Below are 230,038 nucleotides of genomic sequence, written 5' to 3' on the forward strand. Positions count from 1 at the left end.
TGAACTATGATGATGCCACCGGTTACCTGATCGGCGCGGAGAACAAGGGCCTGTCGGCCATGTTCGTGATGATGAACGAGGCCCGCCTCGGCGTCGGCCTGCAGGGCCTGTCGATCGCCGAAACCGCCTATCAGAACGCCGTGGCCTATGCCAACGAGCGCATCCAGGGCCGTTCGCTCTCCGGCGCCAAGGCACCGGACAAAAAGGCTGATCCCATCATCGTTCACCCGGATATCCGCCGCTCGCTGATGACCATCAAGTCCTTCAACGAGGCAGGCCGCGCCTTCCTTCTCTGGACCGCGCTGAAGTCCGACATCTCTCACCGCTCGCCGGATGAAAAGGAACGCCAGAACGCCGATGACTTGCTCGGCCTCGCGACCCCGATCCTCAAAGGCGTCCTGACCGACAAGGGTTTCGACCACGCCGTCATGGCCCAGCAGGTTTTCGGCGGTCACGGTTACATCGAGGAACACGGCATGAGCCAGTATGTTCGCGATGCCCGCATCACCATGATCTATGAAGGCGCGAACGGCATCCAGGCGCTCGACCTGGTTGGCCGCAAACTGGCCTTGAACGGCGGCCGCGCGGTGATGGCCATGTTCAAGGAAATCGGCGATTTCTGCGAGGAAAATCGCGCCGACGAAGCGATGGCTCCCTTCACCAAGGCTTTGAAGAAAGGCCTCAACGACCTGCAGGCCGCAACCATGTGGTTCATGCAGAACGCCATGGCCAAACCCGACAATGCCGGCGCCGGCTCCACCGACTACATGCACCTCTTCGGCCTTGTGACCTTGGGCTATATGTGGGCCAGGATGGCAAAAACCGCTCAGGAAAAGCTTGGTAGTGGTGACCCGCGCGAGGAGTATCTGAAGAACAAGCTCGTCACCGCGCGTTTCTATATGGAAAAGATCATGCCGGAAACTGCGTTGCGCAAGGTGCGCATCGAGGCGGGCAGCGACAGTGTGATGGAACTGGCTGCGGAAGCATTCTGAACCATTTTTAAGGACAAGGCGCTCCGAAGTGCCGCCCTGAAAGGGAAAACGGGAGAGACAACACCATGACCGAAGTCTTCATTTACGATCACGTGCGCACGCCACGCGGTCGCGGCAAGAAGGATGGATCCCTGCATGAGGTTCCGTCCGTCCGCCTCGCCGCCAAGACGCTGGAAGCCATCCGCGACCGCAACGGGCTCAACACCGAAACCGTCGACGACATCATCATGGGCTGCGTCGACCCGGTGATGGATAGTGGCGCCGTCATCCCCAAGGCCGCCGCCTTCGAAGCCGGTTATTCGACCAAGGCCCCCGGCATGCAGATCTCCCGCTTCTGCGCGTCAGGCCTCGACGCTATCAATTTCGGCGCCGGCAAGATCGCGGCCGGTTCGGATGACATCGTCATCGCCGGCGGTGTCGAGAGCATGTCACGCGTCGGCATGGGCATGTCCGGCGGCGCCTGGTACATGGATCCTTCGGTCAACTTCCCGGCTTATTTCATGCCCCAGGGCGTCTCGGCCGATCTGATCGCTACCAAATACGGTTTTTCCCGCGATGACGTCGATGCCTATGCCGTCGAAAGCCAGAGACGCGCCGGAAAAGCTTGGGATGCCGGCTACTTCAACAACTCCGTCATTCCCGTAAAAGACCAGAACGGCCTGATCATCCTCGACCGCGATGAGCACATGCGTCCGGGAACCGACATGCAGGCGCTCGCTTCCCTCAACGCCTCCTTCCAGATGCCGGGCGAAATGGGCGGCTTCGAAGCCGTCGGCATTCAGGCCCATCCGGAAATCGAGAAGATCAACTATGTCCACCATGCCGGCAACTCGTCGGGCATAGTCGATGGCGCTGCTGCCGTCCTGATCGGCTCGAAAGCGGGTGGCGAGAGCATGGGCATCAAGCCGCGTGCCCGTATCCGCGCTTTCGCCAATATCGGCTCCGACCCGGCTTTGATGCTGACCGGCCCGGTTGACGTCACCGAAAAGCTTCTCGCCCGCACCGGCATGAAGATTTCCGATATCGATCTGTTCGAACTCAACGAAGCCTTCGCCGCCGTGGTCCTGCGCTACATGCAGGCTTTCGATATCAGCCACGACATCATGAACGTCAACGGCGGCGCCATCGCCATGGGCCACCCCCTCGGCGCCACCGGCGCGATGATCCTCGGCACCGTTCTCGACGAACTGGAACGCCGCGACCTGAACACCGCACTGGTCACGCTCTGCATCGGCGCCGGCATGGGCACGGCGACGGTGATCGAGCGGGTTTGAGAGGGTCTTAACCCTCCCCCTTGTGGGGAGGGTGGCCGGCAGGCGGGAGGGGTCTCACGACAATGAAGATCCCCTCCCCAACCCCTCCCCACAAGGGGGAGGGGCCCAACCGCCAGAATTTCAGGGAAGAGGAAATCCCACCATGAGCACAACCAAGAATTTCACCGTCGAAACCGACGCGGACGGCATCGCCCTCATCACCTGGGACATGCCCGGCAAGTCGATGAACGTCTTCACCGTCGAAGTCATGGACGAACTCGAGGCGATCCTCAAAGCCACCACCGAAGACACCGCCATCAAGGGCGCCGTCTTCACCAGCGGAAAGTCCACCTTCTCCGGCGGTGCCGATCTCACTATGATCCGCGGCATGTTCTCCATGTTGCAGGATGAACGCGCCAAGGATCCCGCGGCCGCAGCCCAAAAACTGTTCGAGGTTGCCGGCCGCATGACCTGGCTGTTCCGTGCCATAGAGACCTGCGGCAAGCCCTGGGTCTCGGCCATCAACGGCACCTGCATGGGCGGCGCATTCGAGCTGTCGCTCGCCTGCCACGGCCGCGTCGTGTCGAATGCGAAGTCCGTCAAGCTGGCGCTGCCCGAGGTCAAGGTCGGCATTTTCCCCGGCGCCGGCGGCACCCAACGCGTGTCCCGCCTCACCGATGCCCAGTCCGCCCTGCAGATGATGACCACGGGTCAGTCGCTTGCGCCTGCGCGCGCCAAGGCCATGGGCCTCGTCCATCAGGTCGTCGAACCCGATCAGCTCGTCACCGCCGCAAAACAGATGATCAAGGATGGCCTGAAACCCGTCGCCCCCTGGGATGAAAAGGGCTTCAAGGCCCCCGGCGGCGGCGTCTGGACACCCCAGGCCGCCCAGCTCTGGCCCGCAGCCCCGGCAATCCTGCGCCGCGAAACCGCCGGCAATTATCCCGGCGCGCTCGCCATCCTGAAATGCGTCTATGAAGGCCTGCAGCTTCCCTTCGATACGGCCCTGAAGGTCGAGCAGCGCTATTTCACGCAAGTTCTGCAGACCACCGAAGCCTTCTCGATGATCCGTTCGCTGTTCATCTCCATGCAGGAACTCGGCAAGGGCGCCCGCCGCCCGGCCGGTGTGGAAAAGAGCGAGTTCAGAAAGGTCGGCGTCGTCGGCGCCGGCTTCATGGGCGCCTCGATCGCCTATGTCACCGCCGCCGCCGGCATCCCTGTCGTCCTCATCGATCGCGATCAGGCCGCAGCCGACAAGGGCAAGTCCGTCTCGGAAAAACTGGTGGCAGACAGCATTGCCAAGGGCCGCATGACGAAGGAGGAGGGCGAAAAGCTCCTCTCGCTCGTCACCCCCACGCCCGATTACGCAACCCTCTCGGATGCCGACCTCGTCATCGAAGCCGTCTTCGAAGATCGTGCGGTGAAGAAGGCCGTCATCGAACAGATCGAGGCCGTCATCCCGGAAACCACCGTCTTTGCTTCCAACACCTCCACCCTGCCGATCACCGGTCTCGCCGAAAATTCAAAACGCCCGGACCAGTTCATCGGCGTGCATTTCTTCTCGCCGGTCGAAAAGATGATGCTCACGGAAGTCATCCTCGGCAAAGACACCGGCGACAAGGCGCTGGCGGTCGCGCTGGATTTCGTCGCGAAAATCAAGAAGACCCCGATCGTCGTCAACGATACCCGCGGCTTCTTCGTCAACCGCTGCGTCTTCCGTTATATCAACGAGGCCTATGACATGCTCACTGAGGGCGTGCCGGCCGCAATGATCGAGAATGCTGCCAAGATGGCCGGCATGCCGGTCGGCCCGCTCTCGCTCAACGACGAAGTCGCCGTCGATCTCTCCCAGAAGATCATGAAGGCCTCTATCGCCGATCTCGGCCCTAACTCGGTCAAGCCCGAGCACATGGACCTGATCGACAAGATGGTCGACGTGCTGGATCGCCGCGGCCGCAAGAACGGCCAGGGTTTTTACGACTACCCGGCCAAACCGGCCAAAAAGTCCCTCTGGCCCGGCCTCAAGGACCTCTATCACCAGAAACCGGCATCAGAAATCGACGTTGAAACCCTCAAGCAGCGTTTCCTCGTCACGATCGCGCTGGAGGCCGCCCGCACGGTGGAAGAAGGCATCGTCACCGACCCCCGCGAAGCCGATGTCGGCTCGATCCTCGGCTTCGGCTTCGCGCCTTACACGGGCGGCACGCTGAGCTATATAGACGGCATGGGCGTAAAAACCTTCGTCGCGCTGGCCGAAAAACTGGCGTCACAATACGGCGATCATTTCGCCCCGACCCCGCTCCTGAAGGACATGGCCGCCAAGAGCGAAACCTTCTACGAGCGCTTCAACCCCTATGCCGAAGTCGGCAAAGCGGCTTGAGGCCACGGGCCTCTTCCCTCATTCCTTTGCCTGTCACAGGAATCCAGCCAGCCCAAGTCATTGGGCTGGAAAGACCCTTCAATTCAGGTGAAGTGTCGAAGCGAGGTCGTGCCTTAAGACCGCCATTGCTGCCGCTCAGCCCTTCTTCACCCGAAACCGGTCGAGCCTCAGCCTCTCCCGCTCGTCGCTCAGGCTTTTGGCGGCGAGCCAGACCGCAGTCACCACGCTGGCCGTCGAGGCGGCGCAGAGGAGCAGCATCAGAAAGATCTGAGATTGCGCCGCAATTAGCGGATTGGCCCCGGCCAATATCTGCCCGCTCATGATGCCGGGCAGCGTGATCAGCCCGGCGCCCGCCATCTGGTTCAGCACCGGCAGCGTGCCGGCATAGATCGCCCGCTGCATCAACGGCGCGATCGCCTCTCGGCGCGTGCGCCCGAGCGAAAGCTGCGCCTCGATGGCTGCCCGCTGGGAAGACACGCCTTCGAAAATGTTGTTGAGCGCGATGCTGCTGGCGCTCATCGCCGAGCCTAAAATGATGCCGAAGATCGGAATGACGATCCTTGGTGCAGTCCAGTCTTCCGATCCCGCCACCGTCATCAGCGCAAAGGCCGCGACCAGCATCGTGCCGCCGGAGACCGCAATGCCGGAAAGCCCGTAATGCCAGAAGCCGATCAGCTTCTTGCGCTGCCGTGACCCCACTTCGAAAGTCGCTGCCACTAGCATCGCGAAAAGAACCAGAAGGCTCAGCCAATGGTCGGCGCTGGTAAAGATGAAACCCAGCACGAAACCGACCAGCAGAAGCTGCGCCACCATTCGCAGCGCCGCGATCAGGATGGACCGGTGAATGCCGAGGCTGAAAGCCACTGACAACACCGCGTTGACCAGAACCAGCAACGCCGCAAATGCCAGCTCGAAAGGGCCGAAGACGAGACCGTTCATTGCGGCCTCGCAAGCGTCATCACATGGTCGGCCAGCCGCTCCACCTGTTCCGGGTCATGCGAGGTCAAAACCACGGCGCATCCATCGGCCATCAGCTCTTTCACGATCTCTTCCACCGCCTTCACAGAAGCCGGGTCCAGCGCCGAAGTCGGCTCGTCCAGCAAAAGCACTTTCGGCCGATCCTCGATCGCCCGTAAAAATGCCATCCGCTGCCGCTCCCCGGTCGAAAGCCGCTCGGGTGCTGCCTCCAGCAGCGAAGCATCGAGAAAAAGCCGCTTCATCCCGTCGGTCTGCGCGCTTGCATCGGCAAAATGCTCGCCAACCGTTGCCGCCCACCAGCCGGGTTCGGAAGAAACATACCGCACCACCCGCCGCCATGCTGGCCCTGTCATCGAAGACGCCGCCAGCCCATCGACAAAACACTCCCCCTCATGCGGCACCAGATCGGCAATCATCCGCAATGTCAGGCTCTTTCCCGCCCCCGAAGGCCCGCTTACCGCGAGACACCGCCCCGCAGAGACTTCAAGCTCGATCGGTCCAACCAATTGGAATTTCAGCCCCCTGGCCGTCAGTCTTATCGCGGGGTTTTGCATGGGTGTCGTAATGGCATTAGGGGCGTTGGGGCGCAATATGGTGTGGGGACGGTTTGATGCGGTGGAAAGGGAAGCGTGGCCGATCGACGTCTTCATTGATGATCGCATGTCTGACGAATTATCAGGTCGAGCCGGACAAGTCGGATTTAGCTTTCCGAGATTGCTTGTGTCTGGATCCTCGGGTCAAGCCCGAGGATGACGGAGGAGAGGGATGCGCAAGGGCGCTTAAAGTAAACATCGAGTTTGGCTTGATTGCTTAATTTACTGTTTTATGCGGCTCCCACAAGTAAAGCATGCGCTCAGCAGATATTTGGAGAAACGTTGGCTTTCGGCTAAGCGCTACCCTAACGGCCGTCATCCTCGGGCTTGACCCGAGGATCCAGACGCAAGCCTAAAGTCGATGCCAATCCGGTAAAACGTGCCAGCCGGAGAGAGCCTTCTTCACCCAAGCTCATAATACAAATCCCGCCAGTGCGGGTTCATCGTCTCGATCAGCTCGATCTTCCATTTTCGGTACCAGCGCTTGAGTGATTTCTCCCGCTGTATCGCCGTCGTGATGCTCAGATGCTCCTCATACCAGACAAGCTGTCTGCAGCCGTATTTCGAGGCAAAACCGGGTGTCATGTCTTCGCGATGCTCCCAGATGCGCCTCTCAAGATCAGACGTCACGCCAATATAGAGCGTTCCGTTTTTGTGGTTGGTGATGATGTAGACATATCCCGCCATGCGAGCAGGATGTTGGGATGCACGCGCGTCGTCAATCCTAGCATTGTAGGGGCGTGTGCCTGGATCCTCGGGTCAAGCCCGAGGATGACGACAGATAGGTGAGAGCCAGAGTGCTACAAGCAAAGCAACGTCATTGTGCAAGCATGGAAATGTCGTCCGTCAGACCTTTATACTCGACGCACCAAGTTGCTGCCGCGTTCTCTGGCGAAACCTAAAAAGTGAGGCAGTACCGACCTTATTTCTGCCGACCAAGCACGACATCGCGTTAGGTGCTGTCCTACATCCCCTCAGATCCGTCATCCTCGGGCCTGACCCGAGGATCCAGACACAAGCACTCCAAGCGTCCTTGAGCATGGGGACGAAATCATGCCATGACCGAACAAAATCAACATCTTACGAAAATTTTATCCCCACCCTCCTAACCTATGACTACACTCTCCCCGTTCCGTCACGGATACACCGGCAGGCGTGCCGGCGAGGCGGGACCGGCGCTGGGGGTGAAGGGACGACGTGAACCGTCACCACCGGGGTCTGCGGAAAATGGTCTCCCTCCGGCGACACGGGGGAAGCGGCAAGGTTTTCGGACCGGCCTGCCGCTTCTGATGCCCGAATGGCGCGTCGGATGTGCCTGTGCGGCACACATGGTGGCCTGAAGAGTGGTTTCGCCGGGCGTTCAAGTCCGTCCGTGAAAACGGAGTGCCCGGCGGCGGCGACATGGAGGGTTGGCGATAAGTCCTCGGGTTTAACCCGAGGATCCGCCCGTTTTCCATCAAGCCAGACGAAAACCATTCGGCAAGGCAACGGCAGAGGGACCGGAGTCGCGGATAAAAACTGCCGAACGGGGCGCTGAGAGGTGTCACTTACAAACTAAATCATGAGGCAGCTTTCAGCGCCCCGTCCGAACTTGGAAATGCTCAAGATCGCCAAGGGCGTATTGCATCCATATCCCGATGCGCATCTGTCACCCAGTCAACGACCTTAATCCCTGCGACAAATCCGCATTTCGAGCATTCGCCCGTGGAGGACGCAAAAAATATTCGCATTTGCCGCTTTCGGCGGCGGTTTTCTTTCCTCACAACGCGCCTATTTTCTGCGATCACCACGGCAACTCATTCGTTGGAGAATACCGAAATGAACCTCGTCAAAACCACTCTCAAGGCTGTTGCCGCCGCCCTGCTCGTGCAGGCTGCTTTTGCCGCTCCGGTCTTTGCCGGCGAAAATCTCGACAAGATCAAAAAGGCCGGCGTCATCCGCATCGGCACGGAAGGCACCTACGCCCCCTTCACCTTCCACGACGCATCGAACAAGCTCGTAGGCTTCGATGTCGAGATCGGCGAAGCGGTTGCCAAGAAGCTCGGCGTGAAGGCACAGTTCATCGAAGGCAAGTGGGATGGCCTGATTGCCGGTATCGATGCGGATCGTTATGACGCCGTCATCAACCAGGTCGGTATCACCGATGCCCGCAAGCAGAAATACGCCTTCTCGGAGCCCTATATCGCCTCCAAGGCCGTGCTGATCGTCCGTGACGACAACACCGATATCAAGGGTTTTGCCGACCTCAAGGGCAAGAAGGCCGCCCAGTCGCTCACCAGCAATTACGGCAAGATGGCCGAGGCCGCAGGCGCCGAACTCGTCGGCACCGATGGTTTCGATCAGTCGATCCAGCTGGTTCTTACCCGCCGCGCCGATGCGACGCTGAACGACAGTCTTTCCTTCTTCGATTTCAAGAAGCAGAAGGCCGACGCACCGGTCAAGATCGTCGCCGAACAGGCTGAAGCCAGCTATTCCGGCGTCCTGCTGCGCAAGGGTGACGACGAACTGGTGGCCGAGGTCAACAAGGCGCTGGCCGATATCAAGGCCGACGGCACCTACAAGACGATCTCCGAGAAATATTTCGGTCAGGACGTCTCCAAGTAAGGGATATGCAAGAGATATTCGTCCGATCCTCCTGCACTTGAACCGTGCTACGATTTGGCGAAAGCTGAACCCGAACGTCCGGCCTTGGCCGGGCGTTTTCGTGTTAATGATCATAGAGCGTTAGAGAGTAAGGACTTCGCCCGTGCCGCATTGGCTTCAACTGATGATGGATTCATTTCCGACCCTGCTCTGGGCCGGTGTGAAATTCACCGTGCCGCTGACCTTGCTCTCCTTCGCCTTCGGCCTGACGCTCGGTCTCATCACCGCCGTCACAAGGCTGTTCGGCCCGAAGCCGCTGGTGCTGATCGCAAGGTTCTACGTCTGGGTCATTCGCGGCACGCCGCTGCTCGTCCAGCTTTTCGTCATCTTTTACGGCCTGCCCAGCGTCGGCATCCTACTCGATGCCTTCCCGGCGGCGCTGATCGGCTTCACGCTCAATATCGGCGCCTATTCGTCCGAAATCATTCGCGCGGTCATCGCCTCCGTGCCGAAAGGCCAGTGGGAAGCGGCCTATTCGATCGGCATGAACTGGCGTCAGGCCATGGCCCGCACCATCCTGCCGCAGGCCGCCCGTGTTGCCGTGCCGCCGCTCTCCAACACCTTCATCTCGCTGGTCAAGGATACATCGCTCGCCGCCGCCATCACCGTGCCGGAACTGTTTCAGGCCGCCCAGCGCATCGTCGCCACCACTTACGAGCCGCTGATCCTCTATATCCAGGCAGCGATCATCTATCTGGCGCTCAGCTCCGTGCTTTCGGCGCTGCAGGTACGGCTGGAAAAACGCTTTTCAAGATATGGCGGCATGCTGGAGGCCAACCGATGATCGAGCTCTCCCATATCCGCAAGAATTTCGGCGACCTTCAGGTCATCGACGATATCAGCCTCAAGGTAAATGAAGGCAGCGTCACTGCCCTTGTCGGCCCGTCGGGCGGCGGCAAGAGCACGCTTCTGCGCTGCATCAACCTGCTCGAAATCCCAACTTCCGGCACGATCCGCCTAGGTGATGCGGTAATCGAGTTCGCTCCCGGCAAAAAGGTCGGCTGGGATGCAGTTCAAAAAATCCGCCGCCAGACCGGCATGGTTTTTCAGAATTTCCAGCTTTTCCCCCACCGCACGGCGCTCGAAAATGTCATGGAAGGCTTGGTCACGGTGTTGAAATGGCCGCGTGAGAAGGCGGAAGCCCGTGCGCGTGAACTGCTCACCAAGGTCGGCATGGCGCATAAGGTCGACTCATGGCCCTCGACCCTTTCCGGCGGCCAGCAGCAGCGTGTAGCAATCGCCCGTGCACTCGCCATGTCGCCGCGTGTGCTGCTCTGCGACGAACCCACTTCGGCGCTCGATCCGGAACTGGCAACCGAAGTCGTCGAGGTCCTGAGCAAGCTTGCAGCCGAAGGCACGACCATGGTCATCGCCACCCACGACCTGCGCCTCGCCTCCCGCGTTGCCGATCATGCGGTCTTCCTCGAAGCCGGCAAGGTCGTCGAACAAGGGGCGGCCGATCGCGTTTTCGGCGCACCGGAACACGAGCGCACCCGCCGCTTCGTTTCCTCCATCAGCGCTGCCGTGCAGTCGGGCTATGGGGAGGGCATCTGATCGGGTAATCGGGGCCGAAACGGACGCATACGGAACTGATATTCATCAATTCGGCCTTGACGCCGGGGTTCAGGGAACTAGACCGCGGACACTTTATTTCGTTCGGGAGTGAATTCTTGAAATCCTTGGCAACCTTCTCCGCCTTCGTCGGCAAGACCTTCGCAATCTGGGTCATCGTCTTCGCCGTCCTCGGCTTCTTCTTTCCGGAAACCTTCAAGCAGATCGCGCCGTGGATCGTCACGCTTCTGTCGATCATCATGTTCGGCATGGGCCTGACGCTGTCGGTCGATGATTTCCGCGAAGTGGTAAAGCGCCCCTTCGACGTCACTATCGGCGTGCTCGGCCAGTTCATCATCATGCCGCTTCTGGCCGTGATCCTGACCATGGTCATCCCCATGCCGCCGGAGGTCGCCGCCGGTGTCATCCTCGTCGGTTGCTGCCCGGGCGGTACTTCGTCCAACGTCATGACCTACCTGTCGAAGGGCGATGTGGCGCTTTCGGTTGCCTGCACCTCGGTCACCACGCTGGCCGCACCGATCGTCACGCCTTTCCTCGTCTGGATGTTTGCCAGCCAGTACCTGCCGGTTGATGGCTGGGCGATGTTCATGTCGATCGTAAAGGTCGTTCTCGTGCCGCTGGCATTGGGTGCCCTGCTGCAGAAGCTCGTCCCTTCGGTCGTGAAGGCCGCCGTTCCGGCCCTGCCGCTCGTCAGCGTCATCGGCATCGTGCTGATCGTCTCGGCGGTCGTTGCGGCGTCCAAGGGCGCAATTGCCCAATCCGGCCTGCTCATCTTCGCCGTCGTCGTCCTGCACAATGGCCTTGGCTACCTGCTCGGCTTCTTCGCCGCCAAGGCGTCGGGCCTGTCGCTTGCCAAGCGCAAGGCGATCGCGATCGAAGTCGGCATGCAGAATTCCGGCCTCGGTGCCGCTCTGGCAACCGCCTATTTCTCCCCGCTCGCCGCAGTCCCGAGCGCCATCTTTTCCGTCTGGCACAACATTTCCGGCGCGCTCCTCTCCAACTGGTTCTCGGGCCGTCTGGACGAGGAAGACAAGGAAAAGCTCAGCCAGACTACCTGAGGTCTGAAGAAATCACGCAAACGAAAAGGGCGGCTCTCGGGCCGCCCTTTGCAATTCATAAGTCTACTTTGGTTTACCGCACGACCATCTGCTGCTGGCCGGTGGAAGCGGCGGGTTTCGGGTCGCGGGTCTTGGCCGGTGCCGGCTCCGCGGTGCCGAGATACTTGTCGCGTTCCCGCCAGACGGCCGGGATTGCAAGAAGTCCAACCGCAACGACCGCAATCGCCGTTTTTGTCAGTTCGTCCAGCTCCGGCGAACGGCCGTCGAAATAATAGACGAAGTAAACGATGGCGACGTGCCAGACATAGACATAAAGCGAATGGCGGCCGAGCAGGCGCAGGAAACGCAGAGTGAACACCCAGGTCAGTGCCGAGGCAATCGCGCGAACCCATGCCGCCTTGTGCTTCGGGCCGGCAACGATCAGCCAGGTGACGAGCAGACCCATCGCCGCGAAGTTCAACAGATAGACCGGACCGAAATCTGCACGGATTTCCATCGAGGCGAACTTGCCGATCATGTGCGGCGGCATCAGCTCATTGGCGGTAATCAGGCGCAGCGGCAGGAAGAACAGCACCAGCACCAGCGCCACCTTGGGGATGAAGGTGTTGTCGGGCGACAGCACATTACCCCAGTTGATCTTGCCCGAAGACGTCAGCGCGCCGAGCACCAGACCCGAGAAGAACACGATCTGCCAGCCGAACAGGTTGAACGAAACGCGCAGCCCCTGATCATCGGCACCCATGACCAGCTCGTTGAGCGGGATGGTGAGCAACTGGTGCAGGCCAAGCTGGCCGGCCATCCACAGCATGATCGATGCGGCCACCACATAGTGCCATTTGTCTTCCAGCACGAGCTTGATCAGCATTGGCGCAAACAGCATGTAGATGATGTATTGCGGCAGAATGTCCATGAAGGTCGGCTGGTACAGGAAGGTCGCGATCGCGGCGAGACGCAGCGGATCGTCGAAGGTCGTGTAGCCCAACCAGTTGAACCAGATCGAATAGGCGCCCGGCAGCACCATCTGCGCCACCATGACCGCGATCACGATGCCCATCGCATAACGATAAAGCTCGAACGCGCGGCTATAGATCGCCGAACGACCAGCCGCATATCCGGCCTTCATCATCTTGCGGGCGTAAACCATGCCGATCATCAGGCCGGAAAGGAATACGAAACCCTGAGCGTCCTCCACGAAGGCGAGCTGGTTGTGATTGATTTTTACAAGCAGGTATCCACCAGCAAAGATAAGGTGGTTGAGTACCATGAACACGAGGAAGTACCCTCGCATTCCGTCAATGATTTCAAAGCGCTTCATCGGTCGCGGTCTCCGTCTCTGCCGGTTCCGATGGTGCCAGCCCCTCGGTCCGTAAGGCCTCTGCGGGCCAGGAAGTCACGCGCCTAAACGTCGCGAGAAGCCGGAGAGTTCCGGCAAGAATCGGTATTAGCCGACGTTCAGACATTTCAACCGTAAACAGTCCGTGATGACTGTCACATGAACGGCATTTGTCAGTGGATGTGGAAAACTATTCGGCGGCGACCCGGCGCAAACCGGCGCTTTGCGTCAGATAAGCGCGGATTGCCGCAGGCTTTACTGGCTTGTGCTGCACGGCAATGCCATGCCGCTCGGCCTCTGCCCGAACCTCCGGTGTCCGGTCGGCCGTGATCAGCATCGCCGGTATTGCGGTCTGATAATGGGACCTCAGCGCAAGGATTGCCTCGATCCCGTAACCGTCGTCGAGATGGTAGTCGGCGATGATGACATCCGGCGGCGGTTCGCGGCCCTTGATGATCGTATCGATCTCGGCAAGCGAGCGGGCCTGGCCGACCGTGCAGCCCCAGCCGGTGATCAGAAGGCTCATGCCTTCGAGGATCTGCGGTTCGTTGTCGACGCAGAGCACCCGCAATCCATTCAACACATTGGCGGGTTTTGCACGCTCGCGTCGAACCCTGGCCGAAGCAGCGTTCGGCGCAGCGAGGTCTCGCGGGATCTCGACGCGGAAGCTCGTGCCGCGGCCGGGCTGCGAGGCAAGCTGTACCGGATGGCTCAGCATCCGCGACAGCCGGTCGACGATGGAAAGCCCCAGCCCCAATCCGCTTGCAGTCCGCGCGCCATCCTCCAGCCGGGCGAATTCCTTGAACACGGTGCGGAATTTTGATGACGGAATGCCGATGCCTGAATCCAGCACCTCGATAATCACCTTGTCGCCACGCCGACGCGCGCCGACGATTACCTTGCCCGAGACCGTGTACTTGATCGCGTTGGAAACGAGGTTCTGCACCAGTCGCCGCAGCAGGTTGGCGTCGGACACCACTTTCAGCGAGGTCGGCATGACGACGAATTTGAGATCCTTCTCCCGCGCCATCGGCGAAAAGTCCGTGTCGATCCGCTTGAACAGATCGTCCAGCTCTATCGAGCTGAAACGGGGCTTCATCGTGCCGGTGTCGAGCCGCGAAATGTCCAGTACGGCGCCAAGGATTGTTTCGACCGATTCCAGCGAACTGTCGATGTTGCGGGCGATCGCCGCATTCTTGTCCGCGCCGGCAAGCCGTTCGACGAGCGTCGATGAATAAAGCCGGGCGGCATTGAGCGGCTGCAGGATGTCATGGCCTGCAGCGGCAAAAAAGCGGGTCTTGCTAACATTCGCCTCGTCGGCCGAGGCCCGAGCCTCGCCGAGCGCGCGGTTGACGCGGGTAAGCTCCGCAGTTCGCTCCCCGACCCGCTGCTCCAGCGTCTCGTTCGCCTGTTTCAGCGCCTGATCCGCGGCAACGCGCGCGGTAATGTCGGTAAAGGTTGCAACGAAACCCGCATCCGGCATGGGGTTGCTGCGGACTTCGATGATCCGCCCACCGCCTTGCACCATGAGCGAGAAGGTCGTTCCGAGATCCTTGAACTGGCTGGTAATAGCTTCTGTTTCACTCTCGCCCACATCGCCGCGTTCGGCGAGCAGCGCCACGATATCGGAAAGCTGAAAACCCACCTGGCCCGCCTGTTCGGGAAGATCCAGCAACTGACGGAACCGACGGTTCCAAACCGTCAGCCGGTCGGAACTGTCGAACACGGCAATCCCCTGATCCATGTGGGAAAGTGCCGTCTGCATCATGTCCTGATTATATTGCAGCGCCTCGCTCGCCTGGTCGAGCAGCCAGGCGGTGTCGGAATTGGTGTCCTCCACCTTCTGCAGCAGCAGCGAAAGCACCAGCCGCGCCGAAGACGAGCCGATTGCGCTGCCGAGCAACTGTTCGGAAAAATGGATCATCGCCATGTCGGCCTGCTGGTCGTCCCGGAACCGGCGCCCGGCAGTTTTTTCGTAATTGGAGAAGGAGCGCAGCATCCGCTCCTCGCCGAGATAACGGGCGATCACCGTCTTCAGGTCACCGACGCTGATGCGGGTCTTCCAGCCGCGCGTGGCAAATTGTGACCGTGGCTGGCGCTTGACGAAAATCCCCGCCTGCAACCGCTCCACCGGGCGTGGATTTCGCGACAGCGAACCGAGCACGAATGCAATCGTGTTGAGCGCGAGGCTGAATATCGTCGTCGTGACGAAAGGATCGATCTCCCGCCCGGAAAAGATCGCAGCGCCGGGAAAGATGAAATTCAGCACGGCCGCCGCGATATGGGAGTTGTCCGGTCCGCCAAGGCTCGGCAGGAACAGGAGATAGGCCCAGGACAGGAAGCCGAAGGAAAGGCCTAAAATGGCGCCGCGCGCATTGGCCCGCCGCCAGATCAGCCCGCCGAGAAGGGCAGGGGCGATCTGCGCAATGGCGGCAAACGCGAGCAGGCCGATCGACGCCAGCCCCGACTGGCTGTCGGCCATCCGGTAATAACCGTAGCCGAGCAGCATCACGGCAAAGATCGCCGCACGGCGGATATTGAGAAGCGTGCGGGTGAGGTCCTGGCTTGCGCCGGCATGCGAGGCGAGCTTGCGACGCAGGAAAAGCGGCAGCACGATATCGTTGGATATCATGATCGACAGCGCCACCGATTCCACGATCACCATTGCCGTTGCTGCCGAAAAACCGCCGATGAAGGTCATCAGCGTGACGAAGGGAAGCCCGGCTTCGAGCGGCAGCGTCAGAACATACAGGTCGGCATCGCCCATGCCGCCGAACGTGATCAGCCCGGCTGCCGCCACCGGGATCACGAAGATATTGATGGCGATGAGATAGACCGGCAGCAGGAAAGCGGCGGCACGGCGTTCCCGCGGTGTTCGGTTCTCCACCACCGTGACATGGAACTGCCGCGGCAGTATGACGATTGCGAACGCCGACAAAAGAATGACCAGCACCCATCGGCTGACCGGCGTTTCATAGGATGCAGCGGATGCAACCAGCAGGCTTTCTGATGCCCTGGCCGCAAGATCCGACCATCCGTCGAACATGAAGAACACGACGGCGATCCCGACTGTCGCGAAGGCGACCAGCTTCACGAGGGACTCCATGGCGACAGCCAGGATCAGCCCGTCCTGATGTTCTGTCGCATCCGTATGGCGAGTGCCGAAGACGACGGCGAAACAGGCCATCAGCAGGGTAACGATCAGCGCGAGATCGATGAAATGCAGGTTGCCGCTGCCGATGCCGAAATCGGATGGATTGACCATCACCGCGACGGAGCTGGACACTGCTTTCAGCTGCAGCGCGATATAGGGCACAGTGCCGACCAGCGCGAGCACGGCGACGATCGCTGCTACCGTGGCGTTCTTGCCGTAACGGGCGGCAATGAAATCGGCGATCGAGGTGAGTTTTTCCGCCTTGGCCAGTTCGACGATGCGGCGAATGATCGGCATGCCGAGCGTGAACGCCAGGATCGGCCCGATATAGATCGCGGCGAATTCCAGCCCGCGCTGGGAGGCAAGGCCGACACCGCCGAAATAGGTCCAGGAGGTGCAGTAAACGGCAAGGCTCAAGGCATAGACCAGCGGTCGCCCGCCTTTGGGAACACCCGAAAGCCGGCTCTTTCTGTCGCCGTAACTCGCCACCGCAAAAAGCAGCAGAATATAGGCGAATGCCGAGACAAGAATGACCCAGCCTTGAAGCATGTTTCCTCCCCCGCAGGCACGTGCGGACAGGAGATGAGATTAAGCGAAAGACGAAGCGTTGGAAATCGGCGAAGCCTCGTCAAAAAGTTCAATGCGGTCGAAGCTTCTCTGAGGATCTGTCAGGTTTAAACCCTTGGCTTTTTGCATCTTTTCAGTATCTGATGAAACGCTATGTTAAGCACGACGGCAACCGAGAGAGGGGTCAAGTCATGTCTGTAGTCAGCGAGTTTCGTTCATTTATTGCAAAGGGCAATGTTATCGATCTGGCGGTCGGTATCATCATTGGCGGCGCCTTTACCGGCATCGTTACATCGCTTGTCAATGATATCGTCATGCCGGTCGTCGGCGCGATCACCGGCGGCGGTTTCGATTTCTCCAATTACTTCATCGCGCTGTCGAGCGCCGTCACGGCTCCGTCGCTGGAAGAGGCGCGCAAGCAGGGCGCTGTCTTCGCTTATGGCAGCTTCATCACTGTTATGATCAATTTCGTCATTCTCGCCTTCATCATCTTCCTGATGGTCAAGGGTGTGAACAAGCTGCGCGCCATGGAAGAAAAGAAGCCGGTCGATGAAAAGCCTGCACCGCCGCCGGCCGATATCCAGCTTCTTTCGGAAATCCGCGATATCTTGAAGACGAAGTAACGAGACGCCTTGAGCCTGCAACTCATCAGAACAATGAATTGCAGGCTCAAGGAAACTCATGGGATTTCCGGACTTTTCTGCGCTATGAAAGGCACACGAAAAACAGGAAATCCGCATGTCTCTGCTTGGCTCCCTCAGTTCCCGCGCTCTTGCTGCTCCTGAAAGCGGCATTGTCGAGATCATTACCCATGCCCGCATCGGCGGCCGTGACGATCTGATCCCGCTTTGGGCGGGTGAGGGCGATCTGCCAAGCCCGGATTTCATCAACCGCGCAGCATCCGACGCGCTTCTGGGTGGCGAGACCTTCTATACCTGGCAGCGCGGCATTCCCGAGCTGCGACAGGCGCTTGCCGATTATTACACTCGCCATTTCGCGGTTTCGCTGCCGCCCGAGCATTTTTACGTCACCGGTTCCGGCATGCATGCCATCATGATGGCCGTGCAGGCGATCTGCGGACCGGGCGACGAGATGATCTATCTGTCGCCCACCTGGCCGAACATCGTTTCCGCAATCGAGCTTTCCGGCGCTGTCGCTACCGGCCTGCCGCTTGAGTTCACCGGTGGTAAATGGTCGCTCGACCTGAATAGGCTCGAAGCAATGATCACGCCGAAGACCAAGGGCCTGTTCGTCAACACGCCGTCCAACCCGACCGGCTGGACCGCGACGAAGGAAGACTTGGCCAGCATCCTCGGGCTTGCGCGTAAACACGGCCTGTGGATCATCGCCGACGAAATCTATTCCCGCTATTATTACGGCGGCGCGGTGAGGGCTCCGTCCTTCCTCGATATCGCGGAGCCGAACGACCGCATCATCTATGCGAACTCGTTCTCGAAGAACTGGTCGATGACCGGCTGGCGCGTCGGTTGGCTGGTCGCCCCGCCGGAATTGGGGCAGGTCATCGAGAACCTCATCCAGTATTCGAATTCCGGTGTCGCCCAGTTCATGCAGCGTGGCGCCGTCGTGGCGCTGAATGAAGGGGATGCTTTCGTTGAGGAAAATATCGAGCGCGCCCGCGTTTCTCGCGACATTCTCTGCGACAGGCTGATCGCCACCAACCGTGTCCAGACGCTGAAGCCCGAAGGGGCGATTTATGCGTTCCTGAAAGTGGATGGCATCACTGACAGCCGCGCGGCGGCACTCGATATCGTCGACAAGATCGGCGTGGCACTCGCACCGGGATCGGCCTTCGGCAAGGGCGGCGAGAATTTTCTCCGCGCCTGCTTCCTGCGCAATCCCAAGCATGTCGAAGAGGCCGCCGACCGGCTCGCGGGTTATATCAAGGCGCTCTGAGACAGTTGCCGGGGCTATTCGATAAAATTCGAAATATCCCCGAAAACCTCCCTTATCCACGTCATCGGATATAGTTGGGTCACCCCTTCATAAGTAACCGGTGATCAAGCGCCGCAATGCTTTCCTGCAAAAAACAAAAGGCAGGGAAGTTGTTCATGGCAGTGCTGGTAACAGGCGGTGCGGGGTATATAGGCAGCCATATGGCCTGGGCGTTGCTGGATGCCGGGGAAGACGTTGTCGTGCTTGACCGGCTTTCGACCGGCTTCCGCTGGGCGGTTCCGGATGCGGCGCGCTTTTATCTCGGCGATGTCGGCGATCAGGCCCTGCTAGCCCAGGTCTTCGCGGAAAACCAGATCGAGGCGATCATGCATTTCGCCGGCTCGATCGTCGTGCCGCAGTCCGTCGCCCATCCGCTCGATTATTATGAAAACAATACCAGCAAGACCCGGCTTCTCGCCGCTGCCGCGATCGAGGCCGGCATCAGGCATTTCGTCTTTTCCTCCACCGCTGCCGTCTATGGCGACCAGAAGGACGACACGCCGGTTCTGGAAAGCGCGATGACGTTGCCGAAAAACCCCTATGGCCAGTCCAAGCTGATGTCGGAACTGATGCTGCGCGATGCCGCTGCGGCTTATGATTTCCGCTTCGTCGCCCTGCGCTATTTCAACGTCGCCGGTGCGGATCCGCTCGGTCGCACCGGTCTTTCCACCGTCGGTGCAACGCATCTGATCAAGCTCGCCTGTGAAGCAGCCCTCGGCGAACGGCCGGGCGTCGATATCTACGGCACCGATTACCCCACACCGGATGGCACCGGCGTGCGTGACTATATTCACGTCACCGATCTCGTCGAAGCGCATCTGAAGGCGCTGAGCTATCTGCGCCGTGGCGGCGAGCCGCTGATTGCCAATTGCGGTTATGGCCGCGGTTACTCGGTGCTGGAAGTGCTGAACGCGGTGAAGCGTGTCAGCGGCCACTCGTTCGAGGTTCATTACGGCCCGCGTCGTCCGGGAGATGCGGCAAGCGTCGTTGCCAATTCGACACTTGCCCGCAGGCTTCTCGAATGGCAGCCGCGCCATGACGATCTCGACCTGATCGTCGAGACCGCGATCGCCTGGGAAGGGCAATTGGCCGGTCGCCGGGTGGAAGATCTCCGCTCGCTCCACCAGCGTCTGGCCGCCGTGCGCTTCTGATGCGCGATCAACGACAGGTGTGTCATGCCGAAATGATTATGGATAAGCGATTGCTTGAGGAGTAAGGGAAGCGCAAACAATCTGATCCGACGGATATCATGCGCCTCTCTTTGACAGCCGGTCTCGTTCTTCTTTTCTGCGGTATAACCGCTTTGCCGGCCTATGCCTCGGATATCCCCAAGGCTGCCGCACAATCGCCGTCAGCCGTCTTGCCAAAGGTAAAGCTGGTCGAGCCGCGCCTGCATCTTGCCAAGGGTGAGGCCGGCGCCAAGTCGCGTGTCGCTCTGACCTTCGACGCATGCATGGGTGCCGTCGATGAGCGCATCCTGTCGACGCTGATCAGCGAGCGTATCCCGTCCACGATCTTCGTCACCGCCCGCTGGCTCAGAAAGAATCCGCAGACAGTTGCGGTCTTTCTCGCCAATCCGGACCTGTTCGAGATCGAGAACCACGGCGAGAACCACATTCCGGCGATCGATGTCGCCGTGCCCGTCTATGGCATCCCGTCCGCCGGATCACCACAAGCCGTATCGCGGGAAGTCGGCAAGGGGGCGGAAGCGGTGATTGCTGCGGGCTTTTCGGCGCCCCGCTGGTTCCGGGGGGCGACGGCGAAATACGATGCGAGCTCGATCGATGAGATCCGCAAGATGGGCTATCGCGTCGCCGGTTATTCGCTGAACGGCGATGACGGTTCGCTGCTTGGCGCAGGCGCCGCCGAGAAGCGCATTGCGGCAGCCAAGGACGGGGATGTCATCATCTCCCACATCAACCAGCCGACCCATGCGGCAGGGCAGGGTGTCGCCAATGCTATTTTGAAGCTCAAGGCCCGCGGCGTTGAATTCGTCCGGCTCGCCGATGTCGAAACTATCGGCGACAACGATACGACCGGGCAGCGCCCCGGCCTGTTTTGAGCGGTTCGCATCTGCTGCGCCATCGCACCCGATTCTAAAACATGAGTTAAATCCTCAAGTCACTTGATCTGCAGCAAGTGGCCCCATGTCTCCAGCCTCTAGATTGCCGTCATATTGACGATCGGTAATCAGCGGAGAAGTTTGGGCATGGCATCGAGTGAGGACTTGGCACGCTATTTTGCGGCCGGAACCGGGCTCGATCCGCTCAGTGAGGCATTCAGCCGGCGGGGGGCGGTGATGCCGTTTCGCGGCAAGCGGCGTCTGCCGCCGGAAGAGATGCAGGATGTCTGGCTTGAGCTCCAGTCTCAGCCGGCTAAACCGGGCAAGCGGCTCGCCTATATCCACGTCCCTTTCTGCGCCAACCACTGCCTGTTCTGCGGCTTTTACCGCAATGCCTACGTGCCGCAGATAGGGGCGGATTATACCGAACTGGTGATCGAGGAAATCAGGCGTGAGGCGCAAACCACTGCCCTGCGCCACAACCCGATCCACGCCGTCTATCTCGGCGGCGGCACCCCGACGGCGTTGAGCGCGGAGGAACTGTCGCGGATCATCACGACTGTCCGCACCGAGCTGCCGCTCGCGCCCGATTGCGAGATCACCGTTGAGGGCCGGATCATCCATTTCACCCCGGACAAGATCGATGCCTGCCTGGAGGCGGGGGCGAACCGGTTCTCGATCGGCGTCCAGACCTTCGATACGGATGTGAGGAAGCGGCAGGGACGTCGCTCCAGCCGCGAAGAGGCCGTCCGCTTCCTCGAATATCTGCGCGACCGGGATCGCGCCGCCGTGGTGATCGACCTCATCTACGGGCTGCCGGGGCAGACGCTCGATGTGTGGCAGCGGGATCTGGAAACGGCGGTCGATATCGGTCCCGATGGTCTCGATCTCTACGGGTTGAACCTCATTCCCACCACGCCGCTCTTCAAGGCGATCGAAGCCGGGAAATTTCCGGCGACGCCGAGCCTGAACCAGATCGGCGCGTTCTACCGAACCGGAGCCGATTTCTTCCGGCGCAGGAACTGGCGTCAGATCAGCAACAACCACTGGGCCCGCACCACGCGCGAGAGAAATCTCTACAATCTGCTGATCAAGGAAGGAGCGGATTGCATCGCCTTCGGTTCCGGCGCTGGCGGCTCCATCGGTCCGGTCGGTTACGGCCTCAATGGCGATCTGGCGGTTTATGGCGAAGACGTGCGGGCCGGCCGCAAATCGCTCGGCATGATGATGATTTCCGACGAGCTTTCCGCCCTTCGCACGCTGGTAACGGCAGGTTTTGAGGTCGGGCATCTCGATCTCGGCCAGCTGGACCGAACCTCCGGGCGCGCCATGACGCCGATGCTGGAACCGCTTCTCGCCCAGTGGCAGGGAGCGGGCCTTCTGTCGTTCGCGGGCGGCATCGTCGAACTCACCACTGCGGGCCGCTTCTGGTACTCGAACCTGATCGCTGCCCTCCACGACATTCTGACCCTTGAACTGGGCCCTTCACGCGATGCGGCCTGAACGAACTCATTGAAACGGAGCAGGGACATGTCCGATCTCGACCAAGCCGAAGCCATCACGAAGATCAAACAGGCCATCGCCGAAAAGCCGGACGGCGTGCTGGAAGCGCTCGCCGTGCAGCATGGCGTCACGTTTCAGACGGTGCTCGAATGTTTGCCGGAAGGTGTTACCCGCATCGACGGGCGCCATTTCATCGATGTGCTGACGGATATCGCCAACTGGGGCGACGTCATGTTCATCTGCCATTCCAAGGACGCCATCATCGAGTTTTCCGGCCCCTTGCCGAAGGGCGAGATGGGCCACGGCATGTATAATCTGCACGGCGGCCCCGGCGGTCTTTCCGGCCATCTGCGCCCGGAAAATTGCGCCGCGATCTTCTTCGTCCGCCGCCTGTTCATGGGGCTTGAAACCAGGTCGATCCAGTTCTTTAATGCCGAAGGCGAGACCATCTTCAAGATCTATGTTGGCCGTGACAGGGAACGCAAGCTGAAGGCCGTGCAGGTCGAGCGTTTCGAACGTCTTGCCATCCAGTTCGCCAGGCCTGCAGGCAATGCCTGACACGCGGCTGCTTCTGATTTTCGGTGCCAGCCGCGGCGTCGGCCTCGAACTGGCGCGGCTCGAGCGTGCCGCCGGTCGTCCGGTTATAGCGATGTTGAGGCCGCAATCGGATGTCGGGCATCTGCAGGAAATCGGCGTCGAGATCCTGCGCGGCGATGCCCTGTCTCGGCCGGATATAGAGCAGGCGCTGTCGCAGCTGTCCGGTTCGTTCGATGTCGTCTCGACATTGAGCGGGCGAGGCGAGGATGGCCGGCTTGTCGATGACGAAGGCAATATCAACGTCATCGAAGCGACGGCTGCGAGTGGCAGGGCACGGCGCTTTGTCTTCATCACCTCCATGGGCTGCGGAGACATGGCGCCCTATCGATCGGAACGGGCGATTGCCGCCTTCGGCGCGGTCGTCGACGCCAAGACGCTTGCCGAAGACAGTTTGAAAGAGAGCGGTCTCGACTGGACGATCCTGCGTCCGGGCGGCCTCGTCTCCGAACCCGCCACGGGAAATGGGCTGCTGACCCGCAACCCTCGGGTCCACGGTTTCATCCACCGCGCCGATGTCGCGCTGCTTGCCTCCCGGGTGCTGCGTGACCCCGCGACATCCCGCCATGCGTTTGCCGCTGTCGATCGGGACCGGATGAGTTGCGACACGCCGGTGGAACCCTTCTCGCTCGCGTGAGACAGTCCGTTCCAGCATTGCGCACCCGGTGATAAAAACACCGGGTGAGCTTTTGTTTTCCGGGCTTTTTGGTTATGGACATCCATGGCCGAAAATGACGACGTAAATGATGATGCCCTTGCAAGGGGCGAAAGCCGCGGCGATCGGGCCCGTAAGGCGCAGGCGGCGCGAGAGGCCGAGCGCAAGGCAAAGGCCGCTGCAAAACTTCGCGAAAATCTGATGCGTCGCAAGGGACAGGCCCGCGCTCGCCGCGCCGGCGAAGCGGACGATACACAGGGACTTCCGGCATCCACGCCGTCTGCCGCAAAATCGGACGAATCATCCTGACTATAGCGGTCACGGGACGTCACCAGATTTAGAAACATTGAAGCGCCAGGGGTTTTCGTCTAAGGACGCGACCTTCCGAGCGTGAGAGGGAAAGTTTTTCAACCATGGATCGCATTCGCATTACCGGCGGCAACAAGCTGAACGGCATCATTCCGATTTCCGGCGCCAAGAACGCCGCCCTGCCGCTGATGATCGCCTCGCTTCTGACCAGCGACACCCTGACGCTTGAAAACGTGCCGCATCTGGCAGACGTCGAGCAGCTTCTGCGCATTCTCGGCAACCACGGCGTCGATATTTCCGTCAACGGTCGCCGCGAAGGCCAGACCGACAGCTACGCCCGCACCATACAGTTCACCTGCCGCACGATTGTCGACACCACCGCTCCTTATGAACTGGTCTCGAAGATGCGTGCCTCCTTCTGGGTCATCGGCCCGCTTCTGGCGCGTGAAGGCAAGGCCCGCGTCTCGCTGCCCGGTGGTTGCGCCATCGGCACGCGTCCGGTCGACCTCTTCCTCGAAAGCCTTGCAGCGCTTGGCGCCGAGATCGAGATCGACGGCGGTTATGTCAACGTATCGGCCCCCAAGGGCGGTCTCGTCGGCGCGCAATACACTTTCCCCAAGGTCTCCGTCGGTGCGACCCATGTGCTGCTGATGGCAGCGACGCTCGCCAAGGGCACGACCGTCATCGACAATGCTGCGCGCGAGCCGGAAATCGTCGATCTGGCGGATTGCCTGATCGCCATGGGCGCCAAGATCACCGGCGCCGGCACGAAGACCATCACCATCGAAGGCGTCTCCTCCCTGCATGGCGCGCGTCACCGCGTGCTGCCGGATCGTATCGAGACCGGCACCTATGCCATGGCCGTGGCCATGACCGGCGGCGACGTGACGCTGACGGGCACGCGCGCCTCGCTGCTCGATAACGCACTCGACACGCTGAAGCTCGCCGGTGCCGAAATCACCGAGACCGAAAGCGGCCTGCGCGTCGTGCGCAACGGCAACGGCATCCAGCCGGTCGATATCGTCACCGAACCCTTCCCGGGCTTCCCGACCGACCTGCAGGCGCAGTTCATGGCGCTGATGACCCGTTCCTCGGGTGTCTCGCATGTGACTGAAACCATCTTCGAAAACCGCTTCATGCACGTGCAGGAACTGGCCCGCCTAGGTGCCAAGATCTCACTCTCGGGTCAGATGGCGCGCATCGAAGGCGTTTCCAAGCTGAAGGGTGCCCCGGTCATGGCGACCGACCTGCGCGCCTCCGTGTCGCTCGTCATCGCCGGCCTTGCCGCCGAAGGCGACACCATGGTCAGCCGCGTCTATCACCTCGATCGCGGTTTTGAGCGTCTGGAAGAGAAGCTCACCCGCTGCGGCGCAATCGTCGAACGCGTCAGCGACTGATCGTCGCCCAGATCACGAAGTCTTTGAAAGGACGGCAAGGAAACCCTTGCCGTCCTTTTTCGTATCCCTATGTTGAAGCGGCGTCCCAAGTTCCTTCCGCCTCATCTTCATGATCCGGCTTGGTCTTTCTGTTTCAACGCAATTCCGCATGCAGAACCTGCGCCCACTTTTGCTGGAATTGCTCTCATCGGAGATTTCCCAATGGCTGACGTTTCTTCTCCCGTCTGGTTTATTACCGGCTGCTCGACCGGCTTTGGCCGCGAACTCGCCAAGCTGACGCTCGATCGCGGCTGGCCGACCGTCGTCACCGCCCGCGACAAGAGCAGGCTTGCCGATCTCGTTGCCGGTTATGACAATGCACTGGCCGTCGATCTCGACGTCACGGATCAGGCCCAGATCGAGGCCGCGGTAAAGGCTGCGGAAGAAAAGTTCGGCCGCATCGATGTGTTGGTGAACAACGCAGGCTACGGCTATCAGGCCTCGCTCGAGGAAGGTGAAGAAGCCGAAATCAGGGACATGTTCGACGCCAATGTCTTCGGACTATTCGCCATGACGCGTGCCGTCCTGCCCGGCATGCGCACCCGTCGCAAGGGACATGTCCTCAACCTGACCTCCCAGGCCGGTTTCATCGGCTTTGCCGGATCGGGCTATTACGCCGCCACCAAACATGCGGTCGAGGGCTTTTCCGATGCGCTTGCCGCCGAAGGCGCTCCGATCGGCATCAAGGTGACCTGCGTGGCGCCGGGGCCTTTCCGTACCGATTGGGCAGGCCGTTCGTTGAAGCAGACACCGGTGAAGATCGCCGACTATCAGGAGACGGCCGGTAGCCGCATGACCACGACCGCAGGCTATAGCGGCAAGCAGCCGGGCGATCCGGTTCGTGCCGGCGAGGCGATGATCAAGGCGACCGAAACGCAAAACCCACCGCGCCATCTGGTGCTCGGTGAACTTGCCTATAACGGCATCACCGGCAAACTTGCGGAGCGCCTTGCCGAAATCGAGAGCTGGAAAGATGTCAGCCTCTCGGCAGATTTCCCGAAATAAGCTTTTGACATCCATTGAACGAAGCCGGGGCGTGATATTCGCTCCGGCTTTTTGTTGTGTTCTTCAAGCCGATCGCTGCTGCGCCTGACGTCGAAGGATTTCGGTTGTCGTGTCGCGATCTGCGGGTCGACCAAACAGATACCCCTGTGCAAAACCGCAACCGAGACGCTGCAGGCGAAGTGCCTGATCGGTTGTCTCGACACCTTCCGCCACCATGCGAACACCCAGTCCGCTCGCCATGCCGAGCAGCGCTTTGATGATCACTTCGCCGGGGCCGCCCGACATGCGATCGACGAAGCTCTTGTCGATCTTGACGATATCGACCGGGAAATTCAGGAGATGGGTAAGCGAGGCATACCCGGTGCCGAAATCGTCAAGCGCCACCAGCAATCCATCGGCCCGCATGCCTTCGATCGTCTGGCCGACCTTGCTGTCGCGTTCGTCCATATAGACCGTCTCGGTGACTTCAACGACGACCTGTTCAGGCGGTACCTTTTCCTGTGAGAAGATCTGGCTGATCCGCGCCCGCAGGTCTCCCTGATCGAAATCCGCCATCGACACATTCACGCTGACATAGGAAAGCGGAAGAACTTGATCGCGCCATGAGCGCATGTCGCCGGCAACCTGCTTCAGCATGAGGTTCGTCAACTGATGGCCAAGCGAGGCATCCTGCAAGGCTTCCGCAAACATTCCGGCCGAGAGAACCTGTCCGTCCGCCGTACGCACGCGGCAAAGCGCTTCCAGCCCGACGATCTCCTTGGTGTCTAGCCGGACGATCGGTTGGTAATGCGGCTCGATACGCCCTTCGATAAGCGCGTTGGTAACGGTTTGAAGGACACGAAAACGTTCCGTCACCGCGCCGGCAAGCTCGTCACTGTAAAGAACGAAACTGCCGCGCGCAGTCTGTTTCGCATGGTGAAGCGCGAGATTGGCATGTTGCAGATAGGACGGAACGCCGGACGGATGCAACGGGTCGCAGATGGCGCCGCCGCAACTTGCCGAGAGGCGAAGTGTGTGGCTGTTTTCCTGCAGGCTGCGCTCTGCCATCGCGTCCAGGATGCTTGTGCAGACTGCGGCCAGATCCGACGGATCATTGTCGATCAGCACCGCAAATTCGTCGGCATCGACTCTGAAGCTTTTCTCAGGCCCGATGATCCGCGTGATCGCATGCGCCGCCTCGAGGATCAGCCGGTCGCCCGTCGTGTGGCCGAAGGCATCGTTGATCTGCCCCAGATGATCGATATCGATCAAGAGGATACCGAACGGATCGGGATTGTTCTTCGCCCTCTCCTCGACCGTTCTGATGAAATTGGCGCGATTGCCCAGCCCTGTGAGGATATCGAAATAGGCAAGTCGCTGGTTCTCAGCCTTCATCTCTTCGCGTTCAAGCACTAGCGAACAGAGGTCGACGCATTCGGCAACGATCATACGCTCGTCTTCGGTCGGTCCCCGGTTTTCCTTGTAGTAGAAACCGAAGGCACCGAGCACACGACCGTCGCTTTGCAGGATCGGGCTCGACCAGCAGGCCTTGACCTCGTGCTCTCTTGCCAGAATGTCTGCGAGCGCCCGATACGGCAGCCAGTAAGGATCGGTGAAGATATTCTCGACCGCGATCGGCTGACCGAGAAAGGCGGCAGTACCGCAGGACCCGACACCCGGCCCGATCGCGATACCGTCCAGTGCTGCCGAATACTCTTTCGAAATTGTGGGGCCGGCCAAAGGATGCAGATGGCCGCTGCGATCGACGGTGACCAGCGAGCAGAGCACGCCTTCGGCCATCTGTTCGGCATGGCTGCAGATATGATTGCCGGCCTCCCTTACCGAGCAACCGCGAGCAAGCATATCCAGTATTTCCTGCTGAAGTCGTCCCCTCCCGACTGCCATCCGTCAAAATTTCCCGGTTCTAAATGACTTGGATATTGAATGTTCCGATGATGTCCGTTGAAAGGTAAGTATAAGGTTATTCTGGTGGGCGTAATTATTATAAAACATCGATATTGTTGAGAAATATGGTTGCGAAGGTGACGCAGGTCAATGTTTCGCACCTCCGCGCGCCCTAGCGTCCGGGCAGCTCTTGGGGAATCCTATCTGCAGATGACATATTTTGCCTTCCTCTCCGCTGTTCTTGCGCTTCTGCTGGCGCCGGGGCCGACGAATACGTTGATGGGCATTGCCGGCGCGCGCGGCGGCCTTGGCGCCTCGGCGAGGCTTCTGCCCGCGGAACTTGCCGGTTACCTGACGGCGATCCTGCCGCTGACATGGTTGGGCGCGGAACTTCTCGCCCGTTTTCCTTCCGCTTCCGTCGCATTGAAAGTGGTTGCGGCTGTCTGGGTCATGTTCCTGGCAGTCAGGCTCTGGCGCATGCCGGGCGATGCGCAAAACGGCAGCGGCGTGACCGCTGGCCGTGTCTATCTCACCACCGTGCTCAACCCCAAGGCCCTGATTTTCGGCCTCGTGCTTTTACCGTCCCCCGCTGACAGTCAGTTCCTGCCGCGCCTTTTCGCCTTCTGCATCATGGTCATGGTCGTTGCCATGCTGTGGGGTGGCTTCGGCCGGCTGACCCAGGCGGGTGATGGCGGCAACAGACGGCTGCTGCTGGTCCAGCGTGCCGCCTCCATCTGGCTGGCTGTCGTATCCGTGACGCTGATTACCGGTGTCCTTCGCGCCTAGCCGAAGCGGCTGGGCGAGAACGATGCCAGATCGATGGCGGTCGGCTGATCCTGCAACAGATCCGCCACAAGTCGTGCCGTGCCTGCCGATTGGGTCAGGCCGAGATGGCCGTGGCCGAAGGCGTAAACGACATTTGCCGTTGCCTTTGCCCGGCCGATGGCGGGCAGGCTGTCCGGCATGGACGGCCGAAAGCCCATCCACTGTACGCCGCCTTCGGTTTTCAGGCCCGGCAGAAAGCTCTTCGCCTTTTTCAGCATCGCTTCCGAGCGCGCGTAGTTCGGCGGCAATGACAGCCCGCCGAGCTCCACCGCGCCACCGACACGGATGCCGCTGGTCAGGCGGGTGACGACAAAGCCATGGCCGCCGAATGTGACCTGCGTGCGCAGATCGAGCGCATTGGAGGGGAGGGTGGTGTTGTAGCCGCGCTCGGTCTCAAGCGGGATGTTTTCGCCAAGTGTGCGCGCAATCCGATGCGAGAATGCGCCGGCCGCAAGCACGACCTTGCCGGCCAAGCGTGCAACATCGCCGGCAAGCACGATCTCGACGCCATCCGAAACCGGGCGCAAAGCCTTGACCTCGGCAATCTCGACGACGCCACCGCGGGCGCGAAAATTCTCGGCAAGCGCCAGCGTGTAGAGTTTCGGGTCCGCGATCGAATACCAGCCGGGCGTGAACGTGCCGCGGATGAAGCGGGGCGCGATCCCCGGCTGGATACCGGCCATCTCGGCGGCATCCATGTGCTGGAACTCGATACCGTGCTCTTCACGCGCTTCCCAGCCCGGCAGCGAGGTGCGGAATTCGGCATCGCTTTCATAGACCTGCAGATTGCCTTCCTTGCGCAGCATGGAAAGCGTGTCGGTGGCCGAAAGGAAAGGCTCGAGCTCGGCCCTGGAAAGATCCATCAGCGCCGTCTGGGCGCTGGTCGAATGCGCCACGCGCGAGGCAGAACAGGCGCGCCAGAAGCGGAACATCCACGGCGCGATGTTGAGTGCATAGGCGGGCGGAATGGAAAGTGGCCCAAGCGGATCGAGCAGCCATTTCGGCGCTTTTTTCAGGATGCCGGGGGAGGCAAGCGGGAGGATATCGGTAAAGGCGAAGGCGCCTGCATTGCCTGCCGAAGCACCCGCCGCCGGACCTTCACGATCGATGACCGTAACGTTGAAACCACGCATCTGCGCAGCGATGGCGACGGAAAGGCCGACGACCCCCGCCCCGATGACGACTATATCCGACCGTGCCATTTCCCTGATCGTCCCAATTCCACGCGGCCGTTTGCGGCTTCGCGCATATTCCCCTTGTTCTGATGTGACAAAGCCCTCCGTGTAAGGAGGGCTTTGTTTGTTCGAATATCAGGCCTTGCAGGTCTGAACTGCGCCGGGCAGCTTGCTCCAGTCGGCATACCAGCTGTCGAAGAGTTTCAGCTGCGCCTCGACATAACCGCGCTGGCTGTCGGAGAGCACGTCGGTCTCGATGAAGTTCAGGGCAAACTCCTTGTTCCCCTTCAACACCATCATGTGCTTGAAATAGAGCACCAGATCCGGGCCTTCGTCGAAGGAGGAGAGCACGCCGAGCGCCTCTTCCAGCTCCTTGGCGCGGACGCGCGCATCCGCATCGCCCTTGGCGGCTGCCTGGGCCAGATTGCACAGATGCAGCACTTCCTTCGGCAGAACATTGCCGATGCCGGTAATGGCGCCAGTTGCGCCGCAATTGACATAACCGTGGTAGACGGCGGTATCGACGCCGATCATCAGCGTCACGTCGTCGTCACGGCTGGTGATGTTCTCGGCCGCATAACGCATGTCTTCCGGACCGCCGAATTCCTTGAAGCCGACAAGGTTCGGATGCTCGGCGCGTAGCGCGAAGAACAGGTCGGCGCGGGTGGCGAAACCGTAATAGGGGCTGTTGTAGATGACCGCCGGAAGATCCGGAGCCGCCGACAGGATCGCCTTGAAATGCGCCTTCTGGGCGGAAATCACCGAACCGCGAGACAGCACGCGCGGGATGACCATCAACCCTTGAGCGCCAACCTTCTGGGCGTGCGCGGCAAGGGCAACGGCCGAAGCGGAGTTGATCGCGCCGGTGCCGACGATGACCGGAATGCCGGCCTTCACCAGGCGCTCGACGCCTTCCATGCGCTGCGCGTCCGTCAGAAGCGGCCAGTCACCCATCGAGCCGCAATAGACGACGGCCGACATGCCGGCGTCGATCAGTTCTTTACCCTTGGCAACCAGCGCGTCGAAATCCGGTGTGCGGTCGCTTTTGCAGGGGGTCATCAGTGCCGGTACGACGCCGGAGAAAATCTTCGATTTCATCTTGCAAATCCTCGATATCAAAACGGCCGGCGGAGACGATCCCTAGCCCTTGGATAGAGAGAATACTCCTTCCGTTTTCTTTGTCGACAAAAAAAATACAAGATGTCAAAGATCAATATCGAGGCGGTCGTTGCGGGTCAGAAGCCTGCCGATCTGCTCAACGATCTGCTCGCCATGCGCCTTGCCGAGACGGTCTGCCTCGACAACGTTACGCGCCTCGACGGCAGCGATGATTTCCTCATGCTCATCGACATAACGCGCCGGCAGGCGATCCTCGTAGGATTGGTAATAGAGCCGCAGCATGCGGCGCCCTTCGCCGAGCAGCCTGTCGAAGAAGCTGGCGTAATAGGCATTGCGACCGCTAGCTGCGATCGCCGAATGAAAATCGGCATTGGTGGCGATCATCGCCAGCGCATCCTGCGCCGCCACCGCCGCGCTGAACTCCGCCTGCTGCTCGCGAATGAGAAGAAGATCGTCCGCCCTGTGATGCTGCGCCGCCAGCCGGGTGGTGACGCGGTACATCAGGACGAGCGCATCGAAATAGGCGGGCATACCGAGAAAATCGATATTCGACACCATGGTCGAGCGGTTCGGCAGCGTCTCGATCAGTCCTTCGCCGGCAAGTCGCACCAGCGCCTCGCGGATCGGCGTGCGCGACATGCCGAAACGCGCCGCAAGCTGCACCTCGTCGATGGCGCTGCCGGGCGAAAGCTTCAGGTCGAGAATTTCGTCGCGCAACAGATCATAGACCAGTTTGACCCCGGAGCCGCGCTTGCGTTCCGTAATCTGGCTCGAATCGTCATGGGTCATTTGCGCCTCGCGTGTCGACATGATGTCTTTTCGTCTTAGCGTATTAGACGCGAGGCGTTAAGCCAGAGGCGTATAGGTCTTTTCGGTTCGTTCGTTCAGGAAGGTGGTGGCAAGGCGACCGAAGGTGTGAGCGGGGCCGGGACATGGGGTCAACAAACAGGAAGACGGCAATTCGCGCCGAAATCAGGTGGCGGGTAGGCCTATTCTGTGGCCCGTCTCGAAATCGAGAGACATCTAATTTCGGATAAATGTCATTATCTCTTCATTTTTCTCAGATTGAGGTTGATCCTGGAAAATTCATCGGTGTATATCGCGCCGTTCCAACGTTTTGGGTCCGCAGCGACACAGAACACTTTTAAGGACAGGTGGCCGAGTGGTTTAAGGCGCACGCCTGGAACGCGTGTGTGCGTGAAAGCGTACCGTGGGTTCGAATCCCGCCTTATCTGCCATTTTTCTGGGTGAAAATGGCTTATTGTCGCTTTGATAAGATGAGGCTCGTGTGATCCGTTATGAAAGTACGTCTTAGGGTGCTAGCTCTATCCTTGCGGAAATCTGCTGGGGTCTCGCATGGCGCAATGGGTTGTGTCCTGCCTAATAGGGAGTGCCGTCTTCAGATGATAAGGCACTTTCGCTTGTCGCGATTTTCCGACACGGGCAAGCGTTTTTCGGATCCGTAAATTTGCGGGTCATCGTTTGCTGTTAAGAAAAACATTGATGTTGCAAAAGTCTGGCTACAGATATCGCTTTTTGGGAAAAATGGTGCCCGGAGGCGGATTTGAACCACCGACACGCGGATTTTCAATCCGCTGCTCTACCAACTGAGCTATCCGGGCATCCGAGGCTTATGTGAAGCCTGTCGGCCGTTTAAGGCCGTCCGGAGGATGTAACCCCCGGGAGCGAGCGGGGTTATAACATCTTGTTCGGCCATGTCCAGCACCCCGAACGACTTTTTTGACAGGTTTGCGAAAATTCCGAATTTCCCTGCAAAATCAGTTGGAAACCGGTGGTGTGCCGAAGCCGGAATCGGCGGCTGCTGTGGATAATTGCCAAATTTTGCCGGGAGGGCATGATCTGCAGGGAGCGTATTGCCGGAAAGTGGTTGCCGGTTTTGGGAGATGGCACGGAAACGAGACGTCAAAGCGTCATGAGCGCGTCTTGACGATGGCGATGCGTTTGATCGTCAGCAGCGTGCTTCTGCCGGTCTTGGAAAGGCGGGTCACGCGATAGCGGCAGGTGCTCAAGCCAGTCGGCGATCGGAGGCGAAAACGCTCAGGAAGAACAGGCGACCCTGTCGCGGGGCAGGGGCGCGGGTGGCAGAGGCAGATGTCCGAGGGCAGGCAATGCAGTCGACGTTCCTGGCATTAACTACGGGCGATTATTCCCGTCCGTCCAGATCGTCATCCGCCTTGCGTTCGTCGTCGGCTACCGGAATGGTGTAGGAGCCTTTCAGCCAGCGCGACAGGTCGAGCGTGCGGCAGCGTTCGGAGCAGAAGGGATAGTCTTCGCGCGAGGAGGGCTTGCCGCATTCCGGGCAGGGGCGGCCTTTCCTGAGCGGCTCCACCTTGCCGCCCGTCTTGATCGGTTCGGATGTCATGGGAGCAACTCCTTTTTCGTCAAATCCCGGCGTGTCAAATTTCCGGTTTGTCAAATCCCCGGCTCGTGAAATCAGTGTGCGGCGGAGACAGAACTGCGTTCAGCGCCCGCAAAGCTCGAAATCAGGCTTCAGGCCAGCCCTGCGCCACATCGAACCCTTCGCCGGCAAGCAGCGTCGTCACGTCATAGAGCGGCAGCCCGACGACATTGGTGTAGGAGCCGGAAAGCTTCTGCACGAAGGCGCCCGCAATGCCCTGGATGGCATAGGCGCCTGCCTTGCCGCGCCATTGGCCCGACGCGATGTAATTGTCGATCTCGCGGGTTGAAAGCCGCTTGAAGCGCACTTTCGTTTCGACCACCTTCTGGCGGAACTGTCCGCCGGGCGTGACGAGGCAGATGCCGGTATAGACCCAGTGGCCACGGCCCGACAGAAGATGCAGCGCGGAAAACGCTTCTTCCGCATATTCGGTCTTTTCGAGGATACGGCGGCCGACGGCAACGACGGTATCGGCGGACAGGATATAGCTGTGCCGCCAGGTCGGGTCGTCCTTGATGGCGCGATAGGCGGCTTCAGCCTTTTCGCTCGACAGCCGACGAGCGAGCGAGCGGGGATGCTCGGCACGCTTCGGCGTCTCGTCGATATCCATCGGCATCAGCCGGGCAGGCTCGATGCCGATCTGGTTGAGAAGATCCAGACGGCGTGGCGAACCCGATGCCAGTATCAGCTTTTGCTCAAGCGCCATTTCAGGCCCTATCCCGCCGAAAAAAAACTACTTGAAGCGATAGGTGATACGGCCCTTGGTCAGGTCGTAAGGGGTCATTTCGACCAGAACCTTGTCGCCGGCGAGAACGCGGATACGGTTCTTGCGCATGCGGCCAGCCGTGTGGGCGATGATTTCATGTTCGTTTTCGAGCTTCACCCGGAAAGTCGCATTCGGCAACAGTTCCGTGACAACGCCCGGAAATTCAAGGACTTCTTCTTTAGCCATTTTATCGGTTTTCTTTCTGTCTAAGGTCGGGCAGGCAGGAATCTTCGTCCACCGCCTCGAAATTTGCGCGGAAACTACACAATCGCGTCCGGTTTGTGAACCACGCCTAATAGCTATTCTTTTACATGCACAATTTCGCCGTTCAGCCGCTTGCCGGCGGTGCGCGCCTGATGGGTTTCATTCGTTTGTCGATCAGCTTCCAAAGATGGTCCCGCACCTGGCGATAGGCATCCAATCGCTGCTCGCGCGTCCCCGTCACCACCGTCGGATCCATGGTCGGCCAGTAGACCACATCCACGGCATGCGAACGGGTCAGTTCCAGCGCCGTGTGATGCGCTTCCGGGGCAAGCGTGACGATCAAATCGAAGAAGTCGTCTTCGATCTCTTCTAGCGTCCGCGGCTTGTGCGGGCGCTTGTGGTTGAGCGAAAGCCCCACTTCTTCCAGCACGACATCGACAAAGGGATCAGGCTCACCGGAACGGACGCCGGCCGACTGTATATATATATCGGGTTGCAGCAGGCTTTTCGCAATGGCTTCGGCCATCGGCGAGCGGATCGAATTCTGCCCGCACATGAACAGGATCGCCGTCGGAATGCCGATTTCCTGTTTCCGGTTCGGTGCGTCGGCGGTCATCTCAGCCACGCCAGTAGAGAACGCAGACGAGCGTGAACAGCCGCCGTGCGGTATCGAAATCGACGCCGATCTTGCCGTCCAGCCGGTCCATCAGTGTTTGCGAACCTTCGTTGTGAATGCCGCGGCGGCCCATGTCGATCGCTTCGATCCGGGATGGCGTGGCGGTCTTGATCGCCTCGTAATAGCTCTCGCAGACCATGAAATAGTCCTTGATGATCCGCCGGAACGGCGTCAGCGACAGGATGTGGGTGGCGACATCCTGATCCGCGTCGGTCGTGATCGTCAGCACCAGCCGAGCATTGACCAGCGAAAGCCGCAGCTTGTAGGGCCCGCCCGCATGACCGAGCGGGGTGAACGAGTTTTCCTCGACCAGATCGAAGATCGCGACCGCGCGCTCATGCTCCACGTCGGGGGTGGAACGCCCGATCGAGTCGTCCAGAACGACATCGCAAAGACGAAACTCCCCCTGGCCCATCCGTCATTCTCCAGGGTTGAGGCGAATGGAAACGGAACGGGCATGCCCGTCCAGCCCTTCGGACGTCGCCAGCGTGATCGCCGCCGGCGCCAGCTGGCGAAGCTGTTCTGCGCCAAGACGCAGGATCGACGAGCGCTTGACGAAATCGAGCACGCCGAGACCCGAGGAGAAGCGCGCCGAACGCGCTGTCGGCAGGACATGGTTCGATCCGCCGACATAATCGCCGATCACTTCCGGCGTATGGCGGCCGATGAAGATCGCGCCTGCATTGACGATACCGGGCATCAGCGCATCCGGATCGGCAACCGCGAGCTCCAGATGTTCGGCGGCAATGCGGTTGGCGAGCGGCAGCGCGCTTTCGAAATTCTCGACGAGGATCACTGCGCCGAAATCGCGCCAGCTGGCGGTGGCTATGTCCATGCGCGACAGTGTCTTCAGCTGCCGTTCGACGGCGGCTTCCACCGCTTTGCCGAAATCGGCGTCGTCGGTCATCAGGATCGACTGGGCGCCGGCATCGTGCTCGGCCTGGGCGAGAAGATCTGCGGCGATCCAGTCCGGATCGTTATCCTTATCCGCGATCACCAGAACTTCCGAAGGGCCGGCGATCATGTCGATGCCAACCGTGCCGAAAACCTGGCGCTTGGCGGCGGCCACATAGGCATTGCCGGGGCCGACGATTTTTGCGACCGGCGCGATCGTATCGGTGCCATAGGCAAGGGCGGCCACTGCCTGAGCGCCGCCGACGCGGTAGATTTCGGTAACGCCGGCGATCCGGGCTGCAGCCAGAACCGCGGGATTGATCTTGCCGCCGCCGGCGGGCACGACCATCACGAGGCGCGGGACGCCGGCAACTTTGGCCGGCACGGCATTCATCAGCACCGAGCTCGGATAGCTTGCCGTACCGCCCGGCACGTAGAGACCGACCGCCTCGATCGCCGTCCAGCGGGACCCGAGACCGACGCCGATCGCATCCTCGTAGATATCGTCCTTCGGCATCTGGCGGGCGTGGTGTTTTTCGATACGCTCGGCTGCGAGCTTAAGCGCATCGATGACGGCGGCATCCGTTTGAGCGATCGCAGCATCAACTTCAGCCTCCGAGATGCGGATACCGTCCTTCGCCAGATCAACGCCGTCGAAACGGGCGGAATAATCGATAAGTGCCGCATCACCACGGGCGCGTACGTCGTCGATAATGGCCTTGACCACGGCATTGACGTCTTCCGAGACCTCGCGTTTGGTCGACAGAAACGCCTTGAACTGCGCTTCGAAATCGTCGGATGTCTGTTCAAGCCAGAGTGCCACGCGGGTCGTCCTTCTTATGTCCTGCCATCATCGGGCCGGACACACCCACATTGGTCAGGGATGGCGCGGCCTTGTTGGGGTTTCCCACGCGCCGCCGATATCCGCAAGTGCGACTTCGATGCATTCGACATCCAATTCGATCGCGGCATTGCCGGAAAGCACCAGTTCGACCGTGCCGTCGGGACCTTCGCCTTTCTGGGTAAAGCGGATTGCCAGAAGCGACATCACGTCCTCCTTGCGGGCGCGGTTGATGCCGTTGGAGCGTACGGCCTCGACACGCTTGAGGACGAGAGCAGCGCGATGGCGCTCGAAACCCTTGCGCTTGCCTTCGGCGGCAGCCCAGTCGAACCGGTTCGCGGCAAGCGAAAACGCCTTCTCCGATGCGGACCAGTGCAAATCGCCCACTTTGAAAACCGCATCCTGCATATGGGCGGATATCACATCCAGATCATCCGTATCGAGAGCCAGAAGTTTCAGCTCGGTCATGCGCTTTTTCCATGATTGCATCGCCCGGACTTACAATATTCCGGGCGGCCGTTGTTCCATAATGAGGAGATAGGATGAACGCTTGCGGTAAACAACCGCGCTTGTCCATGTCTCGCGCGAGAATGATACAAGACGACGACATTTCGCTTGGCGGAAGAGAGCGATGTTCTACGGAACTGCTCGGAGAGCCTGGATACCACCCTCCTTGTGTCGACTTGACATTTGTCGGCGCGAATAATCTGAGTATATGCAACTATAAGTAAAATGACGATACCCTTTGGGAGGAGGGGAAAATGTCAATGCTATATGTCGTTACGCTCTACAGTGATGCAGGCGCAGATGTGAACTCTTCTCAGCAGGCGCTGCCGATTTATCGCTTTGCAATCGAAAGTGCCGATCGCGGCGACGCAATTGCGCGTAGCTGCATGTCTGCTCTGCGCCGGCAACATACTGACCTTGAGTTTTCTCACGACATCCGCGCGATAGTTCTTGTGACGCCGCAGACCGAGATTTTCGAGGTTGTTTCGGAGGTGCTGGAGATCGATGAATGCTAAAAGTCTGCCGGACAAAAAACATTCGGCGAGACAGAAATCTAAAGTGCGAGGATCGCGACAGGCTCTAATCGTGGAGACTATACGTCAGTCAATCATCTCTCTGTTGATCGAGACCTAGCCTTGAGCGGCTTTGTGTGTCAGGCCAAATCCGCAACCTGTTCACGCCTGGATGGCCGCAATGCCCTGTTGGTCTTGACGATCGTGTGGATGAGCGCATCGTCATCGCGAATGCCTAGCTGATAGAACCGGATCGTCATGGCTGCCAGCCGTTCGGCTGCAGGATCATGACGCGACATGCAGGCGATATAGCGCGCCGTCTCGAAAATGGTCTGAAGCCGTTCGAGTTCTTCGGGCTCGATCGGCTCGTATGCTGCCGGCATTTTGGAACTTCCCATCCCTTGCTTCGCCCCAACGATTGTTTTTTAGATAGGACTAATAAGCGTGCTTTTCTCCCCGATAGGAAAGCGAGAAACAAATATGGTGTTAGCAGAAAGTAAACATCGGCTCTGCGCCCAACCTTGTTCGAAGGGCGGATGATCTCTTATAGCTGTGTGGCAGGTGTGTGCATCCCGTGGTTGGGTAGCAGGATAGATGAAGCCGGATTTCTTCGAACGTGAAGCGACGATCGTTGCTGCGGAATTGATCGGTGTGGAACTCGATGTCGCGGGATCTGGCGGTATTATTGTGGAGACGGAGGCGTATCTGCCCGATGACCCCGCCTCGCACAGTTTTCGCGGCCGAAGCGACCGTAATGGAAGCATGTTCGGTCCGGCCGGCCATGCCTATGTATATCGATCCTACGGTATTCATTGGTGCCTGAATTTCGTCTGCAGGCCCGGTAGTGCAGTTCTCATTCGCGCAGTCCAGCCGCTTTATGGTCTTGCGGCAATGCAGGTGCGCCGTCGCCTGGACGATCCTCTGCTGCTGTGTTCAGGCCCGGGTCGGCTCTGTCAGGCGTTTGGGATAACCATGGATCATGACGGAAAATCCCTGTTCGCAGATCCATTCGATCTGAGGGTACCGAGCGAGCCGGCACGCGTTGTGACCGGCCCGCGGATCGGGATTTCGAGGGCGGTCGACAATCCATGGCGCTTCGGACTTGAGGGCTCGGCTTATCTCAGCAAGCGCTTTCCCGGCTGATGGGTTTAGCGACGGCCGAGCAGACTGAGCAATCCGCCGGTCGCAAGTCCGAGCAGTACGCTGCCTGCTGCCAGAAGCAGGGCATAGGACATGATGTTGTCCGACAACCAGTTTGCGGTGATCAGCCTTGCATTGCTGAAGCTAAGATCCTGCGTTGGCATGAAGCGGAACCAGCTGACTGGAACGCTTCCCATCACGTCTGTCTCGCCGCTGTAGATTGCGATGCGCCCGCTCATCTTTTCCCACGCCTCGCGGCTGGAAATTTCCCGCATGCCCTCGTCTAGCTGGGCGCTGTCCGGCGCAAGCACCGCCGTCCAGGTCCCTTGACCCGTCGGGTCGCTTTCCTGCGCAACCAGAAGATGGGCGGATTTCGGTGGTTTGTAGAGCTGGTCTGTAGGCGGCGCAAAACGCAAGGCGGAAAGCGACAAATCGTAATTGTCCTTGGCCCACTGGCTCAACTCTTCGAACTGGCGGCTGAAGAAGTTGCCATCGGCGCGCTGCTGCCAGTCCTGCAGGCTGATACTGGAGGGCGTAACCGTCTGCGGAGCGATATCGGGGCTCCAGCTGTTGCGGCTGTCCTGGTCGATTTTCAGCTGGGACAGGACGTTGAGCGGCATCTCGGATATACCGCCGACAAAGATCGCGTTGCGCTCGGCCATCCGTGCTGCCGAGATCGTCACGTTGAGCGGTATAACCCGATGTGATGCGTTGGATATCTTGCCGGCGAAGGTTGCTGCGGCCGAAAGCGTATGTTCATCGATCCGGCCGAGGAACAGGGACACCGGGTCCTGTCCGAGGAAATACGGAAAGCCGATACCTGCAGTCGCGGCGACGTTGGGAACCTGGGCGATCCGGGCAAAATCCGGCATGTGGAATTGCGAAGTACCAAATATCGCAAACCGCGGTTTTTCCTCGCTGCTCGCGCCTGGCGCGCAGGATCCATCAGAAGCAGTCCGCAGTGCGGCTTCGACAGTGATCGTATTGACGCCGGGCCGGAAGTGTCGAAGCGTCAGCTTGATCGGAAGATGCCGCAGGATCGCACCGCCCGCAGATGTGATCGGAACGGTGGAGGCGATGTTTCCGTTGACGAAGATGTCTAGATGGCTGCCCGGCAGAACGTCAGGCGTATACGCCGCATCCAGCAGGATACGAGCCTCACCATAGGCATTTGCGTAGAAATCGGCGGGAACGCCGATCGTGAAGCTGGTTCTGAAGAGGCGGCCGGTAAATTCCTGGCTGTTGACCCCAAGGGCGGAGAAGTCGAGTACCTTGTCGGAGAACAGCAGCGGCGTATCCATGCCGCGCCAGCTTTCAGTCGAAAGCGTTTCGCGCCGTTGCGTCGAGCGGTTGTCGAGCGACGCGACGAAACTTTCGACAAGTCCGTCGATGGAAGACCAGGTTGGACCGGACAATACGAGCGAGGAAACGCCCTTGCTGCGCGGATAATCGACGAAGCTTGCCGCCGCCGAGTTGCTGTTAGAAGCGGAAAGTCCTGGAAGAACGGTCCTGAGTTCATCGGTCGTGCCGATGAAGACGGCAACTTCGCCGGGCTGGATGTCACCATCCGCCTGCCTGCTGAAGGTGAACGACTGGTTGGGCATGCCGGCGATGAGTGCAAGCGCCTGGCTCAGCCGCATCAGTGTGTCGGTGGCGCCGAGCTGATCGAGGGCCGGAGCAATGATGCGGAAGCGGGTATTGCCCTTGCCGTCCACGCCGATCGCCCTCAGGTCGTCCAGAGTGCCTAGGCGCCGGTCGTTGGTGCCGTCGAAGGACAGGTAAGTCTTGGATGGATCGATATCGGTCCATAATTCATAGGTGGATTCGATCGTGCAGTCGGTGCGATGGCGCTGGCTGGTACCGAAGCGGACCATGTTGCCACCCGCCTTCAGCAATCCGGCCGGGATCTCGAAGGCCCGTTCGGCGGGCTGCTCGGCCGAGGCAATCGTCTCTGCGGCAACGACCACGTCATTGATCGTGATCGTCAGTTTCGATGTTTCGGGCGCGACAAAGATCGAGTTCTGATAGGCAAGATGCAGTTTTGCTGCGCGTCCTGCCTGATCGGCCGTGAGGTAGACGGACCACGATCGCTGTTCGATTTCTCCGTTCAGCCGCATGTCCGTAAACGGAAGAATATAACGGCGTGCCTGATCGGCCGAACCGGCTGCGGTCACCGTCTGTGCAGGCGCCGCAGATTGTGCGGGTGACGGCGGCTGGGCGCTCCACTGTGCGGGTGCCGTCTGTTGTGCGGGCGGAGTGGCAGGCCTTGCGATCGGCGGCGTAATGGCAGGCGATGGAGCCTGGTTTGTTGGTGCCGGCTGGCCAGGAGCAATCGGCACGGGATTGACGGGCACAGGCGTCGGTGCGGGCGGCGGCGTCTCCTGAATGCCGCGGTCGCGACGCTCCGAACCCATGTCAAAAGGCGTTGCGCCCTGTTGGGCGCAAACCGGAGTGGCGGCGCAGGCAACGAGGGCAAGGACAATGAGCTTGTTCATGTCGATCTCCTAGCCTTTCTCTGCGCTGCGGGACTTTCCGAGGTCACGCATCAGGTAACCTAGGCCGCGGCTCGTCTGGTAGACGGAAAGCCACAGGAACCACAACGTGCCGCGCAACAAGCCCGGATTGTTTCGCCGCGCGGTCTGGAACTGGGTCCATTGGGCGGAGTTGGCGAACATCAGGTCCGCGATCAGGCGGTGATCGAGGGCCTTTTGCGGCACGTAGCGGCAGCCCACGGAGGTGACGTCGCCGGTGCGGTCGAAATTGCGGATTTCGACCGGCAATTCGCTGACCGGCAGATCGCTGAAAGGCTGGAAGCGGATATGGCCGATCGTATCCTTGGCAATGCCCGTCGCGCCTTCCGTATAGACTTCGAGCTGGGCCCCGTGCACCGAGACATTGTTGATCGTCGCCGTGTACCACTTTCCGTCGATGCCGAATTCGCACCGCCGGCTGATCTTGACGCGACGTGACGCCTGGCGTTCGCCGCGTTCGGAAACGACGCCGAGCGCGCAGCCGGCAATGATGATGTTGAGCATGTTCCAACCGGCGACGACGAGTGTCACGTCTGCCTTGAACGGCTCATTATAGAGCTTGTAGACGCTCATCGCGAAGGCGACGATCAATATGAAGAAGATCACGAAGAATGGCCGGCTGACTTCCGAAAGGCGGCTGACCGAAACGGATTCATCCTTCGCCGTCACCTTGAAGGTCGGCTTGCGTGGATTGAGCATGACCGAAACGACGGCCGGCAGCAGATGCACCGTCTGCACATATTCGTAGAGCTCGGAAATCCATGGCCAGCGGAACGATCCGTAGAGATAGTTTTGCATCATCATGTTCACCGCCATATAGGTCAGCGAGTAGACGAGGAATTCACCGCCGGACGAGGTGAAGATTTGCAGATCGAAGAAGATGTAGAACAGCGGCGCGAACAGGAAGATCGTCCGCGGGAAGGGGAACAGCCAGAACAGCGTCGACGACATGTAGCAGAAACGCTGAGCCAGCGAGAGGCCGCGTTTTAAGGGTGGAAAACGGAAGCGCAGGATCTGCATCATGCCCTGCGCCCAGCGCGAGCGCTGGCCGATGAAGCTGGCGAAGGTTGCGGGCTGCAGGCCGGCGATCAGCGGTCGGTCGACATAGATGCTGTTCCAACCGAGACCGTGCAGGTCGAGCGCAGTTTCGCAGTCCTCGGTAATGCTGACGCCGGAAAAGCCGTTGGAAACCTGCAATGCCTTGCGGTTCAGCACCGCTGCCGAGCCGCAGAAGAACGACGCGTTCCATTTGTCGAGACCGCGCTGGATGATGCCGTAGAACATCTCGTTCTCGCTCGGCATCTTCTCGAACGTCTGCAGGTTGCGTTCGACCGGGTCCGGGTTGAGGAAGAAGTGCGGGGTCTGGACGAGGAAAAGTTTGGGGTCGCTCTCGAAATAGTGCACGGTTTCCAGCAGGAAGTCGCGCGTCGGCGCATGGTCGGCATCGAAGACCGCGATCAGGTCACCCGTCGAATGGGCAAGCCCGTTGTTGAGATTGCCGGCTTTGGCATGCTCGTTGCGCTCGCGGGTGAGGTAGTTCACCCCCATTTCTACGCAGAGCTGTTTCAGCTTTTCGTGGCGGGCTTCGGCCGCACGGGCATCGGCAACATTGCTCGCCTTGCGCTTCTGCACCGTGCCGCCATCGTCAAGTAGCCATACGGTCAGTTTTTCCGGCGGATAATCCATGTTGCGGGCGGCGGCCAGCGTATTTGCCAGAAGCTGTTCGTCCTCATTGTAGCTTGGTACGAAGACATCGACGGTCGGCAGGTTTTCGTCGCTGCTCGATCGGCTGCTCGGCCGCGCCGGCGGCAGCGGCATGGCAACGACGAACAGGCTTAGCGACAGCATCAGCACGCTGTACATCTCGGCCAGATAGACGAGCATGCCGGGAATGAAGTTTTCCAGCTGGTTGACCGGCGGCAGCGTGCTTGTCGTGCGCCAGTAGACATAGCGCAGCACCATGCCGGTACCGAAAGCCAGCGCCACCAGCCGCCATTTTCCTCCGGCGTCGAGAAGCTTGATGATCGCCATGACGGTGACGATCAGGATGCTGGCGATCAGCTGCGTGCGCGTATTGATCGGCAACGTCACCAGAAGGATGATCATGACCGTGGCAACGGCCCAGATGACGCCTGAATATAGTGTCCTCATGGCGGACTACCTCGATGAGAGCCGAATACGGACAACAGGATCAGCGGCAGACAACGTCTGCTCCGTCGGTTGCCATGGTGCAGGATGGAGACGGGACGGCCACCCTTTGGGTTGCCGGTACCGTCGCGCCGTTTGGCGTCGTCGTTGCGGCATAACCATCGGAGGATCGTCCCGTGGCAGAAGAATAGCCGTTGCCGAAAGGCGAAGGTACGCGGGGACCACGCGGCTCAAGCTGCGGCGGTGCGCCCGGCGCCGTCACAGGCTGAGCGGCCGGCTGGACACGACGTACCTGAACTCGCGGCGCATAGGACGTCGTCTGCCGCGGCGGCAGCGTCTGGACCATCGGCTCGGCAGAGGCCGGACGCGGATAGATCGGTGCGCCGGTGGTGCCGACCGCGGAATTGAACTCGCGATTTGCACCGTAAGGGTTCCAGCCGAGCGCATCGACCGATGCGTTGATCGTAAAGTTGTACATGACCGAAAGGAGCTTTGCTTCGGTGGCATTCGCCTCGCAGGTTCGCAGGCGGATCTGGATCACGCCGTAGTTGGCGAATGGCGTGCCCTGGTCGCGGGTGCGGATCTGTTGCCAGGCATAAAGGCACAGATCGGAGCCTCTGCCGCGCCCGAAAGCATATCCGAATGGACCATAGGCGTTCTGCACATAGAACTGTGATTTAGCCATCGCCACACGCGGCAGGGACTGGCGCATTTCAGATGAGATGCGTCCTTCGGTGATCGACGACATGCCCAGACTATTGTCGGCCTGGCTGTAGGCGCTCTCTGTACCAAAGAGCTGGACCTTCAGCATGTTCTGTCCGGGTGTGGATGCGTTGGTCGCCAGATGGATGTCCTGGCTGATGGCATTGTTGAAACGTCGTTCGATAATGTTGACGACCGCGGGTCCCCCTGGCGGTGGCATGACCATGGCCTGTTCCGGCGGAACGCTCTTTATGAAGGCTTCGGATTGGATCGGCTTTCCTGCGCATCCGGTGAGGCTGAGCGCTGCAAATCCTATGGAGGCCGTGATAGCAGCACGGCGACCGCTCCATCCCGGCTGCAAAGTCATAAAGTGTCCGTCCGTCATCAAAATCCAGTCCTGGGGCAGACACGCATTACTCATTGCCCGCTTTCTGCGAGGGTCACCGGGCAGCCATTTGTGGAATGCCTGCCGGTTCGAGTCACTTTTGTGTATTCATGATTTCTTATTTACTTACGAAATCTAAATTGTTCGTTAACTATATGCCCTCATTCTTTAACCAATTGCTGTCAGATGTGGGCTTGTGTGCACGAGCCGAAATGATTTGGATGGACAGGGACCGGGGTGCAAATGCGGTTTTCGCTGATCTCTTTAGCTGCTTTCGGCATGGCCGCAGCGGCATTGATCGCTTACAAACAGGCGTCTGACGTCGATTTCAACGAGATCACCGGTTCGTTGACTGCTGCTGATTCGTTTTATGCAGGCACAGACGTGAACCGCACGAACCGATTGCAGTCGCAATCTCCGACCGTGGCGCCAGCCGATCAGCGCGCCGGACGCCCGCCACTGGTAATTGCACAATCACAGCAGACTGCCCCGGCTTCGGAGCCGAGTGCGCAGATTTCGCAGCAGTTCCCGAATCAGTCTCAGACGCAGCCGCCAGCACAAGCGCAGTCGAGGCCGGGCACTCAGCCGTCAGCCTCGGCTCCGCAGGTCGATGAAAGCGCGCTCCGCTATTTTGCCGCCCGAGGCGATACAGCCCGTCTACAGGCCGAAATCTCCCGTCTTCGAGCTCTCTATCCCAACTGGACACCTCCGGCCGATCCGCTGGCCGCACGACCGACGACAGATCCGCAGTTGGACAACATGTGGCAGCTCTACGCACAGGCGCGCTATGCCGATGTGCGCAAGGCAATCTCCGATCGCCAGGCCGCCGAGCCGAGCTGGCAGCCGCCTGCCGATCTTCTAGACAGGTTGAAGCTTGCCGAGGCTCGCACCCGGCTGACGGCGGCATCCGATGCCAAGACCTATGACGAGGTCATTCGCATCGCTGCGGAAAACCCGACGCTTCTGACCTGCAGCGAAGTCGATGTCTTGTGGCGTCTTGCCGAAGCCTTTGCCGATACCGACCGCAAGCCGCGGGCGCGTGATGCCTATCTGTACGTGCTCAGCAACTGCGACAATCCTTCGGAGCGGATGGCCACGGTCCAGAAGGCGAGCGAATTGCTGGCGCCGGACATGATCGAGGAACTGCTGTCGAAGGAACGGACCGGCGCGGACGGGCAGCCCGAATTCGAAAGCCTGCGTGATGATCTGGCCCGCCGTTTGGTGGGCGACGGCAATACCGATCCCAAGCTCGTCGTCGCCGACAAATATCTGACGCGGCTGGAACGTCTGGCCGAAAAGGATGAACTGGCGTCCGATGCGCTTCTGCTCGGCTGGTATCATTATCGCCGCGACAATCTCGGCGGCGCCGAGCGTTGGTTCCGCAAGGCCTTCACCAAGGAAGAGACCGCCTCTGCAGCTGAAGGCCTGGCTCTCACCCTGACACGCCAGAATTCTCCGCTCGAAGCCGAAAACGTGCTCTACAAATGGCGTGACACGTCGCCCGGCTCCAAGGCCGCCTATATGGCCGCCGTCGCCAACCTTCTCGCCATCGATCCTCCGCCGATCTTGCAGGAGGAAGTGCTGTCGCGCATGGCGCCTGTCGTCATCGAAGCGAAGGATGCAGCCGCGGCCCAGCAGTTCGGATGGTATGCGCGTTACATGCGCCAGCCGGCGACGGCTGCTCAATGGTTTGCCGCAGCGCTCACATGGAAGCCGGATGACGAGCCTTCCGCCTATGGTCTGGTCCTGAGCCGTAACGATCTCGGCGACAGGGCCGGTGTCGCGGCGATCCAGCGCACCTGGGCCGGCAGGTCCGACCGCATCGCCAATCTCGGTGAGGACGATCGCCGTCGTATGCAGGGGCAGGATTATCTCTCGCAGCTTACGCCGCCGCAGCAACAGCAGACGCAACCCTATCCTGCGCAGCAGATGCAGCAATATCCGGTGCAGCAGCAACTACAGCCGCAGCCGCGCCAGCAGGCTTACTACCCGCAACCCTCAAACCAGCAGCCTTATGCCGCTCAGCCTGAACCGGCCACTCAGGCTTACCGGCCTGTGCCCGTCGAAAGGCCCGCACCGCGTGTGTCACGCGCTACACCTGCCCGCAGTGCTCCAGTCAACAGGGGGTGCGCCTCTACCGTCGACCCTCGCCAACTTTCGCCGGATCAGGCTCTCGCCCGCGGCTGGTGCCTGATGGATCTCAACCGGCCGCTCGAAGCAGCGCAGGCATTCGATGTCGCGACCATGGCTTCCTCTCAGGCCGCCCGTTCCGATGCCGCCTACGGCAAGAGCCTCGCTTATCTGCGTGTCGGCCTGACTGACAAGGCGGCTGCCGCCGCAACGATCGCACCGCAGAACAATACCCGCGCCGTCGAACTGCAGGCATCCATCCTTGCCGACAGGGCCGTCAATTCGTTCAAGTCGGCCCGCTACCGGGAGACGCTGATCGCGCTCGATCAGCGGGCGCAGATCGTGCCCGAACAGACCGATCTGATGAGCCTGCGCGGATACGCCCTGCTCAACATAGGCAGGCAGGCGGAAGCGCTGCGTATCTTCCAGGCCTTGGCCGATCTCGGCAACAAGGATGGCCTGAGAGCGATTGCCGATCTTACAACCAAGAACAATTGAGCCGATGAAACCTCTGCTTGCAGTCTTTGCCGGACGGTGTTCCGATACCGTGGTTTCAATGGCCGTTTTGTAGCAAAACGGCCGATATCTACTGTCCATTAACCTTCGGGCAAGGAATTAACCATACAAATTGGACTATACGGCAAATGGGACGACTGCGGTCTGCTCACCAAGGCATGAAGCCGCCAAGGCCGTACCGGTTTGAATCCGGTATCCGCTCAAGAAAAGTCAGGAAAACTGCGGTGACCGCGTTCGCACGGCACGGGATCATGTCCTGTGTGCCAAGGCATTCATTGTCCATCTCCAGTCCCTGACCCGCATGGCTTCTCTCACGCCGAATTCTCGGTTTGTGTGGTTTTTGGGGACGACTTTTGGTGCAGGACACGCCAAGCGAACAGGTTCGACGTCGCCAGGCAGGCAGCCTTGGCGAGAGACTGGCATTCGCCGGTCTCGACGGCGATCTGTGCGATCTGCTCCGCCGGTGTCGCCCACAGCTCGAAGGCCATCTGAAGAACGGTCTGCGCGATCTCTTTCAACGCTTGCAGTCCTCTCCCGAAGCCTCCAGCCATTTCGAAACCGAACAGCAGGTCGACCGTCTCAACGATCTTCAGGCGTCCCACTGGGCGGTGCTGACCGACGCTCGCTTCGATGCGCTTTATGCAGATCGCGTCAAGGTTCTGTCGGATACTGAAAGCCGCATGGGTCTCGACCCGCGCTGGCATATCGCCGGCCATTCGGTGATGCTCGAACATCTGGTACTCGGCGCTGTCGAGGATTTTGCGCCGCGCTCCTTCCTTCCCGGTGCCCGCCGGCGCGAACAGGAACTGCGCGATCTCATCGCCGCCATCCTGCGCCTGGTCATGGTCGATGTCGAAATCGCCGTTTCGCTCCGTTTCAATGAACAGAGACAGAAGCACCAGCGCGCTCTTGCCGACCAGCGCTCCGCCGATCAGGCCGAAGCGGTCGACACCTTTGCCGCCGTCATTGGCGCGCTCGCCGAGCGTGATCTGACAGCCGCCCTGCCGAATGACGTGCCGGAAGCCTATCGTGAACTGGCCGAACTTCTGTCAAGCGCGATCGGCGGCATGCGCAACTCGGTCGGCGTGATCGACAATGCCGGAATGCAGGCGATCGGTCTGACGGATGCCATGGCACGCAACGCCTCGACATTCGCGGCCGCTTCGGAAGAGCAGGCGCGCCGGGCACAATCAGTGCATAACGACCTTTATCAGCTTTCCGCACTCGTCAAGGAAAGCGTTGCCGGAACGTCGGCTGCCGAAAGCGCTGCCGTTGCGACACGCCGTTCCGTCGAAGAAAGCGGTGAGATCGTTGGCCGCGCAATCAGCGCCATGACCGATATCGAGAATTCGGCCGAAAAGATCGGTGAGATCATCGGTGTCATCGACGAGATCGCCTTCCAGACCAATCTTCTCGCGCTCAATGCTGGCATCGAAGCGGCGCGCGCCGGCGATAGCGGCCGCGGTTTTGCCGTCGTCGCGCAGGAGGTGAGGGCGCTTGCCCAGCGTTCCGCCGATGCGGCCCGCGAAATCAAGACACTGGTCACCGGTACCAAATCGCAGGTCGGGGCCGGTGTCGACATGGTTCACCGCACCCAGGCGGCGATAGGCGGCATCGTCCAGCAGGTCGGCGAGATCAACGATGCGATCACCGGCGTCGCCCGCCGCACGGTCGAACAGGCCGACGGGCTGAACCGCGTCACCTCGGAGATCGGGTCGCTCAGCCACGAGATCGGTGCAAATGCGAGCTTCGCACGCAATACCGGTGAAAGCGCCGATGAGCTGCACACCGTCATTCTCGAACTGGGCCGCACGGTGCGCGAATTCCGCATTGCCCGCCAGCAGGGTTTCGAGCGCGACGTCCAGAATACCCACGATGGCAGGCGCCCGGCAGTTCAGCCGGTTGGCGCATTGTCCGACCGACATCACGCATTGGCTGAGGCCGAGGCGCAACCCTTTTACAAACGGCAAGGAATACGCTGATGGCAGCAAAGAAGGCCGCATCCGGAAAACTGGCTCTCTCGGCAGTTCTCGACCTCAATGAAGCATCGGTGCTGCACGGCAAGCTCATGTCCATGCGCGGCAAGGATATCGTGATCGATGCCTCTGCGGTGGAGCGTGTCGGCGTGCAATGCGCCCAGGTTCTGGTTGCCGGTGCCACAGCATGGCAGGCCGACAAGAAGTCATTCCTCGTCGAGAAGGCATCAGATGCCTTTGAAAAGACGATGGCGCTGATTGGAATCAGCGAAACCCAGTTAATTGCTAAGGAGATCTAGCAATGAAGAAAAAAGTACTGACCGTGGATGATTCACGGACGATCCGGAACATGCTTCTGGTGACCCTCAACAATGCCGGTTTCGAAACGATCCAGGCAGAAGACGGCGTCGAGGGCCTTGAGGTTCTCGAAGGCTGCGAGCCGGATGTCATCGTTACCGACATCAACATGCCGCGCCTCGATGGCTTCGGTTTCATCGAAGGCGTGCGCCGCAACGAGAAATACCGCGCCATCCCGATCCTGGTTCTGACCACGGAAAGCGATGCCGAAAAGAAGAACCGTGCGCGCCAGGCCGGCGCGACCGGCTGGATCGTCAAGCCCTTCGATCCGGCAAAACTCATTGATGCGATCGAGCGTGTAACCGCCTGAACCGGGAATTCTTCCGATGGATATGAACGAAATCAAAGAGATCTTTTTTCAGGAATGCGAAGAGCAGCTCGCTGAACTGGAATCCGGTCTTCTCAAGCTGAACGATGGGGATCGCGATCCCGAGACGGTCAACGCCGTTTTCCGCGCCGTTCATTCCATCAAGGGTGGTGCCGGTGCATTCGGTCTGGAAGAGCTCGTGGCCTTTGCCCACGTCTTCGAGACCACGCTGGACTGCGTGCGCTCCAACAAGCTGGAGCCGAACCAGGATGTCCTGAAGGTCATGCTCAAGTCGGCCGACGTGCTCGCCGACCTCGTGACCTGCTCGCGTGATGGCGGCAGCGTCGAGGAAAGCCGTACGCGTGGACTGGTGAAGGAACTGGAGGCTCTGGCCAACGGCGAAGCTCTGCCGGCCGCCGAGGCACCGAAGGCTGCAAAGCCCGTTGCTGCTGCTCCTGCAAAGCCGACTGACGACAGCGGTTTCCAGCCGATCCCCTTCACCTTCGACGGTTTCGGCGAAGAAGAGAACGTGGTCGAACAGTTCACCTACGAAGTTACCTTCAAGCCGACGCGTGAACTCTATTCCAAGGGCAACGAAGCGGCACTTCTGCTGCGCGATCTTTCCCGCTTCGGCGAGATGGGCATTGCCTGCGACATGGATCAGCTTCCCGCACTGGAAAACATGGATCCGGAAGCATCCTATTTCGGCTGGAAGATCTCCATCACCACGCCGAAATCCGAGGAAGAAGTCCGCGCGGTCTTCGAATTCGCCGAGTGGGATTGCGAGCTGGAGGTCAAGCCGGCCGAAGCATCCGAAGGCGAAGAGCTGCCGATGATCCCGGTACCTTTCGATCTCTCTGCACTGGACGACGAGCCGGCCGAGCCGACCCCGCAGACCGAGACCGCTGCGACGGAAGAGGCTTCCGCGAACGTCGTCAAGGCCGTCAACGCTGCCGTCGAAAAGAAGGAAAGCGCTGCCGCCGCAGCCGCCGCGGCTGCTGCTGCCACCCAGAACAACGCCGCAGCCGCTGCATCTTCGGCCGGCCAGACGATCCGCGTCGATCTCGATCGCGTCGACCGCCTGATCAACCTCGTTGGCGAGCTCGTTATCAACCAGGCGATGCTCTCGCAGAGTGTTATCGAGAACGACAATAACGGCGTGTCCTCGATCAACATGGGTCTGGAAGAGCTGCAGCAGCTCACCCGCGAAATCCAGGACTCGGTCATGGCGATTCGCGCGCAGCCGGTCAAACCGGTCTTCCAGCGCATGTCGCGTATCGTCCGCGAAGTGGCCGACATGGTCGGCAAGCAGATCCGCCTCGTCACCGAAGGCGAAAACACAGAAGTCGACAAGACGGTCATCGACAAGATCGCCGAGCCGCTCACCCACATGATCCGCAATGCCGTCGACCACGGCATCGAAAGCCCGGAAAAGCGAGAAGCCGCCGGCAAGGATCCGGAAGGCACGATCAAGCTTTCCGCAAAGCATCGTTCGGGCCGCATCCTCATCGAACTGCAGGACGATGGCGGCGGTATCAACCGCGAGCGTGTCAAGCAGAAGGCGATCGACAACGACCTCATCAGCCCCGATGCGAACCTTTCGGATGAAGAAATCGACAACCTGATCTTCGCGCCGGGCTTCTCCACCGCCGACAAGATCTCCGACATCTCCGGCCGCGGCGTCGGCATGGACGTCGTCAAGCGTTCGATCCAGGCACTTGGTGGTCGTATCTCGATCTCCTCGCGCCCGGGCCTCGGTTCGACCTTCACCATGAGCCTGCCGCTGACGCTCGCCGTCCTTGACGGCATGGTCGTTACCGTCGCCGGCCAGACCCTGGTCGTGCCGCTGACGGCGATCGTCGAAACGCTCCAGCCGGAAGCCTCCGCCATTCACTCCTTTGGCGCGAACCAGCGGCTCATCTCGATCCGCAACTCGTTCTGCCCGCTGGTCGATGTCGGTCGCATCCTCAACTTCCGCACCAACCAGGCCAATCCGGTCGATGGCGTCGCGCTTCTGGTCGAATCCGAAGGCGGTGGCCAGCGCGCCCTGATGGTCGATGCGATCCAGGGCCAGCGCCAGGTCGTCATCAAGTCGCTCGAGGCTAACTACACCCACGTTCCGGGTATCGCTGCCGCAACCATCCTCGGCGACGGACGCGTCGCGCTCATCCTCGACGTCGATGCGGTCGTCGGTGCTTCTCGCGGTCAGTCGCTGAAGCCTGAAATGTCGCTCGCAGCAGCAGGATAACCTGGGTCATGAGCGTATCTTATGCCGTAAAGTCTCTGTCGCAGGGTGCCCGGGAGCTTATTGCCTTCCGTATCGGCGATCAGGAATTTTGCGTGAACATCATGTCCGTCCGCGAAATCCGCGGATGGACCCAGGCCACGCCGATGCCGCATGCGCCCGCCTATGTCAGGGGCGTGATCAACCTGCGCGGTGCGGTTTTGCCGATCATCGACATGTCGGCCCGGCTCGGCATGAAGGAAACGGAACCGACCCAGCGCCACGTGATCATCGTCGCTCAGGTGAAGAGCAAGGTCGTCGGCCTGCTGGTCGAGGCCGTTTCCGATATCCTTACGATTACCGACGATAATATACAGCCGGTTCCGGAAGTATCCTCGGACCTGGAGAAGCAATACGCAAGGGGCATCCTGGCCATCGACAAGCGAATGATCTGCTTGATCGAGCTGGAAGCCCTCTTCCCCGAGAAAGCTCACGACAAGGAAAGTGAAGCTGCATGATGCCGTTGGGCGCGCTTGATAGCCGGCAGTCGCCGGATGAGGTATTGGCGAGTGGAGAATATCCGCTGAAGCGCCGTGATCTCTCCGAAATCGCTGCAATGATCTATGCCGATGCCGGAATCTATCTCAACGATTCCAAGGCTTCTCTTGTCTATTCGCGTCTCTCCAAGCATATCCGCAATCTGGGCTTGAGAGGTTTTCGCGAATATTGCGAGCTCGTCTCATCGCCGGAAGGCGCAGCTGTTCGTCGCGAGATGCTGTCGCATCTGACCACGAATTTCACTCGCTTCTTCCGCGAGAACCATCATTTCGAACATCTGCGTGACGAAGTCCTGCCGGGCCTTATCAACCGTGCCAAGAGCGGCGGACGTGTGCGCATCTGGTCGGCTGCCTGCTCGGATGGGCAAGAACCCTATTCGATCGCGCTTACCGTACTCGCGATGTTCCCGAACGCCGCCGATTACGATTTCCGTATTCTGGCGACCGATATCGATCCCAAGATCCTCGAAACCGCGCGAGCCGGTGCCTATGACGAGAACGCTCTTGAGAGCATTTCGCCGGCCATGCGCAAGCAATGGTTCCGCGACGTCGATATCAACGGCCGCCGCAAGTGCCAGATTGACGATCGCGTCAAGAAGCTGATCACCTTCAACGAACTGAACCTGATGGCTCAGTGGCCATTCAAGGGCGGTTTTGACGTTATCTTCTGCCGCAACGTGGTCATCTATTTCGATGAACCGACGCAGATGAAGATTTGGTCCCGTTTCGCATCGCTGCTTCCAGATGCCGGTCACCTCTATATCGGCCATTCCGAGCGCGTGTCGGGTGATGCGAAGCATCTCTTCGACAATATCGGGATCACCACCTATCGCTATATCGGAAAGCATGCAGGGAGGAAGGCATGAGCGCGCCCGCACGCGTCCTCGTCGTGGACGACAGTCCCACTATGCGGGGCCTGATCACCGCTGTGCTGAATTCCGATCCGGACGTTAGCGTTATCGGTCAGGCCGGCGATGCCATGGAGGCGCGTGCCGCAATCAAGCAGCTGAATCCGGACGTCGTCACGCTCGATATCGAAATGCCGAACATGAACGGCCTCGAGTTCCTCGAAAAGATCATGCGCCTGCGGCCGATGCCGGTCATCATGGTCTCGACGATGACGCATCACGGCGCCAACGCGACGCTGGCAGCACTTGAGATCGGCGCCTTCGATTGCGTCGGCAAGCCTGCTCCGGGCGAACGCCGTCCGTTCATGGATCTTGCCGAAAAGGTCAAGGCGGCTGCCCGCTCGGGCCGCAGGTTTACGGCAACATCAGCGCCGGCTCCGGTCGCACCGCCAATGTCGGTTCATGAATACCGTGTGGGACGCAAAGTTGTCGCGATCGGATCTTCTACCGGTGGTGTGGAAGCGCTGATTACGGTGCTGCAAAAGTTCCCGCAGAACTGCCCGCCGACAGTAATCACTCAACATATGCCTCCGACGTTTACGAAAAGTTTTGCAGAACGTCTTAATCGTATCTGCGCTCCTGTAGTGGAAGAAGCGACCGATGGCGCGCGCCTGGAGATCGGCAAGATCTATCTCGCGCCCGGTGGTGAACGACACATGCAGGTGGCAAATCCGTCAGCGCCATGCTGCCGGCTGATCGAAAAGGAACCCGTCAACGGCCATAGGCCGTCGGTCGATGTACTCTTCGATTCAGTTGCGGAATTGGCCGGCCGCAACGCGGTTGGCGTCATTCTGACCGGCATGGGGCGCGACGGGGCTTCCGGACTTCTGAAGATGCGCGGCGCCGGCGCACGCACTATCGGACAGAACGAGAAGACCTGTGTGGTCTATGGGATGCCGAGGGTTGCCTATGAACTGGGTGCCGTCGAGCAGCAGTTGCCCCTGGGCTCCATTGGAGAAGAAGTTTTGAAATTAACTGCCGCCCGAAAAGAAGGTACCGAATAAATGTCTCTCGCTGAAAAAATCAAAGTTCTGATTGTCGACGATCAGGTTACCAGCCGCCTGCTGCTCAGCGATGCTCTGACACAGCTCGGCTTCAAGCAGATCACCTCCGCCGGCGATGGCGTTCAGGGCATGAAGATCATGTCCGAACAGCCGCATCACCTGGTCATTTCCGACTTCAACATGCCGAACATGGACGGCATTGGTTTCCTGCAGGCCGTTCGCTCGAACCCGGCAACCAAAAAGGCAGCCTTCATCATCCTGACGGCTCAGGGCGATCGCGCTCTGGTTCAGAAGGCAGCCCAGCTCGGCGCCAACAACGTTCTCGCCAAGCCGTTCACCATCGAAAAGATGAAGGCCGCTATCGAGGCGGTGTTCGGAGCCCTAAAATGAATGATGCTATCGCGTCCAGGCGCGTCCATATCATCCAGGGAGAGTACAAGGTCATTGACGACCCTGACGTCGTCCTGTCGACGATACTTGGATCGTGCGTGGCCGCGTGTCTTCGTGATCCAGTCGCCGGTGTCGGCGGCATGAACCACTTCCTGTTGCCTGGCTCGGGCGGGGCCATGGCATCGGGAGGTGATGCGACGCGCTATGGCGTGCATCTGATGGAGTTGTTGATCAACGGTCTCCTGAAGAAGGGCGCCCGGCGCGACCGGCTGGAGGCAAAGGTCTTCGGCGGCGCAAAAACGATCGCAAGCTTCTCGAATGTCGGCGAACAGAACGCAGCCTTTGCCATGCAGTTCCTGAGGGACGAAGGCATTCAGGTTGTCGGCTCGTCGACCGGCGGAGAGCACGGAAGAAAGCTTGAATATTGGCCCGTCCACGGACGTGCCAGACAATACCCGCTGACGGGCGCGGAAACGCAAAGAACAGTTGCGCTTGAACAGCGCCCTGTCCGCACGCCACCCAAGCCAGTCGACAACGCTATCGAATTCTTCTGATCGTCACCTCAATTCATATTCTGGAATGGCCATGAACGACATTGTTACGCCGCAGATCTCTGCCCTCGAGGAGGCTTTGCCGGATGTTCTGATGCGGCTGGTTTCCGAATTGCACGATGTTGCATATCTGATCGAGCGGGTGGAGCCGCAAATTCTCGAAGTGGGCGGAGAGAATGTATTGCAGTCGCCCGACACGATGAAGATCTTGCAGGGCATCGATCTTGCCGTGCAGAAAACGCGCGGTCTGGCTGAATTCATCGATACCATCACGGGATCCATTCCCAATGAGTGGAAGGTGGATGTTTCCACGGCGCTCAGCCTCGTCAAGCTGGCAGACATGCAGAGATCTCTGGCGAACGGCATGCGGCATGGTCACTCGCAGCCGCTGACCAAGGCAGCAGGCGACTTCGACTTCTTCTGATCTTGTAGGCTGACGCGCTGCTCGCAAACTTTCGCGTCTGCACCCCCACATTCCAAATTGCCGAAACGCTCGCACAAGCTTCGCCTCATAGGGTGCGCCTGGGCAGTAGCTCTATAACCGTGTTCGGCGATGTGGGAACAGAATGAATCTGTTAGCTCAATTTTCACAAATTTCTAGAAATCTGGCATCTCTCGGTCAGACAAAACTTATTGCTTTGGCCGCTGCAGGTGCGATTTCAATCGCGATCGTCATTGCCGCCGCGATGTTTGTTAATAAGCCTGCCTACGAGACACTCTACGTGAACCTTGAGTCCAGCGATCTCAATCAGGTCAGCATGGCACTTGCAGAAGCCAACCTGGCTTTTGAAGTCGGTTCCGACGGCAAAAGCATCCAGGTTCCGGTCGGCAGCACCAGCAAGGCGCGTCTGCTGTTGGCGGAACGCGGGCTGCCAAACAGTTCCAACGCAGGTTATGAACTCTTCGACAATGTCGGCTCGCTCGGCCTGACGTCCTTCATGCAGGAAGTTACGCGCGTCCGCGCGCTTGAAGGCGAAATTTCCCGATCGATTCAGCAGATCAGCGGCGTCTCCGCCGCCCGCGTCCACATCGTCATGCCCGATGTCGGAAACTTCCGGCGCGCACAACAGAAGCCGACGGCCTCGGTGATGATCCGTGCGGGATCGTCGACCGGCCGCAAGGCCGCATCTTCAATTCGTCACCTTGTCGCTTCGGCCGTTCCCGGGCTCGACGTCGAGGACGTAACGATTCTCGATTCCACCGGCCAGTTGCTTGCTTCGGGCGACGACGGTGGCAACAATCAGATCAACCGCTCGCTTGGCATCGTCCAGTCTGTACAGTCCGAAATCGAGACCAATATCGACAAGGCTCTCGCGCCGTTCCTCGGCATGGACAATTTCCGCTCCAGCGTCACGGCCGCCCTGAACACGGATAGCCAGCAGACCCAGGAGACCGTTTACGATCCGAATTCACGTGTAGAGCGTTCGGTCCGCGCGACGCGTGAAAACGCGCAGTCGCAGCAGTCGGCTGACGACAACGCATCGACAGTCGAGCAGAATGTTCCCCAGGCGGCACCTGACCAGGGTGGCAATAACGGGCCGAAGTCTTCCGACAAGTCCGACAAGCGTGAAGAGCAGACCAACTACGAAATCAACCAGAAGACCATTGCCACGACGCGCAACAGCTATCTGATTGAAAAAGTGTCGGTTGCCGTTGTGGTCAACAGGGGCCGTATCGCTCAGATGGTCGGAGAACCTGCCGATCAGGCCAAGATTGACGCCTACCTCGCCGAGATGCAGAAGATCGTGACCTCTGCCGCCGGCATCAGTCCGGATCGTGGCGACGTGATTACCCTCACGGCCATGGACTTCCTCGAAAGCCAGTTGCTTGAAGAAACCGCTACCGGCCCGAGCGTCACGGAAGTTCTTACTCGCAACCTCGGCGGCATCATCAACTCGCTGGCTTTCCTCGGTGTCGCGTTCCTGGTTATCTGGCTTGGCCTGCGCCCTCTGGTTCACACGGTTTCCGGTACGAGCGCATCGGGAGAAACGATCGGCGAAGGTGCCGGCCTGGAACTGCCCGATTTCTCTCCGGCCGGCGGCAGCCCCGCTCTTATGGACGGTTTCGGCGCAGACTTCGGTTTCGATGGCAGCAACGACCTCATGGGCGACGACGAAGGCGATGGCTTCAACCGCCGCGTCAAGGAAGGCCCGGAAAAACGTCTTGCCCGCATGGTCGAGATTTCCGAAGAGCGTGCAGCGAAAATCCTCCGCAAGTGGGCCTTCGAAAAAGCAGCCTAAGGGTAGATCACGGAAACATGATGCAAAGGGTCGGATGCAAATCCGGCCTTTTTTGCGGAAATTGGAACCAATTCGTCTGCGTCACTTTAACTTAAGATGTGACACTCCGGCAGCATCTGGGGAAATTCGCCCAGCACATGATGGCAATTGTGTGGGCTTCTCTTAAACTGACCGTGATTCGTCGGCGGTTTCATAACCCCTCAGCAAGGGGTGCAGCGGGTGTCGGTAACAGGAACTCGGATAGGCTTCTTCAGGCGAGGTCTTAATCGACGCAGCAGGAGCAGATAACGAATGGAGTTATCGGGCATGGATGTATCGGCGCAAGGACGCCCTATTCCGGAGAATGATCGCACTCCAGTAATGTCTCGTAATGAGTTGGTGCGCCGCCTTTCCGCCTTGGCCGGTTCGGAAAATCTGCAGGTGATCATGCGATTGCTCGCCGATCACGTCGGGGCGTCCCATTTTCTGCTTGCTCGTTACGATCTCATCCAGGAACAGGGTCTCGATTTCATCGTGACCTCGAACTGGCCCTTCGATCTCGTTCGTCGTCTCGGCTCTGAATTGGCCAGTGCCTACACGCGGTCGACGGAGCTTGAAAAATGTTTCGCCGTTCTGACACCGAGCTTTGCGCTTTTGCCGGACGAAATTGTCCTGCCTGAAAAATTGAGCCGCCAGTATTGCGCCCTGACCTTTTCGGTCGGCCGCACACGTTTTTCCTTGATGCTTCTGTTTGTCGAGGGCGTCATTCTTTCGCAGGAACATCTACGCGAAATTGGGCTTCTTGCCGCCTATGGCGCAAGCTTTGTCGAAAGCGTGGAATCCCGCACCGAACGTGATTTCGAGCTGACCGAACGAGAACTGGAATGCCTTTTCTGGATCGCCGAAGGCAAGACCAGCGACGAGATTGCGGTCATACTCGGAATTTCGAGAAATACCATCAACAACTACATCACTAGCGTGATGCGCAAGACTGCTACCAAGACCCGCTCCGAGGCGATCGCCTACGCGGTTCGCAACAATCTGGTATAGAGGGCGGCAACGGAATGGGCTATTCGCGAGGCGGCACCGCTGACGGACCGGGGAGCGTTCAACATCTCCGCTTGCAGCGTGGATCAAGCAGATCGGATATCTTTCCGAAACTCGTCGCCATGCAGAAAAGCCTCAAGGCTCGTAATTTTGCTGTTTTCCGGATCTCGGGAGCCGGGCTTCCGAATAAGCGAAAGCTGGTATGCGAACTGGAGAACTGGGGACCGAACGCGGTTGAAAACAGCAACCGGCTTCTCGGAGAGTTTGAAGAGACATTGCTCGATCATGTCGAGATGTCGCTTCTCCCTCTGGTATGGAGTGGAAATGGTTCCGGCAGCACCATAGATGCCGGCGAGTTCACACCGCTTATCCGGCGACTTGAGAGCGCTGTGCTGCCATTTTCGGGCGTTGTTTTCCCCGTGCGCTTGGGTGCTCTCGGGAACGGTTACGTTGCGTTCTTCGCCGAGCATCTCACGCTTGATGCGGGATCCGTGATAGATCAGCATGTGGAAAGCTGCCAGATCATGATGGATTTGCTGGCATTGGACGAGCGGCGCAACGTACCGGCGGAATCGCTCAGTGAGCGGGAAATTGCCTGCCTGCAATTGGCGGGCGATGGTCGCATCAGCGAAGAGATTGCCGAAAAGCTCGGCCTTTCGGTCCACACCGTAAATGCCTATCTCGGTTCGGCGACGATCAAGCTCGATTCCGTCAACCGTATCCAGGCGATCGCAAAGGCGATCAGGCTCGGCTACATCACCTGATTCTTCTGCCGCTATCGCCGGCCGCGTTTTGCTCTTGCCGCATAGACACGATGGATAAGTTCGGCAACGGCCTTGTAGAAGGGCGGCGGGATAACGCCATCGACGGTGACCTGCGCGAACATCGAACGCGCCAGGGGTGGATCCTCGAAGATTGGGATATTGTTCTGCTGCGCCACTTCGCGGATCTTCAACGCGACCAGATCCTGACCTTTCGCGACCACGATCGGAGCTTCGTTTTCTCCCTGGGCATAACGGAGTGCCACCGCATAGTGAGTAGGATTGGTGATCACGAGCGTGGCGCGAGGAACATTGGTCATCATCCGCCGCCGTGCGCGATCGCGGCCGATGGAGCGGATGCGGGCCTTGATCAGCGGATCGCCCTGTGACTGCTTGAATTCGTCCTTCACTTCCTGCTTGGTCATTCGCATGTTCGAATACCAGTGATGGCGCGTCCACATGTAGTCGGCGATGGCAAGAATGCCGGTCGCAAACAGGATTACGATCATGATTTTCTTCATGATCGCCATCATCTCGACGAGCATCACCTGGGGATCGGAGAAGAGGGCATCGAGCGAGCGGAAATAATCGCTGCGCAGAACCAGAACCATCACGACGGAGACGACGATGATCTTGAACATCGACTTGCCGAATTCGACCAGTCCCGCCATGCTGAAAAGGCGCTGCCATCCCTTTACCGGCGATATCCGGTTGAACTGGGGCGTGATACGCTTCAGTACGAATTCAGGCATGTGCTGGGCAAAATTGGACCCCAGTCCGAATATGATGAACAGAACCGCCACCGGAAGCAGCATCGCGCTCGCATCCCACATCAGGCGGACAAACAGCGAAACGAGATCGTTGGCGGTCTGCATTCGCCATTGATCCGGCTGTTCAAGCAAATCGCGCAATGTTTCCGCTAGCCTGGCTGCACCCGTCGGAAGGAAGAAGACCAGGTAGATATAGAAGGCGAGAGAGGACGCGAAGATAGGGACTTCGCGTGACGAGGGAGTATTACCCTCGGCCATCGCGTCCCGGATTTTTTTCTCTGTCGGGTCTTCTGTTTTACTGTCCTTGTCCTGATCGTCGGACACGAGCGCCTTCCTGACGGCCCTGGAGCAGACCCCGAAACCTGCAGTCGTTCCCCGCAAAGGGATGCTGCAGAAACCTATAACGATGCATCGATAGGAAACCCTAGGTTTCCGCACCGATACGCAAGCGGTCATCAGACATTATTCATGGGATCGAAAAGGGGCAATCGTTAAGCCCCGGCGGTATCGCGGTTATCAACAGCGGCCGATATGGTGCCGCGCGCCGAACCGGGCGCGCGGGATTGGTGTCACGGCCTCGTTCAGGCCGCCGCTCCCTCTGCCTGGGCTTCGGGATCCTTGAGGATGATCTGGCCCGAATTGGCGAGACGCAACGCTTCCTGTGCGATGGCGCGGCGTGCAATCGCGATTTCGCGCGGATTGGTGCCGGGCATCTCGACCTGCAGATCGGATTCGATCATGCGGCGAGAACGCGGGCTGATCGACGACAGGACACTTTCGCGCAGCTGCGCGGAAGAGGTTCTGAGCGCCATCGTCAGCACTTCGCCGGAAATGTCGTTCAAGAGCAGCACGCGGCTGCGCTGCGGCATGAGGAGAATATCCTCGAAGAGGAAGATCTTCGGACGAACCTTTGCGACGGCATCCTGGCTGATCTCCTCGAGAGAATTGAGCAGCGTATCGACGTCGGGCTTGGTCAGTTCGTTCATCAGTTCCGCGACCTTCATCGGGCCGACGGAGTTCTTCTCGCGTTCGATCTCGGTAATCAGGTCGACGACCTTGTTCTCGATGATCTGCGCCGCCTTCGGGTTGACGTTCTTCAGGTTCACCGTGCGGTTCATGATGTCCGCGCGCTGGCCGTCGGGCAGTTTCAGCAGCACCTTTGCACCGAAACCGGACGGCAGCATCGAAAGGATGTAGGCCACGGTCTGAGGATGTTCGCGCATAAGGAAAGTTGCGATGAAATCGGGATCGGCTTCCTGCAACCGGTCCCAGATGGACTCTTCGTAAGACTGGAAAGCCATACGTCGACCGAGAAGGCTGTCGACTTCTTCCGGGGTAAGGCCAGCCTCGAGAATGCTCTCGATGACCTTGGCGTTGTCCATAAGGCCTGCACCTTCGGTGAACAGGTCCTCAAATTCGTTGACGAGCTGTGCAAGTTCATTCGGCGGAATGGTGCGCAATGTTTGCGCCGCGGCGATGATCGCCTGCAGTTCTGCCTGGGTGAAAAATTTGAGCAGCTTTCCGGCGACATTCTTTCCCATGGCGAGCAGCACTGCTGCTGCCTTTTCCGCCTGGGAAAGAGGTTTGTCTGTCAATGCCCCGCCGAAGTCTTCAAAGTCCATCATGGTCTTTTTCCTCTTTGCTTCCGACTTCCTGGATCAGGAAGTTTTGGAGCTCATGACTTCAATGAGCTTCACACCGAAGCGGGTGTCGTCGTCTTCGAGAACCGTGATCTCACCACGGGCAATGCGACGCCCGTTGACGGTGATATCGACCGGTTCGCCGATCTTCTTGTCGAGCGCCACGACGGCACCTTCCTGAAGGTTCATCAGATTCGACACCGAAATGCGACTGGTTCCGAGCACAACATGAACATCGATGGGGATATCCATGATGAGATCGAGGTTGCTGTTAAGCCCCGAGCCAGCAGTCGGCTTGCTTTCGGGCATGGAGTAGTCGAAATCGCTGCTCCCGCCGAAATCGCTGCTTGCCCCGAAGTCGTTGTCACCGCCAAAATCGCTGGTGGTGGCAACATCGCCGAATGAAGGCAATTCGGAGTTCGTTTCGCCGCCGGCCGGAAAGTCGAAGCCGAAACTGTCGTCAGCTGCCGGCGCCGTACCGTCGGCATCGTGTTTCATCACGCCACGGAGTTCGTTGACCGCATTGTCGAAATCGAAGTCCGAATCCGATGGGTTCAGTTCATTTTCTTCCGTCGAAGCTGTCTTCTTTGTCGCCATGAAATTAGCATTCCCGTTCCAAATCTATCGACTATCGGTGTTTTTCCACCAAGCCCCGGAGGTCCGCTGCCCTAGCCAAGCAGATGTTTCAAAATGTCGTTTTCGTTGCTCACATTGTCCTTGACGCGGACGGTGTAGTTCTCGCCGCTTCTGCCGAACTCGCAGTTATACATCTCGCGGCCATTGGCACTGACATCGACGATGATCTCTTCCTTGTCCCGGAAGGCAATCACGTCGCCTGCCACAAGCTTGGAAATCGTCTCGAGTGTCAGGGACTCAAGGGAAATCTTGGCTTCCAGCGTTACCCGTGACCGGCGAACTTGCTCGGACATGCTTTCCGACCAGGCATCCTGCTCACGGGAGAAGTCACCCTTCGATTTCGGCAGTGTAATGGTCGTCTTGAGCAGATATTTCTGCGGGATGACGAGGAAGAATTCGGAAGCGATCTTGCCTAGCTTCAGCTCGACCCGGATGGACATGGCGAAGGGATCGGCCTCTTCGTCTTCCAGCATCGGCCTTGCATCGGCATTGTGAGGCCTCTCGATCGTCGTTTCGAAGCCGCCCGGTGCGTTCACACCGGAACGCAATACCTGAGCTATCTTGTCGAAGACCATCGTCGAAAGATCCAGCTCGATCTGTGATAGAGCCCGGCGCGGCGGTTGGAAAATCGAATCCGGCGTTGCGCCGAGCATGTTTTCCATCAGCGTGATGACGAAGGCATTGTCGCAGGCGATGACGAATTTCGGGCACCAGTTGCGCAAGGTTGCATCGGCCAGCACGACATTATCGCCCAGCCTGCCAACCAGCTCGCTCATCAGGCCGGATCTGTATCCAGCGAAGATAACTTCGACCGAAAGCCCGAGTTCGCTCTGCAGCACGTCCGGAAGGAAGCTCTGGTAGAGAGTACCGAAATCCTGGGCCAGACGCTCCAGCGTTTTCTGGTCGCCGAGCGAACCCGTCAGGCGGGCCAGGAGTGCCCGCTCCATGGCTGGCTGTGCTTGCGAAGCTTGGTTGTTGCTGGTCATTGTCGTTAAGCCGCCTTCGTGTCGCCGCCGGGCTTCATCATTTCCTGCTCGACCGAGTCGATCGACGGACGGTCGGAGGAGGAGATCGTCTTGCGGCCGTACTCAAGCGCCACCTGCGGTACCGAGCCGTTCATGTAGGCAAGCAGGGTCTGCTTGACGATAATGTAAAGCCGGTGCTGCTTGGTGCGCACGATCTTGATCTGCGAGACGATCGGGTTGCACAGGCAGTAGGAAAGGAAGATGCCGAGCATCGTGCCGACGAGAGCCGCGCCGATCAGGCCGCCGAGTACCTCGGGAGATTCGTTGATATGGCTCATCGCCTTGATGACGCCGAGAACCGCCGCGATGATGCCGAGCGCTGGGAAGGCGTCGCCCATCAGCTGGATCGAATGATACGGCTTCAGGCGATCATGAAGGATCGTCTCGATCTCTTCGTCCATCAACGCTTCGATCTCGTGGGAGCGTGCGTTGCCGATGATGATCAGTCGGACATAGTCGCAGATGAAGGAGGTAAGTTCGGTATCCTTCAGAACCGATGGCGCTGACTGGAATATCGGCGATTCTGCGGGATTGTCGATATGCGCTTCGATCTCGTTACGTGATTTGGTGCGCAGGTCGCGCATCAACGAATAAAGCACGCCGAGCACTTCGAGATAGGCCCGCTCCTTGGGAACGGCATTCTTGAAGATCTCGCCGATCGCCTTGCCGGAATCCTTAAGCACCTTCATCGGGTTCGCCATGATGAAGCTGCCGACGCCCGCACCACCGATAACGACCAGTTCGAACGGCTGCATGAGGAGCGCGACATGCCCGCCCATAGCCATGTAGCCGCCAATGATACAGCCGACCGTGATGACAAATCCGATAATAAGATTCATTGTAAGCTCGTATCCAACGCTTGTCCTAGACTAAACCGATAAGGCAGCTGCCTTGCGTGAGACTGTTGTAGTTCGCGGGGCGATGCGACCGAATGGCCTCGAACGCCGCTGAGGAGATCCGGCGCAGCTATTCGCCATAGACCTTGCCTGCCGAGGTCACGATTTCCCATTTGCCATTGCGTTGCCGCAAGCCTGCCAGACGCGAGCTATCCGGAAGCTTCGAGCCGATCTGGACGAGAAAAATGCCGTTGCCGTTTTCGATCAGTGCGCGGCCGTTGGCGACATGCAGCAGCTTGAATTCAGTGCCGCCGGGAAACGCCTGATCTTCGAAGCCGCCTGCATCCGATCCGTTACCGGATGGCGTCGACGGTATTGCAGCGGTGGTCAGCCGGTCGGTTTCCATCTCGCGCAGAAGTGCGCGCTCGACTTCGTCCTGCTGCGGATCGCGCATTGCGCCGATGCCGGCCTCACCGGCTGGACGCGCGTGGCGAACGTCGCGAAGCCCTTCCCAGCCGGCTACGTTGACCCCGAATTTCTCCTGGTTGAAGAAGACATACCAGGGGAAGGCGGCGCACAACATCGAAAATCCGACCAGCGAGGCGACAAGCCAGCGGTCGATCGGCTTGTCTAAAGTCGTTGCCGGCCCTGAAGCTTGATGCCTGCCGGATCTGGTTTTACCAAAGAGCCTGGTTTTCATGCTCATCTCTTTCCTGCCGGCATTGGGCGATTGGTATTGCTGAGAGATGCCTTCAGGGCATTGGCGAGTTCGGTATAGGCGTCGATGACCGCCGCATCGCCAGGTGATTGCTTCAGCACGTCATAGATGATCGGCACCTGCTTGACGGCCATGTCGAGATCGGGATCCGCGCCGGGCCTGTAGCCGCCGATAAGGCGAAGATCCTTTGTCTCCTCGTAAACGCTGATCAGCCCCTTCAATCTGGAGACCAGTCGTTCCTGATCCCCGGTCCATGCCTTGCGGGCGAGACGCGAGATCGAGGAAAGCGGATTGACCGGCGGATACCGTCCTTCGTCGGCAAGTGCACGGTCAAGCACGATATGTCCGTCAAGGATACCGCGGGTCGAGTCGGCGATCGGGTCGTTGTGATTGTCGCCGTCGACGAGGATCGAGATGATTGCCGTGATCGTGCCCGTGCCTTCGATGCCGGGGCCGGCACGTTCCAGAAGGCGCGGCAGCTCGGTAAAGACTGAAGCCGGATAGCCTCGCGCGACCGGCGGCTCGCCTGCCGCGATCGCGACCTCGCGGATCGCATGCGCAAATCGCGTCACGCTGTCGGCGATGAACAGCACGTTCAGTCCCTGATCACGAAAATGTTCCGCGATCGTCATGCCCACCAGCGGGGCCATCTTGCGTAGCATCGGGCTTTCGTCGCTGGTGGTGACAACGATCACCGCTTTGGCAACGTTGTCGCCCAGAGTGTCTTCGATGAACTCGCGCACTTCGCGGCCACGTTCGCCGACCAGCGTTATGACCACCCGGTCGAAGGCATCTGCCTTTGCCAGCATCGATAGAAGCGTTGATTTGCCGACGCCTGAACCGGCGAAAATGCCCAGACGCTGCCCGTAACAGATAGGGGCAAAGATATCGATCGCCTTCACGCCGGTGCGGAACGAGGTATCGACCCGCCTGCGGGTCATGGATGGCGGCGGCAGGGTGTTGATTGAACGCTGCACCGAGCCTTCCCGCAATGGGCCTTTGCCGTCGATCGGTCTGCAGAGTGAATTGATCGTTCGACCGCACCAGCTCTCGCTGGGAGCCAGCCGGAATTCGCCGGTACGCAGCACGAGATCGCCGACACCGATCGGCTCGCCCGGCTCGATAGGGCAGACATAGATGAGATCGGGCTCGACACGCACGACCTCGCCCATATGCGCGCCAGTAGCACTCTGATGCGAAACGAATTCGCCAAGGCGAACATGTCTGGAAAGGCCACTGACGGTGTAATATCCGGCCGCGATCATCCTCACCCGACCGCCCCAGGACAGGACGCTCGAAGGATTTGCATAATGCGCCGCCATGTCCGACAGACGTTCCAGTCGTGGCATCACGACTGGTGAGGTGACCGGTTCGCTAACCGGCTGAAAATCGGATTGGGTCGTCGTCATCCGCGTGCGTCCTACTGGCTACCGCCCAGCGTTCTCATGGCGGATGAGAAGTTGTCTTCACTGGTGCTCATCAGCGAGGAAATGCTTTCGAACGCGCGGTTCACCTGGATCAGCTGGGTCATCTCGCCGATGGCATTGACGTTGGACTGTTCGAGGAAGCCCTGCATGACGCCGACGCCCATGGTATCGACGACCGCCTGCGGCGTGTCGGTGGGGATGATGCCGCTGTTGTCAGCGCGGTAGAAACCCTTGTCGATATCGACCGAGAATACGCCGATCTGTCCGACCGCGCGGTCGCCCTGCATGATGCGTCCGTCCTGGCCGACCTTTGGTGTCGGGGCTCTCGGATCGAGCTGGATCGGAGCGCCGCCGCCATCGACAACGGGGTAGCCATTCGTCGAAATGAGTTCACCCGTAAGCGACATGGAAAACCGTCCGTCACGTGTCAGAACCTGACCTTGAGGTGTCTGAATGGCGAACCACGCGTCGCCTTTGACGGCGAAATCCAGGGAATTCCCGGTCTGCTCAAGCTCGCCATTACGCATGGAGAGGTAGTCATTGCCCTGGGAGACGAATGCGATCTTGGTGTTGTTCTCGTTCTGGGTCTGGCTGAGGATCTGATCGAACTTCACCTCAGTCGAACGAAAGCCGACCGTATTCATGTTGGCAATATTGTCGGAGATCGTGGTGAGGCGACGCTCGAGAGCGATCTGCGAGGAAATGCCGACATAGATACCGGATTGCATGGATGTCTCCTGATTTACGGATACGGCGCATGCCCCCGCGCGGGAGAGCTGTGGCGATTTGAAGGAGACAGTTAAGAGCCCGGGCTTGCGCGAACCTGTTTGGTTTAGCGAGGGGGAAAATGCGTGCGGATACGGCAAATCGGCGGGCTGCGCCTACCGCAAGTCCCGCGCAAGATTGTCTCTCTAGCGTCCGGGACAACAAGATGGAGAACAACCATGACCATGCAGCCGATTCAGTTGTTCGAGCTTGCGTCTCGACAGGCGGAATGGCTGTCCGTTCGACAGCAGGTGACGACGACGAACATCGCCAACGCCAACACGCCGAAATACGTCTCCAAGGATCTGACGCCTTTCGATGCCGAACTCAAGTCGGCAAGTGGTCTCGGGTCCATGGAAATGGCGAGGACGAATGCGGCTCACATGACCGCGGACATCGCCGGGAATGGTCGGGTTGAGCTGAAGGACTCTAAGCTCAATCAGGAGATAGGCGTCCAGGAATCCGGCAATACAGTCTCATTGGCGTCGGAAATGTCGAAGATGGGCGAGATCAAGCGGCAGTTCGAGCTGAACACCCTTCTCGTTCAAAATATCAACAGAATGATGCTGACGGCATTGGGTAAATAAAAATGGACTCTTTGATCGCTTCGCTCAAGATCGCAGGCAGTGGAATGGAAGCCCAGTCCACCCGCCTGCGCGTCGTTTCTGAAAACATCGCAAACGCACGTACGACCGGCGACACCTCGGGTGCGGATCCCTATCGTCGCAAGATCATCACCTTCGGTAATGAGATGGATCGCGCCAGCGGCATCAACATGGTGGATGTCAAGAAGATCGGCGCTGATGAGGGCAAGTTTACCGAGGAATACGATCCCGACCACCCCGCTGCAAATGCGCAGGGCATGGTCAAATATCCGAACGTCAATGTGCTGATCGAGATGGCCGACCTTCGCGAAGCCAATCGCAGCTACGAGGCAAACCTGCAGAGCATCAAGCAGACGCGGGATCTGATCTCGTCGACAATCGATTTGTTGAAAGGTTAACTATGATCGATAGCATTTCAAGCATCGGTGCGCTGAAAAAGTCCACTGGTCTCGACCAGACGGAGACCACCTCCAGCAGCATGTCGAACATGCTGGGCGCCGCAGTCGGTACGGTTGCAACCGGTGTTGCGGGGCCAACATTCGGCAGTTTTCTTGCTGATGCCGCCAAGGGTGCGCTCGATAGCGTGAAGCAAGGCGAAGCGATGTCCTTTGCCGGCATTCAGGGCAAGGCAGATACGCGCGAAGTCGTCGATGCTGTCATGGAAGCCAATCGCACGCTCCAGACCGCGGTCGCCCTTCGAGACAAGGTCGTATCGGCCTATCTCGAAATTTCCAAAATGCAGATCTAGGATAAAGAGGTTTCACGTCCATGAGAGCACTCGCCATTGCTGCAACGGGTATGAATGCCCAGCAGACGAACCTCGAAGTCATCGCCAACAACATCGCCAACATCAACACGACCGCCTTCAAGCGCGGCCGGGCGGAGTTTACCGACCTTCTCTATCAGACCGAACGCGCCGCAGGCGTCGCCAACCGCGCCAACCAGTCGGTTGTGCCGGAAGGCGCCAATATCGGTCTCGGCGTGCAGACATCGGCTGTTCGCAAGCTGTTCGAACAGGGTGAAATTTCCCAGACAAGCAATACGCTTGATGCCGCAATCGTCGGCAATGGCTGGTTCCAGATCGAAGGCTCGGACGGTACGACGCTTTATACGCGTGCCGGTGCATTCAACAAGGATGCCAACGGCCGTCTGGTGACGATCGACGGCTACGGCGTCATTCCCGCGATCACCATTCCGCAGGACGCTACCGAAGTCACTATCGCTCAGGACGGCACCGTCTCGGTTCGCATCGGCGAACAGGATAACATGACACAGGTCGGTCAGCTGCAGGTGGCGCTTTTTGCCAATGATGCAGGTCTGCGTCCGCTGGGCGACAACCTTTTCGCGGTCACGGAAGCGTCCGGCGATGCAGTTGTCGGTTCGCCGCTGGATACCGGCTACGGCTATCTGAAGCAGGGTTATCTCGAAAGCTCGAACGTCGATTCCGTCAAGGAAATCACTGACCTGATTTCCGCACAGCGCGCTTACGAAATGAACTCCAAGGTCATCACGACAGCGGATGAGATGGCTCAGATCGTCAGTAAGAATCTGAAGTAACGGATTAAGAGGCGGGCAAACATGATGTTTCCTAGTGTAAATGCACTTCGGTCGGCTGTCGGCGGGGTTATCCTGTCACTGCTGTTCATCGCTGGTGCCGGATCGCAGGTCGCGGTTGCCCAGCCTCTTTATGCCGTCGTTCCCACATCGACGATCTTCCCGGGCGATATCATCTCCTCAAGCCAGGTCATGGAGGTCGAAGTGACCAATCCGAACCTGGCCGGCGGATACACGTCAAGCGTCACAGATGTCATCGGCAAGGTGGCAAAGCGGACGCTGGTGGCGGGACGGACTATCCCGGTTTCCTCGCTGCGTGAGCCCTACACGATCGAGCGCGGCAAGGCGATCCGTATCATGTTCAATGTTGGCGGCCTGACGATTTCGGCTGCCGGATCGGCTCTGCAGGATGCCATGACCGGAGACTCGATCCGAGTCCGAAACACTGAGAGTGGAGTTACCGTCACCGGCGTGGTGAGGGCTGACGGAAATGTCGAGGTTGTCCAGAAATGATCGGTAGACTGCTAACAACGATCGCCGCCAGCCTGCTGGCGCTTTTTGCTGCGGCGTCTGTCGTCGAAGCGGCATCAAATGCGCGTATCAAGGACGTGGTATCGCTCCAGGCCGGGCGTGATAACCAGCTCATCGGTTATGGTCTCGTTGTCGGCCTGCAGGGAACCGGCGATGGCTTGCGTGCCTCGCCGTTTACCGACCAGTCAATGCGCGCGATGCTTCAGAACTTGGGTATTTCGACGCAAGGCGGTCAATCGGCCGCCAAAAACGTTGCGGCCGTTATGGTCACGACGAACCTCCCGCCTTTCACCAGTCCCGGCAGCCGCATCGACGTGACCGTCAGCTCTCTCGGTGACGCCACCTCGCTGCGCGGCGGAACACTTGTCATGACCTCGCTCACGGGTGCCGATGGACAGATCTATGCCGTTGCACAGGGCGCAGTCGTCGTTTCCGGTTTCTTGGCCGAAGGCGCAGCCGCCACCGTCACTGAAGGCATTACTACGGCCGGCCGTATTCCCGGTGGCGCCATCATCGAGCGGGAATTGCCTTCGCGCTTCAAGGATTCGGGCAATCTTGTTCTTCAGCTGCGCAATCCGGACTTCTCTACGGCAATCCGCGTTGCTGACGCGATCAACTCCTTCTCCACCAGTACCTATCGCATGCCGATTGCCGAAGCGCGCGATTCCCAGGTCGTCGCCGTGCAGAAGCCACCGCAGGAAGATCTCGCTCGCCTCATGGCGAGGATCGAGAACCTTGCCGTCGAAACCGACACACCCGCCAAGGTCGTCATTAACGAACGGACGGGAACCATCGTTATCGGCGCGGATGTCCGCATCTCCCGGGTCGCGGTCAGTTATGGAACGTTGACGGTACAGGTTACCGAAATGCCTCAGGTCGTGCAGCCCCTGCCTTTCTCGCGCGGCGAGACCTACGTCCAGCCGCAGACGGACATCATGGCCGAGAAGACTGGTGGTCCGGTTGCAGTTCTCGAGGGTCCGGATCTGCGCTCGCTGGTGGCAGGATTGAACAGCATCGGCGTCAAGCCTGATGGAATTATTGCGATCCTGCAGGGGATCAAGTCTGCAGGTGCGCTGCAAGCGGAGCTAGTACTGCAATGATTGGCCCAGACACTTCATCTCCGGCTCGGTTGCGCCCATGGGAGCGCTCCTCGGTTGCACTTCCGGTTCTCGCTCTCTTGGGGCTGCTCGTTGCGCTGCCCTCGGCCGACGCCCAGGAGCAGGTTCGTGACACGACCGGGATGACGAGCGAGACCGAAGTCCAGCAATTCTGCGGCAATATTGCCGACGCGGCGCGCGATCGCCGTTATGCCTTGCAGAAACAGGACCTTGAGAAACTTCAGGCCGAGGTCGATGATCGCATAGCCGTGATGGAGGCCCGCAAGGCCGAATACGAGGACTGGATCGGCCGGCGCAACGAATTCATGAAGCAGGCCGAAAACGGCCTGGTCGATATCTTCAAGACCATGAAGCCTGACACTGCTGCTCCGCAGCTGTCCGAAATGCAGGCAGGGCTTGCCGCCGCAATCGTCATGCGGCTGCCGCCCCGCCAATCCGGTCTGATATTGAGTGAGATGGAGGCCAAGAAGGCTGCGGCCGTTGCGTCCATCATCGCCAGTGCAGCGGATCCCAACACGTCGAAAGATCCGTCATGACCAAACTCGCACCTGCACTCCTTGCTACCGTGGCGCTTCTTTCGGGATGCTCGCAAACGCCCCAGACGATTAGGGAAGTCGGCAATGCACCGTCGATGAGCCCCATCGGCAGTGGCCTGCAGTTCAGTCAGGCGCCGCAGCTGGCTTCCTATCCTAAGCGCCCGCACAACATGAACAATGGCTATTCGCTCTGGAGCGACAGCCAGGCCGCTTTGTTCAAGGACGCACGCGCGCTCAATATCGGCGACATCCTGACCGTCACGATCAAGATCAACGACAAGGCTGATTTCGACAACGAGACGAAGCTTGAAAAGAGCAACGACCGGACGACCGCGTGGAAGGCCGATGCCACAATTTTCGGATGGAACCCCAAGACCGATTCTTCCTTTGGCTTCAACGGCGAATCCAATTCCGACGGCAAGGGGTCGACAACCCGGTCGGAACAGCTGAACCTGCTCGTAGCGGCCGTGGTGACCGGCGTTCTCGAAAACGGGAACCTTCTGATCAGCGGTTCGCAGGAAGTGCGTGTCAATCATGAGATCCGCATCCTGAACGTGGCCGGTATCGTCAGGCCGCAGGACGTCGATTCGGAGAACGAGATCTCCTACGAAAAGATCGCCGAGGCGCGCATCTCCTACGGCGGCCGCGGTCGCGTAACCGAAATTCAACAGCCGCCGGTCGGCCAGCAGCTCATGGACCTGTTCTCGCCGATCTGAGGCGTCCGGGTTTTTGCCGAGGAGTGAAACCACATGGCTATCACGGCTGAGGACGACAGCGTCCCGAAGAAGAAGAACGCACTTATCCCGATGATCGGCGCCGTGGTGCTGTTGTCCCTGGTGGGCGGCGGCGGCGGCTGGCTGACGGGAAAGCTGATTGCACCGGCGCCAAAACCGGTGGAGGAAGCGACAAGCACCCCTGCCGCCGAGGGCGAGAAGAAAGGCGAGGGCGAAAAGGCCGCGCCGGCTCTCCCCAATATGCTGGAACTGGCACCGATATTGACTAATATTGGCTATCCGGCGGAAAATCTCATCCGGCTGCAGGTGGGGTTGGTATTTGACGGCCCGCCTGACCCGGCACTGGCCGAAACTGTGAACCAGAACATCATGACCTATCTGCGGACGCTGTCGCTGCAGCAGTTGCAGGGGCCGCGTGGATTCACATATTTGAAGGGCGACCTTCAGGAGATTGCTAGCCTGCGTTCCCAAGGGCGTGTAACAAAGGTCCTGATTAGGACTTTTGTTGTCGAATGATTCGTCTCGCGATTTTCGTTGCCACATTGGCTTTAGTGCCCGGTCTTGCGCATGCTCAGCAGCTGCAGGATTTGATCAACGCTCCTGTTGACGGCTCTGCGGCTGCCTGGATCGTTCGCACCTTCGGCCTTCTGACCGTCCTGTCTGTAGCGCCCGGCATCCTGATCATGGTGACGAGCTTCCCGCGCTTCATCATCGCCTTCTCGATTTTGAGAACCGGCATGGGCCTTGCCACCACGCCGTCGAACATGATCCTCACCAGCATGGCGATGTTCATGACGTTCTACGTCATGTCTCCGACCCTTGAGCAGTCTTGGCGCGAGGGCATCCAGCCCATGTTGCAAAGTCAGGTGACGGAAGCGCAGGCGATCGAGCGTACGGCCGAACCGTTCCGAAGCTTCATGATCGCCAACACTAGGCCGAAGGATCTCGCCCTGTTTGTCGATCTCGCCACTGAACGCGGTCAGCAGACTTCAGAGAACGACAGGCCCTATTATCGGGTGCTCGTTCCGGCATTCATGTTGTCCGAAATCCGTCGCGGCTTCGAGATCGGCTTCCTTATTGTCCTGCCTTTCCTCGTCATCGATATGGTTGTCGCCACGATCACCATGGCCATGGGCATGATGATGCTTCCGCCGACATCGATCTCCCTTCCGTTCAAGATCCTGTTTTTCGTCCTTATAGACGGCTGGAACCTGCTCGTCGGCTCTCTGGTCAGATCGTTCTCCTGAACAATCGAAATTGTGCGCCTGTCTCTCGGCGCGGCAAGCCTGCCGGGTTGCGGTAGGGGCCTGCAGCTGTCTATCTGAAGGCCTCCTGACCTCCGTGGCGAGCGTGGCTCTCCTGTCGGTGCCGGCTGGCTTTGTCCTCCGCTCGGCGCCGTAGCGCACCTCGCATTCCTATCTTCCGTTCCTGGATATCCGTGAGGCCAGGCAACGAGCAGGCGCGTTGGTGGCGATACTGATCTCCTTCATGTCACATCCGCTCCCGTCGCTCGATCTCGCCTGTGTGCAATAGGCGAGGCGGCAGCACTGGGATTGCCCATCGGCCGGGTGAGGGGCTTCTTAAACGCAAATTGCCGCGCACATGGCGCGGCAAGCGGTGAATAAATCGCTCGGTTCCCCTCCGACGCACGCAGGAGGGGAACGATAGTCTTGTCAGTGATGAGCCGGGCTGCTCAGCTCGAGAGCCGCCTGCGCCTTGGTCGTATGGAAGGTCACCTTCCTGAGGCTGTCGGCCAGAATGGACGTGTTCTCCCTCGGATCGGCAGACGGGCTGTGGAAGTTGATGTAGTTGATCGAGATGCTTGCCTTGTCGGCTTCCAGCTTCAATCGGCTATATATGGTGATGCCCGGTGGGCTGATCTCCAGATCGAGCGTGATCGACGGGTAGGTCGACCAGTCGAGAGCATAGTCGCCTCCGACGCCGAAGCGGACCGTCCCCGGATGAAAATAGAGTTCGGCAGCAGAATCGACGAGATCAGCGATGCTGCTGTGATACTCGAAACGAAGAAGCGAAATGAGATCGGCAGCGTCCAGCAGCCTCAGTTCGGCCGCCAACGGGCCAATCGCCTTGGCAAGGATTTCTTCGCGTTCGATGGAGTAGGGGCATGTTTTCATAATGAGCCGTCTAGCCAGTTTTTATGGTTAACGTTGTATTCGGGCCGTCACGAGATCCCTGAAACTTCAGAGGATCGCTCGGTAGTGAAGTTAGAGTATGAGGCTTGCGCAGAAATGGAGTGTTGAATTTAAAAGGAAATTCGACATTCCAAGGCTTGGCCGACCATCGTGGCGCAACAAATCGCGCCGGCTTTCGATCGCCAGTTCTCATCAGGTTGGATACCGGGCTGTCATGATGCGTCTTGCACGCATCTCGGCAATGATGTTCGGTTCCGGACAACGCGTGTCGGGAACGGTGTGCTTCAGAGCAGCATCATGCTTGTAGGTTGTCGGGCGCAACGCTCAATGCGCGTCCGGCCAGGCCTGTGTCTGGCGTTTGTATTCAGTCGGACTTTTCCATGAAAGGCCCGCTACGTGCCGGCAGGCACGCAACATCGATATGATCGGGCTTCAAGCCGTTTTTGGCGCGCTCTACCATTGTCTCGTAAGCGGTTTCGAGATGCAGGGTGAAGCGTTCGTCGTCGAAAAGCGGGCTTTTCAGGCGATTGTCTTCCAGGCGCTGCCGCAGAGGCTTGAGCTGTTCGGGATTTTTGCCGAACTCGACGGCCAGCCGTACATAGTCGTTCTCGTCTTCCGCAATAAGTTCGGGCAGCCCGATTGCATGCAGCAGACTTTGGCTGACGCGCGAGGCGAAATTGGTGCCCTTGTAGGTCAGGACCGGCAGACCGGCCCAGAGCATCTCAGAAGTCGTCGTGTGGCCGTTAACGGGATAGGTGTCGAGGCCAAGGTCCGCGAGCGGGATGCGGTTCAGGTGGTGCTCGAACTGCATCTTGGTCATGAAGAAGATGCGCTTGGCTGGAACGCCGGCGGCGACGAGTTTCTTCTGTATGTTTATCCTGCTTTCGGCATTGTTGGTCAGGATCCAGAGGATGCCGTTCGGCGTGGACTTCACGATATCTGCCCACATATCCAGCATCTGCGGCGTAATCTTGCGGTTCGCGTTGAACGACCCATAGATGAAGGCGTCTTCGGGAAGACCCACTTCCTTGCGTGTCATAGGCTTGGCAAGCGGCCTGTTGACCGGATCGTTCGGCTGATACGTTTCCGGCAGGCGGCAGAACTTCTCGTAATAGTGCGGTTTCGAACTATCCGGCAAAACGTATTTGTCGCCCACGGCATAGTCGAGATCGACGTTGACAGTGGAGCCTGGGAAGCCCAGCCAGGCAACCTGGATCGGTGCCGCCTGCATGTTGAAGACCGTATTGCGAGTGCCGATCGTATGGCCCTTGAGATCGACGAGGATGTCGATATTGCGGGACCTGATTTCGGCCACGATCTCCTCATCGCTGAGATCGCGAACGGTGACGACATTGCCCCACTCTTCGCGGTTTGCCTCATTGGTCGCCAGCATCTTCGGATCGGTATGGCAAAAGAGGGTCACTTCGAAGCGATCCCTGTCATGCAATTCGAACACCCGGCGGATAAGCTTCATCGTGGCATGTTTGTCGAAAAGGTCGGAGGAGAGGTAACCGACACGGATCTTGTCACCCCACGTATGGGGCATTTGATGCCGGATTGCGGTCATCTCCGGGGAAAATCTCGGCGTGTTGCTACGAGCCAGCTGGTTCAGATGCTCATTGCCGGTCCAATGGAGGTTGAAGAAGGTGCCGTCCATCCTGACGAAATCCGTCTCGCCTGACGCAAGTTCAGCGTCGATGATCGGCTGGTGGCGCTCTATCGCGTCGTACTTGCTGTGTTCGCGGCTGAAGGTGAGATACATCAGCCGCACCGGCTGGCTGTTCGGAATTCGGCTGAGCAGTACACGGGCTGTCTCGATATCGGACGGATCGAACATATCCCAGGTGTTCAGCGAAATTCGGGCGCCGAGCAGCATATGCGGCAGCTCCTTACTCCTGATCAGCAAGGTTTTGAACACGCGGGCGATACGAGCCTCACCTCTCTCGACCAGAGTTGACGCGACGATGAAAGCCAGTTCTGGGTCGCGGGTCAGCTTTGGAAGAATGCGATTGGCCAGAGCCAGCGCCTTGTCCTTCTCTCCGATTTCGAAATTGAGCTTGATGGCATCGATCAGATTGTCGTCGGCATGTTGACCGCCGAGCTCGGCAGCCAACTGGAAGGACTGGGCGGCTTCCGCCTTGTGACCGAGCTGCTTAAGCGTGCGGGCGAGGAGCGTATAGGTACGGGCATCCTTTTGAACTTCGAGCAACCTGTTGATGGTGACGAGCGAGGAGGTGTAGTCGCCGCTGCGGAAATGCTGGGACGCGGCCTTATAGCTGATCTCGGTCAACATCTGCTCCGTATTTTCGTTGCCGCGCCAAGTTCGTCTGTTGGTTGCAGAGGCTTGCTTGCGGGCGACGCAAGAAATCGATCCGACTTTGCTATCCGGCGAAGCTTGCTTGAAACCGGTGTTGGTTGGCCGGAGCCGGAAAAACGCTCGCGGAAATTATGTTTAACGTACCACCCCGAGCGCTAACTGTTTGTTTACTATGTGTTCGCATTGCCGACGACTCACCCCCAAAATTAAGACTGTGGCAACTCTTGGCTGGCTAATTTGGTCCTGCGACGGGTTGGTGTCCTAAACGAATAAACGGAACCGAGTGGCATGATGTCGGACCGTCGCAGCCGATTAAGAACCGGCATGTCCTCACCGTTTGTTTTCAGTCTTTAGGGGACACTTCATGTCTAGCATCAACTTCAATGCCGGCGCTACTTCGGCTCTCGAAACCCTCCGCAACATCAACAAGGATCTGCAGAAGACGCAGAACAGCGTCTCCACGGGTGAGCGCGTTAACTCCGCTTCTGACGGCGTTTCCTACTGGTCCATCGCGACCACGATGAAGTCGGACAACAAGGCTCTCGGCGCCGCTTCCGACGCACTCGGCGTTGGCGCTGCCAAGGTCGACACAGCTTACGCTGCAACCGAAAGCGCCATTGACGTCGTCAACGAAATCAAGGCCAAGCTGGTTACCGCTTCGGAAAGCTCTGCCGACAAGGATCAGATCAACCTGGAAGTTGAAAAGCTTCAGGAACAGCTGACCGCAATCGGTAAGGCCGCCTCGTTCAACGGCGAAAACTGGCAGATTTCCGGCTCGAACACCTCGACCACCGCTAAGGTTGTCGACGGCTTCGTCCGCGAAGACAGCGGTACGGTCAAGATCACCACTGCCGACTTCAACCTGTCCAGCTACGCAATGTTCTCGACGCTCGCCAGCGACGTCGGTTCCGGCGGCATTCTGGGCGCTGTCATGACCATCGCTCTGACCTCGGGTTCGACCCAGGGCGACATCGACGGCTTCATGACCACGGTTGAAACCGCTCTGTCGAGCCTGACGGATGCCGGCGCTGCTCTCGGCGCTCTGACCACCCGTATCACCCTGCAGGACGAATTCGCTTCCAAGATCTCCGACGCAATCGACTCGGGCGTCAGCCGCCTCATCGACGCCGACATGGAAGAAGAATCAGCAAAGCTTTCGGCACTCCAGACCCAGCAGCAGCTCGCTGTTCAGTCGCTGTCGATCGCCAACTCCTCGGGCCAGAACATCCTGCGTCTGTTCCAGTAATCACTGGCATCGTTCCGAAATTGGGGCCGCACCTTCCAGGTGCGGCCTTTTTCGTTTTGGGCGCCTTGAAATCCAGCGGAAACGCTGCTGCCAATCGTAGATATTAACAGGAAGTAAATGCTTAAAAATTAACGGGAAGTAAATGAAATTAAAGCGTTTTTTTGTTTCTTTATTTGGAACTTGTTAACCTTAACGGTGTCTACTCGGCTCATCAAAACGACGGGCCGAAATTAACGGTTTCCGGCAAGCATGAAGCTGACTGTCGTTCCCGGCGAAATCCGGAATGTCCCTTCAAATCATAGTGCCAAAGGGGCAACTTTCATGACCAGCATTCTGACCAACACCTCCGCCATGTCTGCTCTCGCAACGCTGCGGAACATCAACACTGATCTCGCTTCCACACAGGATCGCGTTTCGTCCGGTTATCGCGTCGGCGCAGCTGAAGACAACGTTGCCTACTGGTCGATCTCCACGACCATGAACTCGGACAACAAGGCTCTCAACGCCGCCAAGGACGCACTCGGCGTCGGCGCTGCCAAGGTTGACACAGCTTACGCTGCAACCGAAAGCGCTATCGACATCGTCAACGAAATCAAGGCCAAGCTGGTTACCGCTTCGGAAAGCTCGACCGACAAGGAGCAGATCAACCTTGAAGTCGAAAAGCTTCAGCAGCAGCTGACGGCCGTTGCCCAGGCAGCATCCTTCTCCGGTGAAAACTGGCAGATTTCCGGCTCCAACACTTCGACGACGGCCACGGTCGTTGACGGCTTCATCCGCGAAGACAACAGCTCGGTCAAGATCACCACCGCAAGCTTCAACCTGTCCAGCTACGCAATGTTCGAGACCCTGTCCAGCGACGTCGGTTCCGGCGGCATTCTGGGCGCTGTCATGACCATCGCTCTGACCTCGGGTTCGACCCAGGGCGACATCGACGGCTTCATGAACACGGTTGAAACCGCTCTGTCGAGCCTGACGGATGCCGGCGCTGCTCTCGGCGCTCTGACCACCCGTATCGACCTGCAGGACAACTTTGCAGCCAGCCTTTCCGACGCGATCGAATCGGGCGTAAGCCGCCTCGTCGACGCCGACATGGAAGAAGAATCAGCAAAGCTTTCGGCACTCCAGACCCAGCAGCAGCTGGCCGTCCAGTCACTGTCGATCGCCAACTCTTCTTCGCAGAACATCATGACGCTGTTCCGCGGCTAAAAAAAATCCGCTCTCGGATAATAGGGTCGCACCATGGTGCGGCCCTTTTTTACGTCTTGTTTTTATTTGTTAATTTTGTATTTCCGCAATCAGAGGCTGTTAGCTTTCTGTTCATTCGTGTTAACAGTCGCAAGCAGGCGTTAACTCTCTGTTAACCCTGATCGGTTTTTCTCCTCGTCATTGAAACAGCGGGCCGGGCAGCAGCGAACACGCAACGTCCACCGGCCAGGCATGAAGCTGATCGCGTTTACCGGTCCACGCCGGAATGTCCCTCCCAACCGTGAGCCAAGGGGCAATTTGAGATGACGAGCATTTTGACAAATACTTCCGCAATGTCCGCACTGCAGACGCTTCGTGCTATCGGCAGCAGCCTTGCAGACACGCAGGATCGCGTCTCTTCCGGTTACCGCGTCAGCGAAGCCGCCGATAACGTCGCCTACTGGTCGATCTCCACGACCATGAATTCCGACAACAAGGCGATTAACGCCGCCTCCGACGCTCTTGGCGTTGGTGCCGCCAAGGTCGATACCGCTTACGCTGCGATGGAAAGCGCCATCGACGTTGTCGACGAAATCAAGGCCAAGCTGGTTACCGCAACGGAAGAGTCCACCGACAAGGACCAGATCCAGCTCGAAGTGGAAAAGCTGCAGGAACAGTTGAGCGCGATTGCGCAGGCAGCTTCGTTCTCCGGTGAAAACTGGATGGTTGCAGCCGACAACGCCTCCAACACGGTGGTCGTGGATGGCTTCATCCGCAATGAGGACGGCACGGTCAAGGTTACGACCGCTGAATTCCAGGTCGCCTCTTACGCAATGTTCGGCACCATCAATAACGGCGTCGGCGAAGACGGGATCCTCGGTAGCGTCATGAGCATCGCTCTGACCTCGGCATCCACGACCGGCGACATTCAGGCCTTCCTCGACCAGGTCGAAGCCGCACTTTCCAGCCTGACGGATTCGGGTGCCGCCCTTGGTGCTTTGATCACCCGTATCGATCTGCAGGATGAATACGCAGCGACTCTGTCGGACGCAATCGAAACCGGTGTAAGCCGACTGGTCGACGCGGACATGGAGGAAGAATCAGCCAAGCTTTCGGCGCTTCAGACGCAGCAGCAGCTTGCGATCCAGTCGCTGTCGATCGCCAACTCTTCTTCGCAGAACATTCTTTCGCTCTTCCAGGGCTAACGGTTCGGGATCACTTGATTTCGATGACAAAAAACGGGCCGCGTTTCCACGACGCGGCCCGATACGTATTAAGAAAAATCAACGACTTATGCCGAATGACGGTAGCCGGAATCAGAGACGATATGCTGGCGCAAGGTTGTTTGCGTCTTGTCCGAATCGTAGGTTTTCATTAACCTTCGTGTATTGGCCAAAGAGCCATAAACGTGACGCGCTTGCCACATGGCAAGCAGCATGAAGTCGATGCGTCGCGGCCGGATCACAAACGGCATGTCCTGATTCCGAACATAGGTGGTTAGAACATGTCGAAGATCATGACCGTCGGTTACGTGCAGAGCGCGCTACAGACCCTTCTCTTCGCGAGCGACAATCTCGAAGAAACCCAGAAGCGCACGGCATCCGGCCTGGCGGTTGAATCTGCGGCAGACAATGCTGGTTACTGGTCGGCCGCAACCAACATGACCTCTGACCAGAGCGTTCTCGGTAGTATCGGAGATGCGCTCAACCTCGGTGCCTCTAAGCTCGATACGGCCTATGAGGCAGTGACCTCCTCCATCAACATCATGGACGAGATCACCAGTCAGCTGGTGACCGCCTACGAGGAGGGTACGGATAGAGATGCACTCAACGGCCGAATTAGCTCGCTCAAGGAAAATCTGAACTCTGTCCTCCAGGCAGCGACGTTCTCCGGCGACAACTGGCTCTACAATTCGGATGAAATTCTCGGCGCATCGAAAACCATTCCGACGTCTTTCCAGCGTAGCGTTTCGGGGGCGGTATCGCTCAGCTATGTTTCCGTCGATACCGCGGATACGACGCTGATCGATTCGGCCGATGCCAATCGCGGCCTTCTGACCGGCGCGATCGACGCCAATACATTGAATTCCGACGGAACCGCGACCTCCCGCAACTACTACCTGCTTGACGTGGATTCGACCATTGCGACGACCGGCACGTCGATTGCCGTTTCCGACGCCACGACCTCGGCCGAGCTGGACGATATGATTGCCGTCGTTGGCCATTTGACCGACAGGCTCAATCAGCTGGCAAGTTCGCTGGGCACCGTCTCCGCCCGTGTCGATCAGCAGACCGGCTTCGTGAAGTCTCTCCAGGATATTCTCGACAAGGGCGTTGGCCGCCTGGTCGATGCGGATATGGAAGAAGAATCCACCAAGCTGGCGGCTTACCAAACCCAGCAGTCGCTGTCGTCACAACTCCTCTCCCTGCTCAATGGTCATCAGCAGAGCACACGCGTTCTTTTTAGCTAGCGCCGTTGGCGGGTCTTCATCTTCGCACAAGTTTGGCATCGTAGCTGGTTTCAGGTGATAATGCGTTCATTCCCGGATGCATCTCGCCGATCGCCTCGAAGCGAGCCTGCCAAACGCACGAAGGAATGGTCCACTTGTTCAGTTTTGAGGTAAGCCTTTTCATTCTCCGCATGTCGGCTAGGTAGGGATATCTCCATGAGTATGCCGCTTGCTCGTTACCTGAAGGATTTTGGCGCTCCGCAACCGCAGCCGCAGCCATCGGAGTTCGTTTCCGATTTCGATTTTCCCGAGAATAACTTCGATCTCCCGGACGTGGCGTCAGAGCCTGCCGTCGATATCGAAGAGGAAAAAAGCAAGGCGCGCGCCGAAGGCCATGAGGCCGCCGTGGTCGAAATGACGGAACGCCATGAGGAGCAGGTGGCGCAGATCACCGCAAGGCATCGCGAGGAAATCGAGGCGCTGACGGCGAAATACGACGCTGTCGTTGCCGAACGCGTTGAAGTCTTCCTCAAGGAGATGAAGGCATCAGTCTCGGATGCCGTAGACACTTCGGTGGCGCGTGTCCTGCAACCCTTTGTCCAGGAAGAGGTCGCTCGCGCTGCTGGCGCAAAATTCGCGGCCGATGTCGCTGAAGAGATCGGGCAGGGCAGGACGGTGAAACTCTCGGTGAGAGGTTCCGAAACATTTATCGAAATGATGCGCAAGCGGCTCGATCCGCTCGTGACTGAAGTCGAATACGAGGAATCGTCGGAAATCGACATGACGCTGGAAGTCGGTGACTCGATTCTCGTGACGCGTCTGAAGACTTTTGTCGAAGCGATGGAAGAGCAGATAGATGAGTGAAAGTCATCATCACGGCAAGAACGAAATTATTGTCGTCAAACGCCACAAGGGTGATCATGACGGAGCCCATGGCGGCGCCTGGAAGATCGCCTATGCGGACTTCATGACGGCAATGATGGCATTCTTCTTGGTCATGTGGCTCGTCAACGCCTCCAACGAAGAAACGAAGGCCTCGATTGCGAGCTACTTCAATCCGATCAAACTGACGGATGAGCAGCCCAGCTCTGACGGCGTCAAAGAACCGGCAAAGGACGCGCAAGGCGAACAGAACGGTCAGAAGTCGGACGTTGCAGCCGACAAGACGCAGGATGGTTCCGCCGCAGCTTCCGGCGAGGATCTGACGGCTTCTTCCGGCGAGAACACCAGCTTCTCCGAAGAGGCATTTTTCGAAAATCCTTACGCGGTGCTGGCTGAGATCGCTCAGGAAGTTGGCCAGCAGGCCAATGTCAGCGTGAAGGGCGAGGGTGGTGCTGCAAATTCCGGCCCTTCGACCGGCGCTTCCGGCGGCGAGGCCTATCGCGATCCGTTCGATCCCGACTTCTGGAGTAAGCAGGTTTCCGCTTCACAGAACGGCCAGAACGGTGCCGTTGCCGTGACGCAGGACAGCAAGCTGCCACCGGTTCCCGATGCCAAGCCAGTCGAGACAGCCGCCGCACAGGCGCATCCACGCACTGACACCCAGAGACAGTCGCCATCTGACGCGCAAGCGTCGACCGGTACCGATCAGGCCCAGCAACAGATTGCCGCGCTGCAATCACCCAAAGGCGCGGTCGACGGCAGTGGTCAGCCGAAGGAAGAGGAGCCTTATGATGGCTCTCCCGAGCCTGACAGGCCTCAGACAACGTCAAAGCCGACGGAGAAGCAAACCGAGAAGGCCGAGGAGCTGCGGGAAGAACTCGTCAAGGCTTTGACCGGCGTTCCCGGCAAACTTGCCGAGGGCATTGTCGTCACTCCGTCCGAGGGCGGTATGCTCGTTACCATTTCAGACCAGGCCGCAACACCGATGTTCGATCTCGGATCGGCCGTTCCTCGCAGGGAGACTGTCCTAGCGATGGAGAAGGTTGCCGCAGTCTTGAAGGCGAAGGCTGGCTCGATCGTCATCCGCGGCCACACTGACAGCCGGCCTTATCGAGGTGGCAACGCCGACAACTGGACGCTCTCGATGGACCGCGCCCATGCCGCCTATTTCATGCTTCTGCGTGGCGGTCTTGAAGATACCCGCGTAAAGCAGCTTTCCGGTTTCGCCGATCGCCGACCGCAGGTTACCGACAATCCCGAGGACGGAGCCAATCGCCGCATAGAAATCCTGATTGCCGATGGTTGAAGGTAAGCGCTGATGTTCGCTCGCAGATACTGGATTGTTCGCTCCACGCTTCTTGCGGCCGCGCTGGCTGCAGGAGCCGCCGAGACGCGCGCCCAGGACCAGTCGCTCGATGCCTATAAGATCTTGAGGTCCCTCCAGTTCGTCCAGGATTCGCTGGTACTCGGAGATCACTCCGCCTCCGATCTCCAGCGCTACCTGCTCGATTCTCTCGACAAGAGGCTGCGATCTGCGGACAACGGAACGCTTGCGGATACGCGCAATGCAGACGCAGTCTTCGTTTACGTGATGAGTGGCGGTAATCCCGCCACCTTGAACTTCCTGGCATCCCGCGACACTCAGGGATATCTCGACGCGCGTGTCGTCAACGTCCTGCAGAAATATCTCGACGGCCGCGGCGGGCAGGTTGCAAGCTCGATCGCCTCTCTCTCCCAGGAATATCAGGGCTCACCGATCGGTCCCTATCTCAATCTTGTCGCCGGCAACGTCAATTATCCGACTGATCCGACCGCCGCACTGATCTTTTACGATCGCACCCGCATCGATGCACCGGGCACGATCCTGGAAGAGGCGGCGCTGCGCCGCTCCATCGTCGCAAGCGCAAGTCTGAAGGATGTCGATCGGGCTTTCGGCTATTCTGTGCGGTATGCGCGGCGTTTTCTTCATTCGCCTTACGCCAGCCAGTTCGCTGACCTCTTCGTTGACCTCGCGGTAACCAGCGCGCCGGGGCTTGGACACGACCGGGTTTCAGAAGTGGCCGACCTCATGGATCCGGACCGCGCCCAGGAGCTTTACCTGCGCATATCACGACTGGCGACGCTGAAGGGTAAATATGATCTGGCGAGCTATACGGCTGAAGAGGCACGCAAATTGAACGATGTGCTTAGCGGCAAGGGACGTACGCTACTCCCCGGCCTTTACGAGCATATAGCCAAGGTTCCGTCTTCAAATGTTTCGCAGGTGGTCGACCAGCTTTCTTCGATTCCCCGCGAAGGTCTTTCGGATCGCGACCGGGCACTTCTCGATGCTGCGCAACGCGTCGGCGAGGAGATTGTCAGGCCTGTGGATATCAGCGGCAGCGGCGAAGACACCCCTACGCCCGATGGCAACACCCGGACTGCCGATGCCAAGCCTGATCTGACGACTGCAGGCTCAGTCGTGCCGAATGCCGCGACCGCGACAAATGCGGCCGTTGACGACTTCGTCACGCAAGGCCGAAACAAGCTGGGTGAGATAGATTCGCTCCTTGCGAAGGAGATTGGGGGTCGATGATGAATGTAGTGAACAATGCCTTGCCGGCGAGCGCGGATGTTTCAACCGCAGCTTCCTCTGCGTCCAACAAGGGTACGCGGACTTCCAAGGATGACGGTTTCGCCAAGACGCTCAACTCTTATGGCGACGGCCAGGGCCAGCGCGAAAAAGCCGCCGCGGCGAACGACGATGGTGCGGCAACCGCGACACAAGCCGGACAGGACCAGCCGGATACGGACGTCGCCGCCGAGCCGAAGGCGACTGCAAGCGCTCGTCCGTTCGCGATGACCGTCGAAACGATGCTTTCAAAGGCCGTTGTTCAGGCCTCGGATGCGAGCACTCTGGAGGCCGTCGTTGAAATGCCGGTCGAGGGGCAGGACGCGGAGCCGCAAGTGCCTGTCGACGTTGCCGATCTCGATACGGCGGCGGACCTTTTGGCCGACCTGCAGGCGGCAATGCCGGCCAATACGAAGGGTCCGAGCAGCCCGGTTCGCAACACCGCCGCCGATCAGGCCAAGACAGACAAGACGGACACCGATGCCGCAGACCCGGATGCTGCGGACGACGCGCTGGCATTGCTCCAGTCGCTTCCGGAAACGGCGTCTGCCCAGACCGTGCAGTCGGACATTGCTGGCGATCAGCTGCCGGTACAGACGGATTCCGCTGAAATCGACGTAGACACGGTAACAGCACAGGCCGGTAATGCCGCTCTGTCCTTGAAGGACGCAGCTGCAGAAACGGCCACGAACACCGTGGCGACGGATACAAAAACCAGCCAGCGTCCAGCTGCGACTGCCGCCGATGTTGCCCCGGCGGTTCACGATGCGCTGGAGCATGACAGCGAGCTTTCGGTCGACATGGAGACGCCCGCCGTCCAGGTCACCGAGAACCGTCGATACATCGGCATGGCACCGAGCTCCAACGCGGTATCGCTGGCAACCGCATTTGGTCAGGATCCGGATTGGTCGGCTGCCATGAACCCGAGCGCAAAGCTGTCCAACGAGGCGCTTTATGCCAGCACGGGCAAGGTGGTGAATACGCTCAAGATCGAACTCAATCCCAATGACCTCGGGCATGTGACGGCAACGATGCGCATGGTCGGCGAAGAGCTGAACATTCATCTCACCGTCGAAAGCAGCAAGGCCTATCGGCAGCTCATGCACGACAGTTCCACGATGCTCGATAACCTGAAGTCACAAGGTTACAGCGTCGACCAGATCACGGTCAGCATTGCGAGTGGAAGTAGTTCGACTTCGTCCGACAAGGGCAGCGATACATTCGCCAACAGCCGGCAGTCTTCCGATATGGGGCAGGCGCAGCAGCAACAGCAGCAGAACGGCCGCCAGGGCGGCAATACGAGTGGCGGTCTGACGGATACGTCGGACATCGGTACGCGTATCAGCTCTTCCGGAGGTAAGGATGAAGGTTCGGCTCAAGGCGCGGGTTCTGGCGGCGCTGGTGCTCGTCCCGACACCGTTTATCTCTGATAGGGGGGAAGCCGCGGTCGGCGCCAGCCTCGCTTGCGAACGGCAGATACAGCGCGCTGCTGCACAATATGGCATTCCGGAAGGCATACTCTATTCTGTTGGTCTCACCGAGACTGGGCGAAAAGGCTCGCTCAGTCCCTTTGCATTGAATGTCGAAGGCAAGGCATTCTTTCCCGGTTCGCTGCAGGAAGCCTTTACTCAGGTTGCGGCATCTCGGGGGCGGGGGGCAAAGCTGATCGACATCGGCTGCATGCAGATCAACCTCATGTATCACGGCGCGGAATTTGCCTCCTTGCAGGATATGTTCGATCCGGCTCAGAACGTTGCCTATGCCGCACGTTTTCTGCGGCAGCTGTATGATCGGCACGAGACCTGGACGATGGCTGTTGCCCGTTACCATGCCGGGCCGAACAATGACCCGGCGCAGCAGCGATACGTATGTCGCGTGATCGCAAATCTGGTCGCTTCGGGATATGGGCAGTGGACCGCAGGAGCCACGAATTTTTGCGCTGGCGGCAACTGGAGGTAGATTGCCTTTCCAATTTACATCGCGGCTTTGATCTGGCAGCAATGAGGCGTGTCAAACAGGGGCATGCCGAATCCTGTTATGAATCTGTCAAAATCCACCGAAAAAATTGTGCCTGTTTTGGTTTGTACCACTACATCTAGTGCAAATCGGAGAGGTGTGGTTAATCAATTATTAATTAGTCCCCACAAGTTCCTATAATTGTGGCTGACTCTCACGATTCGTACTCATGCCTCAGCACATGAACGCTGCTGATTCGGAGATGGGTGAATGATCGTCGTGGTTGATGAGCGAGAGCTCGTAACGGAAGGTTACACATCCCTGTTCGGCCGCGAGGGCATCCCCTCGGCAGGCTTCGATCCCGTCGAGTTCGGCGAGTGGGTCAACTCCGCAGCCGATGCCGACATCCGCGCCATCGAAGCCTTCCTTATCGGCCAGACCAAGAACGCCTGCGATCTGCCACGCGCCATCCGCGATCGCTCCACCGCACCGGTCATCGCCGTTTCCGATCAGCCGTCGCTCGATGCGACGCTGGCGCTGTTTGACGCCGGCGTCGACGACGTCGTCCGCAAGCCGGTTCATCCGCGCGAGATCCTGGCGCGCGCCGCTGCCATCCGTCGCCGCCTGACCGCCATCGCCAACTACACCGATATCGGTTCGATCCGCGTCTATTCCGACGGTCGCGATCCTGAGATTGGTGGGGAAGTCTTTCCGCTGCCGCGCCGCGAGCGCCGCATTCTCGAATATCTGGTCGCCAATCGCGGCCGGCGTGTTTCCAAGGCGCAGATCTTCTCGGCCATCTACGGCATCTTCGACGAGGACGTCGAGGAAAACGTCGTCGAGAGCCATATCAGCAAATTGCGCAAGAAGCTCCGCAAGAAGCTCGGAACCGACCCGATCGATTCAAAGCGCTTCCTCGGGTATTGCATCGATTGGAATTGATGACGGCACAGCATGGTGCTGTCCTGTTCAACGCAAAAACACCGCCCGATCGCTTTGGGCGGTGTTTCTATTTGAGATGACAGAAAAGATGGATGAAGCTCTTCGTTAGCGTGCCGAAAGCTGGGCCACGGCCAGCAGCGTGTCAGCGCTGATCGAGGAGGAGCTGCCCTGAAGAATGGAAAGGGCAGCCGAGTCCGTTGCGCCGTTCTGGCTGTCGTAAAGTGCGGTGAAGCGTTGAATGACCTTCTGCACGTAGTCCGGATCGGACAATTTATCGAGCTCGACGAATTTCTCGACGGTCGCTGCCTGCTTCTCAAGCTCCTGGCTGGAGAAATAGGTCGACAGATTGTAGGCTGTCTTGAAAAAGTTGAGCAGCGCGGAATCCCCAAGGATGTCGTAGGCACTGGTGATCGACGAGGCTTTGCGCTCGAAATAGAGAGCAAGTCGAACGCCCTCGTTGGAATCGCCCTGCTCTTCTTCCAGTGTCTGCCGATAGTAGTTACTGACAGTCTGGAAAACGTCGCCCCTCTGCTGGACCGTGCCAAGCGTATCGGATGTCAGGTTACCTTCAGTGTCGAAATTGAAGGAAGCGACGATCTTGGCGAAGCTCTTGTTGTCCAACTGGTTGACGTAGCTCTTCGGATCGTCGAGATCCGAAGCGAACATCTGCTGCAGCTCGTCCTTTGTGACGCTCTTCGGATCAATTTCCTGGCTCTCGAGCAGGAAGTTGACGAGCCTGCTGTCCGATAGAAGTTCATCGACAGTCGAAATCGATTCCATCTTCTTTTCGAAATACTCGATCTCGTCAGTGGCGGTTTCGCCCGCTTTTTCCCTCTCATCGCCCTTCAGGAAGCGTGTCTTGAGGCTGAGGTAATCCGCGGTAAAGTCCTGAGTTACGTTTTCCGACTGTGCCAGAAGTGGGGTGTCGACGTCGCCCTTCGTATCGAAATTGAACGCTTTGACGAGGGCCACATACCGCTCGTCATCCAGCTGATTGGCGTAGCTGTCCTTGTCTTCGAGATTGCTGGAAAGGATCTTGCGCAGGGCCGTCATTTTGACCTCACTTGGGTCGATGCCGAAGGCGCGTAACGCGACATCCCATATTTCGGTAACGTCGTCGTTGTTCGCATCGTCGTCATCTGCATTCGACTTGAAGAAGTCATCAATGCTTTTGACGTCGGCGATGCGGGTCTCGAAATTGGAGACAGCATTTTCCACCGCATCGGCCTGGCTGGCCTGGAACGCGGTCTTGTACTTGGCCTCGAGATTGGTCGCCTGTTCGCTGGTCTGGGCCGAACCACCGGCCGCAACCGTTCCGTCGGTCTGGAAACTGAAATAATCCAGTAGCTCAGTATTGCCGATCGTCTCGGCGAATGTCCGGCTGTACATCATACTGGCAACGCTCGATGCCATCATCGTGTCGCGCAGTCCGAAAGCAGTTTTGACATACTCCAGAAGCCGCGCGTCCGAAGTGATTTCGGAGGCGCTTCCGGCCTCGGCAACGTGTTTTTCCCAGTAGGACTGGTTTGCGTCCAGGAGCAGGTCGGAGGGATAGGTCGACTTGTTGTAAATGTAGTCGAGCCGCAGATCCGATGTCTGTTCAGCGCTCTGCGCGGTCTCGCCTGCAGCGACTGTGCCATCGGAGCTGAAATTGAAAGCCGCAGCCAGTTCGCGCCAGGCATCGTTGCTCGCCTGATTGGCAACGCTGTCGGGATCGTTCAGATCGCTTGTCAGGACCTGCGATAGATAGTTCTTGGAGGTGTATTTCGCGTCGAGCCCGAATGATTCCAGCACGTAGGTGCGCAGCCTGTCATTGCCGATAATGTCGTTGACATGATCGACGCTACCGATCTTGCTCTGGAAATAGGACACCTCGGACTTGATGTCCGTTTCTTCCTGGGTAAACGAATCCTGGTAGGCTGTAACGAGGTTCTCGGTCTGCGCCGATGTCTGTGCCTTCGCCGAATCGCCCGAGAAATTGTAGGCCTTGGCGAAATCCGCGTATCGGGTGTCGGTGAGTGAATTGGCGAAGCTGGAATCGTCGTTCGGATCGCTTTCCAGCACCTTCTTCATGAAGGCCTTGGCATAGGTCATCTCCTCGAGGCCGTAAGCCTTCATTGCATAGGAAAACAACCTGTAATCGTTGACGAATTCCTCGGCCGTGGTGACCTTGCCGATATTTTCTTCGTAATAGTCCGTGTTGCTTGCAACATCACCCTGGCTTGCAACGCGCGACAACGAGGAATTGATGTCCCTGTTGAGGACAAGATAACTCGTATATGTGGAGAATGCGCTTGATACCATGCGGATGGAAGCCTTTTGCTTGCTGCAATGGCCGATATCATGGCCCAGACTTGCGCTTCCATCGCGCACACGTCCACCGGGCATCCTTGCCCTCGGGACTTAATTCGTGGTGAACATAGCTGAAAAATGCTCTTGTGTCATCCCCGTCCGGCCATCAATTCCGGGAATGGCTTAACGCGCCGTCACTCTCACGCAAGCTTCGCTTTCTAGATTTTACCCAAACCGGCTGGCTGTCCGATGTTGCGACGGCCGTCCGAATTCAAGGACTTTGGAAGCGAAAGCGCCTCAGGCGGTTTCCGCATCTCATGACGAGACGGAGCAGAAATGGCCACCCCTCAGAGTATCCTGCCGTTGCCGAAGGTCGCGCCGAAGGGCCGTGACATCGGTTTTGCCGTCGGCATAGTCACGATCCTTTGCATTCTCTTCCTGCCGATCCCGGTCTTCATGATCGACGTGGGGCTGGCCTTCTCCATCGCCTTCGCCGTCCTCATCCTGATGGTTTCGCTCTGGATTCAGCGCCCTCTGGATTTTTCGTCCTTCCCGACGATCCTTCTGATCGCCACCATGATTCGTCTGGCGCTCAACATTGCGACAACGCGCGTCATCCTCTCCCATGGACATGAGGGACATGATGCGGCTGGCGGTGTCATCGCCGGCTTCTCAAGTCTGGTCATGTCCGGCGACTTCGTTATCGGTCTGATCGTCTTTCTGATCCTGATCGTCGTCAACTTCATCGTTATCACCAAGGGTGCCACGCGTATCGCGGAAGTCGGCGCCCGCTTCACCCTCGATGCCATTCCCGGCAAGCAGATGTCGATCGATGCGGACCTGTCCGCCGGCACGATCGACGAGAAGGAAGCCCAGCGCCGCCGTAGTGAACTCGAAGAGGAAAGCTCTTTCTACGGCGCGATGGACGGTGCCTCGAAATTCGTTCGCGGCGATGCGGTCGCAGGCCTGTTGATCACCGCGATCAACATTTTCGGCGGCATCATCATCGGCTATTTCCGTCACGGAATGGAAATCGGCGAAGCAGCCGATGTCTTCGTCAAGCTTTCTGTCGGTGACGGTATCGTAACCCAGATTCCGGCTCTCATTGTCTCGCTCGCAGCCGGCCTCATCGTCACGCGCGGCGGCACCAAGGGCTCCACCGATACGGCCGTTATCGGCCAGTTGAGCAGCTATCCCAAGGCCATGTCGGTCGCCGCGGGCCTGATGTTCGTTCTCGCGCTCATTCCGGGCCTGCCCCTCCTGCCGTTCACCGCCCTTGGTGGTCTTCTGGCCGCTGGCGCATGGCTCGTTCCCCGCCAGATCGAGGCGCAGAACAAGCTCCTGCGCGAGGAGGAGGAAAAGAAGGCCGTCCAGAAGCAGGAGGTCGAAAAGGACACGGTCAAGAACGTCCTCAAGACCACCGAGATCGAGCTGGCGCTCGGCAAGCTCGTTTCGCCGCGCCTGCTGGGAGCCCATCAGGAACTTGCCTTTCGCGTCAGTAAGATGCGCAAGAAGTTTGCCGTCCAGTACGGTTTCGTCGTACCCGAGATCAAGGTCAGCGACGATATCGCCATCCCGGACAAGTCCTACCAGATCCGCATCCATGGCACGACGGTCGCCGCAAGCACGCTGCGTGTCGGTGAAGTGCTCGTCATTACTGGCAAGCGCCACAAGCCGTCGGTTCCTGGCGACGAGGTTCGCGAACCCGCCTTCGGCATGCCGGCGGTCTCCGTTCTGGAGCATTTCGTCGAAGATCTGAAGCGCGAGGGCTTCCACCCGATCGACAATATCTCCGCACTGCTGACGCACGTGAGCGAAGTGATCCGCAACAATCTGCCGTCGCTTCTGTCGTTCAAGGATGTAAAGATCCTGATTGATCGCCTGGACCCGGAATACAAGAAGCTTGCCGACGAAATCTGCTCGTCTCACATGTCCTATTCCGGCCTGCAGGCCATCTTGAAACTGTTGCTGGCCGAGCGCGTTTCGATCCGCAACCTGCATCTCATTCTCGAAGCGGTGGCCGAACTCGCACCGCATCTGAAGAAGGCCGAGCAGATCGTCGAGCATGTGCGTGTGCGCATGGCGCAGCAGATTTGCGGCGATCTTTCCGACAACGGCGTGCTGCGTGTCGTCCGCATCGGTACCAAGTGGGACTTGATCTTCCAGCAGGCGCTCAAGCGGGACGCCAAGGGCGAAGTGATCGAATTCGATATCGATCCGCGCCATCTGGAAGAGTTCAGCAACGAGGCAAGCAAGGTTATCCGTGAATTCATGGACGAGGGACTGCCTTTTGTACTTGTGACCCTGCCCGAAACGCGCTCCTATGTCCGCATGATCACCGAACGCCTGTTCTCGACGCTTCCGGTGCTCTCCCATGTCGAGTTGGCAAAAGGCACGGAAATCAAGATACTCGGTTCGATTTCATGATCCCCGATCCCCAGGGCGCCATAATGGCGCTTTTCCTGGCATTCTGCCGAATAGGTGGATGCGTGATGGTTATGCCAGGGTTCTCGTCGGCGCGTCTGCCGATGCAGATCAGGCTTTTTCTTGCGCTGGCGTTATCGCTGGCGCTTTTGCCTTTGTTCTGGGATATCCTCTATCCTCCCGCCTCGGCCGCGCCCGAAGTCTTCATCGTGACGATCTTCTCCGAGACGATGACGGGCGTGATCTTCGGCCTCGTCGCACGTATCTATGTTCTCGGCATCCAGTTTGCGGGTGCGATAATCGGCATGGCCATTTCGTTCAATGCCACGCCTTCGGGAGACATATTCGAAGACAGTTCCGACAACTCGCTGACCAGTCTTCTGGCAACGGGCGCGCTTCTCATCCTTTTTGTTCTGGATTTCCACCATTACATGATCAAGGAGCTGGCCGAATCCTATCAGAGCATTCCGGTGGGCTCGTTGATCGGTTCGCAACGCTCGCTGGTCAGTCTGACGGACACGCTCTCCGCGTCTTTCATGATCATGCTGAGGCTGGCGAGCCCCTTCATCCTTTATGGTCTGCTGTTCAACGTGGTCGTTGGCCTCATCAACAAGCTGGCGCCGCAAATCCCTCTCTACTTCATTTCCACGCCTTTCGCGCTGGCAGGCGGTATCCTGCTGATTTATTTCGGCATAGCGGCAATTCTCGATCAGTTTGCCGATGGCTTCTTCGTCATCTTCGGCAATCTATAGGAGCGGATAATGGCGGATATGGATAGATCCAAGAAGCTCAAGCGTCTCGTCAGCGTCCAGCGGCATATGGAGAAGATGATCGAAAACGAGCTTTCGATTATCGTTCGCCAGCGCGAGGAAGTGAACACAGCAATGGAATTGACGGCGAATGTCATGACCTCGCTCGACCCGATCCATCGCGGTCTTTCGCGCCATTATCTGGGCCGTTTCTCGCGGCTGGCAACGGAAGAAAAGCAGCTTATGGCGGCCCGCCGCTCTCAGGAAGCGCGCTTGGCAAAGGAACGCAGCAAGGGAGACCGGCTTGATGAGCGCCGCAAGGAGGCCCTGGAACAGGAGCAGCGTGCTCGCGAGGACGATGCCGTCATCAACTTGCTTGAGATGATGATCACATTGAAGGACACCAGCTTCCAGCAAGGTTAAGGTGGCAACATTCCCCTCGATTTTACAGCGTCGTGCGCCATTCATCGGTTCAGGCAAGACGCTGTGACACTGAGGTCTGCGCATCGCAAGCCCGGAAATCGAAGTCGATTTCCGGTCGGCGCGCAAGCAAGAGGGAAACGACGTGGCCATATCTCCTTCCAGCGATCTTGTCCTCGACGTAGTCAAGGCAGCCGATCCGAACAGCATGTTGGCAGCGCGCGAAAAGCTGCGTTCTGTAAATGCTGAACATCAGGCATCCGTGCTGACGGCCAGCAATGCCGGTTTTGCATCTGTGCTGGGCGCCGGTGCAAGCGATGCATCCAAGGCCGGTATCGGCAATATTCAGCACGCTACCGGCAAGGAGCAGATTCCGGAAGTTTACCGGAAGTTCGAATCGAGCGTCCTGACGACCTTCCTCAAGGACATGATGCCTTCCGACAGCGAAGCCGTTTACGGTAAGGGCTCTGCCGGCGAGTTCTGGAAGAGCATGATGGCCGAACAGATGGCGGATTCGGTTTCCAAGCGAGGCGGCATCGGCATCGCGGAACAGGTCTTTGCGCAGGCGCTGAACAAGCAGCGTCTTGAAGTGCCCAACAACACGACAGACGGAAACGACAAGGCCAAGGCTGTCAGCATGATTACGGATTTCGAACGCCGTACGCTGCTGTCGCCGGGCGCCATCAAAAAAACTGATAACGACGCGGCTTGATTGAAATGCCGAGGGAGAACGATTCCATGGAAGTGCTGAACAGCGAGTACCGCATCAAGGCGGTTCTCGGTCGTCTTGACGTGATCATCGAAAACGAAAACCAGCGGATCGGCACCGATCCCGAGTTCGATTTCAAGCTCTCGAATGCGCACAAGAGCCGCTGCCTTTACGAATTGACCATGCTTTTCCGCAACAGCGAGCGAAATGACATCACGGCGGCCCATCTGGAGCAGCTGCATGCGCTCAAGGCCAAGCTGAAGTTGAACGAACGCCGCGTGGAAGCTCATATGCGTGCTGTACGCGCCGTTGCCGAACTTCTGAAGAATGCCGTTCGCAGTGCTGACGACGACGGCACCTATTCCCAGGAACAGTTCCTCGTTCGGGCCGATAGATGATCAAGATTGTCCTGATCGGCGTCTGGGTATGCATAATCTCGCTTGGCGGGGTATATGCGGCTGTGACCTTGTCGGCGAAATCCGGCGTAGAAGTTGCCAAACCCGTTATTCCCCCGGCTTATGTGGCAGGTGAAACCCTGAGCATTCCCGTGGTGACGGAAGGAGCTGTGACCGGCTACTTCCTCACCAAGGTCTCGGTGATGATCGATCAGGAGAAGGCTGCAAACACGCATATCCCGATCGCGCCCTACATCACGGATGAGCTCTACACCGTCCTGGTAGGTAACAAGATGATCGACCTGCCAAAGGTGCGTGACCTGAATGTCGAGGGTCTGAGAGCCAAGATCAAGGACGACCTCAACGCCCGAGCCGGGGATGCATTGGTGACCGCGGTGATTTTCGAACAGCTCGATTATCTCTCCAAGGCGGACCTTGCCGGGAAGTCGAACCAGAAGATGGCTTCCAAGAAAATCATTGCGCCAGAGCCTGCTCCTGCCGGCACAGCCGGCGGTGCGGCTGCGCCGGCGCAATCGCACTAGAGCGCACCGCACTTTGGTTTCTTGTTTCCAGGCATGTCTTTCCCGCAAATTCCGGGATCACTTCGAGAGACATGCTCTGGCGGGTTCGGGAATTTAGGGAGGCACAGTGCCGAAACCAGTTCTGATCGTCGGCGCCGGTCTGTCCGGTGCCGTCATCGGCCGCGAGCTGGCAGAGGCCGGTCACGTCGTCCACATCATCGATCGGCGTTCCCATATCGCAGGCAATTGCCACACGGCGCGGGACGAAGCGTCCGGCGTGATGGTCCATGTCTACGGGCCGCATATCTTCCACACCAATGACGATGAAGTGTGGCGTTACGTCAACCGGCACATGACGTTCATGCCCTATGTGAACAGGGTGAAGACGACGAGCGCAGGGCAGGTCTATTCGCTGCCCGTCAACCTGCACACGATCAACCAGTTCTTTGGCAGGACCTTCAGGCCGGATGAGGCGCGCGACTTCATTCAGTCACAGTCTGACCCGTCGATCGGTGAACCGGTGACCTTCGAGGATCAGGCACTCAAATTCGTCGGACGCGAACTCTACGAAGCGTTTTTTGAAGGATACACGCGCAAGCAGTGGGGATGCTCGCCTGCGGATCTGCCTGCCAGCATCCTCAAACGACTGCCGGTGCGGTTCAGCTACGACGACAACTACTTTTCGCATCTCTATCAGGGCATGCCGGAGCACGGTTATACCGAGATGGTCGCGCGTATCTTGTCGCACGACAACATCTCCATCGAACTGGAGCGGAATTTCGTCCGCAGCGATGCCGGCGATTTCTCACACGTGTTTTATTCCGGGCCGCTCGACGGTTACTTCGACTACGAGCTCGGCCGGCTTGGATACCGCACCCTTGATTTCGAGGAGTTTCAATACGACGGTGATTATCAGGGTTGCGCGGTGATGAATTACGCAGATGCCGATGTCCGTTACACACGGGTTACCGAGCATAAGCATTTCGCTCCCTGGGAAAGCCACGAACGGAGCGTATGTTACCGGGAGTATTCGCGGGAATGCGGTCCGGATGATGAGCCATATTATCCGATAAGGCTGAGTGGCGAGCAGGCGCTGCTGGCGCAATACGTGGCGCGTGCTCGCTTCGAGCAAGGCGTCACCTTTGTCGGCCGCCTCGGCACATACCGTTATCTCGATATGGATGTGACGATCCGTGAGGCGCTTGATGCCGCCCGATCCTGTATCCGCGCATTCGCGGACGGCTCACCACTCCCCGCGTTCAATATCGAGCCGTAGAAATGGTGCCTCTTTACCGTGTCGGGGTGGATGAGTAACAAACACATCCGCAACCAAAAGTAGTTTTTTGATCGCGGATTTTCTCCCGTCACGAGTCCGGCGATAATGAGGCGTGTCAAACGGAGTCTCGTTGGCATCAATCATTCTAGCGCGATATCCACCGAAAAAATTGTGCCTGTTTTGGTTTGTACCACTACATCTAGTGCAAATCGGAGAGGTGTGGTTAATCAATTATTAATTAGTCCCCACAAGTTCCTATAATTGTGGCTGACTCTCACGATTCGTACTCATGCCTCAGCACATGAACGCTGCTGATTCGGAGATGGGTGAATGATCGTCGTGGTTGATGAGCGAGAGCTCGTAACGGAAGGTTACACATCCCTGTTCGGCCGCGAGGGCATCCCCTCGGCAGGCTTCGATCCCGTCGAGTTCGGCGAGTGGGTCAACTCCGCAGCCGATGCCGACATCCGCGCCATCGAAGCCTTCCTTATCGGCCAGACCAAGAACGCCTGCGATCTGCCACGCGCCATCCGCGATCGCTCCACCGCACCGGTCATCGCCGTTTCCGATCAGCCGTCGCTCGATGCGACGCTGGCGCTGTTTGACGCCGGCGTCGACGACGTCGTCCGCAAGCCGGTTCATCCGCGCGAGATCCTGGCGCGCGCCGCTGCCATCCGTCGCCGCCTGACCGCCATCGCCAACTACACCGATATCGGTTCGATCCGCGTCTATTCCGACGGTCGCGATCCTGAGATTGGTGGGGAAGTCTTTCCGCTGCCGCGCCGCGAGCGCCGCATTCTCGAATATCTGGTCGCCAATCGCGGCCGGCGTGTTTCCAAGGCGCAGATCTTCTCGGCCATCTACGGCATCTTCGACGAGGACGTCGAGGAAAACGTCGTCGAGAGCCATATCAGCAAATTGCGCAAGAAGCTCCGCAAGAAGCTCGGAACCGACCCGATCGATTCAAAGCGCTTCCTCGGGTATTGCATCGACTGGAATTGAAAAATGTAAGGGGCGATCAGGATCGCCCCTTTTTTGTTTTCCGGCCGGCAATGATTGTTCGGCCTTTCCGATTGTTTCGACTGCCGGTTTTCCATCGACCCGTTGGGCATCCCGCCGTCGAAAAATGTTTTTCAAATTTTCCATCCATCCTTTTCAGACAGCTTCACGCAAGGACCGGCACCTAATGTGGAGCAACTATCACAGCGAGGATTCGAAATGAGCATTTTTGGAACCATGAAGACCGCCGTTTCGGGCATGAATGCTCAGGCTAACCGCCTGGGGACGGTCGGTGACAATATCGCGAACTCGAGCACGACAGCCTACAAGGGCGCTTCAACCTCGTTTTCGTCACTGGTTCTTCCATCCACTTCCGGCAACTACAACTCCGGCGGCGTGGAGACGAAAGTTTCCTACTCCGTTTCGGAACAGGGGGCCTTGGAATACACCACGTCCGGATCTGATCTCGCGATCCAGGGTGAAGGTTTCTTCATCGTCCAGGATACCGCTGGAAACATTTTCCTGACGCGTGCGGGTTCATTTACTCCCGATGAAAACGGCTATCTCGTGAACGACGCCGGCTACATGCTTATGGGTTACGACGCCGATGGAGGTACGCCGACCACTGTCGTCAATTCCTATGACGGGCTGGTGCCGGTCAAGGCTTCCAACTCGAGCATCACGGCTGTTGCAACGACCAACGGCTCGCTCACCGGCAACCTCAACAAGTCGGCGGATCCCGTCGCTGCCGGCAGCTGGGCAAGCGATAACGGTGCGACTACCGATGTCGACATGGACAGCATGCTGAAGACCTCGGTGACGACCTATGACGAATATGGTGCAGCTGTAACCTACGATTTCTACTTCACCAAGACGGCCGATAACTCTTGGGAAGTCGCAGTTTACAATGCTGCCGATAAGAGCACGACCGGCAGCGGCAGCTTCCCGTATTCCGGCACAGCTGTGACCGCCGATCTGGTGTTCGATTCGAAGGGTCTGGTCAGCGTTGACGGCGCGACCTCGCCGCTGTCGATCACCGTTGGTGGCATTGACTTCGACCTTTCCGGCATGAACCAGCTTTCCAGCGATTCGGTAATCTCCAAGGGTAGCGCCAACGGTAGTCCGGCCGAGTCTATGACCGGTATCGAGATCGATTCGGATGGCACGGTTTACGCCACCTACGCCAAGAGCGATCCGAAAGCCCTCTACCAGATTGCGATGGCGACGGTTCAGAGCCCGGACAATCTCAAGCTCTATTCGGGCAACGTATATAAGCCGACCGCAGACTCTGGTGTTGTCACCATCGGCTTTGCCGGCACCACCGGCTTCGGCGAGATCGTTTCCGGTGCCCTGGAAACATCCAACGTCGACCTCGCAAGCGAACTGACGGAAATGATCGAATCGCAGCGTAGCTACACGGCGAATTCCAAGGTATTCCAGACCGGCTCTGACCTGATGGATGTTCTCATCAATCTCGCCCGTTAAGGCGTAGGAGCCAGCTGAATGTCCATCGCATCCGCAATCAATACGACGAAATCGATCCTGAGCAACACCGCGACCCAGACGGCCACGGTGTCGACCAACACGTCCAATACGAACACTGAGGATTACAATCGTCGTACTGCGGTCACGACGACGAACCCCTATTCCGGTGCGACTACGGTCAAGCTGGAGCGTACCGAGGACGCGGCCCTTCTGAAGCAGACATTGTCGGCGATTGCAGACGATGCAGGTCAGCAGGCTTTGTTGAAAGGGCTCGTATCGCTCGATGCGGCGATGGGCGGAAGCGAATCTTCGGCGACGCCTTCGCAATATCTGGCGGCTCTTGTCGAGTCGCTTGATACTTATGCTACGTCACCGAGCGACGTAACATTGGCAGCGGCCGCAGTAGCGGCGGCTGGCGATCTTGCCAACTCCCTTAATCAGCAGACATCAGCTGTTCAGGGGCTTCGCGTCCAGGCGGATTCGGAGATTTCGACGACCGTTGATAAGTTGAACCAGCTCTTGAAGGATTTCGAGAAGGTCAACGACAAGGTCAAGGAAAAGATTGCGAGGGGCGAGGATGCCAACGATGCACTCGACACCCGCGAAGGCCTTGTAAAGCAGATATCCGAGATCGTCGGCGTCACGAGCACCGTCCGTGATGGCAACGACATGGTGCTTTATACCAGCGGCGGCATCACCCTGTTCGAGACGGTGCCACGCGAGGTAACCTTCGATGCCAGTGCGGTTTTGTCTGCGGACGGACCGCCAGGCAACGCCGTCTATATCGATGGTGTCTCGCTTGCTCCGGGCAAGGGCAGTAGTACCAGCGCCAGCGGCTCGCTTCAGGCGCTGCTGCAGTTGCGCGACGAAGTCTACCCGACCTATCAGGATCAGTTGGACGAGATTGCCCGCGTTACGATGTCGGTCTTTGCCGAGGTGGACGGTGCAGGTGATGAAATCGCCGGCCTCTTCACCACCAAGGACGGATCGACTATCGATTTCAATAACCCGGATATCGTCTCCGGCCTGGCGGGCCTGATCACGGTCGATAGTGACGCGCAAGCCGATCCGACTAAGCTGAGAGACGGTAATATTTCCGGCGTAAGCCAGAATACTGAGAATGCTGCCGGCTTCTCGGATCTCCTTTACAAGTATCTTGCAGGTTTCGAAGAGACCGTCGATTTCGACGGCGATGCCGGAACCACAACCCGTGCCACGCTTCTGGCTTATTCGACCGATTCCGTCGGCTGGGTTCAGGAATATCGAAGCAACGCCAGCTCGGCTGCAGAAAGCACCTCTGCCATGCAGATGCGGGCGAAGGAAGCCTATGCCAATGCCACAGGCGTCAACCTCGACGAGGAGCTTATTCTCCTGTTGGACATCGAGCAGTCCTACAAGGCAGCCACGAAGCTGCTTTCGACGATTGACGAAATGCTCAGCTCACTAATGCAGGCGGCTAGCTAGTTATGAAAACAACGTCTATCTCATCTCTCGCCATTAGTCAGTCTATGCAATCGACCGTCTCCACTGCGATGACGGAGATTACAAAGCTGCAGGATGAGGCGGTTACCGGTACCTATTCCGATGTCGGGCTGGAACTTGGAACCCGTACCTCGACAAGCCTGGATTATTCGCGTGAAAGCAGCCGCCTTCAGTCGGTCATCGATGCGAACTCCTTCGCCGAGACGAGAATGGAAGGATCGCAGCTTGCGCTGACCAACATCTCGGATGCAGGGCAGACACTGCTGGATGCCTTGACGGCGCTCAGTGGCAATTCCGATGTAAACAGCCTCAAGGTTTCCGCCGACAGCGCAATGTCGGTGCTGGAGAATTTCGTCAGCTACGCGAACACTGCAGTTAACGGCGAATACCTCTTTTCCGGCATATCGACGGATGTGCAGACTTTCGACGATGAATTCATCGCCGACGTGACTGATGACTTCAATACGGCGTTCACCAACTTCAGAACGGCAAACGGTATCGCCTCGGCCGGTGATGTGACCGCCGGCCAGATGACTCAGTTTCTGTCCGATTATGAGACATCTTTCAACTGGGCGTCCTGGACCAACGCGTCTGACACCGTAATGACGACGCGCATAAGTTCTTCGGAAACCGTAGCGACATCAACCAGCGCCAATTCCGAAGGTTTCAAGAACCTTGTCCTCGCTTCTGTGGTAGCGTCGCAGCTATCGAACGCCGGCCTCGGAAGCGGAGCCTTGTCCGTGGTTAGCCAGAAGGCAACGCAATATGCCGGCACCGCAATCTCCGGCGTGACTGCTCAGCAGTCAGCACTTGGTTTGTCGCAAGAGCGTATCGACAAAGCGAACACTTATATGAGCAACCAGATCAAGATCATCGATACGCAGCTGACGGGCTTGGTGGGTGTGGATACGGAGGAGGCCTCTGTGCGGTTGTCGACACTGCTGAACCAGGTTGAAACCTCTTACTCGATCACATCTCGAATCCTGGGCATGAGCCTCGCTGATTATCTCTAGTCATCGGCATGTATGTCCGATGCCCGCTCTACCATGAAGGGTAATTGAATGTTTCAGTTTTCATACGCGGAGATCATGGAGGATGATCTCACCGTCGCCCGCGAACGAGAACGCCAGATCCTGACAAGATCGATCGAACTTTTGGAAGTGGCCAAGCAGAGCGCCAAATACGACAAGGATTCGATCGAAGCTGTCTACTACACGAGACGGGTATGGATCAGGTTGATCGAGGATCTGCGGAGCGCCGACAATCAGCTTAGTGTGGAAGTCAGAGCCAATCTAATATCGATCGCAATATGGATACTGAAGGAGTTGGAAAACATTCGCCGACGAACGTCTACCAACTACCAGGGTATCATCGACATAACCATCATCATTCGGGATGGACTTAAATGAAAAGTACGCTACGCCTTTCGCTGAAATCCGGGGAAAAGATCTTCGTCAACGGTGCCGTCCTGCGGGTGGACCGGAAGGTTTCGATCGAATTCCTCAACGACGTGACGTTCTTGCTGGAAAACCATGTTCTTCAGCCCGAGCAGACCACGACGCCACTTCGGCAGCTTTACTTCATCGCCCAGATGATGCTGATCAACCCGGAAGGCAAAGAGCACTCCATGGCGCTCTTCCGCAAGTCGATTACCATGCTGGTGGCCTGCTTCCAGAACGAGGAAGTTCGTGCTGAATTGAAGCGGATCGACACCATGGTATCCTCGGGTCGTCCCTTTGACGCACTGAAGGCCATCCGTGCCCTTTATCCTGTCGAGGAAGCCATTCTCAACAAGAACGAGATCACGCCCGCAGCCGTTATGGAACTGCGAAAGGAAATTGCTCTATGGTGACCGTTACTTCCGCAACGTCGACAGCATCGACGACGTCCACCTCGACATCTGCCTCGGCCACCGCTTCGGCCGCGGCATCGCTGGATTACAACAGCTTTCTCAAGCTGCTGATCACCCAGATGCAGAACCAGGATCCGACCGATCCCATGGACGCGACCGAACAGGTTTCGCAGCTTGCGACATTCTCGCAGGTTGAGCAGACGATCAAGACGAACTCCAATCTGGAGAGCCTGATCAGCCAGTCCAACCTGTCGAACGCGTCGAACTATATCGGCAAGACGATCACCAGCGCAGATGGCAAGACCACAGGCGTTGTCGCCTCGGTCGAAGTGACGTCCGATGGTCTCACGGCCAAGACGACGGATGGCAAGGAAATCAGCATTGGAGAGGGCATAACGATCTCCACCGCGAAAACCACGACGACAACCGAAACTTCCGCTTAAACTAAGCGCACGAATCCCTTAGAGCTGGGACGGTCGATTTGCGACGACCGTGCGGCCGTCCAGGCGCCTATGAAGGGTAGAATGTCATGAATGAGGCCGATGCGCTCGACATTATGCGCAACGCCATCTGGACGATCCTGGTCGCTGCAGGACCGGCTGTTCTTGCAGGCATGATCGTAGGCGTGACCATCGCCCTGATCCAGGCCTTGACTCAGGTGCAGGAAATGACGCTCACCTTCGTGCCCAAGATCGTTGCCGTCATGGTCGTTATCGGCCTTTCGGCGTCTTTTATGGGCGCACAGATTGCCTTGTTTGCGGATCTGGTTTTCTCACGCGTACAGAGCGGTTTTTGAAGCCTGCGGGCTTGCACCTTATCTGTCTTCCTTTTTTCGACGGTCATCTTAACGTCTTGTCTGTGGCGCTGCATCGCGCCCGTGAGGCTCGCAATTCGGACCGGGTTTGCTGTGGCTGCATCGTGCCGGCACGTTGCGCTGAAAAGTGGATACTCAATCATATTTCTCTGTGGCTGTAGCAATGCTTCAGCTTCGCACAAGTCGGCCCCCCTACAGCTTCTGATATGACCAGCATGAAAAGCTGGTTGCAGCTCGCCATTCCAGGGAGGAGGGGGCGGCGAGAATTTGTTTCCTCGCATTGTTCGCCATACCGCGGAAGCCATTCCCGGGTTTGTTTTAGGCATTTGATCCAGCGTCAAGGCTCCACACATGACTACGACCATTTCCTCGCTCAGCGTTACCCAGATCAGGTCGCTTTCGACGGCGGCAGTTGCGGCGTGGACGACGGAGGACGTGGCGTCGCTGTCCACGGCCCAGATCAAGGCCCTATCTTCTGAACAGATTTCGGCGATGGACACGGAAGACATCGAAACGATGGATTCCCGTCAGTTGAGCGCCATCGCGACAAACGCGATCGTCGGCCTGACGATGGATCAGCTTGCCGTGCTCAGCAAGGTCGCTATCGAAAGCCTGAGCACAGGACAGGTTGCAGCGCTCACCACGGCGCAGCTGCTGGCGCTGTCCACGGATCAGGCCGAAGCACTGACGTCGTCGCAAGTCGGTTCATTGACGTCCGCACAGCTTGCGGCCTTGACGCCGGCCGATCTCGCGACCTTCTCGACGGCAGACATGGCAGCCATCAATCCGGCCGCGATCGGAGGCCTTACCACCAAAGTCATGGCGTCGTTGTCGACGGCGCAGGTCGCTGCGCTTTCCACCGGCTCGATCTCCAGACTGACGACCGACCAGATCGTGGCCTTGTCTACCGGACAGGTTGCGGCTTTGACGACTGCACAGGTCGGGGCTCTCAAGTCCCAGCAGGTCGCGGTTCTTGGAACCAACGATATCGCCGCGCTGTCGACCGAAAGCGTCGCAGCACTCAGCAACGGCGCGGCTCCCGGCCTGTCGTCGGCCCAGATTTCTGCCCTCTCATCGGCGCAGCTCGCCGCCGCCAACACGGCGCTCATTGCAAGCCTGACATCGACGCAGATCTCGGCACTGTCTACGGCTCAGGTCGCGGCCTTGACGTCAGCTCAGATTGGCGCGTTGAAAGTGCTGCAGGTTGCGGCGCTTAGCACAGCGATGGTCGGTGCTCTCACAACGATGCAGATCGCCTCCCTCAGCACCGGAAGCGTTTCCAGTCTGAGCACTGACCAGATCAATGCGCTGTCGGCGACACAGATTGCAGCATTGACGACGGCGCAGATGTCGGCGTTCAAGGCAACGCAGATCGTTGCCTTTTCGACGGGTGACATGGCAGGCCTGACGACAGCGCAGATTGCGGCCTTAGGCACGAAGTCCATTCTCGGTCTGACGACGGATCAGGTTGCGGCACTATCCACCAGCCAGGTTCAGGCACTGACTTCGACCCAGATCAGGGTCCTGTCATCGGATCAGGTCTCGGCTCTCGGTGCGGATGATATTGCAACCTTCTCTACCGATGAAATGGCGGCACTCAGCAACAAGGCTGTGGCCGGCCTCTCGACCGCAGTCATGGCATCGCTGGCGCCCGCTCAGGTCGCATCGCTAAGCACCAGCGCCGTGGCCGCTTTGTCTACGGATCAGTTTGACGCATTGAACACCGCCCAGATTGCGGCCCTGACGAACCTGCAGGTTGCCGTGCTGACATCGGCCCAGCTTGCCGTGTTGAATTCGGCAGACTTTGCGGCCTTCTCGACCGCCAATATTGCAGCTCTTACCAGCCGCAGCATTTCGGGTCTCAGCACCAGCGTCATGGCATCCTTGTCGACCGCACAGGTAGCGGCCTTGAGCGCGGCCGCGGTAGGAAAGCTTTCGTCTGATCAGATGGAAGTTCTTTCGGTAGCGCAGGCCGAAGCACTTACTTCCGCGCAGGTAAAAGTACTGACGTCTGCTCAGCTGGCGATGCTGACGCCGCAGCAGCTTGCAACATTCTCGACCGGTGACATGGCAGCGATCTCGAGCGCTGCAATTTCCGGTTTGAAGGCAGACGTTATCGCGTCGCTCTCCACCGCTCAGATCGCTGCACTGACCGCAAGCTCTGTCGGTGGACTGACGACCGAGCAGCTCGACAGCCTGTCGCTGGCACAGATTAAGGCGATGAGCACTGACCAGATTGGCGCGCTCAGGACCTCGCAGATCGCCGCGATTGGATCGGAAGGCGTGGCGGCTTTGTCCACTGCACAGATTGCAGCCTTGTCCGCCGCTGCGGTGTCTCGTCTGACTGTCGCCCAAGTCGCCGCCTTGAGTTCAAGCCAGGCCGAAGCCCTCACCACGGCACAGGTTAAGGCGCTTACTTCCGCCCAGGTTGCCGCGCTGGATCCCGAGGATCTGGCCACCTTCTCGACTGCGGAGATAGCCGCGCTCACCACGGGTACAATTCCAGGGTTGAGTACCGCGACCTTGCAGGCGTTGTCGACTGCACAGATTGCCGCCCTCACGACCGTTGCCGTCGCCAAAATGACGACCGAGCAGATGGCCGCCTTGAGCGGCATTCAGCTTGCGGCATTGACCACCGCTCAAGTGGGAGCCTTGTCCTCCTCGCAGCTCGGGGCGATCGACACGGAAAGCCTGCTTGGTTTGTCTGCCAAGTCCTTCGCGGCAATTACCTCTGCGGCTATGGCAGGTCTTTCGACCGATACGGTCGCAGCCTTGTCCACGGCCCAGATCGCCGCGCTGAGCACATCGGCAGTCGCCGCCATGTCGACAGCCCAGGTCGCAGTCCTGTCCAGCGGTCAGGCATCGGCTTTGACCACCACACAGGTCAAAGCGCTGACTTCAAAGCAGATCGGGGCATTGCCGACCGAAACGCTGGTATCGCTTTCCAGTGGTCAGATCGCATCGTTGAACACGGCTGCGTTTGCCGCTCTCTCGACCGATCAGATCGCTTCTCTGACGTCGCTTCAGCTTGCAGCTCTTTCCACGGCCCAAGTCGCGGCTCTGACTTCGCTCCAGGTCGGCGCACTTTCGTCGGAGGCTATCGCGGCCTTCTCTGCAGCCCGGCTTTCCGTGCTTAACTCAGGTGCCGTCGCCGCCTTGTCCACGGACGTGATCGCGGCCCTTTCCACGGCACAGGTCGCCGCTCTCAGCACCGCGGGTATCGCCAGCCTTACGACGGACCAGATCGCTGCTCTGTCGACGGCGCAAGTGGATGCGTTGTCGACGCTGCAGATAGGCGTTCTGAAGTCATCACAGCTCGCAGCATTGAGCACTGCAGACCTTGCGACCTTCTCGACAGCCGATATCGCGGCGATCGGTGCGAAGGCGATAGCGGGCCTGAGCAGTAGCGCGCTTGCTTCATTGACGAGCGATCAGCTCGGTGCGCTCGGTGTAACGGCGATCGCCAATCTGACGAGCGACCAGATCGAAGCGCTCAGCTCGGCCCAGATCGACGCCCTGTCGACCAAGCAGGTCGCCGCCCTGACCTCGGCACAGGTGGCGGCGTTGAGTGCGACCGCAATCGGGCATTTCAGCTCCGCGCAGATTTCGGCGCTGAGCACGGCCGGCATGAAAGGCTTGAGCGAAGATCACATCGCAGCCCTGACGGCCGCACAAATCTCGGCTCTGTCGACTCTCCAGATGTCGACGCTGAGTTCGATGCAGATCGCGGCTTTCGGCACGGATGATATTGCCTCACTTTCCACGGCGCAGGTCGCGGCACTGAGCACGGCTGGCATTACTGGTTTGTCGACAAGACAGGTCGCAGCCTTGTCGACGGCGCAGGTCGATGCCCTGACCGCCACTCAGATTGCTGTATTGAGCATCGACCAGATCGAGGTTCTTGATCCGGCCGATATCGCGACCTTCTCGACGAAAGAGATTGCCGCAATCAGCTCAGCCGCCATTTCGGGGTTGTCGACATCGGCCTTGGCTTCCTTGTCTACCGCCCAGATCGCGGCGCTCAGTGCCAGCGGCATTACCGGTTTGACTACCGGGCAAATCTCGGCTCTGCTCTCGAGCCAGGTCTCGTCACTGACGACGAAACAGATTGCGTCGCTGAGCGCCACCCAGGCGGCCGCCCTTGGCACGGATGACATCGCAGCCATGTCCACTGCCCAGGTCTCGTCTTTCAGCACGGCGGGTATTTCCGGCCTGACGACGAAACAGGTTGCAGCGCTTTCAACTGCGCAGGCGGGAGCCTTGACCAGCGTTCAGGTTGCGGCATTGAGTTCCGCCCAGGTCGCGGTTATCGGAACGGAAAACATCAAGAGTTTCTCCACGTCTGATGTTGCAGCCATTCATACGGATGCGATTTCCAGCCTGACGACGGCTGTCATCGCAACGCTTTCTACGGGCCAGATTGCATCCTTGACCACCAGCGCGATCGCGTCGCTGACGACGAAGCAGGTTGCAGCGCTCAGCACGGGGCAGATCGCCGCCCTATCGAGCAAGCAGGTCGGCGCTCTGACGTCACAACAGATAGCGGCTCTTGGTGCGGACGATCTCGAAGCACTCTCCAGCTCGGCCCTCTCGGCAATCAGCTCCGCTGCGATAGGAGGCCTGTCTACCGATACGCTGGCATCGCTGTCGAACGAAATGATTGCCGGCCTCGGCACCTCGGCGATCGCTGGTCTCACCACCAGACAGATTGCGACACTGAGTACCGACCAGATCGGCGCGCTGACGACGCGCCAGATGGGAGCTTTGAACTCTTACCAAGCGGCAGCGCTGTCGAGCGACGACCTTGCAGCTTTGACGACCGGCCAGATCGCGGCCTTGAGCACCGCAGGTATTTCGGGGCTTTCCTCGGGTCAGATAGAGGCGCTGACGACTGCCCAGACAGAAGCGCTGACCGCCACGCAAGTGGCCTCAATGACCTCCAAACAGGTCGCGGCACTTGGCGCCGATGATCTTGCATTGTTTGCGACCAGGGAAATCGCTGCCCTGAGTTCCAGCGCCGTTGCCGGATTGTCCTCCGCGACACTTGCATCTCTCTCCAATGATCTCGTTGCCGCCTTCAGCACGGCTGCAATTACCAGTCTGTCGACGAGCCAGATGGCTGCATTTTCGACAACGCAGCTTGCGGCAATGACGAGCAGTCAGGTCAGTGCACTGAATTCGAAACAGCTTGAAGCGCTGGGGACGAGCTATATCGCCTCCCTCTCGACGGAGGAGATTGCGGCTCTCAGCACGGCAGTCATTGCCGGCCTTTCGACTGCGCAGATCGCCACGCTTTCGACCGCGCAGGCCGAAGCGCTGACGAGTTCACAGATTGCGGTCCTGAATTCCAACCAGATCGCCGCGCTTGGCAGTGACGACCTGGCCCTTTTCACGACCCGGGAGATTGCTTCGCTAAGCGCGAGCGCGATTGCCGGCCTCTCGACAGACGTCCTTGCATCGCTAACGACCGACAAGATCGAGGCGCTCAGCTTCTCGAATATTGCAGCGCTTTCCACCGCCCAGGTGGCAGCTCTCGGCAGCAACCAGTTGGAGGCCCTCACAACCGCTCAGATCGGCCATCTGTCATCAAGGCAGATCGGCGCGCTCGGTGCGGCAGGCATATCGGTGCTCTCCACCGGTCAGATCGCCGCCATGGCAACGGCCGGACTGGCCGGCCTGACCTCGGCCCAGGTGAATGCGATGTCGACCAGCCAGGTCGAGGCACTGACGAGCACGCAAGTTGCGGTTCTGACCTCGGCGCAGGTCGCGGCCCTCGGCACCGACGATCTGGCAGTCTTCTCGACAAAGGAACTTGCGGTCCTAGGCTCAAGCGCCATTGCCGGCCTGTCCACCATTGTGCTTGCAGCACTCTCGACCGAGCAGATCGCGTCGCTGAGTTCTGCCGCAATCGGCCAGCTTACCACCAGCCAGGTCGCGGCGTTGAGCACCGCGCAGATCGATGCCCTGACAACGGCCCAGTTCGGTGCCCTCGGTTCCAAGCAGATCGCGGTCCTCGGTACCGATGCAATCGCAGGCCTCTCGACCGACCAGATCGCAGCGTTTGGCACGGCCGGTATTGCGGGGCTGACGGCTGCCCAGATTTCGGCGCTTACCACCAGCCAGGTCGAAGCCCTGACGTCGACGCAGATCGGCGCACTTAATTCGGCCCAGGTGGCTGCTTTCGGCACCGACGACCTTGAAGTCTTCTCGACTGCCGATATTGCTGCCCTGAGTTCCAGCGGCGTGGCGGGATTGACGACCACTGTTCTTGCCGCGCTCTCGACTGAACAGATCGCGCATCTGAGCGCTGCGGGCATTGCCGGTCTCAACAGCAGCCAGATTACCGCGCTTACGACGGTTCAGGCGGAAGCGTTGACGACGACCCAGATCGCAGCGCTCAACTCCAGGCAGATATCCGCACTCGGCCTTGACGATCTTGCAACCTTCACGACCGACGAGATTGCAGCCATCAGTTCTATGGCCATCTCGGGTCTGTCGACCAGCACCGTTGCCGCGCTGACGACGGAGCAGATTGCGGCCCTCGGAACGGCAGCTATCGCTGGTCTCACAACCGGCCAGATCGCCGCACTGAGCCTGAACCAGCTCGAGACCCTATCAACGGCTCAGATCGGCGTTCTCTCGTCGAGCCAGGTGGCCGTGCTGACAACTGTCGAAATCGCGGCTCTGACAACGGCGCAGATCGCGGCACTCAGCGCATCCGGCATCGCAGGTCTGACGAGCGGACAGGCCAGTGCATTGACACTGGACCAGATTTCTGCGCTGTCGACGACGCAGATCGCGGCGTTGACATCGACAGCCATATCGGGACTGACCGCGGAGGATCTGGAATCCTTCTCGACCGAAAAGCTTGCCGCAATCTCGTCCACAGCGATTGCCGGCCTATCGACGAGCTTCATCGCGGCTCTTTCCACGCAGGAGCTCGCAGCGCTCGGGACCGCCGGTATCTCAGGTCTGACCAGCGCCCAGGTCGATGCATTGACGGCAGAACATCTCGACTCGCTGTCGACGGCGCAGATTGCGGCCTTCAGCTCGGCAGGCCTTTCCGGCCTCACCACCGAGGACATGGCCGCCTTCTCGACTGCGGATCTCGCAGCCATTGGCACCGCCGCAATCAAGGGCCTGTCCACTGCGATCATCGCATCGTTGACGACGGAGCAGATCGGCGCACTGTCTGCCAGCCAGGTCGGTGGTCTGAACTACAATCAGATTGTCGCCCTCTCCACCGCCCAGGTCGCAGAGCTGACCACAGCGCAGATCGGCGCGCTCAACGCGCTGCAGGCCGCAGCGCTGGGTACTGACGATATCGCTGTCTTTACGACGGGCGAGATTGCCGCGCTGAACACCGGAGCGATCTCCGGTCTGACCTCCTCGGTCATCTCGTCGCTCACCACGGCGCAGGCGCAAGCCCTGACCCCGACCCAGGTCAACTCCCTGACCTCGTCTCAGCTCGCCGCCCTGTCCAATGATGGATTGGCCACGTTCTCGACCGAGGATATTGCAGCCTTCAACAGCGCCGCTCTCCCCGGCCTGTCGACGGAAAGCATCGTGGCCATGTCGAGCGCACAGCGTGACACGCTGATCGAGACCCATATGGCAGCGCTGAGCCCTGCTCAGGTCTCCGCGATCATCTCGCTTTATCTGGCAGCGTAAGGATGCTGTCGGGAAGGCTGGTATAAATGAGAACCACCGCTCATTGAGAGCGGTGGTTTGTTTCTTTCTATCGGTCTGCAGCAGTCCACAGACGGTTGTCAGCCTCTATCGGCGACTGGTCGTCCCAATCGGTAAGCCTTTCGCGATAATGTCGCCGATAGTCGCTATCGTCGCAGTATTCGACATGGGCCTGAACGAGATCTGCGCCGATCTCGTAATAGATTTCCATGTTGCGCAGGTCCGGCACCGGCGTCTCGCCGCGTTCGCACTCCCCCTGCATTTCCCAGAAGATCTCTTCCAGTCTGCGGGCGAGGCCGGGAATGTCGCGAAGCACGCTGCTTTCGCGTCGTGCCGCAAGCTGGTCCCGGATTGCCTTCAGGCTGGCCGGGTTCTTCGCATAGCCGATTGCCTTCGCCACATAATCTTCCGGATCGCCGCACAGCAGTTCCGGCACGCCCGCGGCATGGACGATACTGTGGCAGAAACGGGCGGCAAAGCTGCGGCCCGGGAAAGTCAGCACCGGCAGACCCATCGTCAGGGCATCGGCCCCGGTGGAGTGGGCGCCATAAGGGAACGTATCGAGGAACAGGTCGGCAGCAGCGATACGCGCCAGATGCTGCGCATTCGGCGCCTTCGGTGCAAATATGATCCGGTCGCTGTTGATCCCGGCCTTCTCCGCACTTTCACGCAGCCGCTGGTCCACCTTGTCGCCGCCGGTCAAAAGCCAGAGCACTCCGTCTGGAGCTTCTCGCAGGATTTGCATCCAATGACCGAACGTGGTTTCGGTGATCTTCTGCATGCCGTTGAAGCAAGCGAAGACGAACTTGTCCTTCGGCAGCCCGGCATCCGCGCGTGTCGGTTTGTCCGCGATGGCACGCTTCCGGTCGATCGGCTGGTTGCAGGCGATGCGGAAGACCTTTTCGGAATAGTAGATCTCGTTATCCGCCGGAACGATATGCTCGTCGGCGATCATATATTGATGGAATGGACTGCCCATCGAACCCGGATAACCGCAGAAATTGACGATCACCGGTGCCGGACGATAGGCGAAGATCTTTGTCCGCGCATGTTTCGTATAACCGTTGACGTCGGCGAGGATGTCGATCTCGTCGTCGCCGATCAACTTGGCAGCCTCTGCATCGCTCATCGTCGCGATATCACGCCAGCAATCAACAACCGCCTTCATCCGCGTCTGGGTTTCGTCCCGCAGCACCGGATCGCCGCAATAATAGGCGTAGATCTCGACGCTTTCCTTGTCATGCAGTTCGAGCACTTCCCGGAGCGCGAAGCCGACTGCATGGTCGCGCAGGTCGGAGGAAACGTAACCGACCCGAAGGCGCTCGCCGGTTCCGGTCTTCTGTTTCGGCGTACGGCGCTGCAGCTCCTTCGTCTCGACGCGCCCGACCAGCGACCTGTTGTAGCGATAGGCCTTGGCAAGCTGGAACATCGGATCGTCCGAATAGCAGGCAAGCGTCAGTGGCGACATGGCATCAATCATCTGCCGCTGCGTGGCATGGGTCGATGGTGTCAGCACCGGCCATTTGCATTGGCGCTGCCGAAGCGCGCTCCAGTGCTGTCCGGCCTCAGGCTTGTCGGGGCGCAGTTCGATCGCCTGCCACAGTGCAGTTTCGGCTTCCTCCAGAAGACCGGCATTTTCCATCACGCGGCCGATATGCTGCAGCGTCATCAGCCGGTGGCTGACCCGGTCGGCGGTACTTTCGGCGGTGAGCGCGGTATAAGCCTGCCACTGCTGGATGGCCTGAACGGCAAGACCACCGTCTTCAAGCGCGCGACCGAGATTGATATGGGCAGCGCCAAAAGCGGGATCGAGCTTCAGGCAGGCGCGCAAGGCGTTGATCGTACCGGCAAGGTCGTTCAATTGCCGGAGCGTGACCGAATAATTGAAATAGACGAGATGCAGGAATGGATTGCCATCGTTGAAGGCGATCCAGGCCTTGTAGATTTCCGCGGCCTCTGCCTTCTGCCCGGCAGCACTTCGGCTTTCCGCAACGGTGAAGAGATCGGTGAAGGCGAGCCGCTGGGTGCGCGCAAGTTCCAGAATTTCGGCGAGCGGGGCGTTGGGAGATAAGCTCATCTTGTCGACCTTGGCATCCATAAAGTTCTGCAATTTATGATGTAGGCAATATCGTCGCCGGCCTTGCCTGGACATGCGCCGGCATCATGCCGACCCCTAAGGTCTTATCGCCTTGCATCAACCATCGGCAAGGCTGCGCAAATATGTGTCCCCATCGGATTCACAGAAGTCTGGCCGCTGCGCTAACCTGATACCTGGGTGATGCCGCATAATCACGCAACGGTTGCATTTTAGCCTTTTACTTAAATGTCGCTTGAGGACACGCTGTTACACGATCGGACAGGTGACGCTGTCTGATCGAGTCGGTAATGAGCGAAAGCATGAATTCTTCAACTGGTCCTGTATCCCGCACATTTTGCGGTCTGCCGGTATCGGCCCTGGATTGGAATGCGGCTCTCGCCCATGCGGAAGAGCTTGCTCTGGCAAAGGGGCATCCCAGAACTATCGCTTTCCTCGACGATGCACAGCTCCTGGGCGCGCTGTTTGGGTTTGCTCGCGGCAAGATATCGAAGCGACATATGTTTCTGCCGGCCGGTGGGGCCTTTCAGCACATTCTGATGAAGTTTTTCCATCGTAGACCGGCGTTCGACGCCAGGTTTTCTCCCGACAGCTTTATTCCTGCTCTGCTTACCTATTTTGCAGAACCACGCCGTGTCGGCCTCATCGGCGATGACAAGAGCCGCACGGAGTTGCTTTGCACACATTTTGCCCGTCATACCCCGTGGCACGATTTCGTCGCCATCCCGTCTGACGCGAACCTGTCCGGCCGGTTGGATCTGGTGATCGTCGATGCGACAGACCCGCATGTATCTGAGCATATTGCGGGTGGTCTGCGTGGCGCCGATATCGGGCTCGTCGTATTGGCGGGCAGGGGGCTTCGCCGGCTCGCTAAAACGCCTCCCGTTTCCTCCGGTCTTCAATCTTCAGTTTCCAAGCCGTCTTTCGCCTGACGGTTAACCTTTTGTTTGCCACGAAAATTTAGACTGCATTAATCAATGCGGGCAATGTCGGCTCCGCTGCGCGCAGAGGTGGTGAGCAATGTATGCCGATGCAAAGGACAGGCAAGCGCCCGACGGGATGCCGTCGATCTTTCGCCGGCTCCATTCAGCTTTCCTGACATTTAGTCCGGCGCTGGCAATGACAGCGGCTTTCGGCATCACCATACCTTTTGTCGCCATGCAGCTCCAAGGCGTCCAATTTAAAGCCGAGACGCAGGTAGCAGTCACCACCCAGCGCGGCGAGGCGATCCATTCCGCCATCGAAGAGCTGGGTTCCAAGACGGTGCTGGACAATGTCATTCGCGCCCTCAACCTTGCAAGCGTAGAGGAAAACCGCCCCAGCATAGCCCGTGTTGTCTCCGAAGTTGTTTCAGGTGAGGTGACGACGGTTTCGCAGGTGGAGGAAGTCGCCCGCCAGAGATTACGCGATGCAATGTCCGTTTCTTACGACGCTGCCGGCGCCAGAATAGTGCTCGGTGCCAAGGCAGATGATCCCCAGACCGCCGCTGTTATCGCCAATCAGCTGGCAAGCGAACTCCGGCGCTCGCTTGTTGCTAATATTGGTGAAACGCCAAGCCCGCAGGTGGATGCGATGCGCAAGGCGGCCGCCAGGGCCGAATCCGCGCTCACAGGTTTTGTCGGCAAGCTGGATGAAGGCACGCGCGCAAAACTGCAGTCGTTGCAGGACGAGCATCGCAAGCTTGAGACCGATATCTCCGATACCGAACGGCATCTTGCGGAAGTGGCTGAAAAGCAGCAGATGGCGTCGTCGATGAAGCTCGCCGATGTGCTTGCCAAGCCGCTTCCCGACAGCCTAGAATTTACGGGCCTTGAATACGAACGGCAGCGTTATGTGCAGGCGGAGCTTGCCGTCCAGCAGCTCGCGGTCAATCTTGGTCCGCTTCATCCACGGCTGGTGGCGGCTCAAGGCGCTCTCGACGGTGCCAAACGGGATATCGGCAGCGCATTGCGCCAGCTTGTGGCCTCGCTCAAGGATGATCTTGCTACAACGACGAAGGCCCTTGCCGAGCTTAAGGATCGCAAGGCGGCTCTCGACGCGGACAGGCCGTTGAACGACACGGCCGCACAGCTTTCATCGCTTCATGCTTCAGCCGAAGAAGCCCGCCATAACCTCGATAAGATCGAAGCGGCATCCAATTCATCCAGGCCCGTGGCCGTTTCGCTCCCGCCTGTTCTGCGCGCTGCATCGCCCGCTTCAGCGGAGCGTCTCGGTCCCGACCTGATCAGGCTTTCAGGTCTTGGGGCGCTCCTCGGGTTTCTTGCCGGTCTCCTGTTATCGGCGCTGCGTTATCGGCGTCAGTCGCAGCTTGCGACCGAATTCGAAGATATGCCCGTTCAACTGGACTTGCCCGAGCACGATCTGCAGGTCGAGCCTGCCGCCGCGCACGCCATTGATGAAAGCGCATTGCTTTATGAACATGGCCACAATGAGCGCCTTCCCGCTGACGATCCGGTCGAGGAACGGCTTGCTGCAAACGATACCGCTTTTGGCGATCGGATGCGTTCCTTGCTCATCGAAAACCGGATGACCTTGAAAGAGACGGATCTGCCGCCGCATGTTGCAGCCCTGGTCGATGAGTCCCTGAAACGTCGCGGCGAGGAGAGCTGGCAGCGTTGGGATGACGCTGTTGACTATGATCAGGAAGAGTTGCTCACGTTGCAGCGCGAACTCGCCGAGCTTCGCGAACTGGTGGCCGAACACGCTGCCCGTCAGCTGAAGGCGACGGGCTGATCCAGTGTCACCCGGCATAAACTCCTTGCATTTGCCTGATCTGGACAGCATAGGGCGTGCATGGGCAATCGGCCCTCCGCCGATCCCCTAATTTGACGCTGAGAAGCGAGGAGTTCACCGTGGCATTTGTGATCGATGGCAAGGAAGCAGCCGCTTCCGTGATTTCCGCCGTAACCGAAGCATCCGTATCGCTGGAAGGCAAAACCGGTATCAAGCCGGGCCTCGCGGTCGTCATCGTCGGCGAAGATCCGGCAAGCCACGCCTACGTCAATTCCAAGGGCAAGATGGCCAAGCAATGCGGCTTCAACTCCATCCAGCACACCCTGCCGGAAGAGACGACGCAGGAAGAACTGCAGGCGCTGGTCGACACGCTCAACGCCGATCCGGCAGTTCACGGCATTCTCGTCCAGCTGCCGCTGCCGAAACATTTCGACAGCGATGCCATCATCCAGTCCATCCTGCCGGAAAAGGACGTCGATGGCCTGAACATCGCCAATGCCGGCAAGATTGCCACGGGCGACCTCGATACCGGCCTCATCTCCTGCACTCCGGCCGGCTCGATGCTGCTCGTCAAGCGCGTCCATGGTGAAGACCTTTCGGGTCTCAATGCCGTCGTCATCGGCCGTTCCAACCTGTTCGGCAAGCCGATGGGCCTGCTTCTTCTCGCGGCCAATGCCACCGTCACCATGGCGCATTCGCGCACCAAGGATCTCGCTTCCGTCTGCCGCAATGCCGATATTCTTGTCGCAGCCGTCGGGCGGGCCGAAATGGTCAAGCGCGACTGGGTCAAGCCGGACGCAACCGTTATCGATGTCGGCATCAACCGCGTGCCGGCTCCCGAAAAGGGCGAGGGCAAGACCAAGCTCGTCGGCGACGTCGCCTTTGCCGAAGCCTCGGAGGTTGCTGCCTCGATTACGCCCGTTCCAGGCGGCGTCGGGCCGATGACGATTGCCATGCTGATGGCCAACACGGTCATCGCCGCACACCGCGCCTGCAGCCTACCCGTGCCGAAGTTCTAAAATTTGCACATTTGTCGCGCCGTGGTTGCGCGATAGCCCCTTGATTCCTCAGCGGGAGCGTTAAATCATCACTCCGGTTGCCACGTCGTCGCATGTGGCAATCTTTCAGGTCGACTTAAACGATTTTGAGAGGGAGGAGGATTTGATGAGGACTTCTGTTTGGATCGGCACCGCTGCGGTGGCCTTGATCGCAGGCATGGCACATGCGCAGGAACTGAAGTTTCCGCCGGGCCAGGATGCCAAGTTCAACTGGAAGAGCTATGAGGATTTCAAGGCTGCGCATGCCGACCTCAAGGGCCAGAACCTGACCCTGTTCGGTCCGTGGCGCGGCGAGGACGAGGTGCTGTTCAACAGCGTGCTTGCCTATTTCAACGCTGCCACCGGCATCAACGGTAAATACTCCTCCTCCGAAAACTACGAGCAGCAGATCGTCATCGATACCCAGGCAGGGTCACCGCCCAACATCGCCATCATCCCACAGCCGGGCCTTCTGGCTGATCTATCCACCAAGGGTTTTCTCACCTCGCTTGGCCAGGAAAACGCCGACTGGGTCAAGACCAATTACGGCTCCGGCGAAGACTGGGTTCGCTACGGCACCTACAAGGGCAAGGATGGCAAGGAAGGTTACTTCGGCTTCCCCTTCAAGGCCGACCTCAAGTCCATGGTCTGGTACGTACCGGAAAATTTTGAGGAAGCCGGGTATGAAATCCCCAAGACCATGGAGGATCTGATCGCGTTGACCGACCAGATCGTCGAGGATGGCGGGGTGCCATGGTGCATCGGTCTCGGTTCCGGCGGCGCAACAGGCTGGCCGGCGACAGACTGGGTCGAGGACATGATGCTGCGCACCCAGACGCCGGAAACCTATGACAAGTGGGTATCGAACGAAGTGAAGTTCGACGATCCGGCCGTGGTCGGCGCGATCAAGGAATTCGGCAAGTTCGCCAAGAACGAGAAATATGTCGCTGGCGGCGTGGCAGCCGTTGCCTCGACCGATTTTCGCGACAGCCCCAAGGGCCTCTTCGACATCCCGCCGAAATGCTACCTGCATCACCAGGCATCCTTCGTCCCGTCCTTCTTCCCGCCGGACAAGGAACTCGGTGTCGATGCCGATTTCTTCTACATGCCGACCTATGCCTCCAAGCCTGAACTTGGCACGCCGGTCTTGGGCGCCGGCACATTCTTCGCCGTCACCAAGGATAGTCCTGCCGCCAAGGCCTTTATCGAATTCCTGAAAACGCCGATCGCCCATGAAGTGTGGATGGCGCAGGCCTCGTTCCTTACGCCATATAAGGGCGTCAATCTCGATTCCTACGCCAACGAAGTCCTCAAGAAACAGGGCGAGTTACTGACAAAGGCAACCACCTTCCGCTTCGACGCGTCCGACCAGATGCCCGGCAAGATCGGCGCCGGCGCCTTCTGGACCGGCATGATCGATTATGTCGGCGGCAAGGATGCCAAGACGGCCGCAGGTGAAATCCAGAAAGCCTGGGACGGGTTGAGGTAGAAACTTCTTCTCTCGATTATGTCGGCGGCCCCTCATCCGCCTGCCGGCACCTTCTCCCCGCATGCGGGGAGAAGGAAGCAAGGCGCAACGTCTCGATAATCTCGGCCTTTGCGCAGGGCACGTTCCCTCGCCCCGTTTACGGGGAGAGGGTTAGGGTGAGGGGCCAAGCAGACGAATGTCTGCGCTTAAGCCACAGATTGGGAGGGGCAGCATGGCATCGCAGATCGTATCGGCCTTCGGCGCGGTAATTGCCGGCGTGTTTGGCTGTGCGCTTTATTACTGGCTTTCCGACAAGCTGCTGCAGATCGTCCTGCCGGTGCGCTCGGGCGACGTGCAGCGGATTTCGGCCAACCTGAAAACCCATGCGGCGATCCGGCCCTGGCTGTTCCTCGGCCCCGCGCTGCTTCTGATGATCGTCTACCTCGTCTATCCCGTTATCGCGACCTTCATCCTCTCCTTCTATGACAGGTCCGGCGGCAATTTCGTCGGGCTGGCCAATTACTGGTGGGCAGCGACCGACGCGCAGTTCCGCCAGTCGATCTTCAACAACATCCTCTGGCTCGCCGTCGTACCCGCCGCCTGCACATTCTTCGGCCTCGTCATCGCGGTGCTCACCGACCGCATCTGGTGGGGCAATATTGCAAAAAGCCTGATCTTCATGCCGATGGCCATCTCCTTCGTCGGCGCCTCCGTCATCTGGAAATTCATCTACGAATATCGCGGCGCCGATGGCACGCAGATCGGTCTCCTCAACGCGATCGTTCAGTTCTTCGGCGGCGATCCGCAGGTCTGGATCGCCATGCCGATCTGGAATAATTTCTTCCTCATGGTGATCCTCATCTGGATCCAGACCGGGTTCGCCATGGTCATCCTCTCGGCCGCCCTTCGTGGCATTCCCGAAGAGACGATCGAGGCGGCCGTCATTGACGGTGCCAATGGCTGGCAGATCTTCTGGAAGATCATGGTGCCGCAGATCTGGGGCACGATCGCCGTCGTCTGGACCACGATCACCATTCTCGTCCTGAAAGTCTTCGACATCGTGCTGACAATGACCAACGGCCAGTGGAACACGATGGTGCTGGCCAACCTGATGTTCGACTGGATGTTCCGCGGCGGCGGTGACAGTGGCCGAAGTGCCGTCATCGCGCTCGTCATCATGGCAGCGGTCACGCCGATCATGATCTGGAATATCCGTCAGGCAAGTGAAGATCGGGGAGGACACTGAGATGACCGCAGCCATCACCCTCCGCCGCATAGGCCTTCCTCGCCTCATCGTTCACCTGTCGGTTCTCGTCATCTGCATTCTCTGGCTCATCCCGACGATTGGCATCCTCGTCACCTCGCTGCGGGAACCGGGCCAGATCGCGTCGTCCGGCTGGTGGACGGCATTCAGCGGTGCGGCCGAAACCAGTGCGGCCCGGCTAGGTGAGCCATCGACCGCAAGACAGGACGGCCCCAACTACGTGATTTCCGGTTCGGTCTTCGATGCTGCCGATGCCGGTCCCAAGGGGAGTGTCCGAGCCTTCGGCACAAAGGTCGCCGCCCCGACGGAATTTTCCGCGGGTGAGGCTGCGGATATCGGCGATGGCGAAACGCTGACCGTCAACGAGGACGGCAGCTATACGTTCACCAAGAACGCTCCCTTCACGGATAAGCGCGGCAAGCGCGTCTACCTTTCAGTCGCGCAGCCTGCCTCCTTCACGCTCGACAATTATCGCACGGTACTGACCTCTCAAGGGATCGGTCAGGCCTTCATCAATTCGCTGACTGTCGCCATACCGGCAACGATCATCCCGATCCTGATATCGGCCTTTGCGGCTTATGCCCTGTCATGGATGCATTTTCCCGGCCGCGCGATCATCATCGCCGTCGTTGTCGGCCTGATCGTCGTGCCGCTGCAGATGTCGCTGATCCCGCTTCTGAAAATGTATAACGAGATCGGCGCATTCTTCGGCATCGCCTCGCGCAGTTATGTTGGCATCTGGCTGGCGCATGCCGCTTTCGGCATGCCGCTTGCCATCTATCTCCTGCGCAATTACATCGCCGGTCTGCCAAAGGAAGTGATCGAATCCGCCCGTGTCGATGGCGCCAGCGACTTCGAGATTTTCGTCCGCATCGTGCTGCCTCTATCTTTCCCGGCGCTGGCTTCCTTCTCCATCTTCCAGTTCCTCTGGACCTGGAACGACCTTCTCGTTGCCATGGTTTTCCTCGGCACCGGCAAGGACCAGCTGGTGCTGACAGGCGCACTCAATGCGCTGCTCGGTTCCATGGGCGGAAAGTGGGAAATCCTCACCGCTTCCGCCTTCATCACCATTATCGTCCCGATTATCGTCTTTTTTGCACTGCAGCGTTATCTCGTTCGCGGCCTGCTGGCCGGCTCCGTCAAGGGCGGTTGAGGCCGCGGACGATCACCAGAACCAACAAGGATATTGAATGAGCATTTCCGCAGAAGCCGCAGCGACGCCCAGCAATGCCCCGGACCGGGATTGGTGGCGCGGTGCCGTGATCTATCAGATCTACCCGCGCTCCTTTCAGGATTCTAACGGCGACGGCATCGGTGACCTCAAGGGCATTACCGCCCGCCTTCCGCATATCGCAGCGCTTGGTGCCGACGCCGTCTGGATCTCGCCCTTCTTCCCGTCGCCGATGAAGGATTTCGGTTACGATGTCTCGAATTATATCGATGTCGATCCGATGTTCGGCACGCTGTCAGATTTCGACGGCCTGATCGCGGAAGCCCATCGCCTCGGCATCAAGGTGATGATCGATCTCGTCATGTCGCATAGTTCGGACCAGCATCCGTGGTTTATCGAAAGCCGGTCCTCGCGCTTCAATCCCAAGGCCGACTGGTATGTCTGGTCGGATGCCAAGCCGGATGGTTCGCCGCCCAATAACTGGCTATCGATTTTCGGCGGATCCGCCTGGCACTGGGATCCGACGCGCATGCAATATTACATGCACAATTTCCTTACCTCCCAGCCGGACCTGAACCTGCATAATGCCGAGGTGCAGGATGCGCTGCTCGATCTGACCCGCTTCTGGCTGAAGCGTGGTGTCGATGGTTTTCGTCTCGACACGATCAACTTCTATTTCCACGACAAGGAGCTGCGCGACAATCCGGCGCTTGACCCTTCGCGCCGTAACGCCTCCACCGCGCCTGCGGTCAATCCCTATAACTTCCAGGAGCATCTCTACGACAAGAGCCGCCCGGAAAACATTGACTTCCTCAAGCGTTTCCGTGCCGTGCTGAACGAGTTTCCCGCCATCGCCGCCGTCGGCGAGGTCGGCGATAGCCAGCGCGGGCTGGAGATCGTCGGCGAATACACGTCCGGTGGCGACAAGATGCATATGTGCTACGCCTTCGAATTCCTGGCACCCGATGTGCTGACGCCAGCACGCGTGGAGGAAACCCAGCACGCGTTTGCGGCCGCAGCGCCGGAAGGCTGGGTCTGCTGGGCCTTTTCCAACCACGATGTGGTGCGTCATGTAAGCCGCTGGGGCCAGGAGGTCCTTGATCGCGACGGCTACGCCAAGATGCTCTCCGCCATCCTTCTGTCCCAGCGCGGCTCGGTCTGCATCTATCAGGGAGAGGAACTGGGCCTGACGGAAGCCGATATCGCCTATGCCGATCTGCAGGATCCTTACGGCATCCAGTTCTGGCCGGAATTCAAGGGCCGTGATGGCTGCCGCACACCGATGGTCTGGGATGCGCAGGCGCTGCAGGCGGGCTTCTCGACGGCAGAACGTACCTGGCTGCCCATCCCGGTCGAACACCAGCTGAGGGCCGTCAGCGCCCAATACGGTGATCCGGCCTCGGTGCTTGAGCAATACCGCCGCTTCCTCGCCTTCCGAAAGGCAACTCCTGCGCTATCGAAGGGTGAGATCAGCTTCCTGACCATGGAAGAGCCGCTGCTCGCCTATGAGAGACGCTACGGCAACGAGACGATCCTGTGCATGTTCAACATGAGCCCTAATTCCTCATCGACAGCATTGCCGGACGGGAATTGGGAAGTGCTGGAAGGGCATGGGTTTGAGACGCCACTTGAAGGCAGCCAGATCGAGCTGCCGGCGTGGGGCGCGTTCTTCGCACGGCACGTGTGAGATAGGGAACAGGGAGGACGGTCATGACCGGCGTAACGCTCAAGGAAATCCGCAAGTCCTATGGTCAGGTCAAGGTGCTGCACGGCATCGACCTCACAATAGAACAGGGCGAATTCATCGTCTTCGTCGGTCCGTCCGGCTGCGGAAAATCGACCCTGCTTCGAATGATCGCCGGGCTGGAAACAGTGACTTCCGGTGAGATGTCGATTGATGGAGAGGTCGTCAACGAAGTCCCTCCCTCGCGCCGCGGCATCGCCATGGTCTTCCAGTCCTATGCGCTCTATCCGCATATGACGGTTTACGACAACATGGCTTTTGGCATGCGGATCGCCCGCGAAAGCAAAACCGAGATCGATCGCCGCGTTCGCGCGGCGGCCGATATCCTGCAGCTCACGCCCTATCTCGAACGTCTGCCCAAAGCGCTCTCCGGTGGCCAGCGCCAGCGTGTCGCGATCGGTCGCGCCATCTGCCGCAATCCTAAGGTCTTCCTGTTCGACGAGCCCCTGTCGAACCTCGATGCGGCGCTGCGTGTCGCGACCCGCATCGAGATCGCCAAGCTCAAGGACAAGCTTTCCGACACGACGATGATCTACGTCACCCACGATCAGGTCGAGGCCATGACGCTGGCGGATCGCATCGTCGTTCTGTCCGCTGGAAAGATCGAGCAGGTCGGGCCGCCGCTGGAGCTTTACGAGCGCCCGGCCAATCTTTTCGTTGCGCGTTTCATAGGCTCGCCGGCAATGAACATCCTGCCGGTGACGATCGGCGAACCCGGCGCCGAAACCTTGGTCACTCTCAAGGGTGCCCAGTCAACGAGCGTACCGATCACGGTACCCGCTGCCGACAGGGGCGCGAAGGCAAGTCTCGGCGTGCGTCCAGAAGATCTGGAGATTTGCTTAAATGACGACTACCTCTTTGAGGGCCGTGTTTTGCTGGTGGAAGCGCTGGGCGAGGTGACCCTGCTTTATCTCGAAGGCGGAGCCGGCGAAGAGCCGGTCATCGTCAAATTGCCCGGCACGTCCGATGTCTCGAAGGGCGATATCGTTCGCCTCAAGGCTGCTCCTCAAAAGCTGCATCTTTTTAATGCAGAAGGCAGGACATATCGGGTCTGATTAAGGCCCTGTGAAACGAGAAGGCCGTTTCTGCGTCCCGATTTGCGCTGGCGGAATTAGCTTGCTCGTTTTCGCGTTTCGAAGAGAGGCGTAATGCCCTCGTCGGTAAGGGTGAGTTCACCACATTTCGCGAAGCGTCCATTTGTCCTGTGCTGAAACGGGACGCGCCAACCCCTTGTTAAACTTCACCACCTAGTCTTCTCCTGTAAGTATAGGAGTATAGTCGTGGGTGCGGCGCCAATTAACAAAAATCATTATCTGAACAAGGAAGAGTCTTTCATGTATGACCGCGAACAGCGGTTCAAGATGGAAGATACGATGAATGCTGGCCGCATTGAATATACCGAAAAGGCAGTCCTCAACATGGCGCAGCGCCGCTGCGACGTCGTGCAGATTTCTCAGAGCGGCGCGGTCCTTGGCCTGCTGACGCAATATAATCTTCCTCAGCAATTCTATCTCGATATCCCCGATGCCCGCATCAACAAGGTTGGTTGTGTCCTGATGCGCGTCAACATGAACAACACGATCGAAGTCCGCTTCCTGCGCCTGCTGAGCGATAAGGAACTCAACCGCATCTTCGTCTTCTCCACGCATCCAAGGCACCGGGACCACAAGATGGATATCCGCACCTGGTAAGATAGATCGATAGACACAAAAAAGGCGGCCACCGGGCCGCCTTTTTGCTGTTTGATCCGCAGCCTGTGCCTCAGGCAAAAACGCTTGCGCCCTGATCAGCCCTGCCGACATTGCGGCGGAAGGCGGAGAACAGCTCGCGGCCCATACCGAATTCGTTTTCGGAAAGATCGGCTTCGGCCGGCGTGCGTGCATCGAATTCCGCTGCGTCCACCAGCACTTCCAGCGTTCCGGCAACTGCGTCGAGACGGATCATGTCGCCTTCGCGGATTTTCGCGATCGCGCCGCCGTCGGAAGCTTCCGGCGTCATGTGGATTGCTGCCGGCACCTTGCCGGATGCGCCCGACATGCGGCCGTCGGTGACGAGGGCGACCTTGAAGCCGCGGTCCTGCAACACGCCGAGCGGGGGCGTCAGGCGGTGAAGTTCCGGCATGCCGTTCGCCTTCGGTCCCTGGAAGCGGACGACGGCAATGAAGTCACGGTTTAGCTCGCCGCGCTTGAACGCATCCTGCAGGCCCTGCTGGTCGTGGAAGATCACGGCCGGTGCCTCGATCACATGGCGCTCCGGCTTGACGGCCGAAATCTTGATGACGCCATGGCCGATATTGCCGGAAAGCATCTTCAACCCGCCGGTCTTCTGGAACGGCTGGTCGACGGTGGTCAGAACCTTCGAGTCACCGCTGACCTCCGGCACGCTTTCACGCGTCACCTGTCCGTCTGCGCTGAGCTTGGCTTCGACCGTATAGGCTTCCAGCCCGTGACCGAAGACGGTGCGCACGTCGTCATGCACATAACCGCCGCGAAGAAGCTGCCTGATCAGGAAACCCATGCCGCCGGCAGCGTGGAAATGGTTCACGTCGGCAAGCCCGTTCGGATAGACGCGGGCGAGAAGCGGTACGGTATCCGAAAGCTCGGAAATATCCTGCCAGGTCAGGTGAATGCCTGCAGCCCGCGCCATTGCGACAAGGTGCATGGTGTGATTGGTCGATCCGCCCGTCGCATGCAAGCCGACGACGCCGTTGACGATCGAGCGTTCGTCGATCATCTCGCCGGCCGGTGTAAATTCATTGCCCATGGCGGTGATCGCCAGAGCCCGCTTGGCGGCTTCGCGGGTGAGCGCTTCGCGCAGCGGCGTGCCGGGATTGACGAAGGAGGCGCCGGGCATATGGAAGCCCATGATCTCCATCAGCATCTGGTTGGAATTGGCCGTGCCATAGAAGGTGCAGGTGCCGGGACCATGATAGGACTTGGATTCGGCTTCCAGAAGCTCGGTGCGACCGACCTTGCCTTCCGCATAGAGCTGGCGAATGCGCGACTTCTCGTCATTGGGCAGGCCCGAGGTCATCGGACCGGCCGGAATGAACACGGCCGGCAGGTGTCCAAAGGAAAGCGCGGCAATCACCAGGCCAGGCACGATCTTGTCGCAGATGCCGAGATAGACGGAAGCGTCGAACATGTTGTGGGAAAGGCCGATACCGGCCGCCATGGCGATCGTATCCCGCGAGAACAGCGACAGTTCCATGCCCGGCTGGCCCTGCGTGACGCCGTCGCACATGGCCGGAACCGCACCTGCCACCTGTGCAATGCCGCCCGCTTCACGGGCAGCTTCCCGGATGATCGGCGGAAATGTCTCATAGGGCTGATGCGCCGAGAGCATGTCGTTATAGGCCGTGATGATGCCGAGGTTCGGAACGACGTCTCCGGACAGCGCGTCCTTCTCGGCGGGGGAACAGACGGCAAATCCATGTGCCAGGTTCCCGCAGGAAAGAACCGCCCGGTGCGGCCCCTTGGCGACCGCCCGTTGCAATCGGTCGAGATAGGCCTCGCGATGCGGTTTGGATCGCTCGATGATCCTTGCCGTGATCGCCTGAATGCTGGAATGCGCCGCCATGTCAAAACCTCCTTCGGGCAATCCCGGCTTGGGAGAGGCCAAAGCCACCGGGATTGCATGTCTCGTCAATGTGTTGCCGCCTGACGAGCGCCAGGCGGACGATAGGTGCCTCAGGGCGCCCAGTAGATCTCGAGCGGCGAAACCGCTCTGGTGAGTACAGCGCGGATCGGCATGTTCTTCTCGTCCGATCCGGCTTCAGCCTTCGCCAGCACGTCCTTTTTCTCCTGGCCCTCGATATGCAGCACCAGCAGGTGCGCATCGGAGAGGCTGGAGAAAGTGAAGGTCAGCCGCTCTTCGCCTGCACCTTCCGCCGCCATGGTCATCACGCCGCGCGGCGTCGAAAGATTGAGCGCTTTGGCAAGATGATTGCCACGCGGAAAGAACGATGCTGTATGCCCGTCGCCGCCCATGCCGAGGATCGCGACATCGAACGGATTGCAGATCGAAGCCGTCTTTCCGGTGGCAATTTCCGCGGCTGCATCGATCGTTGCCGCTTCGTGATAGAGCGGGATGAAGGTCGTGGCCGCAGCCTTGTCCTTGAGCAGATGCGTTGCGACCAGAAGATGATTGGACCGTGGGCTGTCGGCCGGCACGAAACGTTCGTCGACCAGCGTCACGGTAACCTTCGTCCAGTCGAGATCCTTGCCCGAAAGCGCCTCGAAGAAGCGTTTCGGCGTCGACCCGCCGGAAACGGCGATGGACGCCGCTCCCTTTTTCGAGATCGCTGCGGAAAGCTGCCTGGCAACCTTGTCGGCTAGCGCTTCGGCGAGATCGGCTCCATTGGCAAACTCATGAAAAGTCGATGCCATGGTCTTCAGCCTTCGTGCCAAGTGCGGCCGTCACGCTCGATCAGTGCAATCGCCTGGCTCGGACCCCAGGTGCCGGCCGTGTAACCCTGCGCCACCTGTCCGGTCTCTTCCCAGCCCTTGAGGATAGGATCGACCCATTCCCAAGCCGCCTCCACTTCGTCGCGGCGCATGAACAGCGTCTGGTTGGCACGGATCGTGTCCATCAGCAGGCGCTCGTAGGCGTCCGGGCTGCGTGCGTTGAAGGCTTCGGCAAAGCTCATGTCGAGCGAAACATTGCGCAGGCGCATGCCGCCCGGGCCTGGGTCCTTGATCATCAGCGACTGCTTGACGCCTTCGTCCGGCTGCAGGCGGATGATCAGCTGGTTGGCCGAAATCCGGCCCGCTGCCGTGTCGAAAATGTTGTGCGGCACAGGCTTGAAGGAAATCACGATTTCCGAAACGCGGCTCGCAAGGCGCTTGCCCGTGCGGATGTAGAAGGGAACGCCGGCCCAGCGCCAGTTGCCGATCTCGGCCTTGATGGCGACGAAGGTTTCGGTGTTGGAAACGCCACCTTCCAGCTCTTCGAGATAACCCTTGACCGGGCCGCCCGCGGAGGCACCGGCGCGGTACTGCCCGCGCACCGTCATCACTTCGCAATTGTCGGCGGTGATGGGCTTCAGCGCCCGCAGTACCTTGAGCTTCTCGTCACGCACCGCTTCGGAATTCATCGAAGACGGGGTTTCCATCGCAACAAGGCAAAGCAGCTGCATGATATGGTTCTGCACCATGTCGCGCAGTGCGCCGGCCGTGTCATAATAACCGGCGCGACCTTCAAGGCCGACAGCTTCGGCGACAGTGATCTGCACGTGGTCGATATAGTTGGCGTTCCAAAGCGGCTCGTAAAGCGCATTGGCAAAACGCAGCGCCATCAGGTTCTGGACGGTTTCCTTGCCCAGATAGTGGTCGATACGGTAGATTTGCTCTTCCTTGAACACCTTGCCGATCGTGTCGTTCAGTTCCAGCGCCGAGGCGAGGTCACGGCCGATCGGCTTTTCGACGACGATGCGGGTCGACTTGGTGATCAGCTTGTGGTCGCGGATCTTTTCCGAAATCGCGCCGAAAATCGCCGGCGCAACGGCCAGATAGAAGGCGCGAATGCGCTCCTTGCCGGTGCCCTCGTCGAGAATCTTCTTCAGCTTGTCCCAGCCCTGATCGGACTTGGCATCGACGGAAATGTAGAAGATGCGCTCGCAGAAGGCCTTGACCTGGGCCTCGTCATATTCGCCCTTCTTCAGATGCTCCTTGAGCGCATCCTCGGCGAACTTACGGTATTCTTCATTGGAAAGCGCGCTGCGGGACGCGCCGATGATGCGCGTCGGCTCCGTGAACTGGCCTTCGATCTGCCGGTGATACAGAGCCGGAAGAAGCTTGCGCTCCGCAAGGTCGCCGGTCGCGCCGAAGACGATGCAATCGAATGGTTCCACTGGAATGATCTGGCTGCTCATCGCTCAACTTTCGTCGTATGTGGTTGGGGTGTGTCTTATGCTAATCGATTTAAAAAGGCTAGTCCGAATGTCGGCCTCAAATACGGTCTCTTAGCGCAAACCAGGTTAATGCAAGGAAAAGCAGTGGTTTACGCATCGCATGTCCTCCGGGGAATGCTGGAATTTTGAGATCGGCAAGCACGTCAAGCTCACTCTTTCGCCCGGCGACCATTTCAGCATAAAGCTTGCCACAATAATTTGACAGCATCACGCCATGGCCGGAATATCCGCCGATCGCAGTCACGCCCGGCATGACCTCGCGCACGAAGGGCCGGCGCGGCAGGGTGATCCCGACATTGCCACCCCATGCATGGGTTATTTTAACGGCCTTTAGCGCCGGATAGGTGGTGACGATCTGCTGCCGTATCGCCTCCGCCGTATCGCTCGGATCTTTCGAGGAATAGACCTCGCGGCCGCCGAACAGCAGCCGGTTATCCTTCGACTTGCGGAAATAGCGCACCACGAAGCGGCTGTCGCAGACAGCCTCCATGCCCGGAATGACATGCGGGAAAGCATCGAGCGGCTCGGTTGCCGCGATGAACGAGCCGATCGGCATCACATGCGCTGAGGTGACCGGTTCGAGATCGCCGATATATGCATTGGTGGCGATCAGCACCCGGTCGGATGTCAGCGTGCCTCTCGGCGTCTCGACCCTGATCTTGGTACCCTCGCGGCGGATCGCCGTCGCTCTGGTATTCTCGTAAATGCCGGCGCCTGCGGCCTTGGCCACTTTCGCCAGACCGATCAGGAATTTCAGTGGGTGGATATGGCCGGTGCCGATATCACGCACGCCGCAATAATAATCCTTGGTGCCGACCCGCTCTTCCGTCTCCGCCTTGTCCATGAATGTCATGTACGGATAGTCATAGCGTTCAGCGGCGATCTCCGCATTGGCGCGGTAATCGCGCTCATATCCCGGTTTGTGTGACACGTTGAGCTGGCCCGGCATGTAATCCATGTCTATGCCATGCAGTGTCGCAAAATCGTGGAGATGCCGCTTGGCGTTTTCTGCCATTTCGAACAAAAGCTTGGAGCGTTCGTAGCCCAGTTCCTTCTCGGCCTCTTCCGGCCACCAGCGCTGCCCGGTGCCGAGCTGCCCGCCATTGCGGCCGGAGCCGCCATCGCCGAAGTGCCCGCCTTCGATCAGCGCCACGGAGACGCCGGAAGCCGCCAGATTACAGGCTGCCTGCAATCCGGTATAGCCGCCGCCGATGATCGTTACATCCACCGCCTGCGAGCCGTCGAGTGTGGGATAGGTGGGGCGTTCCTCGACGCTCGCCTGATACCAGGAAAGACCCGGCGCGATCGGGCTCTGCCATGTATCCATGCTGCTCACCTTAAACGTTGAGAAGCAGGAACTCGCGCTCCCACGGGCTGATCACCTGCATGAAGGTCTCGAATTCCCCGCGTTTGACGCCTGCATAGATACCGATGAACTCCTTGCTGAACACCTCCGCCAGCGCCGGCTCCTCTTCCAGCAGCGAGACAGCTTTCAGGAGATCGCGCGGCAGGTCGATCGCGCCTTCGTTGGCGGATTCGTCCGTCGGCGGTGTCGGATCGATCTTGTTCATGATGCCGAGCAAACCGCAACCGAGCGACGCAGCGAGTGCCAGATACGGATTGGCATCCGAACTCGGCAGCCGGTTTTCGACGCGCCTTGCCACCGGATCGGAAACCGGCACGCGGAAAGCCGTCGTGCGGTTGTCGTAACCCCAGGCGGTATTGACCGGCGCCGCCATGTCCGGCGTCAGGCGGCGGTAGGAGTTCACGTAAGGCGCCATCATCACCAGCGCCTTCGGAATATAGGTCTGCATCCCGCCGATGAACTGGAAGAATTCCTTCGAAGGTTTGCCGTCCTTCTGCGAGAAGATGTTCTTGCCCGTATCGATATCGACGACGGATTGGTGGATGTGCATGGCCGACCCCGCCTGGCCCTGCATCGGCTTGGCCATGAAGGTCGCGTAGATGCCGTGTTTCATCGCCGCTTCGCGGATCGTCCGCTTGAACATGAATACCTGGTCGGCCAGTTCCACCGGATCGCCGTGACGCAGGTTGATTTCGAGCTGCGCCGGTCCTTCTTCGTGGATCAGCGTATCGATCTCCAGTCCCTGCTTTTCGGAGAAGTGGTAGATATCGTCGATCAACTCGTCAAACTCGTTGATGCCGGCAATCGAATAACCCTGTCCGCCGAGAATCGCGCGGCCGGAACGGCCCTTCGGCGGATGCAGCGGATAATCCGGGTCGTCGTTCTTGGCGACCAGATAAAATTCGATTTCCGGAGCCACGACCGGCTTCCAGCCACGCTCTGTGTAGAGTCGCACAACGTTCTTCAGCACGTTGCGCGGCGTATAGGCGACAGCGTTGCCTTCCGTGTTGACGATGTCGCAGATCACCTGCGCTGTCGGATCGGTTTCCCACGGCACGACCGAGAGCGTCGAAAGATCCGGCATCAGCTTGAGATCGCTGTCGCGCGGCTCGTAGCGGAAGCTCTCGGTCTCTTCCGGATATTCGCCGGAAATCGTGTGCCTGTAGAGCGCCGATGGCAGCGCCAGCGATGTGTTGGAGGTGAATTTCGACGACGGCATCATCTTGCCGCGCGGCACGCCGGCAAGGTCGGGCGTGATGCATTCGATATCTTCGATCCCTCGCGCGCGCAGCCATGCCGCGGCCTCCTGCCAGTCTGCCACGCCGCGAAGCGAGGTCAACGTTGGTTGGGCGACGGCGGCCTTGGCGACCGTACCGACTTCAACTGCAGCGGGATTGGCTTTTTTGGTTGGCATGACACACCGGGTGAGGTTGATCGAATGTTCCCATCATAGCCACCGATCGGCAATTGGCGAGGGGGAGGCGTTGACTTTGGGTGAACTATGTCGAACAGCGAAAGCGGCAACCAATGGAGTGATGATTGGCCCGTAAATTCGATGTGGTGATCCTCGGCGCCGGTGCCGCCGGCATGATGTGCGCGATCCGCGCCGGTGCGCGTGGGCGTTCCGTTCTGGTTCTCGACCACGCCAAGGCTCCGGGCGAGAAGATCCGCATTTCCGGTGGCGGTCGCTGCAACTTCACCAATATTCACGCCGGCCCGAAGAATTATCTCTCTTCCAACCCGCATTTCGTCAAATCAGCACTCGCCCGGTATTCGGCGCAGGATTTTATCGATCTGGTGAACCGCCACGGCATCGCCTTCCACGAAAAGACACTGGGTCAGCTCTTCTGCGATGAAAGCGCCAAGGACATCATCCGCATGTTGCTGTCAGAGATGGAAGCGGTAAGGGCCAAGCTCGAACTCCAGACCGGCGTCACCTCGGTGGAAGGGAGCGCTGACGGTTTTCGCATCGTCACCTCCACCGGCGAGACGATCGAAGCCGGCTCCGTCGTCGTTGCCACCGGCGGCAAGTCGATCCCGAAAATGGGCGCGACCGGTCTCGCTTATGACATCGCCAGGCAGTTCGATCTGAAGCTCGTCGAAACCCGCCCTGGCCTCGTGCCGCTGACGCTCGATCCGGGGCTTCTGGAAAAGCTCGCGCCGCTTTCGGGCATCGCCGCACCCGCCGAAATCCGCCATGGCAAGACCAGCTTCCACGAGGCTCTGCTTTTCACCCATCGCGGCTTGAGCGGTCCCGCGATCCTGCAGATCTCGTCTTATTGGCGTGAAGGTGACGAGATCACGCTCGTGATCGAACCGGATCGCCGGATCGCCGACGACCTGAAGGCTGCCCGCAAGGCCAACGGCAAGCAGTTGGTGCAGACGGCGCTTTCCGATATCCTGCCCAAGCGGCTTGCGCAGTTCTTCGCCGAGAAACATCCCGCGGCAACGAAGCTTGCGGACTGTTCAGACAAGGTTTTCGACGCTGTCGCCGCTTCGATCCAGGACTGGCGAATCCGTCCGGCAGGCTCCGAAGGTTATCGCACGGCCGAAGTCACGCTCGGTGGCATCGATACTTCGGAACTCGATTCCAAGACGATGCAGGCAAAGTCTGTTCCCGGCCTATACTTCATCGGCGAATGCGTCGACGTCACTGGTTGGCTCGGCGGCTACAATTTTCAATGGGCGTGGTCGTCGGGCCATGTCTGCGGAGAAGCGCTTTGATCCTGGCATTCACGCCCGCATGGCTCCGGTTGTGGTGTTATCGTTCAGCACTTCTTAATGTAACGAACTGATCCTGCCATAATCCCAGCTTATTTTGATGTTCAAGATCGAAAAAGGCTGCCACTATAGGTTTGATTATCGTCTCGGAGTTCCAATCCATGCCGAATGCTCGCCGTACCCGCGCCATTGCAATTGCCAAGGCGGATGACCGCGCAAAACTCTTTCGTTTCAGCATGCTGATGATTGCCGCTGGAACCACGGCTGCACTTTTGGCCGTACCGGTACTGTTTTAAGCGGTACGCTAATTTAATCGGTTTTTCAGTGGCTTTGGGCTGGTTTGCTTTGCGCGTCCGCCTCCAAACTCTTGATGTTTGTCAAGTTTAGCAAAAATTTCACCTATGTCGGCGAGTGTGTGTGGGAAATTTACACCCACAAAGGCTCCCCATGAAAAAGATCGTACCTTCTTCGGTCGTCACTAAAATTGTATTTCTTTGTCTCTTTCTTATCGTGGTTGCAGTCTCCGCCGTTTCCGGCCTTGCCTACAACACGTTTCGCAAGGACATCATGGAAACGGCTGTGGAGGATACGCACAAGTCCATCCGGACGATGGCGTTAATCTATGAGACGGCTGTGGCGGGTGCAAAAACAGCACTTTCTGACGGAAAGCTCACCAAGGTTACTGCCGGCGAGGGGGCACTTCAGGGCCATGATCTTGTCGATCGTACCGCCGGCTCCATCGGTGGCGTAGCGACGGTGTTCGAAAAGCAGGGCAGCGATTATGTCCGCATCTCCACCAACGTGAAAAACGAGAAGGGCGAACGTGCCGTCGGCACCAAGCTCGTCGCCGATCACCCGGCACAGAAGGCTCTGGCCAAAGGCGAGGCCTATTATGGCCCGGCCGTTCTTTTCGGCCGCGATTTCATGACCGCCTATTATCCGGTTGTGAACGCCTCCGGCGCTGTTAGCGGCGTACTCTTCATCGGCATTCCGATGGAGGTCTATTTCGCCCATATCGCCTCTGCCGGCACGGCCTTGATGGTCTCCTCGCTGCTTGCGCTTCTCTTCATTGCCGTTGCCAGCTATTTCGTCATTCGCAGGCTCGTCAGCCCGCTCGGCGTCCTGACCGGCTCCGTCCGGGCGATTGCCGATGGCGACAACAAGTCCGAGATCCCTTACACCGCACGCTCTGACGAGTTCGGCAACATTGCCCGCGCCCTGCAGGTCTTCCGCGACAACGCGCTCGAAAAACTGCGCATCGAGCATCAGAGTGCCATGGAACGCGCAGAGGCCGAAGCCGAACGCGAACGCAACGACAGTGACAAGCGCATGGTCGATGGCCAGATCGATCAGGCTGTCGCAGCACTCGGCACGGCCCTGTCGCGCCTGTCGCAGGGGGATCTCTCGGTCACTATTGACCAGCCTTTCTCCGGCAAGCTGGAACCGCTGCGCACCGATTTCAACGGTTCGATCCTCAAGCTGCGCGACACGCTGTCCCACATTCGTCAGAGCACGATGGCAATCCAGAAGAGCAGCGCCGATCTCAGCCATTCGTCCGCTGATCTGTCTCGCCGCACCGAAAGCCAGGCGGCTTCGCTGGAGGAGACCGCGGCTGCTGTCGAGGAAATCACGGCAACCGTGCGCTCTTCGGCCGATCGTGCCCGCGAGGCGAACGAGGCCGTTGGTCATACGAAGAAGAACGCCGACAATTCCGGCACCGTCGTCAAGAATGCTGTCGAGGCCATGGGGCGTATCGAAGACGCGTCGCAGAAGATCGAACTGATCATCGAGGTGATTGACGACATCGCCTTCCAGACCAACCTTCTCGCTCTGAATGCCGGTATCGAGGCGGCCCGCGCGGGTGAAGCCGGCAAGGGGTTTGCGGTTGTCGCGCAGGAAGTGCGTGAACTGGCGCAGCGCTCAGCCGATGCAGCCAAGGAAATCAAAGGCTTGGTCAATCAGGCGACCAACGAGGTCGGTTCCGGTGTCTCGCTCGTCCAGCAGGCCGGCGAAGTGCTCGCCACGATCAGCAGCGAGATCGTCGTCATCAGCCAGCATGTCGAAACCATCGCTACCGCCAGCCGCGACCAGTCGGCAGCGCTTTCCAACATCAATCAGTCCGTCAACCAGATGGATCAGATGACCCAGCAGAACGGCGCAATGGTGGCCGAAACCAGTGAGGCAAGCCAGCGCCTGGCGGCAGAGACCGAAGCCCTGTTCGACCTGCTGCAGCAGTTCCGCATCGATGCGGCCGCCACGGGCACGCAGTCTTCTTATCGCTACAGCAAGGCCGCCTGAACGGCGTCTCTTGACGATCGGCAACCAGATGTAAGAAAGGGCGGCTTGAGGCCGCCCTTTCTTTTGGCAGGGAGATGAAAAGGTATGGTGGCCGAAGGGCTCCCAAGAGGCTCCCCAATGGCTCCATCGGCCCGGCTCTTGTCCGGCCGGTGTTTGAGGCAATTCCAGCACAAGTGTGAAACTCTGACTGCTGAATTTGCGACAAATTGCGGGACGGTGCGGTCCGACCTGGCAATCTTGCACCCGCCGCTACTGAAGCCTGTTGGTCATGACGACGGGAACCATAAGGTCGCCCCAGTGGCCGTCGCCGCCGTGATGCCGCGCCGAACGGATCAGCTCGACCGAAACGCCGGCCTCGACTGCTTTCATGACGGCATGGTTCAACCGGTGCAGGTCGTTGGCAAGCGAGCGGATCGCTGCCTGCTGATCGGCGGTCATGGCGCTTGCCTGCTCCTCCGCCCGTTCTTTTACATGGGTCTTGATGGGTGCCTGGATCGTCATTTCGGGGTCTCCTTTCGTTGGGTTTGGTGGTCTTGATATCTCTTGTTGCCGTGAGCCTTTTGAGGATTGCGAAGTCCCCCTCTGGCCTGCCGGCCATCTCCCCCACAAGGGGGGAGAAAAATCGCGGCAGCCGCCCATTTCACCTGTGAGCACTGGCGGTGAGGCTGGGTTAAGCCCTCCCCCTTGTGGGGAGGGTGGGGAGGGGACTTTGCGGCTCACTCCGCCGCCGGCCGGAACTGTGCATGCTCGGTGGACTCTCCCATGGCGGTCGTCGACGACAGCCCGCCGGTGATCGCCATCGACACGGCATCGAAATAACCGGTGCCGACTTCGCGCTGGTGTTTGGTCGCCGTATATCCGTTGATCTCGGAGGCGAATTCCGCCTCCTGCAGCTCGGAATAGGCGGCCATCTGCCGGTCCTTGTAACCGCGCGAAAGTTCGAACATGCCGAAATTCAGCTGGTGGAACCCGGCGAGCGTAATGAACTGGAACTTGTAGCCCATCGCCCCCAGCTCCCGCTGGAATTTTGCGATCGTCGCGTCGTCGAGGTTCTTTTTCCAGTTGAACGACGGTGAGCAATTGTAAGCCAGCATCTTGCTCGGATGTTCGCGGTGCACGCCCTCGGCAAACTTGCGCGCCTGCTCCAGATCCGGTTTCGATGTCTCGCACCAGATCAGGTCGCAATGCGGAGCATAAGCGACGGCACGTGCAATGCAGGGCTCCAGCCCGTTCTTGACGCGATAGAAACCTTCCGCCGTCCTCCCGGCATCATAATCGACAAAGGGCTGGTCGCGCTCGTCGATATCCGAGGTTAGAAGCTTTGCCGCTTCCGCATCCGTGCGGGCAATCACCAGCGTCGGTACGCCCATGACATCGGCTGCAAGCCGCGCCGCGGTCAGGTTGCGGATATGCGCTGCGGTCGGGATCAGCACCTTGCCGCCCAGATGGCCGCATTTCTTTTCAGACGCCAGCTGGTCCTCGAAATGCACACCCGCAGCGCCGGCCTCGATAAACGCTTTCATGATCTCGAACGCATTGAGCGGCCCGCCGAAGCCTGCTTCTGCATCGGCAACGATCGGCGCAAACCACGTCTCGACCGAAAGCCCCTTGCCCTCGGAAGTCTCGATCTGGTCGGCGCGCTGCAGTGTGCGGTTGATCCGCCGCGCCAGTTCCGGCGCGGCATTGGCCGGATAGAGCGACTGGTCGGGATACATGGAAGACGCGGTATTGCTGTCGGCCGCCACCTGCCAGCCGGAGAGATATATGGCCTTCAGCCCGGCACGCACCTGCTGCATCGCCTGATTGCCAGTCATGGCGCCGAGCGCATTGACGAAGTCCTCGCTTTTCAACAGCTCCCACAGCCGGTTGGCGCCCTTTTCCGCCAGCGAATAACGGATCTCGATCGAGCCGCGCAGCCGCTCAACGTCCTCAGCCGAATAGGGGCGGGTGATCCCGTCGAACCGGCCTTCAGGCGCATTGGCAACGAGCTTGTAAAAATCTGTCATCTGTCTCTCTCCCACTGGTTTTGAACTTTGGATCAGGCCCGAAAGCTCATGTGAAAGATTTACAGAATGACGAATGTTAATTCTATAAGTACATGATATAAAAGAAGTTACGATGTCACGACTTACACAGAATCGGGATGAGTTTTGTAAATATTGTAAAAATCGACGCCGCGTAAAACTTTGACAGGAGGAGGTCTATAGTGGAGCGGAAGGTATTTGCGGGAGGCCGCGTCAGGCGGGTCCGGCTCGGGCTTGGTCTGACCCAGACGGCCATGGCAGGCGCTCTGGAAATCTCGCCCTCCTATCTCAATCTGATCGAGCGCAACCAGCGGCCGCTGACGGTGCAGTTGTTGTTGAAACTCGCCTCCACCTACAAGGTGGATCTCGATGCACTCCAGGGAGAGGGCGGCGGGCTTGTCCCCCAGTTGCGTGAAGTGTTTGCCGATCCGCTTCTGGCCGGCGAGATCCCCGGCGATCAGGAAATCGTCGAAGTGGCGGAAGCGGCCCCCAATGCCGCACTTGCCACCGTAAAACTCTACCGCGCCTATCGCGAACAGGCGGGCCGGCTTTCCGATCTCGCAGCCTTACTGGCAAGCGAAGGCCGCGAAATGGCAACCAGTAGCAGCCGCATGCCGATGGATGAAGTGCGCCAGTCGCTGGAGCGCCGGCCGAATTTCTTCGCCCGCATGGAGGATGCGGCGGAGGCCCTGGCAAAGACCTTTTCGGCCGGAGACGACCTGCCATCGGCCCTGCGCACCTGGCTGAAGAACGAGCGCGGCATAACCGTCCGCACGCTTCCCTCCCATGTCATGCCGAGCCTGCGCCGCCGATACGATCGCCACAGCATGCGGCTCTTCCTGTCGGAGCGGTTATCGCCCTTCGATCGCAACCGGGAACTGGCAACCGAGGTGGCGTTGCTGGCAATGGCGGCGGAAATCGATGCAGAACTGGATGGCCTGTCCCTGCAGACGGCAGAAGCCCGGCGTATCGCCCGTTTCGAGCTTGCCCGTTATGCGGCGCATGCGCTGCTCATGCCCTACGCGGCCGTTCTGGCGGCCGCACAGCGCGCCCGTTACGATATCGATATCCTGCGCGCCCGCTTCGATGTCTCCTTCGAACAGGCCGCAAACCGCCTGACCTCCCTCTGTCGGTCGGATGCTGCCGGTATTCCTTTCTTCCTGATGGAGATGGATCATGCCGGCAATGTCGTGCGCCGCGCCGGAGCGCAGGGGTTCCCCCAGTCGCGTTTCGGCGGCCGTTGTCCCAAGCTCGGCATCCATTCCGCCTTTGCCGAGCCCGGCCGCATCCTCGTCGATCGCGTGGAGATGCCGGAAGAGGACGCCTTTCTCACCGTGTCGAGAACGCTGGAAGGTCCACAGGCGGATTTCGGCGAGCGGATCCGACGCACGGCGATCCTCATCGGTTGCGATATCGGCTTTGCAGCCGATGTGGCCTATGCCGCGGCGCTGCCGGCCACCGGCTTTGCCGTCGAATCCGGCCCCGCCTGCCGCATCTGCGAGCGCAAGGCCTGTCTGTCGCGTGCCGAGCCGCCGATCACCCGCCCGCTCGGGCTTGACGAAATGGTGACCGGCCTCAGCGCCTTCGACTTTCAGTAGCACCTTGGGCAATTTGCACGACAAGCCTTGGGGGCAAGTCATTCCGCAGTGCACATTCCCACTTGTAGGTCGTAAAAATCCTTTCTACTCTCACGTTCAAATACAGAGGGAATTCCTGCGTGGGGCACCCGCGGAGAAAAAAGAAACAGGAGAAATCATGAGAACCCACCTGCTTGGAATGGCGGCGGCACTTGCTGTTACCGCCCTTGGCTCCTCCGCTTTTGCGCAGGAAAAGGTCGTCCACGTCTATAACTGGTCGGACTATATCGATGAGTCCATTCTCGAGGATTTCACCAAGGAAACAGGCATCAAGGTCGTTTACGACGTCTTTGACAGCAATGATCTCGTGGAAACCAAGCTGCTTGCCGGCGGCTCGGGTTATGACGTCGTTGTTCCGACCGGTCCGTTCCTTGCCCGCCAGATCACGGCCGGAGTGTTCCAGAAGCTCGACAAGTCGAAGCTGCCGAACCTCACCAACATGTGGCCGCTCGTGTCTGAGCGTCTGGCAAAATATGATCCTGGCAACGAATATGCCGTCAACTACATGTGGGGCACCACCGGCATCGGCTATAATGTCGACAAGGTGAAGGCAGCGCTCGGCGATGTGCCGATCGACAGCTGGGACGTCCTGTTCAAGCCGGAGAACGCAGAAAAGCTGAAGTCCTGCGGCATCAACATTCTCGATGCCTCCGACGAGACTTTCGCCATCGCCATGAACTATGTCGGCAAGAACCCGGACAGCAAGGAAACTGCCGATCTGGAAGCCGGCGGCGAGGTCTTCAAGAAGATCCGTCCCTTCGTGAAGACGTTCAACGCCTCGGCCTATATCGATGAACTCGCCAACGGCGACAGCTGCATCACCATCGGTTGGTCGGGCGACGTGCTGCAGGCGAAGTCGCGCGCCGAAGAAGCTGGCAACGGCGTCAAGGTCGAGTTCGTCATCCCCAAGGAAGGCACCTATATGTGGTTCGACAACCTCGCGATCCCGGCGGATGCGAAGAATGTCGAAGAGGCGCACGCCTTCATCAACTACCTGATGAAGCCGGAAGTCATCGCCAAGGCCTCCAACTATGTCCAGTATGCCAACGGCAACCTTGCCTCGCAGAAGTTCGTCGATAAGGAAGTGCTGGAAAATCCGTCGGTCTATCCGCCGGAAGATGTGGTGGCAAAGCTCTTCACCATCTCGCCTTACGGACCCAAGGAACAGCGCGTGCTGAACCGGGTCTGGACGCAGATCAAGACCGGCAGCTGATAGCTGACAATCCAAGGGCGGGCTTTTACCCGCCCTTTCATTTTCCAAGGATCGCAAGCGGGGCAAGGCATGGCGAAAACTCTCGGACCGGTAAAACGCAAATTCTCTCCCTGGACCGATCCGAATGCGGTCCCCTTCATCCGCTTCGAGAATATCACCAAACGCTTCGGCGATTTTGTTGCCGTCGACAACCTCACGCTTGATATCTACGAGAAGGAATTCTTCTCGCTGCTTGGCCCTTCCGGCTGCGGAAAAACGACGCTGATGCGCATGCTCGCCGGCTTCGAGGAGCCGACGGAAGGCCGGATTCTCCTGCAGGGTCAGGATATTCGCGGCGTGCCGCCCTATCGCCGCCCGACGAATATGATGTTCCAGTCCTACGCGCTCTTCCCGCATATGACGGTGGAGAAGAACATCGCCTTCGGCCTCGAACAGGACAATATGCCGAAGGGCGAGATCACTGCCCGCGTTCAGGAACTGCTCAAGCTCGTCAAGCTGGAACAGTTCGCCAAGCGCAAGCCGAACCAGCTTTCCGGCGGCCAGCGCCAGCGCGTCGCACTCGCCCGTTCGCTTGCCAAACGCCCGAAGGTGCTGCTGCTCGACGAACCGCTCGGCGCACTCGACAAGAAGCTGCGCGAGGAAACCCAGTTCGAGCTGATGGACCTGCAGCACACGCTCGGCATGACCTTCCTGATCGTCACCCACGACCAGGAAGAGGCGATGACCGTGTCCGACCGGATCGCCGTCATGGACAAGGGCATCATCATGCAGGTGGCGACACCGGCTGAAATCTACGAGGCGCCGAACAGCCGCTACGTCGCGGATTTCATCGGCGACATCAACATCATCGAAGGCAAGATTGCCGAGACCGCAAGCGCGCTCGGCGCACCGGGCACGGTAAGGATCGAAAGCGAAGGCCTGTCGATCGCCGTCGATCAGGAATGCCAGGCGGTGAAGGACGACCACGTCGCCTTCGCTGTTCGCCCGGAAAAGGTTCGTATTTCGCTGGATGCCCCGGCCGACACGTCCGCCAATGCTTTTTACGGCGAGGTCTGGGATATCGGCTATCTCGGTGACTTTTCGCTTTTCATCGTCCGTTCCGAAGATGGTCGTTTCTTTCGTGCCGCACAGGCCAATGTTTCGCGCCTCGTCGACCGGCCGATCACCTTTGGAGATATGGTCTGGCTCACCTGGTCGCGCGATGCCGGCCTCGTCCTGACAAGATAGGGAAGGGGAGCGAACATGGCCAATGTCGCTGAAGCCAATCCTGTCACCAATGCAGGCGGCCCATCGTGGACGCGCTGGCTGGTGGTCGTCGTGCCCTATGTCTGGCTCATACTGTTCTTCGTCGCGCCGTTCCTAATCATCTTCAAGATCTCGCTGTCGGATTATGCCCAAGCGATGCCGCCTTATAGACCTTTATTTGAAGGGGTTGGCGCAGTCGGCGATTTTATCTCGCAGCTCGACTTTGAAAATTACATCTTCTTGACGTCGGACTCGCTCTACATCCTCTCCTATCTGTCATCGCTCAGGATTGCGGCCATCTCGACGCTGCTGCTTCTCTTGATCGGTTACCCGATGGCGCTCGCCATGGCCCGCGCCCCGACCTCGATCCGCCCGACGCTGGTCATGCTGGTGGTCCTGCCCTTCTGGACCTCGTTCCTCATCCGCGTCTACGCCTGGATCGGCATCCTCAAGCCCGATGGCCTGCTGACGCTTCTCCTCCAGACAGTTGGCCTTATGGGACCGGATCAGCAGGTGCAGATCTTCCGCACCGATTACGCCGTCTTCATCGGCATCGTCTATTCCTATCTGCCCTTCATGGTCCTGCCGCTCTATTCGGCGCTGGAAAAGATGGACAATTCGCTGCTGGAAGCGGCGAGCGATCTCGGCTGCCCTCCGTGGAAAGCCTTCTGGAAGATCACCTTCCCGCTCTCCATGCCGGGCGTCATCGCCGGTGCGATGATCTGCTTCATCCCGATTACTGGCGAATTCGTCATCCCTGATCTTTTGGGCGGCGCCGATACGCTGATGATCGGCAAGACGCTCTGGACGGAATTCTTCGGCAATCGTGACTGGCCGCTCGCCTCCGCCGTCGCCGTCATCCTGCTGATCATGCTGGTCGTGCCGATCATGATCTTCCAGAACCAGCAGAAGAAGGTGGTATGATGAGATCTCCCCGTTTCGACGCCACCGTGCTCACCCTCGGGTTCGCCTTTCTCTATATCCCGATCATCATCCTGATCGTCTACTCGTTCAACGCGTCAAGGCTGGTCACGGTCTGGGGTGGGTTTTCGCTGAACTGGTACTCCGCCATGTGGTCGAACCAGGGTCTGATGGATGCGGCCTGGGTGACGGCCCGCGTCGGCGTGCTCAGCGCCACCTTGGGCACCATCCTCGGCACGATGGCCGCACTCGCGCTCACCCGGTTTGCCCGCTTCCCCGGCCGCATGGCCTTCTCGGGCATGATTTATGCCCCGCTGGTCATGCCGGAAGTCATCACCGGCCTGTCGCTGCTACTGCTCTTCGTCGCCATGGGTGTCGATCGCGGTTTCTGGACGGTCACCATCGCCCACACGACCTTCACCATGTGTTATGTGGCGATCGTCGTGCAGTCGCGGTTGTTGACCTTCGACCGCAGTTTGGAAGAGGCGGCGCTCGATCTCGGTTGTCCGCCGGTCAAAACCTTCTTCAAGATCACTCTGCCGCTGATATTCCCGGCCGTCATCGCCGGCTGGATGCTCGCCTTCACCCTGTCGCTTGATGATCTCGTCATCGCAAGCTTCAACACCGGCCCGGGCGCAACGACGCTGCCGATCAAGATCTATTCGCAGGTCCGCCTCGGTGTGACGCCGGAAATCAACGCCATCTGCACCATCCTCATTGGTCTTGTAACGATCGGCGTCATCGCCGCATCCCTCACCACCAAGCGCGCCGAGTTGAGGCGCGTCCGCGACGAGCATCTGGCGATCCGCGGCGCGGAAAGGTGATAGGGGCGGCCCGCGGTTTTATTCGCCGGGCTTGGCGGCCGGCACGTTCATCGGCCAGAGGCTCGGTGTCGGCCATGCGCCGCCGATGAAAAAGTTCAGCGGCGGGTTTGCATCCTTCGGTGTGATCGTGGCCGAGAGCGCGAGGCTGCTGTTTGCAAGCGGCACGGCCCCGGTCAGCGCAATCGTTTCGTTGCGCCCGGCAATCTCGGTGTCCTGAAGGTCGGCAATTCCGTTGCGGATAGTGGCTGTCGCCTTCATGCTGTCGAATTCGATGGAGCCCGTTGCAGCGTCGCTAAGCGAGAAATAGGGTTTCCGGATTGCTAGCTGGCGAATAGCCGACAGGTCCATGCCGGTCAGATTGCCGGAGCCTGTCTGGAAGCTGACCGTCCCGGTCGCTGCGTTCCAGGCGTCGCGCGTGATCGGGCGTGGCACATCCAGCGAAATGTCGAGCGATCCCTGTGCTGCAGGCAGCGGGCCTTTGAGCTGCAGCTGTTGTGCGATCGTCGCGAAATCGACGCCCCGGACGGCCGCGCGGAAGGCGACGCTTTGTTCCTCGCCCCGGGCGCTGGAATTCGCATTAAGGGTGGTGATCCGCCCCGTCAGGCGACCCGGTTTTAGATCGCTATCGAGAATATCGAGGCGGAACTGCTGGGTCACATTCATCAGCCCAAGCGCCACATCATAAAGCTGGAGACCGCCCAACGAGGCGATTTGTGAAGAAAGCCTCATATCGAGGTCCATATTCGTCACAAGCGACGGCAGCGCTTGCACATCCTTGCTGATCGTCGGCTCCAGAGCGATAAGCAGGCGGCGCAGGTCCATATGATCGAAGGCAAGCGTGCCCGAAAGCTTCGGCGGCGTGGAGGCGGGGATGTCGAGCTCCAGCAGACCGGTTGCATTCTCCTCGTTCAGCCCGAGCGAAAGCTCCTCGAACCGCATTTCCTGGCGGTCTGCAATCAACCGGGCCGAAACCGATGCCGATTGCAGTCCATCCACCAGGCGTGGATCGATCTCGAACCAGCGCAGCGCAGCAGGCATGTCCGACGCCCGAAGCTCGGCATTGCCGGAGAAATAACCTCGCGGCGTCAGGCTTGCGACGCCGTCGAACTTTGCAAACCCGATGTCGGCACTGGCCGTTCCCTCGAAATCTCCGCTTCTACCATCGAGAAGCAGCAGCGGCTGTGTGCTGCGAATATCGAGGCCGATCCTTTTGCCGCGGACAACGGCGTCCCCGCGGATGATGGCGGTATCGGAAAGACGAGGCCAATCCATCATGCCGTTGATGGCATCGAAGCGGACGACACTTCCATCTGTTTCGCGGATGATATCGAGAATGCCGTTGCGAAACTGTACCTCGCCAATCGGTGCATCCAGCGCCTGATCTAGCCTCTGCCGGTCGCCATTGGCAGAAACCTTCGCCATGGCATCGACCAGCTGTCCGCCATTGGCCCAATGAAGCCGCTCGTCCTTGTCGCGGCTCATGAAAAGGTGTGGTTCGTTAAGGCGGAAATCCTCAAAGACCGGCTGGCCAAGCAAGGCTTCCATCAAGTCGAACGAGGCGGACAGTTCCTTGATCGTTGCCAGTATCTGCCGTCCGCCATGTTCATCGTTATGAATGGTGATGTCGGTAAGCGTGACTTCCGGATGCGGCCAGAACCGAATTGTGGAGATGCCGCCGATTGTGGCGTTATTCCCGGTCCACCGTTCTACCGACTGTTCGATGCTTTCCCGCACCAGACTGGTGGAAATCAGGAAAGGCGTGACGATCCTGAAAATCGCGCCCACCGCAAGGATCATCGCAAGCGCAATCAGCACCGTTCGACCAACTGGCCGGCGTGCATGCCTGCGGAATGTCTGGGCGGCTCTGGTGAACATGCAAGGCGCATATAGGAAATGACGGCACGGCGCAATTCAGGCGCCTGACGGTTCACGTCTCGTGCTTCATTGTCGCATGCGACATGTTATACATCCTTGAGCCGCACCGGCATGGAGGTGTCTTGCGGCGCAAGGAGGTCGGCAAATGCCGAAAGGCCGGTCGCGTCGGCCGGAAAGGGAGGAATATGCTCGATAAGGAAAAGCCGCTCTGGACCATGTCCGAAGAAAAACGGCAGAAAACGCCACTCTATCGCTTCATCCGCTGGTGCGAGGAGCGCCATTCGGTGGCATTCGCCGATTATGACGCCTTTCATTCCTGGTCGGTCGAGGAGAGCGAAAAATTCTGGCTGGCGATCTGGGATTTCTGCGGTGTCATGGGAGATCGCGGCGAAACCGTGTTGGCAGACGGCCAGGATATGCTGGCGGCACGCTTCTTCCCCGACGCCTCGCTCAACTTTGCAGAAAACCTGCTGGCGCATGCCTGTGAGGGGACTGTTGAGGCGCTGATCTTTCGCGGCGAAGACAAGGCCCGTTACAGCTGGTCGTGGGACAGGCTGCGCTCGGAAGTCTCGAAGCTCCAGCAGGCCTTTCGCGCCATGGGTATCGGCAAAGGGGATCGCGTTGCGGCGATGATGCCGAACATGCCCGAAACCATTGCCTGCATGTTGGCCACTGCCTCGCTCGGCGCCATCTGGTCGTCCTGTTCCCCCGATTTCGGTGAGCAGGGCGTGCTCGACCGCTTCGGCCAGATCGAGCCCAGGCTTTTCATCACCTGTGACGGTTACTGGTATAACGGCAAACAGCAGGATGTTTCCGCCAAGCTGAAGGTCGTGACCGCCCGCCTTGGCGTGCCGGTCATCGTCGTGCCCTATCTTGGCAAGGCGGCAACGCTGGCCGCCGACTTGACGGACTCACGCACTTACCCCGATGTAATCGCCGCCTATCAGGAAAAGCCGCTCGAATTTGTCCAGCTGCCGTTTTCCCATCCGCTCTACATCCTGTTTTCCTCCGGCACGACCGGCATCCCGAAATGTATCGTCCACTCTGCCGGCGGCACCTTGCTGCAGCATCTGAAGGAGCATCGGCTCCATTGCGGCATAGAGCCGGGTGAGAGGCTCTTCTATTTCACCACCTGCGGCTGGATGATGTGGAACTGGTTGGCTTCGGGCCTCGCGGTTGGTGCGACGCTCTGCCTCTATGACGGCTCGCCCTTTGCTCCCGATGGCAACGTGCTCTTCGATTTTGCTCAGGATGAAAAGTTTGCGGTCTTCGGCACGGCGGCCAAATATATCGATTCACTGCGCAAGTCCGGCATCGTGCCGAAGGAAAGTCATGATCTGTCATCGCTGCGCCTGATGACCTCAACCGGTTCGCCGCTGTCTCCTGAAGGATTCTCCTTTGTTTATGAAGGCATCAAGCAGGATATGCATCTTGCATCGATCTCCGGCGGCACTGACATCGTCTCGTGTTTCGTGCTGGGCAATCCGTTGAAACCTGTCTGGAAGGGCGAAATTCAGGGGCCGGGACTGGGGCTTGCCGTCGATATATGGAACGACGATGGCGAGCCGGTACGCGGCGAGAAGGGCGAACTGGTTTGCACCAAAGCCTTCCCCTCAATGCCGGTCGGGTTCTGGAACGACCCGGACAAGTCGAGATACAGGGCCGCTTATTTCGAGCGTTTCGACAATATCTGGTGCCACGGCGATTTCGCCGAATGGACAGCGCATGGCGGGCTGATCATCCATGGTCGCTCGGATGCGACGCTCAATCCTGGCGGCGTGCGCATCGGCACGGCCGAAATCTATAATCAGGTCGAGCAGATGGAGGAAGTGTCAGAAGCCATCTGTATCGGCCAGGATTGGCACAATGATGTGCGCGTCGTGTTGTTCGTCCGGCTCGCCAATGGGTTGTCGCTCGATGAGGATCTTGCCAAGGCAATACGTACTCGTATCCGCAATGGCACGACGCCTCGCCATGTCCCCGCCAAGGTCATACAGGTATCGGATATTCCGCGAACCAAATCCGGCAAGATCGTCGAACTTGCAGTGCGCGATGTCGTTCACGGCAGGCCCGTCAAAAACAAGGAAGCACTCGCTAATCCCGACGCGTTGAAACAGTACGAAAACCTTGCAGAACTTGGCACGTGATCTTGCTGCAATGCAGCAATACATCGCGATGATCCGGATCGGGACAGGTTTAAGCTCTTGTTGAGTGACGTTCCTCAATTCTGGCGCAAAATGTCCCGTTAGGGGCTATAAAGCTGACACACGATGAGATTTTGAGGCGGGACGTCTTTTACTTCTATCGTTGTTCAACAGCACAATGACTTAAGGGCAGCCGAGGCTGCCCCTTTTTTATAGCACAATACACGCATTGCGTGAATATATGATTATGTATCGCTTTTCTGGCGTGTCGTTAACTCGCCAGAACCCGCTGCGACGGGAAGGTGATCTCCACCAGCGTTCCCTCGTTCGGCGCCGAGGTAATGGCGAAATTCGCCCGGTTCGCATCCACCATCGCTTTTGTCAGTGGCAGCCCAAGGCCCGTGCCGTCACCCCGTTTGCGGGATGCGCCCGCCACCTGCCGGAATGGCTTCATCGCCAATTCCAGCTCGGCGCGGTTCATGCCGATACCGGTATCGCGAATTCTCAGCACGACGCTGCCATTCGTCTCATAGGCGGTGGAGACGACGATCTGACCGCCCGATGGCGTAAACCGGATGGCGTTGGACAGGATGTTGAGCACGATCTGCTTGATCGAGCGCAGATCGGCCACCACCTGCGGCACGGCTTGCGACAGTGCCGTGCGTATGATCACCCGCTGGCCGTTTGCTTGCGGCTGCACAAGCGAGACCGCTTCCGACACCGTTTCGTCCAGGCCGACAGCGATGAAATCGAGATCAAGCTCTCCCGCCTCGATCTTGGAAATATCGAGCAGGTCGTTGACGATATCGAGCACATGCCGGCCCGAGCGGCCGATATCGTTCGAATATTCGATATAGCGGGGGTGGCCGACAGGCCCGAGCCGTTCCGATGCCATCATGTCGGCAAAGCCGATAATGGCATTCAGTGGCGTGCGAATCTCGTGGCTCACATGCGCAAGGAACTCGCTCTTGTGCGCATTGGCCGTTTCCGCGGCGCGTTTTGCGGTGCGCAGCTCGTCTTCGGTCCGTTTCCACTGGGTGATGTCGCGGATGACGGCGCAATAGCCGTTGGATGACGTCAATCGGCCGATCGTCATGAAAAGAGGAAGGAACCCGCCGGATGCCTCCCGGCCGATCACTTCACGACCGTCATTCAGCACGCTCGCCACGCCATGGCCGGAAATCCCGGAGAGATAGTCGAGGATTGCCCGCTGGCTTTCATGCGCAAAAAGCGTGACGAACGGCTTGCCGTTGATCTCTTCGCCATCGAAGTTGAACAGCGCGCTTGCCGCCCGGTTCATCGACCGGACTTCCCTGTCGGATCCGATGATGACGACGCCGTCGGTGGCGGTCTCCAGAATGGCCCGCAGCTCCTCCACCTCGACCTGCAGTTTCGCCAATTGGTCGGCGGTGCGGATCGGGCGCAGCGGCAACACTTCCGCCGTGGTGTTTTCTGGCGGCTCCGCTTCGGCGGCAACCGGCATCAGCGCCAGCATCAATGCCGATGTCTCATTGAAGCGGATCGACTGAAGCCTTGCCGTCACGGGAACGATCACGTCGTCGGCGCGCACCACCACCATGCCGCCGGCATGCGTGGTCTTGTCTTCCAGTTCCTGCCGCTGCAACAACGCATCAAGTCCGCCGACATCGCCAAGCGCCTCTAGCGAAGAATAGCCGGTCAGTTTCAGGAATTCGCTGTTGGCGTGGATCAGCCGATCACCGGCATGCACCAGAAGTGCCACCGGCATCTGGTCGATGATATCCTCGGAAAGGCCGGTGCGATCGCGACCGGGCAGCATGGCGGCGAGAGCCGCGGCATCCGCCGCTTCCTCGTGCTCGATCTCATTCTCGGGGCGGTCCTCGGTTGCTTCCGTCGGCTCGTTGTCGAACAACGTGACGACGATGCCATCGGAAGTCTCCGATCCGTCGGTCACCTCAAGCGTCTCATCCTCGTGAAATGCCTGGGCATCTTCCGGCACTTCTTCGTCAACCTGTTGCGTTTCGTCGTCGTCGGTCGGCAGGGACTGCTCAGCCTCGCCATTAGCCTCGGAAACGAGGTCTTCGTTCGTGCTGGTTGCGTCCTTGCTGGAAGCCGCAACATCCTCAGGCAGATCGGATGCGGGGGTGTCTGCGGTGATAACCTGATCACCGAGGGCTTCGTCGCTTTCCGTCTCCAGATCCTCGGCTGGTTTCACGAAATCATCCAGACGTCGGGCAATTTCCTGAAAGTTTGCCTGCTCGCCGGGACTCAGCCGTGAGCGTCGCTCCTCAAGCTGGATCACCTTGTCCCATTGCCGTCTGCCCGGCGTGTCGGTCAGCGTCAGGGCTGGGGGCTCGCCTTCCGGCCAGTCAACGGTCTTGGCCAGGTCTTCAGCTGTGTCCGCATCAACGGTATCCACATCCGGTTCGTTGTCCGTTTCACCCGGCATCGGCATGTCGTCATCGGCGAAAGAGCTCGCTTCGACATTTGCCTCTTCATTCGATGTGTCGCCAATCTCATCGAACGCTGCCGTTTCCGCGCTCTCGTCGCTTGCCGCAGGGACAGTATCGGCATTCTGGTTTTCGGCCGGTTGCTTGAGAACCTCTTCCAATTGCTCGGAAGCTTGCAAATCGTCCTGTTCTGCTTCGAGCGGCTTGGCTGCTAGGTCTGCCTCTGCTCCCACCAATGAAAGGCCAGCGGCGTGCGGGTCTTCGGCTGCGTCGCCCATCCGAACGATGCCGAAGCCGCGGAACCCGTCAAATTCGCGTGCTCTCGTGTAAGTCGGGAGCGCTGCCAGATCGACCGGCACCACGAGCGAGGTTCCCTCTACCGGCCACCAGATCGTCTTGCCTGACCATGTGTCCCGACGGCCAAGCAATTCGCCGATCTTGCCGTCCGGATCGAGATTGAAGAGTGCGGCGAGATCGGAAAACGCCATGCCCGAAATATCGGCTGCATGCGGCCCGACAGCCTGGGCGAATTCCTTCGACACTTCGCTGAACCGGCCGGCGGCATCGATTTTCCAGACGAAGCGCACCGTTCCGAGCGGACGTGATGCCGGCTCTGCCTGTTGCGCAAGCGGCATTGGTCCGGCGTGATCTTCGGTGATGTTTATGCCTTCATTCCGCTGACCCGGCGCCTCTGCCTCAGACGTGGTGGCTGGCACGGTTTCGTCATCATGCTCTTCGTGCGATTCGAACGGCGCGACCTCGTCGTCATCGGTTTCAATGTCGACAGCCACGTCCGCGTCGCCCGACAGGTCTGCCGGAATGCGATTTTCTCCGCTCACGATCTCTTCGGCAGAAATGTCCTGCGCAACGTTTTCGGCATCCCGCTCAGCAGCTGTGGTGCCGTCGAACGTCTTCGCATCCGGCTCGCCGCTCTCGGCGAAAACCTCGTCCCCTTCATCAGTGGGGGCCAGATCTTCAGTCTTCACATCCCCGCTCTTGATGTCTTCAATGCGGGAAACCGGCGAAGGCGTGTCCGAAGCCTCTTCCACCATGACCTTTTCTGCAGCGGTCTCGGCGAAGGCATCAGCTTCGGTTTCTGTCTCGTGTCCGCCCGTCTCCACGGAAGCCGCATCACTCTCGTCGGCCGCGCCCGTCGTGTCATCGAGCGAGATTTCTTCCTCCGCTTCGGGATTGTCCTCGATCGCGGCGACGGCGCTCAGCGCATCTTCGTAGTCAGGCAAGGCGAAGTTATCGACGGCGATGTCTTCCGCAGCATGGGCGGCATTCACCGCCGCAGCCTGCATTTTTGCGGCTCCCACGACGAACAGAAGATTAAGGGCAGGCTCTTCCGACACCTGGCCGATCGCAGCGGGCAAATATCCGCTGGCGGTCGCGATCGGGCGCTTGATCAGTCGGTGACGGTCATTGCCGACCATCGAGACAAGCATGCGCGTCGTCTGGATGGAAAGGCTGAGCGCTGCAAACTGGCCGGATGCAGCCAGAATGTTACCATCGCCATCGAGCACGGCCATATGCGTGTCGGGATCGTCAAAGCCTTCGATCAGGCGGGCAGCACATTCCTTTAGCGGCAGGTTTTGGCTGTCCACCGGCACGGAGAGAAGGATGCACGGCTTGTCCTGAACCCGGATCATTTCGCAGCGCGCCTGCACAGCCACGCGCAGAAACCCGGAAGCGATGCGAACAGTAAACGTGCGCCTGTCGCCCACCGACTGCAGCGAGCGTGCTACAGGCTCCACCTGGCGAAACATCAGTTCGCCGCGGTCAAGCCCCTGGTCGAGAAAATCATAGATTGAGCCGAAGCCAAAAAGTGCGGCACCCCGGCCATTTGCCCATGAGACCGATCTGAGATCCGCCGAGAACAGAACGACGGCCATACCCGCGGCAAATGCCTCTCGCACACGCTCGTGTACGGCGACATCGATGAATGGGTATTGCACGTCCGACATGGGCAAGCCTGTGAAATTACGTGTCGGCCTATAAGGCCATGGAATTAACCTCTTGTTAATATCCCTCCCCTTCGACAGGGTCCACATGGGAGAACAGGAACGCGTAAACAGGGTTAACGCCGGTTGGTTGTGCAGTGCCGCATATATTGCAATGCACAATGGCATCGACTATATTTACGGCACAACAGGTTCGGCGATGCCTGTTTTTTCGCCGGACCGGATCTTTTTGGAGGAAAAGATTGTGGCTTATACTGACGATATCTTCTCGTTTTCGGCATTCGATCCGGCAAAGCTCACGCAAAGCTGGCGTGAATTTGCAGAGACAAGCACGACCCATTCCCGTGATGCCTACGGTAAGATGAAAACGGCGGCGGCGGAAGCCTCCCGCACGGTTGAATCCACAATCCATTCTGCCCAGGCGGGCTCGATGGAATTCGGCCTGAAGGCGATCGACGCGTTTCGCACCAATACCGAAATGTCACTCTCCCATATGGAGCAGCTGATCGGTGCAAAATCCTTCTCCGAAGTGATGGAACTGCAGACGGCTTTTGTCCGCAAGCAGGCGGAATTTACCGTCGAGCAGGTGAAAGTCATGCAGGAGGCAGCCCAGAAGGTTGCGGGCGAGGTTTCCAGGCCCGGCAAGGAAGCTGCCGAAAAGGTCATGGAAGCATTCAGGCCGGCCTGATTGTCCGCATGCCCGAAGACTTGTCCACATGCGCGTGGCAGACTTGATCACAAGGATCGAATTTGTCAGATTGAAAGGACTTGCAATCTTCATTCGATGGCCGTATGTGACCGGTCAACATCGCTTCGGCGATCTGTGCGGTTGTAGCTCAGTTGGTTAGAGCGCAGGTTTGTGGCACCTGAGGTCGGTGGTTCGACCCCACTCAACCGTACCATTCCCCTCTCTCAGTAAGTCTTCAAGTCACTAGGACTTACGGGGAGAGGGGAAATTCCTTCCGCTATATCCCGGTTCATCTCTGCACGCGCGTAATGTGTTGGTGGCATTCCGACAAATCGTGTGAATGCGATGCTGAAGGCGCTGGCGGAGCCGTAGCCGACACGATCGGCGATCTCCTTGATGCCTTCATTGCCACGTCTGAGCAGTTTTTTCGCGATCGCCATCCGCCAGGAGAGCAGATATTCGATCGGCGCGACGCCCATCGCCTTGCGAAAGCGTTCGAAAAAGACCGATCGGGATAGAGCCGCTTCGCCCGCCAGTTTCTCCACCGTCCAGTGATGCTTCGGGTCCGCATGTATCTTGCGAAGCGCGGCCGCCAGCCGCTCGTCGGAAAGCCCGCGAAGCAGGCCGGGAGAGGCGCTGCCGCCGGATGCCGACCGAAGTGCCTCGATCAGCAGCACTTCGAGAAGCCGCGTCAGCACCATGTCGCGCGCCGGCTTTTCTTCCTTCGCTTCGTTCCGGATCAGTTGAACGATGGTGGCGAACTGCCTTTCGCCGCGCACATGCACCAGCCGCGGCAGCAGCGATACGAGAAGGCTTGCATCCGGGGATCCGAAGGCAAGTCCGCCAACAAGCATGCGCATATTGGCCGGTCCGTCCGGATCGCCGTGCCGGGTCTCCTCATCGCGCTTGGTAACGGCGAAATGCGCGGCATTTTCCGGATCGACCGGCTCGATACTCGACATGGTAAAGTCGCAGGCGGCGGGGATCAGGATGAAGTCGCCGGCCTGCAGTTCTATCGGTTCCTCCCCGGGAGCCGACAGCCGCGAAGCACCTTCGAGAAGGACGCAGAAAAGTGGCCGTGCCGTCGCCGGTGCATCGACGCGCCAGGGACCGGAGCCGCTCGCCATCTTCGAAAACGGCAGGCTTGGTTGAAGCAGGGCCACAACGTCTGCGAAAGGATCGGTCAATTCGGGACTTTCGAAAATGAATTGAGGACGATCGATTATAGTACGTCCTGCCCTCGATATCTACTTTCATGACCAGACAACATGAAAGGAACAATCATGAAGACGGTTCTCATCACCGGCTGCTCGTCCGGTTTCGGCCTCGATATCGCAAAGCTGTTTCTCGATCGCGGCTGGAACGTGGTTGCGACCATGCGTAATCCGCGTGAGGATCTGCTGCCGATATCCGAAAACCTGCGCATTCTCCCCCTCGACGTCAGAAGCGATGAAAGCGTCGCAAGGGCTATCGAAGCGGCCGGCCCGATCGACGTCCTTGTCAACAATGCCGGCATCGGCTGGCTGAACGCGCTCGAAGGCACGCCGGTCGATGTCATCCGCGATATCTTCGAGACCAACACGATCGGCACCATGCGCATGGTGCAGGCCGTGCTTCCGCAGTTCCGCGAAAGAAGGGCGGGGCTGATCGTCAATGTCACGTCGACGGTCACCATGAAGCCGCTGCCGCTTCTGTCGGTCTATACGGCGAGCAAGGCCGCGGTGAATGCGTTTACGGAATCGCTTGCACTCGAACTCGAACCATTCGGCATTGATGTGAAGATCGTGCTTCCGGGCGCGGCACCAGCCACCAGTTTCGGCAAGACCGCGATCTCCCGTATGGAAGGGCATGGTGGTTTCCCGGAAGCCTATGCCGGATATGCAAATGAGGTGTTTGGCGAGATGAGGCAGAGAACAGAGGTCACGTTGCCGATGGATGTCGCACAAGCGGTCTGGCGGGCAGTGAGCGATCCGTCATCCCCGATGCGGCTGCCGGCTGGTGCCGATGCGGTGGCGCTCGCCAATTCGCAGGCCTGACGCAACAAAAATCCGCCGGGTCGCTTTCGATCCGGCGGATATGTTCGAAGACGACGGTCACTCTTAGCCGAAGGCCGATGCCAGCCGCTGGCCCAGCGCACGTGCCGGCGATGGCTCCCTCCTGTCCCGCAGGTCAGCATTGTTGATGGCCCGAACTGACGCTTCCGCATCAAGCTTGAACTGGGCAAGCAGGGCGGTTAGCTCGGCAGCCTGCGAAGCAAGGCTGTACGTTGCGGCGGTTGTCTCTTCCACCATCGATGCGTTTTTCTGCGTACCCTGGTCCATCTGGTTGACCGCGGAGTTGATCTCCGAAAGCCCGGTAGACTGCTCGCGTGTGGACGATACGATGGCCGAGACGCTCCGGTTGATTTCCTGCACTTCCGATACGATCGTGTGCAGCGCCGTGCCGGTTTCTCCAACCAGCGCCACCCCGTCGCGTACCTGCGCGCTCGACTTGGTGATCAGGTTCTTGATCTCCTTGGCGGCATTCGCCGAACGTTGAGCCAGTTCGCGCACCTCCTGTGCGACGACGGCAAACCCCTTGCCTGCGTCGCCCGCACGCGCGGCCTCTACGCCGGCGTTCAGCGCCAGCAGGTTGGTCTGGAAGGCGATATCGTCGATCACGCCGATAATGTTGCCGATTTCGGATGACGATTTCTCGATCTCCTGCATCGCCAGAACGGCCTTGCGAACGATCTCTCCAGAGCGTTCGGCACCATCATGGGCCTTTTTCACCAGTTCGCCGGCCGTGCTTGCCTGCGCGGCGGAATCCTTGACGGCGGTAGTCACCTGTTCCAGTGCTGCGGCGGTCTCTTCCACTGATGCGGCCTGCTGTTCCGTGCGCTTTGACAGGTCTTCCGTTGCCGCACGAATTTCGCTCGCGCCGGCATCGATCATCTTGGCGTTGTCGCCAACCGACCGCAGTGCTGCCTGAAGTCTGGTGATGGACTCGTTGAAGTTCAGCCGAACCTTGTCCAGTTCACCGGCAAACGGGGTAGCCAGACGGTAGGTCACATCGCCTTCGGCAAGATGGTTCAGGCCGCGGGCGATATCATCCACCGCGAACTTCACCTCCGCTGCTTGCCTTGCACTTTGCTCCTCGCGCGCCTGTCGTTCCTGTTCTGTAAGCCGGCCATTGGCTTCCGCTTCGCGTTCCAGCCGCTCGCGCTCTATGGCGTTGTCGCGGAATACCGAAACAGCGGCTGCCATGTCGCCGATCTCGTCCTTGCGATCCCGATGCGGGATCTGATGCTCTGTATTGCCGGCGGCGAGTGCGTTCATCGACAGGGTGATGCTGGCGATCGGCCGAGCGATCCAGCGGAAGCCGAGCAGAGCGGCAATCCCGCCGACCACGCCGACGATGACCACCAGGATAACCGTTGTCACCAGCGACGAACTTGCTGTTGCCTTTGCCTCGCTGACTGCCGCTTCTCCGGTTGCCTTGTTCAGGCTGACCATTTCGGCAAATAGCTTGACGGCTTCTCCACCCATGACCGTCATCTGTTGCACATGTTTCTTGGCCGCAGCCATGTCGCCTTCACCCAGGAGGGTAACAAGACGGCCGCCTGCCGCTTCATAGGTGTCGATTGCGGCTTCCGTGGCCTGATATTTGGCACGCATAGTGTCTGTCGTCAGACTGGCGCCATAGGCTTCGAATGCTTTGTTGCGTGCGGCATATGCCGCCTTCAGCACGGCAAGCGCGCTGGCGCGTTCCTCCTGCGTCGAAGTGCTGAGCAGCAGTGCGACGTTGCGGCGGACATCGCCGAAAAGACGTTCCATTTCGCCCATCTGGGTTGCCCGCGAAACCCGTTCGCCGACGGTGTCGACCTGGGCCTGGAGAGAATTGACCGCGAGAATGGAAAAGGCGCCCTGGACAATTCCGAGCGTGACGACGAGGCCGAATAACAATGGTAAAAGTGTTTTAATCTGAATTTTTGCAAACATAACCGGGTCCTTGGATGTGCCGTGCATTCTTGTGTTGTGCGCGTGCCCGTTGAGATTTGTGACAGTTTTGCTAACAAAGGGCTTACAGCGGGCTGTGCACCGCTGCGGCTTGTTGCCTCAAATCTGACAAAGTATCATAAAAATTGATTTAACATTTTCTTGTCCATTCCTGCCGTCGATTGGCCCATGCGGCAGGCACAAAAAAATGGGCCGCTTAGTCGGCGGCCCACTCTGGTATTGCCATACCGGCGGGATATCATCCCACCGGTTCGCCTATGATCAGGCGGTGAGACCCGTCCATTTCCAGTCACGGATTTCCGGCATGTCTTCACCGTATTCCTGCACATGGGCCGTATGCAGTGCGAGCTTGCCCTTGAGCATCTCGATCACATGCGGAACCTTTTCCTTCAGCTCCGGCACCCGTTCAATGGCTTCAAGCGCCAGGTGATAGCGGTCGAGCTGGTTCAGCACCGTCATGTCGAAAGGCGTCGTGGTCGTGCCTTCCTCGACAAAGCCGCGCACATGCATGTTGCGGTGGTTGTTGCGCTTATAGGTCAGCCGGTGGATGAGATACGGATAACCGTGATAGGCGAAGATGACCGGCCGCTCGGTGGTGAACAGCTTGTCGAACTCCTCGTCCGTCAGGCCATGCGAATGCTCTTCCTTCGCTTGCAGTGTCATCAGGTCGACGACGTTGACGACGCGGATCTTCAGTTCCGGGATCGCCTCGCGCAGGATCATTACGGCGGCGAGAGTTTCCATTGTCGGCACGTCGCCGGCGCAGGCCATCACCACATCCGGCGCAATCGCATCATCCTCGTTGCTGGCCCAGTCCCAGACGCCGATGCCTGCCTCGCAATGCCTTGTCGCATCCTCGATCGAAAGCCATTGCGGCTCCGGCTGCTTGCCGGCGACGATGACGTTGATGCGGTCCCAGGTATTCAGGCAATGGTCAGCCACCCACAGAAGCGTATTGGCATCCGGCGGCAGGTAGATGCGCACCACGTCCGCCTTCTTGTTGGCAACGTGATCGAGGAAGCCCGGATCCTGATGCGAGAAGCCGTTATGGTCCTGCCGCCATACATGTGAGGTGAGCAGGTAGTTGAGCGAGCTGATCGGCTTTCTCCACTCAAGATGACGCGTCACCTTCAGCCACTTGGCATGCTGATTGAACATCGAGTCAATGATGTGGATGAAGGCTTCGTAGCAGGAGAAGAAGCCGTGACGGCCGGTGAGCAGATAGCCTTCCAGCCAGCCCTGGCATAGGTGCTCGGAAAGCACTTCCATCACCCGCCCGTCAGGCGCAAGATGCACGTCATAGGGCTCGATCTTTTCCATCCACACCCGATCGGTTGCCTCGAAGACCGGGCCAAGCCGATTGGAATCCGTCTCATCCGGCCCGAAGACCCGAAAATTCTTTTCCGTATCGTTGAGCTTCATCACGTCGCGCAGGTATTTGCCCAGCACTTCCGTCGTCTGGACGATCTTCTGCCCCGGCACCGTCACATCGACGGCGTAGTCGGAAATCGGCGGGCATTTCAGTTCCTTGCGCAGGATGCCGCCATTGGTATGCGGGTTGGCGCCCATGCGGCGATCGCCGGTCGGAGCCAGAGCCTTGAGTTCAGCCTTCAGGCTGCCGTCCGCATTGAACAGGTCTTCCGGATTGTAGCTGCGCATCCAGTCTTCGAGAACCTTGCGGTGGCTGTCGTTCTCGCGGCATGTGGCAACCGGAACCTGGTGCGCGCGCCAGAAATCCTCGACCTTCTTGCCGTCGACTTCCTTCGGTCCTGTCCATCCCTTCGGGCTGCGCAGGATGATCATCGGCCAGCGCGGTGCCTGGCCGGAAACAGCGCCGGAGCGGGCCTCTTCCTGGATCGCGCGGATCATGTCGGTCGCCAGATCCATCGCATCCGCCATCAGTCGGTGCATCGCTTCCGGCTCGTTGCCTTCAACGAAGATCGGCGCATAACCATGGCCTTCGAACAGCCTTCTCAGGTCGTCATGCGGAATGCGCGAAAGCACCGTCGGGTTGGCGATCTTGTAGCCGTTGAGATGCAGGATCGGCAGGACCGCACCGTCACGGGCCGGGTTCAGGAACTTGTTGGACTGCCAGCTTGCGGCCAGCGGCCCGGTTTCTGCCTCGCCGTCACCCACGACGCAAGCAACGATCAGGTCCGGGTTGTCGAAGGCTGCACCGAAGGCATGCACCAGCGCATAACCCAGTTCGCCGCCTTCATGAATGGAGCCGGGCGTTTCGGGCGCCACATGGCTCGGCACGCCGCCGGGGAAGGAGAACTGCCGGAACAGCTTGCGCATGCCCTCTTCATTCTCCGCAATCTCCGGATAGACCTCGCTGTAGATGCCTTCCATCCAGGTATTGGCGACCATGCCCGGTCCGCCATGGCCTGGCCCGCATATATAGATGACGTCGAGATCGCGGCTTTTGATCACTCGGTTGAGATGCGTGTAGATAAAGTTGAGGCCGGGGGTCGTGCCCCAGTGGCCGAGGAGTCGCGGTTTGATATGCAGCGGCTGAAGCGGCTCACGCAGGAGCGGGTTTTCCAGAAGATAGATTTGACCGACCGAAAGATAATTGGCCGCTCGCCAGTACCGGTCCATCAATTCCACTTCCGCCTGCGACAGTTGCGTGCGTGGACGGGTGGGGTCGAAATACTCGGCCTGCGAAAAAGCGGCGTCCTTTTGGACCAAATGTTGCTGCATTGAAAACTCCTCTCTTTTTCCTCACCTCTGATGCTAATCGATTTAGATGATCTGTTTCATGACATGGATCATGGACTGGCGGATTGTCCGCCTCTCAAGAGGCATCGCGCTTCCGGCAATGTGGAGGTTTTTTATGACAATCAATCAACTATTGCGCGATGGACGTCAGGATAGGGCAGGGGCTGACGATTGCCAGCTTTAAGGGCGACATTTCTGGCTTTGGTCCCCCGCTGCCGCCAGTCGGGCCCGATCATTCGCCGCGCATAAACACCGTGCGATATGCCGTCGCAGGTTTTGACGCGGCTCAACGCGCGCCTGTCATGTCAGGGTGATGTTGAAAGGCCAGACTTCTTTCCTGGCCGGATTGTCGTCATGGGAGGAGACGAAACATGCATGACACGAATAGCATCGCCGCCGTAGATGCGGATGAACGCACGCTTGAGCTTGGTACGCTTTTCTCCGAGGTTCGGGCATTGCGTGACCGCGTCGCTGACGAAGGGCGATCATTGTTGGAAAGCCTTATCCCCGGGAATGTCGAAGCGGATCGCCTTGAAAACCTCTGCCATTATCTCTGCCTGCGCAGGCACGACATCCGGCCGCTGCAGCGCAGGCTGATGTGTTACGGCCTCTCCTCACTCGGCCGGCTGGAAAGCCGGGTTCTGCCGACGCTGGATGCCGTGCTCTCAGCCCTGTCTACCATGCAGGGAATGACCTCTCCCTATGCCCTGCCGTCAGAAGCGCAGTTTTTTGCCGGCGAGGCGGAGCTCAGTGCGATGACGCAGCGGTTGCTCGGCAGCGGACGCCCGCATCGCCGCGGTCGCATCATGGTCACGCTGCCGGGAGAGGCGGCGACCGATCCCGACTTCATCCTTGATCTCGCCCGGCGCGGCATGGATGTCGCTCGCATCAACTGCGCTCATGATGGTGCTGACACATGGGAGGCAATGGCGCGGCATGTGCGTGCCGCCGGAGAAAAGATCGGTCGCCGGATCACCGTGCTGATGGATATCGCCGGGCCCAAGATCAGGACGGAAGCCGTTGTGGCCGACAAGGGCGCCAAACTCACGACAGGCGATCTTTTCCGCCTTGTCGCCTCGCGCGAACCCTATCAGACGGAAGACGTGCGTTTCTGCGCGGCGGTTTCACTGCCGGAGATCGTCGAACGGGTCGAGCCGGGCCACAAGCTGCGTTATAATGATGGTAAGCTGGAAGCCGTTGTCGAAAGCGTCTCCGAAGGAGGAGCGATTTTGAGGGTGACCCGTGTGAAGGCCGGTGGCGTCAAGCTGAAACCGGAAAAAGGATTGAACCTGCCGGATACCGCACTGGGCCTGTCGCCCCTGACCGCCAAGGATGAAGGTGATCTTGCTGCCGTCATTGGCAATGCCGACATGCTCGGTTATTCCTTTGTCAGCCGGCCGGAGGATCTTGATCTGCTGGAGAAGGCGCTCGGCAACCATCCGCCGCGCGTCGAAAAGCTTGGCCTCGTTGCCAAGATCGAGCAGCCGGAAGCGGTCCGCAACCTGCCGGCCTTGATTGCCCGCGCCCACACACTCGGTCGCCCCTTCGGTGTGATGATCGCCCGCGGCGATCTTGCAGCCGAGATCGGTTTCGAGCGGGTCGCCGAAATGCAGGAAGAAATCCTCTGGCTCTGCGAAGCGGCATCCGTCCCCACAGTCTGGGCGACGCAGGTTCTGGAGGACTTGGTCAAGGACGGTTTGCCATCGCGTGGAGAGATGACCGATGCCGCCATGGCTGCCCATGCCGAATGCGTCATGCTGAACAAGGGGCCGGCGGTTGCCGAAGCCGTCACGCTGCTCGACACGCTTCTTGCCCGCATGGACGAGCATATCTTCAAGAAGACGCCTACGCTTCGTGCGCTGAAATCCTGGTAGCTGAAATACGAAGACCCGGCCCATGATTGGGCCGGGTCCCTCGTGGGACGACGCGGCCTCCGTCGCGTCGCCCCAGCCCACCGTTCAGGCGGAGATGGCAAATCCGGCACCATCCGGCTCTAGATCGAACCGTCCTTTGGCTGCGCCCGGATATCGTTGATATCGTCGCGCAGGGTTCACGGATTTCAGACTTCACCTCAACCCTCGGCGGCAAACTGGATACATGCTTTCGGGAGAACAAATCCCGGGAGTGGAATCCTTGCAGTCCGAATTGGCTTTGAGCCTATACAGGCTGCGGTTGATTTCATTGACCCAACGCAATGCCTCCGGAAATGCCCTTGGATGGATATACGATTCAGGCGTCGTGGATGGGCTTGTGCTCAGCGATGTCGGCGGCGTGGCGGAACATGCGCACCAGCCTTGTCCGCTCTTCCCCATGCCGCATCAGTGCGTGGTCGAAGCGCCGGATCTGGCCCGAATCCGGCCGCCAGCGCCCGTCGCGGGCCTTGTCGTTGCTGCTTGCAGGCTTGAACGACATGCGCGGGCCGATATTTTCCTGAAACTGCGCCAGCGTCATGCCGGCCTTCACCAGCAGGGCCCGCACACCAGAGCGGCTTTCTGTGGCGATCACCACACGAAAGGCGTTGATAAGGCTGCCCTTGGATACCGGCAGCTCGCGTGTGTCGAACAGATCGCTGCCGGTTTCATGCTCCCGCAGATAAACCAGATAGATGTCGACCAGACGGTGCGCCGTCTGCAGCAATTGCGCGTCGGTTCCACCATCGATCCCATAGACGTGATCGTCGCCATGCGCTGGTTTTGTGAAAGCTGAATAAGGCATGATCCTGTCCTCGTTTGCCTTATAAACGCGCAGGGCTTGCTTTGGTTCTGCCGGAATTTTGACCACCTAAGATACGGAGGCGCCACCGTTTTTTCACATTCGATGTTGTGCAGCGCACAATTGCCTATTGCACAAAGCGGATTATGGCCTATGTTTGTCCTGCGGCCGCGTGTCGCACCATGGGTCATTTGACCCCCTTCACCCGTCGCAAACGCCGGGTTTTTTCAAGAAGGATGAAACCATGACAGTCTCAATTAGCAACATCAAGGCATCTCAGAGCGGCGCTGTTCTTTCGGGTCAAGTAGCAAGAGCCGTTGCCGAAGCGCGCCTTGCCGCCGGCTACAGCATCGATGACCTTTCTTTGACCACCGGCCTCGTACATGAGGAGATCGTAGGCGTCGAGGAAGGCCTGAATGCCGATCCGGCCAAGCTCAAACGTATTGCCGTTGCGCTGAAATTACCCCCGTCAGCGCTTCTCGTCGCCTGATTTCAAGGTGCACCAAAAGCCCGGCTCCAGCCGGGCTTTTTCGTCTTTGCCGTCAACCGGCGACGAAGATATGGCTTTCCGCCGCCACCAGTTCGCGGATGTATTCGACAACGATCCGAAGCCGCGCAAGGTCGCGGGATGTTTCGTGATAGGTCGTCCAGTAGGATCGCTTGAGCGAGACTTGCGGCAAGAGCCTGATGAGCTCGGGATGTTGCCGCGCCACATAATCATGCAGGATGCCGATGCCGGCACCCGCTCTGACCGCCTCGGTCTGGCCCATCGCGCTCGAGATCTCGAAACCTGCATCCCAGTCGCGCATGATCTCGCCGGTGAAATTCAGCGAGGGTGAGAAGATCAGGTCTTCCACATAGCCCACCCGCGCATGCCGTCTCAGCTCTTCGGCAGTCTTTGGTTCTCCGGCGGTATCGAGATAGGCCCGTGATGCATAAAGCCCGAGTGTGTAATCGGTAAGTCTGGAGGAAACGAGCCGCCCCTGTTCTGGCTGCTCGATGGTGATCGCAATATCCGCCTCCCGTTGCGACAGCGAAAAATGCCGCGGCACCGGCACCAGCTGGATCTTCAGTTCCGGATGCCGGCGGGTAAGACGGCTCATCCGCGATGCGAGAAAGGAGACGCCGAAACCGTCCGGCGCACCGATCCGCACCGTTCCGGCAATCACCGTGTCGGTGCTGGCCGTTCTTGCCTGCGCCGAAAGCATTTCGGTTTCCATCTTTTCGGCCGCAGCCAGCAGCACTTCGCCTTCCGCCGTCAGCGTGCAACCGTTGGTTCTCCGCACCAGAAGCCGCGTCTGCAGCGCATCCTCCAGCGCCGTCATCCGCCGGCCGAGCGTCGCATGGTTGATACCGAGCCGCCGTGAGGCGGAGAGCAACTGGCCGGTGCGCGCCACCGCCAGAAACATCCTGACATCATCCCAGTCCACGGGCGCTACCCTCTAATGTCGAAATTTGCACAACAGTTGCGTAAACTATCGCGTTGAATTGCGCAATTTCGAGTGACATTCTGGCTGTCACAGAAACCAGGAGGAAACCATGCAGGAAATCGGTCATTTCATCGGCGGCAAGCATGTCGCCGGAACCAGCGGTCGCACCGCCGACGTCTTTAATCCGGCAACCGGCGAAGTACAGGCCAAGGTCGCGCTCGCAAGCGTTTCCGAAATTCGCGCGGCAGTCGAAAACGCCAAGGCCGCTCAGCCGGCATGGGCTGCCACCAATCCCCAGCGCCGCGCCCGCGTCTTCATGAAGTTTGTCGATCTGCTCAACCAGAACATGGATGAGCTTGCCGTCATGCTGTCGAAGGAGCATGGCAAGACGGTCGAAGATTCGAAGGGCGATATCGTCCGCGGCCTGGAAGTCTGCGAATTCGTCATCGGCATTCCGCATCTTTCCAAGGGCGAGTTCACCGAGGGTGCAGGCCCGCAGATCGACATGTATTCGATCCGCCAGCCGGTCGGCATCGGTGCTGGCATTACCCCGTTCAATTTCCCCGGCATGATCCCCATGTGGATGTTCGCCCCGGCGATTGCCTGCGGCAACGCTTTTATCCTGAAGCCTTCCGAGCGTGATCCGTCCCTGCCGATCCGGCTTGCCGAACTGATGATCGAGGCAGGTCTCCCGGCTGGCATCCTCAACGTCATCAACGGCGACAAGGCCGCCGTTGATGCGATCCTGACGGATCCGGATATAGGCGCCGTCTCGTTTGTCGGCTCCACCCCGATCGCCCGTTATGTCTACGGAACGGCAGCTCAGAACGGCAAGCGCGCCCAGTGCTTCGGCGGCGCCAAGAACCACATGATCATCATGCCGGATGCCGATCTCGATCAGGCCGTGAACGCGCTTATGGGCGCGGGCTACGGTTCCGCTGGCGAGCGCTGTATGGCCGTCTCGGTCGCCGTGCCGGTCGGCGAGGAAACCGCCAACCGACTGGTCGACAAGTTGATCCCCAAGATCGAGAGCCTGCGCATCGGCCCCTATACCGATGACAAGGCCGACATGGGCCCGGTGGTCACCAAGGCGGCGCAGGAGCGCATCAACGGCCTGATCGACAAGGGTGTCGAAGAGGGTGCCAAGCTTCTCGTCGATGGCCGCGGCTTCAAGCTGCAGGGATATGAAAACGGTTATTTCGTCGGCGGTTCGCTGTTCGACAACGTCACGCCGGACATGGAAATCTATAAGCAGGAAATCTTCGGCCCGGTCCTCTCCGTCGTTCGCGCGACGAATTACGAAGACGCCCTGTCGCTGCCGATGAAACATGAATACGGCAACGGTGTAGCGATCTACACCCGTGACGGCGATGCCGCCCGCGATTTCGCATCCCGCATCAACATCGGAATGATCGGCATCAACGTGCCGATCCCGGTTCCGCTCGCATACCATTCCTTCGGCGGCTGGAAGGCGTCGTCCTTCGGCGACCTTAACCAGCATGGCACGGATTCGATCAAGTTCTGGACCAAGACCAAGACGATCACCGCCCGTTGGCCCTCCGGTATCAAGGACGGCGCGGAATTCGTCATGCCGGTCATGAAATAATCTGGACACTATCGATGGCGGGTATGATCGTATCCGCCATCCAGCTTTCGCTTAATCAACTATCCCTCACGAAAGGTTGACGTGGTCGCCAGTTGCCCTAATTTGACGCGGGTAGGAGTGGGAGTTGTATCATGGTCTACGAATGGGACGAAAAGCGTGCCCGTCGCGCGTATTTGGCGCGTGTTGGCCTGAGCATCCTGGCAATCACGATAACTCTGGGCGTTTCCGCAGCAATTGCTATCGCGATGTCTATCGGTTGAGCCATCTTCGCGGCATATTTCAATCATGTCAGACAAAGCCTGCTAATGACTTGGCGCGAACGGCATGCGGTGAAACAGGCGCGCGAAGCGTGTGAGTGGTTCGCTGGCGCAGCGCGTTTTTCCTGGTAGATGGTCTCAGAAGGCCTGCAATTTTCTCGCGAAAAACTTCCGGCGGTCGATCACTGCTGGTGCTGAACCTATTTGTCACAGCCTTGGTATGAATGTCATTTATCAAGGATCGTCCACTGGCGCGGGTGTAAGCAGATGGTAATCACCACCAGGAAAACCGCACCTAGTGGCTGCTTTATGTTGATTGTTTAATTCAGGATTTGCTTTTTTGTGTGTTCGGTGAATTAGTGCACTTGAAAACATGATCCCGATTTTCCTATTTTGGAATTGTTCAAAACTAGGGAAGCGTCTATATAGAGTTCTCTCGAGTCTTCGGAGACCATCATGCGCCTGACCAAACAGACCAATTATGCCGTAAGAATGCTGATGTATTGTGCAGCCAATCACGGCCATCTCAGCCGCATTCCGGAAATTGCCAGGGCATATGGCGTATCCGAACTGTTTCTGTTCAAGATCCTTCAGCCGCTCAACAAGGCTGGTCTGGTGGAGACCGTGCGTGGCCGTAACGGTGGTGTGAAGCTCGGCCGTGCTGCCGATAAGATCACCCTTTTTGATGTCGTGCGCGTCACGGAAGATAGTTTCGCAATGGCGGAATGTTTCGAGGACGATGGTGCGATCGAATGTCCTCTGGTCGATAGCTGCGGTCTCAACTCCGCGCTTCGCAAGGCGCTCAACGCCTTCTTCGACGTTCTGGCCGAATACACGATCGACGATCTGGTCAAGGCGCGCCCGCAGATCAACTTCCTTCTCGGCCTCGATGCCGTCGATATGAAGAAGGTTGTCGCCCCTGCGGCCTGATCTCACCAAGCTTTTTTGATGAGAAACGCCGGTCGCTCCGGCGTTTTTTGTTTCTGCTGACCGCACTTGGTTGACCTTCCTGCCGCAGTGGCTAGAACGAATTATGTCTTGCCATGCCGGCAGCCTGCCGTGTCGGTAGCCTGTTGCGCCGACAGGTATCAGGTCCGGTCTGTATGAATTTTCCTGAACTGCGCCAATTTTTTGTAACGTTGCTGATCGGAACTGCCGGCGCACTTATAGCCATCGCCATAGGCTTTCCGGCGCCCTATCTCATCGGACCGGCGCTTGCAGTCACCTTTGCTGGTCTAGCCGGACTTCGTCTGGGTGTCCCGCTTCTCGTCCGCAACGCCTGCTTCGTCATCATCGGCATATCGATGGGCTCGACAGTTACGCCGGAGATTTTTGTTGCGGCACGTACCTGGCCGCTCAGCTTCGTCATGGTCTTCGTGGCGATTGTCATCCTGCTTTTTTCCGCAGCCTGGGTGCTTCAGCGGCTGTTTCGTTACGATCGCACGACAGCGCTTCTTGCCGCATCGCCCGGCCATCTGGGTTATGTTCTGAGTCTCGCTGCCGAAATGCGCTGTGATCTTCGCGCCGTCAGCATTTCCCAGAGCGTGCGCGTGCTTGCGCTGACGATCAGTGTCCCGCTGATCGTTGAATTCTTTGATTTGGCCGACACCGACGTGATCGTGCTGCCCGACGCGATGAGCATGCCGATCCTCGTCGTGATGCTGATCGTTTCAGCCGGTTTCGGCCTGCTTTTCCAGCGTTGGAAGTTTCCCGCGGCCCTTTTGCTTGGCGGCGTTTTTGTCTCCATCTCCACCCATATCACCGGTTCCGTCTCCGGCACTGTCCCCAACTGGCTGCTGATCCCAATCTATGTTCTGCTCGGCTCGCTGATCGGTTCGCGCTTTTCCGGCCTGTCCTTCGCCGATCTGCGCCTCGCCATCGTTTCGGGTTTGGTCGTCACGGTCGTCGTCATGGCGCTTGCGGGGGGCATTGCCGTTATCGTCTCCTATTTCGCCAATGTGCCGCTGGATGCGGCGCTGATCGCGTTTTCTCCCGGCGGACTGGAAACCATGGCCGCCATGGCCGTCATGCTTCATGCCGATCCCACCTATGTCGGCGCTCATCATGTGCTAAGGCTGATGTTCCTGTCCGTGCTGATGCCGCTCGTCATCGGCAGGGATGCAAGATTGAAATAGAATTCGTCGCGTCAGATGCGCAAACACAAGCAGTGAGGAGAAGGAATGTCGAAGGCGATCATCGTCATGGGGGTTAGCGGCGCCGGTAAGACGTCGATTGCCAATCTTCTGGCAAGCCGTCTCGGCTGCAAGTTCGTCGAAGGAGATCGGCTGCATCCGGAGGCGAACGTCAAGAAGATGGCGGAAGGGACGCCGTTGACGGACGAAGATCGCTGGCCGTGGCTGGATATCATCGGCAACGAACTGAAGGCGGCCCGCTCTGTGGGCGAAGATATTGTCGTGACATGCTCGTCTTTGAAGAAGATCTATCGCGAAAGACTTCGATCCGCTGGCGGTGATTCGCTCTACTTCGTGTTCCTCAAAGGCTCGCCCGAGCTTTTGGCCTCCCGCATGGGCGCTCGTAAGGGTCACTTCATGCCGACCTCCTTGCTGCAAAGTCAGCTTGCAACGCTTGAAAGCCCGGAAGGTGAGGTCAATGTGGTGACCGTCGATATCGACGCTTCGGTTCCGCAAATCGTAGAGGATGCAATCGGCAGGCTGGAAAAACTCTGGCGGGAAAATAGTTGAGCGATATCTCGCCCGGAGCGACAATTCTTAGTGAATTAAACTTTTATTTACATTTTTTGTCCGGCTTGGTGATCTGAAACTGGTCTTTCTACGTATAACACTCAATTAGCGTTATCGGTTTCGCCGGTAGCGTTCGATCAATGAGTGTTGGGTGGAAAAGGGATCGCATGCAGGAGTCGAGCCATGGCGCGGGACGTGCCGCGCTTCGCCGGGTGCCGAAACAGGAAAGAAGTCGTGAGCGTATCGGCGAGATCCTGAAAGTCGCGAAGGAACTGATCGGTCAGAAGGGTATTGATGCCGTCACCATGAAGGAGATCGCAGCGCTTTCCGGCGGTCCCATCGCTTCGGTCTACCAATATTTTCCTAACAAGTCGGCCATCATCGCCATGCTCTATGAGCTCTATGTCGAAGAGGTTCGCGAGCTGATTGCTGGCCACGTCTCCCACATCGAAACCGCAGATGACGCCCTGAAGGCAACCGACGATCTGTTCGACATGTATTACGAGCGGATGCGCCAGGAACCGTCTACCCAGGACCTTCTGAATGCGATCCAGGCAGACAAGACGCTGGCCGATCTCGATATCGCCGAGACGCGGGCTCAGGCAGAGGGTTTCTATCAGCTCACCCGGCATTTCGTTGCCGAACCGCTGCGTGAAAGCTATGCGCAGACCCTGTTCGTCATGTTCCACATGGCCGGCGCCACCTTGCGCCTCGCACTGATGGTTCCGGCGGAAGCGGCGCAGATTTCGGCACAGTTCAAGTCGATCGTGCGAACCCACGCGACCTACTTCCTTAAGGGACATTTCCCGCAAGCAGCTGTGTGATGACTGGGCGTTCTCAGACGCCCAGTTTATCCCTTATCCCGTAATACCATGCACCGAGTGCCGTCAGCGGCACGCGGAACATCCGTCCGCCGGGGAAGGGCAGGTTGGGCATCGATGCCCAGACATCGAAACGCTCCGCATGGCCGGCCACGGCCTCGCCGAGTATCTTTCCTAGAAGATGCGTCGTTGTTACCCCATGGCCGCTGTCGCCATGGGAGAAATAGACCTTGTCCGACAGTTTCCCCATATGCGGAATACGCGTCAGCGTCAGCGCGAAATTGCCGCTCCAGGCATAGTCGATCTTCGTGTCCTTCAACTGCGGAAACGTCTTGAGCATGTTGGGACGGATCACGCCGGTCAGGTTTTTCGGATCGTTGCCGCCATAACCGATGCCGCCGCCATAAAGCAGCCGGTTGTTTGCGGTGCGGCGATAATAGTCGAGAATATAATTGGCATCCTCGACGCAGTAATTGGCCGGCAGCAGATCCTCGATCAGTGAGGACTCGAGTGGTTCCGTCACCATCACCTGGCTCGACACCGGCATCATCCGGCCATGTACCTGCGGGAAAAGCGGTGCCAGATAGGCATTGCCGCAGATCAGCACATAGGATGCCGTCACCGAGCCGCCGCCCGTGCTGACGACCGGACGCTTCCTGTCGGTATCGACCGCGATCACCCGCGAGCCTTCAAAAATCTTCGCACCCAGATTTTCCGCCGCGCGCGCCTCGCCAAGCACGAGGTTGAGCGGATGGATATGCCCGCCGAGCTTGTCGATCATCCCGCCCGCATAACGGTCGGTCCTTACATATTTGGCCACGTCGGCCTTGGACACCATTTCCAGCCCTGTATGGCCGTAACGTTCCCAGTCGGTCTTGTGATGCTCCATCTCGCGGATCTGCTTGTCGGTAAAGGCCGCAAAGAAACCGCCATGCTCAAGCTCGCAATCGATCGCATATTTGGTCACCCGCTCGCGGATGATATTGCCGCCTTCGAGCGACATCTTTCCAAGCTCGATCGCCTTGTCTTTCCCATAGCGCCCGGCAATCGTCTCCAGATCGCGGCTGTAACCGTTGACGATCTGCCCGCCATTGCGCCCGGATGCGCCAAAACCGATCCGCTCCGCTTCCAGCACAACGACCGAAAATCCGCGCTCCGAAAGCTCCAGCGCCGCCGATATGCCGGTAAAGCCGGCACCGATAATGCACACGTCAGTCTCGATATCGCCTGCAAGGTCAAGGCGCACGCGCTTGTCATTGGCGCTTGCCGCATACCAGGAGCCGGTATGGCCGGGATTGGTGGCGCTGTCTCGAAACGTCATCTCATACCGTCCTTATATAGGCGTCATATTCCACGTCGGTGACGCGCAGCGAAAACTCGGCCAGTTCCTGTGCCTTGCAGGCACTATAGAGCGACCGGTATTTCGGGCCGAGTGTGGCATAGGCGAAAGTGGATCGGGCAAACTGCCGCAGCGCATAGTCCCAGTTGGTCGGCAGCGGATCATGATTGATCGCGTGCTCGTCGCCGGTAATCGCACCGCCCGGATTACGCTTCTCCTTGATGCCGGAAAGCGCGGCATTGAGGATCATGGCGAGCGCCAGATACGGGTTCACGTCGGCACCCGCCACCCGATGCTCGATCCGCGTCGCAGGCTTCGAAGCCGTGATCACCCTGACCGCCGCAGACCGGTTGTCGAACCCCCAGGATGCATAGGTCGGCGCATGTTCCGATGGCCTCAAGCGCCGGTAGGAATTGGCATGTGGCGCAAACACCGCCATGCTCTCCCCCATATTCTCCAGCAACCCGCCGACCGAATGGAACAGCATTTCCGAAGGCCCGTCCTCGCCGGCATAGACATTGCGCCCGCTCTCGTCGATCAGCGAGAAATGCACATGCATGCCGCTGCCTGCCTGCATGCCATAGGGTTTAGCCATGAAGGTCGCATCGAGATCGTTCGCCCGTGCCACGCCCTTGACAATGCGCTTCAGAAGCACCGCATAATCTGCGGCTCTCAGCGCATCCGGCACATGGTTGAGATTGATCTCATACTGGCCCGGTCCGTTTTCACGCACCACCATGTCGGCCGGTATGCCTTGCGCCCGTGCCGCACTGGCAATGCCGTGGAACACATCCTCAAAATCCTGCAGTTCGGAGATCGAAAGCACCTGCGTCTGGCCCGTATGCCAGCGCCCCTCGCGCGAGTTCGGTGGCCTGACCGGATCGAGCGCCGAGCGCAGCGGGTCGATGAGATAAAATTCCAGTTCCGTCGCAACCACCGGCGTCAGCCCGATCTTCGCAAACCCTTTGAGCACATTGGCGAGCACCTGCCGCGGATCGCCGTAAAACCCGGAACCGTCCGGATCGCGCATGCCGAGCAGCACCTGCGCCGTCGGCCGGTTCAGCCAGTTGATCCGCGACAGCGTTCCGGGAATGGGAAAACATAGCCCGTCCGGATCGCCGGTTCCCTGCGCCAGTCCGGCGGCATTGACGTCCCGACCCCAGACATCGAGCGCATAGACCGAGCGCGGCATCGCCATGCCTTTGTCCAGCACGTCCAGCGCCCGTTCGCGCGGCACCCATTTTCCGCGCGGAACACCGTTCGCATCGATCACGAAGGCTTCGAGAACCTCGATATCGGGATTGGCATCGAAAAAGCTTTTGGCATTGGCAACATCATTCATGAAACACCAGAAAATCCAATCGAACCCAAGGCGAAAAACGCCCGTTCACGCCTGCAAAAAGGCCCGCTAACGATCGAGAAATCTGGCGTCGTAGATGAGATAACGTGCCATCGTCATGTCGGCCCGGCGGATCAGGGGCGATCATCCGGGCATCGTTCCCTTTGATTGTTCCACGAAGCCTAACCCGGCTTTTTGCCAAAAGCCAGCCCGGCCAAGGCGATCGCTCCTTAGGCCCAAAACCTCAGGCGCATAACCCTAGGCGTTGAAACGCTCCGGCCGATAGGCCGAAATGTCTATCAGCGTCTTTTCGCCCAAAATCGCCTCGGCGATCACCTGGCCGGTCACCGGCCCGAGCGTCAGCCCATGATGCGCATGGCCGAAGGCGAACCACAGGCCCTCATGCCGCGGTGCCTTGCCGATCACCGGCATCATGTCCGGCGTGCAGGGGCGCGCACCCATCCACGGCTCCTTGTCCAGCCTCTCGCCAAGCGGAAAGACCTGAGCCGCCACCGCTTCTGCACGTGCCAACTGCACCGGCGTTTTCGGCGCATCCCGGCGAGCGAATTCCGCCCCGGTCGTCAGCCGTATCCCCTGGTTCATCGGCGCCAGAAGATAACCGCGCTCCGCATCCAGCAGCCAGCCGTTGAGCACCGCATTGCCCTTGGGCGCATAATGCATGTGATAGCCGCGCTTCACCCCGACGAGGAAACTGTAACCGAGCGGCTTCGTCACCACGTCAGACCACGGCCCGAGCGCCACGACCACGTCCTTGGCTTCCACTGTGCCTTCCCCCGCCACGATCCGCCATCCGCTCGTGGTTTTCGAAAGGCTGCGTGCATCGCCTTTCAGCACCTTGCCGCCAAGCTTTTCGAACAGCCGCACATAGGCCTGGCTCAGTGCCAGCGGATCCTTCACCGACCACGGATCTTCCCAGCGCAATGCACCGGCGAAATCCCGGGAGAGATGTGGCTCTTTCGCCGCCAGATCGTCGGGCGAAAGCGCCTCGAACGCCACGCCGTATTCCTGCTTCAGCCTTTCGGCCTCGCGAAGCTCGCCATCCCGTTTGGCCGGTGTGCGAAAAAGCTCCGTCCAGCCATCCTTGGCGATCAGCGCCTGCGCGCCGGCTTCCTCGATCAGCTCGTTATGGGTGGAGATCGAATGCTCGATCAACGGCGCATAGGCGCGTGCGATCAGCTGGTGACGGGAAAGGTTCGAGTGCCACCAGTATTTTGCCAGGAAGGACGAGACGGAAGGGAGCGCCCGCCAGTGAAAATGCGAGTCGATCCGGTTGTTCATGGCGTTGCGCAATATCTGGCCGAACTGCTGCGGAAAGCCGTAAGGCACGACCCCCTCGCGTTGGATCAGCCCGGCATTGCCATAGGAAGTTTCGCGACCCGGCTCGCCGCGGTCGACAAGAACCACAGCCTTGCCGCGACGGGCAAGTTGCAAGGCGGTCGAAATGCCGACGATGCCGGCTCCAAGTACGATGACATCCGCAGCCGCCATGATCTTTCGTCTCCACACTCAACCATCACCGGAACATGCCGCCCCGTTGATCGCTGCGCAAACGAAAAATGTCGAAATGGCGGTGGTTTAACCCTTCAGCGCCTCGGCCGAAATCCAGAAGACGGCATCCTGCGATTCAGCCGTTTCCAGCCAGAGGAATTCCAGATGCGGATATTCCTCCTCGAGAATTTCCCGGCCCGAGCCGATCTCGCAGATCATCCCGCCTTCCGGGTTGAGATAGTCGCCGGCCTGCTCAAGGATCTGGCGCACCAGATCGAGCCCATCCTCGCCGCCATCATGCGCCATTGCCGGCTCCGCCTGATGCTCTGCCGGAAAACCGGCCATCGAGGCATGATCCACATAGGGCGGATTGGTGATGATCAGATCATAGGTCTTGCCCTTGAGCGGCGCAAACAGATCGCCCTGATGGAGCGAAACCTGCTCCTGAACCTCATGTTCGGCCACGTTGATCTTCGCCACTTCCAGCGCATCGGCCGAAAGATCGACCGCATCGATCGCCGCATTAGGGAAGAACTTTGCCGCCAGCACCGCAAGGCAGCCAGAACCGGTGCAGATATCGACGGCAGTTTCCACCGCAAACGGATCAGGCAGATAGGCCGAACCCTGTTCGCCCAGATATTCGGAAAACAGGATCTCGCCGATATGCGACCGCGGCACGATCACCCGCTCGTCGACATGGAAGCGTACGCCCTGGATATAGGAATGGCCGGTAATATAGGACGAAGGCTTGCGCGTCGTCACCCGCGTCTCGATCCGCTCGGCCAGCAGCTTGCGCTCGGAGGTGAGAAGCCGCGCATCGAGAAACGGATCGAGCGCATCGATCGGCAGGTTGAGTGAATCGAGCAGCAGAAACGCCGCATCGTCCCCGGCCGTCGTCGTGCCGTGGCCGTAACCCAGCTCCGCCGCATTGAAACGGGAAATCGCATAACGCCAGTAATCGCGCAGCGTCACGAGGTCTGTCGTAATGTTATCCTGGCTCACCGGCGTCTCTCTTCGTCACAACTGGGTTTGGCAATTGGGTTTTGATCACATCCGGACCATATAGGACTGGACGAAGCCGGGCATAGAATGGCAAGGGCGGATGGGTCAACAGGGAAGGCTGGACAAGACCGGTCCTGACCGTCCCGCAAGGCAAATGGTTCTACGTAGCTGTTTAACCGAGACTAGAAATAGAGCGTGTCGGTGCCGCTTGTGATCTCCCCACTTGTGGGGGGCTCGAAGAGCGGGCAGAGACAAGTGGCTCTGCCCCGGCAGCCGGCAGGCCAGAGGGCGCGCCGCAAACTCAGAGTCGAGCGAAGGCGTGATCGCCTGCGCAGGAACAATGTGGAAATGAACGAAAAGCCCCAACGCCCCAAACCAACACAGAACCGTCGGTCGCCGGCGGCCCCCGCCCGAAAACCCGCCGCGCCATCCTCCGGCAAACGCGTCACGCTCCCGCGTGCCTTGTCGAAACTCGGCTTCTGCTCACGCACGCAAGCCGAGGATCTCATCCGCGCCGGCCAAGTCAGCGTCAACGGCCGCACCGTCACCGATACGGAAGCCTGGATCGACCTCGACACCGCAAAGCTCGCCGTCGATGGCAGAGAGGTCGCGGCCGAAGCCCCGGTCTATCTGATGCTCAACAAACCCCGCGGCCTCGTCACCACCCGCCATGACCCCGAAGGCCGCCCGACCGTCTTCGATTGCCTGAAATGCCACGACCACACCCACCTCTCCCCTGTCGGTCGGCTCGACAAGGCGAGCGAGGGCCTTCTCCTCTTCACCAACGACACCCAATTCGCCAATGCGTTGCTCGATCCCGAAACCCATGTGCCGAAAACCTATCACGTCCAGATCGACACGCTCGTCGACGACGCGATGCTGGAGGCAATGACGAAAGGTATCGATCAGGACGGCGAAACCTTAAAAGCCCGCCGCGCGATAAAGCTGCGCGAAGGCGAAAAGAATTCCTGGCTGGAGATCGAACTGGACGAAGGCAAGAACCGCCACATCCGCCGCATGCTCGAACACCTCGACATAACCACGCTGCGCCTCATCCGCGTCGCGATCGGTAATCTCGCTCTGGGTGATCTGGATAAGGGGGCAGTGCGTGCGTTGAGCGAGGCGGAGCTTGATGGGCTGAGGGTCCAGTCCGCCGCTGCGCCGAAGCGTTAAGCCAGCTTCTGTGCAGCGATTCGACATAGGCTATCAAGTCTGCGGATATGATTAGCAATCATGACACGCAATCAAAACGCCAACAAAAACATAATCTTCTAGAGAAAATTGGCTGGGGAACCTGGATTCGAACCAAGATTAACGGAGTCAGAGTCCGTCGTTCTACCGTTGAACTATTCCCCAGCAGGAAGCGGCGCTTGGCCGGTTCGTCGGTGTGCGGCGCTTATAGCCAAACCTTCGCGACTTGCAAATAGTTTTTTCCGAAAAATTTGCAGCATGTTGCATCAGCCACTTTTGGTCGCCGTTCGGAAAAAGACATTGGCGAATTGCGCTTGCGCTGTTATCCTTGCAGCAACGAAGCAATCAGACGCAGCAGCACGCCTTTTGGAGGCGGTGCGCCGCGAAATGGATAGAACGACCAATGGACCCCGATAGCGGCCGTATGCCGCCAGATGGCGGGGCGTCGGCCGGAGAGCGTGGGGCGCAAAAGCGGCCCCGTCGCAGGAAAGGGAAGCGCGGCGGCAAAAACCGCAATGCGAACACTTCCCAACACGCGTCATCGGCCGTTCAGGCTGACCCGGCCGCGCGCCCAGAAAAAAAGCAGGACTCGTCAAGACAGGACGTGGCTAAACGCGATGCCGGGAAATCGGATGTCGCCAAGCAGGATCAGCCTGCGCGCAAACGCAAGCGCAGGCGCTCCAGATCTCATTCCGGTGCATCGTCCGATCATATGTCACAGGCTGCAGCTGGTGCTTCAGGGCATTCCGGTGGCAAGCCGCATGTCGATGCTCGAAGCGGATCATCTCATTCGGCAGGTGCATCGAATGCCGGCGCAGGCGCGCAGCAGCCCCATCATGCGGGTGGCGAAGGCGCATCGAGGAATGAGGGCAAAAATCACGGCGGCCAGTCTCATGGTGGCCAGGCTCACAGCGGTCAGTCTCATGGCGGCAGAGGGCGGGACCGGCGCAAGAAGAACCGGGCCGGTCGCGGCCTTCAGGGGCGCCCCCTCACACAGGCAAAAGGCGCTCTGAACGGTGTTTCGCAGCCTGCGTTGACGCGGGCGATGTCTTCTTCCGAGCAGGGCAGCAGCATCACCCCGGCCCTGCAGTCGGTCGACGTGACGCTTCCCTTCCACGACGATCTTTATGCCGCGCTCGATCTCGGCACCAACAATTGCCGCCTCCTGATCGCCCAGCCGACGCGCCCCGGCCATTTTCGCGTCGTCGATGCGTTCTCGCGCATCGTGCGTCTGGGGGAGGGGCTTGCAGCCACCGGCCGGTTGTCGAACGACGCGATGGACCGCGCCGTCGAGGCTTTGCGCATTTGTGCCTTGAAGCTCGCCGCCAAGCCGATCCGCAAGATGCGGTTGATCGCAACCGAAGCCTGCCGCGCTGCCGCAAACGGCGAGGAATTTTTGGCGCGGGTGACTGCCGAAACCGGTCTTGAGCTGGAGATCATCGATCGTGAGACAGAGGCGCGTCTTGCCGTTTCCGGCTGCTCCTCGCTTGTGGGGCGTGAGGCGCGTTCTATCGTGCTGTTCGATATCGGCGGTGGCTCGTCGGAAATTGCCGTCATCCGCATCGCCGACAATCGCTCATCGCGGCTTGCCAACCATATCACGCACTGGACGTCGCTGCCCGTCGGCGTCGTCACTCTGTCGGAGCGTTATGGTGGTCGCGATGTGACGCCGGATGTCTTCGAGGCGATGATCTGCGAGGTTCAGGGCATGCTGGCAAAATTCGATTGCCCGCCGCCTGAAGCAGGTGGCAACGGCAGCGACTACGATTTCCATCTCATCGGCACATCGGGCACGGTGACGACGCTTGCCGGGGTCCATCTCGACCTGCCGCGTTATGATCGACGCCGGGTCGATGGCCTCTGGTTGTCGGATGCGGAAGTCTCCGCCATGCAGGCAAAGCTGCTTTCCTGGGATTTCGCCGGGCGTGCCGCCAATCCCTGCATCGGGCCGGACAGGGCGGATCTCGTGCTTGCCGGCTGCGCGATTCTTGAGGCGATCCGCAGGCGTTGGCCAAGCCCCAGAATGCGGGTTGCCGATCGCGGGCTGCGCGAAGGTCTTTTGACAGATATGATGGCCGATGATGGCGTCTGGCGGCGTGTGCGCTCGCGCAGATCGGGTTCGACAGGTTCCGGAGAGGTTTTGAGACGGCGATGACGAAGACACCGGTCGGAATAAACAGAACGGGCAGAAAGCTCGGCCAGAAGGTCAAGAAGGGCAAGCTTAAGGCGTCTTCGCGCCGCTGGCTGGAGCGCCATATCAACGATCCTTACGTGCAGAGGGCAAAGCTCGAGGGCTATCGCGCTCGCGCCGCCTTCAAGCTGCTCGAGATCGATGAAAAACACCAGATCCTGAAAGGCGCCCGCCGCATCATCGATTTGGGCGCAGCACCTGGCAGCTGGTCGCAGATCGCCGCCAAGGTGACGAACTCGACGGATGAGGATCCGCGCGTGGCCGCCATCGACTTTCTGGAGGTCGATCCCTTGCCGGGCGTAAAAATCCTGCAGCTCGATTTTCTCGATGACAGCGCGCCTGCGCTTTTGAAGGAAGCGATCGGCGGCGTGCCGAACCTTGTGCTTTCCGATATGGCGGCGCCGACGACCGGCCATCACCGGACCGACCATTTGCGCACCATGCATTTGTGCGAGGTCGCGGCGCATTTCGCCATCGAGGTTCTGGCCGAAGGCGGCCACTTCCTGGCCAAAACCTTCCAGGGCGGCACGGAAAAGGATCTGCTTGATCTCCTGAAGAAGAACTTCAAGCAGGTCATCCATGTGAAGCCCGCGTCGTCGCGTCAGGAGTCGGTCGAGATGTTCCTGCTCGCCAAGCACTTCAAGGGACGCAGGGCAGAGGATGCCGACGCCGAAGTCGTTTCCGAGACGTCTGACGACTGATCCTTATTCTCCCGCTTCCGGCTGCACGTCAGCCGGTCGCCGGCCCCGGTGGCCGGAAACATCGGCGCCTGTCAGCGGATCGAGCTTGATGAGCGGAATGATCGAAAACAGCGAGACGGCTGCCACGATGAAGAAGGCAAGGTGAAAATCTGAAAGCTGCAGATGGCTGCCTGAAAACATCGACGACATTTCCAGGATGAAGGCGGCAAAGGCGACGCCAAGCGCAAGGCTGACCTGCTGCAGCGCAGATGCCATGGAGGTCGCCTGGCTCGCCAGTTCGTCGGAAATCTCCGAATAACCGAGTGCGTTGACGCCGGTAAAGAACAACGAGCGGAACAGGCCTGCCGCCAGAAGCGCACCGATGATCCAGATATGCGGCGTCTCGGGCGTGAAGAACCCGTTCACCGCCGTCATGGCTGCGCCGAGAACGCCGGCGACCATAAGCGCCGTGCGGAAGCCGGTGACGGCAAATACCCGCCGCGCCATGAACTTCACGGTCAGCGCACCGATCGCACCTGAAAAAGTGATAAGGCCGGATTGGAACGGATTGAGTCCGAAACCGAGCTGCAACATCAGCGGCATCAGAAAGGGGATGGCACCGGTGGCAATCCGAAACAGCGTGCCACCCGTTGTCGATGCCCTGAATGCCCGGTCGTTGAAGATCTGCAGGTTCAGGATCGGGTGAGGGTGCAGCCTTGCGTGACGCACATAAAGAAAGCAAGCGGCAAAGCCTGCAAGCGTAGCACTGATTCCGACTGCGGGCGGCAGTGCCGGCAGGCCGATTACCGAAAGCCCGAAGACGACGCCGGAGGCCGCGACGGATGTCAGCAGGAAGCCAGTCCAGTCCATCCTGGCAGTTCCCATCGGCGGCACTTCGGGCAGGTATCTGCCGGTGAGGTAAAGGCCGATCACCCCGATCGGCACATTGATGATGAAGATCCAGTGCCAGGAAAAATAGGTCGTAATGAAGCCACCGATCGGCGGCCCCGTCAGCGGTCCGACAAGCGCCGGTATGGTCAAAAGCGCCATGGCGGAAACGAGATCGCTGCGCTTGGTGGTGCGCAGCAGAACCAGGCGCCCGACCGGCGTCATCATTGCCCCGCCCATGCCCTGTAGAAAACGTGACATGACGAACTGGACGACAGAATCGGAGATCGCGCAGAGGATCGATCCGATGATGAATACGCAGATCGCCAGCCGGAACACCTTCTTCGCGCCGAACCGGTCCGACATCCATCCGCTGATCGGGATGAACATCGCAAGCGCCACCATATAGGAGGTTAGCGCCAGCTTGAGTGTGATCGGGCTGACGCCGAGATCATTGGCGATTGTCGGAAGTGCGGTGGCGATCACAGTCGAATCCATGTTCTCCATGAACAGGGCGACAGCGAGGATGAGTGGAATAATACGATTCATGGAGACGGATGCCGTTATCTGACAGGCCCGAGGGACAAGAGGCCTGTAAACCTCCAAAGCCGTTCTGCCAATGGACGTTCCGCGCCTTTTGTTCATCGCATTGGTCGGGCGAGGTGTCACGTCTGCGTGAAAACGCGATTTTGACCCCTGATCATCGTCAACTTTTCGCTCGGGCGCGCTAACTTCGCGTCGACATCATTCGTCATGAGGGAACGGGATATGGCTGGAAACGGTATCGGAAGAAGAACTTTGCTGGGCACTGCGGGCTTCACGGTCCTCGCTGCACCGGCAATCATCGGCAACCGGGCGGCCTTCGCCCAGGACAGCAGCAAAGCGAGCAGCAATTTGGCAATCGATCGCGTTACCCCGCCCGATCTTCATAAGTTCAAGGTAGGCAGTTTCGAGGTTCTCGTCGTCAAGGATGGCGCTCGTCCGTCTGGCGTGCCGAACGAAACCTTCGGCACCAACCAGTCCGCTGAAACCGTCGGCGCGCTTCTGTCTGACAATTTTTTGCCGACAGACCAGTTCGTCAACGGCTTCTCGCCGACCCTGATCGACACCGGTTCTGACGTTATCCTGTTCGATACCGGTTTCGGCCAGTCCGGTCATGCACAGGGCGCAGGCCGCCTGATCGAAGGTATGGCCGCTGCCGGTTACATGCCGGCCGACGTAACCATCGTCGTCCTGACCCATCTACACGGCGACCATATCGGCGGCCTGATGGAAAATGGAAAACCTGCCTTCGAGAATGCCCGTTATGTCGTCGGCCAGAAGGAATACGATTTCTGGAGCGATACTGCACGTGTCGGCACACCTGCCGAAGGTGGGCACAAGGGCGTGCTTGCCAACGTCAAGCCGCTTGCCGAAAAGATCACCTTCATCGGTGATGGCGCCGATGTCGTCTCCGGCATCACCAGCATGGCAGCTTTCGGCCACTCGCCGGGCCACATGATCTTCAACGTCGAATCCGCCGGCAAGCGCCTGATCCTGACGGCCGACACGGCAAACCATTTCGTGCTGTCGCTGCAGCGCCCGGATTGGGAAGTGAAGTTCGACATGGACAAGGCCGCCGCCGCCGCAACCCGGAAGAAGGTGTTCGACATGGTCGCCACCGACAAGGTCGCCTTCCTCGGCTACCACATGCCTTTCCCGGCCGTCGGCTACGCCGAAAAGCAGGAGACCGGTTACCGCTTCGTGCCGAAGAGCTATCAGTTCGATATCTGATCGTTTTCTGCGCACAGCATATGAGCTATGCAAACCCGGGTGGGCTGCCTCCCGGGTTTTTTCTATTCCCTTGTTGTCATGAACGTGTTACCAGCCCTCGCCAACTTCCATGTATTTCATGCAGAAGCAACCGGATGAAGGATTTCCTTTTCCCGGAGGATTCTGTCTATCCAACTGAAGGAACTGGCAATGGCACGCATCGTAATCTCGGCAACCGGCGCGGAAGCGCTAACCTTTGACGACGTGCTTCTCCAGCCGGGGCACTCGGAAATCATGCCGGGTCAGACCAATATTTCCACCCGCATCGCCAAGGATATCGACCTTTCGCTGCCGATCCTGTCCTCGGCCATGGATACGGTCACAGAAAGCCGTCTGGCCATCGCCATGGCGCAGTCGGGCGGCATGGGCGTCATCCACCGCAACCTGACCCCGATCGAGCAAGCCGAAGAAGTCCGTCAGGTCAAGAAGTTCGAAAGCGGCATGGTCGTCAATCCGGTCACGATCGGCCCGGATGCGACGCTGGCAGAAGCTCTGTCGCTGATGAAGGCCCATGGCATTTCCGGCATTCCGGTCGTCGAAAACGGCGGTCGTCCGGGCCGTCTGGTCGGTATTCTCACCAACCGCGACGTCCGTTTCGCCTCCGATCCGAACCAGAAGATTTTCGAACTGATGACCCGCGACAACCTGATCACGGTCAAGGATGGCGTCGAGCAGGCCGAGGCCAAGCGCCTTCTCCATTCGCACCGTATCGAAAAGCTGCTGGTTGTCGATAATGAAGGCCGCTGCATCGGTCTCATCACCGTCAAGGACATCGAAAAGTCTCAGCTGAACCCGAACGCCGCCAAGGACGCTCAGGGCCGTCTGCGTGCCGCCGCCGCCATCTCCACCGGCGACGATGGTGTCGAGCGCGCCGAGCGCCTGATCGATGCGGGCGTCGATGTCATCGTCGTCGATACCGCCCACGGTCATTCCCAGAAGGTTCTGGATGCCGTTGCCCACGTCAAGAAGATGTCGAACGCCATTCGCATCATCGCCGGCAATGTCGCTACCGCCGAAGGCACCAAGGCACTGATCGATGCCGGCGCAGACTGCATCAAGGTCGGTATCGGCCCGGGCTCGATCTGCACCACCCGCGTTGTCGCAGGCGTCGGCGTTCCGCAGCTCGCAGCCGTCATGGCGGCAGTCGAGGAAGGCAACAAGCACGGTATCCCGGTCATCGCCGATGGTGGCCTGAAGTTCTCGGGCGACGTCGCCAAGGCGATCGCCGCCGGCGCCTCCGCCGTCATGGTCGGCTCGCTTCTGGCCGGTACCGATGAAAGCCCGGGCGAAGTTTACCTCTACCAGGGCCGTTCCTTCAAAGCCTATCGCGGCATGGGCTCCGTCGGCGCCATGGCGCGCGGCTCGGCAGACCGTTACTTCCAGGCGGAAGTGCGCGACACGCTGAAGCTCGTTCCGGAAGGCATCGAAGGTCAGGTTCCGTACAAGGGCCCGGTCTCGGCCGTGCTGCACCAGCTCGCCGGTGGCCTCAAGGCTGCCATGGGTTATGTCGGCGGCAAGGACATCAAGGACTTCCAGGAAAAGGCGACCTTCGTGCGCATTTCGGGCGCTGGTCTTCGCGAAAGCCATCCGCATGGCGTGACCATCACCCGCGAAAGCCCGAACTATCCGGGCGTCAGCTCGTAAAGAGTTGAAGCATCTCCACCGATTTCAGGCGGGCCGGGCATTTTGCCCGGCCCGTTTTCGTGCCAGAAGGTCGGGAAGATTGTAGGAGTATTGCCGATGATGACCGACACGACCGCCATGTTCTGGCCAATGATTGCCCACGCTTTTCTGGTCTTCATCCTCTATTATCTGCTGTCGATGCGCCGCGGCGCAGCCATCCGCGACGGCGGTTACGATGCGCGGCAGTTCAAGGAGAACTTGTCAGAGCCGACTGAGAGCCTGCTGGTCCATAACAACCTGAAGAACCAGTTCGAGCTGCCGATGCTTTTTCACGCCGGCGTGCTGGCGATCTTCATCTGCAATGCCGACAACATCATCACCATTGTACTCGCCTGGATCTTCGTCATCTCGCGTTACGCGCATTCCTATGTCCACATCACCAGCAACCGGCTGCTTCTGCGCCGCCCGCTGTTCATGCTCGGCTTCATGGTGACAGTGTTGATGTGGGGCTGGCTGGCGATTTGGCTCGCCACGTCCTGAGGCGGGTCCGCTCTCACGCACCAATCTTTTTAACGCACCAATTTCTTCACGCATAAGTGTAGCGCGGCCCTTCCGCGCTTCATCGCCTTGTCGGAGGGCCGCCCTAACTTTGCACGAAGCGTAGCGAGAGGAGCAGGCATCATGGACAAGGAGCCAAAAGTCACCCAGGCGATGATCAACGCCTATGACGAATATACCCATCTCCATCTCGACCGACGCAAGTTCATGGAACGGCTGACCGCACTCGCAGGGTCCGGCGCCGCAGCGGCCGCCATCGCCCCCATGCTCGCCGCCAATGGCGCCCGCGCCGCCATGGTCGAGGCAAGCGACGACCGGCTGACGACCGAAAACGTCACTTTTCCCGGTTCGACCGGCGACATGAAAGCCTATTGGGCCCGTCCCAAATCCGCGACCGGCCCGCTCGGCTCCATCATCGTCATCCACGAAAACCGCGGCCTCAACGACCATATCCGCGATGTCGCCCGCCGCGCGGCGCTGGAAGGCTTCAACGCGCTTGCGGTGGATTTCCTCTCTCCTCTCGGCGGAACACCCGCGGATGAGGACAAGGCGCGCGAGATGTTTTCCACCCTTGCGCCGGCACAGACTGCCGCTGATGGCGAAGCGGCGCGTGCCTGGCTTTCGAAACATGAAGGCGCCAACGGAAAAGTCGGTGCTGTTGGCTTCTGCTGGGGTGGTGGCCTCGTCAACCGCATGGCGGTCAACTCGCCGGAGCTTAATGCCGGCGTCGCCTACTATGGACAACAGGCACCGGCGGCGGATGTGCCAAAAATCAAGGCGCCGCTGATGTTGCATTACGGCGGCCTCGACGAGCGCATCAATGCCGGCATCCTCGCCTATCGCGAGGCGCTGGAAAAGAACGGCAAGACCTTCGAGCTCTTCGTCTACGAGGGCGTCAACCACGCCTTCAACAACGACACCTCGGCCGCCCGTTATGACAAGGCAGCCGCAGATCTCGCCTGGAGCCGAACGACCGACTTTTTCAGGAAGTATCTTAGCTGACACCAATCTTGCCACACACAAGTGTAGCAGCCTTGCGACAGAAGCGGCGGCGGCAAACCCGCCGACGTTGACATGTGTCAGTTCGGCTTCTTTTCTCTCCACGGTTGCGGCGAGCAAGCGCTCAGCCGAATGTCATCGCTTGTGAGGAGGATGAAATGGCATCAACAATGAAGGCCGCCGTCGTACGGGCATTCGGAAAGCCGCTCGTCATCGAGGAAGTGGCGATCCCCGATCCAGGCCCGGGTCAGGTCCTGATAAAATACGAAGCAACAGGTGTCTGCCACACCGATCTTCATGCCGCCAATGGCGATTGGCCGGTCAAGCCCAATCCCCCCTTCATTCCCGGCCATGAGGGTGTCGGCTATGTCGCAAAGCTCGGCGCCGGCGTCTCCCGTATCAAGGAAGGCGATCGCGTCGGCGTGCCGTGGCTGCACACCGCCTGCGGCGCGTGCTCGCCTTGCCGCACCGGCTGGGAAACGCTCTGCGGCAGCCAGCAGAATACCGGTTATTCCGTCAACGGCACGTTTGCGCAATATGGTCTGGCCGATCCGGATTTCTGCGGCCGCCTGCCGGATAATCTCGAATTCGGCGCAGCCGCTCCCGTGCTCTGCGCCGGCGTCACCGTCTACAAGGGCCTGAAGGAAACTGAGGTCCGGCCCGGCGAATGGGTGGTCATCTCCGGCGTTGGCGGCCTCGGCCATATGGCTGTTCAGTATGCCAAGGCCATGGGCATGCATGTTGTGGCCGCCGATATTTTTGATGAAAAGCTGGATCTGGCGAAAAAGCTTGGCGCAGACATCACAGTCAATGGCCGCGATGCCGATGCCATCGAGCAGGTGCAGAAGGCGACCGGCGGCGTGCATGGCGCGCTGGTTACCGCCGTTTCGCCCAAGGCGATGGAGCAGGCCTACGGCTTCCTGCGCTCCAGGGGCACGATGGCGCTGGTCGGCCTGCCACCCGGTTATATCTCGCTGCCGGTCTTCGATACGGTTCTGAAGCGGATCACCGTGCGTGGCTCCATTGTCGGCACCCGCCAGGATCTTGAGGAATCGCTGGTCTTTGCTGGGGAAGGCAAGGTTGCCGCGACTTTCTCTTGGGACAAGCTGGAAAACATAAACGCCATTTTCCACCGCATGGAAGAGGGCAAGATCGACGGCCGTGTCGTCCTGGACCTCGCGGCCTGATCCAAGATCGGGTGAGGGGCGCTCAGCGCCCCTCATTTCTGCTTCGGGGCTGTCTCGATAATCGCTGCCGCCAAGGCAGACATGTCCTCTGAACGCCCGCTGGATTTTCGCCATATCAATCCGATCTCGCGAGATGGTGCGGGATCGGCAAACGGCACGATTATCAGGTTGTTTCGGGCGGTTTCCGAGGCAAGCGCCATTTCGGGGATCAACGTCATTCCCATGTCATGGGATACCATCTGCAGCAGCGTCGCCATTGAGGTTGCGCCAAAATTGACGAGGCTTCTTTTCCCGGCCGCGCTGCAGACGGCAAGCGCCTGATCGCGCAGGCAGTGCCCTTCTTCGAGCAGCAGCAGCCGGTCGGCATCCACCTGGTTTTCCGTCATCGGCGAGGTCAGCACCTCACGGTCATTCTTCGCCATCGCCATGAAGAACCGGTCGGCGAACAAGGGCCTGACCTCAAGCGTCTCTGCTTCCACCGGCAGCGCCGCGATCACCGCATCCAGCCGCCCGTCGAGAAGTTCGGCAACCAGCCGGTCGGTCACTGTTTCCTTCAGCTCAATCTCGATTTCCGGATAGGCTTGACGCAGATACGGGATCAGTTTCGGCACAAGATAGGGCGCGACCGTCGGAATGATGCCGATGCGGATCGGCCCGGCCAGCACACCGCTCTTGCGCCTCGCCGTCTGTTCCAGTTCGTCGACCGCGCCAAGAATGACGCGGATGCGCGACAATACCGCCTCGCCCTTGGCGGTCAGAAGCACGCCGGCGCGATTGCGCTCCACCAGCTGCGCGCCCAGATGATCTTCCATTTCCATGATCTGGGTCGAAAGCGCCGGCTGGCTGACATGCACCATCGCCGCCGCCTTGCCGAAATGCCGCGTGGCAGCCAGCGCCTCGAAATACCGCATCTGGCGAAGTGTAAGCATGATAGGAAATTCCGATCGAACGGCGGCGATGCCACACCTCAAGATTATGATATGAGGGTATTTTCTTCAACCGTTTGCAGCCGCGTTGGAAAATGAAACGATGACGGTGATCTCACCACCCCGTCATCACCTGGCCCGACCTCGCTCGCGCCTGCCGGGCGAAGCTCTTCACCTCGCCATCGAGATCGTCGGGTATCGCGGCGGGTGAAATGTTGTCGAGGCAGGCGGTGATGTGATCGGTGATCGCGTTCATCAGCGACGGCGAAAGCCCCGGCCGTTTCATCAGGCCGATCTGCACCGGCGGCAGCGGCGGAAAACCGTCTGCTGCTGTCAGAACCTTCATGCCCGGCCGAAGTGCCGATTCCGGCAGAACCGAAACGGCCATGCCGGCAAGGATCGCAGCCGCAATGACGGTCGAAGACCAGCTGGTGAACAGAACCTGATATTCGCGCCCATCCGCGTCCAGTGCCGAACAGGCAAGTTGCCGCCACAGACAGTCACGGCGTCCGACCGCAAGCGGCACCGGCGCATCATCCTTCAGCGGATGGTTGGCTGATGCGACCCAGCACAGCGGTTCCGTGCGCACGACGTCCGAGATCCGCTGCCGCGGGTTATGGGTGACGAGTGCGATATCGAGTTCGCCCCGCGCCATCTTTTCGCCGAGGCTGACCGATGGTTCGCAGACGATATAGAGTTCCACATTCGGATGGGTCTTGGCGAACCGTCCGATGATTTCCGGCATGTAGCGGTCGGCATAATCGTCGGGAGTGCCGATCCGGATCGTGCCCTCCAGCCTATTGTCGTCGAACGCAGCAATCGCCTCGTTGTTCAGCCGGATGATGCGCCGGGCGTAGTTCATCAGCTTCTCGCCCTCAGCGGTCAGGCGGTTGCCGCGCCCGTCCTTGGCAAACAGCTGCTTGCCGATCCGCTCTTCAAGCCTGCGCATCTGCATCGACACGGCAGATTGGGTCTTGAACACTCGGTCCGCAGCCTTGGTGAAGCTGCCCGTGTCGATGATGGCGATGAAAGTGTGCAACTGGTCGATATCGAGAGGAGCGGACATGGGCGTCATCCATCAGTGAAGTTGATAATCATCATTAGAAACATTCGTTGGACTGATCAATACGATTAACCGATAACACCTGCAATTCTCGAACAGAGGCGCTGTTGCAAACGGCGCAAATGTCTCACCGGCAATCCGCCCGCATCAGCAGTCGGAAAGCCTTTGACCGTGCCCGATGAAAGGATACCCCGATGAGCACGACCGAATGCGGAACTGATTTGAAGCTCGTAAAGGCTGCGGCCCCGGTTCGCGCCGGTTTGGTCCAGACGGCTGTGTTCGTGCGCATCAAATCCGCATGGCGCGCCATCCGTAATCGCATTGCGGCGCATCCGCTTTCTGAATTGGATGATCATATGCTCGACGATATCGGACTTAGCCGCCGTGATGTCGTGATCGCACTTGATCGTTCCGGCGCGCTGGATGATCCGTCTCTGCTTCTGGCAAAGGCTGCTCGTACGCGCGCCCGCACGCGGTTCGCCCGGCCGCCAGCTCGCTGACCGCGTGCATCAATTCGAAAATGTAACGATTTTCCCCGCAGGGTAAGCCAATGACCCTGCCTCTTGCCCGGCCGGACACCCGCGCCGGGCCTTTTTTGTTTTGTGTGGAGCGGAGAAAAGCCCGCCGAAGCGGGCTTTCAGATCAATACTGGTATTCGTCGAACACCGGCTCGACCGAGCCATTCCAGCGGCCGTTGAAAAGCGCAAGCAGATCGTCGGCGAGCGTTGCCTTCTTCGCCAGCACTTCTTCGAGCGGTTGCAGGAAGACGCTTTCGTCCTGGCCGTCGCCATTCAGCTTCGCCCGCGCCTTGAGGCCGGCCGTCGAAATCCGCACTGCATCGCGCGCCACGTCCAGAACCGGACGGCCCTTGATCGTCGCTGCAAGCCCCTGTGCCGGGACGGCATCGCGCATCGCGACAACATCCTCGAACGTCCAGTCTGCCGTCAGCGCCTCGGCTTCGGCAAGCGCCGCATCGTCGTAAAGCAAACCGACCCAGAAGGCCGGAAGCGCGCAGATCCGGCGCCACGGGCCGCCGTCTGCGCCGCGCATTTCAAGAAAACGCTTCAGTCTAACGTCGGGGAAGAGCGTCGAGAGATGGTTCGTCCAGTCGCCCATGTTCGGCTGCCAGTCGCCCACTTCGCCCTTCAGCGCGCCGGCCATGAACTGGCGGAAGGTCACATGTGTGCAGTCGTGATATTTGCCGTCGCGAACGATAAAATACATCGGCACATCGAGCGCCCATTCGACATAGTGGTCGAACCGGAAATCCGCATCGAAGACGAAGGGCAGGGTGCCGGAACGCCGGTTGTCGGTATCGCGCCAGATATCGCCGCGCCAGGAGAGGAGACCGTTAGGCTTGCCTTCGGTAAACGGCGAGGAAGCAAACAGCGCGGTCGCGATCGACTGCAGCTTCATCGACACCCGCATCTTGGCGGCCATGTCGGCTTCCGAGGAGAAATCGAGGTTAACCTGGATCGTGCAGGTGCGGTACATCATGTCGAGACCCTTGGCGCCGACCTTCGGCATGTAACGGGTCATGATGTCGTAGCGGGATTTTGGCATGCGCGGCGTTTCAGCCAGAGACCATGTCGGGCTGCCGCCCAGCCCAAGGAAGCGGATGCCCATCGGCTCTGCGATCTCTTTCACCAGCGCCAGGTGCTTGTTGGATTCCTTGCAGGTCTCGTGGATCGTCTCCAGCGGCGCTCCGGACAATTCGAACTGGCCGCCAGGCTCGATCGAGATCGCGCCCATGCCGGACTGTTCTCCAAGCCCGATAATGTTCTCGCCGTCCATGATCGGCTCCCAGCCGAGCCTTTCCTGCATGCCCTTCAAAAGCGCGGAAATGCTGGCATCGCCGAAATAGGGAACTGGAGAGTTGTCCTTGGCGAAAAACACGAATTTCTCGTGTTCGGTGCCGATGCGGAATTTTTCCTTGGGGCGCGAGCCCTGCGCCAGATAGGCGGAAAGCTCAGATACCGAGGAAAGTGGTGTCTGGTCGGTCGTGTCACGCGCCATGAAAATACCTTGGTCGGAAGGCCTGGAATGATAAGCCAGACTGATAATCGTCCGGCTGATTGAACCGAATTCATCTGCGGTGCAAGCGAATTTGTTTCAAGATCAGTTCAGAAAAACAGTGCGATCTGTTGCGCTTTGGCAAGTCTGCAATGGTCCTCCATTACTTCCAATCACCGATCGCCGCCTGAATGACCGCCAGTGCCGCAACCGCCGCCGTATCGGCCCGCAGGATCCGCGGCCCGAGCGGGATCGCCGTCACGAAGGGCAGAGAGCGCAAGAGGCTGCGTTCCTCCTCCGAAAACCCGCCCTCCGGGCCGACCAGAAGCGCAAGCTTTTTCTCAGTGATCTTTGCCAGAATCGGCAGCGGGTTCTGGCCCTCGTCGCCTTCGTCACAGAAGATGATCCGCCGGTCTTCAGACCAGCGCTCCAGTATCTCGGCAAGCTTGCGCGGTTCGCAAACCTCCGGGATCGACAGCACGCCGCATTGTTCGGCAGCTTCCGTCACATTCGCTCTCAGCCGGTCGAGATTGGTGATCTTGCCCTGCACATGCTGGGTCATCACTGGCTGCATGGTGCCGGCCCCCATCTCCACGGCCTTCTGCACCAGATAATCCAGCCGGCCGACTTTTAGCGGCGCAAACAGATAATGCAGGTCGGAGGTTTCCGGCTGCGGCCTTGTCTGCTCGATCGGCTGAAGCACGATCTTCTTGCGGCTGGGAAAGGTGATCTCGGCCAGCCATTCGCCGTCGCGTCCGTTGAATACCAGAACCTTCGCACCGGCTTCCAGCCTCAGCACGTTGGCGAGATAATTGAACTGCTCGCTCGACACCTCATGCCGCGTCTCTGTAGACAGGGGAGTATCGACGAAAAGCCGCTGAAGGCGAAAATTGGCGCGCATGATCTTCTCTTACAAAAACAGCGCAAACATAACCGTAGCAATGATCGCCGCAAGGCCTGCCGCGGCCGGAAGCGTGATAATCCAGGCGGCGAGAATGCTCAGGATATGCGAACGGCGCACCAGGTAGCGGCGTTTCATCTCGTCGTCATTGTGCTCGCGTTCCTCGGGCTCGGGGTGGATGTCGCGGCCAGAACGGACCCGCATATATTCGTAGCGCCGCTTCGAATTGCGTGTGTACCACTCACGAAAAAGCCCGACGCCGAACACCGCGCCGACGGCAATATGGGTGGAGGAGACCGGCATGCCGATCCACGACGCGACGAGCACGGTCAGTCCCGTTGACAGCGATACGCAATAGGCCCGCATCGGGTTGAGCTTTGTGATCTCGGCACCCACAAGCCGCACCAGTTTTGGTCCGTAAAGCAAAAGCCCGAGCGAAATGCCCAGGCCGCCGATCACCAGTTCCCACAGCGGTACGCCGGGCATGCGGTGCACGCTGCCGGTGGCCACGTCCTGAACCGCTCCGACGATCGCCGCCAATGGCCCGATCGCGTTCGACACGTCATTCGCTCCATGCGCAAATGACATCAGCGCCGCCGACAGGATCAGCGGAATGCGAAAAAGCTTTCTCAGCGACTGGTTACGGTTTTCCAGCCCCTCCGCCTGCCGGGCAATCACCGGGATCAGTACCCGCCAGGCGATAAGGCCGGTCACGACGGCCACCAGGCTTGCCAGATAAGGCGAGGGCGCACGTAGCTGATTGCCGCCGACAAGCGTCAGATAGCCCGCAAATACACCGGTCATGATACCGATCAGCACCGGCACCCATGTCTTGGCTGACGTGATCTTGTCTTCGCGGTAGATGATCGTTTCCTTGACCAGCAAAAGGAACGCCGCCGCGATCACCGCTCCGAGCACCGGTGAGACGACCCAGCTTGCGGTAATGCCCGCGACCAGCCCCCAGTTGATCGCGCCGAAGCCGGCGGCGGCAATGCCGGCACCCATCACCGCACCGACGATGGAGTGGGTGGTCGAGATCGGCGCGCTCGCCCAGGTCGCGATGTTGATCAGTACGGCAGCGGCAAGAAGCGCCGCCATCATCGCCCAGATCAGCACGTTAGGGCTGGAAATCAACGCCCCGTTGGTGATGCCACTGGCAATCGTGGTGGCGACATTGCCGCCGGCCAGCACGGCCCCCGCCACCTCGAAGACGGCAGCCAGGGCAAGTCCGAAGCCCATCGTCATGGCGCGCGCACCGACCGCGGCACCGATATTGTTGGTCACGTCGTTTGCGCCGATATTCATCGCCATATAGCCGGCCAGCGCCGCAGCGGCGATGACGATGACGGAGCCGGATGTGCCGGTCACATAGGTCGAGGCGAAAATCGCGGCCAGAATGATGAAGAGCAGCGCCACGCCCGGACCGGCAAGCCCGCGCGCCGTATGCCGCGCGGCGTCTTCCACCGAGGAGAGTTTTTCCAGATCCTTGTCGAGCGTCGGCTTTGCCAGACGCGGCTTCTGTTGGGCCATGCTTCGTTTTATCGGTAAGGAGCAGCGCTTGGATATCTTGCTCCGGTTTATCCCGAAGCTTTTTTAGCGCTCGCTTTTGAAGAGATTATGATGTTGGGCCGCAGGGCCTGCTCAGCCCGTGGCTTTCATGGCGAGAGTGCCAACCGCGGCGACATCCTGAACCGGTTTGCGCATCCTTTCGGCAAACTGCAGCATCAGGATTTTCAGTTCCGGCTCGTTCACCCGGTTGGAGGCTTCTTCGGGAGAAACCCACTCGATCTGCCGCACGCCCTTTTCCTTGAAGTCCTTGCAGCTGCCTTCGACCTTGAGCAGATGAACCTGCACGCGCACCGGCACCTTGATGCCGTTATCGAGACCCTTGCGGTAATGGTAAAAGCCGAAAGGCTTTTTCTCGGCCTTGCCTTTGACGCCGACCTCTTCCCTGGCTTCCTGCTCGGCGACCTGATGCGCTTGTCTGTTTTCCATCGGCCAACCCTTGGGGATCACCCACCGGCCGGTATCGCGACTGGTGGCAACCAGAACCTCGAATTCGCCGCGCTTTGTGGCGCGATAGCAGATCGCAGCATATTGCTGGCGCGGGGGGCGCTGCACCATGAGACGAAGATTGCTGGCGATACGGTTCATCAGGCCCAATTTAGAAAACACCTCCGAGAGTTTCATTTTACTAATATAATGATTGCGCCAGGATTAACGAGGTGTCGGGATCGAATTTGATCGTGAATCACCCGTTAAAAACCCTTACTCAGCTAAATATAAGGGGGTCGATAAACTGAGACGTCAACAGCTTATTGCACACCTGTTCAACTTTCCTCGAAATGTTGCCGAAATGCGCATGGCGAACGCATCGAGGCGACATTCGTCAAGAATAAGTTGAAGCATCCCGGCGTCATGAAATAGGTTGCGATTGAGACATGCGAGGGAGGAATGCATGCCGCAGCCAATCCAGTTTTTGCCGCCGAGGCAGGATGTCCTGTCTCGCAGGGCAACTATCATCGATGATCTGCGCGGCCTTCTGCCGGCCGATTGCGTCATCCATGAGGCGCGCGAACTGGTTCCCTTCGAAACCGATGCCTTCATCAGCTATCGTCGCGTGCCGCTTGCGGTCGTTCTGCCGCGTACCACCTCGCAGGTGGCGGCGGTGATGAAATACTGTCATCGCTACGGTATCCCCGTCGTGCCGCGCGGCGCCGGTACCTCGCTTTCGGGCGGCGCCATCCCGCAGGAGGATGCGGTCGTGCTCGGCCTGTCGCGCATGTCCCGCATCATCGAGATCGACTATGCCAACCGCACCGCGACGGTCCAGGCCGGCGTCACCAACCTGAATATTTCCGAAGCCGTGGCGGTGGACGGTTTCTTTTACGCACCCGATCCCAGCTCCCAGCTTGCCTGCACCATCGGCGGCAATATCGGCATGAATTCCGGCGGCGCGCACTGTCTGAAATACGGCGTCACCACCAACAATCTTCTTGGCGTGAAACTGGTCCTGGTCGATGGCCAGGTGATCGAGTTGGGCGGCAAGCATCTGGATGCGGCAGGCTATGATCTCTTGGGCCTCGTCTGCGGCTCGGAAGGCCAGCTCGGCATCGTCACCGAGGCGACGGTTCGCCTGATCGCCAAGCCGGAAGGCGCCCGCCCGGTCCTGTTCGGGTTCTCGACATCCGAGGAAGCCGGCGCCTGCGTGGCCGATATCATCGCCGCCGGCATAATCCCGGTCGCCATCGAATTCATGGACAAGCCGGCGATCGAGATCTGCGAGGCTTTTGCCAAGGCTGGTTACCCGCTCGATGTCGGCGCACTCCTGATCGTCGAGGTCGAAGGCTCGGAAGCGGAAATGGATGCCACGCTGGAAAACATCGTCGAGATCGCCCGTCGCCATCAGGTCATGACCGTGCGCGAATGCCAGTCGGCGACCGAGGCCGCGCTGATCTGGAAAGGCCGCAAATCCGCCTTCGGCGCCACCGGCCGCATCGCCGACTACATCTGCATGGATGGCACGGTGCCGCTCGGCAAGCTCTCTTATGTGCTGAAAAAGACGTCGGAAATCGTCGATCGCTTCGGCCTTCGCGTCGCCAATGTGTTCCACGCCGGCGACGGCAACATGCACCCGCTGATCTTGTTCAACGCCAATGACCCGGAAGAGGCGATGAAGGCGGAAGAGGCGGGCAACGAGATCCTCAAACTCTGCGTCGATGCCGGCGGCTGCCTCACCGGCGAACACGGCGTCGGCATCGAAAAACGCGACCTGATGCGGCATCAATATACGCCGGCCGAGCTTGCGCAGCAGATGGCGGTGCGCGCCGCGTTTGACGAGGACTGGATCCTCAATCCGTCAAAGGTGTTTCCGCTGGAAGGGAGGGGATGAAGCCTATGCTTTCCAGTTCCGTCTCGTTCCCCCATCACCCCCCTCTGCCCTGCCGGGCATCTCCCCCACAAGGGGGGAGATCACGAGAGGCATGCTCCTCGTTCCTCTCTCTACCCGTCTTATCGTCTCGATACATATCCAACATTGATTGGGGCAAAGGGGTGCGCCTGGCTGATCTCCCTCCTTGTGGGGGGCTCGGAGAGCGGGGCGAGACACGTGGCTCGACCCAGGAAAGCCGGCAGGGCAGAGGGGGGTATTCACACTCTCGACACCAGCGGGGAGCATCCCCCGCATGCTGATCCCCAACACCGAAGCCGATGCCGCCTACATCATTCGCAATGCGGCAGCCGAGAGAAAGCCGCTGGAGATCTGCGGCAACAACACCCGTGGTTTTGCCAGGGCGAACCAGCCAGCCGAACAGATCAGCTCCCGAGGTCTCACCGGCATCGTCGATTACGACCCCGCCGAAATGGTGATGACGGTCAGGTCCGGCACGCCGGTTTCCGAGGTCGAGGCAGCCCTTGCTGCCAACCGCCAGATGATGGCTTTCGAGCCCATGGATCATCGCGGCATTCTCGGCACCCATGGAGCTCATTCTCGCGAGCCGACCATCGGCGGCGTTTTTGCAGCCAACGTTTCCGGCCCCCGCCGTCTCACCGCAGGGGCTGCGCGCGACAGCCTTCTCGGTCTCCGCTTCGTCAACGGCCGCGGTGAGATCATCCGCGCCGGCGGCAGGGTGATGAAGAACGTTACCGGTCTCGACCTCACGAAGTTGCTGGCCGGCTCGCAGGGCACGCTCGGTTTCGTCACCGAAGTCACTTTTCGCGTGCTACCGGTTCCGCCAGCGGTGGAAACCGTCGTCATCTCCGGCCTTGACGACGAGATGGCGGCAAAAGCGATGGCTGCGGCCATGGCCTTGCCGGTGGAAATCTCCGGTGCCGCACACCTGCCGGCAAGCGTCCGTTCTCGCTTCATCGGCAATCACCTGCCGGAAGGTGAGGCGACTGCGTTGCGGCTTGAAGGGCTCGGCCCCTCGGTGGAGGTGCGAGTGCAAAAACTTGCCGCCGTCATGGAAGCCTTCGGACCGGTTGCGACGCTCGGTATGGAACGGAGCCTCACGCTCTGGCGCGAGATCCGCAACGTTGTCCCTTATGCCGATGGCACGGAAAAACCGCTCTGGCGGGTCTCGGTCGCCCCGAGCGCCGGTTATCATCTGGTCTCGGCGCTGCGTCTGGAGGCCGGCATCGATGCCTTTTACGACTGGCAGGGAGGACTGGTCTGGATGCGAATGGAGGCCGATCCCGAAGCTGAGCTTCTCCGCCGCTATATCCGCGCGTTGGGCGGCGGCCACGCAACCCTGATCCGGGCCACGGAAGCAGCACGCGCCGATATCCCGACCTTCGAACCGCTGCCGGATGCCGTTGCGGCGTTGTCTGCGCGGGTGAAGGAAAAGCTCGATCCGGCGGGGATTTTTAGCGTGGGGAAGATGGGGTGATGAGAATGAACTTTAGCAGATGGCATTTTGCTCGTGGCGTGCCCCTCACCCTAACCCTCTCCCCGCCTGCGGGGAGAGGGGACGTGCCCCGCTCGACCTCAGTGGCTGAGCGAGCGGTCGCGGCATATCCCTTCTCCCCGTTTCAACGGAGAGAAGGTGGCGGCAGCCGGATGAGGGGTGATTGCGCGTTCAGAATTGGCGGAGTTGGCATCCTAAAAAACATGCGCGAAGGTCGCGCCGCTTGTGATCTCCCCCCGTGTGGGGGAGATGCCCGGCAGGGCAGAGGGGGGCTGGCGACCTCGACGATCCGAGGAACCTTCTGATGCAAACCTCCTTCACCCCCGAACAGCTCGAAGACCCGCACGTCGCCGAATCCGAAAAAATTCTTCGTCGCTGCGTCCATTGCGGTTTCTGCACCGCCACCTGTCCGACCTATGTGACTTTGGGCAACGAACTCGACAGCCCGCGCGGCCGCATCTACCTGATCAAGGACATGCTGGAAAACGGTCGCGCTGCAGATGAGGAAGTCGTCACCCATATCGACCGGTGCCTCTCCTGCCTCTCCTGCGTTTCCACCTGTCCCTCCGGCGTCGACTACATGCATCTGGTCGACCACGCCCGCGTCCATATCGAAAACACCTACAGGCGCCGGCTGATCGACCGGTTGATCCGCAGCCTGCTCGCCGCCGTTCTGCCCTATCCGTCACGCTTCCGCACGGCGCTGACGCTGGCAAGATTCGGCCGCCCTTTCGCGCCGTTGTTGAAGCAGGTCAAGGCGCTGAAGCCGCTCGCCGCCATGCTCGATCTCGCGCCGCAATCTGCACCGGTGCGGCAGGAAACGGTCATGCACGGCGCCCAGCCCATTCGCGGCATAAGGCGGGGGCGGGTGGCTATCCTCTCGGGCTGCGCGCAATCCGTGCTCGATCCGGGCATCAATTCAGCAACAATCCGGCTTCTCGCCCGCTTTGGTATCGAGGTCATTTTGCCTGAAGGCGAGGGGTGTTGCGGCGCGCTTGTTCATCACATGGGGCGTGAGGAAGAGGCGCTCGATTTTGCCCGCCACAACGTCGATGTCTGGACACGCGAGATCGACAACAAGGGCCTCGATGCGATCATCATCACCGCATCCGGTTGCGGCACGACCATCAAGGATTACGGCCACATGCTGCGGCTCGATCCGGCCTATGCCGAAAAGGCGGCAAGGGTATCGGCGCTGGCCAGCGACATAACCGAATATCTCTCAACGCTCGATCTGCCTCGACAGGAACAGAGACGTATCAACGTCACCTATCATTCCGCCTGTTCCATGCAGCACGGCCAGAAAATCACCATGGCACCGAAACTGCTGCTGAAAAATGCCGGCTTCACCGTGCGCGATCCGGCGGAAGGGCATCTCTGTTGCGGCTCCGCCGGCACTTACAACATCCTGCAGCCGGATATTTCTGCCGAGTTGAAAGCCCGCAAGGTTCGCAATATCGAGGCGACGAAACCGGATGTCATCGCCACCGGCAATATCGGCTGCATGACCCAGATCGGCTCAGGCACGGCCATTCCGATCGTCCACACAGTGGAATTGCTGGATTGGGCTTATGGTGGCGAGAAGCCGGGGAAACTGTCGGCTTTAAAGGAAAAGGCCACCGTTTAGGTGGCCTTCCCAGGTCAACTCCGGAGAATTCTGTTATCCGCCGAAAATCGTGCGGAAAATGTCGATGCCACGATCCTTGAAGGCAACGTCGCCGGGCTTTGATCCGGGTCCGATCACGACGACCTTGGAGCCGACCGGAGCGCGGGCATAAAGATGCTCGACATCCTTGTTCATCATGCGGATGCAGCCGGAAGACAGGTTGAGGCCGATGGACCAGGGCTGGTTGGTGCCGTGGATGCGGAAGATCGTGTCTCGGCCCCCTTTGTAGAGATACATGGCGCGGGCGCCCAGCGGATTGTCCGGACCGCCGGGCTGAACCGCCGGCAGCTTGATGCCGCGGCGGGCTTCGCGGGCGCGCATTTCAGCCGGCGGGGTCCAGGTCGGCCATTCGGCCTTGCGGCCGATCGAGACTTCGCCGGACCAGCCGAAACCTTCGCGGCCGACACCGATGCCGTAACGCGTCGCGCGGTTCTTGCCTTCGACGTAATAGAGGAACTTGTTGTTGGTATCGACGATGATCGTACCCGGTGCTTCATTGGTGGTGAAGCGAACGCTGCGGCGCTGGAATTTCGCCGGCACTTCCTTGTTGCGAACCTTTGGCGCGACATCGCTGGCGGTCGTTTGAGATTGAGCGCTGGCGGTCTCGACCGGTGCCATGGTGGCGATGGCCGCAAATATCATGCCGGCTACGGCCAGCAGCAATTTAGGCGATTTCATCCTTACCCCTCATACAGATCTGATCTTCAAGCCGAGGCAAAATGTCCCGGCTTGGCCTGTAGGGCAAGTCAAAGAGGCGAGAATATGAGCAGCCTGTGGATAATAAAACGGCCGGATCGTGTCGATCCGGCCACATGAATACATGTCGAAGGCGCGGAAAACCTAGATCACGATGACCCTGGTTCCGATCTCTACCAGTCCGTAAAGATCGGTTACATCCTCGTTGCGCATGCGGATGCAACCGGACGAGACGGCGCTGCCGATGGTCCAGGGCGCGTTGGTGCCATGGATGCGGTAGAGCGTCGAGCCGAGATACATGGCGCGCGCACCGAGCGGGTTTTCCGGTCCGCCATCCATACGCGCAGGCAGGTAGTGGCCCTTGGCGGCCTCGCGGGCGATCATCTCCTGCGGCGGCACCCAGCTCGGCCATTCCGCCTTGCGGGTCACCTTGTGTTCACCAGCCCATTCGAAGCCCGGTTTGCCGACACCAACGCCGTAACGCTTGGCCTGGCCGCCTTCCATGACGAGATAGAGGAAGCGGTTATTGGTATCGATAACGATCGTGCCCGGCTTTTCCTTGGTGTCGTAAGCCACCATCTGCGGCAGGAATTGTGGCTCGATCTGGCTTCGGATCGCCCGGTTGGGACGCACGGCCACCTGCTGCACCTGACTGTTGTCACCGAAGATGCCACGGCGCACGACGGGCGTGCGGGCCGGTTGCTGAACTTCCGCCTGCCGCGCGACACCGGCACGGCTTGGTGCTGCCGGGTAATAATTACGCTGGCCGGTCACCACGGCCTGCGGCTTCATCGATCGCTGCTGCTGAACCTGTCTCTGGCGCGCCTGCGGCTGCGCACCGAGTTGCATCAGCCATGGAGCGGCAAGATCCGGGCTGACCACGATCGGCGGGCGTTCGCGATAACGATCATCCGCCATTGCGGAACTGGAAAACAGGGCAGCAAGGCCCAGCGCGAGAAGAAGTTTCGCCTTCATGTCGGATCCACTCGTTACAATCACCGAAAGGCGGCCGCGCATCGACCTGAAAATCGAAATCGATTTTCGGAAAGTACGATGCGCCACTTAAATTGCCCGCCATTTGAGGCAGATGGTGAACGCAAGCTCAAAGCGAATGGTAAACGGGTGGCGCGTTTCATGCGTCAAATCCGATATAGCTTCCGGCAAGGTTACCCGCCGGTTTCGAGACATGGTTGCCTGAAACTGAAACCGGCGATACTGCCGTTAACGATTGGAATTGCGTAGAAAGAATTAGAGCGGATAGTATGGTCTGGGAGAAGGAAATGGCGGGCATCATAACCGGCGAGGATGGCAGGGGACGCTGCTTCTGGCATGGCGGGCTGGAGGATTACCGCCGTTACCACGACGAGGAATGGGGCCGCCCGGTCACCGACGATATCCGTCTGTTCGAAAAGATCTGCCTCGAAGGGTTTCAGTCCGGCCTTTCCTGGCTGACGATCCTGCGCAAGCGCGAGAATTTTCGCGCGGGCTTTGCCGGTTTCGACTTTCACAAGGTGGCGGAATTCGGTGAGGCCGATATCGAGCGGCTGGTGGCGGATGCCGGTATCATCCGCCATCGCGGCAAGATCGTCTCTACCATCAACAATGCCCGCCGCGCGATCGAGCTGCAGCAGGAATTCGGCTCGCTCGCCAAATTCTTCTGGAGTTTCGAACCCGGTGCCGACCAGCGCCCGGCTACGCGCGATCTCGAAACGCTGCGCGCCAATCCGACCACGCCGGTTTCCGTGGCGCTTTCCAAGAACCTCAAGAAACGCGGCTGGAGCTTTGTCGGCCCGACGACGATCTATGCCTTCATGCAGGCCATGGGCATGGTCAACGATCATATCGACGGCTGCTTCTGCCAGAGCGAGGTTGACGAGATGCGGCTGAAGTTCAAGCGACCCTGAGCCTTAATCCGAGGCCGAGGTGATGCCGTTCAGCACGCCGTGCAGCTCGCCCAGATGGTCGATCTGGCGAAAGCGCGGAGCATCGGTCGGTGCGTCGACGTGTTCAAGAACCCAGGTCAGTGCATGGGGAATGAAGACGCCGTAAGCGCCGGCGGCAATTGCCGGCACGATGTCGGATTTCAATGAATTGCCGACCATCATCGCCCGTTCCGGACCTTCGGCAACCTTGTGAAAGATGCGGCGATAGGTGGTGGCGTTCTTGTCCGAGACAATCTCAACGGCATCGAAGTAGTCGCCAAGGCCTGATTGCGCCAGCTTGCGCTCCTGGTCGAACAGGTCGCCCTTGGTGATCAGCACCAGCAAATAATGGCCGTTCAGCGCTTCAAGCGTCTCTTCCACATGCGGCATGCATTCCACCGGATGGCGCAAAAGGTCACGACCAATTTCGAGGATCTTGGTGATCGTCTGCGTCGGCACCTTGCCCTCGGTGATCTCGACGGCGGTCTCGATCATAGACAGGGTGAAACCCTTGATGCCAAAACCGTAATATTCGAGGTTTCGCTTTTCGGCTTCGAGCAGCTTGGCCGAAATATCCGGCCCCTCGGCAAAATCGCCGAGCAGGGTCTGAAAATGCTCTTCCGTCAGCCGGTAATATTGTTCGTTCTGCCAGAGCGTATCGTCGGCATCAAAGCCGATAGCGGTAATCGGGCGCATGTCCACTGCCTCCGGCCCTATCATATGGAGGAAGATCGACGCCGGGCAAGCGGCAAGCTTGCCCGGCGCCATCTCATTCAGCTGTTATTTTCCGTGCTGTTTCAGCCAGGCCTGCATGTCGGCTATTTCTGCCTCCTGCGCCTTGATCACTGCTTCCGCCAGCTTGCGCTGGGTCGGGTCCTTTCCGTATTCGAGTTCGACCTTGGCCATGTCGATCGCGCCCTGATGATGGGCGATCATTCCGCGGGCGAAATCGACATCCGCATCGCCGGAAAACTCGATCGCCATGCCCTGATGCATTTTTGCATTGGCGGCCTTGAAGGCTTTTGTCGAGGCGCTGTCGTCGGCCGACGCGGCATTCATCGTCATGCCGGCATGGCCTTTCATGTCGTGGCCCTTCATTTCCTGCGCAAATGCGCCGGAGAAGGACGTGGTGGCAAAGGCGAGCGTTATCGCAGCCGCGGCAATGATCGTGGTTTTGGACATGAGGTATCCTTCCGTGTCCTGAAATTCGTTATCGATGATATGACGAAAACGATCAGGCTCGGGGAGGAGGCGTCAGCGGCGCAGGGCCTGAAACGGTCAGCGACAGGCCGGTTTCCGGTGCGGGGTAACGGTGGATGAAACGGCCGCTATCGGCAAATGTGATGTGCGGCGGCATCATTAGGCAGGCGGAGCAGAAAGGTGCGACGCAAATCTTCTTGCCGTCTTCGCTCTTGTGCGGGCAAGGCTGCTGTATCTCGCCATGCATGGCATCGGATCGCGCAACATTGCCGTGCCCCGAATGAGCGGAGATGGTGTGCTGCGGCATTGAAGTTCTGGCATCAGTCGCGCCAGCCATGGGCATCACCGCCATAGCCGGCATCGCCCCGTAAAGGAGCCATGCGGCAAACATCATGATGGCGGCGAGCTGTCTCATTGCAATGATTCTAAGCTTTGGGCGTTGGAAATCAAGCGAGGCCGGCATCACGTCACGCTGATCGGATTCGGTGACGGTTCAGACCGCGATCACCCGATGGATGGCCTGCCGGTCGCGGCCAATCTCGCCGAACGGCGCCACCGGCCAGTTCCACCGCCGTTTCGCCTCAGGTGCTGTAACGCCGCAGAGAAGATCGTCTTCCTCCAGGATCGCGCCTTCGCGATCGGTCACCTCATAAGCCACATCCGTCAGCAGCGCCGTCCTGCAGGGCAGTTGCTCAAGTCCGTCGAGATGGGCGCGGATGAGTTGCGAGATGACTGCATCCGGATTTTCATGGCCGGATCGCTCCAGCACCCGGCGACAGCCGACGCCGATCTGCGAGACGATATTGGCCGAGATGACGAGATCGAGATAGGGCACCTGCCGCAGGAACGCCAGCGGCTCCGGCACCTTGCCGGACACTGCATCCGGCAGGCCGGACAGATCCCGCGAGATCAGCCGGACATTGGCAAGCCGCTTCGCCCTGATCCATGTCCTGACGCTGGCAAGATGCACGAGATCGATCAGCACGACCGTATCGAAGCTCTTCGACAGTTCGGCGATCGGCACATCGCGCAGCAGGCCGGAGCCGAGCACCACGGCGGTACGCCGCTCTTTCATCGGCGCGATCGTCTCGCGGATGAAGGCATGGCAATTCTCTTCATGCGCCGCCCAGTCATTCGCGCATCGTCCCGCCCGGCCCCAGAGGCCGAGGGAGGAACGGACGAAGGGGCGGAATTCGCGCGGAGTGACCAGAGCGGTCGCGGCATATTGGATGGCTTCGAGGATCATGAATTAGCGATAGATTTCCCGGCGATACTCTTTCAATCGTCTAGGCCGAGCTCCTTTTCAAGCTCCTCCATCGTGTACGTGCGTGAATTGCCGTTTCGAACTTCTTCAAGGTGCGCCTCGACGATTGCAATGTCATGCAGGTCTTCAAGATGTTTGTGAAGGACTTGGGCAGCATAGGCATCCGTATCGAAGCCATGGAGATCGGCGTATCGACCGAGAAGACGATACATGGCTTCCGGGATTTCAATGGCAACGCGCTTGTTCATGGCGATGTTCCCTTTGGTAGCGGATATATACCATCCGGCTTGACACTTCGCCAGCCGCCGCCCTTGCCGCTCAAGGCATGATCCTCTAAGAAACCGCTCGTATTTTCGGCCTTTCCAGAAGGCCACAAAGCAATGGATATCGATCATGAGCGACAAGCAGAAGAAGCCCCAGAAACTCAAGGCCCGCCTGCCGCGCGGTTTTGTCGACCGCTCGGCTGCCGATATCCATGCGACCAACGAGATGACGGCGAAAATCCGCGAGGTCTATGAACGCTACGGTTTCGATCCCGTCGAGACGCCGCTGTTCGAATATACCGATGCGCTGGGAAAATTCCTGCCGGACAGTGACCGCCCCAACGAAGGTGTGTTTTCGCTGCAGGACGATGACGAGCAGTGGATGTCGCTGCGTTATGACCTGACGGCGCCGCTTGCCCGTCACGTGGCGGAGAATTTCAACGAGATCCAGCTGCCGTTGCGCACCTATCGCGCCGGTTATGTGTTCCGCAACGAAAAGCCCGGTCCGGGCCGTTTCCGCCAGTTCATGCAGTTCGATGCCGATACGGTCGGCGCACCGGGCGTACAGGCCGATGCCGAAATGTGCATGATGATGGCCGACACGATGGAAGCGCTCGGCATTAAGCGCGGCGACTATGTGATCCGCGTCAACAACCGCAAGGTTCTCGATGGCGTCATGGAAGCCATCGGCCTCGGCGGCGACGACAAGGCCGGCCAGCGCCTGAACGTTCTGCGCGCCATCGACAAGCTCGACAAGTTCGGCCCGGAAGGCGTGAAGCTGCTGCTCGGCGAAGGCCGCAAGGACGAGAGCGGTGACTTCACCAAGGGCGCGGGACTGAATGCCGAACAGATCGAAAAGGTTCTGTTTTTCGTCGGCATCAAGGATTATGCGCAAAGCGCTGCTCAGCTTGCCGAGCTTGTTGCCGGTACTGCCAATGGCAGCGAAGGCGTCGACGAACTGAACACGATCGGTGCGCTTGCGACCGGTGCCGGTTACGGCCCAGACCGCATCAAGATCGATCCTTCCGTCGTGCGTGGCCTCGAATATTACACCGGCCCCGTCTTCGAAGCCGAACTCACTTTCGACGTCACCAACGAAAAGGGCGAAAAGGTCGTTTTCGGTTCGGTCGGCGGTGGCGGGCGTTATGATGGTCTCGTCTCGCGCTTCATGGGTCAGCCGGTTCCGGCAACGGGCTTCTCCATCGGCGTATCGCGGCTGATGACGGCGCTGAAGAACCTCGGCAAGCTGGGGCAGGACGAGGCCCTGGCTCCCGTCCTCGTCACCGTCATGGATGGCGATGTGGAAAGCATGGGCCGTTACCAGCGTTTCACGCAGGCTCTTCGCTCCGAAGGCATCCGCGCCGAAATGTATCAGGGCAACTGGAAGAAGTTCGGCAACCAGCTGAAATATGCCGACCGCAGAGGTTGCCCGATCGCCATCATCCAGGGCGGCGACGAGCGCGCGGAAGGCGTCGTACAGTTGAAGGACCTGATCGAGGGCAAGCGCCTGTCTGGTGAGATCGAGGACAACGCTTCGTGGCGCGAGGCGCGTGTGGCTCAGGAAACTGTGTCGGAAGCCGATCTTGTTGCCAAGGTGAAGGATATTCTCGCGGCTCAGGCCGAAGATCGCAGGCGGGCGAAGGATGTTTGATCGCGTTTCCTGTGTTTCGGGAGCTCTCCCATGCCTCTGATCAACATGCCCGAATTTTCAGGCACCCTGCTTGATGAATTCGCCGCCCGCGGCACGGCCCGCATCGATACGCCGGTCATCCAGCCGGCAGCGCCGTTTCTCGACATGGCGGGCGAAGACCTGCGTCGACGGATTTTCCTCACCGAAAGCGAGACGGGCGAAAGCCTGTGCCTTCGGCCGGAATTCACCATTCCCGTCTGCCTGCGCCATATCGAAAACGCCACCGGCACGCCGCGGCGTTACTGTTATCTTGGCGAAGTGTTCCGCCAGCGCCGTGAGGGCGATAACGAGTTCTATCAGGCGGGCATCGAAGATCTGGGTGAGACCGCGACGGCACATGCAGATGCGCGCGCCGTCAACGATGCGATGCAGATCCTGCACAACCTCATTCCCGGCCGGCGGCTGAACGTGACGCTGGGCGACCAGGCCGTGTTCGAGGCGGTCGTTCGTGCGCTCGGGCTTCCCGGCGGTTGGCAGAAGCGGCTGATCCAGTCGTTCGGCAACAATGCCCATCTGCGGCACCTGCTGATGACGCTGGCGAGCCCGCAGGCTGAAACAGGCCTGTCGCCAGAGCTTGCCGCGCTTCTGAGCCAGGACGAGGCGGCGCTGATTGCCCATATCGACCGGACCATGGAAGAGACGGGTTATTCCACCAATGCCAGCCGTTCGCCGCGCGAGATCGCGGCCCGGCTGAAGGAAAAGCAGTCGCTGGCCGAAACAAGGCTGGATGGCTCGGCCCTTCTTCTCCTGAGCGAATTCCTGTCGCTGGAAATGCCGTTGTCCGAAGCTCCCGCAGCACTGGCCGGTTTTGCCGATGCGGCGGGGCTTGCCATGGGTGCCGCGCTGGTGACGTTCGAGGCCCGCGCCGAGGCGCTTGCCGATCTCGGCGTTGATCTGAGCAAGGTGACCTATCGCGCAGCCTTCGGCCGTCCGCTCGATTATTACACCGGGCTCGTCTTCGAAGTCAGCCGCGACAACGCGGTTCTGGCCGGCGGTGGTCGTTTCGACAGACTGATGACCCTTCTCGGTGCGAACGAAGATATTCCGGCCGTGGGCTTTTCGCTCTGGCTCGACCGGATCGAACAGGCGAGGGCGCGCTGATGTCTACCATTACCATCGCTCTCCCCTCCAAGGGCCGCATGAAGGAAGATGCGTCTGCGATCTTCGAGCGCGCCGGCCTGCCGATCGTTGCTGTCGGCAATGAACGCTCCTATCGCGGCAAGATCGACGGCCACGACGATATCGAGATCGCTTTCCTCTCGGCCTCCGAGATCGCCCGCGAGATCGGTGCCGGAACAGTCGATTTCGGCGTCACGGGTGAAGACCTGATCCGCGAAGGGCTGGCGGATGCCGATCGCAAGGTCGAGATCGCAGCCCGCCTCGGCTTCGGCCATGCGGATGTCGTCGTCGCCGTGCCTGAAATCTGGCTCGATGTGGACACTATGGCGGACCTTGGCGATGTCGCCGCCGATTTTCGCTCGCGCCACGGTCGACGTTTGCAGATCGCCACCAAATACTGGCGGCTGACGCAGCAGCATTTTTCCGGAAGCCACGGCATTCAGCTTTACCGCATCGTCGAAAGCCTTGGTGCGACCGAAGGGGCTCCGGCGGCAGGACAGGCGGATATCATCGTCGACATTACCTCGACCGGCTCGACGCTGAAAGCCAACCACCTGAAGATCCTGTCGGATGGCGTTATCCTGAAGTCGCAAGCCTGCCTCGTTCGCGCCCGCAACGCCGAGCACGAGGGCGACGCCCGCATCGCGGCGATCGTGGAGGCGGTCCGCAAGGCCGTGTGACCAGTATGTCGGGCGCGGACGCCAACATTATCGGGCTTTATGAGCGGCACGCGCTTGCCTTCGACAAGGTGCGCGGCCGCAATCTGTTCGAGCGGCCCTGGCTCGATCATTTTAGCGGGCTTATCCCGCAGCGCGGCCATGTGCTGGATCTCGGTTGCGGGGCGGCCGAGCCGATTGCGGCTCATCTGATCAGCAGAGGTTTTCATGTCACCGGCGTCGATACGTCGAAAACGCTGATCGGGCTGGCGCGCGAGCGGTTTCCGGGCATGGCCTGGTATGAAGACGACATGCGGAAGTTTTACATACCGACCAAGTTTTCCGGCATTCTTGCCTGGCACAGCTTCTTCCATCTGAATGCCGATGACCAGCGGGCGATGTTTCCGCGCTTCGGCGCGCTGGCCGGGCCGGGTGCTGCGCTGATGTTTACCAGCGGTCATTTCGAAGGTGAGGCGATGGGCGAGTTCGGCGGCGAGCCGCTTTACCATGCCAGCCTGTCAAAGGCCGAATATGAGGCACTGTTGCAGAAGAACGGTTTCAAGGTGGTCGCCCAGATTTCGCAGGATCCCGCCTGCGGTGGCGCGACCGTCTGGCTCGCCAGGAATATCCGCCGCTAGAATAGTCCTTTATCCAGACAATAAAAAAACCGCCGGATGTTGGTCCGGCGGGAATGTCTTGGCAGGGATTTGATAATTGTTAGGCGGCAATTGCGACGGAACCGCGGCGGGCGTCGATCGAATATGCACCCGGTCCGAAGGTTGCGAGCAGGATGTATGCGCCGGCCAGAGTGAAATTCTTCATCAGCATGATGCCGTTAAGGGCATTGATCCAGCCGAGAGCGGCGTCAGGCCAGCCGGGAACGGCCACAGTGCCCGAGTGGAAGACGGCGCCGGTGAAGATGCAGAAGAGAGCAAGCGCCCAGCCGACAATTTTCGTCTGGAAGCCGACGAGGACGGCAAGACCGGTGACGAATTCGAACAGGCCGGCAAGGTAGGCAAGAGCCGTTGCAGCAGGCAGGCCGGCACCGGTGATCATGCCGGCCGTGCCGGCCGGGTCGGTCAGCTTGCCGAAGCCGGAATAGATGAAGATGAAGGACAGAAGGATACGGGCGATCAGGACGATGGTGTTTTGCGAGCTAGACATGGAAGTCTCCAGATAGACGCTGTGCTCCGGTGTCTCGGGCCAGCCGTTGAATTCTCTGGAACCTATGTGCCACGTTCATCGCCGATACGAAAGATGAACGAAAGTAGACGAATTGTTCTTTAAAAGTGAACGATAAAAACGCATTCCGGCGCTGTCTTGAATGAGGAGAGGCCGCGCAAATGCGGGAACGGGATGTGGGTTTTTGTGGCTTTGCAATTGCGCGGCCTTGGCATATCGGATCATGTCCTGCCTGTTTCCCTCAATTTTTCCTTCTTTCATGAGGAAGGGGCGGCTCTCGGACATGCGTCAGTTGCCGCAGCGACGACTGCGGCAAGCCTGTGCCAGCTTCCACCTGCCCACGAACGTCTCGCGAAACACTCCGGTGGCGAAAGCGACATGATTATGTGACCGCCACTCGCTGCGGGGATGAAGGGGTGCGAAATTCACGCCATTATCCTGATTTTACTGGGATCAATGAGACAAAGCTTCCCCGTCCGATTGCCGCGCCATTGCATTTGCGGGACGAAAGACTACGTGGCGAGCACACAGCTTGATAGATTCGCTTTCCTGCTCCATCCTTGCGCCCTGTCTTCGCATTGCGATCATGGGAGGGAGTGAGGGATGACCTTCGAATATCTGGTGACGGCGTTCATAATATGCCTCTCGCCTGGCATCGGTGTCGTTTACACGCTGTCATCGACACTTGGCGGCGGATTGAAGGCGGGTTTCTGGGCTGCGATCGGCTGCACGATTGCGACGGTCATTCATCTGGTCGTCGCCATGGCCGGTCTTGCCGCTATTCTCCACACGAGCGCGGTTCTGTTCCAGGCGATCAAATTCGCTGGCGTCGCTTATCTGCTCTGGATGGCCTGGGCGGTTTTGAAAGGGCGAGGCGGGCTGTCGGTGCGCCCAACGGAACCGAAATCCCCGCTGCAGCTCATCCGTAGCGGCATTCTGCTGAATATACTGAACCCGAAACTGCCATTGTTCTTCGTCGCCTTCATCCCGCAATTCGTACCCGCTGGAAGCCCGGTTGGGCTGTTGATCGAACTTGGTCTCGGCTTCACCGCGATGACCTTCATCGTGTTTATCGGTTATGCCGTGATTGCCGCGACCGGGCGGCAATATCTGCTGCAGAGTGAAACCGCGATGAGCTGGATGCGCCGCGCCTTCGCCGCATCCTTTGCCGCACTTGGATTGAAGCTTGCGACCGAAGGAACGCGATAGCTTCAGAACTCCTGCCAATTATCCCCTGCAGCGCTGGGCGCGAGCCCCAGTCCTGCTGCCAGTTTTCCGGCCAGCGACCGTGCGGGCGAGGGGTGAACCTGACGGGCGAGCGCTGTCGGTGAGACGGCGCGCACAGCCGGGGCTGTTGCGATCGGAGCACCCGCACCGAGATCGAAACGGGACACCAGCACACGCAGCCGCTCCGCTTCACCGGCAAGCGCCACGCTGGCGCTGTTTGCCTCTTCCACCATGGCGGCATTCTGCTGCGTGACCTGGTCCATCTGGTTGACCGCGACATTCACCTGCGACATGCCGACCGACTGTTCCTTCGATGATGTGGCAATCGCATCCAGCTGGCTATTGATCGCCGAGACATGATCGCGGATGCCGGCAAGCGCAATACCGGTGGCGCTAACCAGCGAAACGCCGCTTCTGACCTCATCGGCCGAGTTGCGGATCAGCTCCTTGATCTCCTTTGCCGCCTGGGCCGAGCGCTGGGCGAGTTCGCGCACTTCCTGGGCGACCACGGCAAATCCCTTGCCCGCTTCACCTGCGCGCGCGGCCTCCACACCCGCATTCAGCGCCAGAAGATTGGTCTGGAAGGCGATCTCGTCGATCACCCCGATAATGCTGGAAATCTGTTCCGACGACTGTTCGATCTTCTGCATAGCATTGACCGCCTTCGCGACCACCTCACCCGATTGCAGCGCCGATTGATTGGCTTCCACGGCCATTCCGCGCGCCTCTTCCGTGCGGTTAGAGGAATTGGCGACATTCGAGGTGATCTCGTCGAGTGCAGCTGCGGTTTCCTCCAGCGAGGCGGCTTGCTGTTCTGTTCTGCGGGAAAGATCGGCGGCGCTCTGTGAAAGTTCGCGCGAACCGCTGTCGATCGCGCCGGTGGCGTCTGAAACAGCCTGCATCGTGTCACGCAACTGCGCCACGGCGGAATTGAAATCCGATCGAAGGCCTTCGAAATCCGGGCTGAACGGCCGGTTAAGCGTGACTGCCAGATTACCGCTGGAAAGCTGCTTCAGCCCCTCTGCCAGCCCTTCCGTCGCCTGCGCCATGTTTGCTGCCCGCACCCGGTCGGCTTCAGCGTTGCGCTGGCGCTCCGCATCCTGGGCGCTGCGGTTGTCTTGCGCCTGCTGTTCCATTTCGCGGGCGCGCAGGCCGTTATCCTTGAATACCTGCACCGCACCAGCCATCTGGCCCACCTCGTCGCGGCGATCGACGCCGTCGATCGTCACCGAAAGATTGCCGTTGGCCAAGTTGACCATCGTTGCCTGCAACTGCTTGATCGGCCGCACCAGCCAGCTGCGAATGGCAAAGAACCCGACCGACAGCACGACGACAAGACCGAGAAGGACGCCGCCAAGCGTAGTCAATGCTGTGGTATTGGCAGCACTGCCGAGAGTTTCGGCCTTGCCCGATACGCCATTGATGATCGTATCGGTGATTTTCGTCGACGTTTCGGCAAATGCGGCGAACTGCGGCTGGCAGCCGGTCAGGAAAGCCTCCTGCGATGCCTGTATCTCGCCCTCTGTCTTTGCGACCTCGCCGAGCCTGATTGCCGGTGCGCAGGATTGCTGAAGGATCGAAAGGCCGGCAGCCTTCAGCGCATGCAGATCCCGGTTATCAGAAAGAATGCCGATCGCCGCGTCCATCCGCTCGGCAAATCCCGCCTGCGCATGCTGCAGTTCCGCGGTCGCGGCCGCATTGCCTTCCGGCGTGCGCGACATCAAAAGATCACCTATCGCCGCCCGAGCCATCTGGATCGACCGGTTGGCACGCGCCACCGAAAGTGATGCCGTACTCTCCTTGTGCAGAAGATCGCCATAGGACCCGTTGATCTCATAGATGCGTGAACTGCTGTAACCCGCAATGGCGATGGCGAAGATACCAAACAGCGCCATGATGGCCATGAACTTGCCGACGATCGAGATGTGCTTCATCGAAATGCCCCGTGTGCAGAGAGTGCGTCGAGGCCAGGGTAGCGGCAGGTCTTTATGATTAAGTGTCGGCTAATGTATTATTTTATACCTGTCTAAAATTATACTCGCACAGGTGGTGCTGTCGAATTTCATTTGGACCTTGGTTGCAGCATGCTTCTGCCTCCGAGAAGCGAATGTATTCATAGGGGGCAGGCGGTCTCAGTAGTTCGCGACCATCGTCGGTTCGAAATCCGGGACGACATTGAGCATCGGCGCTGCGCGCGCAACGATCTGCTTTACCATCGGCGCTGCCGTATTGGTGGCAAAAGTACTCGTCGTGCCTTCGCCCGAAAGCGGCTCGTCGCAGAAGGACAAAACGACATATTGCGGGTGATCGATCGGGAAGGCCGCCAGATAGGCGTTGAAGCTCAGCGTGTGGGAATATTTGCCGTTGATGACCTTGTTTGCCGTTCCCGTCTTGCCGCCGACATGGAAGCCGGGAACGTCGGCGCTTTTGCCCGAGCCCTCTTCGCCGTTGAGCTTGAACAGGGTGCGGATCGTATCGCTCGTGCTCGGCTTGACGATCCTCACCGCGGTCTGTTCGGCAGCCTCTGCCGTGCGCGGCAAGAAGGTCGGCTCGATCAGCTCGCCGCCATTGACGAGCGCCGCGCCGGCAACCGCCGTCTGCAGCGGCGTGGTCGCCACGCCATGGCCGAAGGAGATAGTGATGGCGTTGATCTTCTTCCACACTTTCGGCTGGCTGGGGGTCTTTACCTCCGGCAGCTCGGTTTCCATCCGGGTCAATAGCCCGAACCTGGTGAGATAGGCCTTCTGGTTGTCCATCCCGACCCGGTCCATCATCTTGGCGGTGCCGATATTGGAGGAGTAGCGAAAAACTTCCGGCACGGTCAGCCAGCGGCGCGGCACGTCGCGGTCGTCATGGATGGTGAAGCGGCCGAAATGAAGCGGCGTCGTGGCGTCGAACGTATCGGAAAGTTTTGTCACGCCGGAATCGAGCGCCATCGCCATCGAAAAGGTTTTGAAGGTCGAGCCCATTTCGAACGTGCCGTTGGTCATCCGGTTCAGCCAGCCGTCTCCGCCATCGGCCTGCGGATCATTGGGATCGAAATCGGGTGCAGAAGCAAGCGCCAGCACTTCGCCGGTGTGAATGTCGATGACGGCCGCACCGGCAGCCTTGCTCTTGTATTCGCTCATCGCGTGGCGAACCGCGTCATAGACGATATTCTGCACCCGGATATCGAGCGAAAGGCGGATCGGCTTCAACGCTTCTTCGGTGGTCAGCCCGACGCTCTTCAGGTCGGAAAGCCCCTGCATATCGAGATACTTTTCCATGCCGGCGACGCCGCGATTGTCGATATCGACATAACCGAGCACATGCGCCGCGATGCGGCCGTCGGGATAGAATCGCTTCACTTCCGGGCGGAAACCGATGGCGGGGATGCCGAGTTTCAGCACTTCGCTCTGCTGCTTCGGCGTCAGCTGGCGGCGAACCCAGATGAATTTCTGGCGCTTGTCGGAAAGCTTGGCATAAAGCGACTTGCGATCGAGATCCGGAAAAAGGGCCGAGATTTTCTCCACCGTCTCATCGAGATCGACGATGCGGAAAGGTTCGGCAAACATCGAAACGGTGTGGATGTCTGTCGCCAGAAGCTCGCCATTGCGATCGGTAATGTCCGGACGCGCCGCGATATTGTTATTGGCGGGAATGGATGCGGTCGCCTCTGCCGGGCTGAAGCCGTATTCGGTCATCCGGGCAAACATCGCGCAATAGGCAAGGATGAAACAGGTCGACAGGATGACGAGGCGGGATCTCGCCTGCTTCGCACTGCCCGGCGCCTTCCGCTTTGCTTTGGCTGAGCGTTTTGCAGAGATCAGCGTTTTCACGCGACCGCTCTTGCGAAGGGAAAAGGCGATAACTGACATGACGGTCTTCTGCTCTCAGGCGGAAGATCATCGACCACCGTGCCGAAGATTGTCTAGGTTCGGATGGTTAACGACACGCTAATATCGCGCGCCGAACCGATCACGAAAACGCGCATTCGGCGACCGGGAGGGGGCACCGAATGCCTGGCCATCACAAGCTCAAGTCCAGACCGAGCTGACTGCTGAGGAAAAATGCGAAGACTGCCAGGGCCAGTACCGCCAGTGCGAACACTGCCGCTACCTTGCCGCCCGTGCGTACCAACGCCAGCGTCTCACCCTTTTCACCCTGATCATAATGCCACTTGATGGCGAAGAACATGGCCAAGCCCAAAGCGGCAGCCTTGAAGATGACGAAGACGACAGGGACCCAATCCATGACAAAGGCTCTCATTTGCATAATCTATGTGCCTTATGCTCTCATTTTGGGCAGATGCATATATCTCATTCTGCAACGCTGATATGTGACAGCATATGGTTGTGTTCGTCGGAGCGGGAACGACTGCTTTCGGCTGGAGGTGGGTTTCCGCTGCGCGCCAATTGCGGTCATCCGATCCGCAGTCTAACGTCAAATCATTTCACGACGTCTTCGCAGGTCAAGCTTTTGATGTTCGTGTGGCCACAACGGATCGGTCGCGTCCAGCACCAGTACCCATTGATTGGGAGTTGGAGCTGAAACACCTTTGAGTTTCGACGGGAAGAGATGATGGCGATTTACGATGATCTAAATTCGCTCGATGACTGGCTTCTGAGGCAGGCGATAGATCAGGCTGAACAAGGCATCTCCATTGAAGATCAGCTTATCCCCCAGACGGTGGCAATGCTTGGCCAGCCAAACGTCTATCTCTATGCCACAGCACTCTTCGACGGAGAGGTCGGGAATGGCGGCATCCAGCAATTCCTTAATAACTCGTCGGGAGCTTTAGCTCTCACTGTTCGTGATGCGCTGCAGGACATGCTCTTACCCGAATACGCGGGTATCATGAGCAGGATTATCGATACGTTCGGAGCATCGTTTCCTGTAAGTCAGCTTGATCGGATGGATCGGATTGACGGCGACCCAGAGCTGCAGATCATTCTCGACGAAGCCTACGAAGCCGTAGATGTTTGGAGCAGTGACTACATCCTGGCACGTGAACGATATGCAAAGAAAAACCATCTACTAAAGTAGTGCCATAGAGTGCTTTTCATGGCTCGATGGCGGCGTCGGGCCGACACCCGACAGTGGCATTCCGCTTCGCACCAAAAGGGCCATTGCGGCAACTATCGCAACGGATATAATTCTTGCACGTTTGCGATCAACTTGGAGAAACTATGTCTCTGGGGCTTATAAATCTTCTGCCCTGCATCGTCCTCATCATATCAATTTTGACGGTGCGCCGAGGCGTCCGGACTTGGATATCCTCGATCGTGGTTGGAGCCTTACTGTTCATCGCGATATCGGAGCTTCGAATGGGAGTAGCTCGAAGCTGTCAAATTGATGAGAGCGAATGTGTCGGCGCGAAAGCAACATCCTATTTGGTTGTGGCAGTATGGATACCCTTAGTCATAGCCTTTTTGGGGCGCGTGATCGCTGTAAACCGTGCGAAGTGTTAGCGCTGCAATGACGGGTTTGGGCCGACTGCCACCTTCCGGTTCGCGCCAATTCCGATCATTCGTTATTGGAAACTGAGGTGACCGCTATTCTTCGGCGCAACGACCTTTGATGAGGAACGTGCGTATGGCCCTTCGAGCGATCGGCTGAATATGCGTTGGCCAGCCTGTTGCAATGAATTCGTCGTCGGACATGTGTTGCGGTGTAGCTTCGGCTGCATTCAGCATTTGATTTAGAAGTTCGTGAGCTGCGGCCGTCTCGTCCATCGACATTGTGGAAAGCGGCACAAAATTCCCATCTTCGGGAAAATAATCGAAGAACCAATTGAAATATCCGCCGAAACCAAACAGCTTCACTGCCTCATCGCCATCAGCGAGAGATTCAATCACCTCAATAATGCGATTACGGAGGCGCTGATCTATCAGATGTTTCGGGATTCTCTCGTCACTCATGGGTTCTAACGCACATCCCGTCGCGACCGATCAGTAACAAGCCTTTGTTCCGGTTTCGGCCCAGGCCAGTCGCAGCCATCGTATACCTAGATTTACATGAACAAACAGCGCTTTGATGTCCGCTTTGGGCATAAGCGGACATTAACGTGGTTGAGAAAGTATGACCGCAAATAAACAGCGAGTGTACATTTTCTTTGAGACCGATGCCACAATGACAGAAGGTAAAACAATCCAGAGCGTCGCGGCGAAGGCACCAATTCTTGTTGCTATCGCCATAGTGTTGGGCCTCATTCCTAGCACCTTGATGGCATTGGGGTCGCAAGGATTTACAATAGGTCTAACCGTTCTCTTGCTCACGTTAGCGCTCTGCGCGCTTGGGTTTGCGTCAGGAAAATTTCGCATATTCTGGTGTTGCTGGGGTGTTGCATCGGCTGCTTGTTTCCTTCTGTTCGGAATGGCGACCCCTGTCGGAATGGCGCTAGCTCTGCCTATTTTCTTATCGAATTGACCCTGATCCACTAAACGCGTTTCGTCCGCAATGGGCCGAGAGCCGCCGTCTGCATTCCCACCTTTCCACAACGCAAAAAAGGGCGGCCTTGCGACCGCCCTTCTATTCCTGAACCGGATGGCTCAGACATGAGACCTCAACGGTCTCACATCATGTCCATGCCGCCCATGCCGCCCATGCCGCCAGGCATGCCGCCGCCAGCTGCTTCCTTCTTCGGAAGTTCGGCGATCATGGCTTCGGTGGTGATCAGCAGCGAAGCAACCGAAGCTGCGTTCTGCAGAGCCGTGCGAACAACCTTGACCGGGTCGACGATGCCCATGGCGATCATGTCGCCATATTCAGACGTCTGGGCGTTGTAGCCGTAGTTGTCTTCGTTCTTCTCGAGGATCTTGCCGACCACGATCGAAGCTTCGTCACCGGCGTTTTCAGAGATCTGGCGAACCAGAGACTGCAGAGCGCGGCGAACGATGTTGACACCAGCTTCCTGGTCGTCGTTCGCACCCTTGACGGTGATCTTGGAAGCCGAACGGAGCAGGGCAACGCCGCCGCCCGGTACGATGCCTTCCTGAACGGCCGCGCGGGTTGCGTTCAGAGCATCGTCGATGCGGTCCTTGCGTTCCTTGACTTCGATTTCGGTCGAGCCGCCAACGCGGATGACGGCAACGCCACCAGCGAGCTTGGCAAGACGTTCCTGCAGCTTTTCGCGGTCGTAGTCCGAAGTGGTTTCTTCGATCTGCGCCTTGATCTGGGCTACGCGGCCTTCGATGTCAGCCTTCTGGCCGGCGCCGTCGACGATCGTCGTGTTTTCCTTGGAGATCGAAACCTTCTTGGAACGGCCGAGCATGTCGAGGGTGACGTTTTCGAGCTTGATGCCGAGGTCTTCGGAGATGACGGTGCCGCCCGTGAGGATGGCGATGTCTTCCAGCATGGCCTTGCGGCGATCGCCGAAGCCCGGAGCCTTGACGGCAGCAATCTTCAGGCCGCCACGCAGCTTGTTGACGACGAGCGTTGCAAGAGCTTCGCCTTCGACGTCTTCAGCGATGATGACGAGCGGCTTGCCGGTCTGAACGACGGCTTCCAGAACCGGAAGCATCGCCTGCAGGTTCGAGAGCTTCTTTTCGTGCAGCAGGATGTACGCGTCTTCGAGGTCCGCGATCATCTTTTCCGGGTTGGTCACGAAGTAAGGCGACAGGTAGCCGCGGTCGAACTGCATGCCTTCGACGACTTCGAGTTCGGTTTCAGCGGTCTTGGCTTCTTCGACGGTGATGACGCCTTCGTTGCCAACCTTCTGCATGGCTTCAGCAATGTCGTTACCGACCTGCGTGTCGCCGTTTGCGGAGATCGTGCCGACCTGGGCAACTTCAGCCGAGGTGGAGATCTTCTTTGCCTTGGCCTGCAGGTCCTTGACGACTTCGAGAACGGCCAGATCGATACCGCGCTTCAGGTCCATCGGGTTCATGCCGGCAGCAACTGCCTTGGCGCCTTCGCGAACGATCGCGCGGGCCAGAACGGTTGCGGTCGTGGTGCCGTCACCGGCGATGTCGTTGGTCTTCGAAGCAACTTCGCGGACCATCTGGGCGCCCATGTTTTCGAACTTGTCTTCAAGTTCGATTTCCTTGGCGACCGATACACCGTCCTTGGTGATGCGCGGAGCGCCGAAGGACTTGTCGATAACAACGTTACGACCCTTCGGGCCGAGCGTTACCTGCACTGCGTCAGCGAGGATGTCGACGCCGCGCAGCATCTTTTCGCGCGCAGAGCGGCCGAATTTTACTTCTTTAGCTGCCATTTTGAGAGCTCCTGAATAGAGGTTTCAGCGAATTACGAAAAAAGCGTTGCCGGCAATCAGCCGATAACGCCCATGATGTCGGATTCCTTCATAATCAGAAGGTCTTCGCCGTTAAGCTTGACTTCGGTGCCGGACCACTTGCCGAACAGAACGCGGTCGCCGACCTTCACGTCGAGAGCAACGAGTGCGCCCTTGTCGTCACGTGCGCCGGAGCCGACTGCGATGATTTCGCCTTCAGCCGGCTTTTCCTTGGCGGTGTCCGGAATGATGATGCCGCCCTTGGTCTTTTCTTCAGACTCGACGCGCTTTACGACAACGCGATCGTGCAGGGGGCGGAAAGTTGTGCTTGCCATTGTCTAATCCCTCGATCAAATGACATGGACAGGTCTCAGGAATAAGACCCGCGGATCTCGTTTAGCACTCCTCGGATGAGAGTGCTAACGGAGCCCGAGATAAGGGTGGCCATCGGGCGAGTCAAGAACGGGCTCGAAATTTTCGTTGCCGCTCTGCAACATCAAGCAAAACAGGATTAACAGCCAACGGCCATTACTCTCCTGCTCTGGCGAGACGGCTTCTGTCAGAAGAGTTTGACCTCAGCATGGCAGCTGCCGATGAAGCCAGCCAATGAAGCCAGCCAATGAAAATTGTCATATAGCTTTAACATGACATTTTTACTGAGGCGCATTCCTTTTGAGGATGTCGGTTTAGGGGTGGGCATATGGCGGCGATTGACGATGTGGGAAAATCGGATAGCACTCATCCCACACTTGCCGAACTAACTTCCGTCTTCGCCCGCATCGGCTGTTTGAGCTTCGGTGGCCCGGCAGCGCAGATAGCAATGATGCACCGTGCAGTCGTGGAGGAAAAACGCTGGCTCTCGGAGGAGCGGTTCCTGCATGCCCTGAACTACTGCATGCTGCTGCCGGGACCGGAGGCGCAACAGCTCGCCACCTATATCGGCTGGCTGACCCATGGCACCCGCGGCGGCATCATTTCCGGGCTGATTTTCATTCTGCCCGGCCTCGTCGTCATCACCATCCTGTCGGCCGCCTACGCGCTCTGGCAGGAAACCACATGGCTGGCCGGTCTGTTCTTTGGGCTCAAGGCCACAGTTCTTGCCATCGTCGTCGAGGCGGTCATTCGGCTCTCGAAGAAGACGCTGAAGAGCGGGTTTCTCTGTCTTGTGGCAGCCACGGCCTTCGTGGCGCTGTTTATTTTTTCTGTACCCTTTCCGGTCGTGGTTCTCGCTGCTGCCTCTGCCGGTTTCCTCAATGCCCGGCGAACCGGTGTCACCACGGCACCAACAGACCTCACCGATCTTCACGCACCACCATCACCGGGCAGGGCGATCATGAGCCTGATCGGCTGGATCATCGTCTGGCAATTGCCGCTTCTGATCCTTTGGGCCTTTTCCGCACCGGATGGCCTGACAAGTCTTTTCTCCTTCTTCTCAAAAATGGCGCTGGTCACCTTCGGCGGTGCTTATGCGGTTTTGGCCTATGTGGCGCAGGTCGGTGTCGAGCAATATGGCTGGCTGAAGCCGGGCGAAATGCTGGATGGGTTGGCGCTGGCCGAAACCACGCCGGGGCCGCTCGTTCTCGTTCTTTCCTTCGTTGGTTTCCTCACCGGTTTTCGCGAGGCTTCCGGGGTCGTCGGAGGCGTTCTCGGCGCTTTGCTGGTAGCCTGGGCGACCTTCGTTCCGAGCTTCATCTTCATTTTTGCCGGCGCGCCTTATATCGAGCGCCTGCGCGGTAATCGCATCCTGTCCGGCGCGCTGTCGGCGATCACTGCGGCGATTGTCGGCGTCATCCTCAACCTCGCCATCTGGTTCGGCCTGCATGTTCTGTTTCGCGAAGTAGGAAAGGTCGAACTCGTGCCGTCGCTTGAGCTTGAACTGGCGCTGCCGGTCTGGGCAAGCCTCGATCCGGTGGCAGCAGTTCTGTTCCTGCTCTCGGCCGTTTTGCTGTTCCGGATGAAGCTCGGCATGATGCCGGTTCTCGGTATCTGCGCCGCGGCCGGGCTGGCGGTTCGCTTGTCGGCGCTCATGTAACGGCCGCATGAAATATACCGCACTGCACGCAAATCTCCTTGCCATCCAGGCCACGCTTTGCGACATCAGCGCCAGATATGTGAGGCCAGACGTGGCAGAAGGTGATCGACAGGCATGGCAAAGCGCATCCAGAATTTGAGTGAAGTCATTGGCGGCTACGATGTGGTTCTGTCCGATGTCTGGGGCGTGGTGCATAACGGTGTTGCAGCCTTTCCGCATTCCTGTCAGGCGTTGGCCGCAGCCCGCAAGGCCGGCGCGACGGTCGTTCTGATCACCAATTCCCCGCGGCCCGCGCCGGGCGTCATCGAGCAGCTGAAACTGCTCGGCGTCGAAGACGGCACCTATGACCGCATCGTCACATCCGGCGACGTGACCCGCCACCTGATCGCCGAAGGCCCGAAAAAGGTCTTTCTGCTCGGCCCCGAGCGCGACATGCCGCTTTTCGATGGCCTCGACGTCGAGGTCGTCTCGGCCGACGAGGCGGAAGCGATCGTCTGCACCGGCTTCTTCGATGACGAGAAGGAAGTGCCGGAAGACTATACCGAGATGCTGAAGGCCTTGGTTGCCCGCGACGTGCCTTTCATCTGCGCCAACCCGGATCTCGTCGTCGAGCGTGGCCACAAGATCATTCCATGCGCCGGTGCCGTTGCCGCCTATTACGAACAGCTCGGCGGCAAGACCCGCATCGCCGGCAAGCCGCATTTCCCGATCTACGAGGCCTCGCTTGCGGCCGCCCGCGAAGTGCGCGGCGAGTTCGACAGGTCGAAGGTGCTCGCTGTTGGCGACGGCATGCCGACCGATGTGCGCGGCGCGCTTTCGCAAGGCCTCGACCTGCTTTATATCAGCGCTGGTATCCATGTGGCGGAATACACCGTCAACGGCGAGACGGACGAGGCCATCCTGCAGGCCTGGTTGAAAAGCGAAAACGCCGCGCCGAAATTCTGGATGCCCAGACTTGCTTGATTGATCTGGCCTAACCGGTCTCGTAATATAAAATAGCCTGCCCCGGACCTGTCTCATGACCGTATTTCACCGCAACGAAAAGAAGGATCCGCTGCCCGAGGCTCTGAAGGGCGGAGTGGTCGCGATCGGCAACTTCGACGGCGTGCATCGCGGTCATCGCAGCGTGCTCGAACGTGCGCTGAAGCTGGCGGAAGAACGCGGTGTACCGGCTCTGGTCCTGACCTTCGAGCCGCATCCGCGTACCGTCTTCAAGCCTGACCAGCCGGTTTTCCGCATCACGCCGGCGCCGGTGAAGGCGCGGCTCCTGGAGGCGATGGGGTTCCATTCGGTGATCGAATATCCGTTCGATCGCGATTTTGCCGGCCGCTCCGCCGAAGAGTTCATCCGGTCTATTTTGGTCGACTGGCTGGGCGCGAGTGCAGTCGTCACCGGCTTCGATTTCCATTTCGGCAAGGGCCGCGAGGGTGGGCCGGCCTTCCTGATGGCCGCCGGTGAGCGCCACGGTTTTTCCGTCTCGCTGGTCGATGCCTTCCGCGATGAAAACGCCGAGGTGATTTCATCAAGCCGTATCCGCGAATTGCTGGGCGAGGGGGATGTCGCTCAGGCAGCCGGCCTGCTCGGTTATCGCTATACGGTGGAAGCCGAAGTGATCGACGGGGAAAAGCTCGGCCGCCAGCTCGGTTTTCCTACCGCCAATATGCGGCTGGCGCCCGAGGCGGAATTGAAGCCCGGCATCTATGCCGTCCGGTTTCGTCGTGCCGATGGTACGCTTTATGACGGCGTGGCAAGTTACGGCCGCCGCCCGACGGTGACCGATAACGGCGCTCCGTTGCTCGAAACCTATCTCTTCGATTTTTCCGGTTCGCTCTATGGCGAAGTCTGCGCCGTCTCGTTCTTCGGCCATCTGCGCGACGAACTGAAATTCGACGGGCTTGACCCGCTTGTGGCGCAGATCCGCCGCGACGAGGAAGAGGCGAGGGCGCTGCTTTCCGGCGTTCAGCCGATCAGTGAACTGGATGCGAAGATCGCATTCGCCTTCAACGCAGAAAACGAAGGATAAGATCATGGCAAGCACCCCGCGCCGACCCGCCAACCCGATGGATGCCGCCGAAGCCCTGTTCAAGCCGGCAAAGAAAGCCGCCGCAGCACCTGTCGAAAAGCGCGCCCTGCCGGAAGTGAAGGAACTTGTCTCGATCAAGCTCGACAGCGCGGTTATCGAATATTTTCAGGAAGACGGCCCCGGCTGGCAGGACCGCATCAACGATGCACTGCGCGGTGTGATGGCGGCAAATCCGAGGGGTTGAAGAGCAGTCGTTTTTTAAAGGCGCTTTTCCGAGCCCGCATCTTTCAGGATAGCGTTGGCGGTGTGTCGACTCAAAAGATTATGCGGAAGCAATATGATCTTTCCGGTGTCTCGCGAGCGCCATTTTCATGCGAACCCTTCGCGTTGGCCAGATATTCATAACCGAGTTCCGAAATGATCGTGCGGACGGTTTTGTAAAAACCATCGACCATCAGGCCGCAGCCGGAATGCTGGCAGGTCTCTCCCAGAGAATTGCTGGAATGAGATCTCTGATCGGTGTGTCAGCAAGGTCTGCTGCTGACATATGGTTGGCGACGATCAGATCGATGGCTGCGTCGAAGAGCACGTCCTCGAAAGCATTTACGGTCGGAGCTTCGATATGGAGGCCGTCGATATCGCTCTCGGAATAAAAGACCTTGGCCTCTTCATCCCAAACGGCTTTTACGAAAAACGTTCTTTTCATAACAACGGCCCAAACCTGTTCTGGTACAGTCGCGGCAAGAATATACGACCTCGCGGCAGTCAGGCAATCATGTCGTCTCGCCAATCCGATTTCCCCCTTCCTTTCCGCCCCAAAACGCCTTAATAACCGCGTCCATGACAGTTTTCCGGTCGGCCCAGATCATCGCTCTGATGATCATACGAATTATAGGCCCGGCTTTCCGCGCTGCTTGATCAAGCTGCGGGAAGGTCCGGGATTTTGGCGTTTGAACAGCGCCTCCGCCACCGAATTCTCATCCGCATCGCGCCGAAACGTGGCGCCAAGAGACGATTGCCTGATATGACCGATACTGCTGAAAAGCTCGATTACTCGAAGACCCTTTATCTGCCCGAGACGGAATTCCCGATGCGCGCCGGCCTGCCGCAGAAGGAGCCGGAAACCGTTGCCCGCTGGCAGCAGATGGACCTCTACAGACAACTGCGCACCTCCGCCGTCGGCCGCGAAAAGTTCGTGCTGCACGATGGGCCTCCCTACGCCAACGGCAACATCCATATCGGCCATGCGCTGAACAAGATCCTGAAGGACGTCATCACCCGCTCGTTCCAGATGCGCGGTTATGACTCGAATTACGTTCCGGGCTGGGATTGCCACGGCCTGCCGATCGAGTGGAAGATCGAGGAAGAAAACTACCGCGCCAAGGGCAAGGCCAAGCCGGACCTGAAGCAGCCGGACGCGATGATCGAATTCCGCAAGGAATGCCGTGCCTATGCCGAAAAATGGATCAAGATCCAGGGCGACGAATTCAAGCGCCTCGGCATCGTCGGCGATTTCGACAACCCGTATCTGACGATGAACTTTCACGCGGAAAGCCGCATCGCCGGTGAACTCTTGAAGATCGCCATGAGCGGCCAGCTTTATCGCGGTTCCAAGCCGATCATGTGGTCGGTGGTCGAGCGCACGGCGCTGGCGGAAGCGGAAGTCGAATACCACGATTACGAGAGCGACACGATCTGGGTGAAGTTCCCGGTCGTCGGCGCTGCCGAACTCTCCGACGCTCACGTTGTCATCTGGACCACCACTCCGTGGACCATCCCCGGCAACCGCGCCGTCGCCTATTCGCCAAAGGTCGCTTATGGCCTTTACGAAGTGACCGAAGCCGTCAACGACTTCGGTCCGCAGCCGGGTGAAAAGCTGATCTTTGCCGATGCGCTGGCGGAAGAGTCCGCCACTAAGGCAAAGCTCACTTTCAAGAAGCTACGTGGTGTCTCGGCCGAGGAGATGGCTGCCCTGACGCTTACTCATCCCTTGAAGGGCCTCGGCGGCGGTTACGACTTCGCCGTTCCGCTTCTCGCCGGCGATCACGTTACCGATGATGCCGGTACCGGTTTCGTCCACACCGCTCCTTCCCACGGCCGTGAAGACTTCGAGGCATGGATGTCGTCGGTCAAGGAACTGGAAGCCAGGGGCATCGATACCCGCATCCCGTTCCCGGTCGACGATAGCGGCACCTACACCGCCGACGCCCCCGGTTTCGAGGGCGCCCGCGTCATGGATGACAACGGCAAGAAGGGTGATGCCAACGACCGCGTCATCAAGGCGCTGATCGAACGTAACGCGCTGTTTGCCCGTGGCCGCCTGAAGCATTCCTATCCGCATTCCTGGCGCTCCAAGAAGCCGATCATCTTCCGCAACACGCCGCAATGGTTCGTCTATATGGACAAGGACCTGAAGGACGGCACAACGCTGCGCACCCGTGCGCTGTCTGCGATCGACGACACCCGTTTCGTCCCCGCCGGCGGCCAGAACCGTCTACGCGCCATGATCGAACAGCGCCCGGACTGGGTGCTTTCGCGTCAGCGCGCCTGGGGCGTCCCGATCTGCGTGTTTGCCGATGAAGAAGGCAATGTCCTGCAGGATGAAGAGGTCAACAAGCGCATTCTCGAAGCCTTCGATGCCGAAGGTGCCGATGCCTGGTTCGCCGAAGGCGCCAAGGAACGGTTCCTGGGCAATGGCCACGACCACGGAAAGTGGACGCAGGTCATGGATATCCTCGATGTCTGGTTCGACAGTGGCTCGACCCACACCTTCACGCTGGAAGACCGCCCGGACCTGAAATGGCCGGCCGACGTCTATCTCGAAGGTTCCGACCAGCATCGTGGCTGGTTCCATTCCTCGCTTCTGGAATCGGCTGCCACCCGCGGCCGCGCGCCTTATGACACGGTCGTCACCCATGGTTTCACCATGGATGAAAAGGGCCAGAAAATGTCGAAGTCGCTCGGCAACGTCGTCTCCCCGCAGGACGTGATGAAGGATGCCGGTGCGGATATCCTGCGTCTCTGGGTCATGACCACCGACTATTGGGAAGACCAGCGCCTCGGCAAGACGATCATTCAGACGAATGTCGATGCCTATCGCAAGCTGCGCAACACCATCCGCTGGATGCTCGGCACGCTGGCGCATGACGAGGGCGAAGAGATCGCCTACGCCGATCTGCCGGAACTCGAAAAGCTGATGCTGCATCGCCTGTATGAGCTCGATAAGCTCGTACGCGAAGGCTATGATGCGTTCGAATTCAAGAAGATCACCCGTGCGCTGATCGATTTTGCCAATATCGAACTCTCGGCTTTCTATTTCGATATCCGCAAGGACGCGCTGTATTGTGATGCCCCGTCTTCGCCGCGCCGCCGCGCTTCGCTTGCTGTCATCCGCAAAATCTTTGAGGCCACTGTCACCTGGCTTGCCCCGATGCTGCCTTTCACCACCGAAGAGGCCTGGCTGTCGCTGAAACCGGATGCGGTCTCGGTGCATCTCGAACAGTTCCCGCAGGTGCCTGCCGAGTGGAAGAACGACGCGGTTGCCGAAAAGTGGGCGAAGATCCGCAAGGTTCGTTCGGTCGTGACAGGCGCACTTGAAATCGAGCGCAAGGACAAGCGCATCGGCTCGTCGCTGGAAGCAGCACCCGTCGTCTATGTTGCCGATGCCGAATTGTTGAAGGCGCTGGAAGGTCTCGAATTCGAGGAAACCTGCATCACTTCGGCCATCACGATCACGGCAGGTGAAGGCCCGGAAACGGCTTTCCGTCTGCCGGAAGTCGCGGGCGTGTCGGTCGATCCGAAGCTGGCTGAGGGCACCAAATGCGCTCGTTCGTGGCGTGTGACGACCGATGTCGGTGCCGATCCGGCCTGGCCGGATGTCTCGGCGCGCGATGCTGCGGCGCTGACTGAACTTGCCAAGCTTGGCAAGTTGTAATCTCATGAACCGTGCCGGATGATTGCGCTTAAGCGCGTCATCCGGTATTCCTGCCTGAAATTGGCCGGATTTATCCGTCAGGTCGATGGCAATAGTCTATGAGGCGTCGAGGCGGGCGTCCGTGGTAGGGGTTTGATGGAAACGACGAAAACCTTGCGTATGGCCCTTGGTGCGGCCGGTATTCTGGTTGCGACCGTGACGCTTTCCGGCTGCATGGGAAGCCCGACCTACGGCACAGACAAGACTGCCATGGAACAATTGGGCGATGACGTGACTTCGGCCATCGATATCGGTGGCGATCGCGCCAAGGAAAAGGCGAAGATCCGCTACAACCCACGTCCTGCGCTGGTCGTCGCCAGCCATCAGGAAGGCGGGGCGTTGCCACCGCCGCAGCAATCGCTTGCCAACCGCGAAAACAACCCGAACTGGGTCGAATCGCCGGAAGAGGCACGTGAGCGCCTTCGTCAGGAAGCGACCGACAACCAGAGCAACCCGAACTACCGTTCACCGCTTCTGGCCGGCAAGGGCCAGGCCGGGCAGTTGACGGAATCGCAGAAGTGGGAAGCCTTCCGTCAGGCGAAAGCCAACGCAAACGATCCGGGCATCAGCGGAGGCCGCCGTTCGCTCTCCGATCCGCCGACGGAATTCCGAACTGCAGATGCGCAGACCCTGCAGGATCTGGGTGAGCCGGAGACCAAGAAGGAAGCTCGCCGCAAGAAGGAAGCCGAGGCCGCTTCCACAAAGGGCTCTGCCTGGTGGAAGCCCTTCCAGTAAGATTGAGCGAACGAGGCTCGGCCAAGCCGGGCCTTTTTTGTAAGTCTTATTTGTCCCGTCGGGACCGGAAAAAGTCGATGAGCAGGTCTGCCGCCGGCACTTCGGCAATGCCGGAATAGACTTCGGGCGCATGGTGGCAGGTGGGTTGCGAGAAAAACCGCACGCCGTTTTCCACAGCGCCGCCCTTGGGATCGTTGGCGCCGTAATAAAGCCGGCGGATACGGGCGAAGGATATGGCGCCGGCGCACATGGTACATGGCTCCAGCGTCACATAGAGATCCGCTCCGCCAAGCCGCTCGCTTCCGACCTTGGCGGCAGCCGCGCGGATCACGGCAATTTCGGCATGGGCGGTAATGTCGTTTTCGGCTCGGGTGCGGTTGCCTGAGCGGGCGACAATCTCGCCGTCGATGACGAGTACGGCACCGACTGGAACCTCGCCGCGTTCGGCGGCATTTCTGGCTTCTGTCAGTGCGGCATCCATGAAGCTGTCGCTCTTAGGCATTTCAGCGATTTCCTCTTAACCCGGATCGCATGAACTGGTAGGAAGCATGCAACGCGAAGCGCGCCCCACGGGTGTGCATCCATCTGGTCAACACGAACAAGTATGTCCGGGATACTCCGTCGACATCCTGCTTCAGGCAAACAACATATGAATTCAAAAGACAAGCCGAAGCGCGGCGAAGCGAAAACCTTCGTTCGCGAAATCAAGCCGAAAGCCGAAGGCAGCACTGCTTCCAAGTCGGGGGGCAAGCCGGGCTTCAAGTCCTCAGGCAAGCCGGGAGCCAAATTCAGCGACAAGCCTGCTGGCGCGGCAAAGCCGCGCGCCAAGGCAGAAGGGGCAGTCAGAAAGCCGGTCCGTTCGGCCAAGCGCGAGGAATTCGTCGGCGAGGGTGCATCCGCGCCGACCGACGGCAAGCCCGAGCGTATTTCGAAAATTCTCGCCCGTGTCGGCGTAGCTTCGCGTCGTGACGTGGAGCGGATGATCCTTGAAGGTCGCGTCACATTGAACGGCAAGCCGCTCGATACACCGGTGGTCAACGTGACGCTGGAAGACAAGATCGAAGTGGATGGCGTGCCGATCCGCGGCATCGAGCGCACCCGTCTTTGGCTCTACCACAAGCCCGGTGGCCTGGTGACGACCAATTCCGATCCGGAAGGTCGCCCGACCGTGTTCGACAACCTGCCGGAAGGTCTTCCGCGGGTTCTCTCCATCGGTCGCCTCGACATCAACACCGAAGGCCTGCTGCTTCTGACCAATGACGGCGGTCTGTCGCGCACGCTCGAACTGCCGACCACCGGCTGGCTGCGCCGCTACCGCGTGCGCGCCCATGGCGAGGTCGATCAGGCCGCGCTCGACAAACTGAAGGACGGCATTGCCGTTGACGGCGTGCTCTACGGTTCGATCGAAGCGACGCTCGACCGTGCCCAGGGTCACAATGTCTGGATCACTATGGGTCTTCGCGAAGGCAAGAACCGCGAAATCAAGAACGTGCTCGGCGCGCTCGGTCTCGAGGTCAACCGCCTGATCCGCATTTCCTACGGTCCGTTCCAGCTCGGCGACCTGCCGGAAGGCGAAGTGCTGGAAGTGCGCGGCCGCACACTGCGCGACCAGCTCGGCCCGCGCCTGATCGATGAATCGAAAGCCAATTTCGAAGCCCCGCTTTATAACGAGCGCAGTTCCGAAGACGAGCAGCCGCAGCGCGCCGAAAAGGCCGAGCGTCCGGCCAAGTCCGAACGCGGCCGGGCGAGTGACCGCTCGGACGATCGGGGTGGTGATCGCGGCGACCGTCGCGAGCGTGCCCTTGGCCGCCTCGACACCAAGCGTCCCGACAGCCGTCGCGACGATCGCAAGTTCTCCGACAGGCCTTCCGGCAAGTTCGGGGCGAAGCCATCGGATCGCGATTTCGGTGATGAGAAGCCGAAGAAGCGCCCGCCGATGGGCACCAGCCGCACGGCGAATGTCTGGATGGCGCCCGGCGCCCGCCCGACGACCGACGACAGCGGCCGCAAGGTAACAGCCCGCGCCCAGGCCGAGCAGCTGTTCAAGAAGCCAGCGCCGGAAAACGATCTCCGCGTCAAGATCAACCGCGTCAAGGATGACAGCGACTGGATCCGCGGTGAAGACCAGCCGGAACGAGGCGCAAGGCGTGGTGATCGCGAAGACCGTGGTTTCGGCGACAAGCCACGCGGTGAACGTTCGTTCGGCGACAAGCCGAGAGGCGAGCGCTCGTTTGGTGATCGCCCCCGTGGCGACAGGCCTTACGGTGACCGCAAGCCCCGCGAAGACGGAGACCGTCCGGCCCGCGGCAAATCCTTCTCCAGCGAGGGGCGCTCAGAGCGTCCGCGCGGCGAACGCAGCTTTGGTGACAAGCCCCGTGGCGATCGTCCCTACGGCGACAAGCCGAGGGGAGAACGTTCGTTCGGTGATCGCCCCCCTGGTGATCGCCCCGCACGTTCCTTCTCGGATCGCCCACCGCGTGGCGACCGCCCGGCACGCGAAGACAGGGGTGAACGCTCCTTTGGTGATCGTCCGTCGAGAGGCGACAAGCCCTTTGGTGGCAAGCCTTCAGGCTTCGGCGGCAAGCCCTCGGGTGGCAAGCCCGGTTTCGGTGGCAAGCCGGGTGGCGGAAAGTCCTTTGGCGGCAAGCCTTCCGGCGGCAGACCCAATAGCGGTAAGCCAGGTGGTGGTTCGCGTGGTGGCCCAGGCGGTGGACGCCCGGGCGGCAAGCCGCGGACACCGAGGGGCTAAGCTGTGCGGATCGTAGGGGGTGAGTTCCGCGGCCGCGCTCTGGCCACGCCGAAGACGAATGATATCCGGCCGACCATCGACCGGACGCGCGAAAGCCTGTTCAATATCCTCGGGCACGTCTATCCGGACGCGCTCGATGGTACACGGGTGATCGACCTTTTTGCCGGAACCGGCGCGGTGGGGCTGGAAGCCCTGTCGCGCGGTTGCAAGCAGGCCTTGTTCGTTGAAAACAGCGTCGAAGGCAGGGGCCTTCTCTGGGAGAATATCGACAGTTTCGGTCTGCATGGCCGGGCGCGTATTCTCCGTCGGGACGCAACCAGCCTCGGTTCGATCGGCAATATCGAGCCGTTCAACCTGATTTTCGCCGATCCACCTTACGGCAAGGGCCTGGGTGAAAAGGCACTCCATGCGGCGCATGCCGGCGGCTGGTTGGCCGCGGGTGCTCTTGTTCTGCTGGAAGAGCGGATTGATGCCGAGATCGTCGTCGATCCAGTTTTCAAACCGCTGGAAAGCCGGATGTTCGGCGATAGCCGCATCGAATTTTATCGATATCAGCCAGGCTGAACCTCGCCATGAACACACGCCTCTCCCTGCCGGATCTGGATACTGAAAACAGCGGGGAGGGCCTGCGTTATGCCGTAGCCTTCGGCGGCGGCGGAGCAAGAGGCATCTCGCATATCTGTATCATCGAGGCGCTCGATGAACTCGGCATCAAACCGGTGGCGATTTCGGGATCTTCGATCGGCGCGATCATGGGGGCCGGCATGGCGTCCGGCATGCGAGGCGCCGACATCCGCGACTATACGGTGCGCACGATGGGCAACCGCAATTCGCTGTTCAATCGCCTCTGGACGCTCGGACCGGCTTCAATGCGCGACAAGCTGGGCGGCTTCCGCTTCGGCCATTTCAATCTCGATCCCATCCTCGATGCCTTCCTTCCTCCCGATATCCCGGAGGATTTTTCCGACCTGAAAATCCAGCTTAAAATCTCCGCCACCGATTATTACGGGCAGGCCGAGGTGATCCTCGAAGAGGGGGATCTCAGAACCGCGATTGCCGCATCAGCCGCCATTCCCGGCCTGTTCATGCCGGTCTGGGTCAACGGAAGGGTGATGATCGACGGCGGCGTATTCAATCCGGTTCCCTATGAACAGCTGCTCGACCTTGCCGACGTTGTCATCGGCGTCGATGTCGTTGGCGCACCGGAAGGCGACGGCACCCACCCGCCGACCCGCATCGACGCGCTGTTCGGTGCCAGCCAGCTAACCATGCAGGCTTCGATCGCGCTGAAACTGAAGCTAAATCCGCCGCACATCTTCCTGCGCCCGCAGGTCAACCGTTTCCGCGTGCTGGATTTCCTCAAAGCGCAGGAAATTCTGGACGAGGCAAGCCACGTCAAGGATGAATTGAAGCGCGCAGTGGATGCACTTCAGGCATCCGTCGCCAAGGGCTGAAGCCGTCCGGCTTACCATTTCCCCAGAGACAGACCCGCTTCCACCTCGTCGGCCACGTCTTCCTGAACACTGATGCGTTTCGGCTTGATCAACGGTTCCGGCTTGACGGGGCTGTTGAACAGCTTGTCACGTCCTGCCGAAATGCCCTCGACTGCTTGGATCTGCAGGCGCTCCTCGTCGCGGCGGCGGATATCCTGAAGAATTTCCTCGGCGCGCGCTTCGGACATGCCGAGCGCTTCCAGCGTCTTGGCACCAAACAGCAGGCCGGATTCCAGCGTTTCGCGCAATTCGTATTCGACGCCCTTTTCCCTCAGCCACAGGGAATGGATGCGGTCATAGGAACGGGCGAAAAGCCGGACATTGGGGAATTCGGACTGGATAAGCTCGACGATCCTGCTGGTCGTTTCCTTCTTCTGCGTCGCAACGACGACGATCTTGGCCTTTTCGATGCCGGATGACACGAGCACGTCGCGACGGGTGCCGTCGCCGAAATAGATGCGGAAGCCGAAATTGGCGGCCTGGCGGATACGATCGGCGGAATCATCGATCACGGTCACGGCGCTGCCGCCGGCAAGCAGCATCTGCGAGGCGATCTGGCCGAAACGGGAAAAGCCGATCATCAGCACGTCTGCGCCGGCGCCGGCAAAGTCCTCGTCCAGTTCCTCCCGCGCCTCACCATGCATCAGGCGCTTGGCAAGTGCCGCACCAAGCGGCGTCAGCGCCATCGAAAGCGTCACGATGGCGATCAGCAGCGAGGCGGTCGAGGATGACAGAAGCCCGGCGGCGGTGGCGGTGGTAAACAGAACGAAGGCGAATTCGCCGCCTTGCGGCAACAGAAAGGCAATCTGGATCGCATCGTTATGGGATGA

201 protein-coding genes and 4 tRNA genes (2 of these 205 only partly in view) are annotated in these 230,038 nt (G+C 59.3%); 128 read left to right on the plus strand and 77 right to left on the minus strand.

Annotation, left to right across the window (positions count from 1 at the left end; translation table 11 throughout):
• The 3 genes from MRBLMR1_RS15360 to MRBLMR1_RS15370 form a co-directional block, all read left to right on the plus strand.
• Window positions 1–992: the 3' portion of an acyl-CoA dehydrogenase C-terminal domain-containing protein gene (locus tag MRBLMR1_RS15360; protein WP_148148284.1), read on the plus strand. Its footprint begins 802 nt before the window's first position; the window shows 992 of its 1,794 coding nt (coding positions 803–1,794); the start codon falls outside the window, past its left edge; its stop codon occupies window positions 990–992.
• Between the two features lie 65 nt (window positions 993–1,057).
• The gene (locus MRBLMR1_RS15365; protein WP_148148283.1) at window positions 1,058–2,266 is read left to right on the plus strand and encodes an acetyl-CoA C-acetyltransferase; all 1,209 of its coding nucleotides are present in this window, start codon (window positions 1,058–1,060) and stop codon (window positions 2,264–2,266) included.
• Window positions 2,267–2,408: 142 nt separating this feature from the next.
• A complete protein-coding gene (locus tag MRBLMR1_RS15370; RefSeq protein WP_148148282.1) occupies window positions 2,409–4,625 on the plus strand; it encodes an FAD-dependent oxidoreductase in 2,217 nt (738 codons plus the stop codon).
• 135 nt (window positions 4,626–4,760) lie between these two features.
• On the opposite strand, the gene MRBLMR1_RS15375 is transcribed toward MRBLMR1_RS15370, so the two are convergent.
• The 3 genes from MRBLMR1_RS15375 to MRBLMR1_RS15385 form a co-directional block, all read right to left on the minus strand.
• Entirely contained in the window at window positions 4,761–5,564 is an 804-nt protein-coding gene (locus tag MRBLMR1_RS15375) for an ABC transporter permease (RefSeq protein ID WP_148148281.1), read from the minus strand.
• Window positions 5,561–6,109, minus strand: coding sequence for an ABC transporter ATP-binding protein (locus MRBLMR1_RS15380; RefSeq protein ID WP_210303628.1), 549 nt, complete (start codon window positions 6,107–6,109; stop codon window positions 5,561–5,563). The genes MRBLMR1_RS15375 and MRBLMR1_RS15380 overlap by 4 nt, the downstream gene beginning before the upstream one ends.
• A gap of 489 nt (window positions 6,110–6,598) precedes the next feature.
• The gene (locus MRBLMR1_RS15385; RefSeq protein WP_148148279.1) at window positions 6,599–6,883 is read right to left on the minus strand and encodes a GIY-YIG nuclease family protein; all 285 of its coding nucleotides are present in this window, start codon (window positions 6,881–6,883) and stop codon (window positions 6,599–6,601) included.
• 1,131 nt (window positions 6,884–8,014) lie between these two features.
• Here MRBLMR1_RS15385 and MRBLMR1_RS15390 point away from each other — a divergent pair.
• The 4 genes from MRBLMR1_RS15390 (at window position 8,015) to MRBLMR1_RS15405 (ending at window position 11,469) form a co-directional block, all read left to right on the plus strand.
• Entirely contained in the window at window positions 8,015–8,800 is a 786-nt protein-coding gene (locus tag MRBLMR1_RS15390) for an amino acid ABC transporter substrate-binding protein (protein ID WP_148144446.1), read from the plus strand.
• Between the two features lie 142 nt (window positions 8,801–8,942).
• Window positions 8,943–9,623 (plus strand): ABC transporter permease subunit, encoded by a 681-nt coding sequence (locus tag MRBLMR1_RS15395; RefSeq protein WP_148144445.1) that lies wholly within the window; start codon window positions 8,943–8,945, stop codon window positions 9,621–9,623.
• Window positions 9,620–10,393, plus strand: coding sequence for an amino acid ABC transporter ATP-binding protein (locus MRBLMR1_RS15400; RefSeq protein ID WP_148144444.1), 774 nt, complete (start codon window positions 9,620–9,622; stop codon window positions 10,391–10,393). Before MRBLMR1_RS15395 ends, MRBLMR1_RS15400 begins: the two co-directional genes overlap by 4 nt.
• 116 nt (window positions 10,394–10,509) lie before the next feature.
• The gene (locus MRBLMR1_RS15405; RefSeq protein ID WP_148144443.1) at window positions 10,510–11,469 is read left to right on the plus strand and encodes a bile acid:sodium symporter family protein; all 960 of its coding nucleotides are present in this window, start codon (window positions 10,510–10,512) and stop codon (window positions 11,467–11,469) included.
• 73 nt (window positions 11,470–11,542) lie between these two features.
• Here MRBLMR1_RS15405 and MRBLMR1_RS15410 read toward each other — a convergent pair whose 3' ends face one another.
• Entirely contained in the window at window positions 11,543–12,784 is a 1,242-nt protein-coding gene (locus MRBLMR1_RS15410; RefSeq protein WP_148144442.1) for an OpgC family protein, read from the minus strand.
• A 208-nt stretch (window positions 12,785–12,992) separates the two neighbouring features.
• Complete coding sequence (locus MRBLMR1_RS15415; RefSeq protein WP_148144441.1) at window positions 12,993–16,505, minus strand: PAS domain-containing hybrid sensor histidine kinase/response regulator; 3,513 nt, start codon at window positions 16,503–16,505, stop codon at window positions 12,993–12,995.
• A 209-nt stretch (window positions 16,506–16,714) separates the two neighbouring features.
• Here MRBLMR1_RS15415 and mscL point away from each other — a divergent pair, with 209 nt between their 5' ends.
• The 10 genes from mscL (at window position 16,715) to MRBLMR1_RS15465 (ending at window position 26,040) form a co-directional block, all read left to right on the plus strand.
• Window positions 16,715–17,146 (plus strand): large conductance mechanosensitive channel protein MscL, encoded by a 432-nt coding sequence (gene mscL / locus MRBLMR1_RS15420; RefSeq protein WP_148144440.1) that lies wholly within the window; start codon window positions 16,715–16,717, stop codon window positions 17,144–17,146.
• Window positions 17,147–17,261: 115 nt separating this feature from the next.
• Window positions 17,262–18,437, plus strand: a complete 1,176-nt coding sequence (locus MRBLMR1_RS15425) for a pyridoxal phosphate-dependent aminotransferase (protein ID WP_148144439.1) — start codon at window positions 17,262–17,264, stop codon at window positions 18,435–18,437.
• A gap of 155 nt (window positions 18,438–18,592) precedes the next feature.
• On the plus strand, window positions 18,593–19,627 hold the full coding sequence (galE, locus tag MRBLMR1_RS15430) for a UDP-glucose 4-epimerase GalE (protein ID WP_148144438.1): 1,035 nt from the start codon (window positions 18,593–18,595) through the stop codon (window positions 19,625–19,627).
• Between the two features lie 98 nt (window positions 19,628–19,725).
• Window positions 19,726–20,538 carry a polysaccharide deacetylase family protein gene (locus MRBLMR1_RS15435; protein WP_148144437.1) on the plus strand — a complete coding sequence of 271 codons (813 nt, stop codon included), beginning with the start codon at window positions 19,726–19,728 and terminating at the stop codon, window positions 20,536–20,538.
• A 147-nt stretch (window positions 20,539–20,685) separates the two neighbouring features.
• Window positions 20,686–22,041, plus strand: coding sequence for a heme anaerobic degradation radical SAM methyltransferase ChuW/HutW (gene hutW / locus MRBLMR1_RS15440; protein ID WP_148144436.1), 1,356 nt, complete (start codon window positions 20,686–20,688; stop codon window positions 22,039–22,041).
• 27 nt (window positions 22,042–22,068) lie between these two features.
• On the plus strand, window positions 22,069–22,599 hold the full coding sequence (gene hutX / locus MRBLMR1_RS15445) for a heme utilization cystosolic carrier protein HutX (protein WP_148144435.1): 531 nt from the start codon (window positions 22,069–22,071) through the stop codon (window positions 22,597–22,599).
• A complete protein-coding gene (locus tag MRBLMR1_RS15450; protein ID WP_148144434.1) occupies window positions 22,592–23,272 on the plus strand; it encodes an SDR family oxidoreductase in 681 nt (226 codons plus the stop codon). Before hutX ends, MRBLMR1_RS15450 begins: the two co-directional genes overlap by 8 nt.
• 84 nt (window positions 23,273–23,356) lie before the next feature.
• Window positions 23,357–23,599, plus strand: coding sequence for a hypothetical protein (locus MRBLMR1_RS15455; RefSeq protein ID WP_148144433.1), 243 nt, complete (start codon window positions 23,357–23,359; stop codon window positions 23,597–23,599).
• 104 nt (window positions 23,600–23,703) lie between these two features.
• Window positions 23,704–24,996 carry a UDP-N-acetylglucosamine 1-carboxyvinyltransferase gene (gene murA / locus MRBLMR1_RS15460; RefSeq protein WP_148144432.1) on the plus strand — a complete coding sequence of 431 codons (1,293 nt, stop codon included), beginning with the start codon at window positions 23,704–23,706 and terminating at the stop codon, window positions 24,994–24,996.
• Between the two features lie 201 nt (window positions 24,997–25,197).
• Window positions 25,198–26,040, plus strand: coding sequence for an oxidoreductase (locus tag MRBLMR1_RS15465; RefSeq protein ID WP_148144431.1), 843 nt, complete (start codon window positions 25,198–25,200; stop codon window positions 26,038–26,040).
• Window positions 26,041–26,103: 63 nt separating this feature from the next.
• Here the strand turns inward: MRBLMR1_RS15465 and MRBLMR1_RS15470 are convergent, their stop codons facing one another.
• Window positions 26,104–27,882: an EAL domain-containing protein gene (locus MRBLMR1_RS15470; protein WP_183684940.1), complete on the minus strand. Its 1,779-nt coding sequence runs from the start codon at window positions 27,880–27,882 to the stop codon at window positions 26,104–26,106.
• A gap of 252 nt (window positions 27,883–28,134) precedes the next feature.
• On the opposite strand from MRBLMR1_RS15470, the gene MRBLMR1_RS15475 reads away from it, so the two are divergent.
• Window positions 28,135–28,710: a LysE family translocator gene (locus tag MRBLMR1_RS15475; protein WP_148144429.1), complete on the plus strand. Its 576-nt coding sequence runs from the start codon at window positions 28,135–28,137 to the stop codon at window positions 28,708–28,710.
• On the opposite strand, the gene MRBLMR1_RS15480 is transcribed toward MRBLMR1_RS15475, so the two are convergent.
• The 3 genes from MRBLMR1_RS15480 to MRBLMR1_RS15490 all read right to left on the minus strand — a co-directional run bounded on the left by MRBLMR1_RS15480 (window position 28,707) and on the right by MRBLMR1_RS15490 (window position 31,832).
• Entirely contained in the window at window positions 28,707–29,969 is a 1,263-nt protein-coding gene (locus MRBLMR1_RS15480) for an NAD(P)/FAD-dependent oxidoreductase (protein WP_500065511.1), read from the minus strand. The genes MRBLMR1_RS15475 and MRBLMR1_RS15480 overlap by 4 nt on opposite strands.
• Before the next feature lie 90 nt (window positions 29,970–30,059).
• Window positions 30,060–31,022, minus strand: coding sequence for a dihydrodipicolinate synthase family protein (locus MRBLMR1_RS15485; protein WP_148144427.1), 963 nt, complete (start codon window positions 31,020–31,022; stop codon window positions 30,060–30,062).
• Between the two features lie 105 nt (window positions 31,023–31,127).
• Window positions 31,128–31,832, minus strand: a complete 705-nt coding sequence (locus MRBLMR1_RS15490) for a GntR family transcriptional regulator (RefSeq protein ID WP_148144449.1) — start codon at window positions 31,830–31,832, stop codon at window positions 31,128–31,130.
• Window positions 31,833–32,191: 359 nt separating this feature from the next.
• Between MRBLMR1_RS15490 and MRBLMR1_RS15495 the strand changes: the two genes are divergently transcribed.
• Window positions 32,192–32,281, plus strand: a tRNA-Ser gene (locus tag MRBLMR1_RS15495).
• A 308-nt stretch (window positions 32,282–32,589) separates the two neighbouring features.
• Here the strand turns inward: MRBLMR1_RS15495 and MRBLMR1_RS15500 are convergent.
• The 8 genes from MRBLMR1_RS15500 to MRBLMR1_RS15535 form a co-directional block, all read right to left on the minus strand.
• Window positions 32,590–32,665: transfer RNA gene (locus MRBLMR1_RS15500), tRNA-Phe, on the minus strand.
• A gap of 542 nt (window positions 32,666–33,207) precedes the next feature.
• Window positions 33,208–33,426, minus strand: a complete 219-nt coding sequence (yacG, locus tag MRBLMR1_RS15505) for a DNA gyrase inhibitor YacG (RefSeq protein ID WP_148144426.1) — start codon at window positions 33,424–33,426, stop codon at window positions 33,208–33,210.
• 121 nt (window positions 33,427–33,547) lie between these two features.
• Window positions 33,548–34,168, minus strand: coding sequence for a Maf-like protein (locus tag MRBLMR1_RS15510; protein WP_148144425.1), 621 nt, complete (start codon window positions 34,166–34,168; stop codon window positions 33,548–33,550).
• A gap of 27 nt (window positions 34,169–34,195) precedes the next feature.
• The gene (gene infA / locus MRBLMR1_RS15515; RefSeq protein ID WP_004435948.1) at window positions 34,196–34,414 is read right to left on the minus strand and encodes a translation initiation factor IF-1; all 219 of its coding nucleotides are present in this window, start codon (window positions 34,412–34,414) and stop codon (window positions 34,196–34,198) included.
• A 142-nt stretch (window positions 34,415–34,556) separates the two neighbouring features.
• Complete coding sequence (locus MRBLMR1_RS15520) at window positions 34,557–35,048, minus strand: arsenate-mycothiol transferase ArsC (RefSeq protein WP_500065214.1); 492 nt, start codon at window positions 35,046–35,048, stop codon at window positions 34,557–34,559.
• 1 nt (window position 35,049) lies between these two features.
• Window positions 35,050–35,523 carry a UPF0262 family protein gene (locus MRBLMR1_RS15525; protein ID WP_148144424.1) on the minus strand — a complete coding sequence of 158 codons (474 nt, stop codon included), beginning with the start codon at window positions 35,521–35,523 and terminating at the stop codon, window positions 35,050–35,052.
• Window positions 35,524–35,526: 3 nt separating this feature from the next.
• Window positions 35,527–36,825 (minus strand): histidinol dehydrogenase, encoded by a 1,299-nt coding sequence (gene hisD / locus MRBLMR1_RS15530; protein WP_148144423.1) that lies wholly within the window; start codon window positions 36,823–36,825, stop codon window positions 35,527–35,529.
• Window positions 36,826–36,879: 54 nt separating this feature from the next.
• Window positions 36,880–37,311 carry a DUF2948 family protein gene (locus MRBLMR1_RS15535; protein ID WP_148144422.1) on the minus strand — a complete coding sequence of 144 codons (432 nt, stop codon included), beginning with the start codon at window positions 37,309–37,311 and terminating at the stop codon, window positions 36,880–36,882.
• Window positions 37,312–37,604: 293 nt separating this feature from the next.
• Here MRBLMR1_RS15535 and MRBLMR1_RS15540 point away from each other — a divergent pair, with 293 nt between their 5' ends.
• Window positions 37,605–37,865 carry a hypothetical protein gene (locus MRBLMR1_RS15540; RefSeq protein WP_148144421.1) on the plus strand — a complete coding sequence of 87 codons (261 nt, stop codon included), beginning with the start codon at window positions 37,605–37,607 and terminating at the stop codon, window positions 37,863–37,865.
• A gap of 137 nt (window positions 37,866–38,002) precedes the next feature.
• Here the strand turns inward: MRBLMR1_RS15540 and MRBLMR1_RS15545 are convergent, their stop codons facing one another.
• Window positions 38,003–38,245 carry a hypothetical protein gene (locus MRBLMR1_RS15545; protein ID WP_148144420.1) on the minus strand — a complete coding sequence of 81 codons (243 nt, stop codon included), beginning with the start codon at window positions 38,243–38,245 and terminating at the stop codon, window positions 38,003–38,005.
• Between the two features lie 211 nt (window positions 38,246–38,456).
• Between MRBLMR1_RS15545 and MRBLMR1_RS15550 the strand changes: the two genes are divergently transcribed.
• A complete protein-coding gene (locus MRBLMR1_RS15550; protein ID WP_148144419.1) occupies window positions 38,457–39,005 on the plus strand; it encodes a DNA-3-methyladenine glycosylase in 549 nt (182 codons plus the stop codon).
• Between the two features lie 5 nt (window positions 39,006–39,010).
• Here the strand turns inward: MRBLMR1_RS15550 and MRBLMR1_RS15555 are convergent, their stop codons facing one another.
• From MRBLMR1_RS15555 to bcsN, 3 genes are read right to left on the minus strand one after another with little or no spacing between them, the layout of a single operon-like run.
• On the minus strand, window positions 39,011–41,497 hold the full coding sequence (locus MRBLMR1_RS15555; RefSeq protein WP_148144418.1) for a cellulose biosynthesis cyclic di-GMP-binding regulatory protein BcsB: 2,487 nt from the start codon (window positions 41,495–41,497) through the stop codon (window positions 39,011–39,013).
• 9 nt (window positions 41,498–41,506) lie between these two features.
• Window positions 41,507–43,684, minus strand: a complete 2,178-nt coding sequence (bcsA, locus tag MRBLMR1_RS15560) for a UDP-forming cellulose synthase catalytic subunit (protein ID WP_148144417.1) — start codon at window positions 43,682–43,684, stop codon at window positions 41,507–41,509.
• A gap of 40 nt (window positions 43,685–43,724) precedes the next feature.
• Window positions 43,725–44,750 (minus strand): cellulose biosynthesis protein BcsN, encoded by a 1,026-nt coding sequence (gene bcsN / locus MRBLMR1_RS15565; RefSeq protein ID WP_183684942.1) that lies wholly within the window; start codon window positions 44,748–44,750, stop codon window positions 43,725–43,727.
• A gap of 261 nt (window positions 44,751–45,011) precedes the next feature.
• Between bcsN and MRBLMR1_RS15570 the strand changes: the two genes are divergently transcribed.
• The 14 genes from MRBLMR1_RS15570 (at window position 45,012) to visR (ending at window position 59,718) form a co-directional block, all read left to right on the plus strand.
• The gene (locus tag MRBLMR1_RS15570; RefSeq protein WP_148144415.1) at window positions 45,012–47,396 is read left to right on the plus strand and encodes a cellulose synthase; all 2,385 of its coding nucleotides are present in this window, start codon (window positions 45,012–45,014) and stop codon (window positions 47,394–47,396) included.
• Between the two features lie 371 nt (window positions 47,397–47,767).
• Window positions 47,768–49,396, plus strand: coding sequence for a globin-coupled sensor protein (locus tag MRBLMR1_RS15575; protein ID WP_148144414.1), 1,629 nt, complete (start codon window positions 47,768–47,770; stop codon window positions 49,394–49,396).
• Window positions 49,396–49,689, plus strand: a complete 294-nt coding sequence (locus MRBLMR1_RS15580) for an STAS domain-containing protein (RefSeq protein WP_148144413.1) — start codon at window positions 49,396–49,398, stop codon at window positions 49,687–49,689. Before MRBLMR1_RS15575 ends, MRBLMR1_RS15580 begins: the two co-directional genes overlap by 1 nt.
• Before the next feature lie 2 nt (window positions 49,690–49,691).
• The gene (gene cheY1, locus MRBLMR1_RS15585; protein ID WP_119938787.1) at window positions 49,692–50,057 is read left to right on the plus strand and encodes a chemotaxis response regulator CheY1; all 366 of its coding nucleotides are present in this window, start codon (window positions 49,692–49,694) and stop codon (window positions 50,055–50,057) included.
• 16 nt (window positions 50,058–50,073) lie between these two features.
• Complete coding sequence (locus MRBLMR1_RS15590; protein ID WP_148144412.1) at window positions 50,074–52,302, plus strand: chemotaxis protein CheA; 2,229 nt, start codon at window positions 50,074–50,076, stop codon at window positions 52,300–52,302.
• 8 nt (window positions 52,303–52,310) lie between these two features.
• The gene (locus tag MRBLMR1_RS15595) at window positions 52,311–52,796 is read left to right on the plus strand and encodes a chemotaxis protein CheW (RefSeq protein WP_148144411.1); all 486 of its coding nucleotides are present in this window, start codon (window positions 52,311–52,313) and stop codon (window positions 52,794–52,796) included.
• Complete coding sequence (cheR, locus tag MRBLMR1_RS15600) at window positions 52,793–53,701, plus strand: protein-glutamate O-methyltransferase CheR (RefSeq protein ID WP_148144410.1); 909 nt, start codon at window positions 52,793–52,795, stop codon at window positions 53,699–53,701. Before MRBLMR1_RS15595 ends, cheR begins: the two co-directional genes overlap by 4 nt.
• Window positions 53,698–54,747: a protein-glutamate O-methylesterase CheB gene (cheB, locus tag MRBLMR1_RS15605; RefSeq protein ID WP_183684943.1), complete on the plus strand. Its 1,050-nt coding sequence runs from the start codon at window positions 53,698–53,700 to the stop codon at window positions 54,745–54,747. Before cheR ends, cheB begins: the two co-directional genes overlap by 4 nt.
• Window positions 54,748–55,137: a response regulator gene (locus MRBLMR1_RS15610; RefSeq protein ID WP_112508324.1), complete on the plus strand. Its 390-nt coding sequence runs from the start codon at window positions 54,748–54,750 to the stop codon at window positions 55,135–55,137.
• Entirely contained in the window at window positions 55,134–55,691 is a 558-nt protein-coding gene (gene cheD / locus MRBLMR1_RS15615) for a chemoreceptor glutamine deamidase CheD (RefSeq protein WP_148144408.1), read from the plus strand. The genes MRBLMR1_RS15610 and cheD overlap by 4 nt, the downstream gene beginning before the upstream one ends.
• Window positions 55,692–55,722: 31 nt before the next feature.
• Window positions 55,723–56,112 (plus strand): chemotaxis protein CheT, encoded by a 390-nt coding sequence (gene cheT, locus MRBLMR1_RS15620; protein ID WP_148144407.1) that lies wholly within the window; start codon window positions 55,723–55,725, stop codon window positions 56,110–56,112.
• Between the two features lie 142 nt (window positions 56,113–56,254).
• Complete coding sequence (gene fliF, locus MRBLMR1_RS15625; protein WP_148144406.1) at window positions 56,255–57,928, plus strand: flagellar basal-body MS-ring/collar protein FliF; 1,674 nt, start codon at window positions 56,255–56,257, stop codon at window positions 57,926–57,928.
• Window positions 57,929–58,234: 306 nt separating this feature from the next.
• Window positions 58,235–58,957, plus strand: coding sequence for a transcriptional regulator VisN (visN, locus tag MRBLMR1_RS15630; protein ID WP_246435964.1), 723 nt, complete (start codon window positions 58,235–58,237; stop codon window positions 58,955–58,957).
• A 14-nt stretch (window positions 58,958–58,971) separates the two neighbouring features.
• Window positions 58,972–59,718: a transcriptional regulator VisR gene (gene visR, locus MRBLMR1_RS15635; protein ID WP_148144404.1), complete on the plus strand. Its 747-nt coding sequence runs from the start codon at window positions 58,972–58,974 to the stop codon at window positions 59,716–59,718.
• An 11-nt stretch (window positions 59,719–59,729) separates the two neighbouring features.
• On the opposite strand, the gene flhB is transcribed toward visR, so the two are convergent.
• The 8 genes from flhB to flgF all read right to left on the minus strand — a co-directional run bounded on the left by flhB (window position 59,730) and on the right by flgF (window position 67,495).
• Window positions 59,730–60,809 carry a flagellar biosynthesis protein FlhB gene (gene flhB, locus MRBLMR1_RS15640; RefSeq protein WP_183823321.1) on the minus strand — a complete coding sequence of 360 codons (1,080 nt, stop codon included), beginning with the start codon at window positions 60,807–60,809 and terminating at the stop codon, window positions 59,730–59,732.
• Between the two features lie 257 nt (window positions 60,810–61,066).
• Entirely contained in the window at window positions 61,067–62,110 is a 1,044-nt protein-coding gene (gene fliG, locus MRBLMR1_RS15645) for a flagellar motor switch protein FliG (protein WP_148144402.1), read from the minus strand.
• A 33-nt stretch (window positions 62,111–62,143) separates the two neighbouring features.
• Window positions 62,144–62,722, minus strand: a complete 579-nt coding sequence (fliN, locus tag MRBLMR1_RS15650) for a flagellar motor switch protein FliN (RefSeq protein ID WP_148144401.1) — start codon at window positions 62,720–62,722, stop codon at window positions 62,144–62,146.
• A gap of 71 nt (window positions 62,723–62,793) precedes the next feature.
• Window positions 62,794–63,747 carry a FliM/FliN family flagellar motor switch protein gene (locus MRBLMR1_RS15655; protein WP_148144400.1) on the minus strand — a complete coding sequence of 318 codons (954 nt, stop codon included), beginning with the start codon at window positions 63,745–63,747 and terminating at the stop codon, window positions 62,794–62,796.
• 5 nt (window positions 63,748–63,752) lie between these two features.
• On the minus strand, window positions 63,753–64,625 hold the full coding sequence (gene motA / locus MRBLMR1_RS15660; protein ID WP_148144399.1) for a flagellar motor stator protein MotA: 873 nt from the start codon (window positions 64,623–64,625) through the stop codon (window positions 63,753–63,755).
• A gap of 127 nt (window positions 64,626–64,752) precedes the next feature.
• Complete coding sequence (locus MRBLMR1_RS15665) at window positions 64,753–65,322, minus strand: hypothetical protein (RefSeq protein WP_148144398.1); 570 nt, start codon at window positions 65,320–65,322, stop codon at window positions 64,753–64,755.
• Between the two features lie 2 nt (window positions 65,323–65,324).
• Window positions 65,325–66,662 (minus strand): flagellar protein export ATPase FliI, encoded by a 1,338-nt coding sequence (gene fliI / locus MRBLMR1_RS15670; protein WP_394353646.1) that lies wholly within the window; start codon window positions 66,660–66,662, stop codon window positions 65,325–65,327.
• A 98-nt stretch (window positions 66,663–66,760) separates the two neighbouring features.
• Window positions 66,761–67,495 (minus strand): flagellar basal-body rod protein FlgF, encoded by a 735-nt coding sequence (gene flgF, locus MRBLMR1_RS15675; protein ID WP_500065226.1) that lies wholly within the window; start codon window positions 67,493–67,495, stop codon window positions 66,761–66,763.
• A 222-nt stretch (window positions 67,496–67,717) separates the two neighbouring features.
• Between flgF and flgB the strand changes: the two genes are divergently transcribed.
• The 10 genes from flgB to fliP are packed head-to-tail and all read left to right on the plus strand — an operon-like array spanning window position 67,718 to window position 73,857.
• Complete coding sequence (gene flgB, locus MRBLMR1_RS15680; protein WP_148144448.1) at window positions 67,718–68,119, plus strand: flagellar basal body rod protein FlgB; 402 nt, start codon at window positions 67,718–67,720, stop codon at window positions 68,117–68,119.
• Between the two features lie 2 nt (window positions 68,120–68,121).
• Window positions 68,122–68,535, plus strand: coding sequence for a flagellar basal body rod protein FlgC (gene flgC, locus MRBLMR1_RS15685; protein ID WP_148144395.1), 414 nt, complete (start codon window positions 68,122–68,124; stop codon window positions 68,533–68,535).
• Between the two features lie 2 nt (window positions 68,536–68,537).
• The gene (gene fliE, locus MRBLMR1_RS15690) at window positions 68,538–68,885 is read left to right on the plus strand and encodes a flagellar hook-basal body complex protein FliE (RefSeq protein ID WP_148144394.1); all 348 of its coding nucleotides are present in this window, start codon (window positions 68,538–68,540) and stop codon (window positions 68,883–68,885) included.
• 20 nt (window positions 68,886–68,905) lie between these two features.
• Window positions 68,906–69,694 (plus strand): flagellar basal-body rod protein FlgG, encoded by a 789-nt coding sequence (flgG, locus tag MRBLMR1_RS15695; RefSeq protein ID WP_148144393.1) that lies wholly within the window; start codon window positions 68,906–68,908, stop codon window positions 69,692–69,694.
• Window positions 69,695–69,715: 21 nt separating this feature from the next.
• Window positions 69,716–70,204: a flagellar basal body P-ring formation chaperone FlgA gene (flgA, locus tag MRBLMR1_RS15700; RefSeq protein ID WP_148144392.1), complete on the plus strand. Its 489-nt coding sequence runs from the start codon at window positions 69,716–69,718 to the stop codon at window positions 70,202–70,204.
• On the plus strand, window positions 70,201–71,322 hold the full coding sequence (locus MRBLMR1_RS15705) for a flagellar basal body P-ring protein FlgI (protein ID WP_148144391.1): 1,122 nt from the start codon (window positions 70,201–70,203) through the stop codon (window positions 71,320–71,322). The genes flgA and MRBLMR1_RS15705 overlap by 4 nt, the downstream gene beginning before the upstream one ends.
• Window positions 71,319–71,876 (plus strand): MotE family protein, encoded by a 558-nt coding sequence (locus MRBLMR1_RS15710; protein WP_246435961.1) that lies wholly within the window; start codon window positions 71,319–71,321, stop codon window positions 71,874–71,876. The genes MRBLMR1_RS15705 and MRBLMR1_RS15710 overlap by 4 nt, the downstream gene beginning before the upstream one ends.
• A complete protein-coding gene (gene flgH, locus MRBLMR1_RS15715) occupies window positions 71,873–72,592 on the plus strand; it encodes a flagellar basal body L-ring protein FlgH (protein WP_148144390.1) in 720 nt (239 codons plus the stop codon). Before MRBLMR1_RS15710 ends, flgH begins: the two co-directional genes overlap by 4 nt.
• Window positions 72,593–72,625: 33 nt before the next feature.
• Window positions 72,626–73,126: a flagellar basal body-associated FliL family protein gene (locus tag MRBLMR1_RS15720; protein WP_148144389.1), complete on the plus strand. Its 501-nt coding sequence runs from the start codon at window positions 72,626–72,628 to the stop codon at window positions 73,124–73,126.
• On the plus strand, window positions 73,123–73,857 hold the full coding sequence (gene fliP, locus MRBLMR1_RS15725; RefSeq protein WP_148144388.1) for a flagellar type III secretion system pore protein FliP: 735 nt from the start codon (window positions 73,123–73,125) through the stop codon (window positions 73,855–73,857). The genes MRBLMR1_RS15720 and fliP overlap by 4 nt, the downstream gene beginning before the upstream one ends.
• A gap of 426 nt (window positions 73,858–74,283) precedes the next feature.
• On the opposite strand, the gene MRBLMR1_RS15730 is transcribed toward fliP, so the two are convergent.
• The gene (locus tag MRBLMR1_RS15730; RefSeq protein WP_148144387.1) at window positions 74,284–74,745 is read right to left on the minus strand and encodes a BspJ family T4SS effector nucleomodulin; all 462 of its coding nucleotides are present in this window, start codon (window positions 74,743–74,745) and stop codon (window positions 74,284–74,286) included.
• Window positions 74,746–75,127: 382 nt separating this feature from the next.
• Window positions 75,128–77,056, minus strand: coding sequence for an O-linked N-acetylglucosamine transferase family protein (locus MRBLMR1_RS15735; RefSeq protein WP_148144386.1), 1,929 nt, complete (start codon window positions 77,054–77,056; stop codon window positions 75,128–75,130).
• Between the two features lie 388 nt (window positions 77,057–77,444).
• Between MRBLMR1_RS15735 and MRBLMR1_RS15740 the strand changes: the two genes are divergently transcribed.
• The 3 genes from MRBLMR1_RS15740 (at window position 77,445) to MRBLMR1_RS15750 (ending at window position 80,716) form a co-directional block, all read left to right on the plus strand.
• Window positions 77,445–78,326 carry a flagellin N-terminal helical domain-containing protein gene (locus MRBLMR1_RS15740; protein WP_148144385.1) on the plus strand — a complete coding sequence of 294 codons (882 nt, stop codon included), beginning with the start codon at window positions 77,445–77,447 and terminating at the stop codon, window positions 78,324–78,326.
• 321 nt (window positions 78,327–78,647) lie between these two features.
• Window positions 78,648–79,532, plus strand: a complete 885-nt coding sequence (locus MRBLMR1_RS15745) for a flagellin N-terminal helical domain-containing protein (RefSeq protein WP_148144384.1) — start codon at window positions 78,648–78,650, stop codon at window positions 79,530–79,532.
• A 302-nt stretch (window positions 79,533–79,834) separates the two neighbouring features.
• Window positions 79,835–80,716, plus strand: a complete 882-nt coding sequence (locus MRBLMR1_RS15750) for a flagellin N-terminal helical domain-containing protein (protein WP_148144383.1) — start codon at window positions 79,835–79,837, stop codon at window positions 80,714–80,716.
• A gap of 86 nt (window positions 80,717–80,802) precedes the next feature.
• On the opposite strand, the gene MRBLMR1_RS15755 is transcribed toward MRBLMR1_RS15750, so the two are convergent.
• Window positions 80,803–80,985, minus strand: coding sequence for a hypothetical protein (locus MRBLMR1_RS15755; RefSeq protein ID WP_148144382.1), 183 nt, complete (start codon window positions 80,983–80,985; stop codon window positions 80,803–80,805).
• 30 nt (window positions 80,986–81,015) lie between these two features.
• On the opposite strand from MRBLMR1_RS15755, the gene MRBLMR1_RS15760 reads away from it, so the two are divergent.
• The 7 genes from MRBLMR1_RS15760 (at window position 81,016) to rem (MRBLMR1_RS15790) (ending at window position 88,351) form a co-directional block, all read left to right on the plus strand.
• Entirely contained in the window at window positions 81,016–81,981 is a 966-nt protein-coding gene (locus MRBLMR1_RS15760) for a flagellin N-terminal helical domain-containing protein (RefSeq protein WP_148144381.1), read from the plus strand.
• A gap of 195 nt (window positions 81,982–82,176) precedes the next feature.
• Window positions 82,177–82,824, plus strand: a complete 648-nt coding sequence (locus MRBLMR1_RS15765; RefSeq protein ID WP_148144380.1) for a hypothetical protein — start codon at window positions 82,177–82,179, stop codon at window positions 82,822–82,824.
• A complete protein-coding gene (locus MRBLMR1_RS15770) occupies window positions 82,817–84,148 on the plus strand; it encodes a MotB family protein (protein WP_148144379.1) in 1,332 nt (443 codons plus the stop codon). Before MRBLMR1_RS15765 ends, MRBLMR1_RS15770 begins: the two co-directional genes overlap by 8 nt.
• 12 nt (window positions 84,149–84,160) lie before the next feature.
• Window positions 84,161–85,417 carry a chemotaxis protein gene (locus tag MRBLMR1_RS15775; RefSeq protein WP_500065234.1) on the plus strand — a complete coding sequence of 419 codons (1,257 nt, stop codon included), beginning with the start codon at window positions 84,161–84,163 and terminating at the stop codon, window positions 85,415–85,417.
• On the plus strand, window positions 85,414–86,883 hold the full coding sequence (gene fliK / locus MRBLMR1_RS15780) for a flagellar hook-length control protein FliK (protein ID WP_148144377.1): 1,470 nt from the start codon (window positions 85,414–85,416) through the stop codon (window positions 86,881–86,883). The genes MRBLMR1_RS15775 and fliK overlap by 4 nt, the downstream gene beginning before the upstream one ends.
• Window positions 86,843–87,412, plus strand: coding sequence for a lytic transglycosylase domain-containing protein (locus MRBLMR1_RS15785; protein WP_500065513.1), 570 nt, complete (start codon window positions 86,843–86,845; stop codon window positions 87,410–87,412). The genes fliK and MRBLMR1_RS15785 overlap by 41 nt, the downstream gene beginning before the upstream one ends.
• Window positions 87,413–87,679: 267 nt before the next feature.
• The gene (gene rem, locus MRBLMR1_RS15790) at window positions 87,680–88,351 is read left to right on the plus strand and encodes a transcriptional activator Rem (RefSeq protein WP_183684948.1); all 672 of its coding nucleotides are present in this window, start codon (window positions 87,680–87,682) and stop codon (window positions 88,349–88,351) included.
• A gap of 105 nt (window positions 88,352–88,456) precedes the next feature.
• Here the strand turns inward: rem (MRBLMR1_RS15790) and MRBLMR1_RS15795 are convergent, their stop codons facing one another.
• Window positions 88,457–90,739 carry a DUF1217 domain-containing protein gene (locus MRBLMR1_RS15795; RefSeq protein ID WP_286194143.1) on the minus strand — a complete coding sequence of 761 codons (2,283 nt, stop codon included), beginning with the start codon at window positions 90,737–90,739 and terminating at the stop codon, window positions 88,457–88,459.
• A 240-nt stretch (window positions 90,740–90,979) separates the two neighbouring features.
• On the opposite strand from MRBLMR1_RS15795, the gene flhA reads away from it, so the two are divergent.
• The 16 genes from flhA to MRBLMR1_RS15875 all read left to right on the plus strand — a co-directional run bounded on the left by flhA (window position 90,980) and on the right by MRBLMR1_RS15875 (window position 111,440).
• On the plus strand, window positions 90,980–93,070 hold the full coding sequence (gene flhA / locus MRBLMR1_RS15800; protein WP_148148804.1) for a flagellar biosynthesis protein FlhA: 2,091 nt from the start codon (window positions 90,980–90,982) through the stop codon (window positions 93,068–93,070).
• Window positions 93,067–93,819: a flagellar biosynthetic protein FliR gene (gene fliR, locus MRBLMR1_RS15805; RefSeq protein WP_148148805.1), complete on the plus strand. Its 753-nt coding sequence runs from the start codon at window positions 93,067–93,069 to the stop codon at window positions 93,817–93,819. The genes flhA and fliR overlap by 4 nt, the downstream gene beginning before the upstream one ends.
• Window positions 93,820–93,828: 9 nt before the next feature.
• Window positions 93,829–94,239, plus strand: coding sequence for a hypothetical protein (locus tag MRBLMR1_RS15810; protein ID WP_148148806.1), 411 nt, complete (start codon window positions 93,829–93,831; stop codon window positions 94,237–94,239).
• A 142-nt stretch (window positions 94,240–94,381) separates the two neighbouring features.
• Complete coding sequence (locus tag MRBLMR1_RS15815; protein WP_148148807.1) at window positions 94,382–94,948, plus strand: rod-binding protein; 567 nt, start codon at window positions 94,382–94,384, stop codon at window positions 94,946–94,948.
• Window positions 94,949–94,974: 26 nt separating this feature from the next.
• On the plus strand, window positions 94,975–95,343 hold the full coding sequence (locus MRBLMR1_RS15820) for a hypothetical protein (protein WP_148148808.1): 369 nt from the start codon (window positions 94,975–94,977) through the stop codon (window positions 95,341–95,343).
• Window positions 95,340–95,882 carry a hypothetical protein gene (locus MRBLMR1_RS15825; protein WP_148148809.1) on the plus strand — a complete coding sequence of 181 codons (543 nt, stop codon included), beginning with the start codon at window positions 95,340–95,342 and terminating at the stop codon, window positions 95,880–95,882. The genes MRBLMR1_RS15820 and MRBLMR1_RS15825 overlap by 4 nt, the downstream gene beginning before the upstream one ends.
• Before the next feature lie 106 nt (window positions 95,883–95,988).
• On the plus strand, window positions 95,989–97,137 hold the full coding sequence (gene glf / locus MRBLMR1_RS15830; RefSeq protein WP_148148810.1) for a UDP-galactopyranose mutase: 1,149 nt from the start codon (window positions 95,989–95,991) through the stop codon (window positions 97,135–97,137).
• Between the two features lie 330 nt (window positions 97,138–97,467).
• Window positions 97,468–98,139, plus strand: coding sequence for a transcriptional activator Rem (gene rem / locus MRBLMR1_RS15835; protein ID WP_183684948.1), 672 nt, complete (start codon window positions 97,468–97,470; stop codon window positions 98,137–98,139).
• 216 nt (window positions 98,140–98,355) lie between these two features.
• Entirely contained in the window at window positions 98,356–99,621 is a 1,266-nt protein-coding gene (locus MRBLMR1_RS15840; protein ID WP_148148141.1) for a flagellar hook protein FlgE, read from the plus strand.
• Between the two features lie 18 nt (window positions 99,622–99,639).
• Window positions 99,640–101,085 carry a flagellar hook-associated protein FlgK gene (flgK, locus tag MRBLMR1_RS15845; RefSeq protein WP_148148140.1) on the plus strand — a complete coding sequence of 482 codons (1,446 nt, stop codon included), beginning with the start codon at window positions 99,640–99,642 and terminating at the stop codon, window positions 101,083–101,085.
• 2 nt (window positions 101,086–101,087) lie between these two features.
• Window positions 101,088–102,116, plus strand: coding sequence for a flagellar hook-associated family protein (locus MRBLMR1_RS15850; protein ID WP_148148139.1), 1,029 nt, complete (start codon window positions 101,088–101,090; stop codon window positions 102,114–102,116).
• Between the two features lie 48 nt (window positions 102,117–102,164).
• Complete coding sequence (flaF, locus tag MRBLMR1_RS15855) at window positions 102,165–102,512, plus strand: flagellar biosynthesis regulator FlaF (RefSeq protein ID WP_148148138.1); 348 nt, start codon at window positions 102,165–102,167, stop codon at window positions 102,510–102,512.
• Window positions 102,509–102,955, plus strand: coding sequence for a flagellar biosynthesis repressor FlbT (gene flbT, locus MRBLMR1_RS15860; RefSeq protein WP_148148137.1), 447 nt, complete (start codon window positions 102,509–102,511; stop codon window positions 102,953–102,955). Before flaF ends, flbT begins: the two co-directional genes overlap by 4 nt.
• Window positions 102,949–103,398 (plus strand): flagellar hook assembly protein FlgD, encoded by a 450-nt coding sequence (flgD, locus tag MRBLMR1_RS15865; RefSeq protein WP_183684949.1) that lies wholly within the window; start codon window positions 102,949–102,951, stop codon window positions 103,396–103,398. Before flbT ends, flgD begins: the two co-directional genes overlap by 7 nt.
• Window positions 103,399–103,484: 86 nt before the next feature.
• Window positions 103,485–103,751: a flagellar biosynthesis protein FliQ gene (fliQ, locus tag MRBLMR1_RS15870; protein WP_148148136.1), complete on the plus strand. Its 267-nt coding sequence runs from the start codon at window positions 103,485–103,487 to the stop codon at window positions 103,749–103,751.
• Between the two features lie 369 nt (window positions 103,752–104,120).
• Window positions 104,121–111,440 carry a hypothetical protein gene (locus MRBLMR1_RS15875; protein ID WP_148148135.1) on the plus strand — a complete coding sequence of 2,440 codons (7,320 nt, stop codon included), beginning with the start codon at window positions 104,121–104,123 and terminating at the stop codon, window positions 111,438–111,440.
• Window positions 111,441–111,507: 67 nt separating this feature from the next.
• Here MRBLMR1_RS15875 and MRBLMR1_RS15880 read toward each other — a convergent pair whose 3' ends face one another.
• Window positions 111,508–113,556 (minus strand): O-linked N-acetylglucosamine transferase, SPINDLY family protein, encoded by a 2,049-nt coding sequence (locus MRBLMR1_RS15880; RefSeq protein WP_148148134.1) that lies wholly within the window; start codon window positions 113,554–113,556, stop codon window positions 111,508–111,510.
• A 299-nt stretch (window positions 113,557–113,855) separates the two neighbouring features.
• On the opposite strand from MRBLMR1_RS15880, the gene MRBLMR1_RS15885 reads away from it, so the two are divergent.
• From MRBLMR1_RS15885 to MRBLMR1_RS15925, 9 genes are all read left to right on the plus strand, one after another.
• Entirely contained in the window at window positions 113,856–114,485 is a 630-nt protein-coding gene (locus tag MRBLMR1_RS15885) for a hypothetical protein (RefSeq protein WP_183684950.1), read from the plus strand.
• A gap of 88 nt (window positions 114,486–114,573) precedes the next feature.
• The gene (locus MRBLMR1_RS15890; RefSeq protein ID WP_148148132.1) at window positions 114,574–116,286 is read left to right on the plus strand and encodes a GumC domain-containing protein; all 1,713 of its coding nucleotides are present in this window, start codon (window positions 114,574–114,576) and stop codon (window positions 116,284–116,286) included.
• Between the two features lie 119 nt (window positions 116,287–116,405).
• Window positions 116,406–117,305, plus strand: a complete 900-nt coding sequence (gene folD, locus MRBLMR1_RS15895) for a bifunctional methylenetetrahydrofolate dehydrogenase/methenyltetrahydrofolate cyclohydrolase FolD (RefSeq protein WP_148148131.1) — start codon at window positions 116,406–116,408, stop codon at window positions 117,303–117,305.
• 145 nt (window positions 117,306–117,450) lie between these two features.
• Window positions 117,451–118,812, plus strand: coding sequence for an ABC transporter substrate-binding protein (locus MRBLMR1_RS15900; protein WP_148148130.1), 1,362 nt, complete (start codon window positions 117,451–117,453; stop codon window positions 118,810–118,812).
• A gap of 211 nt (window positions 118,813–119,023) precedes the next feature.
• A complete protein-coding gene (locus tag MRBLMR1_RS15905; RefSeq protein ID WP_148148129.1) occupies window positions 119,024–120,037 on the plus strand; it encodes a carbohydrate ABC transporter permease in 1,014 nt (337 codons plus the stop codon).
• A gap of 1 nt (window position 120,038) precedes the next feature.
• On the plus strand, window positions 120,039–121,208 hold the full coding sequence (locus MRBLMR1_RS15910; protein ID WP_148148128.1) for a carbohydrate ABC transporter permease: 1,170 nt from the start codon (window positions 120,039–120,041) through the stop codon (window positions 121,206–121,208).
• Between the two features lie 37 nt (window positions 121,209–121,245).
• A complete protein-coding gene (gene bglA, locus MRBLMR1_RS15915) occupies window positions 121,246–122,913 on the plus strand; it encodes a beta-galactosidase BglA (protein ID WP_148148127.1) in 1,668 nt (555 codons plus the stop codon).
• A 23-nt stretch (window positions 122,914–122,936) separates the two neighbouring features.
• Window positions 122,937–124,025 carry a sn-glycerol-3-phosphate ABC transporter ATP-binding protein UgpC gene (locus tag MRBLMR1_RS15920; protein WP_148148126.1) on the plus strand — a complete coding sequence of 363 codons (1,089 nt, stop codon included), beginning with the start codon at window positions 122,937–122,939 and terminating at the stop codon, window positions 124,023–124,025.
• A 279-nt stretch (window positions 124,026–124,304) separates the two neighbouring features.
• Window positions 124,305–124,661, plus strand: coding sequence for a hypothetical protein (locus MRBLMR1_RS15925; protein WP_183684951.1), 357 nt, complete (start codon window positions 124,305–124,307; stop codon window positions 124,659–124,661).
• A gap of 70 nt (window positions 124,662–124,731) precedes the next feature.
• Here the strand turns inward: MRBLMR1_RS15925 and edd are convergent, their stop codons facing one another.
• The 5 genes from edd to MRBLMR1_RS15950 all read right to left on the minus strand — a co-directional run bounded on the left by edd (window position 124,732) and on the right by MRBLMR1_RS15950 (window position 131,661).
• Window positions 124,732–126,549: a phosphogluconate dehydratase gene (edd, locus tag MRBLMR1_RS15930; protein ID WP_183684952.1), complete on the minus strand. Its 1,818-nt coding sequence runs from the start codon at window positions 126,547–126,549 to the stop codon at window positions 124,732–124,734.
• Between the two features lie 110 nt (window positions 126,550–126,659).
• Window positions 126,660–127,358 carry a 6-phosphogluconolactonase gene (pgl, locus tag MRBLMR1_RS15935; RefSeq protein WP_148148123.1) on the minus strand — a complete coding sequence of 233 codons (699 nt, stop codon included), beginning with the start codon at window positions 127,356–127,358 and terminating at the stop codon, window positions 126,660–126,662.
• A 5-nt stretch (window positions 127,359–127,363) separates the two neighbouring features.
• Window positions 127,364–128,842 carry a glucose-6-phosphate dehydrogenase gene (zwf, locus tag MRBLMR1_RS15940; RefSeq protein WP_148148122.1) on the minus strand — a complete coding sequence of 493 codons (1,479 nt, stop codon included), beginning with the start codon at window positions 128,840–128,842 and terminating at the stop codon, window positions 127,364–127,366.
• A gap of 76 nt (window positions 128,843–128,918) precedes the next feature.
• The gene (locus tag MRBLMR1_RS15945) at window positions 128,919–130,217 is read right to left on the minus strand and encodes an NAD(P)/FAD-dependent oxidoreductase (RefSeq protein ID WP_148148121.1); all 1,299 of its coding nucleotides are present in this window, start codon (window positions 130,215–130,217) and stop codon (window positions 128,919–128,921) included.
• A 1-nt stretch (window position 130,218) separates the two neighbouring features.
• Complete coding sequence (locus MRBLMR1_RS15950) at window positions 130,219–131,661, minus strand: glutamine synthetase family protein (protein WP_148148120.1); 1,443 nt, start codon at window positions 131,659–131,661, stop codon at window positions 130,219–130,221.
• Between the two features lie 125 nt (window positions 131,662–131,786).
• Between MRBLMR1_RS15950 and MRBLMR1_RS15955 the strand changes: the two genes are divergently transcribed.
• From MRBLMR1_RS15955 to MRBLMR1_RS15965, 3 genes are all read left to right on the plus strand, one after another.
• Entirely contained in the window at window positions 131,787–132,971 is a 1,185-nt protein-coding gene (locus MRBLMR1_RS15955; protein ID WP_148148119.1) for a BaiN/RdsA family NAD(P)/FAD-dependent oxidoreductase, read from the plus strand.
• Window positions 132,972–133,129: 158 nt separating this feature from the next.
• The gene (locus MRBLMR1_RS15960) at window positions 133,130–133,264 is read left to right on the plus strand and encodes a hypothetical protein (RefSeq protein ID WP_280518264.1); all 135 of its coding nucleotides are present in this window, start codon (window positions 133,130–133,132) and stop codon (window positions 133,262–133,264) included.
• A gap of 151 nt (window positions 133,265–133,415) precedes the next feature.
• Window positions 133,416–135,266: a methyl-accepting chemotaxis protein gene (locus MRBLMR1_RS15965; protein ID WP_148148118.1), complete on the plus strand. Its 1,851-nt coding sequence runs from the start codon at window positions 133,416–133,418 to the stop codon at window positions 135,264–135,266.
• A gap of 249 nt (window positions 135,267–135,515) precedes the next feature.
• Here the strand turns inward: MRBLMR1_RS15965 and MRBLMR1_RS15970 are convergent, their stop codons facing one another.
• Together MRBLMR1_RS15970 and aceA are read right to left on the minus strand one after the other, a co-directional pair.
• Window positions 135,516–135,767, minus strand: coding sequence for an SMc00767 family acetate metabolism repressor (locus tag MRBLMR1_RS15970; RefSeq protein WP_148148117.1), 252 nt, complete (start codon window positions 135,765–135,767; stop codon window positions 135,516–135,518).
• Between the two features lie 215 nt (window positions 135,768–135,982).
• Window positions 135,983–137,272 carry an isocitrate lyase gene (gene aceA, locus MRBLMR1_RS15975; RefSeq protein ID WP_148148116.1) on the minus strand — a complete coding sequence of 430 codons (1,290 nt, stop codon included), beginning with the start codon at window positions 137,270–137,272 and terminating at the stop codon, window positions 135,983–135,985.
• Window positions 137,273–137,469: 197 nt separating this feature from the next.
• Here aceA and MRBLMR1_RS15980 point away from each other — a divergent pair, with 197 nt between their 5' ends.
• The 5 genes from MRBLMR1_RS15980 (at window position 137,470) to MRBLMR1_RS16000 (ending at window position 143,130) form a co-directional block, all read left to right on the plus strand.
• Window positions 137,470–138,888: a helix-turn-helix transcriptional regulator gene (locus tag MRBLMR1_RS15980; protein WP_148148115.1), complete on the plus strand. Its 1,419-nt coding sequence runs from the start codon at window positions 137,470–137,472 to the stop codon at window positions 138,886–138,888.
• A 157-nt stretch (window positions 138,889–139,045) separates the two neighbouring features.
• Window positions 139,046–140,140: a polyamine ABC transporter substrate-binding protein gene (locus MRBLMR1_RS15985; RefSeq protein ID WP_148148114.1), complete on the plus strand. Its 1,095-nt coding sequence runs from the start codon at window positions 139,046–139,048 to the stop codon at window positions 140,138–140,140.
• Window positions 140,141–140,209: 69 nt separating this feature from the next.
• Window positions 140,210–141,367, plus strand: a complete 1,158-nt coding sequence (locus MRBLMR1_RS15990; protein ID WP_148148113.1) for an ABC transporter ATP-binding protein — start codon at window positions 140,210–140,212, stop codon at window positions 141,365–141,367.
• Window positions 141,368–141,382: 15 nt separating this feature from the next.
• The gene (locus MRBLMR1_RS15995) at window positions 141,383–142,309 is read left to right on the plus strand and encodes an ABC transporter permease subunit (protein ID WP_148148112.1); all 927 of its coding nucleotides are present in this window, start codon (window positions 141,383–141,385) and stop codon (window positions 142,307–142,309) included.
• Window positions 142,309–143,130, plus strand: a complete 822-nt coding sequence (locus MRBLMR1_RS16000) for an ABC transporter permease subunit (RefSeq protein ID WP_148148144.1) — start codon at window positions 142,309–142,311, stop codon at window positions 143,128–143,130. The genes MRBLMR1_RS15995 and MRBLMR1_RS16000 overlap by 1 nt, the downstream gene beginning before the upstream one ends.
• Window positions 143,131–143,148: 18 nt before the next feature.
• On the opposite strand, the gene MRBLMR1_RS16005 is transcribed toward MRBLMR1_RS16000, so the two are convergent.
• Window positions 143,149–145,005, minus strand: a complete 1,857-nt coding sequence (locus tag MRBLMR1_RS16005) for an AsmA family protein (protein ID WP_500065250.1) — start codon at window positions 145,003–145,005, stop codon at window positions 143,149–143,151.
• A gap of 185 nt (window positions 145,006–145,190) precedes the next feature.
• Between MRBLMR1_RS16005 and MRBLMR1_RS16010 the strand changes: the two genes are divergently transcribed.
• A complete protein-coding gene (locus MRBLMR1_RS16010; RefSeq protein WP_148148110.1) occupies window positions 145,191–147,152 on the plus strand; it encodes an acetoacetate--CoA ligase in 1,962 nt (653 codons plus the stop codon).
• Between the two features lie 268 nt (window positions 147,153–147,420).
• Here the strand turns inward: MRBLMR1_RS16010 and MRBLMR1_RS16015 are convergent, their stop codons facing one another.
• Complete coding sequence (locus tag MRBLMR1_RS16015) at window positions 147,421–151,545, minus strand: ATP-binding protein (RefSeq protein ID WP_148148109.1); 4,125 nt, start codon at window positions 151,543–151,545, stop codon at window positions 147,421–147,423.
• 196 nt (window positions 151,546–151,741) lie between these two features.
• On the opposite strand from MRBLMR1_RS16015, the gene MRBLMR1_RS16020 reads away from it, so the two are divergent.
• On the plus strand, window positions 151,742–152,230 hold the full coding sequence (locus MRBLMR1_RS16020; RefSeq protein ID WP_500065253.1) for a phasin family protein: 489 nt from the start codon (window positions 151,742–151,744) through the stop codon (window positions 152,228–152,230).
• Between the two features lie 137 nt (window positions 152,231–152,367).
• Window positions 152,368–152,444 (plus strand) — tRNA-His (locus tag MRBLMR1_RS16025).
• A 10-nt stretch (window positions 152,445–152,454) separates the two neighbouring features.
• On the opposite strand, the gene MRBLMR1_RS16030 is transcribed toward MRBLMR1_RS16025, so the two are convergent.
• A complete protein-coding gene (locus tag MRBLMR1_RS16030) occupies window positions 152,455–153,417 on the minus strand; it encodes an AraC family transcriptional regulator (RefSeq protein WP_148148107.1) in 963 nt (320 codons plus the stop codon).
• A 96-nt stretch (window positions 153,418–153,513) separates the two neighbouring features.
• Here MRBLMR1_RS16030 and MRBLMR1_RS16035 point away from each other — a divergent pair, with 96 nt between their 5' ends.
• Window positions 153,514–154,266: an SDR family oxidoreductase gene (locus tag MRBLMR1_RS16035; protein ID WP_148148106.1), complete on the plus strand. Its 753-nt coding sequence runs from the start codon at window positions 153,514–153,516 to the stop codon at window positions 154,264–154,266.
• 63 nt (window positions 154,267–154,329) lie between these two features.
• On the opposite strand, the gene MRBLMR1_RS16040 is transcribed toward MRBLMR1_RS16035, so the two are convergent.
• Both MRBLMR1_RS16040 and MRBLMR1_RS16045 read right to left on the minus strand, forming a co-directional pair.
• On the minus strand, window positions 154,330–156,210 hold the full coding sequence (locus MRBLMR1_RS16040) for a methyl-accepting chemotaxis protein (protein WP_148148105.1): 1,881 nt from the start codon (window positions 156,208–156,210) through the stop codon (window positions 154,330–154,332).
• Between the two features lie 279 nt (window positions 156,211–156,489).
• Window positions 156,490–158,931 (minus strand): phosphoketolase family protein, encoded by a 2,442-nt coding sequence (locus tag MRBLMR1_RS16045; RefSeq protein WP_148148104.1) that lies wholly within the window; start codon window positions 158,929–158,931, stop codon window positions 156,490–156,492.
• A gap of 389 nt (window positions 158,932–159,320) precedes the next feature.
• On the opposite strand from MRBLMR1_RS16045, the gene MRBLMR1_RS16050 reads away from it, so the two are divergent.
• Window positions 159,321–160,823, plus strand: coding sequence for a pyruvate kinase (locus tag MRBLMR1_RS16050; protein ID WP_500065257.1), 1,503 nt, complete (start codon window positions 159,321–159,323; stop codon window positions 160,821–160,823).
• Between the two features lie 355 nt (window positions 160,824–161,178).
• Here the strand turns inward: MRBLMR1_RS16050 and MRBLMR1_RS16055 are convergent, their stop codons facing one another.
• Window positions 161,179–161,730 (minus strand): hypothetical protein, encoded by a 552-nt coding sequence (locus tag MRBLMR1_RS16055; RefSeq protein WP_148148102.1) that lies wholly within the window; start codon window positions 161,728–161,730, stop codon window positions 161,179–161,181.
• A 175-nt stretch (window positions 161,731–161,905) separates the two neighbouring features.
• Between MRBLMR1_RS16055 and MRBLMR1_RS16060 the strand changes: the two genes are divergently transcribed.
• Window positions 161,906–162,151, plus strand: coding sequence for a helix-turn-helix domain-containing protein (locus MRBLMR1_RS16060; protein ID WP_148148101.1), 246 nt, complete (start codon window positions 161,906–161,908; stop codon window positions 162,149–162,151).
• Between the two features lie 52 nt (window positions 162,152–162,203).
• Here the strand turns inward: MRBLMR1_RS16060 and MRBLMR1_RS16065 are convergent, their stop codons facing one another.
• The gene (locus tag MRBLMR1_RS16065) at window positions 162,204–163,091 is read right to left on the minus strand and encodes a LysR family transcriptional regulator (protein ID WP_148148100.1); all 888 of its coding nucleotides are present in this window, start codon (window positions 163,089–163,091) and stop codon (window positions 162,204–162,206) included.
• Between the two features lie 109 nt (window positions 163,092–163,200).
• Between MRBLMR1_RS16065 and MRBLMR1_RS16070 the strand changes: the two genes are divergently transcribed.
• The 6 genes from MRBLMR1_RS16070 (at window position 163,201) to MRBLMR1_RS16095 (ending at window position 168,480) form a co-directional block, all read left to right on the plus strand.
• A complete protein-coding gene (locus tag MRBLMR1_RS16070) occupies window positions 163,201–164,697 on the plus strand; it encodes a CoA-acylating methylmalonate-semialdehyde dehydrogenase (protein ID WP_148148099.1) in 1,497 nt (498 codons plus the stop codon).
• 131 nt (window positions 164,698–164,828) lie between these two features.
• Entirely contained in the window at window positions 164,829–164,957 is a 129-nt protein-coding gene (locus MRBLMR1_RS16075; protein ID WP_281388752.1) for a hypothetical protein, read from the plus strand.
• A gap of 453 nt (window positions 164,958–165,410) precedes the next feature.
• The gene (gene rirA, locus MRBLMR1_RS16080) at window positions 165,411–165,884 is read left to right on the plus strand and encodes an iron-responsive transcriptional regulator RirA (RefSeq protein WP_183823217.1); all 474 of its coding nucleotides are present in this window, start codon (window positions 165,411–165,413) and stop codon (window positions 165,882–165,884) included.
• A 173-nt stretch (window positions 165,885–166,057) separates the two neighbouring features.
• Window positions 166,058–167,089, plus strand: a complete 1,032-nt coding sequence (locus MRBLMR1_RS16085) for an AbrB family transcriptional regulator (RefSeq protein WP_148148097.1) — start codon at window positions 166,058–166,060, stop codon at window positions 167,087–167,089.
• A 45-nt stretch (window positions 167,090–167,134) separates the two neighbouring features.
• Window positions 167,135–167,656, plus strand: a complete 522-nt coding sequence (locus MRBLMR1_RS16090) for a gluconokinase (RefSeq protein WP_500065261.1) — start codon at window positions 167,135–167,137, stop codon at window positions 167,654–167,656.
• 167 nt (window positions 167,657–167,823) lie between these two features.
• Complete coding sequence (locus MRBLMR1_RS16095; protein WP_148148095.1) at window positions 167,824–168,480, plus strand: TetR/AcrR family transcriptional regulator; 657 nt, start codon at window positions 167,824–167,826, stop codon at window positions 168,478–168,480.
• Window positions 168,481–168,493: 13 nt separating this feature from the next.
• On the opposite strand, the gene MRBLMR1_RS16100 is transcribed toward MRBLMR1_RS16095, so the two are convergent.
• From MRBLMR1_RS16100 to prmB, 4 genes are all read right to left on the minus strand, one after another.
• Window positions 168,494–169,798, minus strand: a complete 1,305-nt coding sequence (locus tag MRBLMR1_RS16100) for an NAD(P)/FAD-dependent oxidoreductase (protein ID WP_500065263.1) — start codon at window positions 169,796–169,798, stop codon at window positions 168,494–168,496.
• Between the two features lies 1 nt (window position 169,799).
• Window positions 169,800–171,158, minus strand: coding sequence for a glutamine synthetase family protein (locus MRBLMR1_RS16105; protein WP_148148093.1), 1,359 nt, complete (start codon window positions 171,156–171,158; stop codon window positions 169,800–169,802).
• A gap of 255 nt (window positions 171,159–171,413) precedes the next feature.
• A complete protein-coding gene (locus MRBLMR1_RS16110) occupies window positions 171,414–172,664 on the minus strand; it encodes an NAD(P)/FAD-dependent oxidoreductase (RefSeq protein ID WP_148148092.1) in 1,251 nt (416 codons plus the stop codon).
• Window positions 172,665–172,751: 87 nt separating this feature from the next.
• On the minus strand, window positions 172,752–173,666 hold the full coding sequence (prmB, locus tag MRBLMR1_RS16115) for a 50S ribosomal protein L3 N(5)-glutamine methyltransferase (RefSeq protein WP_148148091.1): 915 nt from the start codon (window positions 173,664–173,666) through the stop codon (window positions 172,752–172,754).
• A gap of 348 nt (window positions 173,667–174,014) precedes the next feature.
• Here prmB and MRBLMR1_RS16120 point away from each other — a divergent pair, with 348 nt between their 5' ends.
• Complete coding sequence (locus MRBLMR1_RS16120; protein ID WP_148148090.1) at window positions 174,015–174,839, plus strand: pseudouridine synthase; 825 nt, start codon at window positions 174,015–174,017, stop codon at window positions 174,837–174,839.
• A 109-nt stretch (window positions 174,840–174,948) separates the two neighbouring features.
• Here MRBLMR1_RS16120 and MRBLMR1_RS16125 read toward each other — a convergent pair.
• Window positions 174,949–175,022 (minus strand) — tRNA-Gln (locus MRBLMR1_RS16125).
• Window positions 175,023–175,260: 238 nt separating this feature from the next.
• Here MRBLMR1_RS16125 and MRBLMR1_RS16130 point away from each other — a divergent pair.
• Window positions 175,261–177,012, plus strand: a complete 1,752-nt coding sequence (locus tag MRBLMR1_RS16130) for a Ppx/GppA phosphatase family protein (RefSeq protein ID WP_148147393.1) — start codon at window positions 175,261–175,263, stop codon at window positions 177,010–177,012.
• The gene (locus MRBLMR1_RS16135) at window positions 177,009–177,749 is read left to right on the plus strand and encodes an RlmE family RNA methyltransferase (protein WP_148147392.1); all 741 of its coding nucleotides are present in this window, start codon (window positions 177,009–177,011) and stop codon (window positions 177,747–177,749) included. The genes MRBLMR1_RS16130 and MRBLMR1_RS16135 overlap by 4 nt, the downstream gene beginning before the upstream one ends.
• 3 nt (window positions 177,750–177,752) lie before the next feature.
• Here the strand turns inward: MRBLMR1_RS16135 and MRBLMR1_RS16140 are convergent, their stop codons facing one another.
• A complete protein-coding gene (locus tag MRBLMR1_RS16140) occupies window positions 177,753–179,165 on the minus strand; it encodes an MFS transporter (protein ID WP_148147391.1) in 1,413 nt (470 codons plus the stop codon).
• Between the two features lie 219 nt (window positions 179,166–179,384).
• Here MRBLMR1_RS16140 and MRBLMR1_RS16145 point away from each other — a divergent pair, with 219 nt between their 5' ends.
• The 5 genes from MRBLMR1_RS16145 to adhP all read left to right on the plus strand — a co-directional run bounded on the left by MRBLMR1_RS16145 (window position 179,385) and on the right by adhP (window position 184,795).
• A complete protein-coding gene (locus MRBLMR1_RS16145) occupies window positions 179,385–180,389 on the plus strand; it encodes an MBL fold metallo-hydrolase (RefSeq protein ID WP_183684969.1) in 1,005 nt (334 codons plus the stop codon).
• Between the two features lie 189 nt (window positions 180,390–180,578).
• Entirely contained in the window at window positions 180,579–182,072 is a 1,494-nt protein-coding gene (gene guaB / locus MRBLMR1_RS16150; RefSeq protein WP_148147389.1) for an IMP dehydrogenase, read from the plus strand.
• Window positions 182,073–182,171: 99 nt separating this feature from the next.
• Window positions 182,172–182,591, plus strand: a complete 420-nt coding sequence (locus tag MRBLMR1_RS16155) for an MAPEG family protein (protein ID WP_148147403.1) — start codon at window positions 182,172–182,174, stop codon at window positions 182,589–182,591.
• A 141-nt stretch (window positions 182,592–182,732) separates the two neighbouring features.
• Entirely contained in the window at window positions 182,733–183,611 is an 879-nt protein-coding gene (locus MRBLMR1_RS16160) for a dienelactone hydrolase family protein (protein WP_148147388.1), read from the plus strand.
• 155 nt (window positions 183,612–183,766) lie between these two features.
• Window positions 183,767–184,795, plus strand: a complete 1,029-nt coding sequence (adhP, locus tag MRBLMR1_RS16165; protein ID WP_148147387.1) for an alcohol dehydrogenase AdhP — start codon at window positions 183,767–183,769, stop codon at window positions 184,793–184,795.
• A gap of 32 nt (window positions 184,796–184,827) precedes the next feature.
• Here adhP and MRBLMR1_RS16170 read toward each other — a convergent pair whose 3' ends face one another.
• Both MRBLMR1_RS16170 and MRBLMR1_RS16175 read right to left on the minus strand, forming a co-directional pair.
• Window positions 184,828–185,724: a hydrogen peroxide-inducible genes activator gene (locus tag MRBLMR1_RS16170; protein WP_148147386.1), complete on the minus strand. Its 897-nt coding sequence runs from the start codon at window positions 185,722–185,724 to the stop codon at window positions 184,828–184,830.
• Window positions 185,725–185,836: 112 nt separating this feature from the next.
• Entirely contained in the window at window positions 185,837–186,787 is a 951-nt protein-coding gene (locus MRBLMR1_RS16175; RefSeq protein ID WP_148147385.1) for a LysR substrate-binding domain-containing protein, read from the minus strand.
• A gap of 191 nt (window positions 186,788–186,978) precedes the next feature.
• Between MRBLMR1_RS16175 and MRBLMR1_RS16180 the strand changes: the two genes are divergently transcribed.
• The gene (locus MRBLMR1_RS16180; RefSeq protein ID WP_148147384.1) at window positions 186,979–187,284 is read left to right on the plus strand and encodes a DUF1127 domain-containing protein; all 306 of its coding nucleotides are present in this window, start codon (window positions 186,979–186,981) and stop codon (window positions 187,282–187,284) included.
• Window positions 187,285–187,426: 142 nt separating this feature from the next.
• Here MRBLMR1_RS16180 and MRBLMR1_RS16185 read toward each other — a convergent pair whose 3' ends face one another.
• The 4 genes from MRBLMR1_RS16185 to MRBLMR1_RS16200 form a co-directional block, all read right to left on the minus strand.
• Entirely contained in the window at window positions 187,427–188,800 is a 1,374-nt protein-coding gene (locus MRBLMR1_RS16185; RefSeq protein WP_148147383.1) for a glutamate--cysteine ligase, read from the minus strand.
• Window positions 188,801–188,960: 160 nt separating this feature from the next.
• A complete protein-coding gene (locus tag MRBLMR1_RS16190) occupies window positions 188,961–189,698 on the minus strand; it encodes a 16S rRNA (uracil(1498)-N(3))-methyltransferase (RefSeq protein WP_148147382.1) in 738 nt (245 codons plus the stop codon).
• A gap of 9 nt (window positions 189,699–189,707) precedes the next feature.
• A complete protein-coding gene (locus MRBLMR1_RS16195) occupies window positions 189,708–191,228 on the minus strand; it encodes an inorganic phosphate transporter (protein WP_148147381.1) in 1,521 nt (506 codons plus the stop codon).
• A 111-nt stretch (window positions 191,229–191,339) separates the two neighbouring features.
• Window positions 191,340–191,822, minus strand: a complete 483-nt coding sequence (locus MRBLMR1_RS16200; RefSeq protein ID WP_148147402.1) for an NUDIX hydrolase — start codon at window positions 191,820–191,822, stop codon at window positions 191,340–191,342.
• A gap of 334 nt (window positions 191,823–192,156) precedes the next feature.
• Between MRBLMR1_RS16200 and MRBLMR1_RS16205 the strand changes: the two genes are divergently transcribed.
• The 3 genes from MRBLMR1_RS16205 to glcF all read left to right on the plus strand — a co-directional run bounded on the left by MRBLMR1_RS16205 (window position 192,157) and on the right by glcF (window position 196,730).
• Window positions 192,157–193,590 carry an FAD-linked oxidase C-terminal domain-containing protein gene (locus MRBLMR1_RS16205; RefSeq protein ID WP_148147380.1) on the plus strand — a complete coding sequence of 478 codons (1,434 nt, stop codon included), beginning with the start codon at window positions 192,157–192,159 and terminating at the stop codon, window positions 193,588–193,590.
• Window positions 193,591–193,882: 292 nt separating this feature from the next.
• Window positions 193,883–195,085, plus strand: a complete 1,203-nt coding sequence (locus MRBLMR1_RS16210) for an FAD-binding protein (RefSeq protein ID WP_148147379.1) — start codon at window positions 193,883–193,885, stop codon at window positions 195,083–195,085.
• A 322-nt stretch (window positions 195,086–195,407) separates the two neighbouring features.
• Window positions 195,408–196,730 carry a glycolate oxidase subunit GlcF gene (glcF, locus tag MRBLMR1_RS16215; RefSeq protein WP_148147378.1) on the plus strand — a complete coding sequence of 441 codons (1,323 nt, stop codon included), beginning with the start codon at window positions 195,408–195,410 and terminating at the stop codon, window positions 196,728–196,730.
• A gap of 33 nt (window positions 196,731–196,763) precedes the next feature.
• Here glcF and MRBLMR1_RS16220 read toward each other — a convergent pair whose 3' ends face one another.
• Both MRBLMR1_RS16220 and MRBLMR1_RS16225 read right to left on the minus strand, forming a co-directional pair.
• Window positions 196,764–197,447, minus strand: coding sequence for a L,D-transpeptidase (locus tag MRBLMR1_RS16220; protein WP_183684971.1), 684 nt, complete (start codon window positions 197,445–197,447; stop codon window positions 196,764–196,766).
• 162 nt (window positions 197,448–197,609) lie between these two features.
• The gene (locus MRBLMR1_RS16225) at window positions 197,610–198,440 is read right to left on the minus strand and encodes a L,D-transpeptidase (protein WP_183684972.1); all 831 of its coding nucleotides are present in this window, start codon (window positions 198,438–198,440) and stop codon (window positions 197,610–197,612) included.
• Window positions 198,441–198,745: 305 nt separating this feature from the next.
• Here MRBLMR1_RS16225 and MRBLMR1_RS16230 point away from each other — a divergent pair, with 305 nt between their 5' ends.
• Entirely contained in the window at window positions 198,746–199,369 is a 624-nt protein-coding gene (locus tag MRBLMR1_RS16230; RefSeq protein WP_148147375.1) for a DNA-3-methyladenine glycosylase I, read from the plus strand.
• A gap of 3 nt (window positions 199,370–199,372) precedes the next feature.
• Here the strand turns inward: MRBLMR1_RS16230 and MRBLMR1_RS16235 are convergent, their stop codons facing one another.
• The 5 genes from MRBLMR1_RS16235 to relB all read right to left on the minus strand — a co-directional run bounded on the left by MRBLMR1_RS16235 (window position 199,373) and on the right by relB (window position 202,099).
• Window positions 199,373–200,089 carry an HAD family hydrolase gene (locus MRBLMR1_RS16235; protein ID WP_148147400.1) on the minus strand — a complete coding sequence of 239 codons (717 nt, stop codon included), beginning with the start codon at window positions 200,087–200,089 and terminating at the stop codon, window positions 199,373–199,375.
• Between the two features lie 78 nt (window positions 200,090–200,167).
• Entirely contained in the window at window positions 200,168–200,569 is a 402-nt protein-coding gene (gene copM / locus MRBLMR1_RS16240; RefSeq protein ID WP_148147374.1) for a CopM family metallochaperone, read from the minus strand.
• A gap of 52 nt (window positions 200,570–200,621) precedes the next feature.
• Window positions 200,622–201,002: a hypothetical protein gene (locus MRBLMR1_RS16245; RefSeq protein WP_148147373.1), complete on the minus strand. Its 381-nt coding sequence runs from the start codon at window positions 201,000–201,002 to the stop codon at window positions 200,622–200,624.
• 78 nt (window positions 201,003–201,080) lie between these two features.
• Entirely contained in the window at window positions 201,081–201,833 is a 753-nt protein-coding gene (locus MRBLMR1_RS16250) for a hypothetical protein (RefSeq protein WP_148147372.1), read from the minus strand.
• A 32-nt stretch (window positions 201,834–201,865) separates the two neighbouring features.
• Window positions 201,866–202,099: a type II toxin-antitoxin system RelB family antitoxin gene (relB, locus tag MRBLMR1_RS16255; RefSeq protein ID WP_148147371.1), complete on the minus strand. Its 234-nt coding sequence runs from the start codon at window positions 202,097–202,099 to the stop codon at window positions 201,866–201,868.
• A 145-nt stretch (window positions 202,100–202,244) separates the two neighbouring features.
• Here relB and hisS point away from each other — a divergent pair, with 145 nt between their 5' ends.
• The 4 genes from hisS to MRBLMR1_RS16275 are packed head-to-tail and all read left to right on the plus strand — an operon-like array spanning window position 202,245 to window position 206,217.
• Entirely contained in the window at window positions 202,245–203,765 is a 1,521-nt protein-coding gene (gene hisS / locus MRBLMR1_RS16260) for a histidine--tRNA ligase (RefSeq protein ID WP_148147370.1), read from the plus strand.
• A 30-nt stretch (window positions 203,766–203,795) separates the two neighbouring features.
• Window positions 203,796–204,905, plus strand: coding sequence for an ATP phosphoribosyltransferase regulatory subunit (locus tag MRBLMR1_RS16265; protein WP_148147369.1), 1,110 nt, complete (start codon window positions 203,796–203,798; stop codon window positions 204,903–204,905).
• Entirely contained in the window at window positions 204,905–205,603 is a 699-nt protein-coding gene (gene hisG / locus MRBLMR1_RS16270; RefSeq protein WP_148147368.1) for an ATP phosphoribosyltransferase, read from the plus strand. The genes MRBLMR1_RS16265 and hisG overlap by 1 nt, the downstream gene beginning before the upstream one ends.
• A 5-nt stretch (window positions 205,604–205,608) precedes the next feature.
• Window positions 205,609–206,217 (plus strand): class I SAM-dependent methyltransferase, encoded by a 609-nt coding sequence (locus tag MRBLMR1_RS16275; RefSeq protein ID WP_148147399.1) that lies wholly within the window; start codon window positions 205,609–205,611, stop codon window positions 206,215–206,217.
• A gap of 79 nt (window positions 206,218–206,296) precedes the next feature.
• Here the strand turns inward: MRBLMR1_RS16275 and MRBLMR1_RS16280 are convergent, their stop codons facing one another.
• Window positions 206,297–206,743, minus strand: a complete 447-nt coding sequence (locus MRBLMR1_RS16280) for a DoxX family protein (protein ID WP_148147367.1) — start codon at window positions 206,741–206,743, stop codon at window positions 206,297–206,299.
• 621 nt (window positions 206,744–207,364) lie between these two features.
• On the opposite strand from MRBLMR1_RS16280, the gene MRBLMR1_RS16285 reads away from it, so the two are divergent.
• Window positions 207,365–207,970: a LysE family translocator gene (locus tag MRBLMR1_RS16285; protein WP_148147366.1), complete on the plus strand. Its 606-nt coding sequence runs from the start codon at window positions 207,365–207,367 to the stop codon at window positions 207,968–207,970.
• Window positions 207,971–207,972: 2 nt separating this feature from the next.
• Here the strand turns inward: MRBLMR1_RS16285 and MRBLMR1_RS16290 are convergent, their stop codons facing one another.
• From MRBLMR1_RS16290 to MRBLMR1_RS16300, 3 genes are all read right to left on the minus strand, one after another.
• Window positions 207,973–209,922 carry a methyl-accepting chemotaxis protein gene (locus MRBLMR1_RS16290; protein ID WP_148147365.1) on the minus strand — a complete coding sequence of 650 codons (1,950 nt, stop codon included), beginning with the start codon at window positions 209,920–209,922 and terminating at the stop codon, window positions 207,973–207,975.
• A 198-nt stretch (window positions 209,923–210,120) separates the two neighbouring features.
• Window positions 210,121–211,845, minus strand: coding sequence for a peptidoglycan D,D-transpeptidase FtsI family protein (locus MRBLMR1_RS16295; protein ID WP_148147364.1), 1,725 nt, complete (start codon window positions 211,843–211,845; stop codon window positions 210,121–210,123).
• Window positions 211,846–211,996: 151 nt separating this feature from the next.
• Window positions 211,997–212,221 (minus strand): hypothetical protein, encoded by a 225-nt coding sequence (locus MRBLMR1_RS16300; protein ID WP_210297757.1) that lies wholly within the window; start codon window positions 212,219–212,221, stop codon window positions 211,997–211,999.
• A 327-nt stretch (window positions 212,222–212,548) separates the two neighbouring features.
• On the opposite strand from MRBLMR1_RS16300, the gene MRBLMR1_RS16305 reads away from it, so the two are divergent.
• Window positions 212,549–213,013, plus strand: coding sequence for a DMP19 family protein (locus MRBLMR1_RS16305; RefSeq protein WP_500065279.1), 465 nt, complete (start codon window positions 212,549–212,551; stop codon window positions 213,011–213,013).
• Window positions 213,014–213,522: 509 nt separating this feature from the next.
• On the opposite strand, the gene MRBLMR1_RS16310 is transcribed toward MRBLMR1_RS16305, so the two are convergent.
• From MRBLMR1_RS16310 to groES, 3 genes are all read right to left on the minus strand, one after another.
• The gene (locus MRBLMR1_RS16310; protein ID WP_148142921.1) at window positions 213,523–213,888 is read right to left on the minus strand and encodes a hypothetical protein; all 366 of its coding nucleotides are present in this window, start codon (window positions 213,886–213,888) and stop codon (window positions 213,523–213,525) included.
• Between the two features lie 653 nt (window positions 213,889–214,541).
• Window positions 214,542–216,185, minus strand: coding sequence for a chaperonin GroEL (gene groL / locus MRBLMR1_RS16315; protein WP_148142920.1), 1,644 nt, complete (start codon window positions 216,183–216,185; stop codon window positions 214,542–214,544).
• A gap of 56 nt (window positions 216,186–216,241) precedes the next feature.
• A complete protein-coding gene (gene groES / locus MRBLMR1_RS16320; RefSeq protein WP_092997992.1) occupies window positions 216,242–216,538 on the minus strand; it encodes a co-chaperone GroES in 297 nt (98 codons plus the stop codon).
• Window positions 216,539–216,903: 365 nt separating this feature from the next.
• Between groES and chrA the strand changes: the two genes are divergently transcribed.
• The 4 genes from chrA (at window position 216,904) to MRBLMR1_RS16340 (ending at window position 220,502) form a co-directional block, all read left to right on the plus strand.
• Window positions 216,904–218,235, plus strand: a complete 1,332-nt coding sequence (chrA, locus tag MRBLMR1_RS16325) for a chromate efflux transporter (protein WP_500065282.1) — start codon at window positions 216,904–216,906, stop codon at window positions 218,233–218,235.
• A 114-nt stretch (window positions 218,236–218,349) separates the two neighbouring features.
• Window positions 218,350–219,198, plus strand: coding sequence for a TIGR01459 family HAD-type hydrolase (locus MRBLMR1_RS16330; protein ID WP_148142918.1), 849 nt, complete (start codon window positions 218,350–218,352; stop codon window positions 219,196–219,198).
• A gap of 55 nt (window positions 219,199–219,253) precedes the next feature.
• A complete protein-coding gene (locus MRBLMR1_RS16335; protein ID WP_148142917.1) occupies window positions 219,254–220,258 on the plus strand; it encodes a bifunctional riboflavin kinase/FAD synthetase in 1,005 nt (334 codons plus the stop codon).
• Window positions 220,259–220,262: 4 nt separating this feature from the next.
• Window positions 220,263–220,502 carry a BrnA antitoxin family protein gene (locus MRBLMR1_RS16340; RefSeq protein ID WP_148142916.1) on the plus strand — a complete coding sequence of 80 codons (240 nt, stop codon included), beginning with the start codon at window positions 220,263–220,265 and terminating at the stop codon, window positions 220,500–220,502.
• Window positions 220,503–220,712: 210 nt separating this feature from the next.
• On the opposite strand, the gene MRBLMR1_RS16345 is transcribed toward MRBLMR1_RS16340, so the two are convergent.
• On the minus strand, window positions 220,713–220,964 hold the full coding sequence (locus tag MRBLMR1_RS16345; protein WP_148142915.1) for a DUF1902 domain-containing protein: 252 nt from the start codon (window positions 220,962–220,964) through the stop codon (window positions 220,713–220,715).
• Between the two features lie 318 nt (window positions 220,965–221,282).
• On the opposite strand from MRBLMR1_RS16345, the gene ileS reads away from it, so the two are divergent.
• Together ileS and MRBLMR1_RS16355 are read left to right on the plus strand one after the other, a co-directional pair.
• Entirely contained in the window at window positions 221,283–224,192 is a 2,910-nt protein-coding gene (gene ileS, locus MRBLMR1_RS16350) for an isoleucine--tRNA ligase (RefSeq protein ID WP_148142914.1), read from the plus strand.
• Window positions 224,193–224,327: 135 nt separating this feature from the next.
• Window positions 224,328–224,966, plus strand: coding sequence for a hypothetical protein (locus MRBLMR1_RS16355; RefSeq protein WP_148142913.1), 639 nt, complete (start codon window positions 224,328–224,330; stop codon window positions 224,964–224,966).
• A gap of 46 nt (window positions 224,967–225,012) precedes the next feature.
• Here MRBLMR1_RS16355 and MRBLMR1_RS16360 read toward each other — a convergent pair whose 3' ends face one another.
• On the minus strand, window positions 225,013–225,468 hold the full coding sequence (locus tag MRBLMR1_RS16360; RefSeq protein WP_148142912.1) for a nucleoside deaminase: 456 nt from the start codon (window positions 225,466–225,468) through the stop codon (window positions 225,013–225,015).
• Between the two features lie 147 nt (window positions 225,469–225,615).
• Here MRBLMR1_RS16360 and MRBLMR1_RS16365 point away from each other — a divergent pair, with 147 nt between their 5' ends.
• The 3 genes from MRBLMR1_RS16365 to MRBLMR1_RS16375 are packed head-to-tail and all read left to right on the plus strand — an operon-like array spanning window position 225,616 to window position 229,169.
• A complete protein-coding gene (locus MRBLMR1_RS16365; RefSeq protein ID WP_500065286.1) occupies window positions 225,616–227,715 on the plus strand; it encodes a pseudouridine synthase in 2,100 nt (699 codons plus the stop codon).
• A gap of 3 nt (window positions 227,716–227,718) precedes the next feature.
• Window positions 227,719–228,279 (plus strand): 16S rRNA (guanine(966)-N(2))-methyltransferase RsmD, encoded by a 561-nt coding sequence (gene rsmD / locus MRBLMR1_RS16370; RefSeq protein WP_148142910.1) that lies wholly within the window; start codon window positions 227,719–227,721, stop codon window positions 228,277–228,279.
• Window positions 228,280–228,287: 8 nt separating this feature from the next.
• Window positions 228,288–229,169: a patatin-like phospholipase family protein gene (locus MRBLMR1_RS16375; RefSeq protein WP_148142909.1), complete on the plus strand. Its 882-nt coding sequence runs from the start codon at window positions 228,288–228,290 to the stop codon at window positions 229,167–229,169.
• An 11-nt stretch (window positions 229,170–229,180) separates the two neighbouring features.
• Here the strand turns inward: MRBLMR1_RS16375 and MRBLMR1_RS16380 are convergent, their stop codons facing one another.
• Window positions 229,181–230,038, minus strand: the 3' portion of a protein-coding gene (locus MRBLMR1_RS16380; protein ID WP_148142908.1) for a monovalent cation:proton antiporter-2 (CPA2) family protein. Its footprint extends 960 nt past the window's final position; the window shows 858 of its 1,818 coding nt (coding positions 961–1,818); the start codon falls outside the window, past its right edge — the gene reads right to left on this strand; it ends in the stop codon at window positions 229,181–229,183.

Origin of the sequence: Neorhizobium sp. LMR1-1-1.1 (assembly GCF_040675795.1) — a bacterium.
Lineage (GTDB): Bacteria > Pseudomonadota > Alphaproteobacteria > Rhizobiales > Rhizobiaceae > Neorhizobium > Neorhizobium cellulosilyticum.

Bases quoted from the DNA above. Each gene is read 5' to 3' on its own strand.
- MRBLMR1_RS15960 (WP_280518264.1), top strand. From the start codon at position 133,130: ATGCCGAATGCTCGCCGTACCCGCGCCATTGCAATTGCCAAGGCGGAT.
- visN (WP_246435964.1), top strand. From the start codon at position 58,235: ATGGATGTATCGGCGCAAGGACGCCCTATTCCGGAGAATGATCGCACT.
- MRBLMR1_RS16070 (WP_148148099.1), top strand. From the start codon at position 163,201: ATGCAGGAAATCGGTCATTTCATCGGCGGCAAGCATGTCGCCGGAACC.
- flgC (WP_148144395.1), top strand. From the start codon at position 68,122: ATGGACTCTTTGATCGCTTCGCTCAAGATCGCAGGCAGTGGAATGGAA.
- MRBLMR1_RS15425 (WP_148144439.1), top strand. From the start codon at position 17,262: ATGTCTCTGCTTGGCTCCCTCAGTTCCCGCGCTCTTGCTGCTCCTGAA.
- MRBLMR1_RS15590 (WP_148144412.1), top strand. From the start codon at position 50,074: ATGGATATGAACGAAATCAAAGAGATCTTTTTTCAGGAATGCGAAGAG.
- MRBLMR1_RS16225 (WP_183684972.1), bottom strand. From the start codon at position 198,440: ATGAAGGCGAAACTTCTTCTCGCGCTGGGCCTTGCTGCCCTGTTTTCC.
- MRBLMR1_RS16130 (WP_148147393.1), top strand. From the start codon at position 175,261: ATGGACCCCGATAGCGGCCGTATGCCGCCAGATGGCGGGGCGTCGGCC.
- MRBLMR1_RS15550 (WP_148144419.1), top strand. From the start codon at position 38,457: ATGAAGCCGGATTTCTTCGAACGTGAAGCGACGATCGTTGCTGCGGAA.
- cheT (WP_148144407.1), top strand. From the start codon at position 55,723: ATGAACGACATTGTTACGCCGCAGATCTCTGCCCTCGAGGAGGCTTTG.
- MRBLMR1_RS15730 (WP_148144387.1), bottom strand. From the start codon at position 74,745: ATGAAAACATGCCCCTACTCCATCGAACGCGAAGAAATCCTTGCCAAG.
- aceA (WP_148148116.1), bottom strand. From the start codon at position 137,272: ATGACAGATTTTTACAAGCTCGTTGCCAATGCGCCTGAAGGCCGGTTC.
- guaB (WP_148147389.1), top strand. From the start codon at position 180,579: ATGGCACGCATCGTAATCTCGGCAACCGGCGCGGAAGCGCTAACCTTT.
- MRBLMR1_RS15705 (WP_148144391.1), top strand. From the start codon at position 70,201: ATGATCGGTAGACTGCTAACAACGATCGCCGCCAGCCTGCTGGCGCTT.
- cheD (WP_148144408.1), top strand. From the start codon at position 55,134: ATGAATGATGCTATCGCGTCCAGGCGCGTCCATATCATCCAGGGAGAG.
- MRBLMR1_RS16110 (WP_148148092.1), bottom strand. From the start codon at position 172,664: ATGGCGGCTGCGGATGTCATCGTACTTGGAGCCGGCATCGTCGGCATT.
- MRBLMR1_RS15710 (WP_246435961.1), top strand. From the start codon at position 71,319: ATGATTGGCCCAGACACTTCATCTCCGGCTCGGTTGCGCCCATGGGAG.
- MRBLMR1_RS15580 (WP_148144413.1), top strand. From the start codon at position 49,396: ATGGCAGCAAAGAAGGCCGCATCCGGAAAACTGGCTCTCTCGGCAGTT.
- MRBLMR1_RS16020 (WP_500065253.1), top strand. From the start codon at position 151,742: ATGCCTGTTTTTTCGCCGGACCGGATCTTTTTGGAGGAAAAGATTGTG.
- glcF (WP_148147378.1), top strand. From the start codon at position 195,408: ATGCAAACCTCCTTCACCCCCGAACAGCTCGAAGACCCGCACGTCGCC.
- MRBLMR1_RS16200 (WP_148147402.1), bottom strand. From the start codon at position 191,822: ATGGTGCAGCGCCCCCCGCGCCAGCAATATGCTGCGATCTGCTATCGC.
- MRBLMR1_RS16160 (WP_148147388.1), top strand. From the start codon at position 182,733: ATGGACAAGGAGCCAAAAGTCACCCAGGCGATGATCAACGCCTATGAC.
- MRBLMR1_RS16190 (WP_148147382.1), bottom strand. From the start codon at position 189,698: ATGCGCGCCAATTTTCGCCTTCAGCGGCTTTTCGTCGATACTCCCCTG.
- rem (WP_183684948.1), top strand. From the start codon at position 97,468: ATGATCGTCGTGGTTGATGAGCGAGAGCTCGTAACGGAAGGTTACACA.
- MRBLMR1_RS15535 (WP_148144422.1), bottom strand. From the start codon at position 37,311: ATGACCGAGCTGAAACTTCTGGCTCTCGATACGGATGATCTGGATGTG.
- bglA (WP_148148127.1), top strand. From the start codon at position 121,246: ATGAGCATTTCCGCAGAAGCCGCAGCGACGCCCAGCAATGCCCCGGAC.
- MRBLMR1_RS15820 (WP_148148808.1), top strand. From the start codon at position 94,975: ATGGAAGTGCTGAACAGCGAGTACCGCATCAAGGCGGTTCTCGGTCGT.
- MRBLMR1_RS15920 (WP_148148126.1), top strand. From the start codon at position 122,937: ATGACCGGCGTAACGCTCAAGGAAATCCGCAAGTCCTATGGTCAGGTC.
- MRBLMR1_RS15400 (WP_148144444.1), top strand. From the start codon at position 9,620: ATGATCGAGCTCTCCCATATCCGCAAGAATTTCGGCGACCTTCAGGTC.
- edd (WP_183684952.1), bottom strand. From the start codon at position 126,549: ATGGCGGCGCATTCCAGCATTCAGGCGATCACGGCAAGGATCATCGAG.
- flgK (WP_148148140.1), top strand. From the start codon at position 99,640: ATGTCCATCGCATCCGCAATCAATACGACGAAATCGATCCTGAGCAAC.
- MRBLMR1_RS15825 (WP_148148809.1), top strand. From the start codon at position 95,340: ATGATCAAGATTGTCCTGATCGGCGTCTGGGTATGCATAATCTCGCTT.
- MRBLMR1_RS16280 (WP_148147367.1), bottom strand. From the start codon at position 206,743: ATGTCTAGCTCGCAAAACACCATCGTCCTGATCGCCCGTATCCTTCTG.
- MRBLMR1_RS16305 (WP_500065279.1), top strand. From the start codon at position 212,549: ATGGCGATTTACGATGATCTAAATTCGCTCGATGACTGGCTTCTGAGG.
- infA (WP_004435948.1), bottom strand. From the start codon at position 34,414: ATGGCTAAAGAAGAAGTCCTTGAATTTCCGGGCGTTGTCACGGAACTG.
- MRBLMR1_RS16015 (WP_148148109.1), bottom strand. From the start codon at position 151,545: ATGTCGGACGTGCAATACCCATTCATCGATGTCGCCGTACACGAGCGT.
- MRBLMR1_RS15435 (WP_148144437.1), top strand. From the start codon at position 19,726: ATGCGCCTCTCTTTGACAGCCGGTCTCGTTCTTCTTTTCTGCGGTATA.
- MRBLMR1_RS15525 (WP_148144424.1), bottom strand. From the start codon at position 35,523: ATGGGCCAGGGGGAGTTTCGTCTTTGCGATGTCGTTCTGGACGACTCG.
- flgA (WP_148144392.1), top strand. From the start codon at position 69,716: ATGATGTTTCCTAGTGTAAATGCACTTCGGTCGGCTGTCGGCGGGGTT.
- MRBLMR1_RS15720 (WP_148144389.1), top strand. From the start codon at position 72,626: ATGGCTATCACGGCTGAGGACGACAGCGTCCCGAAGAAGAAGAACGCA.
- MRBLMR1_RS16195 (WP_148147381.1), bottom strand. From the start codon at position 191,228: ATGGCCCAACAGAAGCCGCGTCTGGCAAAGCCGACGCTCGACAAGGAT.
- MRBLMR1_RS16290 (WP_148147365.1), bottom strand. From the start codon at position 209,922: ATGAAGCACATCTCGATCGTCGGCAAGTTCATGGCCATCATGGCGCTG.
- MRBLMR1_RS15370 (WP_148148282.1), top strand. From the start codon at position 2,409: ATGAGCACAACCAAGAATTTCACCGTCGAAACCGACGCGGACGGCATC.
- cheR (WP_148144410.1), top strand. From the start codon at position 52,793: ATGATGCCGTTGGGCGCGCTTGATAGCCGGCAGTCGCCGGATGAGGTA.
- MRBLMR1_RS16005 (WP_500065250.1), bottom strand. From the start codon at position 145,005: ATGTTCACCAGAGCCGCCCAGACATTCCGCAGGCATGCACGCCGGCCA.
- MRBLMR1_RS16000 (WP_148148144.1), top strand. From the start codon at position 142,309: ATGAGATCTCCCCGTTTCGACGCCACCGTGCTCACCCTCGGGTTCGCC.
- MRBLMR1_RS16050 (WP_500065257.1), top strand. From the start codon at position 159,321: ATGCATGACACGAATAGCATCGCCGCCGTAGATGCGGATGAACGCACG.
- MRBLMR1_RS15990 (WP_148148113.1), top strand. From the start codon at position 140,210: ATGGCGAAAACTCTCGGACCGGTAAAACGCAAATTCTCTCCCTGGACC.
- MRBLMR1_RS16300 (WP_210297757.1), bottom strand. From the start codon at position 212,221: ATGGATTGGGTCCCTGTCGTCTTCGTCATCTTCAAGGCTGCCGCTTTG.
- MRBLMR1_RS16250 (WP_148147372.1), bottom strand. From the start codon at position 201,833: ATGATCCTCGAAGCCATCCAATATGCCGCGACCGCTCTGGTCACTCCG.
- MRBLMR1_RS15450 (WP_148144434.1), top strand. From the start codon at position 22,592: ATGCCTGACACGCGGCTGCTTCTGATTTTCGGTGCCAGCCGCGGCGTC.
- MRBLMR1_RS16330 (WP_148142918.1), top strand. From the start codon at position 218,350: ATGGCAAAGCGCATCCAGAATTTGAGTGAAGTCATTGGCGGCTACGAT.
- rem (WP_183684948.1), top strand. From the start codon at position 87,680: ATGATCGTCGTGGTTGATGAGCGAGAGCTCGTAACGGAAGGTTACACA.
- hisS (WP_148147370.1), top strand. From the start codon at position 202,245: ATGAGCGACAAGCAGAAGAAGCCCCAGAAACTCAAGGCCCGCCTGCCG.
- hisG (WP_148147368.1), top strand. From the start codon at position 204,905: ATGTCTACCATTACCATCGCTCTCCCCTCCAAGGGCCGCATGAAGGAA.
- MRBLMR1_RS16040 (WP_148148105.1), bottom strand. From the start codon at position 156,210: ATGTTTGCAAAAATTCAGATTAAAACACTTTTACCATTGTTATTCGGC.
- MRBLMR1_RS16010 (WP_148148110.1), top strand. From the start codon at position 145,191: ATGCTCGATAAGGAAAAGCCGCTCTGGACCATGTCCGAAGAAAAACGG.
- flhA (WP_148148804.1), top strand. From the start codon at position 90,980: ATGGCCACCCCTCAGAGTATCCTGCCGTTGCCGAAGGTCGCGCCGAAG.
- MRBLMR1_RS15385 (WP_148148279.1), bottom strand. From the start codon at position 6,883: ATGGCGGGATATGTCTACATCATCACCAACCACAAAAACGGAACGCTC.
- MRBLMR1_RS16310 (WP_148142921.1), bottom strand. From the start codon at position 213,888: ATGAGTGACGAGAGAATCCCGAAACATCTGATAGATCAGCGCCTCCGT.
- MRBLMR1_RS15510 (WP_148144425.1), bottom strand. From the start codon at position 34,168: ATGGCGCTTGAGCAAAAGCTGATACTGGCATCGGGTTCGCCACGCCGT.
- MRBLMR1_RS15595 (WP_148144411.1), top strand. From the start codon at position 52,311: ATGAGCGTATCTTATGCCGTAAAGTCTCTGTCGCAGGGTGCCCGGGAG.
- chrA (WP_500065282.1), top strand. From the start codon at position 216,904: ATGGCGGCGATTGACGATGTGGGAAAATCGGATAGCACTCATCCCACA.
- zwf (WP_148148122.1), bottom strand. From the start codon at position 128,842: ATGAGCAGCCAGATCATTCCAGTGGAACCATTCGATTGCATCGTCTTC.
- fliQ (WP_148148136.1), top strand. From the start codon at position 103,485: ATGAATGAGGCCGATGCGCTCGACATTATGCGCAACGCCATCTGGACG.
- bcsN (WP_183684942.1), bottom strand. From the start codon at position 44,750: ATGACTTTGCAGCCGGGATGGAGCGGTCGCCGTGCTGCTATCACGGCC.
- galE (WP_148144438.1), top strand. From the start codon at position 18,593: ATGGCAGTGCTGGTAACAGGCGGTGCGGGGTATATAGGCAGCCATATG.
- MRBLMR1_RS15910 (WP_148148128.1), top strand. From the start codon at position 120,039: ATGACCGCAGCCATCACCCTCCGCCGCATAGGCCTTCCTCGCCTCATC.
- MRBLMR1_RS15555 (WP_148144418.1), bottom strand. From the start codon at position 41,497: ATGAACAAGCTCATTGTCCTTGCCCTCGTTGCCTGCGCCGCCACTCCG.
- MRBLMR1_RS16135 (WP_148147392.1), top strand. From the start codon at position 177,009: ATGACGAAGACACCGGTCGGAATAAACAGAACGGGCAGAAAGCTCGGC.
- rirA (WP_183823217.1), top strand. From the start codon at position 165,411: ATGCGCCTGACCAAACAGACCAATTATGCCGTAAGAATGCTGATGTAT.
- MRBLMR1_RS16295 (WP_148147364.1), bottom strand. From the start codon at position 211,845: ATGTCAGTTATCGCCTTTTCCCTTCGCAAGAGCGGTCGCGTGAAAACG.
- MRBLMR1_RS15900 (WP_148148130.1), top strand. From the start codon at position 117,451: ATGAGGACTTCTGTTTGGATCGGCACCGCTGCGGTGGCCTTGATCGCA.
- MRBLMR1_RS16140 (WP_148147391.1), bottom strand. From the start codon at position 179,165: ATGAATCGTATTATTCCACTCATCCTCGCTGTCGCCCTGTTCATGGAG.
- relB (WP_148147371.1), bottom strand. From the start codon at position 202,099: ATGAACAAGCGCGTTGCCATTGAAATCCCGGAAGCCATGTATCGTCTT.
- MRBLMR1_RS15760 (WP_148144381.1), top strand. From the start codon at position 81,016: ATGTCGAAGATCATGACCGTCGGTTACGTGCAGAGCGCGCTACAGACC.
- MRBLMR1_RS16175 (WP_148147385.1), bottom strand. From the start codon at position 186,787: ATGTCCGCTCCTCTCGATATCGACCAGTTGCACACTTTCATCGCCATC.
- MRBLMR1_RS16155 (WP_148147403.1), top strand. From the start codon at position 182,172: ATGACCGACACGACCGCCATGTTCTGGCCAATGATTGCCCACGCTTTT.
- fliG (WP_148144402.1), bottom strand. From the start codon at position 62,110: ATGATGGACTTTGAAGACTTCGGCGGGGCATTGACAGACAAACCTCTT.
- hutW (WP_148144436.1), top strand. From the start codon at position 20,686: ATGGCATCGAGTGAGGACTTGGCACGCTATTTTGCGGCCGGAACCGGG.
- MRBLMR1_RS15390 (WP_148144446.1), top strand. From the start codon at position 8,015: ATGAACCTCGTCAAAACCACTCTCAAGGCTGTTGCCGCCGCCCTGCTC.
- MRBLMR1_RS16205 (WP_148147380.1), top strand. From the start codon at position 192,157: ATGCCGCAGCCAATCCAGTTTTTGCCGCCGAGGCAGGATGTCCTGTCT.
- MRBLMR1_RS16120 (WP_148148090.1), top strand. From the start codon at position 174,015: ATGAACGAAAAGCCCCAACGCCCCAAACCAACACAGAACCGTCGGTCG.
- groES (WP_092997992.1), bottom strand. From the start codon at position 216,538: ATGGCAAGCACAACTTTCCGCCCCCTGCACGATCGCGTTGTCGTAAAG.
- fliP (WP_148144388.1), top strand. From the start codon at position 73,123: ATGATTCGTCTCGCGATTTTCGTTGCCACATTGGCTTTAGTGCCCGGT.
- fliI (WP_394353646.1), bottom strand. From the start codon at position 66,662: ATGGCGGCGCATTATGCAAATCCTTCGAGCGTCCTGTCCTGGGGCGGT.
- MRBLMR1_RS15545 (WP_148144420.1), bottom strand. From the start codon at position 38,245: ATGCCGGCAGCATACGAGCCGATCGAGCCCGAAGAACTCGAACGGCTT.
- MRBLMR1_RS15465 (WP_148144431.1), top strand. From the start codon at position 25,198: ATGGCTGACGTTTCTTCTCCCGTCTGGTTTATTACCGGCTGCTCGACC.
- MRBLMR1_RS15735 (WP_148144386.1), bottom strand. From the start codon at position 77,056: ATGTTGACCGAGATCAGCTATAAGGCCGCGTCCCAGCATTTCCGCAGC.
- MRBLMR1_RS15745 (WP_148144384.1), top strand. From the start codon at position 78,648: ATGACCAGCATTCTGACCAACACCTCCGCCATGTCTGCTCTCGCAACG.
- MRBLMR1_RS16345 (WP_148142915.1), bottom strand. From the start codon at position 220,964: ATGAAAAGAACGTTTTTCGTAAAAGCCGTTTGGGATGAAGAGGCCAAG.
- cheY1 (WP_119938787.1), top strand. From the start codon at position 49,692: ATGAAGAAAAAAGTACTGACCGTGGATGATTCACGGACGATCCGGAAC.
- MRBLMR1_RS15485 (WP_148144427.1), bottom strand. From the start codon at position 31,022: ATGAAATCGAAGATTTTCTCCGGCGTCGTACCGGCACTGATGACCCCC.
- MRBLMR1_RS16045 (WP_148148104.1), bottom strand. From the start codon at position 158,931: ATGCAGCAACATTTGGTCCAAAAGGACGCCGCTTTTTCGCAGGCCGAG.
- MRBLMR1_RS16285 (WP_148147366.1), top strand. From the start codon at position 207,365: ATGACCTTCGAATATCTGGTGACGGCGTTCATAATATGCCTCTCGCCT.
- motA (WP_148144399.1), bottom strand. From the start codon at position 64,625: ATGAATCTTATTATCGGATTTGTCATCACGGTCGGCTGTATCATTGGC.
- MRBLMR1_RS16170 (WP_148147386.1), bottom strand. From the start codon at position 185,724: ATGCTTACACTTCGCCAGATGCGGTATTTCGAGGCGCTGGCTGCCACG.
- hutX (WP_148144435.1), top strand. From the start codon at position 22,069: ATGTCCGATCTCGACCAAGCCGAAGCCATCACGAAGATCAAACAGGCC.
- MRBLMR1_RS15905 (WP_148148129.1), top strand. From the start codon at position 119,024: ATGGCATCGCAGATCGTATCGGCCTTCGGCGCGGTAATTGCCGGCGTG.
- murA (WP_148144432.1), top strand. From the start codon at position 23,704: ATGGATCGCATTCGCATTACCGGCGGCAACAAGCTGAACGGCATCATT.
- MRBLMR1_RS15490 (WP_148144449.1), bottom strand. From the start codon at position 31,832: ATGACCCATGACGATTCGAGCCAGATTACGGAACGCAAGCGCGGCTCC.
- fliN (WP_148144401.1), bottom strand. From the start codon at position 62,722: ATGGCGACAAAGAAGACAGCTTCGACGGAAGAAAATGAACTGAACCCA.
- MRBLMR1_RS16275 (WP_148147399.1), top strand. From the start codon at position 205,609: ATGTCGGGCGCGGACGCCAACATTATCGGGCTTTATGAGCGGCACGCG.
- MRBLMR1_RS16340 (WP_148142916.1), top strand. From the start codon at position 220,263: ATGGCAAGCACCCCGCGCCGACCCGCCAACCCGATGGATGCCGCCGAA.
- MRBLMR1_RS15765 (WP_148144380.1), top strand. From the start codon at position 82,177: ATGAGTATGCCGCTTGCTCGTTACCTGAAGGATTTTGGCGCTCCGCAA.
- MRBLMR1_RS15655 (WP_148144400.1), bottom strand. From the start codon at position 63,747: ATGACCAGCAACAACCAAGCTTCGCAAGCACAGCCAGCCATGGAGCGG.
- MRBLMR1_RS16035 (WP_148148106.1), top strand. From the start codon at position 153,514: ATGAAGACGGTTCTCATCACCGGCTGCTCGTCCGGTTTCGGCCTCGAT.
- MRBLMR1_RS16210 (WP_148147379.1), top strand. From the start codon at position 193,883: ATGCTGATCCCCAACACCGAAGCCGATGCCGCCTACATCATTCGCAAT.
- MRBLMR1_RS16335 (WP_148142917.1), top strand. From the start codon at position 219,254: ATGACCGTATTTCACCGCAACGAAAAGAAGGATCCGCTGCCCGAGGCT.
- flgB (WP_148144448.1), top strand. From the start codon at position 67,718: ATGCAGCCGATTCAGTTGTTCGAGCTTGCGTCTCGACAGGCGGAATGG.
- MRBLMR1_RS16085 (WP_148148097.1), top strand. From the start codon at position 166,058: ATGAATTTTCCTGAACTGCGCCAATTTTTTGTAACGTTGCTGATCGGA.
- MRBLMR1_RS15995 (WP_148148112.1), top strand. From the start codon at position 141,383: ATGGCCAATGTCGCTGAAGCCAATCCTGTCACCAATGCAGGCGGCCCA.
- adhP (WP_148147387.1), top strand. From the start codon at position 183,767: ATGGCATCAACAATGAAGGCCGCCGTCGTACGGGCATTCGGAAAGCCG.
- MRBLMR1_RS15965 (WP_148148118.1), top strand. From the start codon at position 133,416: ATGAAAAAGATCGTACCTTCTTCGGTCGTCACTAAAATTGTATTTCTT.
- MRBLMR1_RS15520 (WP_500065214.1), bottom strand. From the start codon at position 35,048: ATGACCGCCGACGCACCGAACCGGAAACAGGAAATCGGCATTCCGACG.
- MRBLMR1_RS15740 (WP_148144385.1), top strand. From the start codon at position 77,445: ATGTCTAGCATCAACTTCAATGCCGGCGCTACTTCGGCTCTCGAAACC.
- MRBLMR1_RS16060 (WP_148148101.1), top strand. From the start codon at position 161,906: ATGACAGTCTCAATTAGCAACATCAAGGCATCTCAGAGCGGCGCTGTT.
- MRBLMR1_RS15810 (WP_148148806.1), top strand. From the start codon at position 93,829: ATGGCGGATATGGATAGATCCAAGAAGCTCAAGCGTCTCGTCAGCGTC.
- yacG (WP_148144426.1), bottom strand. From the start codon at position 33,426: ATGACATCCGAACCGATCAAGACGGGCGGCAAGGTGGAGCCGCTCAGG.
- copM (WP_148147374.1), bottom strand. From the start codon at position 200,569: ATGTCCAAAACCACGATCATTGCCGCGGCTGCGATAACGCTCGCCTTT.
- groL (WP_148142920.1), bottom strand. From the start codon at position 216,185: ATGGCAGCTAAAGAAGTAAAATTCGGCCGCTCTGCGCGCGAAAAGATG.
- MRBLMR1_RS16090 (WP_500065261.1), top strand. From the start codon at position 167,135: ATGTCGAAGGCGATCATCGTCATGGGGGTTAGCGGCGCCGGTAAGACG.
- fliE (WP_148144394.1), top strand. From the start codon at position 68,538: ATGATCGATAGCATTTCAAGCATCGGTGCGCTGAAAAAGTCCACTGGT.
- MRBLMR1_RS15365 (WP_148148283.1), top strand. From the start codon at position 1,058: ATGACCGAAGTCTTCATTTACGATCACGTGCGCACGCCACGCGGTCGC.
- MRBLMR1_RS16075 (WP_281388752.1), top strand. From the start codon at position 164,829: ATGGTCTACGAATGGGACGAAAAGCGTGCCCGTCGCGCGTATTTGGCG.
- fliF (WP_148144406.1), top strand. From the start codon at position 56,255: ATGAATCTGTTAGCTCAATTTTCACAAATTTCTAGAAATCTGGCATCT.
- flgH (WP_148144390.1), top strand. From the start codon at position 71,873: ATGACCAAACTCGCACCTGCACTCCTTGCTACCGTGGCGCTTCTTTCG.
- MRBLMR1_RS16360 (WP_148142912.1), bottom strand. From the start codon at position 225,468: ATGCCTAAGAGCGACAGCTTCATGGATGCCGCACTGACAGAAGCCAGA.
- MRBLMR1_RS15985 (WP_148148114.1), top strand. From the start codon at position 139,046: ATGAGAACCCACCTGCTTGGAATGGCGGCGGCACTTGCTGTTACCGCC.
- MRBLMR1_RS16100 (WP_500065263.1), bottom strand. From the start codon at position 169,798: ATGACGTTTCGAGACAGCGCCACCAATCCCGGCCATACCGGCTCCTGG.
- flgF (WP_500065226.1), bottom strand. From the start codon at position 67,495: ATGCAATCCGGTATCTATGTCGGCATTTCCTCGCAGATCGCTCTCGAG.
- MRBLMR1_RS15875 (WP_148148135.1), top strand. From the start codon at position 104,121: ATGACTACGACCATTTCCTCGCTCAGCGTTACCCAGATCAGGTCGCTT.
- fliR (WP_148148805.1), top strand. From the start codon at position 93,067: ATGATCCCCGATCCCCAGGGCGCCATAATGGCGCTTTTCCTGGCATTC.
- MRBLMR1_RS15890 (WP_148148132.1), top strand. From the start codon at position 114,574: ATGTATGCCGATGCAAAGGACAGGCAAGCGCCCGACGGGATGCCGTCG.
- fliK (WP_148144377.1), top strand. From the start codon at position 85,414: ATGATGAATGTAGTGAACAATGCCTTGCCGGCGAGCGCGGATGTTTCA.
- cheB (WP_183684943.1), top strand. From the start codon at position 53,698: ATGAGCGCGCCCGCACGCGTCCTCGTCGTGGACGACAGTCCCACTATG.
- bcsA (WP_148144417.1), bottom strand. From the start codon at position 43,684: ATGAGGACACTATATTCAGGCGTCATCTGGGCCGTTGCCACGGTCATG.
- MRBLMR1_RS15415 (WP_148144441.1), bottom strand. From the start codon at position 16,505: ATGCTTCAAGGCTGGGTCATTCTTGTCTCGGCATTCGCCTATATTCTG.
- MRBLMR1_RS15755 (WP_148144382.1), bottom strand. From the start codon at position 80,985: ATGCCGTTTGTGATCCGGCCGCGACGCATCGACTTCATGCTGCTTGCC.
- flaF (WP_148148138.1), top strand. From the start codon at position 102,165: ATGTTTCAGTTTTCATACGCGGAGATCATGGAGGATGATCTCACCGTC.
- MRBLMR1_RS15950 (WP_148148120.1), bottom strand. From the start codon at position 131,661: ATGCCAACCAAAAAAGCCAATCCCGCTGCAGTTGAAGTCGGTACGGTC.
- MRBLMR1_RS16245 (WP_148147373.1), bottom strand. From the start codon at position 201,002: ATGAGACAGCTCGCCGCCATCATGATGTTTGCCGCATGGCTCCTTTAC.
- MRBLMR1_RS15775 (WP_500065234.1), top strand. From the start codon at position 84,161: ATGTTCGCTCGCAGATACTGGATTGTTCGCTCCACGCTTCTTGCGGCC.
- MRBLMR1_RS15885 (WP_183684950.1), top strand. From the start codon at position 113,856: ATGAATTCTTCAACTGGTCCTGTATCCCGCACATTTTGCGGTCTGCCG.
- ileS (WP_148142914.1), top strand. From the start codon at position 221,283: ATGACCGATACTGCTGAAAAGCTCGATTACTCGAAGACCCTTTATCTG.
- MRBLMR1_RS15540 (WP_148144421.1), top strand. From the start codon at position 37,605: ATGTCAATGCTATATGTCGTTACGCTCTACAGTGATGCAGGCGCAGAT.
- MRBLMR1_RS16185 (WP_148147383.1), bottom strand. From the start codon at position 188,800: ATGGCGCGTGACACGACCGACCAGACACCACTTTCCTCGGTATCTGAG.
- MRBLMR1_RS15455 (WP_148144433.1), top strand. From the start codon at position 23,357: ATGGCCGAAAATGACGACGTAAATGATGATGCCCTTGCAAGGGGCGAA.
- MRBLMR1_RS15750 (WP_148144383.1), top strand. From the start codon at position 79,835: ATGACGAGCATTTTGACAAATACTTCCGCAATGTCCGCACTGCAGACG.
- MRBLMR1_RS15925 (WP_183684951.1), top strand. From the start codon at position 124,305: ATGTATGACCGCGAACAGCGGTTCAAGATGGAAGATACGATGAATGCT.
- MRBLMR1_RS16355 (WP_148142913.1), top strand. From the start codon at position 224,328: ATGGAAACGACGAAAACCTTGCGTATGGCCCTTGGTGCGGCCGGTATT.
- MRBLMR1_RS16145 (WP_183684969.1), top strand. From the start codon at position 179,385: ATGGCTGGAAACGGTATCGGAAGAAGAACTTTGCTGGGCACTGCGGGC.
- MRBLMR1_RS15795 (WP_286194143.1), bottom strand. From the start codon at position 90,739: ATGCCCGGTGGACGTGTGCGCGATGGAAGCGCAAGTCTGGGCCATGAT.
- MRBLMR1_RS15880 (WP_148148134.1), bottom strand. From the start codon at position 113,556: ATGGATGCCAAGGTCGACAAGATGAGCTTATCTCCCAACGCCCCGCTC.
- flgD (WP_183684949.1), top strand. From the start codon at position 102,949: ATGGTGACCGTTACTTCCGCAACGTCGACAGCATCGACGACGTCCACC.
- MRBLMR1_RS16265 (WP_148147369.1), top strand. From the start codon at position 203,796: ATGCCTCTGATCAACATGCCCGAATTTTCAGGCACCCTGCTTGATGAA.
- MRBLMR1_RS15850 (WP_148148139.1), top strand. From the start codon at position 101,088: ATGAAAACAACGTCTATCTCATCTCTCGCCATTAGTCAGTCTATGCAA.
- flbT (WP_148148137.1), top strand. From the start codon at position 102,509: ATGAAAAGTACGCTACGCCTTTCGCTGAAATCCGGGGAAAAGATCTTC.
- visR (WP_148144404.1), top strand. From the start codon at position 58,972: ATGGGCTATTCGCGAGGCGGCACCGCTGACGGACCGGGGAGCGTTCAA.
- MRBLMR1_RS16095 (WP_148148095.1), top strand. From the start codon at position 167,824: ATGCAGGAGTCGAGCCATGGCGCGGGACGTGCCGCGCTTCGCCGGGTG.
- MRBLMR1_RS15665 (WP_148144398.1), bottom strand. From the start codon at position 65,322: ATGAAAACCAGGCTCTTTGGTAAAACCAGATCCGGCAGGCATCAAGCT.
- MRBLMR1_RS15475 (WP_148144429.1), top strand. From the start codon at position 28,135: ATGACATATTTTGCCTTCCTCTCCGCTGTTCTTGCGCTTCTGCTGGCG.
- MRBLMR1_RS15375 (WP_148148281.1), bottom strand. From the start codon at position 5,564: ATGAACGGTCTCGTCTTCGGCCCTTTCGAGCTGGCATTTGCGGCGTTG.
- mscL (WP_148144440.1), top strand. From the start codon at position 16,715: ATGTCTGTAGTCAGCGAGTTTCGTTCATTTATTGCAAAGGGCAATGTT.
- MRBLMR1_RS15770 (WP_148144379.1), top strand. From the start codon at position 82,817: ATGAGTGAAAGTCATCATCACGGCAAGAACGAAATTATTGTCGTCAAA.
- MRBLMR1_RS16105 (WP_148148093.1), bottom strand. From the start codon at position 171,158: ATGAATGATGTTGCCAATGCCAAAAGCTTTTTCGATGCCAATCCCGAT.
- pgl (WP_148148123.1), bottom strand. From the start codon at position 127,358: ATGGCATCGACTTTTCATGAGTTTGCCAATGGAGCCGATCTCGCCGAA.
- MRBLMR1_RS16180 (WP_148147384.1), top strand. From the start codon at position 186,979: ATGAGCACGACCGAATGCGGAACTGATTTGAAGCTCGTAAAGGCTGCG.
- MRBLMR1_RS16375 (WP_148142909.1), top strand. From the start codon at position 228,288: ATGAACACACGCCTCTCCCTGCCGGATCTGGATACTGAAAACAGCGGG.
- MRBLMR1_RS16220 (WP_183684971.1), bottom strand. From the start codon at position 197,447: ATGAAATCGCCTAAATTGCTGCTGGCCGTAGCCGGCATGATATTTGCG.
- MRBLMR1_RS16365 (WP_500065286.1), top strand. From the start codon at position 225,616: ATGAATTCAAAAGACAAGCCGAAGCGCGGCGAAGCGAAAACCTTCGTT.
- MRBLMR1_RS15570 (WP_148144415.1), top strand. From the start codon at position 45,012: ATGCGGTTTTCGCTGATCTCTTTAGCTGCTTTCGGCATGGCCGCAGCG.
- MRBLMR1_RS15410 (WP_148144442.1), bottom strand. From the start codon at position 12,784: ATGAAGCGCTTTGAAATCATTGACGGAATGCGAGGGTACTTCCTCGTG.
- MRBLMR1_RS15840 (WP_148148141.1), top strand. From the start codon at position 98,356: ATGAGCATTTTTGGAACCATGAAGACCGCCGTTTCGGGCATGAATGCT.
- MRBLMR1_RS15970 (WP_148148117.1), bottom strand. From the start codon at position 135,767: ATGACGATCCAGGCACCCATCAAGACCCATGTAAAAGAACGGGCGGAG.
- MRBLMR1_RS15610 (WP_112508324.1), top strand. From the start codon at position 54,748: ATGTCTCTCGCTGAAAAAATCAAAGTTCTGATTGTCGACGATCAGGTT.
- MRBLMR1_RS15470 (WP_183684940.1), bottom strand. From the start codon at position 27,882: ATGCTTGCTCGCGGTTGCTCGGTAAGGGAGGCCGGCAATCATATCTGC.
- MRBLMR1_RS16230 (WP_148147375.1), top strand. From the start codon at position 198,746: ATGGCGGGCATCATAACCGGCGAGGATGGCAGGGGACGCTGCTTCTGG.
- flgG (WP_148144393.1), top strand. From the start codon at position 68,906: ATGAGAGCACTCGCCATTGCTGCAACGGGTATGAATGCCCAGCAGACG.